At 42.4% G+C, this 230,686-nt stretch carries 214 protein-coding genes, 1 tRNA gene, 7 pseudogenes, 2 riboswitches and 1 other annotated feature (1 of these 225 cut by a window edge); of the genes and pseudogenes, 37 read left to right on the plus strand and 185 right to left on the minus strand.

Features of this window, described 5'->3' with window-relative positions; translation table 11 throughout:
• The 19 genes and pseudogenes from D8785_RS01855 to trpX all read right to left on the minus strand — a co-directional run.
• Positions 1 to 947: pseudogene (locus D8785_RS01855) on the minus strand (exodeoxyribonuclease V subunit gamma); the annotation flags it as partial.
• A 51-nt stretch (positions 948 to 998) separates the two neighbouring features.
• Positions 999 to 3,992, minus strand: a complete 2,994-nt coding sequence (locus D8785_RS01860) for a type I restriction endonuclease subunit R (protein ID WP_023023765.1) — start codon at positions 3,990 to 3,992, stop codon at positions 999 to 1,001.
• A 251-nt stretch (positions 3,993 to 4,243) separates the two neighbouring features.
• Positions 4,244 to 4,471 (minus strand): hypothetical protein, encoded by a 228-nt coding sequence (locus tag D8785_RS01865; RefSeq protein WP_023023766.1) that lies wholly within the window; start codon positions 4,469 to 4,471, stop codon positions 4,244 to 4,246.
• A 57-nt stretch (positions 4,472 to 4,528) separates the two neighbouring features.
• The gene (locus tag D8785_RS01870; protein ID WP_023023767.1) at positions 4,529 to 4,744 is read right to left on the minus strand and encodes a hypothetical protein; all 216 of its coding nucleotides are present in this window, start codon (positions 4,742 to 4,744) and stop codon (positions 4,529 to 4,531) included.
• Between the two features lie 358 nt (positions 4,745 to 5,102).
• Positions 5,103 to 5,468 (minus strand): TIGR02328 family protein, encoded by a 366-nt coding sequence (locus tag D8785_RS01875; RefSeq protein ID WP_023023768.1) that lies wholly within the window; start codon positions 5,466 to 5,468, stop codon positions 5,103 to 5,105.
• Complete coding sequence (locus tag D8785_RS01880) at positions 5,469 to 5,846, minus strand: YbgA family protein (RefSeq protein WP_023023769.1); 378 nt, start codon at positions 5,844 to 5,846, stop codon at positions 5,469 to 5,471.
• A 393-nt stretch (positions 5,847 to 6,239) separates the two neighbouring features.
• A complete protein-coding gene (locus D8785_RS01890) occupies positions 6,240 to 8,108 on the minus strand; it encodes an ABC transporter ATP-binding protein (protein WP_023023771.1) in 1,869 nt (622 codons plus the stop codon).
• Complete coding sequence (locus tag D8785_RS01895) at positions 8,098 to 9,846, minus strand: ABC transporter ATP-binding protein (RefSeq protein ID WP_023023773.1); 1,749 nt, start codon at positions 9,844 to 9,846, stop codon at positions 8,098 to 8,100. The genes D8785_RS01890 and D8785_RS01895 overlap by 11 nt, the downstream gene beginning before the upstream one ends.
• A 284-nt stretch (positions 9,847 to 10,130) precedes the next feature.
• Positions 10,131 to 10,283 carry a hypothetical protein gene (locus D8785_RS01900; protein WP_023023775.1) on the minus strand — a complete coding sequence of 51 codons (153 nt, stop codon included), beginning with the start codon at positions 10,281 to 10,283 and terminating at the stop codon, positions 10,131 to 10,133.
• A 97-nt stretch (positions 10,284 to 10,380) separates the two neighbouring features.
• Positions 10,381 to 11,304 carry an aldo/keto reductase gene (locus D8785_RS01905; RefSeq protein WP_120701782.1) on the minus strand — a complete coding sequence of 308 codons (924 nt, stop codon included), beginning with the start codon at positions 11,302 to 11,304 and terminating at the stop codon, positions 10,381 to 10,383.
• Between the two features lie 253 nt (positions 11,305 to 11,557).
• Positions 11,558 to 12,772 (minus strand): ABC transporter permease, encoded by a 1,215-nt coding sequence (locus D8785_RS01915; protein WP_023023779.1) that lies wholly within the window; start codon positions 12,770 to 12,772, stop codon positions 11,558 to 11,560.
• Entirely contained in the window at positions 12,769 to 13,662 is an 894-nt protein-coding gene (locus D8785_RS01920; protein WP_125374293.1) for an ABC transporter ATP-binding protein, read from the minus strand. Before D8785_RS01920 ends, D8785_RS01915 begins: the two co-directional genes overlap by 4 nt.
• 11 nt (positions 13,663 to 13,673) lie before the next feature.
• On the minus strand, positions 13,674 to 14,471 hold the full coding sequence (locus D8785_RS01925) for a DUF3169 family protein (protein ID WP_125374294.1): 798 nt from the start codon (positions 14,469 to 14,471) through the stop codon (positions 13,674 to 13,676).
• Positions 14,472 to 14,473: 2 nt separating this feature from the next.
• Positions 14,474 to 14,683: a helix-turn-helix transcriptional regulator gene (locus tag D8785_RS01930; RefSeq protein ID WP_003002675.1), complete on the minus strand. Its 210-nt coding sequence runs from the start codon at positions 14,681 to 14,683 to the stop codon at positions 14,474 to 14,476.
• A 13-nt stretch (positions 14,684 to 14,696) separates the two neighbouring features.
• Positions 14,697 to 15,005 carry a hypothetical protein gene (locus D8785_RS01935; protein ID WP_125374295.1) on the minus strand — a complete coding sequence of 103 codons (309 nt, stop codon included), beginning with the start codon at positions 15,003 to 15,005 and terminating at the stop codon, positions 14,697 to 14,699.
• 234 nt (positions 15,006 to 15,239) lie between these two features.
• Positions 15,240 to 17,645: a phenylalanine--tRNA ligase subunit beta gene (gene pheT / locus D8785_RS01940; RefSeq protein ID WP_125374296.1), complete on the minus strand. Its 2,406-nt coding sequence runs from the start codon at positions 17,643 to 17,645 to the stop codon at positions 15,240 to 15,242.
• 157 nt (positions 17,646 to 17,802) lie between these two features.
• Positions 17,803 to 18,318: a GNAT family N-acetyltransferase gene (locus tag D8785_RS01945; RefSeq protein ID WP_125374297.1), complete on the minus strand. Its 516-nt coding sequence runs from the start codon at positions 18,316 to 18,318 to the stop codon at positions 17,803 to 17,805.
• A 2-nt stretch (positions 18,319 to 18,320) separates the two neighbouring features.
• Positions 18,321 to 19,367: a phenylalanine--tRNA ligase subunit alpha gene (pheS, locus tag D8785_RS01950; RefSeq protein WP_023023788.1), complete on the minus strand. Its 1,047-nt coding sequence runs from the start codon at positions 19,365 to 19,367 to the stop codon at positions 18,321 to 18,323.
• Between the two features lie 313 nt (positions 19,368 to 19,680).
• Positions 19,681 to 20,703 (minus strand): tryptophan ABC transporter substrate-binding protein, encoded by a 1,023-nt coding sequence (gene trpX / locus D8785_RS01955; protein ID WP_398575124.1) that lies wholly within the window; start codon positions 20,701 to 20,703, stop codon positions 19,681 to 19,683.
• Positions 20,704 to 20,817: 114 nt separating this feature from the next.
• Positions 20,818 to 21,052, minus strand: a binding site (T-box leader).
• Between the two features lie 180 nt (positions 21,053 to 21,232).
• Here trpX and D8785_RS01960 point away from each other — a divergent pair.
• Complete coding sequence (locus D8785_RS01960; protein ID WP_125374298.1) at positions 21,233 to 22,894, plus strand: Rqc2 family fibronectin-binding protein; 1,662 nt, start codon at positions 21,233 to 21,235, stop codon at positions 22,892 to 22,894.
• A 169-nt stretch (positions 22,895 to 23,063) separates the two neighbouring features.
• On the opposite strand, the gene budA is transcribed toward D8785_RS01960, so the two are convergent.
• The 3 genes from budA to D8785_RS01975 all read right to left on the minus strand — a co-directional run bounded on the left by budA (position 23,064) and on the right by D8785_RS01975 (position 26,329).
• Positions 23,064 to 23,780, minus strand: a complete 717-nt coding sequence (gene budA, locus D8785_RS01965; protein WP_125374299.1) for an acetolactate decarboxylase — start codon at positions 23,778 to 23,780, stop codon at positions 23,064 to 23,066.
• A gap of 151 nt (positions 23,781 to 23,931) precedes the next feature.
• The gene (locus tag D8785_RS01970; RefSeq protein ID WP_125374300.1) at positions 23,932 to 25,170 is read right to left on the minus strand and encodes a tetratricopeptide repeat protein; all 1,239 of its coding nucleotides are present in this window, start codon (positions 25,168 to 25,170) and stop codon (positions 23,932 to 23,934) included.
• Positions 25,160 to 26,329: an AI-2E family transporter gene (locus tag D8785_RS01975; RefSeq protein WP_125374301.1), complete on the minus strand. Its 1,170-nt coding sequence runs from the start codon at positions 26,327 to 26,329 to the stop codon at positions 25,160 to 25,162. Before D8785_RS01975 ends, D8785_RS01970 begins: the two co-directional genes overlap by 11 nt.
• Positions 26,330 to 26,504: 175 nt before the next feature.
• On the opposite strand from D8785_RS01975, the gene D8785_RS01980 reads away from it, so the two are divergent.
• Entirely contained in the window at positions 26,505 to 27,515 is a 1,011-nt protein-coding gene (locus D8785_RS01980) for a lactonase family protein (RefSeq protein WP_181971073.1), read from the plus strand.
• A 76-nt stretch (positions 27,516 to 27,591) separates the two neighbouring features.
• Positions 27,592 to 27,777: pseudogene (locus tag D8785_RS01985) on the plus strand (hypothetical protein).
• Between the two features lie 103 nt (positions 27,778 to 27,880).
• Here the strand turns inward: D8785_RS01985 and eno are convergent.
• Complete coding sequence (eno, locus tag D8785_RS01990; RefSeq protein WP_006597394.1) at positions 27,881 to 29,185, minus strand: surface-displayed alpha-enolase; 1,305 nt, start codon at positions 29,183 to 29,185, stop codon at positions 27,881 to 27,883.
• A gap of 186 nt (positions 29,186 to 29,371) precedes the next feature.
• On the opposite strand from eno, the gene D8785_RS01995 reads away from it, so the two are divergent.
• On the plus strand, positions 29,372 to 29,815 hold the full coding sequence (locus D8785_RS01995; RefSeq protein WP_125374302.1) for a DUF1694 domain-containing protein: 444 nt from the start codon (positions 29,372 to 29,374) through the stop codon (positions 29,813 to 29,815).
• Positions 29,816 to 29,971: 156 nt separating this feature from the next.
• Here D8785_RS01995 and D8785_RS02000 read toward each other — a convergent pair whose 3' ends face one another.
• The 8 genes from D8785_RS02000 to D8785_RS02035 all read right to left on the minus strand — a co-directional run bounded on the left by D8785_RS02000 (position 29,972) and on the right by D8785_RS02035 (position 41,040).
• The gene (locus D8785_RS02000) at positions 29,972 to 31,141 is read right to left on the minus strand and encodes a glycerate kinase (protein ID WP_125374303.1); all 1,170 of its coding nucleotides are present in this window, start codon (positions 31,139 to 31,141) and stop codon (positions 29,972 to 29,974) included.
• A gap of 96 nt (positions 31,142 to 31,237) precedes the next feature.
• Positions 31,238 to 32,962, minus strand: a complete 1,725-nt coding sequence (gene ezrA, locus D8785_RS02005) for a septation ring formation regulator EzrA (protein ID WP_125374304.1) — start codon at positions 32,960 to 32,962, stop codon at positions 31,238 to 31,240.
• A gap of 86 nt (positions 32,963 to 33,048) precedes the next feature.
• On the minus strand, positions 33,049 to 34,998 hold the full coding sequence (gyrB, locus tag D8785_RS02010) for a DNA topoisomerase (ATP-hydrolyzing) subunit B (protein WP_023023814.1): 1,950 nt from the start codon (positions 34,996 to 34,998) through the stop codon (positions 33,049 to 33,051).
• Positions 34,999 to 35,010: 12 nt separating this feature from the next.
• Positions 35,011 to 35,574, minus strand: a complete 564-nt coding sequence (locus D8785_RS02015; RefSeq protein WP_120701770.1) for an HAD-IA family hydrolase — start codon at positions 35,572 to 35,574, stop codon at positions 35,011 to 35,013.
• A gap of 177 nt (positions 35,575 to 35,751) precedes the next feature.
• Positions 35,752 to 36,309 carry a DJ-1 family glyoxalase III gene (locus D8785_RS02020; protein ID WP_125374305.1) on the minus strand — a complete coding sequence of 186 codons (558 nt, stop codon included), beginning with the start codon at positions 36,307 to 36,309 and terminating at the stop codon, positions 35,752 to 35,754.
• Position 36,310: 1 nt separating this feature from the next.
• Complete coding sequence (locus D8785_RS02025; RefSeq protein ID WP_125374306.1) at positions 36,311 to 37,555, minus strand: FtsW/RodA/SpoVE family cell cycle protein; 1,245 nt, start codon at positions 37,553 to 37,555, stop codon at positions 36,311 to 36,313.
• A gap of 16 nt (positions 37,556 to 37,571) precedes the next feature.
• Positions 37,572 to 38,579 carry a YeiH family protein gene (locus D8785_RS02030; RefSeq protein ID WP_125374307.1) on the minus strand — a complete coding sequence of 336 codons (1,008 nt, stop codon included), beginning with the start codon at positions 38,577 to 38,579 and terminating at the stop codon, positions 37,572 to 37,574.
• A 1-nt stretch (position 38,580) separates the two neighbouring features.
• Positions 38,581 to 41,040 carry a bifunctional DnaQ family exonuclease/ATP-dependent helicase gene (locus D8785_RS02035; RefSeq protein ID WP_125374308.1) on the minus strand — a complete coding sequence of 820 codons (2,460 nt, stop codon included), beginning with the start codon at positions 41,038 to 41,040 and terminating at the stop codon, positions 38,581 to 38,583.
• Between the two features lie 158 nt (positions 41,041 to 41,198).
• Here D8785_RS02035 and D8785_RS02040 point away from each other — a divergent pair, with 158 nt between their 5' ends.
• A complete protein-coding gene (locus D8785_RS02040; RefSeq protein WP_125374309.1) occupies positions 41,199 to 41,840 on the plus strand; it encodes an MBL fold metallo-hydrolase in 642 nt (213 codons plus the stop codon).
• A gap of 193 nt (positions 41,841 to 42,033) precedes the next feature.
• Here the strand turns inward: D8785_RS02040 and ftsX are convergent, their stop codons facing one another.
• The 3 genes from ftsX to prfB form a co-directional block, all read right to left on the minus strand.
• Positions 42,034 to 42,960, minus strand: a complete 927-nt coding sequence (ftsX, locus tag D8785_RS02050; protein ID WP_123160463.1) for a permease-like cell division protein FtsX — start codon at positions 42,958 to 42,960, stop codon at positions 42,034 to 42,036.
• Positions 42,953 to 43,645, minus strand: a complete 693-nt coding sequence (ftsE, locus tag D8785_RS02055; RefSeq protein WP_023023829.1) for a cell division ATP-binding protein FtsE — start codon at positions 43,643 to 43,645, stop codon at positions 42,953 to 42,955. Before ftsE ends, ftsX begins: the two co-directional genes overlap by 8 nt.
• Positions 43,646 to 43,687: 42 nt before the next feature.
• Positions 43,688 to 44,783, minus strand: a protein-coding gene (prfB, locus tag D8785_RS02060; protein ID WP_111674402.1) for a peptide chain release factor 2 whose coding sequence is annotated in 2 segments (ribosomal slippage) — positions 43,688 to 44,710 and positions 44,712 to 44,783 — 1,095 coding nt in all. Because the reading frame shifts where the segments join, the coding sequence is not laid out codon by codon here.
• A gap of 197 nt (positions 44,784 to 44,980) precedes the next feature.
• Between prfB and D8785_RS02065 the strand changes: the two genes are divergently transcribed.
• Positions 44,981 to 45,838, plus strand: a complete 858-nt coding sequence (locus D8785_RS02065; RefSeq protein ID WP_125374310.1) for a metallophosphoesterase — start codon at positions 44,981 to 44,983, stop codon at positions 45,836 to 45,838.
• A 57-nt stretch (positions 45,839 to 45,895) separates the two neighbouring features.
• Here D8785_RS02065 and D8785_RS02070 read toward each other — a convergent pair whose 3' ends face one another.
• The 3 genes from D8785_RS02070 to D8785_RS02080 all read right to left on the minus strand — a co-directional run bounded on the left by D8785_RS02070 (position 45,896) and on the right by D8785_RS02080 (position 49,948).
• Positions 45,896 to 46,564: an MIP/aquaporin family protein gene (locus D8785_RS02070; protein WP_023023834.1), complete on the minus strand. Its 669-nt coding sequence runs from the start codon at positions 46,562 to 46,564 to the stop codon at positions 45,896 to 45,898.
• 120 nt (positions 46,565 to 46,684) lie between these two features.
• Complete coding sequence (locus D8785_RS02075) at positions 46,685 to 49,369, minus strand: cation-translocating P-type ATPase (RefSeq protein ID WP_123160466.1); 2,685 nt, start codon at positions 49,367 to 49,369, stop codon at positions 46,685 to 46,687.
• Positions 49,370 to 49,564: 195 nt separating this feature from the next.
• Positions 49,565 to 49,948 (minus strand): YwiB family protein, encoded by a 384-nt coding sequence (locus D8785_RS02080; protein ID WP_125374311.1) that lies wholly within the window; start codon positions 49,946 to 49,948, stop codon positions 49,565 to 49,567.
• A 110-nt stretch (positions 49,949 to 50,058) separates the two neighbouring features.
• On the opposite strand from D8785_RS02080, the gene D8785_RS02085 reads away from it, so the two are divergent.
• From D8785_RS02085 to D8785_RS02100, 4 genes are read left to right on the plus strand one after another with little or no spacing between them, the layout of a single operon-like run.
• Positions 50,059 to 51,369 carry an HD domain-containing protein gene (locus D8785_RS02085; RefSeq protein WP_125374312.1) on the plus strand — a complete coding sequence of 437 codons (1,311 nt, stop codon included), beginning with the start codon at positions 50,059 to 50,061 and terminating at the stop codon, positions 51,367 to 51,369.
• Positions 51,359 to 52,168: a sugar-phosphatase gene (gene yidA, locus D8785_RS02090; protein WP_125374313.1), complete on the plus strand. Its 810-nt coding sequence runs from the start codon at positions 51,359 to 51,361 to the stop codon at positions 52,166 to 52,168. Before D8785_RS02085 ends, yidA begins: the two co-directional genes overlap by 11 nt.
• Complete coding sequence (locus tag D8785_RS02095) at positions 52,168 to 53,382, plus strand: aminoacyltransferase (protein WP_125374314.1); 1,215 nt, start codon at positions 52,168 to 52,170, stop codon at positions 53,380 to 53,382. The genes yidA and D8785_RS02095 overlap by 1 nt, the downstream gene beginning before the upstream one ends.
• 8 nt (positions 53,383 to 53,390) lie before the next feature.
• A complete protein-coding gene (locus tag D8785_RS02100; protein ID WP_125374315.1) occupies positions 53,391 to 54,566 on the plus strand; it encodes a peptidoglycan bridge formation glycyltransferase FemA/FemB family protein in 1,176 nt (391 codons plus the stop codon).
• Between the two features lie 74 nt (positions 54,567 to 54,640).
• On the opposite strand, the gene tpiA is transcribed toward D8785_RS02100, so the two are convergent.
• The 4 genes from tpiA to ftsW form a co-directional block, all read right to left on the minus strand.
• Positions 54,641 to 55,399, minus strand: a complete 759-nt coding sequence (gene tpiA, locus D8785_RS02105) for a triose-phosphate isomerase (protein WP_125374316.1) — start codon at positions 55,397 to 55,399, stop codon at positions 54,641 to 54,643.
• 164 nt (positions 55,400 to 55,563) lie between these two features.
• Complete coding sequence (gene tuf / locus D8785_RS02110) at positions 55,564 to 56,760, minus strand: elongation factor Tu (RefSeq protein ID WP_061564186.1); 1,197 nt, start codon at positions 56,758 to 56,760, stop codon at positions 55,564 to 55,566.
• A gap of 256 nt (positions 56,761 to 57,016) precedes the next feature.
• The gene (ppc, locus tag D8785_RS02115; protein WP_125374317.1) at positions 57,017 to 59,842 is read right to left on the minus strand and encodes a phosphoenolpyruvate carboxylase; all 2,826 of its coding nucleotides are present in this window, start codon (positions 59,840 to 59,842) and stop codon (positions 57,017 to 57,019) included.
• A gap of 28 nt (positions 59,843 to 59,870) precedes the next feature.
• Positions 59,871 to 61,109, minus strand: a complete 1,239-nt coding sequence (gene ftsW / locus D8785_RS02120) for a cell division peptidoglycan polymerase FtsW (RefSeq protein WP_125374318.1) — start codon at positions 61,107 to 61,109, stop codon at positions 59,871 to 59,873.
• A gap of 249 nt (positions 61,110 to 61,358) precedes the next feature.
• On the opposite strand from ftsW, the gene D8785_RS02125 reads away from it, so the two are divergent.
• From D8785_RS02125 to D8785_RS02135, 3 genes are all read left to right on the plus strand, one after another.
• Positions 61,359 to 62,222: a GH25 family lysozyme gene (locus tag D8785_RS02125; protein ID WP_125374319.1), complete on the plus strand. Its 864-nt coding sequence runs from the start codon at positions 61,359 to 61,361 to the stop codon at positions 62,220 to 62,222.
• A gap of 86 nt (positions 62,223 to 62,308) precedes the next feature.
• A complete protein-coding gene (locus D8785_RS02130; RefSeq protein WP_125374320.1) occupies positions 62,309 to 62,782 on the plus strand; it encodes an aminoacyl-tRNA deacylase in 474 nt (157 codons plus the stop codon).
• A 14-nt stretch (positions 62,783 to 62,796) separates the two neighbouring features.
• Entirely contained in the window at positions 62,797 to 63,420 is a 624-nt protein-coding gene (locus D8785_RS02135; protein ID WP_125374321.1) for a histidine phosphatase family protein, read from the plus strand.
• Between the two features lie 190 nt (positions 63,421 to 63,610).
• Here the strand turns inward: D8785_RS02135 and lysS are convergent, their stop codons facing one another.
• From lysS to D8785_RS02160, 4 genes are all read right to left on the minus strand, one after another.
• Positions 63,611 to 65,101, minus strand: a complete 1,491-nt coding sequence (lysS, locus tag D8785_RS02145; RefSeq protein ID WP_125374322.1) for a lysine--tRNA ligase — start codon at positions 65,099 to 65,101, stop codon at positions 63,611 to 63,613.
• A 184-nt stretch (positions 65,102 to 65,285) separates the two neighbouring features.
• Positions 65,286 to 66,638 carry an ABC transporter permease gene (locus tag D8785_RS02150; RefSeq protein WP_125374323.1) on the minus strand — a complete coding sequence of 451 codons (1,353 nt, stop codon included), beginning with the start codon at positions 66,636 to 66,638 and terminating at the stop codon, positions 65,286 to 65,288.
• The gene (locus tag D8785_RS02155) at positions 66,638 to 67,333 is read right to left on the minus strand and encodes an ABC transporter ATP-binding protein (protein WP_125374324.1); all 696 of its coding nucleotides are present in this window, start codon (positions 67,331 to 67,333) and stop codon (positions 66,638 to 66,640) included. The genes D8785_RS02150 and D8785_RS02155 overlap by 1 nt, the downstream gene beginning before the upstream one ends.
• Complete coding sequence (locus tag D8785_RS02160) at positions 67,317 to 68,474, minus strand: efflux RND transporter periplasmic adaptor subunit (RefSeq protein ID WP_125374325.1); 1,158 nt, start codon at positions 68,472 to 68,474, stop codon at positions 67,317 to 67,319. The genes D8785_RS02155 and D8785_RS02160 overlap by 17 nt, the downstream gene beginning before the upstream one ends.
• Positions 68,475 to 68,673: 199 nt before the next feature.
• Between D8785_RS02160 and gorA the strand changes: the two genes are divergently transcribed.
• Positions 68,674 to 70,023, plus strand: a complete 1,350-nt coding sequence (gene gorA, locus D8785_RS02165) for a glutathione-disulfide reductase (protein WP_125374326.1) — start codon at positions 68,674 to 68,676, stop codon at positions 70,021 to 70,023.
• Positions 70,024 to 70,393: 370 nt separating this feature from the next.
• Here gorA and D8785_RS02175 read toward each other — a convergent pair whose 3' ends face one another.
• On the minus strand, positions 70,394 to 71,125 hold the full coding sequence (locus D8785_RS02175; RefSeq protein WP_123160473.1) for a cyclase family protein: 732 nt from the start codon (positions 71,123 to 71,125) through the stop codon (positions 70,394 to 70,396).
• 338 nt (positions 71,126 to 71,463) lie between these two features.
• The gene (locus D8785_RS02180) at positions 71,464 to 71,676 is read right to left on the minus strand and encodes a YdbC family protein (protein ID WP_006597402.1); all 213 of its coding nucleotides are present in this window, start codon (positions 71,674 to 71,676) and stop codon (positions 71,464 to 71,466) included.
• Between the two features lie 89 nt (positions 71,677 to 71,765).
• Between D8785_RS02180 and D8785_RS02185 the strand changes: the two genes are divergently transcribed.
• On the plus strand, positions 71,766 to 72,095 hold the full coding sequence (locus D8785_RS02185) for a hypothetical protein (RefSeq protein ID WP_042361426.1): 330 nt from the start codon (positions 71,766 to 71,768) through the stop codon (positions 72,093 to 72,095).
• A gap of 45 nt (positions 72,096 to 72,140) precedes the next feature.
• On the opposite strand, the gene D8785_RS02190 is transcribed toward D8785_RS02185, so the two are convergent.
• The gene (locus D8785_RS02190; RefSeq protein ID WP_125374327.1) at positions 72,141 to 73,427 is read right to left on the minus strand and encodes a peptidase U32 family protein; all 1,287 of its coding nucleotides are present in this window, start codon (positions 73,425 to 73,427) and stop codon (positions 72,141 to 72,143) included.
• A 162-nt stretch (positions 73,428 to 73,589) separates the two neighbouring features.
• Positions 73,590 to 74,519 (minus strand): peptidase U32 family protein, encoded by a 930-nt coding sequence (locus tag D8785_RS02195; RefSeq protein ID WP_125374328.1) that lies wholly within the window; start codon positions 74,517 to 74,519, stop codon positions 73,590 to 73,592.
• Positions 74,520 to 74,650: 131 nt separating this feature from the next.
• Here D8785_RS02195 and D8785_RS02200 point away from each other — a divergent pair, with 131 nt between their 5' ends.
• Positions 74,651 to 74,947, plus strand: coding sequence for a DUF3270 family protein (locus D8785_RS02200; protein WP_125374329.1), 297 nt, complete (start codon positions 74,651 to 74,653; stop codon positions 74,945 to 74,947).
• 100 nt (positions 74,948 to 75,047) lie between these two features.
• Here D8785_RS02200 and D8785_RS02205 read toward each other — a convergent pair whose 3' ends face one another.
• The 8 genes from D8785_RS02205 to D8785_RS02245 form a co-directional block, all read right to left on the minus strand.
• A complete protein-coding gene (locus D8785_RS02205; RefSeq protein ID WP_125374330.1) occupies positions 75,048 to 75,518 on the minus strand; it encodes a YtxH domain-containing protein in 471 nt (156 codons plus the stop codon).
• A gap of 15 nt (positions 75,519 to 75,533) precedes the next feature.
• Positions 75,534 to 75,917, minus strand: coding sequence for a DUF948 domain-containing protein (locus tag D8785_RS02210; protein ID WP_006595909.1), 384 nt, complete (start codon positions 75,915 to 75,917; stop codon positions 75,534 to 75,536).
• Between the two features lie 11 nt (positions 75,918 to 75,928).
• Positions 75,929 to 76,711, minus strand: a complete 783-nt coding sequence (gene lgt / locus D8785_RS02215) for a prolipoprotein diacylglyceryl transferase (protein WP_125374331.1) — start codon at positions 76,709 to 76,711, stop codon at positions 75,929 to 75,931.
• Complete coding sequence (gene hprK / locus D8785_RS02220) at positions 76,708 to 77,640, minus strand: HPr(Ser) kinase/phosphatase (RefSeq protein WP_117744485.1); 933 nt, start codon at positions 77,638 to 77,640, stop codon at positions 76,708 to 76,710. Before hprK ends, lgt begins: the two co-directional genes overlap by 4 nt.
• 30 nt (positions 77,641 to 77,670) lie before the next feature.
• Positions 77,671 to 78,174, minus strand: a complete 504-nt coding sequence (locus D8785_RS02225; protein WP_125374332.1) for an NUDIX hydrolase — start codon at positions 78,172 to 78,174, stop codon at positions 77,671 to 77,673.
• A gap of 255 nt (positions 78,175 to 78,429) precedes the next feature.
• Positions 78,430 to 78,702, minus strand: coding sequence for a PspC domain-containing protein (locus D8785_RS02235; protein ID WP_125374333.1), 273 nt, complete (start codon positions 78,700 to 78,702; stop codon positions 78,430 to 78,432).
• Between the two features lie 60 nt (positions 78,703 to 78,762).
• Positions 78,763 to 79,215 carry a SprT family protein gene (locus D8785_RS02240; RefSeq protein ID WP_125374334.1) on the minus strand — a complete coding sequence of 151 codons (453 nt, stop codon included), beginning with the start codon at positions 79,213 to 79,215 and terminating at the stop codon, positions 78,763 to 78,765.
• The gene (locus tag D8785_RS02245; RefSeq protein ID WP_125374335.1) at positions 79,202 to 81,328 is read right to left on the minus strand and encodes a Tex family protein; all 2,127 of its coding nucleotides are present in this window, start codon (positions 81,326 to 81,328) and stop codon (positions 79,202 to 79,204) included. The genes D8785_RS02240 and D8785_RS02245 overlap by 14 nt, the downstream gene beginning before the upstream one ends.
• Before the next feature lie 119 nt (positions 81,329 to 81,447).
• On the opposite strand from D8785_RS02245, the gene D8785_RS09725 reads away from it, so the two are divergent.
• The 4 genes from D8785_RS09725 (at position 81,448) to zwf (ending at position 84,938) form a co-directional block, all read left to right on the plus strand.
• Complete coding sequence (locus tag D8785_RS09725; RefSeq protein ID WP_185759612.1) at positions 81,448 to 81,594, plus strand: SPJ_0845 family protein; 147 nt, start codon at positions 81,448 to 81,450, stop codon at positions 81,592 to 81,594.
• Positions 81,591 to 82,496, plus strand: coding sequence for a permease (locus D8785_RS02250; RefSeq protein WP_125374336.1), 906 nt, complete (start codon positions 81,591 to 81,593; stop codon positions 82,494 to 82,496). Before D8785_RS09725 ends, D8785_RS02250 begins: the two co-directional genes overlap by 4 nt.
• A complete protein-coding gene (locus D8785_RS02255) occupies positions 82,493 to 83,308 on the plus strand; it encodes a TIGR03943 family putative permease subunit (protein ID WP_125374337.1) in 816 nt (271 codons plus the stop codon). The genes D8785_RS02250 and D8785_RS02255 overlap by 4 nt, the downstream gene beginning before the upstream one ends.
• A gap of 163 nt (positions 83,309 to 83,471) precedes the next feature.
• Positions 83,472 to 84,938, plus strand: coding sequence for a glucose-6-phosphate dehydrogenase (gene zwf, locus D8785_RS02260; protein WP_125374338.1), 1,467 nt, complete (start codon positions 83,472 to 83,474; stop codon positions 84,936 to 84,938).
• Positions 84,939 to 85,000: 62 nt separating this feature from the next.
• Here the strand turns inward: zwf and ftsY are convergent, their stop codons facing one another.
• From ftsY to yycF, 11 genes are all read right to left on the minus strand, one after another.
• On the minus strand, positions 85,001 to 86,668 hold the full coding sequence (ftsY, locus tag D8785_RS02265; protein WP_125374339.1) for a signal recognition particle-docking protein FtsY: 1,668 nt from the start codon (positions 86,666 to 86,668) through the stop codon (positions 85,001 to 85,003).
• The gene (locus D8785_RS02270) at positions 86,668 to 87,489 is read right to left on the minus strand and encodes a Cof-type HAD-IIB family hydrolase (RefSeq protein WP_125374340.1); all 822 of its coding nucleotides are present in this window, start codon (positions 87,487 to 87,489) and stop codon (positions 86,668 to 86,670) included. Before D8785_RS02270 ends, ftsY begins: the two co-directional genes overlap by 1 nt.
• Positions 87,486 to 88,283, minus strand: a complete 798-nt coding sequence (locus D8785_RS02275; protein ID WP_125374341.1) for a Cof-type HAD-IIB family hydrolase — start codon at positions 88,281 to 88,283, stop codon at positions 87,486 to 87,488. The genes D8785_RS02270 and D8785_RS02275 overlap by 4 nt, the downstream gene beginning before the upstream one ends.
• Complete coding sequence (gene smc, locus D8785_RS02280; RefSeq protein WP_125374342.1) at positions 88,273 to 91,818, minus strand: chromosome segregation protein SMC; 3,546 nt, start codon at positions 91,816 to 91,818, stop codon at positions 88,273 to 88,275. The genes D8785_RS02275 and smc overlap by 11 nt, the downstream gene beginning before the upstream one ends.
• On the minus strand, positions 91,809 to 92,510 hold the full coding sequence (gene rnc, locus D8785_RS02285) for a ribonuclease III (protein WP_125374528.1): 702 nt from the start codon (positions 92,508 to 92,510) through the stop codon (positions 91,809 to 91,811). The genes smc and rnc overlap by 10 nt, the downstream gene beginning before the upstream one ends.
• A gap of 369 nt (positions 92,511 to 92,879) precedes the next feature.
• Positions 92,880 to 93,068 carry a DNA-binding protein gene (locus tag D8785_RS02290; protein ID WP_125374343.1) on the minus strand — a complete coding sequence of 63 codons (189 nt, stop codon included), beginning with the start codon at positions 93,066 to 93,068 and terminating at the stop codon, positions 92,880 to 92,882.
• 151 nt (positions 93,069 to 93,219) lie between these two features.
• Positions 93,220 to 93,351, minus strand: a complete 132-nt coding sequence (locus D8785_RS09830; protein WP_260469857.1) for a hypothetical protein — start codon at positions 93,349 to 93,351, stop codon at positions 93,220 to 93,222.
• A gap of 157 nt (positions 93,352 to 93,508) precedes the next feature.
• The gene (locus D8785_RS02295) at positions 93,509 to 93,898 is read right to left on the minus strand and encodes a YbaN family protein (RefSeq protein ID WP_398575125.1); all 390 of its coding nucleotides are present in this window, start codon (positions 93,896 to 93,898) and stop codon (positions 93,509 to 93,511) included.
• Positions 93,899 to 94,109: 211 nt separating this feature from the next.
• Positions 94,110 to 94,919: an MBL fold metallo-hydrolase gene (locus D8785_RS02305; protein ID WP_125374345.1), complete on the minus strand. Its 810-nt coding sequence runs from the start codon at positions 94,917 to 94,919 to the stop codon at positions 94,110 to 94,112.
• An 8-nt stretch (positions 94,920 to 94,927) separates the two neighbouring features.
• A complete protein-coding gene (vicK, locus tag D8785_RS02310; RefSeq protein ID WP_125374346.1) occupies positions 94,928 to 96,274 on the minus strand; it encodes a cell wall metabolism sensor histidine kinase VicK in 1,347 nt (448 codons plus the stop codon).
• Positions 96,267 to 96,968: a response regulator YycF gene (gene yycF, locus D8785_RS02315; protein WP_125374347.1), complete on the minus strand. Its 702-nt coding sequence runs from the start codon at positions 96,966 to 96,968 to the stop codon at positions 96,267 to 96,269. The genes vicK and yycF overlap by 8 nt, the downstream gene beginning before the upstream one ends.
• Before the next feature lie 574 nt (positions 96,969 to 97,542).
• Between yycF and D8785_RS02320 the strand changes: the two genes are divergently transcribed.
• A complete protein-coding gene (locus D8785_RS02320) occupies positions 97,543 to 98,592 on the plus strand; it encodes a DUF389 domain-containing protein (RefSeq protein ID WP_023023923.1) in 1,050 nt (349 codons plus the stop codon).
• 359 nt (positions 98,593 to 98,951) lie between these two features.
• On the opposite strand, the gene thrS is transcribed toward D8785_RS02320, so the two are convergent.
• From thrS to ccpA, 4 genes are all read right to left on the minus strand, one after another.
• Positions 98,952 to 100,895, minus strand: coding sequence for a threonine--tRNA ligase (gene thrS, locus D8785_RS02325; protein ID WP_125374348.1), 1,944 nt, complete (start codon positions 100,893 to 100,895; stop codon positions 98,952 to 98,954).
• Positions 100,896 to 101,273: 378 nt separating this feature from the next.
• Positions 101,274 to 102,596, minus strand: a complete 1,323-nt coding sequence (locus D8785_RS02330) for a glycosyltransferase family 4 protein (protein ID WP_125374349.1) — start codon at positions 102,594 to 102,596, stop codon at positions 101,274 to 101,276.
• 1 nt (position 102,597) lies between these two features.
• Positions 102,598 to 103,596: an LTA glycolipid anchor biosynthesis glycosyltransferase, IagA/BgsA family gene (locus tag D8785_RS02335; RefSeq protein WP_006597024.1), complete on the minus strand. Its 999-nt coding sequence runs from the start codon at positions 103,594 to 103,596 to the stop codon at positions 102,598 to 102,600.
• Positions 103,597 to 103,690: 94 nt separating this feature from the next.
• A complete protein-coding gene (gene ccpA / locus D8785_RS02340; protein ID WP_006595886.1) occupies positions 103,691 to 104,695 on the minus strand; it encodes a catabolite control protein A in 1,005 nt (334 codons plus the stop codon).
• A 160-nt stretch (positions 104,696 to 104,855) separates the two neighbouring features.
• Between ccpA and D8785_RS02345 the strand changes: the two genes are divergently transcribed.
• Entirely contained in the window at positions 104,856 to 105,938 is a 1,083-nt protein-coding gene (locus D8785_RS02345) for a M24 family metallopeptidase (protein WP_125374350.1), read from the plus strand.
• Between the two features lie 24 nt (positions 105,939 to 105,962).
• Complete coding sequence (locus D8785_RS02350) at positions 105,963 to 106,301, plus strand: hypothetical protein (RefSeq protein ID WP_125374351.1); 339 nt, start codon at positions 105,963 to 105,965, stop codon at positions 106,299 to 106,301.
• A 97-nt stretch (positions 106,302 to 106,398) separates the two neighbouring features.
• Here the strand turns inward: D8785_RS02350 and D8785_RS02355 are convergent, their stop codons facing one another.
• The 4 genes from D8785_RS02355 to D8785_RS02370 form a co-directional block, all read right to left on the minus strand.
• Positions 106,399 to 106,848, minus strand: coding sequence for an Rrf2 family transcriptional regulator (locus tag D8785_RS02355; RefSeq protein ID WP_125374352.1), 450 nt, complete (start codon positions 106,846 to 106,848; stop codon positions 106,399 to 106,401).
• A gap of 143 nt (positions 106,849 to 106,991) precedes the next feature.
• Complete coding sequence (locus D8785_RS02360; protein ID WP_125374353.1) at positions 106,992 to 107,834, minus strand: metallophosphoesterase family protein; 843 nt, start codon at positions 107,832 to 107,834, stop codon at positions 106,992 to 106,994.
• A 221-nt stretch (positions 107,835 to 108,055) separates the two neighbouring features.
• Positions 108,056 to 110,773: an FtsX-like permease family protein gene (locus tag D8785_RS02365; RefSeq protein WP_125374354.1), complete on the minus strand. Its 2,718-nt coding sequence runs from the start codon at positions 110,771 to 110,773 to the stop codon at positions 108,056 to 108,058.
• An 11-nt stretch (positions 110,774 to 110,784) separates the two neighbouring features.
• Positions 110,785 to 111,486, minus strand: a complete 702-nt coding sequence (locus tag D8785_RS02370) for an ABC transporter ATP-binding protein (protein WP_125374355.1) — start codon at positions 111,484 to 111,486, stop codon at positions 110,785 to 110,787.
• Between the two features lie 546 nt (positions 111,487 to 112,032).
• On the opposite strand from D8785_RS02370, the gene D8785_RS02375 reads away from it, so the two are divergent.
• Together D8785_RS02375 and nt5e are read left to right on the plus strand one after the other, a co-directional pair.
• Positions 112,033 to 112,593 (plus strand): TetR/AcrR family transcriptional regulator, encoded by a 561-nt coding sequence (locus D8785_RS02375; protein WP_125374356.1) that lies wholly within the window; start codon positions 112,033 to 112,035, stop codon positions 112,591 to 112,593.
• 165 nt (positions 112,594 to 112,758) lie between these two features.
• Entirely contained in the window at positions 112,759 to 114,927 is a 2,169-nt protein-coding gene (nt5e, locus tag D8785_RS02380; protein ID WP_125374357.1) for a cell surface ecto-5'-nucleotidase Nt5e, read from the plus strand.
• An 81-nt stretch (positions 114,928 to 115,008) separates the two neighbouring features.
• Here the strand turns inward: nt5e and D8785_RS09960 are convergent.
• Both D8785_RS09960 and D8785_RS09835 read right to left on the minus strand, forming a co-directional pair.
• Positions 115,009 to 115,563 (minus strand): annotated as a pseudogene (locus tag D8785_RS09960) (transposase); the annotation flags it as partial.
• Positions 115,552 to 115,658, minus strand: a pseudogene (locus tag D8785_RS09835) (IS30 family transposase); the annotation flags it as partial. The pseudogenes D8785_RS09960 and D8785_RS09835, both read right to left, overlap by 12 nt.
• A gap of 293 nt (positions 115,659 to 115,951) precedes the next feature.
• Here D8785_RS09835 and D8785_RS02390 point away from each other — a divergent pair.
• Positions 115,952 to 116,257: a rhodanese-like domain-containing protein gene (locus D8785_RS02390; protein WP_048689571.1), complete on the plus strand. Its 306-nt coding sequence runs from the start codon at positions 115,952 to 115,954 to the stop codon at positions 116,255 to 116,257.
• Positions 116,258 to 116,351: 94 nt separating this feature from the next.
• Here D8785_RS02390 and D8785_RS02395 read toward each other — a convergent pair whose 3' ends face one another.
• Together D8785_RS02395 and D8785_RS02400 are read right to left on the minus strand one after the other, a co-directional pair.
• Positions 116,352 to 116,609: a metal-sensitive transcriptional regulator gene (locus D8785_RS02395; protein ID WP_048689573.1), complete on the minus strand. Its 258-nt coding sequence runs from the start codon at positions 116,607 to 116,609 to the stop codon at positions 116,352 to 116,354.
• An 86-nt stretch (positions 116,610 to 116,695) separates the two neighbouring features.
• A pseudogene (locus D8785_RS02400) lies at positions 116,696 to 117,301 on the minus strand (VOC family protein); the annotation flags it as partial.
• On the opposite strand from D8785_RS02400, the pseudogene D8785_RS09965 reads away from it, so the two are divergent.
• A pseudogene (locus D8785_RS09965) lies at positions 117,301 to 117,807 on the plus strand (transposase); the annotation flags it as partial. The pseudogenes D8785_RS02400 and D8785_RS09965 sit on opposite strands and share 1 nt — an antisense overlap.
• Positions 117,808 to 117,906: 99 nt before the next feature.
• Here the strand turns inward: D8785_RS09965 and D8785_RS02410 are convergent.
• The 20 genes from D8785_RS02410 to D8785_RS02510 form a co-directional block, all read right to left on the minus strand.
• Complete coding sequence (locus D8785_RS02410) at positions 117,907 to 118,737, minus strand: PrsW family glutamic-type intramembrane protease (RefSeq protein WP_125374358.1); 831 nt, start codon at positions 118,735 to 118,737, stop codon at positions 117,907 to 117,909.
• The gene (locus D8785_RS02415; protein ID WP_125374359.1) at positions 118,730 to 120,391 is read right to left on the minus strand and encodes a C69 family dipeptidase; all 1,662 of its coding nucleotides are present in this window, start codon (positions 120,389 to 120,391) and stop codon (positions 118,730 to 118,732) included. Before D8785_RS02415 ends, D8785_RS02410 begins: the two co-directional genes overlap by 8 nt.
• Before the next feature lie 213 nt (positions 120,392 to 120,604).
• A complete protein-coding gene (locus D8785_RS02420) occupies positions 120,605 to 121,300 on the minus strand; it encodes an LrgB family protein (protein ID WP_125374529.1) in 696 nt (231 codons plus the stop codon).
• The gene (locus D8785_RS02425; RefSeq protein WP_125374360.1) at positions 121,300 to 121,671 is read right to left on the minus strand and encodes a CidA/LrgA family protein; all 372 of its coding nucleotides are present in this window, start codon (positions 121,669 to 121,671) and stop codon (positions 121,300 to 121,302) included. The genes D8785_RS02420 and D8785_RS02425 overlap by 1 nt, the downstream gene beginning before the upstream one ends.
• A 131-nt stretch (positions 121,672 to 121,802) precedes the next feature.
• The gene (gene tehB, locus D8785_RS02430; RefSeq protein WP_125374361.1) at positions 121,803 to 122,666 is read right to left on the minus strand and encodes an SAM-dependent methyltransferase TehB; all 864 of its coding nucleotides are present in this window, start codon (positions 122,664 to 122,666) and stop codon (positions 121,803 to 121,805) included.
• 159 nt (positions 122,667 to 122,825) lie between these two features.
• Positions 122,826 to 124,571: a C69 family dipeptidase gene (locus tag D8785_RS02435; RefSeq protein WP_125374362.1), complete on the minus strand. Its 1,746-nt coding sequence runs from the start codon at positions 124,569 to 124,571 to the stop codon at positions 122,826 to 122,828.
• A 184-nt stretch (positions 124,572 to 124,755) separates the two neighbouring features.
• Positions 124,756 to 125,223 (minus strand): SsrA-binding protein SmpB, encoded by a 468-nt coding sequence (gene smpB / locus D8785_RS02440; protein WP_006595871.1) that lies wholly within the window; start codon positions 125,221 to 125,223, stop codon positions 124,756 to 124,758.
• Positions 125,186 to 127,543 carry a ribonuclease R gene (gene rnr / locus D8785_RS02445; protein WP_125374363.1) on the minus strand — a complete coding sequence of 786 codons (2,358 nt, stop codon included), beginning with the start codon at positions 127,541 to 127,543 and terminating at the stop codon, positions 125,186 to 125,188. The genes smpB and rnr overlap by 38 nt, the downstream gene beginning before the upstream one ends.
• 126 nt (positions 127,544 to 127,669) lie before the next feature.
• Positions 127,670 to 127,903, minus strand: coding sequence for a preprotein translocase subunit SecG (secG, locus tag D8785_RS02450; protein WP_006595869.1), 234 nt, complete (start codon positions 127,901 to 127,903; stop codon positions 127,670 to 127,672).
• A 43-nt stretch (positions 127,904 to 127,946) separates the two neighbouring features.
• Positions 127,947 to 128,096 carry a 50S ribosomal protein L33 gene (gene rpmG, locus D8785_RS02455; protein WP_081453577.1) on the minus strand — a complete coding sequence of 50 codons (150 nt, stop codon included), beginning with the start codon at positions 128,094 to 128,096 and terminating at the stop codon, positions 127,947 to 127,949.
• Positions 128,086 to 129,285, minus strand: coding sequence for a multidrug efflux MFS transporter (locus D8785_RS02460; RefSeq protein WP_312023832.1), 1,200 nt, complete (start codon positions 129,283 to 129,285; stop codon positions 128,086 to 128,088). Before D8785_RS02460 ends, rpmG begins: the two co-directional genes overlap by 11 nt.
• A gap of 16 nt (positions 129,286 to 129,301) precedes the next feature.
• A complete protein-coding gene (gene coaE / locus D8785_RS02465; protein WP_125374365.1) occupies positions 129,302 to 129,898 on the minus strand; it encodes a dephospho-CoA kinase in 597 nt (198 codons plus the stop codon).
• Entirely contained in the window at positions 129,899 to 130,723 is an 825-nt protein-coding gene (mutM, locus tag D8785_RS02470; protein WP_125374366.1) for a DNA-formamidopyrimidine glycosylase, read from the minus strand. It lies immediately after the preceding gene.
• A gap of 45 nt (positions 130,724 to 130,768) precedes the next feature.
• Complete coding sequence (gene era / locus D8785_RS02475; RefSeq protein ID WP_125374367.1) at positions 130,769 to 131,668, minus strand: GTPase Era; 900 nt, start codon at positions 131,666 to 131,668, stop codon at positions 130,769 to 130,771.
• A gap of 29 nt (positions 131,669 to 131,697) precedes the next feature.
• Positions 131,698 to 132,096, minus strand: coding sequence for a diacylglycerol kinase family protein (locus tag D8785_RS02480; RefSeq protein WP_117744521.1), 399 nt, complete (start codon positions 132,094 to 132,096; stop codon positions 131,698 to 131,700).
• Positions 132,077 to 132,574 carry an rRNA maturation RNase YbeY gene (ybeY, locus tag D8785_RS02485; RefSeq protein WP_023027110.1) on the minus strand — a complete coding sequence of 166 codons (498 nt, stop codon included), beginning with the start codon at positions 132,572 to 132,574 and terminating at the stop codon, positions 132,077 to 132,079. Before ybeY ends, D8785_RS02480 begins: the two co-directional genes overlap by 20 nt.
• 91 nt (positions 132,575 to 132,665) lie before the next feature.
• Positions 132,666 to 134,402: an ABC transporter ATP-binding protein gene (locus D8785_RS02490; RefSeq protein WP_125374368.1), complete on the minus strand. Its 1,737-nt coding sequence runs from the start codon at positions 134,400 to 134,402 to the stop codon at positions 132,666 to 132,668.
• Position 134,403: 1 nt separating this feature from the next.
• Complete coding sequence (locus D8785_RS02495) at positions 134,404 to 136,128, minus strand: ABC transporter ATP-binding protein (protein ID WP_125374369.1); 1,725 nt, start codon at positions 136,126 to 136,128, stop codon at positions 134,404 to 134,406.
• Positions 136,129 to 136,532: 404 nt separating this feature from the next.
• Positions 136,533 to 136,605 (minus strand) — tRNA-Thr (locus tag D8785_RS02505).
• Positions 136,606 to 136,655: 50 nt separating this feature from the next.
• The gene (locus tag D8785_RS02510) at positions 136,656 to 137,225 is read right to left on the minus strand and encodes a GNAT family N-acetyltransferase (RefSeq protein ID WP_125374370.1); all 570 of its coding nucleotides are present in this window, start codon (positions 137,223 to 137,225) and stop codon (positions 136,656 to 136,658) included.
• Positions 137,226 to 137,432: 207 nt separating this feature from the next.
• On the opposite strand from D8785_RS02510, the gene ald reads away from it, so the two are divergent.
• On the plus strand, positions 137,433 to 138,545 hold the full coding sequence (gene ald / locus D8785_RS02515) for an alanine dehydrogenase (protein ID WP_125374371.1): 1,113 nt from the start codon (positions 137,433 to 137,435) through the stop codon (positions 138,543 to 138,545).
• Between the two features lie 194 nt (positions 138,546 to 138,739).
• On the opposite strand, the gene D8785_RS02525 is transcribed toward ald, so the two are convergent.
• The 7 genes from D8785_RS02525 to rplK all read right to left on the minus strand — a co-directional run bounded on the left by D8785_RS02525 (position 138,740) and on the right by rplK (position 143,713).
• The gene (locus tag D8785_RS02525) at positions 138,740 to 139,735 is read right to left on the minus strand and encodes a PhoH family protein (protein ID WP_185759613.1); all 996 of its coding nucleotides are present in this window, start codon (positions 139,733 to 139,735) and stop codon (positions 138,740 to 138,742) included.
• Between the two features lie 91 nt (positions 139,736 to 139,826).
• Positions 139,827 to 140,042 (minus strand): YozE family protein, encoded by a 216-nt coding sequence (locus D8785_RS02530; RefSeq protein WP_120701728.1) that lies wholly within the window; start codon positions 140,040 to 140,042, stop codon positions 139,827 to 139,829.
• 10 nt (positions 140,043 to 140,052) lie between these two features.
• Positions 140,053 to 140,907: an RNA-binding virulence regulatory protein CvfB gene (gene cvfB, locus D8785_RS02535; protein WP_125374373.1), complete on the minus strand. Its 855-nt coding sequence runs from the start codon at positions 140,905 to 140,907 to the stop codon at positions 140,053 to 140,055.
• 106 nt (positions 140,908 to 141,013) lie between these two features.
• Entirely contained in the window at positions 141,014 to 141,571 is a 558-nt protein-coding gene (frr, locus tag D8785_RS02540; protein WP_125374374.1) for a ribosome recycling factor, read from the minus strand.
• Between the two features lie 18 nt (positions 141,572 to 141,589).
• Positions 141,590 to 142,321, minus strand: coding sequence for a UMP kinase (pyrH, locus tag D8785_RS02545; protein ID WP_125374375.1), 732 nt, complete (start codon positions 142,319 to 142,321; stop codon positions 141,590 to 141,592).
• 179 nt (positions 142,322 to 142,500) lie between these two features.
• On the minus strand, positions 142,501 to 143,190 hold the full coding sequence (gene rplA, locus D8785_RS02550) for a 50S ribosomal protein L1 (protein WP_125374376.1): 690 nt from the start codon (positions 143,188 to 143,190) through the stop codon (positions 142,501 to 142,503).
• Positions 143,191 to 143,287: 97 nt separating this feature from the next.
• A complete protein-coding gene (gene rplK / locus D8785_RS02555; protein WP_006595850.1) occupies positions 143,288 to 143,713 on the minus strand; it encodes a 50S ribosomal protein L11 in 426 nt (141 codons plus the stop codon).
• A gap of 160 nt (positions 143,714 to 143,873) precedes the next feature.
• Here rplK and D8785_RS02560 point away from each other — a divergent pair, with 160 nt between their 5' ends.
• Entirely contained in the window at positions 143,874 to 144,218 is a 345-nt protein-coding gene (locus tag D8785_RS02560; protein WP_125374377.1) for a DUF3397 family protein, read from the plus strand.
• Positions 144,219 to 144,272: 54 nt separating this feature from the next.
• On the opposite strand, the gene D8785_RS02565 is transcribed toward D8785_RS02560, so the two are convergent.
• The 6 genes from D8785_RS02565 to D8785_RS02590 form a co-directional block, all read right to left on the minus strand.
• Positions 144,273 to 146,618 (minus strand): HAD-IC family P-type ATPase, encoded by a 2,346-nt coding sequence (locus D8785_RS02565; protein ID WP_125374378.1) that lies wholly within the window; start codon positions 146,616 to 146,618, stop codon positions 144,273 to 144,275.
• Between the two features lie 84 nt (positions 146,619 to 146,702).
• On the minus strand, positions 146,703 to 147,089 hold the full coding sequence (gene gloA2 / locus D8785_RS02570) for an SMU1112c/YaeR family gloxylase I-like metalloprotein (protein ID WP_125374379.1): 387 nt from the start codon (positions 147,087 to 147,089) through the stop codon (positions 146,703 to 146,705).
• A gap of 100 nt (positions 147,090 to 147,189) precedes the next feature.
• Positions 147,190 to 149,541, minus strand: a complete 2,352-nt coding sequence (locus tag D8785_RS02575) for a DNA translocase FtsK (RefSeq protein WP_125374380.1) — start codon at positions 149,539 to 149,541, stop codon at positions 147,190 to 147,192.
• Between the two features lie 511 nt (positions 149,542 to 150,052).
• Positions 150,053 to 150,838, minus strand: a complete 786-nt coding sequence (locus D8785_RS02580; RefSeq protein WP_125374381.1) for an ABC transporter permease — start codon at positions 150,836 to 150,838, stop codon at positions 150,053 to 150,055.
• 1 nt (position 150,839) lies between these two features.
• Complete coding sequence (locus D8785_RS02585; RefSeq protein WP_023027121.1) at positions 150,840 to 151,658, minus strand: ABC transporter permease; 819 nt, start codon at positions 151,656 to 151,658, stop codon at positions 150,840 to 150,842.
• 1 nt (position 151,659) lies between these two features.
• Complete coding sequence (locus D8785_RS02590; RefSeq protein WP_120701722.1) at positions 151,660 to 152,652, minus strand: ABC transporter ATP-binding protein; 993 nt, start codon at positions 152,650 to 152,652, stop codon at positions 151,660 to 151,662.
• 547 nt (positions 152,653 to 153,199) lie between these two features.
• On the opposite strand from D8785_RS02590, the gene D8785_RS02595 reads away from it, so the two are divergent.
• The gene (locus D8785_RS02595) at positions 153,200 to 154,024 is read left to right on the plus strand and encodes a peptidylprolyl isomerase (protein WP_125374382.1); all 825 of its coding nucleotides are present in this window, start codon (positions 153,200 to 153,202) and stop codon (positions 154,022 to 154,024) included.
• Between the two features lie 34 nt (positions 154,025 to 154,058).
• Here the strand turns inward: D8785_RS02595 and D8785_RS02600 are convergent, their stop codons facing one another.
• The 8 genes from D8785_RS02600 to tmk form a co-directional block, all read right to left on the minus strand.
• The gene (locus D8785_RS02600; RefSeq protein ID WP_125374383.1) at positions 154,059 to 155,600 is read right to left on the minus strand and encodes an ABC-F family ATP-binding cassette domain-containing protein; all 1,542 of its coding nucleotides are present in this window, start codon (positions 155,598 to 155,600) and stop codon (positions 154,059 to 154,061) included.
• Between the two features lie 85 nt (positions 155,601 to 155,685).
• Complete coding sequence (locus D8785_RS02605) at positions 155,686 to 156,039, minus strand: arsenate reductase family protein (protein ID WP_125374384.1); 354 nt, start codon at positions 156,037 to 156,039, stop codon at positions 155,686 to 155,688.
• A 9-nt stretch (positions 156,040 to 156,048) separates the two neighbouring features.
• Positions 156,049 to 156,537: a methylated-DNA--[protein]-cysteine S-methyltransferase gene (locus D8785_RS02610; RefSeq protein WP_125374385.1), complete on the minus strand. Its 489-nt coding sequence runs from the start codon at positions 156,535 to 156,537 to the stop codon at positions 156,049 to 156,051.
• Positions 156,530 to 157,102, minus strand: coding sequence for a GNAT family N-acetyltransferase (locus D8785_RS02615; protein WP_125374386.1), 573 nt, complete (start codon positions 157,100 to 157,102; stop codon positions 156,530 to 156,532). Before D8785_RS02615 ends, D8785_RS02610 begins: the two co-directional genes overlap by 8 nt.
• Positions 157,092 to 157,976 (minus strand): 16S rRNA (cytidine(1402)-2'-O)-methyltransferase, encoded by an 885-nt coding sequence (gene rsmI, locus D8785_RS02620; RefSeq protein ID WP_125374387.1) that lies wholly within the window; start codon positions 157,974 to 157,976, stop codon positions 157,092 to 157,094. The genes D8785_RS02615 and rsmI overlap by 11 nt, the downstream gene beginning before the upstream one ends.
• A gap of 2 nt (positions 157,977 to 157,978) precedes the next feature.
• Complete coding sequence (gene yabA / locus D8785_RS02625; protein ID WP_023024026.1) at positions 157,979 to 158,299, minus strand: DNA replication initiation control protein YabA; 321 nt, start codon at positions 158,297 to 158,299, stop codon at positions 157,979 to 157,981.
• Between the two features lie 4 nt (positions 158,300 to 158,303).
• The gene (locus D8785_RS02630; RefSeq protein WP_125374388.1) at positions 158,304 to 159,203 is read right to left on the minus strand and encodes a DNA polymerase III subunit delta'; all 900 of its coding nucleotides are present in this window, start codon (positions 159,201 to 159,203) and stop codon (positions 158,304 to 158,306) included.
• Entirely contained in the window at positions 159,200 to 159,838 is a 639-nt protein-coding gene (gene tmk / locus D8785_RS02635; RefSeq protein WP_023024030.1) for a dTMP kinase, read from the minus strand. Before tmk ends, D8785_RS02630 begins: the two co-directional genes overlap by 4 nt.
• 172 nt (positions 159,839 to 160,010) lie before the next feature.
• Here tmk and D8785_RS02640 point away from each other — a divergent pair, with 172 nt between their 5' ends.
• A complete protein-coding gene (locus D8785_RS02640; protein ID WP_125374389.1) occupies positions 160,011 to 160,898 on the plus strand; it encodes a YitT family protein in 888 nt (295 codons plus the stop codon).
• A 39-nt stretch (positions 160,899 to 160,937) separates the two neighbouring features.
• Here the strand turns inward: D8785_RS02640 and D8785_RS02645 are convergent, their stop codons facing one another.
• From D8785_RS02645 to D8785_RS02705, 13 genes are all read right to left on the minus strand, one after another.
• Positions 160,938 to 161,594 carry a CBS and ACT domain-containing protein gene (locus D8785_RS02645; protein WP_125374390.1) on the minus strand — a complete coding sequence of 219 codons (657 nt, stop codon included), beginning with the start codon at positions 161,592 to 161,594 and terminating at the stop codon, positions 160,938 to 160,940.
• Between the two features lie 197 nt (positions 161,595 to 161,791).
• The gene (locus tag D8785_RS02650; RefSeq protein ID WP_003008277.1) at positions 161,792 to 162,502 is read right to left on the minus strand and encodes an ABC transporter ATP-binding protein; all 711 of its coding nucleotides are present in this window, start codon (positions 162,500 to 162,502) and stop codon (positions 161,792 to 161,794) included.
• Positions 162,502 to 163,266 (minus strand): ABC transporter ATP-binding protein, encoded by a 765-nt coding sequence (locus D8785_RS02655; RefSeq protein ID WP_023024036.1) that lies wholly within the window; start codon positions 163,264 to 163,266, stop codon positions 162,502 to 162,504. The genes D8785_RS02650 and D8785_RS02655 overlap by 1 nt, the downstream gene beginning before the upstream one ends.
• The gene (locus tag D8785_RS02660) at positions 163,266 to 164,213 is read right to left on the minus strand and encodes a branched-chain amino acid ABC transporter permease (RefSeq protein ID WP_023024038.1); all 948 of its coding nucleotides are present in this window, start codon (positions 164,211 to 164,213) and stop codon (positions 163,266 to 163,268) included. The genes D8785_RS02655 and D8785_RS02660 overlap by 1 nt, the downstream gene beginning before the upstream one ends.
• A 3-nt stretch (positions 164,214 to 164,216) precedes the next feature.
• Positions 164,217 to 165,086: a branched-chain amino acid ABC transporter permease gene (locus D8785_RS02665; protein ID WP_023024040.1), complete on the minus strand. Its 870-nt coding sequence runs from the start codon at positions 165,084 to 165,086 to the stop codon at positions 164,217 to 164,219.
• 81 nt (positions 165,087 to 165,167) lie between these two features.
• A complete protein-coding gene (locus D8785_RS02670; protein WP_123160526.1) occupies positions 165,168 to 166,325 on the minus strand; it encodes an ABC transporter substrate-binding protein in 1,158 nt (385 codons plus the stop codon).
• 93 nt (positions 166,326 to 166,418) lie between these two features.
• Positions 166,419 to 166,703 carry a DUF2129 domain-containing protein gene (locus tag D8785_RS02675; RefSeq protein ID WP_023024043.1) on the minus strand — a complete coding sequence of 95 codons (285 nt, stop codon included), beginning with the start codon at positions 166,701 to 166,703 and terminating at the stop codon, positions 166,419 to 166,421.
• Positions 166,704 to 166,855: 152 nt separating this feature from the next.
• Positions 166,856 to 167,446: an ATP-dependent Clp protease proteolytic subunit gene (locus D8785_RS02680; RefSeq protein ID WP_125374391.1), complete on the minus strand. Its 591-nt coding sequence runs from the start codon at positions 167,444 to 167,446 to the stop codon at positions 166,856 to 166,858.
• A 162-nt stretch (positions 167,447 to 167,608) separates the two neighbouring features.
• Complete coding sequence (upp, locus tag D8785_RS02685) at positions 167,609 to 168,238, minus strand: uracil phosphoribosyltransferase (RefSeq protein ID WP_023024048.1); 630 nt, start codon at positions 168,236 to 168,238, stop codon at positions 167,609 to 167,611.
• Positions 168,239 to 168,338: 100 nt separating this feature from the next.
• On the minus strand, positions 168,339 to 170,999 hold the full coding sequence (gene mgtA / locus D8785_RS02690; protein WP_260469858.1) for a magnesium-translocating P-type ATPase: 2,661 nt from the start codon (positions 170,997 to 170,999) through the stop codon (positions 168,339 to 168,341).
• Positions 171,000 to 171,220: 221 nt separating this feature from the next.
• A riboswitch (M-box (ykoK) riboswitch) is annotated at positions 171,221 to 171,375 on the minus strand.
• A 28-nt stretch (positions 171,376 to 171,403) separates the two neighbouring features.
• Positions 171,404 to 172,585, minus strand: a complete 1,182-nt coding sequence (locus D8785_RS02695; protein ID WP_125374393.1) for a MalY/PatB family protein — start codon at positions 172,583 to 172,585, stop codon at positions 171,404 to 171,406.
• 9 nt (positions 172,586 to 172,594) lie between these two features.
• Positions 172,595 to 173,689, minus strand: a complete 1,095-nt coding sequence (locus tag D8785_RS02700) for a cystathionine gamma-synthase (protein WP_125374394.1) — start codon at positions 173,687 to 173,689, stop codon at positions 172,595 to 172,597.
• Positions 173,690 to 173,829: 140 nt separating this feature from the next.
• Positions 173,830 to 175,458 (minus strand): putative polysaccharide biosynthesis protein, encoded by a 1,629-nt coding sequence (locus tag D8785_RS02705; protein ID WP_125374395.1) that lies wholly within the window; start codon positions 175,456 to 175,458, stop codon positions 173,830 to 173,832.
• Positions 175,459 to 175,544: 86 nt separating this feature from the next.
• On the opposite strand from D8785_RS02705, the gene D8785_RS02710 reads away from it, so the two are divergent.
• Positions 175,545 to 176,990 (plus strand): UDP-N-acetylmuramoyl-L-alanyl-D-glutamate--L-lysine ligase, encoded by a 1,446-nt coding sequence (locus tag D8785_RS02710; RefSeq protein ID WP_125374396.1) that lies wholly within the window; start codon positions 175,545 to 175,547, stop codon positions 176,988 to 176,990.
• A 38-nt stretch (positions 176,991 to 177,028) separates the two neighbouring features.
• Here D8785_RS02710 and D8785_RS02715 read toward each other — a convergent pair whose 3' ends face one another.
• From D8785_RS02715 to D8785_RS02775, 11 genes are all read right to left on the minus strand, one after another.
• A complete protein-coding gene (locus tag D8785_RS02715; protein ID WP_125374397.1) occupies positions 177,029 to 177,679 on the minus strand; it encodes a DUF1803 domain-containing protein in 651 nt (216 codons plus the stop codon).
• Positions 177,663 to 178,175, minus strand: coding sequence for a YiiX/YebB-like N1pC/P60 family cysteine hydrolase (locus D8785_RS02720; RefSeq protein ID WP_125374398.1), 513 nt, complete (start codon positions 178,173 to 178,175; stop codon positions 177,663 to 177,665). The genes D8785_RS02715 and D8785_RS02720 overlap by 17 nt, the downstream gene beginning before the upstream one ends.
• 63 nt (positions 178,176 to 178,238) lie before the next feature.
• A complete protein-coding gene (locus tag D8785_RS02725; RefSeq protein ID WP_003013157.1) occupies positions 178,239 to 179,174 on the minus strand; it encodes a manganese-dependent inorganic pyrophosphatase in 936 nt (311 codons plus the stop codon).
• 127 nt (positions 179,175 to 179,301) lie between these two features.
• Positions 179,302 to 180,096, minus strand: a complete 795-nt coding sequence (pflA, locus tag D8785_RS02730) for a pyruvate formate-lyase-activating protein (RefSeq protein WP_125374399.1) — start codon at positions 180,094 to 180,096, stop codon at positions 179,302 to 179,304.
• Positions 180,097 to 180,451: 355 nt separating this feature from the next.
• Positions 180,452 to 181,255 (minus strand): ABC transporter ATP-binding protein, encoded by an 804-nt coding sequence (locus D8785_RS02740; RefSeq protein WP_125374400.1) that lies wholly within the window; start codon positions 181,253 to 181,255, stop codon positions 180,452 to 180,454.
• Positions 181,256 to 181,268: 13 nt separating this feature from the next.
• Positions 181,269 to 182,162 carry an ABC transporter permease gene (locus D8785_RS02745; RefSeq protein WP_125374401.1) on the minus strand — a complete coding sequence of 298 codons (894 nt, stop codon included), beginning with the start codon at positions 182,160 to 182,162 and terminating at the stop codon, positions 181,269 to 181,271.
• Between the two features lie 10 nt (positions 182,163 to 182,172).
• Entirely contained in the window at positions 182,173 to 183,147 is a 975-nt protein-coding gene (locus D8785_RS02750; protein WP_125374402.1) for an ABC transporter substrate-binding protein, read from the minus strand.
• Positions 183,148 to 183,573: 426 nt separating this feature from the next.
• Positions 183,574 to 184,797 (minus strand): hypothetical protein, encoded by a 1,224-nt coding sequence (locus tag D8785_RS02755; RefSeq protein ID WP_125374403.1) that lies wholly within the window; start codon positions 184,795 to 184,797, stop codon positions 183,574 to 183,576.
• Between the two features lie 111 nt (positions 184,798 to 184,908).
• Positions 184,909 to 186,258 carry a hemolysin family protein gene (locus D8785_RS02760; RefSeq protein ID WP_125374404.1) on the minus strand — a complete coding sequence of 450 codons (1,350 nt, stop codon included), beginning with the start codon at positions 186,256 to 186,258 and terminating at the stop codon, positions 184,909 to 184,911.
• A gap of 104 nt (positions 186,259 to 186,362) precedes the next feature.
• Complete coding sequence (locus D8785_RS02765) at positions 186,363 to 187,844, minus strand: M protein trans-acting positive regulator PRD domain-containing protein (protein ID WP_125374405.1); 1,482 nt, start codon at positions 187,842 to 187,844, stop codon at positions 186,363 to 186,365.
• Positions 187,845 to 188,151: 307 nt separating this feature from the next.
• Entirely contained in the window at positions 188,152 to 189,279 is a 1,128-nt protein-coding gene (locus D8785_RS02775) for an AI-2E family transporter (protein WP_125374406.1), read from the minus strand.
• A gap of 71 nt (positions 189,280 to 189,350) precedes the next feature.
• On the opposite strand from D8785_RS02775, the gene D8785_RS02780 reads away from it, so the two are divergent.
• Positions 189,351 to 190,139 (plus strand): ABC transporter ATP-binding protein, encoded by a 789-nt coding sequence (locus D8785_RS02780; RefSeq protein WP_185759614.1) that lies wholly within the window; start codon positions 189,351 to 189,353, stop codon positions 190,137 to 190,139.
• A gap of 90 nt (positions 190,140 to 190,229) precedes the next feature.
• Here D8785_RS02780 and D8785_RS02785 read toward each other — a convergent pair whose 3' ends face one another.
• From D8785_RS02785 to D8785_RS02820, 8 genes are all read right to left on the minus strand, one after another.
• Complete coding sequence (locus D8785_RS02785; protein WP_125374408.1) at positions 190,230 to 192,284, minus strand: cation:proton antiporter; 2,055 nt, start codon at positions 192,282 to 192,284, stop codon at positions 190,230 to 190,232.
• A 3-nt stretch (positions 192,285 to 192,287) separates the two neighbouring features.
• Positions 192,288 to 192,551, minus strand: coding sequence for a hypothetical protein (locus tag D8785_RS02790; protein ID WP_125374409.1), 264 nt, complete (start codon positions 192,549 to 192,551; stop codon positions 192,288 to 192,290).
• The gene (gene mnmM / locus D8785_RS02795; protein WP_125374410.1) at positions 192,544 to 193,101 is read right to left on the minus strand and encodes a tRNA 5-(aminomethyl)-2-thiouridylate-methyltransferase MnmM; all 558 of its coding nucleotides are present in this window, start codon (positions 193,099 to 193,101) and stop codon (positions 192,544 to 192,546) included. Before mnmM ends, D8785_RS02790 begins: the two co-directional genes overlap by 8 nt.
• A gap of 1 nt (position 193,102) precedes the next feature.
• Complete coding sequence (mnmL, locus tag D8785_RS02800) at positions 193,103 to 194,044, minus strand: tRNA modification radical SAM protein MnmL/YtqA (RefSeq protein WP_125374531.1); 942 nt, start codon at positions 194,042 to 194,044, stop codon at positions 193,103 to 193,105.
• Positions 194,045 to 194,067: 23 nt separating this feature from the next.
• Entirely contained in the window at positions 194,068 to 194,379 is a 312-nt protein-coding gene (locus D8785_RS02805; RefSeq protein WP_023027145.1) for an MGMT family protein, read from the minus strand.
• 3 nt (positions 194,380 to 194,382) lie between these two features.
• Positions 194,383 to 195,033: a phosphatase PAP2 family protein gene (locus tag D8785_RS02810; RefSeq protein ID WP_125374411.1), complete on the minus strand. Its 651-nt coding sequence runs from the start codon at positions 195,031 to 195,033 to the stop codon at positions 194,383 to 194,385.
• Positions 195,023 to 195,580, minus strand: coding sequence for an ECF transporter S component (locus D8785_RS02815; RefSeq protein WP_125374532.1), 558 nt, complete (start codon positions 195,578 to 195,580; stop codon positions 195,023 to 195,025). The genes D8785_RS02810 and D8785_RS02815 overlap by 11 nt, the downstream gene beginning before the upstream one ends.
• Positions 195,581 to 195,796: 216 nt before the next feature.
• A riboswitch (FMN riboswitch) is annotated at positions 195,797 to 196,014 on the minus strand.
• A gap of 85 nt (positions 196,015 to 196,099) precedes the next feature.
• Positions 196,100 to 196,642, minus strand: a complete 543-nt coding sequence (locus D8785_RS02820; protein WP_125374412.1) for a tRNA (cytidine(34)-2'-O)-methyltransferase — start codon at positions 196,640 to 196,642, stop codon at positions 196,100 to 196,102.
• Between the two features lie 300 nt (positions 196,643 to 196,942).
• Here D8785_RS02820 and trkA point away from each other — a divergent pair, with 300 nt between their 5' ends.
• The gene (gene trkA, locus D8785_RS02825) at positions 196,943 to 198,298 is read left to right on the plus strand and encodes a Trk system potassium transporter TrkA (RefSeq protein ID WP_125374413.1); all 1,356 of its coding nucleotides are present in this window, start codon (positions 196,943 to 196,945) and stop codon (positions 198,296 to 198,298) included.
• A 3-nt stretch (positions 198,299 to 198,301) separates the two neighbouring features.
• Positions 198,302 to 199,762 (plus strand): TrkH family potassium uptake protein, encoded by a 1,461-nt coding sequence (locus D8785_RS02830; RefSeq protein ID WP_125374414.1) that lies wholly within the window; start codon positions 198,302 to 198,304, stop codon positions 199,760 to 199,762.
• A 231-nt stretch (positions 199,763 to 199,993) separates the two neighbouring features.
• On the opposite strand, the gene yidD is transcribed toward D8785_RS02830, so the two are convergent.
• The 14 genes and pseudogenes from yidD to D8785_RS02900 all read right to left on the minus strand — a co-directional run bounded on the left by yidD (position 199,994) and on the right by D8785_RS02900 (position 209,383).
• Positions 199,994 to 200,251: a membrane protein insertion efficiency factor YidD gene (gene yidD / locus D8785_RS02835; protein ID WP_125374415.1), complete on the minus strand. Its 258-nt coding sequence runs from the start codon at positions 200,249 to 200,251 to the stop codon at positions 199,994 to 199,996.
• On the minus strand, positions 200,251 to 200,979 hold the full coding sequence (locus tag D8785_RS02840; RefSeq protein WP_125374416.1) for a pseudouridine synthase: 729 nt from the start codon (positions 200,977 to 200,979) through the stop codon (positions 200,251 to 200,253). Before D8785_RS02840 ends, yidD begins: the two co-directional genes overlap by 1 nt.
• Positions 200,969 to 201,538 (minus strand): SMC-Scp complex subunit ScpB, encoded by a 570-nt coding sequence (gene scpB, locus D8785_RS02845; RefSeq protein ID WP_125374417.1) that lies wholly within the window; start codon positions 201,536 to 201,538, stop codon positions 200,969 to 200,971. The genes D8785_RS02840 and scpB overlap by 11 nt, the downstream gene beginning before the upstream one ends.
• Positions 201,531 to 202,241: a segregation/condensation protein A gene (locus tag D8785_RS02850; protein WP_125374418.1), complete on the minus strand. Its 711-nt coding sequence runs from the start codon at positions 202,239 to 202,241 to the stop codon at positions 201,531 to 201,533. Before D8785_RS02850 ends, scpB begins: the two co-directional genes overlap by 8 nt.
• Complete coding sequence (xerD, locus tag D8785_RS02855) at positions 202,241 to 202,972, minus strand: site-specific tyrosine recombinase XerD (RefSeq protein ID WP_125374419.1); 732 nt, start codon at positions 202,970 to 202,972, stop codon at positions 202,241 to 202,243. Before xerD ends, D8785_RS02850 begins: the two co-directional genes overlap by 1 nt.
• A complete protein-coding gene (gene cbpB, locus D8785_RS02860; protein ID WP_125374420.1) occupies positions 202,969 to 203,430 on the minus strand; it encodes a cyclic-di-AMP-binding protein CbpB in 462 nt (153 codons plus the stop codon). Before cbpB ends, xerD begins: the two co-directional genes overlap by 4 nt.
• Positions 203,427 to 203,948: a metallophosphoesterase gene (locus D8785_RS02865; protein WP_125374421.1), complete on the minus strand. Its 522-nt coding sequence runs from the start codon at positions 203,946 to 203,948 to the stop codon at positions 203,427 to 203,429. The genes cbpB and D8785_RS02865 overlap by 4 nt, the downstream gene beginning before the upstream one ends.
• Complete coding sequence (locus D8785_RS02870) at positions 203,933 to 204,901, minus strand: nucleoside-triphosphate diphosphatase (protein WP_125374422.1); 969 nt, start codon at positions 204,899 to 204,901, stop codon at positions 203,933 to 203,935. The genes D8785_RS02865 and D8785_RS02870 overlap by 16 nt, the downstream gene beginning before the upstream one ends.
• Positions 204,898 to 205,692 carry a glutamate racemase gene (gene racE, locus D8785_RS02875; RefSeq protein WP_125374423.1) on the minus strand — a complete coding sequence of 265 codons (795 nt, stop codon included), beginning with the start codon at positions 205,690 to 205,692 and terminating at the stop codon, positions 204,898 to 204,900. The genes D8785_RS02870 and racE overlap by 4 nt, the downstream gene beginning before the upstream one ends.
• Before the next feature lie 79 nt (positions 205,693 to 205,771).
• Positions 205,772 to 206,014: a YneF family protein gene (locus D8785_RS02880; protein ID WP_006595782.1), complete on the minus strand. Its 243-nt coding sequence runs from the start codon at positions 206,012 to 206,014 to the stop codon at positions 205,772 to 205,774.
• A 56-nt stretch (positions 206,015 to 206,070) separates the two neighbouring features.
• Positions 206,071 to 207,321, minus strand: a complete 1,251-nt coding sequence (locus D8785_RS02885; protein ID WP_125374424.1) for a diaminopimelate decarboxylase — start codon at positions 207,319 to 207,321, stop codon at positions 206,071 to 206,073.
• A 79-nt stretch (positions 207,322 to 207,400) separates the two neighbouring features.
• Positions 207,401 to 208,087 (minus strand): Bax inhibitor-1/YccA family protein, encoded by a 687-nt coding sequence (locus tag D8785_RS02890; RefSeq protein ID WP_125374425.1) that lies wholly within the window; start codon positions 208,085 to 208,087, stop codon positions 207,401 to 207,403.
• Positions 208,088 to 208,116: 29 nt separating this feature from the next.
• A pseudogene (locus tag D8785_RS02895) lies at positions 208,117 to 208,581 on the minus strand (HD domain-containing protein).
• Between the two features lie 61 nt (positions 208,582 to 208,642).
• Complete coding sequence (locus D8785_RS02900) at positions 208,643 to 209,383, minus strand: TrmH family RNA methyltransferase (protein ID WP_125374426.1); 741 nt, start codon at positions 209,381 to 209,383, stop codon at positions 208,643 to 208,645.
• A gap of 73 nt (positions 209,384 to 209,456) precedes the next feature.
• On the opposite strand from D8785_RS02900, the gene D8785_RS02905 reads away from it, so the two are divergent.
• Together D8785_RS02905 and yidC are read left to right on the plus strand one after the other, a co-directional pair.
• On the plus strand, positions 209,457 to 209,735 hold the full coding sequence (locus tag D8785_RS02905) for an acylphosphatase (RefSeq protein WP_125374427.1): 279 nt from the start codon (positions 209,457 to 209,459) through the stop codon (positions 209,733 to 209,735).
• Between the two features lie 79 nt (positions 209,736 to 209,814).
• The gene (gene yidC / locus D8785_RS02910) at positions 209,815 to 210,753 is read left to right on the plus strand and encodes a membrane protein insertase YidC (protein ID WP_125374428.1); all 939 of its coding nucleotides are present in this window, start codon (positions 209,815 to 209,817) and stop codon (positions 210,751 to 210,753) included.
• Between the two features lie 232 nt (positions 210,754 to 210,985).
• On the opposite strand, the gene greA is transcribed toward yidC, so the two are convergent.
• The 18 genes from greA to D8785_RS03005 form a co-directional block, all read right to left on the minus strand.
• A complete protein-coding gene (greA, locus tag D8785_RS02920; protein ID WP_125374429.1) occupies positions 210,986 to 211,468 on the minus strand; it encodes a transcription elongation factor GreA in 483 nt (160 codons plus the stop codon).
• Positions 211,469 to 211,529: 61 nt separating this feature from the next.
• A complete protein-coding gene (gene mltG, locus D8785_RS02925) occupies positions 211,530 to 213,140 on the minus strand; it encodes an endolytic transglycosylase MltG (RefSeq protein ID WP_398575128.1) in 1,611 nt (536 codons plus the stop codon).
• A gap of 62 nt (positions 213,141 to 213,202) precedes the next feature.
• The gene (locus D8785_RS02930) at positions 213,203 to 213,703 is read right to left on the minus strand and encodes a GNAT family N-acetyltransferase (RefSeq protein WP_125374431.1); all 501 of its coding nucleotides are present in this window, start codon (positions 213,701 to 213,703) and stop codon (positions 213,203 to 213,205) included.
• A 12-nt stretch (positions 213,704 to 213,715) separates the two neighbouring features.
• On the minus strand, positions 213,716 to 214,144 hold the full coding sequence (locus D8785_RS02935; RefSeq protein WP_125374432.1) for a GNAT family N-acetyltransferase: 429 nt from the start codon (positions 214,142 to 214,144) through the stop codon (positions 213,716 to 213,718).
• 9 nt (positions 214,145 to 214,153) lie between these two features.
• Positions 214,154 to 215,488: a UDP-N-acetylmuramate--L-alanine ligase gene (murC, locus tag D8785_RS02940; RefSeq protein ID WP_125374433.1), complete on the minus strand. Its 1,335-nt coding sequence runs from the start codon at positions 215,486 to 215,488 to the stop codon at positions 214,154 to 214,156.
• A 14-nt stretch (positions 215,489 to 215,502) separates the two neighbouring features.
• Positions 215,503 to 216,171 carry a cystathionine gamma-synthase gene (locus tag D8785_RS02945; RefSeq protein WP_125374434.1) on the minus strand — a complete coding sequence of 223 codons (669 nt, stop codon included), beginning with the start codon at positions 216,169 to 216,171 and terminating at the stop codon, positions 215,503 to 215,505.
• 57 nt (positions 216,172 to 216,228) lie between these two features.
• The gene (locus D8785_RS02950; RefSeq protein WP_125374435.1) at positions 216,229 to 219,324 is read right to left on the minus strand and encodes a DEAD/DEAH box helicase; all 3,096 of its coding nucleotides are present in this window, start codon (positions 219,322 to 219,324) and stop codon (positions 216,229 to 216,231) included.
• Between the two features lie 145 nt (positions 219,325 to 219,469).
• Positions 219,470 to 219,784, minus strand: a complete 315-nt coding sequence (locus tag D8785_RS02955) for a hypothetical protein (protein ID WP_125374436.1) — start codon at positions 219,782 to 219,784, stop codon at positions 219,470 to 219,472.
• 115 nt (positions 219,785 to 219,899) lie between these two features.
• Positions 219,900 to 221,210: a ribosome biogenesis GTPase Der gene (gene der / locus D8785_RS02960; RefSeq protein ID WP_023024130.1), complete on the minus strand. Its 1,311-nt coding sequence runs from the start codon at positions 221,208 to 221,210 to the stop codon at positions 219,900 to 219,902.
• A 16-nt stretch (positions 221,211 to 221,226) separates the two neighbouring features.
• A complete protein-coding gene (locus tag D8785_RS02965) occupies positions 221,227 to 221,943 on the minus strand; it encodes an NADPH-dependent oxidoreductase (RefSeq protein WP_023024131.1) in 717 nt (238 codons plus the stop codon).
• Positions 221,940 to 222,839 (minus strand): primosomal protein DnaI, encoded by a 900-nt coding sequence (gene dnaI, locus D8785_RS02970; protein WP_117744585.1) that lies wholly within the window; start codon positions 222,837 to 222,839, stop codon positions 221,940 to 221,942. Before dnaI ends, D8785_RS02965 begins: the two co-directional genes overlap by 4 nt.
• Positions 222,840 to 224,012 (minus strand): replication initiation and membrane attachment family protein, encoded by a 1,173-nt coding sequence (locus D8785_RS02975; protein WP_125374437.1) that lies wholly within the window; start codon positions 224,010 to 224,012, stop codon positions 222,840 to 222,842.
• The gene (gene nrdR / locus D8785_RS02980) at positions 224,013 to 224,486 is read right to left on the minus strand and encodes a transcriptional regulator NrdR (protein ID WP_006595763.1); all 474 of its coding nucleotides are present in this window, start codon (positions 224,484 to 224,486) and stop codon (positions 224,013 to 224,015) included.
• 113 nt (positions 224,487 to 224,599) lie between these two features.
• Positions 224,600 to 225,415, minus strand: a complete 816-nt coding sequence (locus D8785_RS02985) for an endonuclease/exonuclease/phosphatase family protein (RefSeq protein ID WP_023024137.1) — start codon at positions 225,413 to 225,415, stop codon at positions 224,600 to 224,602.
• A gap of 63 nt (positions 225,416 to 225,478) precedes the next feature.
• A complete protein-coding gene (locus D8785_RS02990) occupies positions 225,479 to 227,668 on the minus strand; it encodes a PTS transporter subunit IIBC (RefSeq protein WP_125374438.1) in 2,190 nt (729 codons plus the stop codon).
• A 273-nt stretch (positions 227,669 to 227,941) separates the two neighbouring features.
• Complete coding sequence (locus tag D8785_RS02995; protein WP_125374439.1) at positions 227,942 to 228,631, minus strand: response regulator transcription factor; 690 nt, start codon at positions 228,629 to 228,631, stop codon at positions 227,942 to 227,944.
• A 9-nt stretch (positions 228,632 to 228,640) separates the two neighbouring features.
• Positions 228,641 to 230,065 (minus strand): NADP-dependent phosphogluconate dehydrogenase, encoded by a 1,425-nt coding sequence (gndA, locus tag D8785_RS03000; protein ID WP_125374440.1) that lies wholly within the window; start codon positions 230,063 to 230,065, stop codon positions 228,641 to 228,643.
• Positions 230,066 to 230,390: 325 nt separating this feature from the next.
• On the minus strand, positions 230,391 to 230,686 hold the 3' portion of the coding sequence (locus tag D8785_RS03005) for a YceD family protein (protein ID WP_125374441.1). The gene runs 247 nt beyond the window's last position; 296 of the gene's 543 nt are visible here — the last part of the coding sequence; its start codon lies beyond the right edge, outside the window; it ends in the stop codon at positions 230,391 to 230,393.

The following is a 230,686-nucleotide window of genomic DNA, read 5'->3' on the forward strand; positions in this document are numbered from 1 at the left end:
TTAAAAAGTTTTGATAAAAATAATACTGAACTTGAATTTAAAAGTTCAAAATCAGACTTCATAGAACTATTGAAGAGCAGTAATTGTATATGGTTTTCAACTACCATAGATGAAGGCAAGATATTGAATTTTTCATAAATTATAGTCTCAATTATATATCGTACTACTCCATCACCATGGAAATAATCGATTAATGTTTGTAATTCTTCAACTGAAAAACGTGAATTAAAATCCTCATCTTTTAATAAGACATCAAGTGGACGAGTTACAAATCCTAATACAACTCTCTCTTGCCATGTTATCACATTGTATTCATATTTTTTATAATTGTAAGAAAATGTAGTTGTATTAAAAGCTAATGATTTTAATACAGCAAGAAATTGCATTGAGCAAGTTGTATCCTCATGATTCAAATTAGAAGAAATAATTTCTTTTTCTCTATCAAAGTTTTTTATTGAAATACTTTCTAAATAATCGTAAATCAATTCTTTACGCTCAATAACTTCATCTAAATTATATGCTTGCCAAAAATTCTTAATAGAAAAAATCCCAAAATTAATTTCATCATTTAATTGATTTTTTAAACTCATTAATTTAGTGATATATAGTGCTACTGCTAATATTTTCCCAAAATTTGACTGGACTTTAATAGATAATTGTGACCATGTAATTAAATCTAATTTGAATCTAGAAATCGAAATAATATCTTTTAACAGAACAATATCCGTTTTCATTTCTTCATTTTCAATCTTTTGGATTTTAGAGAAATAATCAATTATTTTTGAAAAAGACACATACCTGTTCTCAAAGTCTTCCCATGAATCAATATCATCGTTATCAAAATTATTTTCAAGATAATCTAAAAACCATTGGTAATCTCTGTCATTATTAAGTATTGAATCCATGAGTTTTACTTTTACTTCATGTTCAATATAATTTTTTTTCATGGATAATCCTTCATTTCAAATATTGTATTCATGTTTATAAAATTCGAATGGCTACCTCCCAACCCTCAACGGTTCAATCACTTCTTCGATCAGTTGGGTATAGGCTTCTTTGATTTGTTTTTTGTAGCTGAGTGGGTTGAGGGCATCTGCTACTTCTGCCTTGTAGTCTTTGTAGTGTTGGCTCTTGGTCAGCTGGCTTTCGCCGGCTTGTTTTTTGGCACCCTTGCGGTAGTGTTGGATATAGTAGCGCAGTTCGTCAACTCCGATATACCAGCGTTTAGCGAAGCTTACGATATGGCTATCGATGATGGATTCGATCATCTGGTCCAAGACTCCGGTGATGGATTGTCCTCGGTAGCGTTCGGGCTCTTCTTGGACTTGGGTCCAGAGGTTTTGGATGATCTCCGCTAGGCTTGGATTGGTCCGGTTCAGGCTCTCGATATAGCTATCAACGGTTGCGATATCCTTGTCACTCAGGGTCTGCTCGTCATTCTCCTCCTGCTGGATCATACTCTGGATCAGCATCAGGATATAGGCATAGTTGATCTCATCGACTTGGACAGACTCTAGCTCATAGTGGATATCCAGCTCGTCTTGGCTGTCGACTTCTGGATCCCTGCTCTTGATCTCCGCCAGGATATTTTGATAGAGGCCCAGATAGGCTTCGAGCTGGCTATCGCTAAGGCCCGTTTCCCGATAGATCTTTTCCTTATCATACTCCGAGTAGACGCGGATCGAGGCTTGGTACTTGTCAAAGACCTGATAGGCTTTTGCGACCTTACGGAGCTGGGCTGTTGGAGCCTGCTCGAGGGCGACTCCCTCTTCTTCGAAGTCTGTGACTTGGCCTTTAAACTCTGCCCAGGCTTTTAAGAAGTTGCGCTTCTCTTCTTCCCAGCTGGGTGCTAAGACCTCATTTTCTCCTCCATTGGAGTAGAGCTTGAGGGCATTGTCGACGGCTTCCTTAAAGGCTTGAGGGCGCTGGAAGGTGATAATATGGCCAAAATGCTTCTTGTCATCAAAGATCCGATTGGTCCGGCTAAAGGCCTGGATCAAGTCCTGTGGGCGCATGGGCTTGCGATCGATAAAGAGGGTAGAAAGACAAGGGGCATCAAAGCCTGTCAAGAGACGGTCGACCACGATGACCAGGTCCAACTGCTCATTGCGGTAGAGGTACTTGTCCTGCTTTCTGGCCAGGCGATTATTGACATCGCTATTAAAGCCCCGCAGATCCGCTAGGCTAAAATGCGTACCAAACTCTTGGTTGTAGTCCTCAATGACCTGCTTCATGTGGTCTTGGTAGCCGATAGATTCTTCCTCATTTTCAGACACCGAGTAGGTGATGGTAAACTTTGGAAAATCTGGTAGGTATTGTTTGACCCGCTCGGAAACCTTGACCCGCTCCTTGCCAGCGAGGATGCTCTTGAGCAGATTATAGTAAGCCTGTGCTCGTGGGATAGACTTGACTGTCAAGATAGCTTCATAGCTCTTTCCAACCCCTTTAGGGATATTGAGCTGTTGCTGGCTCTTATTAAGGATGGCATCGAGGACCTCTAGCATGTGCTCCTTGTCCTCATAGGCTTGGTCTGGAATCTCTTCTTCTAGGAGATCGGAGATGATGGTATTGCGGTAGTCGACCTTAAAGCCCAGAACTGCTCCATCATGGATGGCTTCCTTGACCGTGTATTCATGCAGGCGGTCGCCATACTGTTGGTGGGTAGTCTGAGCCAGGTCTCCCACTTGTTTGCGTTTGTTTTCCTTAAAGATCGGAGTCCCTGTAAAACCATACCAGAGAGAGTTCTTGAAGTAGGCCTTGATCTCCTTTTGCGTCTGTGGAGTGACTGCTCGGTGGCACTCATCCACGACAAAGGCCACGCGCAAGTCCTTGATCTTCCCAGCATCCCGCTGGTACTTCCCTTCTTCGAACTTACGCATCATGGTCGTAATTTTCTGTATAGTCGTGACTACCACGCGCTTGTCATTGCCCCCTAGGCGTTTGACCAGCTCATGGGTATTGTCCGTCTCGTCGATGTCGATGACATCATTGGCCGCATAAGAGAGAAAGGACGAGGTCGTCTGCTGGTCTAGGTCTCTGCGGTCGACGACAAAGATGGTCTTTTGGATCGCTGGGATCTGCAAGAGATTGCGCGCCACCTTGTAAGAGGTCAGGGTCTTACCTGAACCGGTCGTATGCCAGATATAGCCTGACTCTTGGCGGCGAGAGGCTTCCTGCACGGCCTCGATGGCATGGATCTGGTAGGGACGCAGGAGTATGAGGGCTTTCTTGATATCGTCGATGACTGAGTACTGCATGACCATCTGATGGGCCCGGGGGATGGAGAGGACCTCATGAGCAAAGCTGTTGAGATCGATCATAGGTTGGTTATCCTTGTCCACCCACTTGGTCAGGAATTGTTTGTTTAGCTTGCTTTCACGGGCTGCAGCGATATAGCGTGTGTCGACTTTATTGGTCACGACAAACATCTGCAAGCTGGAGTAAATGCCCCGGAACTTGCCTTCACGGTCGTACTTTTTGATCTGATGAAAGGCATCTAAAAAGGCCACTCGGGGACTCTTGAGTTCGATATGGATGAGGGGCAGACCATTGATCAGAAGGGTCGTATCTAGCCGTCGATCCTGGTCTAGTGGATAGGCCTTGTCACGTTCGACTTGGTTGACCACTTCATAGCTCGACTTCCCAGCTGCGATATTGTCCCTCCAGATGACCGCCAGACGGATAGTCCCTAGACTGGCATCTTCACGCTGGACCTCTACCTTGGCGATCCCATTTTCACCCGCTAGCCACTTGGCCGCTTCATAGTAGCTGACAAAGTTGAGCTGGTTTTTGATCTGGCGCTTTTCTTGGTCGGTCAAGGGATGGTCTGCCAGCAAGGCGACATTGTTTTGCGCGAGCTTGTCAAAGAAATTGTCCCATAACTGCTCTTCATTCTTGAGATCCTGGCGATAAGTCCATTGACTCTCTCCTGATGTCAACTGCTGGATCAACTGTCTTTCAATATCAAGTTCTGGAGTTGCTACTGCCTTCATCCGTCTATCCTTTTCCTGTTCATAATCTCCTATTATTATAGCATGTTTAAGAAAGAAATTAACGCTTTCAAAGCATTTTGTTGGTTTTTCGCGCAAAAAAACAGGCCTAAGCCTGCTCTGTTTCTTATCCTGTTTCTACAAAATTTTATTGCTTATAAATAAGCAGAGAAAATACAAAGGGTAACTAAATGGGATTAAATCGATGAGTTCAGTAAGCAAGTAAATTGCACCTGTCATAGCTGCTTTTTATTTTAATAATACTGCACTTCAATTCCATCCATAATATTTATTAAAGTATTATCGCCAATTTTTAATGAAATCAGTTCATTTAATGATGATAGCTGATATTCCTTGTCTCCAATAACCACTACAATATCATGAATAGAATTAGGAAAAATCCCACAAGCTTGACCATTATAATCAAAAGAGGCGTCCCAGCCGTTATCATATAAGGCTTGTAAATCATCTAATATTGCCATAAAAAATCCTTTTCCATAGTGTTTTGATAGGTGAAAGCGCCTGGATTGTTCTATGCGCTACGGGATTGCTTTAATCGAGATAATCTCACTCTCAAGGAGAGAAATCTCAGTTGGTTCATCAGGACTAGGATTGTCAATGAGGATAGTGATTTCATCTTGCTCATCATTGTCCATTTCGTCAATAAAATCTTTGACAAAACCTTCTATGACTTTACCATCACTAGTTACAACCTGAACTCTTGAGCGTAGGTAGTTCCAAAGTTGTTCACTCATTCTTAGCCCTCTCTCAGTTGCTAAAACTCTAAAAGAGGCATACAGCCTCAATAGGAAATGGCGGGACGGACATTCCCCGCCTCTCAGATACCCTTTCAGGTGCGTGTGCGTCCGATACTTTTCTGCTTCATTTCCTCAGTAATATTATATCAAATGATTACAAAAAAGCACCTAATGGTTCTATTTTATATAGCTATTTCTTAACTCTAATTTCTTGATAACCTCCATGCTCCATGGCAAAATAAAAAACCTGATGGACTCCCATAGGTTTATAGTGGTTTATAGTGGTTTATAGTGGTTTATAGCAATTTATTGCGAATTAGCTCAAAAAAACGAAGCTGGTCTGGTTCGTCTTTTCTTAGTCTAATTGAATCCCTTTTTCTGCTAGGTTATCTAGGCATTCTTGGAGGTAAGTAGCCTGGTGCTCGGGATAGATGGGGGTGCTCAAAGCTTCCTTTTCCAATTCTGGATAGGCTGGGCAGGTCTTGCCTCGGTAGGTCGACTCCCACCACTCTGGACTGACCTTGTAGCCACGGGCGGTCATCTCCTCCATGATCAGGCGATGATAAGCATAGAGGCGATAAGGCAAGTAATCAAAGACATAGTTGACCGTCGCGTGCTTCTTGCCCCAGCCATTTCCTCGAAGGGCGCAGCATTCTCGGTGTTGGCCCAGGAGCTGGGGGCGTGGGAGTTTGGGAATCAAGTCTTGGTGCCAAAGTCTCATCTATTGGCCTCCTAGTAGCGTCGAATCTTGTAAATAGCGATTAGGGTAGCGCTCAAGGAGATTTTGGATCCCCTTGATAAGGTCCTCTTGGCTAGCTTGGCCATGCTGGTACTTCTCAAGTAACAACATGAAGTCCGCCTTTTCCTCTGCAGTCGCCTGCTTTTTGAAATAGCCCCAGATATGCTGGAAGGCATTGGAGACCTGGCCACGATTTTCCGGTAAAGCCAGCGCTTGCTGGATCAAGCCCTCAACCTGGCTGACCTCTACCTGGTCTTGCTTGAGGTATTCTCGGATCTCCTTGTAGATATTACTGGAACGACTCAGTACCAGATATTTATTTTTCGCCCATAGGACTTGGCAGTGATGTTTTTGATCCACTCTTGTCTCCTTTAGTTCTTCTCTATGAATAGTCCTCCCATTATACCATGGAAATGAGTGAAGTCATAAAAAGAGAGTGGGACAGAAATCGGTAATTCGTTAGAATTCGATTTCGTCGTCCCACATCCGTACAGTTGAGTAGGGCTGTAAAAGCTGATGAAATCAGCGTAGTAGAGCCCACTCAACCACTGCGTCTTGTTCGACAATCCAAAAACAATTGAGAGGCTAGGACTTTTGTCCCAGCCTCACACGGAATTATTGAGACTCTAGGCTCAATAATTAGTCGTGGAACTTCTTCGAAGTTCGCTGACGTCCGATCTCACCTAAGGAAAGTTTCAAAGACAACATTATCCATAAGCAAAAAGCCTGAGCCAACGCTCAGACTTTTTTGTGTTAATCAATTTCGAGACCACCAGTATAGAGGCGGTAATAAGTCCCGCGTTCTGCCATCAAGGAAGCGTGGTCGCCCCGCTCGATGATGCGTCCCTTGTCCATGACCATGATCACGTCCGAGTTGACGATGGTAGAGAGACGGTGGGCGATGACAAAGACGGTCCGTCCGGCCATCAGACGATCCATCCCCTCTTGGACCATCTTCTCTGTCCGTGAGTCGATCGAGGAGGTTGCTTCATCAAGGATCAAGACCGGCGCATTGGCCAAGGCAGCACGCGCAATAGCAATCAGCTGACGTTGACCATTGGATAGACCGGCTCCATCATCGTTCAAGACAGTATCGTAGCCTTGGTCCAAATGTTTGACAAAGGAATCCACATTGGCAATGCGAGCTGCTTCCAGGATTTCCTCTCGGGTCGCATCTGATCGACCATAGGCGATATTTTCTGCGATGGTTCCAGTGAAGAGGTGGGTATCCTGCAAGACAATCCCTAGCGAACGACGGAGCGAAGCCTTCTCGATCAGCTTCACATCGATACCATCATAGGTGATAGATCCAGATTGGATATCGTAGAAACGGTTGATCAAGTTGGTAATGGTGGTCTTCCCTGCTCCTGTCGCGCCGACAAAGGCCACCTTTTGCCCCTTGTCCGCGTAGAGGTTGATATCGTAGAGGATTTGGTTCTTATCATTGTAAGAGAAGTCTACATTGTTAAAGACGACATTTCCGACCAGCTTGACCAGTTCATAGTCTCCATTTTCCCGCGGGTGTTTCCAAGCCCAGAGGTTGGTCTTCTTATCAGTGATGACCATGCGACCATCGACCTCTTCATAGTTGACCAAGGTCACTTTCCCTTCATCCACTTCGACTTCTTCATCCAAGAGATCAAAGATCCGATCTGCCCCAGCTAGAGCCATGAGGACAAAGTTCAACTGTTGCGATACTTGAGTGATAGGCCCGTTGAAGGAACGGTTAAGCTGGAGAAAGGCCATGAGGCCACCAATGGTGAGGCCACTGATCCCATTCAAGGCGAAGATCCCTCCGACCAATGAGGTCAAGACGAAGGAGACATTTCCCAGGTTCCCCAAAATCGGCATCAGGACATTGGCATAGCGGTTGGCTTGGTAGGATGATTCAAAGAGTTTGTCATTGATCCGCTCAAAGGCTTCAATGCTTTCCTCTTCATGGACGAAAGCCTTGACCACCTTTTGACCAGCCATCATCTCTTCGATAAAACCATTTTCAATCCCTAGGTTCTTTTGCTGATCGGCGAAATAACGACCCGACTTACCAGAGATATCCTTGATGACATAGGCCATGACGCCGACCATCGAAAGAACGAGAAGGAAAAGAAGAGGGCTAATCATGATCATGCTGAATGCTACACCGATGATCGTGATGGCAGATTGTAAGAGCTGCGGGATAGATTGCTCGATCGCTTGGCGAAGAGCGTCGATGTCATTGGTATAGATAGACATGATATCCCCGTGCTGGTGGGTATCAAAGTACTTCACAGGGAGCTTCTGCATACGGGCAAAGAGCTGGTTCCGCAGAGAGCGCAATGTATCCTGAGATACTGTCGCCATAATGAGGGAGAACCCATAGTTGGCCAAAACTCCCAAAATACCGACTACTGCCAGCATCATCAAGAAGCTGAGGAGAGGACCAAAGTCCTTGCTACCACTATCTAACATAGGTTGGATGTATTGGTCCACCAAGGCCCGGATAGAGGAGGTAATATAGACCGTAGAGAGGGAGGCTGCCACAATGAGGATAGCCGCTAGTAGGAGAACAAACTTATATTGTTTCCACATATAGTCTAGCAAGCGCACGAGCGAGCCCCAGCCAGCTTTTTTCTTATTCTGCATCTGCTTGTCCTCCTTTCCCTTGGGTTTGCATGTCATAGACTTCACGGTAGATGGCATTGGTCTCAATCAAGTCGTGGTGAGTACCAATCGCATCGATCTTACCATCATTCATGACCACGATCCGGTCTGCATCTTGGATAGAAGAGATCCGTTGGCCAATGATGATCTTAGTTGTATCTTTAAGACTGGTGGCCAATCCTTGACGGATCAGGCTATCGGTCTTGGTATCGACAGCCGAGGTCGAATCATCCAAGATCAAAATCTTTGGATTCATCAAGAGAGCGCGGGCGATACAGAGACGTTGACGCTGACCACCTGAGACATTGGCTCCACCACGTTCGATCATGGTATCATAGCCATCCTTAAAGTTCTGGATAAATTCATCCGCTTGAGCAATCTTACAAGCTTCCATGATTTCTTCATCCGTCGCGTCCTTATTTCCCCAGCGCATATTTTCCTTGATGGTACCAGAGAAGAGGACATTGGTTTGAAGCACCATGGCTACTTGCTTGCGCAAATGATCTAAATCATAGTTTCGCACATCCTGACCAGCGACCTTAACGCTACCAGACTCCACATCATAGAGACGAGGGATGAGCTGGACCAGACTAGACTTACCGGAACCAGTCCCCCCAAGGATTCCGATTACTTCACCCGAGCGAATGCTGAGGTTGATATCGGACAAGACATGGGTCTTGTCGCCATTTTCATCCGTGTAGGCGAAGTCCACATGGTCAAAGGTAATAGAACCATCTGCTACTTCTGTCAGACCGTTCTCCGGAGAGACAATGGTTGACTCTGTCCCAAGGACTTCATTGATCCGCTCTACAGATGCCATAGAGATCGAGAGCATAACGAAGATCATCATAAACATCATGAGGGACATAAGGATGGTCATGACATAGGCAAACATAGACGTCAGCTCACCAGTCGTAAAGCTTCCACCCACGATGAGTTGTGCCCCGATCCAAGAGATCAAGATAAAGGAAGCATACAAGGAGAGCATCATGGCTGGACTACTCAAGATCACGATGCGAATAGCCTTCATGAACATGTTGTAGATCAAGCGAGAAGCCTTCTTAAACTTAACCGTCTCTTCTTCTTCCTTGACATAGGACTTGACCACACGCATGTTGGTGATGTTTTCCTGGATGCTATTGTTCAAGTTATCATAGGCATCAAAGACCTTGGTAAAGAGTGGATAGACGATCTTAGTGATCACACCCAAGACCAGCCCCAAAAAGAGGGTAATTCCTACAAAGATACTAGCCATTTGCGGATTGATCAAGTAGCTGGCAACAATGGCAAAGATTAGATTGAGCGGTGCCCGCACACAGATCCGGATCACCATCTGATAGGAGTTCTGCACATTGGTCACATCCGTCATCATCCGGGTTACCAGACCACCTGAGGAGAAACTATCGATGTTTTCAAAGGAAAAGGTTTGGATCTTCTTGAAGATCGCCTTCCGTAGGTTCTTAGCAAAGCCAGCTGAAGCAAAAGCCCCGTAGCGAGCCGACTGTATTCCACAGAAAAGAGAGAGAAAGGCGAAGACCAACATGAGGAGACCATAGGTCAGAACAGTGGTCATATCCCCCTTCTGAACCCCCTTGTCCAGAAGCGTCGCCATAATGAATGGAATAGAAATCTCAAACATGACCTCAAACACCATATAGAGTGAGGCTAGAATAGAGGGTTTCTTGTATTCCTTGATTTCAGCAATCAATGACTGAAGCATAGTTACCTCCTAAAAATGCTAGTTAGTAAACTTTTCTTTACTGGCCGTCCATTTCCGAACAAAGAAACAGTCCTTCGTTCTGAGAGGATTGCGCCTACAAAAGAAAGCTATAGAAAGAGAAAGCGCCCTGACAGCGTTACTGTAGGGACGACTTTCATTATTCATACTATTTAGTATAGAGGAATATGGGAGAAAAATCAAACATTTAGTCATCCTCTCCACAGAATATTCCGATTTGACCATCTTGAAGCCCAGTTGGCTAGAGTTCTATTTAAACTGTATTCCTATTCACTCGTACTGAGGGACACCCAGCTCAAGGCCGCAGCCCCAATACCAATCACAAACTGCAAGAGGATTCCCACAGAGATAAAGGACCATTTGTTGCGCCAGATTAAGTAAAAGGCCCCTTTCAGGTCCTGCCAGTAGTTCCGTTTCATGATTTCTATTATTCCCTTAGAATAGCGGAATAGCCTCTCTCTTTCAATCATTTATCACAAGCAAAAAAGGCTGGGAAGCCCAACCTTTTTAATAATTCTATGGCAGATCATTACCCGCAGCCAGGTAGATTTGGTACCATTCCTTACGCGTTAGGGTTACTGTTGCTGCTTTCCCCGCTTCAAGGACATGCTGGGGTTTGGTCGTTCCGATGACGGCCTGCATCTTACCCGGATAGCGGAGGACCCAGGCTAGGGCAATAGCGGTCGGAGTGACCTTGTATTTCTTCGCCAAGTCATTGAGGACATGATTGAGGGCCGCAAACTCTTCCTTGCCGACAAAATTCCCCTTGAAATAGCCATGCTGGAGGACAGACCAGGCTTGAATCACTGTATCCGTTAAACGACAATACTCAAAGACACTGCCATCTCGCACGGCTGCTTTTGGCCCTTCCATATTGACATGAAAACCAGCTTCAAAGCTCGGTGTAAAGGCGGCACTCAACTGCAACTGGTTAACCTTGAGAGGCTGTTTGACAGCCGTTTTGAGCAATTCCATCATCATAGGATTTTGATTGGACACTCCAAAATGACGGACCTTGCCCGCTTGCTCCAAGTGATCAAAAGCTGCTGCTACTTCTTCCGGCTCCATGAGAGCATCCGGTCGGTGAAGGAGGAGACTATCTAAGCGCTCGATCTGCAGGCGCTCGAGGATGCCATCGACGGAGTCCAAAATATAGTCCCTAGAAAAATCAAAATAGGTAAAGCCGTCTTTGCGAATGCCACACTTGGACTGGATCCACATCTGATCTCGAAGATCCGGACGGCGTTTGAGAACCTTACCCAACAGGACCTCACACTGGCCATCACCATAGATGTCCGCCAGATCAAAAGTGTTGATCCCAATTGACAAGGCTGCCTCCACCAAGGCCTCAACCTCATCTTCACTCATCTGACTGATCCGCATCATCCCAAGGACAATCGTGGACAGACGCTCATTTTCAGCAAACTCAATATAGTTCATGTCCGCCTCCTTTTCATTCTACTTTCATTATAAAGTAAAGAGGACTAAACAGCAATGATTTCACAAAGCAAAGAGACTGGGACAAAAAGTCCTAGCCTCTCAATTGTCTTTGGATTGTCGAGCAAGACGCAGTGGTTGAGTGGGCTCTACTACGCTGATTTCATCAGCTTTTACAGCCCTACTCAACTGTGCGGAGGTGGGACGTCGAAATCGAATTCTAACGAATTACCGATTTCTGTCCCACTCTCCTCTTTTAGCGATAGCTTAAAGCTTTTTTAACAGTCTTGACTAAACCTAGATCATCTGTTTGTAAGATGAGGCTAGAATAGATTTTTCCAATGATCATGGTGCCGAGGAGCGTGAAGGCCAAGGAAATTCCGAATGAACCCCATGATTCAAGTCCACTTGCATAGCCATTGATCGTACGGAATGGCATGAAGAAGGTTGAAATGAATGGAATGTATGATCCAATCTTCAACAGAAGGACATCTCCTGCACTACCCAAGGCAGTTACTCCAAAGAAGCTAAAGAACACTAACATCATCAGTGGCGAAATCGCTTTTCCTGTATCTTCTGGACGAGCAACTGTTGAACCTAGGAAAGCTGAAAGAACCACGTACATGAAGATTCCAAGAATGATCAAGAATAAGGTATTCAAGGAAATGGATTGTCCAATATGTTGGGTGATAGGAGAGTCTGGAGATAAGATATCTTTCACAAGAGGAATGGAGTCTCTAAAAATCCAAACGCCTCCCAATCCGACTGCATAGATACCAATATGAGTACAAATGACTCCGAAAAGACCAATCATGCGAGCATAGAAATAGTGAGTTGCGCGAATGCTTGAGAAGACCACTTCCATAATCTTGGTCCCTTTTTCACTGGCTACCTCTTGAGCAGTGATACCTGAATAAAACATCAGAATCATGTAGATAAGAAAACCGATTCCTCCAGCTACCACGGTCTGCACCATTTTCAGCCCTTCTTTCTTCTCATCAATTTTTTCAATCAATGAGACCTGTTGCGAAAGGGCTGCTAACTGCTCTTGGCTTAAATCCGCTTTAGAAACATTGAGCATTTGTTGGACCTGACTCAATTTAGCCATAAGGATTGCTTTGAAACCTGGCTTCATGGCATCCTCACTCTGGTAGCGAGCCTCTAGCTGGCCATCCTTTTCTTCAACTGTGAGGATTCCCTTGATTTCTTCCTCTTTCATGGCCTTCTTAGCTGCTGCTTCATCCTTATAGTCAAAGGACAAGCCATCGGTCCCTTTCAAGACTTCCTTGACAGGAGCTTGATCTGTAATCAAGGCGATGTTGCTTTTCGCAGATGTAGAAGATCCGACGAAATAGTTCACTCCAATCGTCAATCCGAAGAAGAGAAAGGGAGTAAGCACCATCAGTAAAAAGCTCCATGATTTCACTTGGCGTAAATAAGTTTCTTTGATAACAATCAGCATCTGTTTCATACTTCTACTCCTGATTCTAGTTTAAAGATTTCATCAATGGTTGGGGCTTGTTGGTCAAAGGTTGCTAGATAGCGACCCTTGGTCAACTGATCAAAGAGGTCCGGACCTGCTGTTTCATCATCCAATACCAACTTCCACAGGCCTTGCTTGGTCATGGTCACCTTGGTCACGTGAGGCAGCACTTCCAACTCCTCTTTACTGAAGTCATTGGATACGAAGAGACGAGTCTTCCCGAAGCTATTGCGAACTTCTTGTACGGGACCTGAAAGAATCACAGATCCATCACGAATCATAACCAACTCATCACAGAGTTCTTCCACATTGGTCATGACGTGGTCAGAGAAGATAATGGTGGCACCGCGTTCTTTTTCTTCAAAAATGACCTGCTTAAGCACTTCTGTATTGACAGGATCCAGTCCGCTAAACGGCTCATCCAAGATGATCAATTTTGGCTCATGGATCATGGTAATGATCAATTGAACCTTTTGCTGATTCCCTTTTGAGAGGCTCTTGATCTTATCGGTTAATTTTCCTTTTACTTGGAGCTTTTCCATCCAGATTGGAAGTTTCTCCTTGACCTCAGCAGTTGACATTCCTTTGAGATTAGCAAGGTAACGGACTTGCTCATAGATGGTTAACTTAGGCATAAGGCTTCGCTCTTCTGGCAGGTAGCCAATTTCCTTATAGGTTTCTTGACTGATTGCTTGGCCATCCAATTGGATATCACCACTGTAATCAAGGAAGCGGAGGATACTATGAAAGATGGTGGTCTTCCCTGCTCCGTTCTTCCCGATCAAACCTAAGATAGATCCTTTTTTCGCAGTCAAGTCAATTCCGAACAAGACTTGCTTCTTTCCAAAACTCTTTTCTAAATGTCTAATTTCTAACATAGATGACTCCTCTACTCTTTATAATAACGTTTGGTAATCTTGTATTGTGAAATAAGGATATAAATATAGATGATGGAGACAACGAACAAAGCTAAGAGAATATCCGTATGGAAGGCAATCCCAATGATTAAGAGACCAATGAGAAGGCTCGGCAAGATATAATTGCTTAACTTGACCACCACTTCAAAGTTTTCCTCGTAGCTAATCTGTTTTTCAGCTTCATCCATCATACTCATTAAAAATTCACGCACTTCCTTGGCATTGGCATTGCGGGGAATCGGTTTTCCATAAATCAGATGGAAGGTCTTGCGAAAGAAGATATCCGATAGGAAAAATAGGGCAAACAAGACAAGAAAGAGATAGAGCATGGTAAAAGTTCCAAAGATAAAAGCCAAGTGCCCTGTGGAAGGTCTATCCATATACACCAATTGACTATAAAAGATGACGACTAAAAAGTATGGCAAGATCATGATACCTTTAAAAATGGTCGCTAACCCATACAGTTTTTCCTTCTGGATGTCATAGTGATAGGCTTCGTCTTCGTCTTCTATCTGGAGCATTTTTTGATGGACTTTTCTCGCGCTTATTAGTAAGGCTATCGTGACCATAAACAAGATAAGAAACAAAAGTATTGAGCCCAAAAGGAGTACTTCTTTACTAAAGAAGGATTGGATTTCAAGGGGCTTTTCGGATCCGAACATGCCTATCAAAAAACCAATGACTCCTCCAATCAAGCCGGAACCTGTGATGATTCCGACATTTCTCCAAAAACGGTAACGAGCGGATCGTTCTTGTTGTTGCTTTTTCATTGTTATTCCTCTCCCTCTACTAGACTAAAGACATTCTCCACCGGTTCCTTGAAAATTTGGGCGATGGTGATGGCAATAATAACCGAGGGGGTGTATTCCCCCCGCTCCAAGAGACTGATGGACTGGCGCGAGACCCCTGCTAGCTTGGCTAGTTCTGATTGGTTGAGTCCATCACGCGCCCTCAGCTCTTTCAGTCGATTTTTTAAGATCATGGCTTTCGCCCCCTTATAGTTGAATACCTTGAATATCTTCGATGCGGACTAATTTGGTTTCCCTTTGTTGTTTATGATTCACACGAGTCAGTTTAACCCAATCTTCATCGATATCTATAATTTCATACTCGAATCCAACACCACTCACTGTAACAGTGGCCGTTTGTCCTTTCAATTCTTCTAAAATTCTAGACATGTCTTGATTTCCTTTCACTTGTTTTTCTAATCGTCTAATGCGTTTGTTCAACCTTTTAATCTTCTTTTCTGAGCTCGCATAAACCATAATCAGAAAAGGGATAAAAAGAATCCATATGGCTCCCATAAGAAACCTCCCCTTCTTTCAACTAAAATCATTGTAACACTTCTTTTTCTTTTTGACAAGTATATTTGTCAAAAAAATAAAAATATTTGTCAAAAATAGAAAGATGGTTGACATGGATATTTTGAGTACTTAAAGGAATTTCTTTATTTTTATAGGGTTTTAAGCTCTATATCAAGTAAATTCTGTAAGAAAAAAACAGTTGAGAAATTCTCAACTGTTTCTTGTTTTTACGATTTACCGCACTTCTGCGTCTACTTTTTCTTCAAGGGAAGCTTGGATTTTTTCCATGTAGCGTGCGACTTCTTCGTCTGTCAAGCTATCTTCTGGATTTTGGAAGGTCAAGCTATAAGCCATGGACTTCATTCCGACACCCAGTTTTTCGCCTGAGAAGACGTCAAAGAGCTTGATGTCTGTCAAGCGTTTCACGCCCGCAGCTCTTATGGCATCGACCACTTCTTGGTGGGTCACTTCAGCTTTGAGGAGAAGAGCGATATCACGGCTCACCGCTGGAAACTTGGTGATTTCCACAAATGGAGCGGCTGGTTGAAGGGCTGCTTCGATAGCTGAAAGGTTGAGCTCTGCTACATACGTCTCTGGAATATCATAAGCCTTAGCCGTAACAGGGTGCACTTGACCGAGGAAACCAAGAACTTGGTCACCGAGTGAGATCAAGGCTGTACGTCCTGGGTGAAGACTCTTGATCTCTTGCGTTGCAGTATAAGTCACCTCAAGACCCAAGCGAGCAAAGAGAGCTTCCAAAATTCCTTTAGCATAGAAGAAATCAACTGGAACAGCTGCCGTTTGGAAGTCTTTTTCAGCGACTAAACCTGTCAAAGCAAAGGCAAAGCTGTTGATTTCGTTTGGCAATTCTTCTTTTGGATTTCCTGTTTGCTCGAAGACTTTTCCAATCTCGTAAAGGGCCAAGTCTTTGTTCTTACGAGCCACGTTGTAAGCAACGGTATCCAAAATACCTGAAACCATATTTTGACGGAGGACTGAACGATCCACGGTCATTGGCCACATAAGCTCTGTTAAGTTGCTTGGCGCTGTAGTGAACTCCACTGCTTTTTCAGGAGTTGTCAGAGCATAGGTGATGATTTCAGTCAATCCTGCTCCTTCTGCAATGGTGCGAACTTTACGACGCAATTTTTGAGTAACAGTCAATTCACCGGCTGTCCCATCGTCTTTTGGTAAACTAGTTGGCAAGCGGTCATAACCATAAATCCGAGTGATTTCTTCAAAGAGGTCCGCTTCGATAGTGATGTCCCAACGGCGACGTGGTACGCTAACAGTAAAGCTTTCTGCATTTCCAGAAAGGCCAAATCCAAGACGACGGAAGACATCTTCTACGTCTGCATAGGAAAGCTCTGTTCCAAGGACACGGTTAACGTCTGCAAGGGTTGAAGAAACCTCTACATCCGAAGTATCCAACTGGCCTGCTGAAACGATACCTTTACGAATAGTCGCACCAGCCAATTCAGCAATCATGCTTGCTGCCGCATCAAGGGCTTCATTAACGGTTGCCACATTGATCCCTTTTTCAAAGCGAGAAGAAGATTCTGAACGAAGATTGAGGCGACCGCTGGTCTTACGGATTGATTTGCCATTGAAGACAGCAGCTTCAAGGACAACACGGCTAGAGTTTTCAGAGATTTCTGTAGCCTGACCACCCATGACACCTGCAAGGGCTACTGGTTTGTCAGCAACCGTAATCACGAGGTCACTTGCTTCCAAGTCACGTTCTTCCCCATCCAAGGTTACTAATTTTTCACCAGCACGCGCTTCACGCACACGGATGTCGTTTCCTTCAAAGGTATCTAAGTCAAAGGCATGCATAGGCTGACCAAAGTAAAGTAGGATATAGTTGGTCACGTCAACGACATTGTTAATCGGACGGATGCCTTCGTTCATGAGGAGGTTTTGCAACCATTGTGGACTTGGTGCGATAGTCACATTATCCAAGATACGAGCTGCATAGTAAGGTGCCTTGTCTGTGTCAATGCTGACTGAAAGAGCATCTGCTGCAGCTTGGTCTGTTTCTGTTAAAGTAAATTCTTTGAAGGTGACTGCCTTGTCATAGATGGCTGCCACTTCGTGCGCCACTCCACGCATTGAAAGGGCGTCTGCACGGTTTGGAGTGATGGAAAGTTCGATGATTTCATCATCCAAGTCTAGGTAAGAGAATACTTCCTCACCTAGTACTGCATCATCCGGCAAGATTTGGATACCATCTGCGAATTCCTTCGGTACAACAGAGTCAGAAATGCCCAATTCACCAAGTGAGCAGATCATCCCTAGTGACTCTAAGCCACGGATTTTCCCTTTTTTGATCTTATAGTTATCCGCAATGCGGGCACCCGGAAGAGCCACCATAACCTTGATGCCTGCACGCACATTTGGTGCTCCACAGACAATTTGACGAGCTTCTTCTTCACCCACATTGACTTGGCAGACATGCAAATGAGTTTCGGGCACATCTTCACAAGACAAGATTTCTCCGACAACAATTTTTGAGAGACCAGCAGCTGGAGATTCCACACCTTCTACCTCGATCCCTGTGGTTGACATTTTTTCAGCCAACTCTTGTGATGGCACATCAATGTCCACCAATTCTTTTAACCATTTATAACTAACTAACATATGTAAGATACCAAGGGTTCTACTGAAATCTAGATGACTTTCCTAGATTTCCTTTGACCCTCGTTTAGATCCTTTCATTTTGTGTTTTCCAGCCCGAGTCTGGCTTAGGTAGGTCTAATAACCTCCCCTTCTCTAGAATAGAAGTTTCTTGTCCATTCTAGGTCAATTTCTTTCTCAACAACCAGTCAATATCAACCGTATCACCGGTAGGATACTCGTGTTCACTAAATCGTTCAAATCCAAAGCGGTAGTAAAAATCTTGCGCCTTAAAATTGCGTTCCCAGACACCTAGCCAGGCCCACTCAAAGCCACGGCTCTTCGCTTGATGCAGCGCAAAGGTAAACATTTCCTTACCGAAACCAGCTCCATGATATTCCTTTTTGACATAGATCCGTTGAATCTCAAAGGACTTATCCATCTCTACTGGCTCCGTCTGCGCTTGCCCCCAGTTGATCTTGAGAAAACCACAGATTTCTTGTTCTTCATTGAGGACAAAATAGGTTTCGGATTCTGGATCTAACAGATCTTTCTCGATTTGCTCCAAAGAGAGCACCGTAGAGAAGTACTCTTCCAAGTCTTCCTCAACAATATAGGGACCAAAGGTCTCCCGATAGGTTTCCACCTCTAGGTCACGTAAGGTCTGCAATTGATCGATTTTTACTCTAACTAACATGATTATTTAAACTGTTCTGAGAAACGAACATCTCCTTGATAGAAGCCACGGATATCATTGATTCCATAACGAAGCATGGCTACACGCTCCTGACCAAGTCCGAAGGCAAATCCTGAATAGACTGTTGAATCAATACCACTCATCTCGAGCACGCGTGGGTGAACCATACCGGCCCCCATGATTTCGATCCAACCCGTCTTCTTACATACATTACATCCCGCTCCACCACATTTGAAGCAAGATACATCGACCTCAACGGATGGCTCTGTAAATGGGAAGTAAGAAGGACGCAGACGGATTTGACGTTCTGCACCAAACATCTTCTGCACGATCAACTGAAGCGTTCCTTGAAGGTCTGCCATAGAAATGTTCTTCCCAACAACCAAGCCTTCGATCTGATGGAACTGGTGACTGTGGGTCGCATCATCTGTATCCCGACGGAAAACACGCCCTGGAGAGATCATCTTCAAAGGCCCCTTGCTAAAGTCATGCGCATCCATGGCACGCGCTTGAACTGGCGAAGTATGGGTCCGAAGCAAGATTTCTTCTGTGATGTAGAAGGTGTCCTGCATATCACGAGCCGGGTGATCCTTTGGCAAGTTCATGCGTTCAAAGTTGTAGTAGTCTTTTTCGACTTCAAAGCCATCTACGACTTGGTAGCCCATCCCGATAAAGATATCTTCGATTTCTTCACTGGTTTGGGTCAAGACATGACGGTGACCACTTGCAACTGGACGTCCAGGAAGGGTCACGTCGATACTTTCACTAGCCAATTTAGCTTGAACTTTCTTTTCTTCCAAGAGCTTGGCTGTTTCTTCAAAGGCAGCAGTCAAGACATCACGGGCTTCATTAACATGTTTCCCGATGACCGGACGCATCTCAGCAGAGACATCTTTCATCCCTTTGAGGATCTCGGTTAGCGACCCTTTCTTCCCAAGGACAGAGACGCGTAACTCTTGCATCTCTTTTTTATTTTCAGCAGAGATCTGCTTCAAGGCTGCCAGCGTTTCTTCCCGAAGCGCTTTTAGTTGTTCTTCAATCGTTGACATATTTCCTCCATCATGGTCTTCACTCAGACATAGAAAAAACCACGCGCCACATCCATATTCGGAGCGTTGACACGCGGTACCATCCGTTTTTTATCTGAAACTCAGACCTTAATTTCTAAATCCTTACGCAAGTGAATTCACTCAGCTTTCATGCAAAGAGCTTTCAGTCACGGCTCTTCTCCCTGTGGCACTTCCCTTGAGGTACTAGTCTTGCAGATTTCTATTCAATTACTATCTAGTTTATCAGATTTTACAAAAAATGACAAGTGAATCCTGTTTTCCTTCCCTTGCCATTCTTGTTATTCGTTTGTTTTTATTCGATGACTTGTCCAGCTTCTTTCAAGACAGATTCTGGAATGGTAATGCCTAATTCTGCTGCCACTTTTTTGTTAATGACAGACTTACCATCTGTGAAGATTTCAACTGGTGTGTCAGCTGGTTTTTGACCTTTCAAGATTTTCGCAGCCATTTTACCAGTTGCCACGCCAAGATCATGTTGGTCTACGACCACAGATCCTAAACCACCCGCTTCTACCATGGCTGTCGCACTTGGGAAGATTGGTTTTTTAGCTGTTTTGTTTGCTTCGACTACCGTTGAGAAGGCTGATGCAATGGTGTTATCGATTGGAACCCAGATAGCATCCACTTTACCAGTCATGACAGAAACCGTTGAAGCAATTTCATTTGTAGAAGGGACTGAATAAGGAACTACTTTGTAGCCTGCTTTTTCAGCCAATTTTGTAAATTCTTCTACTTGAGTTTTAGAATTATCTTCACTGGTTGAGTAAAGAACACCGATTGTTTTCACGTTTGGAGTCAACTCTTTGATTAACTTCAACTGTTGTTCCGTTGGGTTGTGGTCAGATACTCCAGTAATATTGCCACCAGGTTTTTTCAAATCTTTGACCAAGTTAGCTCCGACTGGGTCTGTGATAGCACCCATGACGATTGGTTTGTCCTTAGTCGCACTAGCCAAACCTTGAGCAGATGGGGTTGCAATTCCGATCAAGACGTCGTTGTTGTTTTGGACCAATTGTTTGCTCATGGTTGCAACCTTGTTTTGGTCTCCTTCCGCATTGAGGAATTCGATCTCAATCTTGTCCTTATCGTAGCCTTCTTCAGCCAAGCCATCTTGAATCCCCTTGTAGATTTCGTCTAGCGATGGGTGGCTGACCAACTGCAAGACACCTACTTTTACCTTCTTAGTTCCATTTGTTTTATTCGCATCATTTTTGTTGGTCAACATTGGGTAAGCAACAGCTACCAAAATAACAGCTAGTAAAGCACCAATCATTCCCAATACACGTTTGTTTTTCATATTTTTTACCTCAATCATTTGTTTTTTAGTTTTCTTGAATCTTTGTTAGAGACTGAGTCGCCATCGTTTCTTCATCTTCTTTTCTCCCTTCTTTCTTGAAACAAAAAACACGCCCACACATAGCGAAAGCTATGTGAGGACGTGTCATCGCGGTGCCACCTCACTTATGGGAAAATGGATAAACTCCTCCCACATCTCTGTCTTGTCTAGCAACAAGTTGCACGATAAGGTGTGCCGACCGAATTTTTATTGTTTCAAATTCATCTCATCATTAGTCCAATTTCATAAATGTCCACTACCCACTTCCACCAACCGTGAGCTCTCTAATAAATTTTCATTTACTACTTTTCTAATTGAATCCATTGTAAATGTTTCTGTAAGCCTTGTCAATACTTTTTTATGTTTTTTTTGAAAACGTTCGGCATTTCCTGAAATTCTTTTCCTAGTGAGGTTGTTTTTGCAAAATGTTTGTCCTTCTTCTTCCTAGGTTTTCAGCCACTTTTTTGATATAATTTACTAGAACTAGTCTAGAATGTTGAGGAAACCCATGTCTTTTGATGGATTTTTTTTACACCATATGGTGGATGAATTACAAAGCGAACTCTTAAATGGTCGCATCCAAAAAATTAACCAACCCTTTGAACAAGAGTTGGTTTTACAAATTCGTAGCAACCGCAAGAATCAAAAACTCTTGCTTTCTTCTCACTCTGTTTTTGGACGGATCCAACGGACCCAGACCAACTTCGAGAATCCTGCCTTCCCCAATACCTTTATCATGGTCATGCGCAAGTATCTCCAAGGAGCAGTCATTGAGCAGATCCAGCAAGTGGAGAATGACCGCATCTTAGAAATCGCTGTCTCTAATAAAAATGAAATTGGAGATGATATCTCTGTGACTTTGATTATTGAAATCATGGGCAAGCACAGCAATATCATTCTTCTGGACAAGGCAACTGGAAAAATTATCGAAGCAATCAAACATGTTGGCTTCTCTCAAAATAGCTACCGGACTATCTTGCCAGGCTCGACCTATCTAGCTCCTCCAAAAACGGAGGCGGTCAACCCTTTTACAATCAAGGACGAAGCATTATTCGCCTTTCTCCACCGGGAAGAGTTGACACCTAAAAACCTTCAAACTCATTTCCAGGGTCTTGGTCGAGATACTGCTCAAGAATTGGCCAGTCGATTAGAAACTGGAGAAAAACTAAAAACCTTCCGAGCATTCTTTGAAGCTCCAACAGATCCTCGTCTAACGAAAAAATCCTTTGCTGCTCTCGCTTTTGCTGATAGCCAGGAGGAAACCTTTGAGACCTTATCGGATCTACTCGACCACTATTACTTGGATAAGGCCGAGCGCGACCGTGTCCAACAACAAGCTGGAGAACTCATCCGCAAGGTGGACAATGAACTAGAAAAAAACCGGAAAAAGTTGGCCAAACAGGAAGCCGAACTGGCAGCGACAGAAAATGCCGAAGACTTCCGGCAAAAAGGGGAGCTTCTCACCACCTTCCTCCATCAAGTCCCAAATGATCAAGATCAGGTCACCTTGGACAACTACTATACCAATCAACCTATAACCATTGCTTTGGATAAGGCTTTGACCCCCAGTCAAAATGCGCAACGCTACTTCAAGCGTTACCAGAAGTTAAAAGAAGCTGTTAAACATTTGACCTCTCTCATCCAGGAAACCAAGGAAACCATCTCCTACCTGGAAACAGTCGAAACAGCTCTAGCCCAAGCAAGCCTTTCTGAAGTCGCCGAGATTCGAGAAGAGCTGATCCAAACAGGCTTTATCAAACGACGCAACCGAGAAAAGATCCACAAACGCAAAAAACCAGAGAAGTATTTAGCTTCTGACGGAAAAACCATTATCTTGGTCGGCCGAAACAATCTTCAAAACGAAGAATTGACCTTTAAGATGGCTAAGAAAGATGAACTCTGGTTCCACGCCAAGGATATTCCAGGTAGTCACGTGGTTATTACTGGTAACCTCAATCCTTCAGATGAGGTCAAGACAGATGCAGCTGAGCTAGCGGCCTATTTCTCTAAGGGACGCCTCTCTAATCTGGTCCAAGTCGACATGATTGAAACCAAGAAACTTAACAAACCGACCGGAGGAAAACCTGGCTTTGTAACCTATACTGGTCAGAAAACACTACGGGTCACTCCTGAAGAAGAAAAAATTAAATCCATGCGTATAAATGAATAATAAAAAAGAGGCTGGGACTTTTGTCCCAGCTTTTCTCATATTGATGATAAAAAGTTTCAGTGTATGTTTGAATGAACCTCAAAGTATACCTCATTTTTTAAGCATACTAAGGTTCTTATATGTAAAATAACTTTGTCTACATTTTAAAAGGTTGAGCGACGTCAACCTTTTATTCTGCTTTATTGATATCCTCTTTGACCTGGTCAACATTAAACTTAGCAAAGAGATATTGGCGATCCTGGACAGGGAAACGTTGATCCAATTGATCAATGGCCCCAACTTCAACAATCCCTTCTTTGATAACAAAATCCATGACATGACCTCCGAAGGTATGGTCATCTGAGATAAAGTGAAGGTGATAGCCTGCTACACTGACCCCATGGAAAATCTCTGGTGTCCAAAAACCAACAATAGTTCCTGTAACATTTTCTCGCGTAAATTCAGGCTGATGGGTCGCCACATCTGCAAATTTGGTGTCTGAAGTTGATTTGGGAATCATACGCACATGCATCTTGACAAAATCACCGTGAATCTTGATGGAACGAAACAAATTTTCGCCATCATAATAAGATTCAATGCGAGCCTCTAATTCCTCATCCGTCATTTCAAAGCGCTGACGAAAAATCACTTCGGCCTGATGGGGAACGATGGCCGCATAAGGGACTGTCGCATCCGGGGCCACTTCCACAATCTCTGGCTCCTCTCCTGATCCCTTAGCTTGGTAGGCCTTGCCATCTAAGACAATCAGTTCGCCATCAATGGAGTCCAGGGTCCCAATTCCAAGATCTCCATGCTCTAGTAATTCTTTAATGGTAAAGGATCCTCCATAGAGACCAGCCATCAAAGCCCCCAAGGTATTGTATTGAAACAATTTCACCGGTTCCATTATCTTCTCCCTCATTCATCTTGTCTTCTTTTCAGCCCTTCCAGTATACCACATTCTCAAAGACAATAACAGAAAAGACTGATTAAAAAAAGAGCGGGCCAGAACAAGGATGCACACTTGTTCTGATTCCCGCCCTTCAAGGGTCAAGTAGTTAATCTTCTAACAGGCTCTCATAGAAAGCTTGCATTTGCCCATCATCTGGGACTAGCTGCAAATAGCCTTCTGCCACTTCCCGGGCTTTTGCGACATAACCCAACTCTCTCAAGAGGTAACTATAGCTTTCTAAGTACTCTGGATTTTCTTTCAAATCTGGGAAGAGCTCTTCATAGATCGGAGCCGCTTTTTCAACCTCTTCGAGTGCTACCAAGGCACGAGCGATATTCCAACGGGTGACGACATTTTCCACTTCCACTTCTTGCCATTCAAGGACGTCTTCATAGCGTTCCTGTTCCAAATAAAGAGTTGTTAGGCGAAGGGCGATATCTTCAAGATCCTCAGCAACTTCTTTGGCTTCTAACAAATACTTCTCTGCTTTTTCTGGCTGGTGCAACTCGTAGGCCAATTGGGAGGCTAGAAGGAGGAGATAAGCGTCAAAAGGATTCTTTTGGATCCCTTGCTCTGTTATTGCTAACGCTGTTTCTCGGTCATTTTCAGCTTGTAGAGCCAAGGCATAGCCGTATTCATACCCTTCAAAGTCTGGCGACAGTGTATCGATCTGCTTAAAGTAAATCAGAGCACGTTGATACTCTTCTCGGTCAGAGAGAAGGGTTGCCAATTCATAGGCAATCTGGTCATCAAACTCAATTTCCAAGGCCTTTTCTAGAAACTCAATAGCAGACTCAAACCGACCCAGATTCGCATAAGCATATCCAATCCGCTGGTAGGTGGAAATGCCCGTTTCTTCTAAAATGAGACGGTTGTCTAACTGAGCATACTCTTGAATGGCTTCTTGGTAATTTTCAAGTTCTAAATCAATCTCTGCCAAGCCTAGTTGAATAATAGGGTCATCTGAAAGAGTCGCTGCTTCCATCAGTTTTTCTCGAGCCACATCTGCCAAGCCCTCACTTTGGTAGAGGTCTGCCTTGACTAAGAGACTGGCTAGATACCATTCCGAACTTTCCGGGATTTCTTCCAAATAAGCAAAGGCTTCTTCCATTTGGCCATCTTCCGCTACGATAGTGGCTAGACTCAGATAGACCTCTGGAAAATCATCTCTCAGATGCAAGTAGGTTTGCTTGGCTTCTGGGTAAAAACCAATACTTTCAAAATATTGTCCCAATTCTAACAAGGTAGCTGGATCATCTTCTAGCAAAGCCTTATCCAAATAAGCTGGCAGACGATCTAGCTCTTGTTTCTCAATTGCTTCTAAAATTTTTTGACTATTCTTCACTTTGAATTTCCTCAACTTCGTCCTTTTCGTACAAACCACTGACCTCTTTGTACCATTCAAATAGAGCACTGATGACTACTTTAGCCGAAGCATAAACCGGGATTCCTAAGAAGACTCCCCAGATTCCAAACATAGAGCCAGAAGTAATCAATACAAACAGAATCGTGATTGGGTGGATATTGAGCTGACTCCCCAAGACAAATGGGGAAACGAAACGTCCCTCGATGGTTTGCTCAACAATAAAGACAATGACGACTTTGACAAACATCTCTGGTCCTGCCACCAACCCCAAGACTAAGGCTGGGAGCATGGCCAAGAAGCTACCCAAGTATGGTATCAAGTTCAAAAAACAAGCGGTTACACCGAGTGTCACAGCGTAACGAAGCCCAATGATCTTAAACAAAAGAATAAACATTAAAGCTACGATGATAGCAACAGTAATCTGACCTCTGACATAATTGGCCAATTGTGTATTGACATCAGACAGGACTTTGTCTGCAGATTTACGAATCTTGGTTGGCAAGAAACGGATGATTTGCCCTTTTAAGTTCTTTCCATCTCTCAAAAGATAGAAGACGATAAAAGGCATAATAATCAAAGCGATAATGACCTGAGAGGCGACAGTAATCAGATTGCTGACCCAGTTGACTGCTCGGGCGGAAAAAGAACTCGCCCAACTGGTAATATTCTGCGACAATTGGCTGGTCCATTCATCCAGCTGAGGCTTGATTTCTGGAGACACTTTGTTGTCTAAGACATCATCGATGGTCCTATTGGCCTTTTCCAAGTAATCTGGCAGGTTCTTCATAAAACTAAGAACCTGACGTTGAATGGCTGGAATAGCGACAGCCAAGCCCCATAAAATGAGAAGCGCGATCAAAATAAAGACGATGGAAATTGCAATAATCCGTTTGACCCGGTGCCTTTCCAAAAAGTCGACGATTGGATTTAACAAATAATAGAGGAGCCCTGAAATAATGACTGGCAGCATGACTGCTGCTCCGAACTCTAACAGGGGTGTAAAAATAAAACTAATCTTGCTGAGAACTAAAATATTCAATCCCATCAGTAAGGTTACTAGAAAAACAGTAATGGCTTTATTATCTACAAACCATTTAAAAAACCAGGATAAACTAAAATCTTTTTCTTTATGTTCCACGGGAATCTCCTTCGTTTTCAATCTGTCTTTATTTTAGCATTTTTAGTCCATAATTTCACGATATAGCTGAAATGTGAGCTTTTTTTTAATGCTTAGCTTGTCAATCCTTCACCTAATCGTTTTCCATCCCCTTCTTTTCTGATATAATGGAGCTATCAACAAAGTCGAGGTGCATGTGATGCAAGATATTTATTTCGGAACCTATACCAAACGAGACTCTAAAGGAATTTATAAGGCTTCCTTCGATGAAAGAACTGGTCAACTTAGCGACTTAGAACTAGTTGCTCAAGAGCCAAACCCAACCTATCTCGCTTTTTCAAAAGCTGGTTTCTTATACAGTGTGGGTGCGGAGCAAGGTCTTGGCGGCATTGCAAGCTTTAGTCCTGATCACCAGTTAATCAATCATGTGGTCGAGGAAGGGGCGCCCCTCTGTTATGTCTCTGTTGATGAGGCGCGTGGCTTGGTCTATGGAGCTAACTACCACAAGGGACAAGTCCTCTCATATCGCATCCATGAAGATGGTCATTTAACCTTTGTCGACCAAGCGACTCATCAGGGTTCTGGACCTCACGAAAACCAAGCGAGTCCCCATGTACATTATGCAGATCTCACTCCCGATAAGCTACTCATCACTTGTGATTTGGGTACCGATCAAGTAGTGGTCTATCAAGTCGATGATCTTGGTAAACTAACGAAGACTCAAACCTATCAAACAGCTCCAGGTGCTGGTCCACGTCATATCATTTTCCACTCTCATTACAAGACCGCCTACCTCATTAACGAATTAAACGCTACCATCGATGTCCTTTTCTATGACGGACTTGGCTACTTTGAACATTTCCAAACCATCTCAACCCTACCTAAAGATTATGAAGGTCAAAAATGGGCCGCTGCTATTCGCCTCTCAGAGGATGGGAAATTCCTCTATGCCTCAAATCGTGCCCATAACTCCATTGCAGTTTATGAAATCTTGGCAGATGGTAGCTTAGTGCTTCTAGAAATCGTTCCAACCAATGGACTCAATCCACGTGATTTCATTCTTAGTCCGGACCAAGAATATCTCATTGCAGTTCATCAAGATTCAGACAATGCCACTGTTTTTAAACGCGATAAAGCAAGTGGTCGATTGACTGAATTAAGCCATGATTTCCACGTCCCAGAGGCGGTTTGTGTCCTCTTCAACTAACAATCAAAACGCTTGCTAGTTTGGTTGAAAAATGATTAAATAGTGATAATAATAAATAGGTTATAGGAGAAAACTCATGAACCCAATGGATTTATTTAACCAAGTCAAAGAAATGATCGAAAAGAAAGATTTCGATGCTGCTAAAAAATTTATCGATGACAACAAGGATAACCTTGGTGACTACTTAGAATAAGCAAAAGCTCTTGTTGCTGGAAACGATCTAGTAAGTGGTGCTGTAGACAAAATCAAAGGTTTATTCTAATCACTAAAATTCTCAACCACATGGTTGAGAATTTTTGTTTAGCTCGATAGCAAAAAAAGATCCTTGAGAAAACTCAAGGATCTTTTTAGTCTAGTAAACTAGCTTATTTTTTCAAGTTGTAGAATGATTTCAATCCACGGTATTCAGCTACTTCACCAAGTTGATCTTCGATACGAAGCAATTGGTTGTATTTAGCGATACGGTCAGTACGTGAAAGTGAACCAGTCTTGATTTGTCCTGCGTTTGTTGCAACTGCGATGTCAGCGATTGTTGAATCTTCAGTTTCACCTGAACGGTGTGATACAACGGCAGTGTAACCAGCTTCTTTAGCCATTTCGATAGCTTCGAAAGTTTCAGTAAGAGTACCGATTTGGTTAACTTTGATAAGGATTGAGTTAGCAGCACCTTCTTGGATACCACGTGCAAGGTAGTCAGTGTTTGTTACGAAGAAGTCGTCACCAACCAATTGGACTTTCTTACCAAGACGTTCAGTAAGAGCTTTCCAACCTTCCCAGTCATTTTCATCCATACCATCTTCGATAGTGATGATTGGGTATTTGTTAACCAATTCTTCAAGGTAGTCGATTTGTTCTGCAGATGTACGAACAGCAGCGCCTTCACCTTCGAATTTAGTGTAGTCGTAGACTTTACGTTCTTTATCGTAGAATTCTGATGATGCACAGTCAAATCCGATGAATACGTCTTTACCTGGTACATATCCAGCAGCTTCGATCGCAGCAAGGATAGTTTCAACACCATCTTCAGTTCCTTCGAAACGAGGAGCGAATCCACCTTCGTCACCTACGGCAGTTTCCAAACCACGTGATTTAAGGATTTTCTTAAGAGCGTGGAAGATTTCAGCACCGTAACGAAGAGCTTCTTTAAATGTAGGTGCACCAACTGGCAAGATCATAAACTCTTGGAAAGCAATTGGAGCATCTGAGTGAGAACCACCGTTGATGATGTTCATCATTGGAGTTGGAAGAACTTTAGTGTTGAATCCACCAAGGTAGCTGTAAAGTGGGATTTCAAGGTAGTCAGCAGCAGCACGAGCTACAGCGATAGACACACCAAGGATTGCGTTCGCACCCAATTTACCTTTGTTAGGAGTACCGTCAAGAGCGATCATTGCACGGTCAATAGCTTGTTGATCACGAACATCGTAACCGATGATTGCTTCAGCAATGATGTTGTTTACATTGTCAACAGCTTTTTGAGTTCCAAGACCACCGTAACGAGATTTGTCACCGTCGCGAAGTTCAACCGCTTCGTGTTCACCAGTAGAAGCTCCAGATGGAACCATACCACGTCCGAAAGCACCTGATTCAGTATAAACTTCTACTTCAAGTGTTGGGTTACCGCGTGAGTCTAGGACTTCGCGAGCGTAAACATCAGTAATAATTGACATTTCTTACTCTCCTTTGAGTTTAAATTTTTTACACCTCTATGATACCTTAAAAATACGCGTTTTTCAAGAAAAAACGTTATCTTTGTGCAGATTTTCCTTAACTTTAGCAAGAAATCGCTTTCTTTATCTTGAAATCCAGCTCCATTCGTTTGTCATTTTGTAGTTAAAGTATGATATACTATTCTTATGACTGATCTATCTAAAGAAATTATGGAAAAGGCCCACGGTGGCTTAAAATTAAATCCTGATGAACAACGTCGCTTTCTAGGTACTTTTGAAGAGCGCGTCCTAGGGTATGCTGATTTAAGAACAAGCAACAGTCCTCAGCTTCAAAAGGGCTTTTTGAAGGTGCTTAAAAGCTTCAGTGAGCAAGCTGACCCTCTCTTTGTAAAAATCTCCCCAAATGTTGATTCTAGCGTCCAATTGAGCTATCTAAAACAAGCAAAAGAGTTCGGTTGCCAGGCGACCATTGTTTCGGAAGATCACGACTCCTCTCCTTTTGGGCTCGTGATACATACAGATGCACCAGTGACCACTACTGACAAGGACCTTCGCTCTGCTTTTGCAGATCTCTGGGAGGAAGAAAAGAAACCGAGCAAACCTTCTCTTTGGAAGAAATGGTTTGGTTGATCATGACTGTCACATAGTCATTTTTATCAATCGTAAAATATTACATAGAGGCTGGGACAAAAGTCCTAGCCTCTTAATTGTCTTTGGATTGTCGAGCAAGACGCAGTGGTTGAGTGGGCTCTACTGCGCTGATTTCATCAGCTTTTACAGCCCCACTCAACTGTGCGGAGGTGGGACGACGAAATCGAATTCTAACGAATGACCGATTTCTGTCCCACTCTCTATGCTTAATAGATTTCCGATATTTCTAGCTGTAAAGAGAAGATTTTCCCTTGCGTTCTTCAGAAGTTGGTCTAAACTATCAGGGTGTTTCGTTATGGAAAAAGCTCCGACTATATTTTCAAATGGGAGACTTGGTAAATCATCTGCAAGACTTCCACAAATAGCTATGACAGGGATTCCCTTTGGGGTTCGTCTCGCAACTCCTATCGGAGCTTTTCCTGATAGACTTTGATGGTCCAGTCGCCCCTCACCGACAATGACCAAGTCTGCATTTGCTACCTTTGAGTCAAAGTCGATTAGCTCTAAACAAGTTTCAATTCCTGAAACAATCCTTGCATGCGCGAAGGCACAGAGACCTGCCGCAAGGCCACCACCAGCTCCCATCCCTGCTTGGGTCAACACACTAGGACAGTTCTTTTCATAAAAGCTGTAAATAGCTTGATCCACTTTATCAAACATAGTGGGGCTAAGCCCCTTTTGTTTTCCAAAAATATAGGTTGCTCCATCTAGTCCACATAGAGGGTTCGACACGTCTGCTAAGATATGTATCTGGACATCCTCTGGAATCTTTATCGCTTTCTCTTTACGGATGGAATCACACTTTAAAAGACTTTGTCCACAGGCCTTCAATTGCTTTCCTTCTCTATCATACAATTGATAGCCTAGACCTACTGCAAGACCAAGCCCACCATCATTGGTGGCTGTTCCTCCAACCCCGATATAAATATCCTTTTTTCCTTTATTGATCAAATAACAGATCAGTTCTCCAATTCCTCGGGTCTCTATGTCAAGTGGATGACGTTGATCAACTGGAATTTTTCCTAAGCCGATCAAGTCGGCTACTTCAAAGAGAGCCAGAGTTTCCTTCTCCACATACCGCATTTCTACCGGCTTTCCAAATGGACCTGTAACAAGGGCAAAGGTTTCCTTCAAGTCTAACGAGTATCGGATGGCATCCACTGTCCCTTCCCCTCCATCTCCAATAGGACAAGTAATCGGTTCTACATCGATAATAGACTGTCGCAAGCCTTCCGCAATCATTTCCGCTACTTCTTTCGCGGGTAGGCACTCTTTGAATGAATCTGGAGCAATTAAAATTTTCATGGAGTCACCTCCTTTATCTCTTTCTATGTTGGTATTTTCCATCACACCTTATCTCCATAAAAAAACATCCAGGAATATTCTCCTGGATGTTTTGGATTAGAATCGGATGGATTCTCTTGTTTTTTCATATGAGCTAACAAATCTCTCTGTTACTCCTGGTTCTACTGTTTCCAATGCTTCTGAAATGACTTTGAAGGAAGCAGGATAGTCATACTCTTTTTCAAAAATGTACAAAGCTTCATCAAAAGCTGCTTGGACATGATCATCGAAGGAACGATAACGATTTGAGTATTGAAGCAACTGCTCTGTTAGAGTAGCGTATTGTACCAGTTTATAAGTTTCTTCCTCTAACTCTGTCATATCGTTGGTCAAAATATCCAGGAGACGATTGACGTTTTCAATATTGACACGACGACCTTCTAACTCAGCCAAGAGAGCTTCTGTGTTATCACTTGCAGTGAAGAAGATAGTAAGGAAGGATTGAGGAATTCCAGGTAAGTTACGCTTATCCATGTAGCGCTTAATAGCATGCAAACGGTTGGCGTAGATATTTACCTTTTGACGAGCATTCGTATCGTCTTTCTCAATCTTAGACAAGGTTTCGCTCAGTGCAATTTGATCATCTTCAATTTCCTTCAGACGTTCTTCAATCGCTTCTAACTCTTCTTGAAGAATAGAGTAAGCTTTTTGAGTTTCAGATGTATCCTTCAAGGCATCCTCTACAACAAGCTCTTGAGCTGTTAATTCAGCTTCTAACTCCTTCAAGTGATTTTCCTTGAGTACTTTGCTTTCAAATATTTTGCTGAGACGTTCAACTTCTTCTGCTAAACTCTTATTATTTTCCTTAGCATGGGCAAGGTAACCTGGTAATGCTTTGACCAATTTTTCAACCACTTTGTGTGATTCGATTTCACGAGTGAAAATATCATACAAGGCGTTGATTTCTTCTTGAATCTGCTCATTCTCATAGAGTGCATTATCTAATTCAAGAGCAGCAACATTGGCAAGATTGGCTTTCAATGCCGCATGCAGTTGTTGGAAACGTGCTTCCAAGTCGGTCTCTGTAAAATGATAACCAGATTCCAATAGTTTGCGATAACCAGATTCCAAATCTTCCAATTGGTCAGGAAGAGTTGTTTGTAGATCCTTCACAATTGCAGGAACTTTTTCAACAATGTGAGTCAAGGCTACAATATGGTTTTCTGCTGTGTCAAGAATTTCAGCAGCTTCAACAGGGTCACCTGATGAATTCAAGGTTACAAATTTTGAAAACTCAACTTGAATATTTTCAGATTGCTTCTCAATTTCGGGAAGCGCTGGGCCATACGCATCTGGATCAGAAGCCACTTGTTTTTGCAAGTTTTCAAACATATCCAAGGCATGAACAACTCGACCGCTATTCATTTCTTCTTTTTCTTTTAATTCAGATAAAGCTTGACGGATGGCCTTGATATCTTCATCAATTAATTGAATCTGACTCTCAATATTTCCAATTGCTTGCTTGGCTTTTAAAAAGCGGAAAGAATTGTTGTAGCCTTCTGCTTCAAAGAGGTTGTTCTCAATATCGGCAAAAGAATTGAGGGATAGGTCCACCCATTTTTGATTCCATTCACGAAATGCAACTTGACTTTGACCAATCAAATGCATATTCTTCACAGCCTCTACTTCATCATTTACTGGAAGGTTATACAACTCTTCTTTTCGTTCTTCCAGTGCAGCTAGTAAGGCTTCGTTACGCTTTCTCAATAAGACTGCCACTACATATCCTAAAACCAAAAGGACCCCAATGACAATAATGAGAATAATTAGTCCACGAGACATATAAAAACTCCTTCATTAAATTACTTGAAAGTAATCGTAGTTATTATATCATAAATATTCGAATAATTGGCAAATATCGCAGAATTTTATACATCAAGTGTACTATATTCGGCATTTTCTTCGATAAATTCACGGCGAGGTTCTACTCGATCTCCCATGAGCATATCAAAGATCTTATCTGCTTCTGCTGCATCATCCACTGTTACACGAGCCATGAGGCGGTGTTCTGGGTTCATCGTTGTTTCCCAGAGCTGATGATCATCCATCTCACCCAAACCTTTGTATCGTTGAATCGTTGGTTTGGAGCGACCTTCAGAATAGCGTTCTAGAGCCGCAGCCAATTCTGCTTCTTGGTTGACTCCTGGTTGAATGTATTCTTTGATCTCACTGCCGACTTTTACACCATAAATTGGTGGTTGGGCGATATAAACATAGCCAGCCTCCAAAACGGGTTTCATATAGCGATAGATCAAGGTTAGGAGGAGGGTTCGAATATGGGCTCCATCGACATCGGCATCCGTCATGATGACTAATTTTTGATAACGGGCTTTTGATACATCAAATTCTGCACCAAAACCGGTTCCCATAGCTGTGAAAAGACTACGAATTTCTTCGTTGGCTAAAATCTTGTCCATGCTGGCCTTTTCCACGTTGAGGATTTTCCCACGAATAGGGAGAATTGCCTGAAACTCCCGGTTCCGACCTGATTTAGCAGATCCTCCGGCAGAATCTCCTTCGACGATGAAGAGTTCTGTCTCAGCTGGATTGTTAGATGAACAGTCTGCTAATTTACCAGGGAGGTTTGAGATTTCTAAACCAGATTTCTTGCGGGTGACTTCACGGGCTCGCTTAGCAGCAACACGCGCTTTTGCAGCCAGAATTCCCTTTTCAACAATTTTCTTGGCAATCTGCGGATTTTCCAACAAGAAATCAGAGAAGGCATCGCTGAACAAACGGTTGGTAATCTTCACCACTTCAGAGTTTCCAAGTTTGGTCTTGGTTTGCCCTTCAAACTGTGGATTTGGGTGTTTGACAGAAATGACGGCTGTCAATCCTTCCCGAACATCTTCCCCTGTGAGATTTTCTTCATTGTCCTTTAGAAGTTTATTCTTACGAGCATAGTCGTTGATAACACGGGTTAAGGCTGTACGGAAACCTTGCTCATGAGTTCCCCCTTCATGGGTATGGATGTTATTGGCAAAGCTCATGACGGTTTCGTGATAACCAGTCGTATACTGCATAGCCACTTCAACCGTGATATCATCCATTTCGCCATCAGTATAAATCGGAGTTTCGAAGATGACATCCTTGTTTTCGTTGATGTATTCTACATAACTAGCAATCCCACCTTCATAGTGGTAATCTTTCGTTTGCTCCTGGCCTTCACGCTTGTCTGTAATCGAGATCCGTAAACCACGGTTCAAGAAAGCCAACTCTTGAATCCGTTTGTTCAATTTCTCAAAATCAAATTCAGTTGTTTCTGTGAAAATTTCTGGGTCTGGAGTAAAGTGGACTGTAGTACCAGTTCGATCTGTTTCACCGATCACTTCAAGATCTGCAACGACTTGACCGCGTTTGTATTCTTGGTAATGAATTTGGCCATTCTTATGGACGTGTACATCTAGCTGAGTCGACAAGGCATTTACGACGGATGATCCAACACCATGGAGTCCACCAGAAACCTTGTAACCACCACCGCCAAATTTTCCTCCTGCATGGAGAACGGTAAAGACAGTTTCTACTGCCGGACGGCCTGTTTTTTCTTGAATATCAACCGGAATTCCCCGTCCATCATCGATGACTGTAATCGAATTATCAGCTTCGATAAAGACTTCGATATGGCTAGCAAAGCCAGCAAGGGCCTCATCGATAGAGTTATCGACGATTTCCCAGACCAAATGGTGAAGACCTTCTTTAGAAGTGGATCCGATATACATCCCCGGACGCATCCGAACTGCTTCTAAACCTTCTAAAACCTGGATCTGACTGGCATCATATTCTTGGCCAGTCGTTTCTTGTTTCAATTCTTCTGTCATTCTTTCCCTTTTCTAATTAAAAATATAGGCACTTAATTGATCCATTGAGTCAAACAAATAGGTCGCCATGCCAGCTCTCTGGCCAGCTTCAATATCGATCGGGCGATCTCCAATCACCAAGCCTGACTCAATCGCATACTTGTCTTTTAAATACAACATGGAAGTAGGATCTGGTTTACGTGGAAAACCGTCATCAGCTGTCACTACTTCTGTAAAGTAATGACGAATCCCTGTTTTTTCTAGGATGGTCTCTACATGATGGTCACGGTGAGAAACCAAAAAATGACGGGCTCCGTCTGCTGTCAGACGATCCAATAACTCCTCAGTCCCCTCGAATAAGCAGGGGATTTCAAGAGCTTTCTTCTCTCGCTTTTTATACTCTCCCAAAAAGTCTGGAAAGTCTGAGGCAAATTGCTGAACAGCATAATCCGTTGAAACCTTTAAAGCTGCATAAACAGAATCATGATCAGCCTCCCTTTGGAAATACTGTAAGGTCGCTACAAAAGCTTTTGTAGAGGTCTCATAATTGTCCAATAAAGTCCCACCAAGATCCCATATAAAATCATGATAATCCATAGCTTCAATTATACCATAATTTTCGAAAAATTGCTTGTAAAGTCAATGTTTTCACGGTTTTTTTACAGTCTTCTCCCTCCTATTTTACTTTCATTCAAAAAGCATTTATATTTTAAGAAATCCAGACGATAAAAAATGAAGGCAGGAAATTTCTACCTTCATTTTTCTTCTCACCATCTAAGGTGCCGACGTTCCAAAAACATCTTGATAGAGCATGCCTTCTCTTAATTTTGCTGCATCTCCACCAAAATGGTTGACCAGTGCATAAGAAAAAGCAAGTGCCGTTGCAGGGCCCCGACTGGTCAAGATGTGACCATCCTGAACCACCGCTTCTTTCACATAGTGTCCTGTTCCAATTTCTTTTTCAAAGCCATCATAGCAGGTGTAGTGTTTTTTATCTAGCAGGCCTGCCCGATCCAACACAATCGGAGCTGCACAAATAGCCGCAAGACTTTTTCCTTGTTCATGGGCTTCTTTTAAAGACTGAATCAAGCCTTCATGGTCGCGTAGATTCGCCGCACCAGGCATCCCTCCTGGAAGGACAATGCCATCAAAATGATCCAATGAACCGGACCAGACCTCATCTACCTTCACTGTGATGCCATGAGAACCTGTCACTTCTTGATCAAATCCAACCATCTGACACTCGATTTCTGCTCTTCTCAAGACATCGACAACGGTCAAGGCTTCTATTTCCTCAAACCCACTTGCTAACATAACTGCTACTTTTGCCATATCAAATGATTCCTTTCTCGTGTAGTCGACTGAGTTGTTTTTGCCTCAATAGTCGACTTTCTTTTTTTCGTTCTTCACTTACCCGATTTTGATGGCTCATCGATAACAACAAGCCAATCCCAATGAGGTTACTAACAATAGCTGATCCCCCTTGTGAGATAAAAGGCAAGGGAATTCCAGTTAGAGGCAATATTCCTGTTACAGCCCCAATATTTTCAAATATGTGGAAGACTAACATCATAATAAACCCAGTCGAGATATAAGTATAAAACTGGTTATTGGATTTCAGAGTAATCCGCAACATTTTATAGACTAAAAACATGTATAAGAGGAGAAGAACCAAACCTCCTACAAATCCAAAATCTTCCGCAATGACCGTAAAAATCATATCACTCTCTCGGACAGGGATCAACAGGTTGGACACATTAAAGCCTTGCCCCAAAAGACCTCCGCTCGCAATCGCTAGCTGGCCTTGAGCCTGTTGAAAAGTCATAGTTTGAGCATAGTCAAAAGGATTCAACCAGGCTAAAATACGATTCATCTGATAGGTAGGCATCCCCAGAGTTTGATGGAGAAAGGCTCGCCCACCGTTTGATAGAAAGACGACCAAAAAGAGAGCAATCCCACCTACGAGGGTTAAAAAGACTGGTAAAATGATTTTCCAGGAGACCCCTGAAATGAGGATGACTCCTGAGAAAATCGCCATAAATACCAAGGAAGTTCCAAAATCATGTTGAAAGGCCAAGAGTCCAAGAACTGGTATGGTGTAGGCCGCAATTTGTACAATTAGAAAAAAGTCTTTTTTAAGCGTCCGATCTTCGTCCCTATTGTTTCGTAAAAAATGAACAATCGAACGAGAGACCATCAAGATATAAGAAATTTTCATAAATTCTGATGGTTGAAAGAGGCTAATCCCCTTGTAGGCTACCCAGTTTTTAGAACCAGTCGAAGCAACCAAGTTTGGGTTGTAAAAATAAAGGGGCAAAACCATTAAGACCAAACCAAAGACATACAAATAAGGCGTCACTTTCCATAAAAATTCTGTATTAAAAAGCATGACGACAAAACTAATCATACAGCCCAAAATAATCCAGGCAACCTGTTGCCCTAAAATAGGCCAAACCAGGTCAGGATAATCATTTGAAACTGCAATGTAGACTGCCACCACTCCAAATGCCAATAATAACAAAACAGTGGTGATCAAGGAGAAATCTCCTCTAAGTTTGAAAGACTGACGTCTCTTCATTTCATCTCCCTTTCATTTAGATTCCTAAAAAGTATTGAAGTAGCAGACTAGAAATGGATACAGCTACCCAGGCAACAAGGCCAATAAGAAGAGGAGCTACCCCCTGCTTGCGAAAGGCTTGAATAGACACTTGACTTCCAATGCCAACCAAGGCCATGGCCATCAAAAATTGCGATAACCATTTACAGAACGGAATCCAAGAACTTGGAAACCAGCCAAAGGAGGTTACTAAAGAGGCCAAAAGGAAGTAGAAAATAAACCAAGGAACGATTTTACTTAGTTTCACTTGCTTCCCTTCTCGATCCTGTTTTGTCCGTCCTAGAAGCTTTAGCCCCAGCATCCCAAAACAGATTGGAATAATCATTAAGGCCCGTGTCAGCTTGACAACAGTCGCAATTTCACCAGCTTCTTTACTATAGGAAAATGCCGCTGCTACAACAGATGAAGTATCATTAATGGCCGTTCCTGCCCAAAAACCAAATTGCTGATTTGTCATCGCAAGAAGGTGACCAAAGAAAGGAAAAAGGAAGACCGCTAAGATGTTGAAGAAAAAGATGGTCGACATGGACAGAGCGATGTCGTTTTCATCAGCTTCTAGAACAGGGGAAGCCGCCGCGATTGCAGAGCCTCCACAAATTGCTGTCCCCATTCCAACCAAGGCTGTTAAGATCTTTGGAGCTTTTAAGAGGTAGCCCACTGCAAAAGCAGAGAGAAAGGCAATACTGATGGTCGGTAAACTAACGATCAAAGAAGACAGTCCCAATTTGGTCACCTTTTGAAAGGACAAGGTAAAGCCCATTAAGATAATCGAATATTGCAAGAGTTTTTTCCCTGAATAGGATAGACCTGATCTACTCGTTTGAGGCAAAAGTTGGCTGGCATTCAACAGGATACCACACAAGATAGCAAAGAGACTAGAGCCAAGGATAGGCACTGCTTTTCCTAATACCATAGATAGTCCTGCTGCAAAAGCTGCAATCATAAGGCCTGGAAGATACTGGCTCCAATTAGATATTTTATTCATTTTAACTCCTAAATTGTTCAACAACTTCTTTTACTTCTCCTGTCTTAGCGATGACAAGAGGAGCTATTTTCTCCAAACTGGCTTGAATCTGCGAGCCATATTGACGGTTTAATAAGCGTTGATCTAATAAAATAACCAGAGATTCTTGCTCGCTTGAACGACTCGAGCGTCCAAGAGCCTGCTTTAGGCGTAAAATCGCTAGAGGCAAACTGTAATCATAGAAAGGATTCTTCCCCTCTAGACGCAAGGTTTCATGTAGCTTTTGTACGAAAAAATCACTTGGATTATCAAAAGGAATACGAGGAATGACTTGAATGATTTTTGCTTGCTGGGCAAAATCGACACCCTCCCAAAAGCTACCGGATCCTAAAAGGACGGAAGCTTCCCCTCTATCAAATCGCCGTTTAATATTTGCCGCTTCACCATTTTTATACTGAGCCAGATGACTCACTGTCATCTGATGTGAAGTTGCTAAAAGCAAGTCTTTGGAAGTAAACAAGGCAAAGAGAGGCAAGCCAGTAGCTGCTAGCTCATCCAAATATCGGGCTAAAGAGATTGCTAATTCCTCTTGAGTTAGGTTGGTCAAATCAGGAAATTCTCGATCAATGAAGATGGTTTGACCTTGATGGTAGGACAGTTCTTTCCCAATGAATTGGTAGTTCTCAATTCCTAAAATCGAAGCTAGGTTGACCTTTTTACTAATCGATAAGGTGGCTGATACCAAGAGAAGTCTGGTGGTCGTCGGAATAAAGTCCTGAAGCGAAACTAAGCCCTCTCTTCCCGATTGCAGTCGAATAATCGGATGCTGGTCCTCTTGTGTCCGGTCAATCCAAAAAATTTGAAAACGAGGGTCAAAGACCGTTTTTAATTCCGCTAAAACTGGACTATCTAGTTCAGATAAATCCTGGCGAATCTTTTGAACCTGTTCTGCTCCCAGTTCTATCTTTTTGTTGCCTGATTCAAGATGTTTGAGGATGGCATTCAATTCAAATTGGAGACTTTCAAGGATTCGCCGTTTCAACAAGGATTTTTCTGTTTCTATCTCACGCTGCAGATCTAGCATGAAATCAGATAGTGATAAGGAAGCCCTTGAAAACTGCTCCAATGAAAAATAAAGTTTTTGTGCTTCATCCACCACTAGGGTTCGATTTTCTACCAATGAAGGATCGTCCTCTAAACGAGTCAATAGATAGGCATGATTGGTAAGCACGACTCGGCTCATTTTGGCTTTTTCTTGACCGAGACGCCAAAAATCTTCTGTGTAAAATAAAGATTTTTTTGATAGGTTCCCATCATGACGGATCCGTTGAACAAAATTCCCGTAGCGATGAAGCTGCCCCACTTCGTTTAGATCACCTGTCCTTGTTTGAGCCAACCAGACCAATAATTGCATTTTGAACCGATTCCAGAGGCGATTTTCCTCAGGTTCATGCAAAATTTGATAGAAGGCATCTAGTTTTAAATAATTTTGAGGACTCTTTAAACTATGAAAAGAGGTCTGAAAAACGTCCTCAATCATCTTTGCTTCCTGCTGCATGATTTGGTCTTGTAAGACCTTGGTCGGAACACTAACAACAATCTGGTCCTTTGTATGCGCTAGTAAAGGAAGGAGGTAGCCATAGGTTTTTCCAATCCCAGTAGGACCCTCAACAAAGGTGGCTACATCTCTAGAGGACTGAAGACTTTCTTCGATTGCCTGAGCAAATTCTTTCTGCAAGGGGCGGGGTTCCATCCCCATTAACTGGATATTAATATCAAACTGATCAGAAAAATTCTTAGCATCTCTGCTGATAAGAGGTTTACGAAGAAAAATACCATGATGGGATGTTAAGTCCTCACCATGAAAAACTACCGTATCCTCGAAAGCATCCTCTATCAAGAGTCTCGACTCGTAAATTAGATTATCAGAAAATGGCAGCAAGGTTTCCACCAATTCTCTTGGGAGGGAAGCAATCGTTTCACGAATTTTAAGGAAGAGCTGGGCGGTTGCTTGGGCATCTGAGATGGCTGAATGGGCATGGTCCAAGGGGATCGCTAATTCTTCGCATAAGCTACTTAAATTGTATCTTTCTAAGGTTGGGAAAAAGACTTGAGCCAATTCAACCGTATCGATCCGGGGTGTTATGAGCTCAAATCCTTCCCAAAACAAAGATTCTGCCAAGAGATTGGCATCAAATTTGACATTATGAGCCACAAAAACAGCATCTTCAATCATTTCGTAAACTTGTCTGGCCACTTGTGAAAAATCAGGAGCCTTTTTTAGTTGCTGATTGGTAATTCCAGTCAGTTGGCGAATATGTTCGTCTAGTTGTTCATGCGGGTTGACGTCTGTCTCATAGGTCTCTACAATCTGCCCATCTTGGATGATGACAATCCCGATTTGAATTATTTTTGCATTGCTGCTTGCACTGGTTGCTTCCAGGTCCACGACAGCATATTTTCTTTTAACATTCGTCGTCATAGCACTTAAAATTATATCATTTTCCGACTCGCTTTGCTTGGGTTTTTATGACATTGAAGGAGCCAAATCCAACCAAGCGATGATTCTTCGGTTTCTAGAGGCGTTTTAGTCAGCTATTTTATAATATTTTTGATAGACTAATAGAGAAAGGAGCTCTTATGAAAATCCACCGTATTGTCAACCCCATCGCTTATGAAAACACCTACCTACTTGAAAACGAGCACGATCTTCTCGTTGTTGACCCTGGCAGTGCTTGGGAAGATATCCGAAAGCGCATTGATCATCTCGCAAAACCAATTGCTGCTATTCTCCTAACCCATACCCACTACGACCATATCATGAGTTTAGAGAAAGTGCGGGAAACTTATGGCCATCCACCTGTTTATGTAGATGCTCATGAAGCGACCTGGCTCCAAAGTCCTGTGGACAATCTTTCCGGGCTAGACCGCCATTCTGACTTAATGGATGTGATCTGCCAGCCAGCCGAAGAGCATTTTGATTACCGAACAGCTTACCATTTGAAAAACTTCCATTTTTATGTCCTTCACACACCCGGACATTCCATCGGAGGTGTCTCTATAGTTTTTCCTAACGATCATCTCGTCTTGACAGGTGATGCCCTTTTCCGAGAAACCATCGGACGGACCGATTTGCCGACAGGAAGCGGTCCCCAACTCCTAGAAAGCATCGAGACACAATTGCTCACTCTTCCCTCCTCTTACGCAGTTTACCCAGGTCACGGAAATGATACCACCATCGGTCATGAAAAAATGTTTAATCCCTTCTTTCGAAATCGTTAAAAAAAGAGAGTGGGACAGAAATCGGTCATTCGTTAGAATTCGATTTCGTCGTCCCACCTCCGCACAGTTGAGTAGGGGCTATAAAAGCTGATGAAATTAGCGTAGTAGAGCCCACTCAACCACTGCGTCTTGCTCGACAATCCAAAGACAATTGAGAGGCTAGGACTTTTGTCCCAGCCTCTCTTTTATATTCTTAAATCTTCAAAAAACGTCTCATTGAAATAGATGAGCCAATCGCTCCAATTAAAATACCGAGACCAAACAATCCACCGACCATAATCGGAACAAGAATGTTTGGACTGTATAAGAACAATTTCTGATCTTGTAGGGTATTGTACATGGACTTGTAGACAATATTATAGACATAATAGAGCAAGAGAGCAGGTGGAATTGCACCAATCAAGCCAATCCACGCACCTTCCAAAAGGAAAGGAGCACGAATATAGCCACTCTTAGCACCTACCAGACGCATAATCTTGATTTCTCGACTCCGTGAAATAATGGTAATCCGAATCGTATTGGAAATCAAGAAGACTGCGATAAAGATTAGTAAACCGGCACCAATCAAGCCCCAAATACGGATGAAGTTCCCGAGAGCAAAGAGACGTTGAGTATCAACTCCTCCATCTTTTACTTCAGACACCCCTTCAATTTTCTTAGCGGCTTTGGAAACTTCTTTCACATATTTAGGAGCCGTTGTCTCTACAAAATAGGCATCATAGAGAGGATTGGCATCCCCATCAAAAATTTTCCAGTTGTTACCGGCAGTCTTGATCAAGTTTTCATATTGTTCTTCCTTGCTAGAGAACTCAACCTTATCAACATTCTTCATGGCTGTCAACGCATTATAGACTTTCTTGTAGTCTTCATTATCAACCATCTGCCCTTCTTTTTCTATCTGCGGGCTTTGATCTTGGATATCCTTGCGCATATAGACAACAATTCGTACACTATTTTGAATATCATCTGATAGCTTGATCGTATTCGCAATCACTGAGGCAAAAATCGCTACTAGTCCGAGTGTAATCATCACCGAACTAACCGCAGCAATGGTCATCCAGCCATTCCGTTTTAAACTTTTAAATGATTCAATGAGATGGCGGAAAAATCTTCTAATCATCGTATCCGTACTCTCCTTCCGCTTCATCCCGTACAACACGTCCATTTTCAATGGCGATAACACGGTGACGAAGTGTATTTACAATTTGGCTATTATGAGTCGCCATCAAAACAGTGGTTCCTTGTAAATTAATTCGCTCCAAGAGGTTCATAATTTCCCAAGAATTATCTGGGTCCAAGTTCCCTGTCGGTTCGTCCGCGATCAATACTTTAGGATTGTTCACAATAGCACGCGCAATGGCGATCCGTTGTTGCTCACCACCTGAAAGCTCATTTGGAAATGAACGAACCTTGTGTTTCAAACCAACAAGATCTAGCACTTCCATAACGCGTTTCTTAATGTTGCGACGACGCTCTCCAATTACTTCCATTGCGTAGGCAATATTTTCATATACCGTCTTTTTAGGAAGCAATTTGTAGTCTTGGAAGACTACCCCAACATTTCGACGCAACATCGGAATATCGCGTTTTTTAATTTTATCTAGGTCAAAACCAGCTACTTTCAAGGTTCCTTTATCATGTTTCACCTCACGGTAAAGCAAGCGAATAAAGGTTGATTTCCCTGCACCAGAAGGTCCTACAATATAGGCAAATTCTCCTGGTTCAATATGAACGGTCACTCCTCGAAGAGCTGTCGTTCCATTGTCATACTTTTTGACAACATCTTTCATTTCAATCATTGACATGTATTGAAAATTCCTTTCCACAATTTATATAGAAGGAGGGCTTTAATTGAGACGCCATTTTAAATAGGCATCAATAAAGCCATCAATATCTCCGTCCATTACTTTATCAACTTGGGCTACTTCGTAACTCGTACGATGATCCTTCACCATGGTATATGGTGTAAAGACATAGGAGCGAATCTGACTTCCCCAGGTGATTTCTTTTTTATCACCCTTTAAGGAGTCCACCTCAGCCGCCTTCTTTTCTTGCTCCAATTGATAAAGTTTTGCCTGCAACATTTTCATTGCACGGTCACGGTTTCCGTACTGAGTCCGGTCAACCGTCGAAGCCACTACAATCCCTGTTGGGATGTGGGTCAATCGAACACCTGTTGAAACCTTGTTGACATTTTGTCCACCAGCTCCACCTGAACGGAAGGTATCCATCTTGATATCATCATCTCGGACTTCCACTTCAATCGTATCATCCAATTCTGGCATGACTTCAACTGACGTGAAGGAAGTATGACGACGCTTAGCTGAGTCGAATGGCGAGATCCGTACCAAACGGTGGACACCCATTTCTGATTTCAACAAGCCATAGGCATGCGGTCCTTCGAAGGACAGCGTCACTGATTTAATCCCAGCCTCGTCTCCTGCCTGATAGTCCAAGACTTCCACTTTGAAACCATGAGCATTTCCGAAGCGGGTATACATCCGAAGGAGCATATCTCCCCAGTCCTGAGCCTCAGTACCTCCAGATCCTGGATGGATTTCCAAGATTGCATTATTATTATCATAGGGTTCTGATAAGAGAAGCGTCATTTCATAACTGGTCATCATCTTATCCAACTCTATCAACTTCTCTTCTAGCTCTTCGTGAACGGATTCATCTTCTGAGAGAAACTCAAGAAGGATTTCGGATTCATCAAACAAGTCTGTCATTTGATGGAAATTCTCGTAGGTTTGTTTCAACTCATTTAATTCCTGAGATGTCTTTTGCGCTGCAATATTATCATCCCAAAAATCAGGTTCTGTCATTTTGTTTTCCAAAATGGCAATTTCTTCTTCCAGACCCTCTAAGTCAAAGAGACCCCCTGAAAGAAGCTAATTTTTCACGATTCGCGTCAATTTTCTGACGGATTTCTGAAATATCCATAAGTACCTCTTTCTAAGTATCAGTCTATTATACCACAAACCCCGTCATTTGCACATAGTAAGAGATAGTAGGAATCATTTATCCTACAAAAATCGCATAAAACCAAGCCGTTGTCACTTCCCTTGTTACATAATTGTTAGATTTGTTACATGTTGGTTAACTTTCTTTTTCTTATCAACTTGTGATACACTAGTGATATGACACGTATTGGTTTTATGAGTGACCTGCACCTGGATTCCAATCAGTTTGGCGAGGCCGAACGCATGCAACTCCTTCAGGTCCTACAAGAAGAACAGATTGATCACCTTCATCTAGCTGGCGACATTTCCAATGACTTTAAGCAGATGAGTCTCCCCTTTATTCAGGACCTCCAAACCCAGCTCCCTGTTTCCTTTAATCTGGGCAATCACGATATGTTATACCTCTCAGAGGAGGAAATCCATCAGTATGATTTTCAAGTCCAGACCTTTGGAGATAGCCATTTAGTCAGTCTTGCTGGTTGGTACGATTATAGCTTTGTCCCTGAAAAGAGCAAGGAGGCCCACCTACGTACCAAAAATACTTTCTGGTTTGATCGAAGATTGGAACGTCCCTTAGACGACCCAACAATCACGCAAGAAGTTCTCTCCCAATTGGATCAGGTACTAGCTTCTTTAGATGGTAGAATCATCGTCGCTCTTCACTTTGTTCCCCACAAGGATTTTCTCGTTAGCCACCCCTACTTTCAGAAATTCAATGCCTTCTTAGGTAGTCAAGCTTTTCATGATCTCTTTGTAAAACATGGGGTAAGAGATGTAGTCTTCGGACACTTACATCATCGCCATTCTTCCAGAATCATCGATGGTATCCAATACTCCACGAGACCCTTAGGCTATGTCCGTGAGTGGCAATTGACGGAGGATTTTTTCAAGTCCTTCCCTCAGTACAAGATTTCCCAAATGTATCGTCTTCATAAACGCTACAATGCTGTGAAGGACTTACCTGAATTTCATCAATACAAAAGACAACATTTAGCAAATGAATTTCGTCAAGCTTTAACCATCCTTGACTACTAAAAAAATAAAAAGATTTCGATTCAAAAAGGAGCCGAAATCTTTTTTCGTTAAAATAGCTTATTCTTCTGTTTCAAGGAGATTCTTTGCAACAAGAGCTGCAAAGACACCACCAACGATTGGAGCAAGGATAAAGATCCAAATTTGTTGAAGGGCTGCACCACCTACAAAGAGAGCAGGAGCCAAGCTACGAGCTGGGTTAACAGAAAGACCTGTAATGTTCAAACCTACAAGAATGATCAAGGTCAAGCTCAAACCGATCACAAGTCCAGCAATTTTCCCATTTCCTTTAGAAGCTGATGTCACTGTCATAATGACCAAGATAAAGATAAAGGATGCAATCACTTCGAACAAGAATCCGCCAAGTGGAGTTACTCCTTTAGCCAAGGCATTTTCACCAAGACTAGCTGTTGACATACCAGAATTGGACAACAGGAAGAAAACAGAAGCAGTCGCAAGGAAAGCTCCCACTACTTGCGCTACAATGTAGTTGACCAAGTCTTTAGATGACAAGCGTTTGTTGACAAACATAGCAATAGAAACAGCTGGGTTCAAGTGGGCACCAGAAACAGTCCCAATAGAGTATGCTGCTGCAACAATAGACAAACCAAATGCCAAGGCAATTCCTAAATGACCAAGACCTTCAGTCCCATTTCCAAAAACAACAGCGCCAGTCCCGATAAAGACAAGCATAAATGTGCCGATTACTTCAGCAAAAAACTTTTTCATAATATAGTTTCCTTTCTTCAAACTGTCGTCTAGTTTATCAAAAATCAATTCTGGACTCAAGAAATATGCCCAAACATTTCTGCACACAAAAAAAGCCATCTGAAGATGACTTTTCAATGCTTAAATAGCGTTTTTATCCTTACCGAGTGCACGTTGGACGGCTTTGACAATTTCAACAAGAACCACAATCATAATTGCACCTACAGCAACCACCAACCATTGCGTCAAACTCAAGTTTGAAACGTGGAAGAGTTTATTAAATCCAGGTACCATAATGGTTGCCATTAAGAGAATAAAGGCTACTGGGATAGACCAGTTAAAGGTCTTGTTCTTGAAGAGTCCCACTTTAAAGATCGATTGATAGACCGATTTCACGTTAAAGGCATGGAGCAATTGGATTAAACCGAGAGTTGCAAAGGCCATAGTAAGGGCATCCGCATGGATTTCTGCGTGACTCTGGTGCTCTGGGAAAAGAATTGCCCATCCGTATACGCCAAGTACCAAGATAGTTTGGAAGATTCCTTGATATAGGATGGCTCCAAAGACCCCACCGTCAAAGAAGTTGGACTTACGTCCACGAGGTTTGTGGGTCATGACACCTGGCTCAGCTGGTTCCACACCAAGAGCGATAGCTGGTAGGGTATCTGTTACCAAGTTAATCCATAATAGATGCACTGGTTGAAGAACGTCCCAACCAAAGAGGGTTGCAAAGAAGATAGTGAAGACCTCAGCCATATTAGCAGACAAGAGGTATTGGATGGATTTTTGGATATTGGAGAAGACCTTACGTCCTTCTTCAACTGCTACGATAATGGTTGCGAAGTTATCATCGGCAAGGACCATATCAGAAGCTCCCTTAGAAACCTCTGTACCAGTAATCCCCATACCGATACCAATATCAGCAGTCTTAAGTGATGGCGCATCGTTGACCCCGTCACCAGTCATGGCAACAACCTTGCCTTCTTTTTGCCATGCTTTCACAATCCGAACCTTGTGCTCAGGCGATACACGCGCGTAAACAGAGTATTGCTTGAAGACTTTTTGGAATTCTTCATCAGAGAGCTCATTCAATTCAGCCCCTGTGAAGACATGGTCTTCTGTATCATTTGGATCGATGATACCGAGACGTTTGGCGATAGCTTCCGCTGTATCTTGGTGGTCACCAGTAATCATGATTGGACGGATGCCCGCCTCCTTAGCGACACGAACAGCTTCTGCAGCTTCTGGACGTTCAGGGTCAATCATGCCGACCAAACCAGAGAAGATAAGGTCAGATTCAACAATTTCAGATTCCAAGGTTGGAATTTCATTGCTGGTCTTATAAGCCATCATCAAGACACGAAGGGCTTGTTTGGCCAAGTCTTTGTTGGTAGCAAGGATAGCATTTTTATCTTCTTCTGTGATTGGGCGAACTTCTCCGTTGACTTCGATGCGTGTCACGCGTTTGAGCAATTGGTCAGGCGCACCCTTGACAGCGATAAAGTAAGAGCCATCTGCTTCCTTATGAATGGTAGACATGAGTTTACGGTCTGAGTCAAATGGCAATTCAGCCACACGTGGCTCATCCTTCAAGACTTCACGAACATCAAAGTTGTGGTCCAAACCAAACTGTACAAGAGCTGTCTCCGTTGGATCACCAATCAGCTTGCCAGATGGATCCACCTTGGTGTCATTGGCAAAGTTCATGATACGGAGGGTATTATTGCTAACAGCAATTTCAGATGCCGAGCTTTGCAATTGACCGTTGGTATAAACTTTCTCAACCGTCATTTGGTTCATAGTCAAGGTACCTGTTTTATCAGATGCGATGATTTCTGTTGAACCAAGAGTTTCAACCGCTGGCAATTTGCGGACAATCGAATTACGTTTTGCAAGGGTTGTAGTTCCCAAAGATAGAACGATAGTTACAATGGCAGGAAGCCCTTCTGGAATAGCCGCTACTGCAAGGGCAACTGCCACCATCAAGCCTTCTAATGGATGTTCACCACGAACAAAGACACCAACCAAGAAGGTAATCACTGCAATCACAATGATTAAGTAAGTCAAGGCCTTAGATAATTGTTCCAGGCTTTGCTTCAATGGTGTCTCTGTCTCGTCGGCATTAGCCAACATATCTGCAATCTTACCAACTTCTGTATACATACCAGTGTTAGTCACAACACCAATACCACGACCGTAAGTTACGTTTGAGTTTTGGTAAGCCATGTTAACACGGTCCCCGATACCAGCATCCGCTTCAACAAGTCCTGTCACATCTTTTTCAACTGGGACAGATTCCCCTGTAAGAGCTGCTTCTTCGATTTTAAGGGAAGCCGCTTCAAACAAGCGCATATCTGCAGGCACCACATCTCCAGCTTCAAGCAAGACGATATCTCCAGGTACCAATTCTTTCGAGTCAATCTCAATAACATGACCATCACGACGAACACGGGCCATCGGGCTAGACATATTTTTCAGAGCTTCAATGGCTGCTTCTGCTTGACCTTCTTGGTAAACACCAAAGGCAGCATTCAAGACAACAACGGCCAAGATGATAATAGCATCTGTTAAACCATCCATCCCTTCTGTAATCACAGAAAGTGCCGCTGCCGCAAGCAAGATGATAATCATCAAATCCTTAAATTGATCAAGGAATTTAGCTAGTAGGCTACGTTTCTCGCCCTCTTCCAACTCATTACGACCATAAGTCGCTAAACGTTCTTGAGCTTGAGCAGTTGACAAACCTTCGATAGATGAATCCAATTTCTTTAGGACTTCTTCTGCGGTTTGTGTGTAAAACAAGTCTTTATTTTGTTCTTTTGACAAAACAGTCTCCTCCTTTTTTGGCCTCTTTTTACAAAAAAAGAGACCTGTTTTTTAAAAAAACAAGTCTCGCTGTTTAATATAGTGCCGGAAATAATTCGTAATGACGACACTATCGCGGGAAATCCGCCAGCTACTCCCTTGAGTGGTTTCATTATACCACAACTCGTAAAAAAATCAAGAAAAACTACTGATAAACTAGTCTTCCCAAGTCAATTCTAAGCGATAGGTAGCGAATTGCTGACTTTCATCTGCCGTCAACAACTGATAGGACAAATCAAGCTTATTTTGCTCCAAGGCATATTCCTTGGTATCAATCACAAATTGCTGCATACCTAGGGGAGTCGGAATGAGCGCATGGCCTTTCTCTGAAGCCACAAATTTCATGATGGATTTTGGTGTCGAGAAACGAGTCATGATCAATTCTTGATCATGAAATTTCAAAGCTACTTTTTCTCCTTCTTCGTTGACGTAAAGCAGATAGTGATAGCCACCTTTTTCCTTCCACTCCCCTTCGTAATATTGATCCATTGCTTCGAGTTGATCATCAAATTGAATCTGATTTTTTATTCTAATTTTCAAAAGTTCCCATCCTTTCCCTCTTTTCTTTATTTTACCAAAAACTTCTTTCTTTTTCCTATTGCAACCATCTCTCGATACCAATTTAGGCCGTTTTCTGCTATAATAGAGGCATGAATGAAAAAGTATTTCGGGATCCTGTGCACAACTATATCCACGTGGATCACCCAGTCATTTACAAGCTCATTAATACAAAAGAATTTCAACGACTACGTCGCATCAAACAGTTGGGAACCTCTGGGTTTACCTTTCATGGGGGCGAGCATAGTCGTTTTTCGCACTGTCTAGGAGCCTACGAAATTGCTCGTCGTATCTTATCTATCTTTGATGAGAAATATACCGACCAATGGGACTCGAGTGAATCCCTCCTTACCATGGTTGCCGCCTTGCTCCATGACATTGGACACGGGGCCTATTCACATACCTTTGAAGGACTATTTGATACAGATCATGAAAAAATGACCCAGGAAATCATTACCTGTCCTGAAACGGAAATCTACCAGATTTTAATTCAAGTAGCTCCAGATTTCCCTCAAAAGGTTGCCAGTGTTATCGACCACACCTACCCTAATAAACAAGTGGTGCAGTTAATTTCTAGTCAGATTGATGTCGATCGCATGGATTACCTTCTACGAGACGCCTACTTCACTGGTGCCTCTTACGGAAACTTTGATTTAACTCGTATTTTGCGTGTTATTCGTCCAGTAGAAAACGGGATTGCCTTTCAGGTCAATGGGATGCATGCGGTTGAAGATTATGTGGTTTCTCGTTACCAAATGTATATGCAGGTCTACTTTCACCCAGCCACTAGAGCAATGGAAGTCCTATTGCAAAACCTACTCAAGCGAGCACGTCATCTCTATACTACGCACAAGGAGTTCTTTCACGCGACTTCACCTCGCTTGATTCCGTTCTTTGAACACCAAGTGAACCTTGCCGATTACTTGGCTTTGGACGACGGCGTCATGAATACCTATTTTCAATCTTGGATGGAGAGTCCTGATTCTGTTCTCTCTGATTTGGCCCAGCGTTTTATCAATCGCAAGGTTTTCAAATCCATTCTCTTTCAAGATAAGGATGAAAAACAATTAGCTGCTCTCAAACAACTGATTCAAGAGGTTGGTTTTGATCCGATCTATTATACAGCTATCCATCGAAACTTTGACCTTCCTTACGACGTTTACCGACCAGATTCAGAAAAACCTCGTACTCAAATTGAGATCATCCAAAAGGATGGTAAATTAGCTGAGCTATCCTTACTCTCTCCTATCGTTGCTTCCTTAGCTGGTAGTAGACAAGGGGATAACCGCTTCTATTTCCCGAAAGAAATGTTGCTTGAAAATAGCTTGTTTACACCTCAACTACAATTATTCCAGTCCTATATTATCAACGATACCTTCACAGGAGAGAAACATGAACATTAAACTTGTTGCCCTGGATATCGATGGAACCCTTTTAACGTCTGACGGCCAAGTAACCTCCGAAGTTTTCCAGGCTATCCAAGATGCCAAAGCTCAAGGGGTTCATGTTGTCTTAGCAACTGGTCGTCCTCGTTCTGGTGTCCTTCGATTGTTGGAGGAACTTCATTTGGATCAACCAGGTGACCTCGTCATCACCTTCAATGGGGGACTGATTCAAGACGCCCACACTGGTGAAACTCTCTATGAAGAACACCTCTCCTACAACGATTATTTGGATATTGAAGCGCTAGCTCGTAAGTTAGCTGTTCCTATGCATGCTAGTACCAAGTCTGGCATTTATACAGCTAATCGTAACATTGGTACCTATACCGTCCATGAAGCCAAATTGGTCCACTCGGATCTTTTCTATCGGACTCCTGAAGAAATGGAGCATCATACGGTTCTCAAGTGTATGTATGTCGACGAACCGGAAGTCTTAGAAACGGTCCTCTCCGCTATTCCGGATAATTTTTACAACCGTTTTACGATTGTGCGTTCCGCACCTTTTTACCTTGAGATTTTACCTAAGACAGTAAATAAAGGTCAAGCTCTCTTACAGTTAGCGTCCAAGTTAAACCTAAGTCCAGACCAAGTGATGGCGGTCGGAGATCAAGAAAACGACCAGGCTATGCTAGAGGTTGCTGGTCTCCCTGTAGCAATGGACAACGCTAGTCCTGAACTAAAAAAGATCGCTAAAGTCGTTACACAATCCAACGATGAGTCGGGTGTTGCTTACGCCCTTAGAAAGTGGGTACTCCATTAATGTATAGTTATAAAATCGGTATTACAGCCGAAGAACATGATGAATTCGTTAAAAATAGCTCCCAGACCAATTTGCTTCAAAGCTCAGATTGGGCAAATATCAAAGATAACTGGGGCAATGAACGCCTTGGGATTTACCAAGATCAAAAACTAGTTGCAGTTGCAAGTATTTTAATCCAACCCCTCCCACTTGGTTTTACTATGCTCTATATCCCACGTGGACCTATAATGGATTACCAAAATAGCCAATTAGTGTCCTTTATGCTCCAATCCATCAAAACATATGCTAAAAGTAAGCGAGCTGTTTTCGCCAAATTTGATCCCTCTCTTTTCCTTAGAAAAGGATTAATCGGCCAAGAGGCAAAAGATCAAGAGGCTACTTTAGCGATTATCCAATCTTTAAAAGAATGTGGAGTGGAATGGGTTGGTCGGACGGAAGACATGGGAGAAACCATTCAACCACGTTTCCAGGCCAATATCTACAAGGAATACTTCACAGAGGACCAACTGTCTAAATCCACCAAGCAAGCCATTCGGACCGCCCGAAATAAAGGAGTCGAAGTCATCTTTGGAGGCACAGAACTCTTAGATGAATTTGCAGCTCTGATGAAAAAAACAGAGGCTCGTAAAGGTATCCATCTTCGTGGAAAGGACTATTATGAGAAACTGTTAACAACCTATGCAGGGCAATCTTACATCACTCTATCAAGAATTAACTTGGCTCAACGTCTTGCTTCACTCAAAGAGCAACTGGAAAAAAATCAAGCAGAAGCTAGTCGTTTTAACGAAAAAACAAAACCAGGCAAGATTGACAACAACCGTCAAGAAAAAGAACGTTTGGAAGAAGAAATCCAATTTCTCAATCAAGAGCTAAAAGACGGCCAAGAAATCGTTTCTCTTTCTGGAACCTTGACTCTTGAATTTGGAGGCACTTCAGAGAATGTCTATGCAGGGATGGATGAGAACTTCCGCCGTTATCAACCAGCTATTTTGACTTGGTATGAAACAGCCCAACATGCCTTTGACCGTGGAGCTGATTGGCAAAATATGGGAGGAGTTGAGAACCATTTAGATGGAGGACTCTACCACTTCAAGTCAAAATTTAATCCAATGATCGAAGAATTTGTTGGTGAATTCAACCTCCCAACGAGTATTCTTTATCCCCTTGTGAACAAGGCCTATCAATTACGAAAAAAACTAAGAAATAAACAGTAAGGTGACCTATGACATTCAAGATTATTAGTAGGGAAGATTTTTACCAACACTCTCTTACTACTTCCAATCACTCTTTTTTACAGAGTATTGAAATGGCTGATTTGCTTCAAAAAAGAGGCGCAACCATTCAATATATTGGATGGGAAGAGCAAGGTACATTAGCTATCTCTGCCATTTTATACAGCCTACCCATGACCGGAGGTCTGCATTACGAAATCAATAGCGGACCAATCGTGACGGATGCTCGCCATCTACCAGATTTTTACAAAGCAGTACAGGGTTATGTAAAAGAAAATGGTAGTATCGAATTTATTTTAAAACCCTATGACCACTATCAAGTTTTCGATAGCAATGGAAATCCGACTGAAAAAGAGCAAGAACAGCTTCTCCATTCATTACTGGATCTTGGCTATCAATTTGACGGCTTACAAGTAGGCTATCCAGGAGGAGAACCTGTTTGGCATTATCTGAAGGACCTAACTGATTATGATGCCAAATCTCTCCTAAAATCCTTCAACAAAAACTGTAGCCGTAATATTACGACTGCCCTTAACTATGACATTTCCATCCGAAATATTAGTAGAGATGAGATCCCTCAGTTTAAACAAATTATTGAAGAAACTGGAAAACGTCAAGGATTTGAAGACAAGAGTCTAGACTACTACTACGATCTCTATGATGCCTTTAAGGAAAATGCCGAATTTCTCATTGCTGAAATCAATACAGCTGATGCACTTGCTTACTTAGACCAGAAGATTTCCTTGCTAAATCCTTCATCGAAACAATATGAGCAACAGCTGCAAAAATTAGAGAAACAAAAGACAATTGTCCAAGAGACCTTGGCTGACGAAACTGCTGAAACTGTTCCTTTGGCCTGCGCCCTCATCATCTATAATCCATCAGAAGTGACCTATTTATTTGGTGGTTCGTATACCAAATATCAAAAATTTTCTGCCGCCTTCTTGATTCAATACCATGCAATGAAGCGCGCACTAGAAAAAGGAATCACCTTATACAATTTCCTAGGCATTCAAGGAATCTTTGATGGCTCAGATGGTGTTCTTCGTTTCAAACAAAACTTCAACGGCTATATCGTCCGTAAGATGGGAACCTTCCGATATTACCCAAATCCTCTGAAATTTAAAACCTTGTCCTTGATCAAACGAATCTTAGGACGTTCATAAAAAAGAAAACCAGCCTACAGCTGGTTTTTTTAATATGAAAAAGACGAGAAGTCTCTCGCCTTTTTTATTCTGCATTAGTTTACGAAGTTCAACAAAGCTAAGAAGCTTTCTGGATCAAGTGATGCACCACCAACAAGAGCTCCATCAACATCTGGACAAGCCATGTATTCAGCAACATTTTCAGGTTTCACTGAACCTCCGTATTGAACACGTACTTTGTCAGCCACTTCTTGACCGAAGTCAGCTGCTACAACGTCACGAACCACTTTACACATTTTTTGTGCGTCGTCTTGTGAAGCTGATTTACCAGTACCGATAGCCCAGATTGGCTCATAAGCGATTACAGAAGCAGCAACTTGATCAGCTGTCAATCCAGCTAAAGCAGCAGAAACTTGAGCACCTACGAATTCAGCAGCTTTTCCTGCTTCGTAAGTTTCAAGGCTTTCACCACAACAGATGATTGGAAGCAAACCATTAGCAAAGATTGCTTTTGCTTTCTTGTTGATGTCTTCGTCTGTTTCGTGGAAGTAGTCACGACGTTCTGAGTGACCAATCACAACGTAATCAGTACCGATTTCTTTCAAAACTTGTGGGCTAGTTTCACCAGTGAAGGCACCAGCGTTTTCAAAGTAGCAGTTTTGAGCAGCAACTTTAAGGTTTGAACCTTTAGCCGCAGCAAGAACAGTTGTCAAATCAAGGGCAGGAACAGCAATCCCAGCTTCAACAAGATCAGATGAAGGAAGTTTTGATGCTACTGCTTCAACGAATGCTTTTGCTTCTTCTGGGTTTTTGTTCATTTTCCAGTTACCAGCAATAAATGGTTTACGTGACATTTCACATACCTCGTTTTTCTAATTTTATAATACCTATTTTACCATAATTTTCGTCATAATGAAAGGTTGCACAAGCCCATTTTACTTTTTAGCATAATAAAAACCCCGTCTTCACGGGGTTTTCTGTCTGTCTATATAATTGTTAATCTGGGAACTAGATCGAATTAAGCTTCGATTTCAGTAACCATACCTGAACCAACAGTACGTCCACCTTCACGGATAGAGAATGTAGTACCTTGTTCTACGGCGATTGGGTGGATCAACTCAACGTCGATAGTCACGTTATCACCAGGCATTACCATTTCAGTTCCTGCTGGAAGTTCGATAGATCCAGTTACGTCAGTTGTACGGAAGTAGAACTGTGGACGGTAGTTGTTGAAGAATGGAGTATGACGTCCACCTTCTTCTTTAGAAAGGATGTAAACTTCACCTTTGAATTTAGTGTGTGGGTTGATTGAACCTGGTTTAGCAATAACTTGTCCACGTTCGATTTCATCACGTTGGATACCACGAAGAAGCACACCAACGTTATCCCCTGCAAGACCTTCGTCAAGTTGTTTACGGAACATTTCAACACCAGTAACAACCGCTTTTTGGATTTCTTCTTTAATACCAACGATTTCGATTTCGTCGTTGACTTTAACGATACCACGGTCGATACGTCCTGATGCTACAGTACCACGTCCAGTGATTGAGAATACATCTTCGACTGGAAGAAGCAATGGTTTGTCAGTATCGCGTTCTGGTTCTGGAATGTACTCATCAACAGTGTTCATCAAGTCCATGATGATGTCTTCGTATTTAGAATCACCTTCAAGAGCTTTAAGAGCTGAACCTTGGATAACTGGAAGGTCATCACCTGGGAAATCGTATTCTGAAAGAAGGTCACGGATTTCCATTTCAACCAATTCAAGCAATTCTTCATCGTCAACCAAGTCAACTTTGTTCATGAAGACGATCAAGTGTTTAACACCAACCTGACGTGAAAGAAGGATGTGCTCACGAGTTTGTGGCATTGGTCCGTCAGTTGAAGCTACTACAAGGATAGCTCCGTCCATTTGGGCAGCACCAGTGATCATGTTTTTAACGTAGTCCGCGTGTCCTGGAGCGTCGATGTGAGCATAGTGACGTTTTTCAGTTTCGTACTCAACGTGCGCAGTGTTGATGGTGATACCGCGTTCGCGTTCTTCTGGAGCAGCATCGATAGACGCATAGTCTTTTGGTTGGTTAACTGATGAAGGCAAGCGACGTGCCAAAACAGTTGTGATAGCTGCAGTTAGGGTAGTTTTACCGTGGTCAACGTGTCCGATAGTACCAATGTTAACGTGTGGTTTACTACGATCGTATTTTTCTTTTGCCATTTGAGTAAAAGCCTCCAATAAAATATATTTTATAGATAGACAGTAGGCAATACAGTCTAACTTTCCTTACTATTCTATCTAATTTTAGATGAAATTGCAAGCCTTTTACCTATATTTTCTTAATTATTCCTTTTCTTATCTTTTATTTTTCCATCTAGCAGAAAGAACTTGATTAAGCTTTCAAAAATCTCCCATAAAATCCCCTATCTCACCTGATTCTGAATAGAAAAAAATCGGAACAAGGGTTCCGATTTTTTTAACCAGAATTACGCAATCCTGTCGCGACACCATTGATGGTGATATGAATCAACTTGTCCTGATCTGCAGGCAATTCACCACGTCTTTGGCGTTTAATTAATTCTAATTGAATATAGTTCAGAACATTAAAGTATGGCATACGATAATCTAAACTATCTTTTAGATAAGGGTTCTCAGCTAAGAGTTCATCATGACCTTCAATTTGTAAAATAACATCCTTGGTCAATTGCCATTCGTCCAGGATAATATTGAAGATATCACGAACTTCCTCTTCTTCACATAGCTTGGCATATTCAAATGCAATGTTCATATTGGCTTTTGAGAGCACCATGTCTACGTTTGAAAGAAGGGACTTGAAGAATGGCCATTTTTTGTACATATAACGCAAGGTTTCAATGTTTTCAGGATCTGCATCAATAAATTCTTTAAAACTGGACCCTACACCGTACCAGCCAGGGAACATCACGCGACTCTGTGACCATGAGAAGACCCATGGAATGGCACGCAAACCACCGATTTCTTTGATGGTCTTACGGGCTGCTGGACGGGAACCAATATTGAAACTAGAAATGGCCTTAATCGGACTGGATTCGAAGAAGTAATCATAGAAATGTTCATTGCCAAAAACCAGTTCACGATAAATATCGTAGCTACGATTGACAATCTGATCCATAATTTCATTGTACTGATCGGACATGCTCTTTTCACTCTTCTTCTTAGCAATCATCCGGTTAATCGTTGCAGAGACCAACATTTCTAAGTTGTAATATGCTGCATCCTTATTCCCATATTTGTTGCCAATGACCTCACCTTGCTCAGTCAAACGAATTCGGTCATTAATGGATCTCAATGGTTGTGAGGTGATAGCTTCATAGGTTGGGCCACCACCACGACCAACCGTTCCACCACGGCCATGGAAGAAGGTGATCTTGACACCAAATTCGTCGCCAATCGCTGTTAATTGTTGTTGGGCCTTATAAAGAGTCCAACAAGAAGATAGATAACCACCGTCTTTATTACTATCTGAATAACCAAGCATAATTTCTTGGTAGTTATTCTTAGAAGCAATCCAGCGCTTAGCAATTGGAAGTGACAGATACTTCCTCATCGTATCTTCTGACTGATCCAAGTCTTCGATCGTCTCAAAGAGAGGAACAATTTGCACACGTGCGCTTTCCTTATCAATCAGTCCCACTTCTTTCAACATGATGGCCAACTCAAGCATATCCGATACACTGGTTGCATGAGAAATAATGGTTTGACGAATGACATCTTCTCCTAAGCGGTCTTTTAATTCACGCGCTGTTTGGAAAATAGCTAATTCTTTCTCAAGCAATTCTGATTTTTCTGCATGGGTAGCAGATAAAATCCGAGGATCTTCTAACAACTCTTGTAACAGCAACTCGCACTTTTCGTCTTCTGACAAATCACTGTAGTGATCATTAATCCCTGCTTCTTTTAATAGTTCTGCAACACAGGCTTCATGGACACTCGAATCTTGACGCATATCAATCGAAGCCAAGAAGAATCCAAAGACTTCTACTGCTTCTAATAACTCAGCAAACTCACCTGAGATTAAAGCCTCTGCCTTATTTTCAATCAATGATTCTTGAATCAAGGTCAAATCCTGTTTAAATTCTTCAACTGTTTCGTAATAAGGAGGACGATCTTCTGCCAACTCTTGGATAGCACCACTGATACGGGTACCGATATAATCGGAAACCACTCCTTGTTGATGGGTGTGAGCACCGAGAAGACGTTCAATCGGATGGCGCTCATCTACTGTTGAGCCAACTACTGACCATTCCTTAATATTCAATAAGGTTTGGACCAATTTGGATTGAATATAATGGAAGGCTCGACGGTAGGGTTCCTTCTCTCTAAAGACAGAGGTATCACTCGAACGGGCCGCCATCTCTTCAACCGCTTGACTGGTTTTTGAAAGATTGGTAGAAAGGGAGAAATTCCGATATAGGCTAGATATTTTCTGAATATAGTAGTTTAGAATAACTTCACTTTGAATGGTAGCTGATCGCTTCAAGGTCTCAGCAGTTACAAAAGGATTCCCATCCCGGTCTCCACCAATCCACATTCCCATCGTAATCGGTTTAGGTTGCTGTAACTCGATCCCTTGCTCCTTGGCAAGACGTTTGTATTCCAACATTAAGTTAGGAACAGCCTGAAGGAAGGAACTATTATAGTATTCCATGACATTGGTAATCTCATTTGTTACCTTGAGTTTCTTTTCACGGATCATATCGGTTTGCATCATAATTTCAATATTTCGACGCAAATTATTGTACCATTTGGTCTCGTTCATCAAGCCTGCTTTTACATCCCGGTGTTGGCGCAAAAGGCTGTGAATCTGAGTGGTTAGGTCCAACATGGTTTTCCGTTGCACTTGGGTCGGATGAGCTGTCAATACTGGTACCACGTTGAGGCGTTCCAAAATTTCCTGAGCATTTTCAGTCTCAGCCACCTGGCGGATGGTTGACGATAGTTTCCCTAGATAGTCCTGTCCCACATTATTCTGATGATTGATTTCAAAAGCCAAATCGACATCTTCAGAGATATTAATCAATAAGGGGAGAATGGCAAAGTATCGAGAAATCACGATCATCTCTTCATTTGATAGCTCTCTAACAATTTGATCTAATTTTAAATAGTCTTTTGAGACAGATAGTTTTTTCAATTCAAGAATCTTATCAAAGGTTTCTGGACTCACCAAATTTTTAGCAATGTCTTCTAAAATAGTGGTTAAAATCTCAACTTCTTCTTTGATAATCTCTTTGTTGGTATAGCTCTCTAGTTTTTGTAAAGTCATGATAACTCCTTTCTTTACTCACTCCGGCTTAGTAATAGCTTTGGATCTTCTGAGGCTTCTCGTATGAAGGAGCCTCTTGAATAGCCAGGGCGCGCTTTTCACTCGCATCAATATTCAAGACAAGGGCAATCGCAATGGATAGGACCCACAAACTATTTCCTCCTTGTGATAGGAAGGGGAAGGTCACTCCTGTCGAAGGAATTAACCCAGAAATCCCACCAATATTGATGAAGGTTTGGGTCAGGAGCATCCCTCCTATACCGATGGCCATCATCGAATTAAATGGATCTCTTGCCCGAATACCGACAAGAATAATACGCAAAATTAAGAAGAATAACAAGGCTAAGATCAGACTAGCTCCCACAAAGCCAAGTTCTTCAATAACGATTGAAAAGACAAAGTCTGTATGTGCTTCTGGCAAGTACCCTTGCTTTTCAATCGAATTTCCAAGGCCTAAACCAAACCAGCCCCCATTGCTCATGGCGTAATAGGAATTGGCCAATTGGTGTCCAGAATCTGATAAATCATTGAAGGGGTTATAAAAAGCACTGAAGCGTTTCGCTACATATCCAAAGACGGGAATTTTTGAGAAGCGCTCTACCCCAATTAACTGAATGGAATAAAGGAGAACAGTTGATCCCCCCACTAGCATAGCTAATAGGCTTGAGAACCAGCGGTAGGCTATCCCACTTGCACTAATCATGATTAAAGTTGTTAGTGCGAGAATGGTCGCATTTCCTAAGTCTGGCATGATGACTACAATAGCAATTAAGAAGAGCACCATCCAACGCCAATCTGCCAAATCCCGAGGAATCCACTGATTATGGGTAAGCGCTTGGTAATCATATCGTTGAATTTCTTCTTGCTTTTTAGAGAAAACCAAGGCCAAGTACCAAACTAGGATGATTTTCAAGTACTCAGCTGGCTGAATAGAGAAACCTCCAAAATTTAACCACCCATGCGCCCCATTCACCGTGTCTGTGATAAAACGCGATAACAGGAGAAGGATCGTCTCCGCAATAATAACAATCCCAATGAAAGCCTTTTTCTTAAGGTTATTCAATTTCACCTTATAGATAAAGAGAATGGTAATCAAACTCAGAACAAAAAAGATTCCCTGGCTTCTGATCATTCCGAAAGGACTAACCCCTTTTTGGATGGCTAAGGCACTCGTTGTCGAGTAGACTACAATCAATCCTAATACTGACAAAAGGAGGTACGGTATCAGGATTGAATAGTTTAAAAAATGACGTTTTTCTAATTTCATGTAACACCCATACTTCTAATTTTCAGTCTTCATTATATCACCTTTCAATAGTAAAAAAAAGGAAATACCAAATAAGATTCGGTTTTCACCTATCATAGAGGATTAATCAAACCAGTCTAGCCCTGTTTTTATTCCTCCTACTAGCTTAGTCCAAAAAAGTAATCTGCATTTTTACGACAATCGTTTGTTTTGGCGCTTTCAGACCCTTTGTTTTGCCTTTTTCCATCTTTTGCGGTAAAATGATTCTGTATGAGAAAAAGGATTAAACCAATTGTCCTCTTCGTCTTTTTCCTAAGCATCTTTTCTTTTCTGCTAATTTCTAAAACAGTAGCAGATATTCAAAGGAATCAACTTGCTAGAAGCAAGACTACACAAGAGGCAAAGAAAACCAATCAATCAAAAGTCCCATCTTCCTCTTCTTCTGACTCAGTAGAAGAACTAGATCAAGAATTTTTGAATCGACCAATTATTGACATCTCTGGTTGGCAATTACCAAGCGAGATTAATTATGATCTCTTAGCACAGAATGTTTCTGGAGTCATTGTTCGTGTTCATAGTGGCGCTCAAGCTAAAAAAGAAAATGCTGCGACTTATTTAAATGGAATAGACAAATCATACGAAACTCATATTAAAGAGTTTCAAAAACGAAATATTCCAGTTGCGGTTTATGCTTACGTAGCTGCCAAGGACAAAAAAGAAATGGAAAAGGAAGCAGAAGAGTTCTATCAGGCATCCAAAAAATACAAACCAACCTATTATTGGCTGGATGTAGAAGAAAAAACCATGGGTGATATGAACGCCGGAGTGGAAGCCTTCCGTGCCAAGCTAGCATCATTGGGAGCCAAAAATATCGGAATCTATATCGGGACCTACTTCATGGAAGAACATAGTATCTCCACTGATAAATTTACCGCCCTCTGGATTCCAACTTATGGTTATGATGATGGCTATTACAATGCAGCTCCATCTACTGATGATGAATATGATCTTCACCAGTATACCTCTCAAGGGCAATTGAATGGCTTCACCCACTACTTGGACTTGAACCAGATTGCACCCACACAAGATCAAGAGAAAATCTACCGAAAACTATTTACAGTAGAAAAGAATTAAAAGAGGCAGACGCCTCTTTTTCTCTTAAACTGCAACTCAAAGAGTATGATATAATATTAGAAAATTTAGAGAAAGACAATAGTAAGATGGCGAAAAAACAAAAAGTAAAAAAAACATTGGTGGAACAAATTTTGCAAAAAGCAAAGATCCCCCATATGGGATTACAAATCAATGCCCTTGAAGGAATAATTCCAGAAGGGATTAGGACTGAGCAAATTTATAAGACATTGGCCCTGACTGGTGATAAAACTGGTCCTGTTATCGGAATTGTTCCCATCTCTGCCCACCTGTCAGAGAAAAAATTGGCCAAACTATCTGGCAATAAAAAAGTCAACATGATTCCACAGAAAGACTTAGAAAAAACAACAGGCTATGTCCACGGGGCCAATAATCCTGTTGGCATTCGACAAAAACACAACTACCCTATTTTCATTGACCAATCTGCCTTGGAACTAGATCAGATGATTGTCTCTGCAGGTGAAGTTGGTCACAGTATTCAAATCAAGGCACAAGATTTAGCTGATTTTGTCAAGGCTAGCTTCGAAAACTTGGTCGAGTAAAGGATAAAACCACTATGAAACTATATTTTGTCCGTCATGGACGCACTGAGTGGAACGAGGAGGGCCGTATCCAAGGGGCAAACGGCGACTCCCCGCTTTTAGAATCTTCCATCCAGCAGTTAGAAGCCTTGGGTCGGCATCTATCTCAAACACACTTTGATGCAGCTTATTCAAGCGACTTGCCAAGAGCCGTCCATACTGCTCAAATCCTCCTCAAGCAAAATCAGCATCCCATCTTCCTCCAAGAGACTCCTGCTCTACGGGAATGGCAGCTTGGTAGGCTAGAAGGTGGAAAAATTGTGGAGTTGAAAGCTCTCTATCCGGAGGAAATGAAGGCTTTCCGACACGATCTATCACAATTCCATCACGACCTATTTGAGGCAGAATCCGTTTCTGAAACAACCAAGCGTACCTGTGATTTTGTGAAAAGCCTGAAAGGAAAAGAGCTCGATACCGTTCTTATCGTTGGACATGGGGCTAATTTAACAGCTTCCATTCGGACCCTACTTGGCTATAAACCAGAGGAACTCCGTAAAAATGGTGGCCTTAACAATGCCAGTGTGACCATTTTGACAACAGAGGATTTTGAACACTATCACTTAGAAACTTGGAATGACACTTCTTATATGGAAGACTAAAAAGAGAGTGGGACAGAAATCGGTCATTCGTTAGAATTCGATTTCGTCGTCCCACCTCCGCACAGTTGAGTAGGACTGTAAAAGCTGATGAAATCAGCGTAGTAGAGCCCACTCAACCACTGCGTCTTGCTCGACAATCAAAAGACAATTAAGAGGCTAGGACTTTTGTCCCAGCCTCTTTCTTATTAAATTATTTCATAGTTGGGAAGAGAAGAACATCCCGAATAGTGGTTGTATCTGTCAAGAGCATGCAGAGACGGTCGATACCGATTCCAAGTCCTCCTGTTGGTGGCATACCGTATTCGAGGGCTTCAACATAGTCATAGTCAATACCAGTTGCTTCGTCGTCTCCCAATTCTTTAGCACGTGCTTGCGCTTCGAACCGTTCCAATTGGTCGATTGGGTCGTTCAATTCTGTAAAGGCATTGGCATATTCCTTGGTCATGATGAAGAGTTCGAAACGATCCGTGAAACGAGGATCCTCGTCATTCTTCTTAGCCAATGGAGATACAGCAACAGGGTGTCCATAAACAAAGGTTGGCTGGGTCAAGGTTTCTTCCACATATTCTTCGAAGAAGGCATTGATGATATGACCCACTTCCGTATAGTGTTTTTCTACTGGCACATGTTTTTCTTTAGCAAGGGCTGCTGCTTCTTCAAAGCTCATTTCCTTCCAGAAATCAACACCAGCAATTTCCTTGATGGCATCCACCATGTGGACCCGTTTAAACGGTTCATTGATCTTGATTTCAGTTCCTTGGTAGTTAACTGGACCATCCCCATGAATCGCTTTAGCAGCGTGTTGGATAATGCCTTCTGTCAAGTCCATAATATCTTGGTAGTCAGCATAGGCTTGGTAGACTTCAATGGATGTAAATTCAGGGTTGTGAGTAGCATCCATTCCTTCATTACGGAAGATACGTCCGATTTCATAGACGCGTTCCATTCCACCGACAATCAAGCGTTTCAAGTGAAGCTCAGTCGCGATCCGAAGGACCATGTCAATGTTTTGGGCATTGTGATGAGTGATAAATGGACGCGCAGATGCTCCACCAGCTTCGTTGTGAAGGACAGGAGTTTCTACTTCAAGGAAGCCTTGACCATCCAAGTAACGACGGATTTCTGAAATGATTTTTGAACGAGTCACAAAACGCTCGAAGCTTTCACGGTTAGAAATCAAATCCAAGTAACGTTTGCGATAGATGGTTTCCACATCTGAAAGTCCGTGGAATTTTTCAGGCAAGGGACGAAGGGCTTTAGACAAGTGCGTGATGTGAGTAGCTTTAATTGAAAGCTCGCCCATGTCTGTCCGCATCACTTCCCCTTCTACCCCAAGGAAATCTCCAAGGTCAGCCTTTTTGAAAATTTCATAATTTTCTTCACCGACCGCATCTTTACGAACGTAAATTTGGATTTGACCTTCACGGTCTTGCAGGTGGGCAAAACCAACCTTCCCTTTTCCACGTTTGGTCATGAGACGGCCTGCAATAATGGCTGTTTCATTCAAGTCATGAAGTTGTTCTTTATCTAATTCTGAATATTTTTCTTTTAATTGACCAGAATCTGCAGTACGTTCGAATCGCTTTCCAAATGGGTCGATTCCTTGTTCACGAAGGGCCGCCATCTTTTCGCGACGGACAATCTGCTGGTCATTTAATTCTTCCATATGTTCAGTAGTCATTTGGAACCTCCTAAGTTATTCTCCCCTATTTTATCATATTTGACGGGGAAATACACTATTCTTGAGCAGGAAAAATGAAAAAAGGAATGGAAGGAAAAGGAGTTTTCTACCTTTCCTATCACATTCCTAGGTTTCAGAAGGGAACACGACTATTGTTCCAATCCATCATTCAAGTCATTCTACCTTATTCATAGCGGAGGGCTTCAATTGGGTCTAGTTTTGATGCCTTGCTAGCTGGTAGGATACCAAAGACAATTCCGACACAAGCTGAGAAGATGATACTTCCAATAGCCACCGACATGGAGACGACTGGAGGTCCTTCTAGAGTACCTGCAGCAGCTGTGGCGATGAGGGCATTGACACCATAGGCCAATCCCAGACCGAGAATTCCTCCCATCATGGTCAAGACCATTGATTCGATGAGGAATTGAATCAAGATTTTGCTACGAGTAGCTCCAAGTGCTTTTCTCAGACCGATTTCACGTGTCCGCTCAGTCACAGAAACCAACATGATATTCATGACTCCAATCCCACCAACGAGAAGGGAAATTCCTGCAATCGCACCAATGACTGTTGTCATAATACTGAGCATTTGATTGGTCTGTTCCAAGATACTATCCATGTTAAAAATTTGGAACTCCCCTTGGCGAACTCCTGATAGCTCGGTTAATTTTTTCGCTGCTTCGATTCCAGTTGATTTAATCTGTTTGACATCAGGAATATGCACCACAATAGTGGAAATTTCTTCTATTCCAAATTCTGAAGCTACTTGGGTATTAGCCATCAAGGCACTTCCTCCAGAAGAAGCCCCATATAATGCAGATCCAGCATTTGGATCCTTGAAGATTCCTACCACCCGATAGTTATTGTCTCCGACAGCAACCACTTGGTTAAGGGCACTTTCCGTACCAAATAAGGTCGAAGCTAATCCTTCATCCAACATGATGACCCGAGAAAAACTTTGGTAATCTGAAGCATTCAGCTTTCTTCCTGAAACCAATTCAAATTTTCTCACAGAGAAATAGGTATCATTGACCCCCATGATATTCACCCCTTCAGATTTTTTCTTCTGAAAGGAGATAGTGGCATTGGCCGTATTACCAACATAGTAGCCATCGATTCCAGGAATCTTGGTCAATTCCTTGACCCATTCTTCTTGGACAACAGGCGGGGTTTCAAGGATTGGGTTGTCAACATCTTCGCTACTTTCCTCTCCATAGCCGGCCGGTGGTGACATCCCTTGGTCTTCTTCACTCGCAACGCCACCTTCTCCACCACCCTCTGCTCCTCCTTCGTCTGGAGCAGGTTCTGGTCCTAAGTTAAAACCAGTCATGTAGCCACTCTTTCGGGCGGAATAAGAAATCTGAACATATTGTTGATCCTTGGTAAAGGTCTTGGTCACTCCAGCTTTCATCCCATCTCCGAGAGCCATGATGACGACGACTGAGGCAACCCCGATAATAATCCCTACCATGGTTAAAAAAGATCTCATTTTATGTCCCATAATGGAACTAATGGCAAATTTCCAGTTCTGCATCAGGCCCTCCTTTCATTGCGGCTATCCGAAGAGATCACTCCGTCTCGAATGACAATCTGACGTTTGGCATAGGCAGCAATCTCCGTTTCGTGGGTTACCATGATGATGGTTTTCCCTTCTTGATTGAGTGCTGTCAAAAGCTCCATAATTTGTTCGCCAGTTTTGGAATCAAGAGCTCCTGTTGGTTCATCCGCTAAGATAATAGAAGGATGATTTACCAAAGCCCGAGCAATGGCCACCCGTTGTTTTTGCCCTCCGGACAATTCAGAAGGAAGGTGGTGCATCCGCGTATCGAGCTCAACTTTCTTTAAAAACTGTTCGGCTAATTCCTTTCGTTTGGAAGGATTCACTCCTGCATAAATCAAAGGGAGCTCAACATTTTGAAAGGCATTGAGTTTTGACAGGAGAAAAAATTGTTGAAAGACAAAGCCAATTTGCTCATTGCGAACCTGGGCTAACTTCTTCTCACTGAGGTTCCCAACCTCTTCCCCTTCTAGTCTGTACTCACCACTGGTCGGACGATCGAGAAGTCCAATGATATTCATTAGGGTCGATTTCCCAGAACCGGAAGGTCCCATAATAGCTAGAAATTCCCCTTCTTCCACATTTAAATGGATATCCTTTAATACCTGTAAGGTTTGATCACCATTTTGATAACTTTTATTGATGTTTTTCAGCTCAATCAATTTTGTCATATTTTCCGACCTCTTTCCCATCTTCCAAATCGCCAGAAGGGTTGGTGATGACTTGAGCATCCTTGTTCAAACCAGATAAGACTTCTTGATTTTCTGCATCTGCATTTCCTAAGGTAACATTGACTTTTTTAGCCTTGCCAGCTTCAATGGTCCAAACATAGCTTTGATCACCGTCTGATAAGACACTTGTCACAGGAACCAAAGGATGGATGGTTGAACTTTTTACTTCAATATTGACAGAGAAACCTTGTTTCAAATCACCGATCTCACTGGTAATATCTACCGTAAATGGATATTTAGCTCCCCCTGTTCCTTGTCCAGAACCTGCGGCATTTGCACCAGTCTGACCAGAATCTGTCGGATAATTGGCAACGTAGCTAATCTTTCCAGTCCATTTTTTCCCAGGATAGACCTTAGAGGTTAAGGTCACTTCCTGACCAACTGAAATGTTGGCTAGATTGTACTCAGACAACTCACCTTTTACTTGAAGGTTACCGTTGCTGACGATATGAACAAGGGTTTGGTTGGTTCCGGTTGTTGATTTGGAGACATCTTTATTGACTTCTACAACCGTTCCATCTGTACTACTTTTTACGGTTGTAGCATCCAACAAAGCTTTAGCTTTTTCCATATTGGCTACAGCATCCGCACGGGCATCGCGTAAATCACCCACTTGTGTGTCCAAAGATCGTTGGGCTTGAGAGGCTGATTTGCTATCTGCTTCCTCATCCCCTGTTGTATCAATGGTCACTCCATTGGTCATGAGATCGTTCAATTGACGATCTGCCTTATTAACCGCACGAACAGCGGAATCATAGGCAGATTGCGCTTCTGTACTGCTGTATTGAACAATGGCTTGGCCAGCAGTCACTTGATCCCCAACATTCACTAAGATGGATTGCAAGTCTCCTTTCGTTCCGTCAAAGTAGATGTATTGCTCCTGATTGGCAGTGACTTTCCCCGTCAATAATACTGATGAAGCAATGGAACCTTCTTTGACTGTTTGAACCATAGGAGTCATATTCACCAACTCTTCAGGGCCATTGCTAGATTTTCCAAAAGCAAGCCAGCTCCCAATTCCTACGACTGCTAGTGCAGCACCTGTAGCTGTAACGATTTGCCATTTTTTAAATTTTTTCATTTCTTTCCTCCAGTATTCGAAAGCGTTTCAAATTATAAGTTTAGTATATCATATTTCCTCATTTTTCAATTCAAAATCATCTGTTTTGCAAGTTTTTTTGCTATCTTGTTTTCTCCTCCTATTCAACGATGGCAATTTCTTGATTTTTGTAACCTATGTTGTTACAATGAAGGTGTAAATCAACAAAGGAGTATTAACCATGAAAGAATTTGATATTATCTCCATTGGTGGAGGTAGCGGAGGGATTGCTACTATGAACCGTGCTGGAGAACATGGAGCCCGCGCTGCTGTTATTGAAGAAAAGCAACTAGGTGGAACCTGTGTCAACAAAGGATGTGTCCCTAAAAAAATTATGTGGTATGGCGCCCAAATTGCTGAAGCCATTCGTGATTACGGTCCAGATTATGGGTTTACTTGTGAACAGACCAATTTTGATTTTGCGACATTAAGAAAAAATCGCGAAGCCTATATCGATCGAGCTCGTTCGTCTTATGATGGCAGTTTTAAACGAAATGGTGTGGAGTATATCCAAGGTCGCGCTCGCTTTATCGACGCCCATACAGTTGAAGTCAACGGAGAAATCATCAAGTCTAAACACATTGTTATCGCCACAGGTGCCCATGCTTACATCCCAGATCTACCTGGAGCAAACCTAGGAGAAACCTCTGACGATGTCTTTGCTTGGGAAGAACTACCAAAATCAGTTGCCATTATTGGAGCTGGTTACATTGCGGTAGAACTAGCCGGTGTCCTCCATGCCCTTGGTGTTCAGACAGATCTCTTCGTTCGCGGTGATCGTCCCTTAAGAAAGTTTGATTCTTACATTGTCGATGGCCTAATGGAGGAGATGGATAAACAAGGATTGCCCCTCCATCCTCACAAGGTTCCTGTTCAACTCACAAAGGAAGAAAATGGTCAAATCCGTGTCTATTTCGAAGACCAAACATCTTTTGTTGCTGATCATATTATTTGGGCGACCGGCCGAAAACCAAACGTTCAGGACCTCCATCTAGAAGCTGCAGGTGTCACCTTAAATGAAAAAGGATTCATTGCAGTAGATGAATACCAAAATACCGTTGTCCCTGGCATCTATGCTCTTGGGGACGTCACAGGAGAAAAAGAATTAACTCCTGTCGCTATCAAGGCAGGGCGTACCCTATCCGAACGTCTCTTTAATGGAAAAACCGATGCTAAAATGGACTATTCAACCATTCCTACCGTTGTCTTTTCCCATCCCGCTATTGGTACAGTCGGTCTCACTCAAGAAGAAGCCGAAAAACAATATGGAAAAGAAGCTATCAAGGTCTACACTTCTAGTTTCGCTTCTATGTATTCAGCTGTAACCCAGCATCGCCAGCTGGCTAAATTTAAACTCATCACTGCAGGACCAGAAGAAACCGTCGTCGGCCTTCATGGACTTGGATATGGTGTAGACGAAATGATTCAAGGTTTCGCTGTGGCCATCAAGATGGGAGCGACTAAAGCAGATTTCGATGCAACCGTCGCCATCCATCCAACCGGTTCCGAAGAATTCGTTACCATGCGTTAATATCAGAAAAGGTTTGTTTAACAAGCCTTTTTCTTATATTTTTATTTTAATGTATCATCATTGGAGCTTCCATAGTCTAATCTTTCATTTTAACTGGATTACCTTACATTTTTGTAAGACAAGAGCTTTCGAAAGAATAAAAGCGAACTTCACTAGTCAAGTTCTTAAACTATCAGATAAAAAAAAGAGGCTAGGACTTTTGTCCTAGCCTCTCAATTGTTTTTGGATTGTCGAGCAAGACGCAGTGGTTGAGTGAGCTCTACTACGCTGATTTCATCAGCTTTTACAGCCCTACTCAACTGTGCGGAGGTGGGACGACGAAATCGAATTCTAACGAATTACCGATTTCTGTTCCACTCTCTCTGTCTTCTTATGGTAAGATAGCAATGGCGCGAACAGGTGAACCAGTTGCCTTGTCCCAGTGAGGGAAGGCAATTGAAATCAAGGCACCAACTGCTGGTACTTGATCCAATTGGTTCAAGACTTCTACTTGGTAGATATTTTGTTCCAAAAGGTAGTATTCATTGACCAAGCCATGCTCTGCAGCAGGAATACCCGCATCTGTATCGAAGGTCTCATGACCCACCGCCTTAACATGGCGTTCATGAATCAAGAATTCCAAAGCTTCACGGCTCCATCCTGGACTTTGTTGAACCCCATTTTCATCTAGGTTGCGCATAGCATCTTGATCTGGCCAACGTTTTGACCAATCACTACGGAAGGCGACAAAAGCTCCTTCTGCAATTTGTCCATGTTCTGCTTCAAAGTCCAAGATATCTTGTTTGCTCAAGATAAAGTTTGGATTGGCCGCAACCTCTTTCGATTTGTCGATGACATAGAGTGGTAAAAGAAGATCTTTGAGGTCAATCTCATCCAACCAACGGCCACCTTCTACAAAGTGAATCGGAGCATCGATATGCGTTCCGTATTGACCAACCACCGTAAATTTTTGGACATGGAAGCCATCTTTTAGTGTAAAGAGATCTTCTTGTTGCAAAGCAGGGAGGGCTGGAAAGTGAGGACTTTCTGCATTGATTTGGTGACTCAAGTCCACCCATTTTTTAGCTTGTAATTCTTTGTAAATAGTAAGTAAATCTGACATAAGGGTTCCTTTCCTATAAGTGCGACATGAAATAAACGAATAAGGTTATTATAACAGTCAATGTCAACATCCACAATGATTTGCGTTAATCTTGTTTTCTTGAATAGGATATAGTTTCAAGCTATAATTATAGAAAGCATCAAAAAAGAGACTGGGACAAAAGTCCTAGCCTCTCAAATGTCTTTGGATTGTCGAGCAAGACGCAGTGGTTGAGTGGGCTGTAAAAGCTGATGAAATCAGCTTTTACAGTCCTACTCAACTGTGCGGAGGTGGGACGATGAAATCGAATTCTAACGAATAACCGATTTCTGTCCCACTCCCCTTTCTTACTCTGGCCATTACTGTTTAAATGCATCTAGCAAAACTTGGAATTCTTCATTAGTGAGCGTAATCCCTTTGCCCATCTTCGTATGGTCTGGACTCCAAGTTCGGATATCATATTTAGCAGGTGCTCCATTAAAGCTAACCCGGTTTAACTCCTTGGTCCATCCTTTTTCATTTTCAGATAACACCAAGAGTTGTTCTTCAATTTCAAAACTAAAATCTGCCATGAATACTCCTTTCAATGTCTTTCACCTTAATAATTCGTAAAAAATTTTACAAAATGAATGAAATTTTCTATAATATATTGTATCAACTTATGGAGAATTATGCTATGAAAAGATTTCTTGAGCTTCTCAAGGACCGAGCGAATGAATTTTTTAACGATAAAACCTCCCAACCAGCCCCACTTGAGGATGATAAAATTATTCAGATTATTGAACTGGCCCTTCGAAAAAAACAAGGAGTCCATGTCATCTTCCAAAATAAAAGCTTTACAGGCGATATCGTGAAATATGATCAGGAACGAAAACAACTCATTGTCAAAAATTTTAAAAAGAGTATGTCAACCATTATTCGAATTTCTGATATTCAAAAGATTAGTCTTGTTCCACATACGATTCGAATCGCCCAACAAAAAACACCGTAAACTTCCAAGCTAGGGAGGCATGCGGTGTTTTTTTTGTTGTACTTTCTAGGCACGAACTGTTTGACTCGTTCCATCTTCTTTATAGAGATTGATCAAGCCTTCTTTGAGAGCACGGATCATATCACCTGGTTCAACTGTTGTTGGCATATGAATGGTCAATAGCTCCATCGGATTTGGTGCTCGGTCAATTTTATTACCCTTAGCATCATGCAAATCTTCGATGACTGTTTCAAAATGTCGGAAACCAGGTCCATAAAATTCCACTTGGTCCCCTTCGTTGATGACATTCCGTTGACGAATAGTCGCAATTTGCTTGTCCGCATCATAGGCAACCACTTCTCCAACAAACTTGTATTCTGGAATCTTCCGACGAGCCCCAAACAGTTGCTCGTTTTCTGAAGGAGTACCGTAGTAAAAACCAGTCGCTAGCTCACGTTGAGCCACTTTCCACATCTCATCAATCAAATCTTGCTTGATAGCTTCGAACTTCTCAGGACTTTCCAAATAAGCATCCACAGCTGCCTTGTAACAGTTCGTTACGGTAGAGACATAGTGAATGGACTTCATGCGACCTTCAATCTTCAGACTGTCCACTCCATTTTCAATCATATCAGGGATATGGTCAATCATCGACATATCAACAGCTGACATCGAGAATTCTTCAGGGATTTCCCCTTTGAGACTCTTGCGTTCTTGACCGAACGGCATATCGTAGAGATCATACTTCCAACGACAAGATTGGGAACAGCCACCACGGTTAGCATCCCGCATACTCATATGATTGGAAAGGGTACAGCGACCTGAATAGGAAATACACATCGCTCCGTGAACAAAGGCTTCAATCTCAACGTCCGTCCGCTTACGAATCTCAGCTAGTTCTTCCATCGAAACTTCACGAGCCAAAACGACCCTTGTCAAGCCCAAGTCTTTCCAAAACTCAAGGGTCTCATAGTTGGTAGCACTAGCTTGTGTAGAAAGGTGAATTTCCAAACCTGGCGCTTCAGTCGCTGCGATGGTAATCAAGGCAGGGTCTGAAACAATGACTGCTGCGATTCCGATATCCCGTAAACGACGGAACCATTCACCAGCTCCAACTTCATTTCCTTCGTGCATGACCATATTGGCCGCAACATAGACCTTCGCTCCATACTTAGCCGCAAATTGGACTCCTTCTTCCATTTGCTCAAAGGTGAAGTTTCCTGCACGGCTACGAAGACCATAGGCCTGACCACCAATAAAGACAGCATCCGCACCATAGCGAACAGCCACTTTTAATTTTTCTAAAGTTCCAGCGGGGGATAAAACCTCTGGACGTTTCAATTGTTTTGTCATCATATCTCCTAGTATATTACAAGTATATTAGTTAGATTATCAATCTTGTCTATTTTATAGCAAATCCAGTCGAAAGGCAATGGTTTGGGAATTGTTTTGACAATTCTCATTCTTTACCATCATCAAAAAGGAAGGCCCGCACTCCTGGCAGGCTTTTCTCCTTTATTTAACCATGTCTGGATCGTAGTCATAAAATCCAGTATCGAGGAAACGATTCTTAGGATGCAATTGGTGAATCTGTTCGTCCAATAGAAAGGCTTGGTCCGAAGTGAAGGTCCCTGCTTCCAAGAGCTCTCGTGCTTTCACAAAACACTTGGCAATTTCCACAAAGTTTTGACCAGGTGTATAAATTCCCTCTAACTTCCAATGAGTAAAGCCATGTTCAACTAACTCAGACAATTTGGTCATCAAATCCAAATCATTGTTGGCAAAAATATGAGTTCCATGTTTGTCTTCAAAAATAGAGTAATGGCTATCTGGATCCCCAGGCTCTGCCAGAAAGAGATCGCGTTCTCTTGTTTTTTCGTCGTCAATGTGGGTGAAATTATAATAATTTTGCAAAAGAGGCCGTTTGGAATGGTGAATCACACTAGCTCCATAGACCAATACTTCAGCAGGAATCTCTAGGATTTCTGGCATCTTGAAAAGCTCTGCAGATGGGATTTCTCGAGCTAATACGGCTTCAGAAACACCAGCCTTTTGTCCCCAGAAATTGATTTGACGGCTGCTTGTCACCATGGTAGAAGCATCATAAATGGTTTTAAAGTTGTAGCCATCCCGCTTCAAGACATAAAAGACACCTGCATCCCCTACCGTGATATAATCGACGTTAATCGATGCAAGGAAATCTAAAAATGGTTTGATATGATCCATCATATCCTGATGCATCAAGGCATTGACAGCCACTGTCAATTCTTTTCCTGCTGCATGGACTAGATCAGAAATTCGACTTAATTCGTCATACGAGAAAGTATGAGGAAGTCGTAATCCATACTCTTTTTCACCAACATAAATACGGTCTACCCCTGCTTCTAGAAGGGCTTGAACCTGTTCAATACTTTCAGCTGTAGCTGTAATAATTATCTTATTCATGAAAACTATTATACCAAAAAAGTATTTTTGCTCTTCAAATTTCTTAATTTTGTAAAAATTGTAACAGTTTTGTAACATTTCTATGCTTGAAAACGTGTTAAAATAAGAGAGTACTGTTAGGAGAGAGAAATATGCCCGCAAGAAAACTTAGAGTTGTTGAAGAATACGACTATATCGAAGTCCCTCTTCAACAAGAGAATACAACAACTAATTATGACTTTAACTATGATACTGAACCAGCTTCCCAATTAAGTGAGCTACTGTTTTTCCTTAATATTGCTGTGTTTTGTGTCTTAACTGTTTTATTTAGTTTCATCTTTTTATCAATGAAGATGAATACCTTCTTTGCTTTTGCCTCAGCAATTGCTTGCAGTTTGGGAAGTATCCAAGCTTTCCGAATTTTCCAGCTAAAACGGAAAAAGGACTAAGATGAAATTTTTAGCCTCCTTAGGGAGGCTTTTTGGCATTTCCCAATCTAGTTTGTCATTTCATAAGAGAAATCCCTCACCAAATGGTGAGGGATTCTTTTTATTCTTCTTCTACAGCTGTTTCTTTGATTTCTTCTTCGACTTCTTCAACAGCTGTTTCTTCTTCTAATTCCAGGACAATCTCTTCACTTTCTTTCTCTTGTGTAGGGTAGAAAGGAGTTGCTTGATTACCGGTCTTTTGCTGAATTTTTTCCTTAATCGTTTGGATGGCATCTTGTGAAAATTCTACCACATCCTGTGTCTTATCTTTAACCGTTTCGATGACAGTGTCTTTGTTGATCTCTCCACTTTCAACTTTTTCCTTAGTTTGCTGAATAGCGTCTGATGCTTGCTTAGATAGTTCCATTGCGGATTGTTTCACCGAATCATGAACTTCTTGTGGATTTTCTTGATATTCTTTCACAAAACCTTTGACTTTACCAGTCCATTCTTTCCCTTTTTTTGTAGTCAGGAAATAGGCAACGGATGCGCCTGTGATCGTTCCAATTAATAATGATGATAAACGTCCCATAGGGTACCTCTTTTCTTATTTAAATAATTTCATAGCCATGCGAGCTGCTTTTAATCCGACAGATGTTTTGACGGTTTTTCCACCAACTACGACAGCTTTTTTGCTAATCTGACGCGCTTGATCGTTCAGATCTGATACAGATACAGACAAATCTGCCACCGCAGTGAAGAGTGGATCGATGGTTGCAACTTTTTGATTCAAATCTTCTGTCAAGACATTCACTTTCGCTAACAACTCATTGGTTTGGTGCAAGGTGACATTCACATCTGATGTCAAGGTCTTAATCGTTACCTGAGTCTCATCTACAACTTTTCCAATCTTTGAAAATAAGATTATCAAGTAGATGACCAAAACGACTAAAGCTAATCCTAAAAGCCCATAGGCAATTTCAATAAACATTTCTTTTCTCCTTAATCTATTTCCGTTTTATAAAACGGTGCATTCTTTTTTCGTTGATAGATCATGATTCCGATTCCAAGTAAGATCAGGAATAGGGACAGCCATTGTGATACTCGAATTCCCAAAAACATCAAGCTATCTGTTCGCATTCCTTCAATAATCATTCGACCAAAGCCATACCAGATGAGATAGAAAGCCGTAATTTCACCCTTTCTCAAAAGCTGTGGGCGGCGACGTAAATATAGAATCAGCACAAAACCGAGCAAGTTCCAGCAGGATTCGTATAAAAATGTCGGTTGACGGTAATGTCCATCAATAAACATCTGATTCCGAATGAAGGAAGGCAAATAATCTAAATTCTTAACAATAGCTCCGTAAGCTTCTTGGTTAACAAAATTGCCCCAACGGCCAATACTTTGAGCAATCATGACACTCGGTGCAGCGATATCTAAAAAATCAACCGGATCAATCAAACGACTACGTGAAAATAGGTAGAGGACTAGAGCCCCTGCAAGGAGTCCACCATAGATAGCAATTCCACCGTTCCATACGGCAAAAATCTCTCCTGGATTTTCCCTGTAATATGACCATCGAAAAATAACATAGTAGAGACGGGCACCTATAATCGCTACTGGAAAAGCAATCAGAATAAAATCAATGATATCGTCTGACTCAATCCCTTTACGAGGTGCTTCTTTCATAGACAGGATGACTGCCAAAAGGAGACCTAGAACGATACAAATCGCATACCAACGAATACTAAAGGGGCCAAGTTGAAGGGCTACTGGATTCATGCTTTCACCTCATTCTGATCAATCAACTGGGTCAATCGATCTTCAAAGGTTTTAGTAGCATCATATCCCATTTCTTTGGCACGGTAATTCATAGCTGCTGCTTCAATGACAACGGAAATATTACGACCTGTCTTAACAGGGATGCGAATTCTTGGAATGGTCACTCCACAGAACTCAATTTCTTCCGCATTATTGCCTAGACGATCATAGGTTTGTTCCTTAGTGTAGTTTTCCAAGTAGACAGCGATTTGAACCTGTGAAGAATCTTTCACAGCACTGGCACCATACAAACTCATGACATCAATGATTCCAACTCCACGAATTTCTAGCAGATGACGTAGAATTTCTGCGGGCTCACCCCATAAGGTCATCTCATCTCGAGCAAAGACGTCTACTCGGTCATCTGCGACTAAGCGGTGTCCCCTCTTGACAAGTTCTAAACCAGTCTCACTCTTACCAATCCCACTATCTCCTTGGATGAGAACCCCCATCCCATAGATATCCATCAAGACACCATGGACACTAGTCCGCTCTGCCAAGAGGGAATCCAAGTAACTAGACAATTCCCCAGATAAGCGACTAGTTGGAACGCGACTGCTTAGAATAGCAATTTGCTTCTCCTCTGCAGCACGGAGCATTTCTTCTGGTATCTCCAAATCACGCGCAATAATGAGTACGGGTGTTTCCGGCTGAAACATCTTACGTAAGACCTGGTGACGGTTGTGAGAGGTCATCTTCATTAAGTAGGACCATTCTTTCATCCCAACTAACTGAATCCGTTCTGGTGTATAGTAGTCAAAATAACCTGTCATTTCAAGTCCCGGACGTGAAATATCTGCCGTTGTGATTTCTTTTTCAAATAAGCTTTCATTACCGTAAACAACCTTCAAACGAAGCTTATCTATTAAATCTCGGACTGTTATTGCCATAGGCTTCTCCCTTTTTTTATTCTCTTACTATTATAGCAAATTATTCCCTTGGAGGACTTGCTCAAGCAACTTTTTTTGATCATGAAAATGGGAATAAGTCTCAAAAAATTGTAGCAACTCCTCCCTCTGGACCCAAGAATGACCTTCTGTCTCTCCTTCTTGATAACGGACCTTAGGGCGTATCTCGTCAAGACTGGCGAGGTAGTAATCATAATGACTTTGTTCCTCTTCAACTGTTTCTTGGTGGATGAGATGGATGGTTCGAGGAGTTAGACCCGTCTCCTCTTTTAGCTCACGAAGAGCGGCATCCAGACTTTTCTCGCCACAGAGGACACTCCCTCCAGCACCACATTCATAGACTCCAGGATGAATTTCTTTTTCTTGACTTCGTTTCATAAAAAGAAAAGCTCCTTTACTGTCTTGTACAAGAACATTAACGACTAGGTGAAATAGTCCATTTGGAATAATTTTTCCTCGTACTAGTTCTACTCCTATTTGCTTTCTTTGCCTATCATAGGCATCCCATTTTTCCATCTTCTCTCCGTTTTCTTCTATAAATCAAAATAGAGGCTGGGACAAAAGTCCTAGTCTCTCAATTGTCTTTGGATTGTCAAGCAAGACGCAGTGGTTGAGTGGGCTCTACTACTCTGATTTCATCAGCTTTTACAGCCCTACTCAACTGTGCGGAGGTGGGACAACGAAATCGAATTCTAACGAATTACCGATTTCTGTCCCACTCTCTATTTTGATTGATTCTGTATTTGCAACAATAGGTCTCTCTTTTTTCTCCTAAAAGAAGGGACTGTCATCCTTAATGACCTCAGCATCCTTACGTTTGCGAGGCCCGAGGCCGTACTTTTCTCTTTCAATGTCTTCTTTATAAGGCATGGAAAGAGCACAGAGGACATAGACTGATATTCCTACAATTCCATAATGGAATAAGCTAAAAAGGATATAGAGGAAACGCAATAAGCTAACATCTAAGCCAAAGCGATCGGATAGCCCTGCAAAAACTCCACTGATAATCTTGCCACGTCGTAATTTATAAAATGTTGGATTCAAGGGCCTACCTCCTATTATTTTAGAACAGTATATCCCGAATTCTACTAACTGTCATCCGACTCAAGGCCGATTTTCTTGATAGGAGGTTTTCTGATACTTGAGATGTCCTCGACATCGACCACAGCGGTACTTTTGAAGATCAATTCGTCGTTTTCTCTTATATACTTGCCCACAGATCGTGCAGACATAGATCTTAAAGCTTCCCCTTTCGAGTGATGGCGTATACCGCACACCATCTACCTCTTTTAGCAAGACTTTGAAGTCTTTGTCCTGATGGCGATATCCCTTTTTCATGTAATAGAGATGATAATGACACAACTCATGGCGGACAATCTTTCGAAACATCTCCCAGCCAAATCTTTCTAGTATTTTGGGATTGAAATCTAGATGACCATCCTTTGGAAAAAAACGTCCACCCGTCGAACGCAAACGAGTATTCCAGATAGCTTGATGGAGAAAGGGGCGACCAAAATCTTCCAGCGAAACTTCTTGAACGTATTTAGTTAGATTCATGTGGTGCTATGAGTGAAAGATTCACTTTTTCCCGTTCTACATCAATCTTGTAGACCCATACGGTCACTAGGTCACCAACTGAAACAACTTGGCTTGGATGTTTGATAAAATGCTGGCTCATCTGTGAAATATGGATCAAACCATCTTCATGAATCCCAATATCGACAAAGGCTCCAAAGTCAACAACATTGCGGACGACTCCTTCTAGTTTTTGACCAATCTTCAAGTCTTTCAAGTCAAGGACATCCTGGCGAAGGACGGGAGCATCAAAAGAATCACGTAAATCGCGACCTGGCTTAAGAAGATCCGCTATAATATCTTTTAAGGTCTCAGGCCCAATTTCAAGTTCCTGGGCCATAGAAACCGTATCAATTTGTTTCAATTTAGCTTGGGCCTCTTCATCCATCTCCGTGATCCCAAGTAAGGTAAAGAGCTTCTTCACTGCAGGGTAACTTTCTGGATGAACCCCGGTTCGATCAAGGAAATTCTCACTTTCTGGAATCCGTAAGAAACCAGCTGCTTGTTCGAAGGCCTTGGCCCCTAGACGAGGAACCTTTTTAATCTGTGCACGCGAGGTGATCACCCCTTCTTCTTCTCGATACTTCACGATGTTCTCAGAAATGGTTTTATTGAGACCGGCCACGTGAGACAAAAGAGCTGGACTAGCAGTGTTAATGTTGACACCAACTTGGTTCACCACGGTATCGACAACAAAGTCAAGGCTCTCAGACAATTTCTTTTGGCTGACATCGTGCTGGTACTGACCAACTCCAATTGATTTTGGATCAATCTTGACCAACTCAGCCAGTGGATCCTGCAAACGACGCGCAATGGAGATGGCTGAGCGCTTTTCAACCGTCAATTCTGGAAACTCATGGCGGGCCAATTCACTAGCTGAATAGACAGATGCACCACTCTCATTGACAATGACATAACTCACATTTGGAACTTCTTTAAGAACTTCCGCAACAAAGGCTTCGCTTTCTCGACTAGCCGTCCCATTCCCAATCGAAATAATTTCTACGCAGTATTCCCGAATCAAACGCTTCAGTTCTTCTTTCGCCGCCTCAATTTGTGCTGGTTTAGCTGGTGCAACAGGATAAATCACCTGAGTGGTTAACATCTTTCCTGTCTGATCGACAACAGCCAACTTAGCTCCTGTCCGGAAAGCTGGGTCAAAGCCTAAGACCACGCGCCCTTTGAGGGGAGCAATCAACAAGAGGTGACGAAGATTTTCAGAGAAAAGCTGAATGGCTCCATCTTCTGCCACTTCTGTCAATTCTGTCCGAATCCGACGCTCCATAGCTGGTAGCATCTTCTTTTTCAGAGCCTGGTTGATAACTTCTTCGATATGGCTGTTCTTCGATTTAAATCGAGCTTCAAAATGACGAGTCAAGCGATCCACAGGATGCTCAAAACCAACCTTTAATACTCCTAATTTCTCTCCACGGTTTAAGGCAAGGGTCCGGTATCCCTGCATATTTGCAATCTTCTCAGAAAAATCATAATAGATCTTGAAGACTTGCTTCTCGTCTTTGCTCTCATCCTTCAAGCTAGAGGTTATCAAGGAGTGTTTGCGAATCTCCTGGTAAGTGAGGTTACGCAATTGCGGATCTTCTGCAATCGCTTCGACCAAAATATCGATTGCTCCAGAAATGGCATCTTTTACAGTTGGGAAAGCCTCAGATAAAAATTCCTCTGCTGCTGTTTCCAGATCCTTTTGATCTTGCAAAATCATCCGAGCAAGCGGGAAGAGGCCTGCCTCACGCGCAACTGTAGCCTTGGTCCGGCGTTTTTCTTTGTAGGGAAGATACAATTCTTCCACATCTGCCAGTTTTTCAGCTTGCTCAATCGCTTCTTTTAGGGCTGGGGTGAGTTTCCCAAGCTCTTCAATCTTAGCCAGGACAGTTTCTTTCCGATCAGCCAAGGCTGTCAAAGACTTGTCCATATCGATAATGGCTTTGATCGCTACTTCATCTAGATTCCCCGTAGCATCTTTCCGATACCGAGCAATAAAGGGGATGGTAGATCCCTCTGCTGTTAAGGTCAAAACAGTATCAATTTGTTTGAGACTTACGCCCAATTCTTGGGCTATTTTTTCATATTTTTCCATAGCTTCTATTATACCATAGAAAGCTCGCTATTCCGCCCTTCCTTCCTGTTTTTGCACTTGATTTCCCCTCTTTTCTGAGATTTTGATATAATGAGAAAAAAAGAAAAGGAGACCTATTCATGGCTATTAAATTTTCAAAAACAGACGATTTAGACAAACTCTTTGAGGAATTTGCCGTTTTCCCAGATCCCCCTCAAGCCACTTTCCCAGATGAGAAAAAGGAAGCAGCTAAAGGGCAAAAAGTGCAGAAGGATTCTGACAAATGAATTTCTTTCAGCAGTTGCCAACTAGTGTCCTTCAAGCTGGAGCAATTTTTCTTTCGATTATGATTGAAGCCCTTCCTTTTGTTCTGATTGGAAGTCTGATTTCAGGGGCAATCGATGTCTATATCACCCCTGAAAAAGTGTATCGAGCCCTTCCTAAAAATAAATGGGGAAGAATTCTGTTTGGGACCTTGATTGGTTTTATTTTCCCTTCCTGTGAGTGTGGCATCGTCCCCATTATCAATCGCTTTTTAGAAAAGAAGGTCCCTAGCTATACAGCTGTGCCCTTTCTAGTAACAGCACCGGTGATTAACCCCATTGTGCTCTTTGCCACCTATTCCGCCTTTGGCAATTCTTTTCAAATGGCTCTCTTACGAGCTATCGGCTCTATCCTGGTAGCGACTGTTCTAGGAATTTTCCTAGGATTTTTCCAAACCGCTTCTATTCAACGGGCCAACCGCAAGGAAGTCCATGTTCATGACTTTTCAAAACTATCTGCCGCTCAACGCTTCTTTCAAGTATTTGTGCAGGCCATTGATGAGTTTTTCGACACTGGACGGTATCTGGTCTTCGGCTGTTTGTTTGCCAGTTTGGTTCAGGTCTATGTGCCAACTCGAGTACTGACTTCTATTTCAGCGACACCACTCTTAGCCATTTTCCTCCTCATGCTCCTTTCCTTCCTCCTCTCATTGTGTAGTGAGGCAGATGCCTTTATTGGTTCCTCCCTCCTCTCTAGTTTTGGCTTAGCTCCTGTCCTAGCTTTCCTGGTTATCGGACCCATGCTAGATGTCAAGAACCTCTTGATGATGAAGAATTATCTGACCAATCGCTTTATTGTCCAATTCATTAGCATCGTCAGCATAGTTGTCTTGGTTTATGCTTGGTTTGTGGGGGTGGTCCTATGATTCGATTTCTCATTTTAGCAGGCTATTTCGAAATTACTATGTATTTGCAGCTTTCTGGTAAGCTCAACCAATACATTAATATGCATTATTCCTATTTAGCCTATATCTCTATGATTCTTTCCTTCATCTTGGCTGTCGTCCAGCTCTATATATGGATGAAGAATCTGCCCGTTCATAGCCACCTAACCAGTAAAAAAGCCAAAGTCATGAGTATTCTTCTGCTCCTGATTCCCTTGATTGTCGGGATTGGGTTCCCGACAGTGACCTTGGATTCCCAAACGGTTTCTGCCAAGGGCTATCATTTCCCCATCGCAGCTGGCTCTTCAAAGGATATTCAAAACGACGAAGGAACAACCAACCAATACCTCAAGCCTGACACTAGCAGTTATTTTACCAAGTCTGCTTATGAATCTGAGATGAGAGCTGCAGCCAAGAAGTACCTCAAGCAAGATCATATCCAGATCACGACAGAAAACTATATGGAAGTCATGGAAGTGATCTATGACTATCCAGATGAATTTGCTGGAAAAAACTTTACCCTAACCGGCTTTATTTATAAGGACCCTCAGGATCCGGGTAGCCAGTTCCTTTTCCGTTTTGGGATTATCCACTGTATCGCCGACTCAGGAGTCTATGGTCTCTTAACCAAAGGAGCCTCCCAAACCTATGACGATAATACTTGGGTCCAAGCTACTGGAACTCTAAAGATCCAATACCATAAACAGCTTGGCCAAAGTCTTCCGGTCTTAGACATAAGGGAAGCTCATCAGGTAGAAAAACCCGCCAATCCTTATGTTTATCGGGTATTCTAGGCAGTCTATCACTCTGCAGGTTGTGACCTTTTGGTCCAACCTTTTTTTGTGCTTTCTTCTCCTTTTATTTCCTATGAAAGTCAGAATACTTTTACTTTCAAAGAGAAATTTTCTGAATTTTATGGTAGAATATGGTTTATCAAGTTAGAAAATAGGTATGAACATGTCTTCAAAAGTAATTGTAACCATTTTCGGGGCTAGTGGAGATTTAGCTCACCGCAAACTCTACCCTTCCCTTTTTAGACTCTATAAAGCTGGAAATCTTTCAGAGCATTTTGCAGTGATTGGAACGGCTCGTCGTCCTTGGAGCAAAGAATACTTTGAATCGGTTGTCGTTGACTCCATTTCGGATTTGGCAGATAGTCCTGAACAGGCGCAAGAATTCGCTAGCCACTTTTACTACCAAAGCCACGATGTTAATGATACCGAGCACTACATCAAGCTTCGTGAACTCCAAAATCAGCTCAATGATACCTACCAAGCTGACCACAATAAACTCTTCTTCCTATCCATGGCTCCTCAATTCTTTGGAACCATTGCCAAACATTTGAAATCTGAAGGAATTGTGGATGGAAAAGGCTTTGAGCGTCTAATCGTGGAAAAACCATTTGGAACTGACTTAGAAACAGCCAGTCAGCTCAACAAAGAACTGGAAGAAACCTTTGAGGAAGAGCAAATTTTCCGAATTGATCATTACCTTGGTAAAGAAATGATCCAGTCTATTTTTGCCCTCCGTTTTGCCAATCTAATCTTTGAAAACATTTGGAACCGTGACTATATCGACAATGTCCAAATCACCTTCGCAGAACGTCTGGGTGTGGAAGAGCGTGGTGGCTACTATGATGAATCTGGTGCCCTCCGCGACATGGTCCAAAACCATACCCTTCAATTGCTTTCTCTCTTAGCGATGGACAAACCAGCTTCCTTCACCAAGGAAGACATCCGTAAAGAGAAGGTAAAAGTTTTTGAACAATTGGTCAACCCTTCTGAAGAAGGATTAAAGAAATTGTTTATCCGAGGCCAGTACCGTTCTGGAAAAATCCAAGGGAAAAAAGACATCTCTTACCGTAGTGAACCAAATGTCAACCCTGAATCCATGACCGAGACCTTTGCCTCTGGCGCCTTCTTTGTGGATAGCGATCGCTTCCGTGGTGTTCCTTTCTTCTTCCGTACAGGAAAACGTCTCACAAAAAAGGGGACCCATGTGAATGTGGTCTTTAAACAGATGGACTCTATTTTTGGTCAAGAAATTGCACCCAATGTGCTGACCATCTACATCCAACCAAACGAAGGCTTCTCTCTCTGTGTCAACGGGAAAGAAGTCGGCGAGCAATTCCAGATCGCTCCGATATCCTTCGACTATGAAACTGATGCGACAGCGACCGGTGCTTCTCCAGAGCCTTACGAAAAGTTAATCTATGATGTCTTAAATAATGACTCTACCAACTTTAGCCACTGGAACGAAGTAAAAGCATCTTGGAACTTGATTGACCGGATTGAGAAATTATGGGCAGAAAATCAAGTCCCTCTTCATGAGTACAAATCTGGAACCATGGGACCTCAAGCATCCTTCGACCTCTTGAAGGATTACAATGCTGAATGGGTCTGGCAACCAACGATTGAAGAATAATCTATCCATCCTACTAAAAAATGCAACTTAAAAACTCATCTCTCTAGAGATGAGTTTTTTGTTTATATCAAGCCTTCTAACAAGCCACGCATAAAGTTTTCCGAATTGAATTCACCGATGTCATCGATTTTTTCACCAAAACCAATTAATTTTACAGGAATATCCAACTCTTCTCGGATTGCAAGGACCACTCCTCCTCGAGCTGTTCCATCAATTTTAGTGAGGACGATTCCAGTAATAGGCGTGATCTTGGAGAATTCCTTGGCTTGGACCAGAGCATTCTGTCCTGTGGAAGCATCTAATGCCAAGAAGGTTTCGTGAGGGGCTGTAGGATCCACCCGCTTGATAATGCGACCGATTTTTTCTAATTCAGCCATCAGATTGTCTTTGTTCTGAAGGCGACCAGCCGTATCAATCATTAATACATCGACTTGCTCTGCCACAGCCCGTTCCATTCCATCAAAGACAACACTTGCAGGATCTGACTTTTCAGGACCAATGACAACAGGCACATCCACACGGCGTCCCCATTCAGCTAACTGCGCAACGGCACCTGCCCGGAAGGTATCTGCTGCGACCAACATCACCTTTTTCCCTTCCTTCTTGTACTTATGAGCCAATTTTCCGATAGAGGTAGTTTTCCCAACGCCATTCACTCCCACAAAGAGCATGACAGTCAAGCCATCTTTAAAGTTAATTTGCTCATTGTATTGGCCATCTTTTTCGTAGAGATCCACCAATTTTTCAATGATCACGCGACGCAAGGCATCCGGTTTCTTGGCATTTTCCAAACGGGCTTCATAGCGGAGCTCTTCTGTCAGATTCGAAGCGACCTGGACCCCTACGTCACTCATAATCAAGAGTTCTTCTAACTCTTCAAAGAAATCTTCGTCGACAGAACGGAAGTTGGCAAAGAATGCATTAAGTGCTGCTCCAAAGCCTGTCCGAGTTTTCTTCAAGCTTCGATTGTATTTTTCTTGAACCGTTTCTGTAGGTTCAGCAATCTCTGGCTCACTTGTACTTTCTTCTACTAAAGATTCTTCCTCAATCTCTTCTGAAATCTCGGATTCGCTAGTAGCTTCTTCTACAGGCGATCCCACTTCAAGCTCTTCGGTTCCTTCCTCAGAACTTTCAGGTATTTCCTCTTCAACGATTGGTGCTTCCCTTACCACATCCAATTCTGGCACACCTTCAGACTCTTCTTCAACTAGTTTGTCAGACTCTTGGAAAGGGCTTGAAGTCTCAGATGTTGTTTCAGTTCTTACAAGAACTTCCTCTTCCAGGGCTTCTTGGACAAGATCTGAAGAAGAATCTGGGTGCTCCTCATCAACACTCACTTCTTGTAGAGCTTCTGCATCTAAAGTCTGATCTTCAGTATTAGGAGCAGACTCAGTAACTTCCTCAGGAGAGGTTTCCTGCTCTACTTGAGAAGGTGCCTCTTCTTCGACAGCTGTTTCCTGATTTACAAGCTCTTCTAAAGGCACTTCTTCACTAGATACTTTCGACTCTTGAGATGGTCTAGCTGATTCGGCAGCCATTCGCTCTTTTAATTCAGCATAGTAGGCTTCCATTGCCGAAATCTTAGCCTCATCACTTTGTGAAGGCTTATTTGATACCGGCTCAGCTGGCGAGCTTGCTTCTTCCTCGCTTCCCCCAATCTCTTCTGTAAGATCTTGGGTTTGTGGTTTTGTTTCTTCTTTTCTTCCAAATAGTCGGTCAAATAATCCCATTATTGACCCTCCTTCAATACATATTCTTCAATCGCTCTTCCGACTGCATCTTGATCATTGGTGTAGTCCGAGACTAGAGTGGCAATCTCCTTCACTTCATCCACCGCATTGGCCATAGCGATTCCGAGTCCTGCCCATTTTAACATGCTGGCATCATTGGCTTCATCACCGCAAGCCATGACTTGACTAGCATCGATCCCTAAATACTCCACCAAGGCCTCCAAGCCTCGATCCTTTTGAACTCCTTTGGGGCACCATTCCAAGAGCATGTCCCTCGATTTAAAAATCTCAAAACGCTCCCCTAATTCAGGAGAAATCTTTGGAATAGCGCTATCCAAATAGTCCTGATGAAAGGCTGTCACACACTTGTTATAGGAAATCTGGCTGGACAAATCTTCAATAGAAACAGGAATAAAGTTCAAATAAGGATTATAGAGGGGATAAAGAGACTCTTGATCAGATGCAAGTGTATAAATATCCCCTTCACTAATAGCGTCCAAAGGTAAACCAAGGGCCTCTGTCTCTTCATAAATCCGAAGGACATCATCTCGAGAGAAAACTGTTTTGGCAATGATCTCTCCTGTATTCTTTTGTACCAAGCCTCCATTAAAGGTAATGGTGAATTCATCTGACAAGCCGGCAGTCCCAATTTCTTGGAGCAGAAAATCCATGGCCTTGAGGGGACGCCCCGTGGTCAAAACCACTTTAACCCCTTTTTCTTGTGCTGCACGAATCGCAGCCAGATTCCGAGGGGAGATTTTCTTTTCTGAGTTTAAGAGAGTGCCGTCTAAGTCTAGTGCGATAACCTTAATATGACTCATAGTTCTTCCTCCATATAGCGAAGGATAGATCCTGTCGAATGGTGACCTACTACTGTTTCAGCCAACTCCAAAATCTCTGGACGGGCATTTTCTGGCGCAATCGCATGACCAACCACCTGCATCATATGAAGATCATTGAGGTTATCTCCAAAAGCTAGGACTTGGTCCCGACTAATGCCCAACTGATCCATGAGGGCTTGGATGGCTACTCCCTTGTCTACATAATCCAAGACAATATCAATGCACTCATAACCAGTGGTCATGGCCTTAACCCCTTTAACATTTTGGGTAACCCAGGCCTCACCTTCTGCCAACACTTCTTGGTCAAAATTAGTGGTCATCTTGAAGACAAGATCATCAATTTCTGAAAAATCCGATACCTTTTGAATGTTTTCATTGTAATTTTGTGAAGCAACCAGATAGTCTGGATCAACAGTCTTTAGAACATAGCTCCCGCGTTTTCCTGTAAACAAGCACTTATTTTTATCGAAATAAGGACATTCCTGCAACTTGGCAAACATGGCTTGGTAAAAATCAGGACTCATGGTCGCCTCATAGACATCTTCACCATGAAACTCAACAACACTGCCGTTTTCAGCTATAAAAATAATCTGATCCTGAACCTCTTTAAAGATTATCTTTAAAGAGAGGAGAGCCCGACCACTTGCTGCAGCAAAGTAGATCCCTTTTTCTTGAAATTTCTTTAGCACCTTTAGGAATAATGCTTGATCAAATTCATGATTTTCATCCAGAAAGGTCCCATCCATGTCTGTTGCGACTAATTTAATTTCCATTATCCATTCCTTCTATATCTTTCAGTTTTACAGATACAATCTTAGAGACTCCTGATTCTTGCATGGTCACTCCGTAGATGGAATCTGCTGCAGCCATGGTTCCCTTACGGTGGGTAACCACAATAAACTGACTTTCCTTATCAAAACGATTGAGGTAATCTCCAAACCGTTTAACATTGGCTTCATCTAGAGCCGCTTCTACTTCATCCAAGATGACAAATGGAATGGTCTTGACACGAATGATCGAAAAGAGAAGGGCTAATGCTGACAAAGCTTTTTCTCCACCACTCATCAAATTCAAGGATTGAATTTTCTTGCCAGGTGGTTGGACAGAAATCTCGACCCCAGCTGATAAGAGATCCCCATCCGTCAGGATGAGATCTGCCGATCCTCCGCCAAACATCTGTTTAAAGGTTACCCGGAAAGATTCACGAATTGCTTCAAATGTCGACTTAAAGCGTTCTTTCACCTCATCATTCATGTCATTAATGGTTTCAAGAAGAAGATTCTTCGCTGCCAAGACATCTTCTCGTTGACCGGAAAGGAAATCAAATCGCGTCTTGACCTCATCGTATTGTTCGATGGCATCGATGTTAACAGGTCCCAGGGCCTTAATGGCTTTTTCTAAGTCTTTCAAGGCTTGCTCAGACTGGGCTAGATTTTCGAGCTCATTGGCCTGTTTAGAAGCCTCTTCAAAACTCATCTTGAATTCGTCTGTCAGAGCCAACATGAGTTTATTCAATTTGTCTGCCAAGCGATCACGATTGGATTCTGCTTTGGCCTGTTGGCGAATCCACTCCTCGTTTTGACGACGGGCTTGCTCCATATGACCGGCTACATCTTCTGACTGGCCTTCCAAATCCTCCAATTCAAATTGCTTGCGGATCACAGCTTGTTCTAGAGCGGTTTTTTCTTGAAGGCTTGCTTGCAGTTGTTTTTCAAGGACAGAAACATCGATTTGCTCATGTCGATCCTCTCCCTGCTCGATCGCATATTGGAGGGCCTGAATTTCCCGTTCAGTAGAAGCCAACTCCTGTTGCAAACGTTCTATATCTGTCTGGTCAAAGGTCAATTGACTCTTCAGTTCTGTTCTCTGCAATTGGAGCTTGGCAATGGCTGCCCGTAAGCTTTCTACCTTCTCCACAATGACATCTTTATTGAGCTTGACTTCTTCAATCTCCGCAGTGACCTGCTCTTTTTCTGCCTCAATTTCTTTCAGTCGCGCTTGCAAGTGATCCCGTTTTTGGAGGAGCTCTTGGTCACTCCCTTCATCCAGCTCTGTACGGATAACTTCTAACAGTTCTTCAGCATCCAAGAGTTGCTGGTGAGCTTGCTCAAAAGCTAGTTGAAGACGTTGCTCTTCTAATCGAGCTCCTTCTCCTTGGCTTTTCAAAGATTCTAGTTTTTCTTGTGATCGGGTCACTTGTTCCTGTTGCTCTTGAACCTGGCCTTCTACTTCTCGCAAATTCTTCTGAATAGAGGCCAATTCTTGGTGCAAGCGATCCAATTCAGGCTTGATAAAAATCGAATTATTGGTTCGATTCGCTCCCCCTGCATAGGAACCACCTGTGCGAAGTTCGGTTCCATCCAGCGTCACCATACGAACCTGGTAGGCGACCTTACGAGCAGCCGCCTTGGCATGGTCAATGGTATCAAAAATAGCCGTAACTCCCAAGAGGTTTTGGAAAATCGACTCTAGAGAAGGATCATAATCAACCAAACTGCTAGCCATCCCTAGGAAACCGGGACAGGCTTCAATTAATTCTTGATTCTTTCCAGCTAGGTAGCGTGGTTTGATGGTGGTCAGAGGAAGGAAGGTTGCCCGACCTGAGCGATTCTTCTTCAGATGTTCAATCGCCCGTGTTGCTGCCCCTTCGTCTTCTACGATGATATGCTGACTGCTGGCACCTAGAGCAATCTCCAAGGCAGTCTGATACTCTGGTGAGAAGGAGAGTTTTTCACTGACAGCTCCTACAATCCCTCCCAGACGAGCTGCTTCTTGTAGGACACTCTTGACACCTGCATAAAAATTGCTATGATTTTTTTGAATCGCTTCTAAACTGTTAATGCGAGCCTGTTTCTCCTTACTTTGATCCAGTAGATCAAACATCTTGGCTTGCCCTGTTTGATAGGCCTGGCGAGCTTCCTCAAACTGTTTCGCTTCTGACTGATAGGTCTCAAGCAAGTATTTCAGATGCTCTTGAGCGAGTTGATAAGCCTCTTTAGCAACTTGCTCTTTTTCCTGCAATTCTGTCACCAATTGGATTTGATTTTTGTAATCTTCCTTTTTACTTTGTGACAATTGAGCTGAAGCTTCCAATTGATTTTCAATTGTTGTTAATTCATTTGACCGCTCTGCTTCATCCTGCATCAAGGCCACGTATTTTTCACGTAGATACTCGATCACCTGATCTGGATCTTCTGAGAAGCTGGCCAATTCTTTCTCCAGACTTTCGAGAGCTTCTTGGCTCTTTTGGAGTTCTTCTTGAAGACTCTTTGTATTGGCTTGTTTTTCTTCCAACTGATTCCGAAGAACTTGTAGGCGTTCTTCCAGAGCATTGACCCGCTCTTGATTTTCCTGACGACTCCGAGCGACCTGTTGTGACTCCAAACGTGCCAATTCGATTTGTTTTTCTAAATCGCTTAAGAGGCGAGTCAATTCTAAGAGACTAGCCTGATCATCCGATAATTGATGTTGAAGAGCCTGACGACTCTGTTTCAATCGGAGGCTTTCTGCTTCGTACTCTTCTCTTTTCTGGTAATAAGCCTTTAATTGTTCCTGAATGGAGGCTTCTTCTTGGACTGCTTGATCATAGTCATTTTTATTGACTTCAATCTGAGCGATCAAGACATCCAAATAGAGAACTTGGCGTTGCTGATCCAACTCTAAGAAACGTTTTGCAACGAGCGCTTGCTTTTCAAGAGGTTTGATTTGCCCCTCTAACTCAAAAATAATGTCTTCCAAACGGTCCAAATTATCCTGGGTTTGGACTAACTTAGATTCCGTTTCCTTACGGCGCGTCTTAAATTTAAGAACCCCAGCGGCTTCCTCAAAAATAGCCCGTCTCTCTTCTGGTTTGGAGTTGAAGATTTCCTCGATCTTCCCTTGAGAAATAATAGAGAAAGAGTCTCTCCCAAGTCCAGTATCCATAAAGAGATCATGGATATCTCTCAAACGGACTTTCTTGCCATCAATCTTGTACTCACTGTCACCCGAGCGATAGATATGGCGTTCTACTCGAATTTCCTTAGCAGCATGTTTGATAAAGCCATCCCGGTTATCCAGCACTACCGTTACACAGGCGTAATTCAAGGGTTTACGAGTTTCAGTCCCTGCAAAAATCACGTCCGGCATCTTGCCTCCACGTAGGCTCTTGACACTCGATTCCCCTAAGGCCCAGCGTAGACTTTCTGTAATATTTGATTTTCCAGATCCATTAGGGCCAACAACTGCGGTTACCCCTTGGTCAAAGATGACCCGGGTCTTATCTGCAAAAGACTTAAATCCTTGAATCTCAATTTCCTTTAAATACATGAGGGATCCACCTTATTTTCCACTGCTATTTTTGCTGCTTCTTGTTCTGCAGCCTTTTTAGACCGGCCACGACCTTGACCGATTAGTTTCCCATTGACAGACACTTGAACTTCAAATTCCTTAGCATGTGCCGGACCGGACTCACTCGTCACCTCATAGGTAATCAGTACATCACCGTGGATTTGAAGGATTTCTTGCAAGCGTGTCTTATAGTCAATCACTTGTTCAAATTGACCTGCCTCGACTTTAGGAATCATGACTTGCTGAATGAAATTCCGAACAGTCTCCACTCCCTTGTCCAAGAGCAAGGCCCCTAAAAAAGCTTCAAACAAATCTCCTAAGATGGTATCTCGGTTACGTCCTCCAGATTTTTCTTCTCCCTTGCCAAGTTTGATAAATTGATCGAAGCCACAATCACGGGAAAAACCTGCCAGGCTTTCCTCACGAACAATCATGGAACGCATTTTTGACAAATCCCCCTCTGGCTTGCTTGGGTAGAGGGCAAATAAATATTCGGAAATCACTAACTGGAGAACAGCGTCTCCTAAAAATTCCAAACGTTCATTATGTGAAATTTTTAAGAGGCGATGCTCATTCGCATATGAGGTATGTGTAAAAGCTGTTTCCAACAATTCTGTATCGTCAAAAGTCAGCCGAAATTTCTCAGCAAGAAGGTTATATAAGGCTTGCATCACATTACTACTTTCTTTCTTCATTTATGCATCTGGATCAAAGCTTATGACTCATTTCGTCCAAAAGATACACCCCTCTATTATACCAAAAACAATTTATGCTTACCATTAAATACTGATTGATTGCCATCAGTTGTAAAACAAATATTTTTTAGAAATTATAGTTTCCATTAATTTCTATCAATAAAAAAAGATGTATTCAATTTCGTATTCATTGCCCGCTTAATTGAGAAAATGAGCCTGAAGGCTTTTTTTTATTTTGTCCGTTATAATAGACAATCTCAATAATTGTCGTTATAACAAAAAAACAACACATAAAGAGTTGTTTTTTTTTTGAAATCTTTGATTTTTCAGAAAGTTCACGAACTATTAATATTGATTTATTCCTAATGCTTCAGCAAAATCATATAATCTTTCGGCTGTAAGTAGGGCCACTTTATCCATACTAGTTTTTCCTTTTCTAAGGTCTGCCACCGTGGACCAAGGAACGCCTGCACCTTTAGCAATTGCGCTGGTACTTATTTCACTTTTTAATAATTTTTCTATCTGCTCTCTCATCTAACCACTCACTTTTACTTTTATTTGTCTTTTAAAATTATTAGAAATATAAAAAATACGAATAGGAAAATAAGTAAATATTTCATTTTTCTGTCTGATATGATATAATCATGGCAGGTCTAAGGGGATTTCGCCCCAACCTACCAGAGCCTTACTTGAACCGCTTTTCTTTGCGTGGCTTGCGTTCTTTTGGCTCTTTTTTTATTGCTATGATAACACTTGCGATCCCTGTTAATAAGGCTCCAGTTGCTAGCATTAGTTCAGCAATCTCCGATGTTTTCATATCTTCCTCCTTTCTGATTATATCATATCACGGTTTGCCGTGGTTATCAATGTTTTTTTTTATAACTATTTTTATTTTTTTAATAACAAAAAGAGTGCGTATCGCACTCCTTTCCCTTGTTTTCACGATAGGATTTATGGGCTATTCTTTCTTTATCTCATTCTTCTTTATCCGGAATCACTTTGAACAAATAATAGCTTATAAAAATAGTTAATCCCACTAGGCCTACTTTCACAAACCAGAGTGGAGCCAGGTAAATGGAAATCCCCATCAAAAGGTAAATTTGTAGGATAATTCGTTTTTTCCGCTTCTTAGAGATCGACTTTGTTTCCCGATAATCTGCTACATACGTTTGGTACAACTTGGTCCCATGTAACCAGTTTTCAAATCGTTGAGAACTTTTTGCAAAACAAGCCATGGCTAATAAAAGAAACGGGGTCGTAGGTAAAATCGGTAAAGGAATCCCAATAATCCCTAGTCCTAAGGAAATAAACCCCACTGTCATATACACATATTTCAAACTAACTGCTCCTATTCTTCCATTCATTTCCAACCTAGAATACTGACCGAAAAGAGAGTGGGACAGAAATCGGTCATTCGTTAGAATTCGATTGCGTCGTCCCACCTCCGCACAGTTGAGTAGGGCTGTAAAAGCTGATGAATTCAGCGTAGTAGAGCCCACTCAACCACTCCGTCTTACTCGACAATCCAAAGACAATTGAGAAGCTGGAACTTTTGTCCCAGCCTCTTTTTATCTTTTAGATATCTACTAACGGAGTCGCTGTATCCGGAGATGTATCCAACACTTCAAAATCATGACCTACTGCCAAATCTGCTCGAGCCAATTGATTGACCATGGTCATATGGGCCAATTCCTTGATATTGTTTTCCTTGGATAAGTGGCCCAGATAAATTTTCTTGGTCTTATTGCCTAGGGTCCGAATCATGGCATCTGCACCATCTTCATTAGAGAGGTGACCCAAATCGGATAAGATCCGTTGCTTTAATCGCCAGGCGTAAGAGCCTGCCCGTAGGATTTCCACATCATGGTTGGACTCAATCAAATAACCATCCGCATTTTCAACAATTCCTGCCATCCGATCGCTAACATAACCTGTATCTGTCAGCATGACAAAACTCTTTCCATCCTTCATGAAACGATAGAACTGTGGAGCCGCAGCATCATGGCTGACACCAAAACTTTCTACATCCAAATCTCCAAAGGTTAAGGTCTTGCCCATTTCAAAAAGATGTTTCTGGGAGTCATCAACCTTCCCAAGGTACTTGCTTCCCTCCATGGCCTTCCATGTAGCTTCATTGGCGTATAGGTCCATCCCGTATTTACGAGCTAGTACACCAACACCATGAATGTGATCTGAATGTTCATGTGTAATCAAAATAGCGTCAAGATCTTCGGGTTTTCGATCAATTTCTGCAAGCAAACCTGTAATCTTCTTCCCGGACAAGCCTGCATCTACTAGAATTTTTTTCTTAGGTGTCTCTAGGTAAAATGAATTACCACTCGAACCCGAAGCTAAAATACTATACTTAAACCCTTTTTCATCCATTTGTTTTCTTATTCACCTTCATTATCCCATCCATCATCCAGGATAGCATCTTTATCATATGGTAGAACAATCGTGAAAGTAGAACCTTTTCCATATTCACTCTTGGCCCAAATAAATCCTTTGTGCTGCTTGATAATTTCCTTCGCAATGGCAAGTCCTAAACCAGTCCCACCCTGGGCGCGACTACGTGCCTTATCCACGCGATAAAAGCGGTCAAAAATACGAGGAAGGTCCTTTTTAGGAATCCCTAATCCCTCATCTGAAATCGAAATAATCAACTGGGCATCCGTTGTTTTCATCCCCACACGAATTTCCCCACCATCTGGGGAATATTTAATAGCGTTATTTAAGATATTGTCTAAAACCTGCGTCATCTTATCTGTGTCAATTTCAACCCAGACAGGAGAAATAGGATAATCACGAACAATATCATATTTCTTCTCTCCAGCCTGGTTCTTCATCTTATCGAAGCGGTTCAAAATGAAGGTGATAAAGGCTGTAAAGTTAGTCAATTCAACATCTAATTGACTGGTTTCATTATCGATCCGTGAAAGACTCAATAAATCCGTCACCATCCGCATCATCCGGTTGGTCTCTGTCAAAGATACTTTAACAAATTCCGGTGCAACTGGCTCGGAAATCGCTCCGTCATCCAAGGCCTCCAAGTAGGATTTGACACTGGTCAGTGGGGTTCGGAGTTCATGACTAACGTTGGATACGAATAAACGACGTTCCCGCTCTTCCTTGTCCTGTTCGGTTGTGTCATGCAAAACGGCAACTAGACCAGAAATAAAACCAGATTCTCTCCGAATCAAGGCGAAGCGAACCCGTAAAGAGATGTACTCCCCATTTTCATCCTGCGAATCGATCGTCAATTCTGGAACATTGGTAATCAAGTCTCGCAGTTCATACTCTTCACTAATACCAAGCAAATCCAGAATACTGATGTTCATGACCTCTTCGACCACGACATTAAGTTGTTTGGCAGCCATTTCATTGACTAGGATAATCTGCCCACGACGATTGGTCGCTAAAACCCCATCTGTCATATAGGAAAGAATACTGGTCAAGCGCTTGGTTTCTTGCTCCAAATTTTCATGCGTCAAACGGATAACTTCTGATAAATCATTGATACTGTTGGAAATCTCTGTCAATTCAGGACCTCCTTGTAAATCAATAATATCTGAATATTCTCCAGCAATCAAACTCTTAATTTTATCATTCAACAGGCGTAGCTTCATGTTATCCCGACGATTTTCTAGAATCAGCAAGGCCACCACGATAATAAATCCAAGAGTGAGTAATATAAAAACAAAATTATAAGAGGTCATGACTTCTTTGATGTGATTAATCATTGTTTCTCATATAGTAACCGACACCGCGGCGCGTTAAAATATACTCCGGACGGCCTGGAATATCTTCGATTTTTTCACGCAAACGTCGAATCGTTACGTCCACTGTCCGAACATCTCCAAAATAATCGTAGCCCCAGACTGTTTCCAGCAAATGCTCACGGGTCATGACTTGGCCTACATGGGTTGCCAAGTGATAGAGCAGCTCAAATTCGCGATGGGTCAACTCGAGCTCTTTGCCTTTTTTCTGAGCAAGGAAGGCATCCGGAATGATTTTCAAATCACCAATCACAATATCTGAATCTGATGTAGACTCTGTCTGTGATTCTACCGTTAGTTCTGTCCGACGCAATAAAGCTTTTACGCGAGCTTGAAGCTCACGATTTGAGAATGGCTTAGTCACATAGTCATCCGCACCAATTTCAAGACCGATGACCTTATCAAATTCTGTATCTTTTGCAGATAAGACAATAATCGGCACATTACTGGTCTTTCGAATGGTACGTGCTACTTCCAAACCATCAATTTCAGGAAGCATGAGGTCCAAGATCAAAATATCTGGGCTCTCAGCTTCAAAAATAGCCAGTGCTTCTTTTCCATCGAAGGCAGTCAAGACTTCATAGCCTTCTTTGGCCATATTGAATTTTATAATATCCGAAATCGGCTTTTCATCATCTACAACAAGAATTTTCTTCATACATGTACCTACTTCTATTTTTTCTTTGCTTCTTCAAATCTCTGTCCTTTCATTATAGCAAATTTCTTTGAAAAATGGGAGTTATACTTTGATTTGTAAAGAAAGAGAAAGAAAAAGGTTGTGCAATAGAAAAAATGATAATAACAACATAGAAGTCACTAAAATAGTGCTTGAATAATTATTTTCAATCCACAAAAAAGCTAGGTTTGAAGCCTAGCTTTTCTATCTGTTATTTTTCAACACGGGATTTGTTGGCGATATCACCTAGGATTGTTGCAACACACTCATCATGTTTAATCATTAAAACGGTATCTTCTTTCAGAGGACATACCGTTCTTCCTTCTTTGAATAAGGAATCTAAAATTTCTGACTTTCTCTATCTGTTCAATTGATAGATTTCTTCAGAAAAGGCTGTAAAATTTTTGATATAATGTTAAGGATGGATTGATGGATATTTAAAAGATAATGTTCAAAAGAATTACAAATGAGAACTAAAAATATGTCAAATTGGACATAAGTCTCTCTACCATCATCCAGGCAGAAACAAGATTATATGAAATAAAAGGAGTAACCAATGACCAGAAACTATTCAACACGTGAATTCCGCGAGAAACTATATGATGACCTTCATGTTCGATTAAGAGATACAGTGATTTTGATGTGTGCGATTTTTATTGCCTCTATAGGTCTAAATACGAATTCAACAGCTGTCATTATTGGAGCCATGCTGATTTCCCCTCTTATGACACCGATTGTTGGACTGGGGTTTGGTTTAGCTATTTTTGATACGCGTTTAATCAAGCAATCTCTAGAGGTTTTATTTACTCAAGTATTGGTCAGTTTGCTTGTCTCTACTCTATATTTCTGGATTTCTCCCTTATCTTATGCAAGTAGCGAGTTGATTGCACGAACATCTCCAACCATTTGGGATGTTCTCATTGCTATTGCTGGTGGGATAGCAGGTTTTATTGGTTCAAGGAAAAAAGAAGCAAACAATATCGTGCCAGGAGTAGCCATTGCAACTGCTCTAATGCCACCTATCTGTACTGCAGGTTATGGTTTAGCTAATGGAAATGTACGATTCTTATTTGGAGCTCTCTATCTTTTCTTGATCAACTGTGTCTTTATCATGCTAATCAACATTGTTGGAACAAGAATTTTGATGAGAAAATCTCCCTTAAGTTCATTTAATGAGCTAAACATTAAAATGAAAATTGGGTTGATATCCTTGATTGTATTATTGATCCTTCCAGCCAGCTATTCAGCAGTCACTCTGACGATGGATCAAGCGCGAAAAGAAGGGATCAAACAGTTTGTAGGAAAAGAATTCGCTAATCATACGGTCATTAATCAAGTCTACAAGTCAAGGAATAATGAATTGGTCTTGACGGTTGTTGGAGATCCGATTTCAGAAGAAGAATTAGAAACCATTCGCCAAAAACAAGCCTCTTACGGTATTGAATCTGTTCAATTGAAAGTCAATCAAGTCCATAATTCGACAAAATTAGATAGTGAGGCGACCAAGGAATTTTACGAAAACATTGACAAGTATATCGATCAAAAACTCTCTGAAAAAGATTCACAAAACGATCTCGTAAAAGAAAATGAGGCAGACAAGGATTGAGGATAGTCAACTTATCTAACTCATGGAAGCAAATCTTGGGGGATATCCTATATCCAAAAGTTAATGGATAGAAAGGATTGTTGATGAGGATACTATTTGTGGTGGTTTGACCAATCACTACTAGCTCAGGTTAAACAAAATATAAAAAGGCGGTGGGACAGAAATCGATAGATAAAGTCTCGATTTCTTAGTCCCAGCCCCGCAAGGATGATTAGGAGCTTTTTGAAGTCTAAAAGACGAACAAAAAGTTCAATCAGCTACCGCGTCAAAGTTTGATTACTAATAAAAACTGAGGTCGGGATCTTTTGTCCCAACCTCTTTTTTAGGTAGCTGGAATTTTTATCCCAGGTTTTATCGTTTTATTTCTCAACACGAGATTTGTTGGCGATATCAGCTAGGATAGCTGCTATAAACTCATCTACTGACACAGTGTTTGTTTCTTTTTGTCCATAGCGACGAACATTGACAGTTCCGTCTTCCATTTCCTTGTCACCAACGATCAATTGGTAAGGAATCTTGCTTGTTTGTGAAGCACGGATCTTGAACTGCATTTTTTCATTGCGTTCATCCACGTCTGCACGAACCCCACGATCACGAAGTTTCTTCGCCACTTCCCAAGCGTAATCCACATGTTTTTCGTTCGAAACTGGAATAAGAGTTACTTGGTGTGGTGCCAGCCATGTTGGGAAGGCACCCTTGTAGTTTTCAATCAAGATAGCTGTGAAGCGCTCCATAGTTGAGATAACCCCACGGTGAATCATCACTGGACGGTGTTCTTCACCATCAGCTCCGATGTATTTAAGGTCGAAGCGTTCTGGAAGCAAGAAGTCAAGCTGGATAGTAGAAAGAGTTTCTTCTTTACCAAGGGCAGTCTTCACCTGAATATCCAATTTTGGTCCGTAGAAGGCTGCTTCCCCTTCTGCTTCAAAGTAGTCCACGCCCATTTCATCAAGAGCAGCACGAAGCATGGTTTGGGCATTTTCCCACATCTCATCGTTATCAAAATATTTGTGAGTATCTTGAGGGTCACGAAGAGAGAGGCGGAAGCGGTATTCGTTTAGGTTGAAGTCCCCATATACATCAATAATCAATTGAAGAGCACGCTGGAATTCTTCTTGGATTTGTTCTGGAGTCACAAAGAGGTGACCGTCGTTGAGAGACATTTCACGCACCCGTTGAAGACCAGTCAGAGCACCTGATTTCTCATAGCGGTGCATCATTCCGATTTCAGCGATACGGATTGGCAATTCACGGTATGAGTGAACATGGTGTTTGAAGACTTGAATGTGGTGTGGGCAGTTCATTGGACGAAGGACAAATTCTTCACCGTCTCCCATATCCATAGTTGGGAACATATCTTCTTGGTAATGATCCCAGTGACCAGAAGTCTTGTAAAGTTCTACAGAAGCAAGTGGTGGAGTGTAAACGTGTTGGTAGCCAGAAGCCAACTCCTTGTCGACGATGTAGCGTTCCAATTCACGACGGATAGTAGCACCATTTGGCAACCAGAATGGCAAACCTTGTCCAACTTCTTGAGAAATCATGAAGAGGTCAAGCTCTTTACCAAGTTTACGGTGGTCACGTTCTTTAGCTTCTTCACGCATTTGAAGGTAGTTCTTCAAGTCTTTCTTGTCAAACCAAGCTGTACCGTAGATCCGTTGCATCATAGCATTGTCGCTATTTCCACGCCAGTAAGCACCTGCTACATTGAGAAGGTGGAAGATTTGGATACGGCCTGTTGATGGGACGTGTGGGCCACGGCAAAGGTCTACGTATTCACCTTGACGGTAGATGGTCAACCCACCTTCGTCTTCTGAGTGCTCTTCAATCAATTCCAATTTGTATGGGTCGTTCTTGAAGATTTCACGCGCCTCGTCTTTAGTCACTTCTTCACGGATAGATGGGAAGTTTTCCTTAACGATTTTTTGCATTTCTTCTTCGATACGAGGAAGGTCTTCGTTAGAGATTTGACCAGCTTCATTGTCAGTATCGTAGTAGAAACCATCTTCGATCGCTGGACCGACACCCAAGTGGATATCTGGGAAGAGGCGACGAGCGGCTTGGGCAAACAAGTGAGCCGCTGAGTGACGCAAGATTGGAAGGGCGTCTTCGTGATCAGGTGTCACAATTTCGATGCTCCCGTCTTCGGTGATAACACGAGTGGTATCAATCAATTTGCCGTTGAATTTACCAGCAAGAGCTTTTTTAGCTAGGGAATTGCTGATGGATTGGGCAATGTCAAAAGTAGTCACGCCAGATTCGAATTCACGAACAGCGCCATCTGGGAAAGTAATCTTAATCATAATCTTCTCCTTATAAATTTTTAAATATCTTAGTTATAGTGAAACTCTTTTTGATTTCTTCATCAAAAAAACAAAAAAGCGACATCCTAAAAAGGACGTCGCAACGTGGTTCCACCTTCATTTATGTTCCTCAAAAAAGAGGAACACCTCTGATTGGCTCTAACGTGGCCACCGTTTTATGTTTGCATAAAAAGTTCACCGAGTAGTCCCAAACCTATCCTCTACGCGATTTCCAGCCCCACGCGCTCTCTTTCAGATTTCCTAGATTTGATATGTCTCTGACTAGTATTATAGCACGATTGAAATATTTTGCAAGAGGAAAAAGCCTCTCATCCGTAAGAGGTCCTTCTTTTGATCCTCTTACTGATTTGATTTACTCTAATCCAATAACTTGGTAATATTGCGAATCTTTTTCACCTGTTTAAAGGAACCCTTCATGATTCTCACAGACCCATTCACAGGCATAGCGATGACCTTTTGTGGAATTTTCACAATGGACTTGGTCACCCGTTTGGTACGGCTTTCCTCAGGATGACGTTCATTATAAAAATCTTTCGAAATAATGGCATCCAGATAGAACTCATAGACCCTGCGACCAAAGTTTGTCGAAGAAATTTCATAAAGCTTTTCCTCCCACTTAGCCTCATCCTTTTCTGGTGTGGCTAAGGTCGCTTCTAAAATAGCTGCTGCCAAATCTTCTTCCTGGTCATACAAGATTCCGAACATCCGATCATTGATCACATTATCTAAGTAAGGATTACTTTGAGCAATTAGGGGTGTCCCACTAGCGATACTCTCCAAATAGGTCAAGCCTTGCGTCTCACTAGTCGAAGCTGAAATGAAGAAATCTGCCGCCTTATAGTAAAGAGCTGTTTCATTTGGTGGAATCATCCCTGTGAAGACGACCGCATCTGATACACCAAGCTTGGTCGCTTGTTTTTTTAAATCATCCAGATAAGGCCCATCTCCAGCCACAATCAATTTAATATGCGCATTTTCTTCTAACACTTTAGGCAAGGCCGCAATAACGGCTTGGATATTTTTCTCGTAAGAAACCCGTGACAAGCTCAAGAGCATGATTTCACCCTCTTGAATCCCTAATTTTTCACGAAGGGCTTGCGTTTCCACTTGTGTGATTTCAGGTCGTTCAAACTTCGCCAGCTCAATTCCTGTCGGAATAATCCGTTTTTCAGCCTTGACCTTATAGTTCAGCAAGAGGTCATAGACAATCTCACTCGGGCAGATGACCCCATCCAAGTCATTCATATAACCACGAACAATGTATTTGACCATACTTGGTCGGATAACCATCCCCTTGGCAATATAACGCACATAATCTTCATACTGGGTATGATAGGTATGAATCACTGGAATCCGAAGCTCCTTTGCAATCCAAACCCCGAGTAGTCCTAAAGAAAACTCCGTCTGTGTATGGATCATATCCAGTTTGTATTGTTTGGCAATGGCCAAAGCCTTGGTAAAGCCGCGATAAGCAATCCGCCGATCCTTAAAAGCAAAGAAAGGGATACTTGGAATGCGGATAATTTGCCAGTCCTCATAGCGGTTGACATCCTTATCCGTCGTCGTAAAGATAAAAACAGTATGTCCCAACTTCTCCAATTCTGTTTTAAGGGTTCGAATACTGGTCGCAACCCCCGATACCTGCGGAAAATAAGTATCTGTAAATAATCCAATACGCATATTACATCTCCAATACTTGCTGATAGGCTTTCACTAGTTGATCCGCTACCAAATCAATTGAGCGACTTTGAGCGACTCGATCCCCTGCATCGCGCTTGTCCACTTGACCAGACAAGACTTTTTCAAGAGAGTCCACAAACTCATCCACTGAATGACACAATTCTGCCGACTCTTGGTCCACCCAACCATGATAAACTGGAATATCCCGGAGGACGACATGCTGGTGACCCGCTAAGGCCTCTAGGACAACAATCCCTTCCGTTTCCTCATAAGATGGGAAGAAGAAGGCATCCGCACCTGTCATGGCCCCTTGGAATACAGCTCCCTTAAAATAGCCAGGGAATTCAACATTGCTCGGATGATCTTTCTCGACCAGACGACGAATAGCCCGAGGGATTAACCATTTATTAATCGATCCCAACCAAATAAAGCGGACATCTGGCATCCGACGAGCCACTTCTACAAAGTCTTCAATCCCTTTTCGTCTAAAGTAGAGACCCGCACATAAAACGACCTTCTCTCCTTCTTGGATATTAAAGTGCTTCCGAAAAACCTCTTCTTTTTTGGGATCTTTTTTATATTTAGACAAATCAATCCCATTAGAAACAGCGACAATTGGAGTCTTGACCCCGTAGGACTGAATCAGTTGTTTCGAATACTCTGAAGGGGTAATAATAAAATCGGCTTTTTTATACATATGAGCCAAATATTTGCCAAATAAAGGAGCAAACAAATTGGACCCAATAAATGAATTTTGGAAATCTTCCCGTGTGGAATGTCCATGCATAATGACCTTTTTCCCTCGACGTTTGGCAGCATGCAATAGCAACAAACTCCGAGGACCATAGGTATTAATATGAACGACATCGTAGTCTCCTAAAATATCTGTGGTGTAGGGGATTCCAGCCAAATCCAAGGCATGCATCTGGTGTTGGAGAGCTCGACCAATCCCCGATTTTTGTAAAACGGATTTTCCTTCTAAATACAGTAATACTTTCATACCCTCTATTATACCTAATTTAGCAGACCCCTTCAAGTTTTACCGGAGATTCATGCAGAGACAAGAAAAAGGAAGCCTTGGCTTCCTTTGATTTTTACTTCTTCGTAGTTCCACGATGATTGATGGTATGGGCAAGAAGAACTTCTCTTTCTTCCAATTCTTCCTTATGCATAATTTTTGTCAGCATCCGCATACTGATAGCCCCCAAATCATAAAGTGGTTGGCCAACAGTCGAAAGATTTGGACGAGTGTAGCGTGTAATTTGTGAATCATCACTGGTAATCAACTCAAAATCTTCCGGTACGTTCACACCTTGATCAGCTAGACCATTAAGCAAACCTGCTGCCAATTCATCCCCAGTTACAAAGGCTGCTGTTGCTTTAGATGCAATGATGCGTTCAGCCAAGTTATAGCCTTCTTCATAGCGGTACTTAGACTCAAAGACCAAGCCTTCACTGTAAGACAATTTTTTTGCTTTCAAAGCATCTTTGTAGCCAGCCAAGCGAATCTTACCGTTGATATCATCTACTAATGGTCCACTTACAAAAGCAATCTTTTTATTTCGTTTAGCCAATAGTGTAACCGCGTCTACTGTCGCTTGCTTGTAATCGATATTGACACTTGGCAATTGATGTTCGACATCAACTGTCCCAGCAAGGACCACCGGTGTCCGAGAACGAGAGAATTCTGAACGAATCTTTTCTGTCAAGTGATAACCCATGAAGATAATCCCATCGACCTGTTTTGAGAAAAGAGTATTGACAACAGAAACTTCTTTATCATCGTCTTCATCGCTGTTGGCAAGGACGATGTTGTACTTGTACATTTCAGCAATGTCATCGATCCCCTTTGCCAGAGTAGAGAAATAACTATTGGTAATATTTGGAATCACAACACCTACCGTTGTGGTTTTCTTACTCGCAAGTCCACGAGCTACTGCATTCGGACGATAGTCCAAACGTTCAATGACTTCCAATACTTTTTTACGAGTATTTTCCTTAACGTTCTTATTTCCGTTCACGACACGGCTAACAGTCGCCATTGAGACACCCGCCTCTCGGGCAACGTCGTAAATGGTTACAGTATCGTCTGTATTCATATTACTTCCTTTCTTTATTGAAAATTTCGTTTTCAGTCTTCTATAACAACTATTTTATCACTTATTGTAAACACTTTCAAGCATTTTAACATCTTTTTGCAAACTCTTGATTTTTTAGGGAAAATCTGACAAAATATTATCAATAGAAAGAAGGTAGCTTATGTTTAAATTAGATCAAATTGTAGCATTTCTTGAAACCGAAAAAACGGATGTTGCTGTTGTATCCGATCCTGTCACCATCAATTACCTAACTGGATTTTACAGTGATCCTCACGAGCGTCAGCTCTTCTTGTTCGTTTATCCAGACCATGAACCACTTCTTTTTGTCCCTGCTCTTGAGGTAGAACGGGCGACTGCAGTTGTGGATTTCCAAGTGGTAGGGTACGTGGATTCTGAAAATCCTTGGGAAAAAATCAAAGGGGCTAGCGCTAATCCAGAAGCCAAAAAGGTCGCTTTGGAGTTTGATAATTTGATTTTGACCAAGTACCATGGACTTCGTTCAGTCTTTGAACAAGCAACATTTACCAATCTCAGCCCTCGGATCAACCGCATGCGCTTGATTAAATCTGCTGATGAGATCCAAAAGATGTTAGTCGCTGGTCAATATGCGGATAAGGCTGTCAATATGGGATTTGACGCCATCTCTCTAGATAAAACCGAGACTGATATCGTGGCAGAAATCGACTTTGGCATCAAACGCTTGGGCTATGAAATGAGCTTTGAAACTATGGTCTTGACTGGTAACAATGCAGCTAACCCTCATGGCATCCCAGGAAGCAACAAAATTGAAAAAGATGCTCTTCTTCTCTTCGACTTGGGCTGTATGGTGAATGGCTATGCTTCAGATATGACGCGAACCGTTGCGGTTGGAAAACCAGATGACTTCAAAAAAGAAATCTACCATCTAACCTTAGAAGCTCAACAGGCTGCCCTAGATATGATCAAACCAGGTGTGACCGCGCATGAAGTAGACCGTGCTGCCCGCAGCGTCATTGAAAAAGCAGGTTACGGCGAATACTTCAACCACCGCCTCGGACACGGTATCGGAATGGATGTGCATGAATTCCCTTCTATCATGGAAGGAAATGACATGGTCATCGAAGAAGGCATGTGCTTCTCAGTCGAACCAGGCATCTACATCCCTGGAAAAGTCGGAGTTCGGATTGAAGACTGTGGCTATGTCACAAAAGATGGCTTTGGCCTCTTTACCGAAACCAGCAAAGACTTGCTCTATTTTGATTAAGTTAGAAACTAAGGAGATTGTTGTATGATTGTTTGGCGTGGCAAAGGCTTGCTCGTTCCCCTTGCTCTTATGATTGGAGGAGCTTTGGCGAATATGATTTATTCCTTCCTGCATCTTAATGTAAATAAGAGTACAGATAGTATCATCTTAGGATCTATGTTGGGGATTCTTGCTGCAGCAGTCAATTATTTGCTAACAAAGAAATTTGTTTCCGATCAAGTGCGGTATATGATTGATGAGGAAACCGGGCAACGCATTGCTTTCCGCGATCGTTCTTCCTTCATGTTCATTCCCAACCGTTATTGGACTTGGATTTTTGCAATGGGATTTATTCTAGTCAGCTTCGTAGCCCTAGTGAAGTAAAGCTAGAAGGAGTGTTGCTATTTTACTCAATGAACACAAAAAGCCTTTCAGTCTATACTGAAAGGCTTTTTTACATCAAGTTTCTTACAGACTCAAATCAAGAAACGGTTGCTAGCTTCATTTGTTTCTTGGTTTGCTCCACCACTTCTTTGAGGCTGGTCTGAGCCATTTCCTTTTCCATGGCTAGCTGAATCTCTTCCAGCTTCCCATCTAGAACGCCATGGATGCTATTTCCAATCGGACAAGCTGGATTTGGATGCTCGTGGAAACCAAATAATTGACCAGTCTTCCCAAGGCATTCAACAGCCTGGTAGATATCTAACAAACTAATGGCTTCCAATTCTTTGGCCATCTCGGCCCCACCTGTTCCACGCGCTACATGGATCAAGCCTGCCTTTTTTAATTGAGACAAGGTTTTCCGAATAATGACCGGGTTCACCCCAACACTGCCAGCAATCATATCACTGGTCACCTTGGTACAATCTCCTTTTAAAGCAATCATGACTAATACATGGGTTCCAATGGTAAAACGACTTGAAATTTGCATGGATACTCCTCTCTTCCATCTAGATAGGGATGTCTTAAACTGGATCTAAAACCATCAGTAACTAGATACATTTACTCTTCCGATGTTAAAGTTCTTTCTTTTAGTCTATTATACCCTTATTTGTTGTAATGTCAACTGTTACACTAGTTGAAAAAATCTCTCAACCATGCATCTACTTCTATATTGTGTCCCTCTCGCTGGGCTATTTCATGTAGAAGCTCATGATTATGGGTATGGTGGATCCCATTGACTAAACTTTCATAGTAAACTTGGAAGTAAGGGAGTTTCAAATCCTTAGCGAGTTGGAGTTCTTTCTCAATGTCATAGGACACCCGCCGAAAGTCAACATCTTTCAAACCCGATTCATCAAACTCTAGAATAGCATACATGGCCCGGAGATCCTTTCGAAGATTGGCTTGCAAAAAGAAGGGTTGGCCGATGGAACCCGGATTCAAGATGAGCTCTCCTCCACTCCCATATCGGAAAAATTGTTGGTGGATATGACCATAGACTGCTATATCACAAGGAGGATTGGTTACAAGGCGATCAAAATCTTTCTGGTCTCCTATATGGATCAATTCTCGTCCCCAGTTTTTGTCTGGCAGATGATGAGTGATACCCACTATTAAGCCGGAAACTTCCCGATGCACTTGCATTGGTAGACTTTGCATGGCCTCTATCTCTTCTGGACGAATTTCTTCTAAGATATATTGACAATGGCGCATCAAATAACGGTGACTAGCCCTTGATGGATCCAGCATCCCCTTCATCGCTCGCCACAAGCTATCTTCCCAATTTCCTAGAATCTGTACGGTAATGGGCAACTCTTCAAGAAGGTTCAAGAGATGGCGTCTACCAGTCCCCGGCATAAGGATATCACCTAATAACCAGTATTCTTCTACACCTGCACGCTTGGCATCTTCAAGCACAGATTCTAAAGCAGTTGTATTCCCATGTATATCCGAAAGCAAAGCAATTTTTATCATGTCTCTTCTCCTTTTCTCATTATACCAAAGCTTTAAAAAGAGGCTGAGACAAAAGTCCTAGCCTCTCAATTGTCTTTGGATTGTCGAGCAAGACACAGTGGTTGAGTGGGCTCTACTGCGCTGATTTCATCAGCTTTTATAGCCCTACTCAACTGTGCGGAGGTGGGACGACGAAATCGAATTCTAACGAATGACCGATTTCTGTCCCACTCTCTTATTTTTTATTCAACAGATTTCAAAGCCTCCAGCATGTCTACCTTGCGTAGATGGCGATTTACCAAGATTCCTAAGATAGCTAGGATTAGAATGACACCAACAATAGGATAAAGATAGACACCAAGAGATACCCGTGGATAAAAGAGAATGGCATCTGGGGCTATCATAGCGATCAAAAAGCGATGGAGATAAAAGCCTCCTACCAAACCCAATCCTATCCCAACAAGAGATAAAAGGATGGTTTCTCGATAAATATAAAGGGTGACTTCCTGATGATGAAAACCTAATACCTTAATGGTGGATAACTCACGGATTCGTTCTGCCACATTGATATTGGTCAAATTATACAAAATAACCATCGCTAGCAAAATAGATACCAAAACTAAAATCATCATGGTCTTATTCAATGATTGGGCTACAGAACTGAAGAGAGAAATCAAGGAAGTATTTTGCGTAACAGCAAGCACCGCCCCTTCTTCCATCATGTCCCGACTGACCTTCTGGACCAACTGCTGAGAAGAAGACTGTAATCGGACCAAATAGGCATTCTTCTTAACACTTCTTCCATAGGTTTTCTGATAGGTCGCTTGATTCATATAGACAAAATGGCCAACATAATTTTCGGTAATCGCAGCCACCCTAATCGTATGGCCATCTATCCGCAAGTCATCTCCAACGCCCACCTTGGCCAGCTGCGCTAATTTGCTGGTAATTACCGCCCCATTGGATAGGTCGAGTCTTCCCCCTTCTGAGCGGAGACTGATAAAAGGTTCCAAGCTGTCTTTAGAGGACACCATTAAGGTCATGCTTTGTTTTCCACGTCCGGAAGGATAAGAAGCCTCCACTTGTTTTGTAAAAATGGCTTCTGTCTCTTTTATATCTGCTTGCTTCAAGCGCTTCTTCAAGGATTCTTCCTCTTCGTCTGTCAGGCTGGATTTGGTCGAGAGAATCATATCGTACTTGAGGATTTCCCCAAACTGGCGTTGGGGTACTCCACCGACTGAGGATTGAATCCCCAGACCCGCAAAGAGAAGGGCTACCGAACCAGCAACACCAAATATGGTCATCACCATCCGCTGTTTATAGCGAAAAATATTTCTAGCGGTCACCTTTTGGGTGAAACTCAGACGTTTCCACAAAAACGGTAGCCGTTCGAGCAAAATACTGGATCCGGAAACTGGCGGTTTTGGAAGGAGGAGGTTACTGGCTTCTTCCTTCAATTCTCTTCTAGCAACCAAATAAGCTGGAAAGACACTAGAAAGGAGAGAAAGTCCTAAGGCTAACAAACTATAAGACCAATAAAAATACTGTTGGCTTGGTCCTACGATCATCCCCTGAGTAATAATTTGCGAAATGGTCCCCGATAGAACATAATGACCGAGAAGAGTTCCGATGCCTGTCCCAACTGTTCCAGCAACCAAGCCATACAAGAGAAACTTTGCTAAGATATCTTTCGTTCGATAGCCCAAGGCTTTGAACAAGCCCGCATGGCTCCGTTCTTCATCAACAAAACGAGTCATGGTCGTAAACGTGACCATGGCAGCGACTGCGTAGAGTACCACAGGAAATAGATTGCCTACGGCGGAGATACTGGCACTGGCATTACTATACATGAGGTAACCCTGGCCACCTGGAATGGTTTTTCGATCATAGACATGATAGTTTGGTTGTTCTAGATTTTTCAGATCTTCCTTGGCCTTTTCCAGGTCCTTCTGTTTAGTTGCTAGTTCCGATTCACCTGTCTGAATGTTGACCAATTGCTGATCTAGTTGCTTTTGAGCTTCTGCCAACTCGAGTCGCCTTGTTTCTAGTTCTTCCTTGGGTAAGAGTGTAGACAGTTGATTCAGTTTATTGGATTGCTCCGTCAATTGTGTCTGTACTTGACCTGCCTTTTCGCGCGCTTCTACTAACTGTTTGTTTGCAGCATCAAGTTCTTCTTGCCCTTTTTGGATCTTTTGTTTCCCATCAGCCTGCAGCTTTCGATAGCGCTCCTGACCATTTCCAGCTAGGAGCTTTTCCAGGTCCTTTTGATGGGAGGCCAAACGATCTTGGTAGCTAGTTGAGAATGGATTGAGCCCCCTCAAATCATCAAACCGAATCCGAGCAAGGCTATAAACAGGACTAGTAAAGGCTTCTTTTGAGAGGACACCATAGGCATCCAAGGAACCACTCCCACTCCTAGCTTGTCCCAAGTCTTTTTCGGACCACATCTCAGCAGACTTTACAAACCCAACTATTCGATAGTTTTTTGTCTTTAGAACAGATGGACTTCCAGCTTTTTCATGTATCCTTAGCTGATCCCCAATCTGGTAACGATCTTTCCAAAACGCTGCTAGAGCGACCTCATCTTCCTTCTGCGGAAGCCGTCCTGAAGCCAGCTGAAAGCGTGAGATGGTTTCTGGAATGGAAAAAAGTCGAACAGCTTCGTCCTTTCCGTCAAGCGTCACATCTGTCAGGTAGGAAAACTCCAAGCTGGCCCCCGTCAATCCTTGTAGCTCTTCTTGGTCAGTCTTATCCAAACCAAGATCTCCCATGACAGCTAGGTCCAACATTTCTTGTTGGTCTATAAAGCGCTGGGCAGTCCGATGCATATTTGGAGTCGTTACTTTTAAACCGACCAGGGCTAAGCTACCCAGCATCATCAGCGTTAAAATGGACAAAAAGCGCCCTTTGGAACTGGTAAAGGAATGACATAGATCTTTCCAATATACTTTTCGCTTCATGAACAACCTCCCTAATACTCTAGGCTATCGATATCTAGTGGAGTGTTATGGATGGTCACCGATTTTACTTGGGCATCATGCATCTGAATGACACGATCGGCTATTGGTTCTAAAGAAGCATTATGGGTAACGATAATCACTGTTGCCCCTTTTTTACGAGACATGTCCTGAAGAATCTTTAAAACCTGTTTACCGGTTTGGTAGTCTAAAGCCCCTGTTGGTTCATCACAAAGGAGAATCTTAGGGTTCTTAGCCACTGCGCGCGCAATGGCTACCCGTTGTTGTTCCCCACCAGATAGCTGGGCTGGGAAGTTGTTCAAACGCTCCCCCAATCCAACCTCTCTCAAGACTTGTTCAGGGTCTAAGGCATCAGAAACAATTTCAGAAGCCAGCTCAACATTTTCCTTGGCTGTCAAATTAGGGATGAGATTATAAAACTGGAAGACAAAGCCAACATCATTTCTGCGATAATCCGTTCGTTGGTGCGATGAGAAGCTTGAGACGGCTTTCCCATCCACTAGTACCTCCCCTTCATCATTGGTATCCATACCTCCCAAAATATTGAGGACTGTTGATTTTCCCGCGCCTGATGCCCCCAAAATGATGACCAATTCGCCTTTCTCAATTTCAAAAGTAACATCTTTATTGGCAAAGATGTGCGTCTCACCTGTTTGATAGCACTTGTAACTATGTTTCACCTCAATATAAGCCATATCTCTTCACCCACTTAAACACAAGTTCTTATCTTTATTATAGTCCTTTTTCACCGGAAGACCAAGGATAATCAATCTATGAAAAAGACTAAAATTCCTGGAATGAACAAGCTCTTGACAATCATAAACTTATGGAGAAATCTGGACTAAAAACTAATACTTTTCTATGCAAAAATAGACAATGAATACGCTTGATCTTATCTAGTTCAAGAGAGAGAATTCTCCAAGCATCATCTGACCTCCTTTTCTTAGTTTGTGATATAATAACAAATATATTCGAATTATTTAATTGGTTTAGATAACTGATATTTCAAGTTTTTTCTTGTTTTTTTATATAATAGCCCCTTTGAAAGTAGATCTGGGAAAAAATGTTATAATCTTTCCAAAATGGCTTTCACAGTATAAGAACAAGACCCGATTTTAAGCCATTTAGGCTTATAGAATGATACTATAATTTTATTCTGTTGATGAATAAAATTGATTTCTGTATAATATGATGATTAGTGAACAATTTTTCATACCAAACTACATGATAAAGGAGGAACTATGACCCGAAACAAGAGAAAAACGAATTCTAAAAATGCTATCCGAAGTGCCCTATCACGCCTGCTTCTTGAACAATCACTTGAAAGTCTTACCATTAGCCAATTAACAAAGGAAGCTGGCATTAATCGAGGTACCTTCTACCTCCATTATGTAGACAAACAAGATATGTTCAACCAGCTAAAATCTGAACTGTTAGGCGAGTTGGGAAAACTATTCGCTACAAGCACCGTCAATCGAGCAAATTTTCTTGCCTCCCTTCAATATATTCAAGATAATTATGACTTTATTTACGCCTTGATGCAGATGGATTACCAAGAGTTTCATTTTCTAATGAAAAATTTCACCCTGCAACTGCTTGACGATACTCCCCACGCCAAAGACCATTTGGTTAATAAATTCCAAGTTCCTTATAAGTATGCTGTTGAGATCTTTGCAGCTACGATTGAAGCAGTGATCACGAAATGGTTGTCAACTGGTGCAAAAGAAGAGCCAATCGAAATCGCAACTGTCATATTAAGTGTTACTGACTTTACCACTTGGAACCAACCTATAACTGAATAAGAAAATAAGAAAACGAAAGTTTTCTTTTTTTATGGATAAGGCAAACTAGCTGAAATATCAACTCTCACACAAGATTATTTGCCCAAGTGTCAGCAAACGTTTTCCTTTTCTTTCCTTTTTAGCTATAATATTTAGTACGGAATAAAATAGAAAAGAGGACCGTTTATGAAAAAGAAGAAACTTCTTTTACCGATCTTATTGATTGCTCCTGCCTTCCTAGCTTCTCAGGTAGCTGCAGATGAGCAAACAGCTCCTGAAACTAGCCTTGAAGTAGCTCCTGCTTCAACAAATACTACAGATGCTGCTAGTCCTTCTTCAACAGAAGCCAGTCCAGCTACTTCAGAAGGTGCTACAGAGAGTTCAGCTGAGCTACCTGAAGCTAATATCATACATACCAACGACGTTCATGGTCGGATCGTCGAAGAAAAGGGTGTGATTGGTGATGCTAAATTAGCTGCAGTCATCGATGAAGAACGGGCGAAAAATCCATCTACTTTAGTCGTAGATGCTGGAGATGCCTTCCAAGGACTACCGATTTCAAATAGTTCCAAAGGTGAAGAACGAGCTAAAATTTTGAACGAAATTGGCTACGATGCCATGGCAGTCGGAAACCATGAGTTCGATTTTGGTTTGGATGAGGCTAAGAAATACAAAGAAATCTTGAACTTCCCACTTCTTAGTTCCAACACCTACATCAACGGTGCTCGCTTATTTGAAGCTTCCACCATTGTCGATAAAGATAAGAATGTTGTTGGGGATGAGTTTGTCGTCATCGGAGTGACAACGCCTGAAACAGCTACTAAAACCCACCCTAAGAATGTCCAAGGTGTTACTTTCACAGATCCTATTTCAGAAGTAAACAAGGTCATTGATGAGATTGAAGCACGCGCTACTGCTGAGGGCAAGACTTACAAAAACTACGTTGTCCTTGCTCACTTAGGTGTGGATACAACCACTCCAATCGAATGGCGAGGCTCTACTTTAGCTGAGGAACTTTCTAAAAATGCAAAACTGAAAGGTAAACGCGTCACCGTTATTGACGGGCATTCCCATACTGTTCAATCAACCACTTACGGAGACAACGTAACCTATAACCAAACCGGTAGCTACCTGAACAATATCGGTAAAATCACCTACCAGGCCAACCAATTGCTTGGAAATCCTCAACAAATTTCAGCAGCTTCAACTAAAAATGTAGTGCCAAATGCCAAAGTAGCTGCTATGGTCCAAAAGATCAAAGAACAATACGATGCTGAGAATGCTAAAGTCGTTCGTGACAATAGTCCTGTAGAACTAAATGGTCAACGCGAAAATGTCCGTGTCCGCGAGACCAACCTTGGAAATGTCGTAGCGGATGCCCTCTACGAATACGGACAAACCGGATTTAGTCATAAGACTGACCTCGCTGTAACCAACGGTGGCGGCTTGCGCGAAACCATTGCCAAAGACAAGCCAATCACCAAAGGAAGCGTCATTGCTGTTCTTCCATTTGGGAATACCATTTCTCAAATTAAAGTAACTGGTCAGAATATTGCTGATATGTTTGCTAAATCTCTTGGATCCATTTTACAAGAAAAAGATGGCAAAACCGTTCTTGACGAAAACGGTCAACCCCTTCTTGAACCAAGCGGTGGCTTCCTCCAAGTCTCTGGAGCAAAGGTTTATTACGATACAACCCTACCAGCTGAAAAACGCGTCCTCTATATCGAAATTAAAAACCCAGAAACTGGTCAATATGAACCGCTCAACCTTGCTAAAGATTATTACTTGACTACTAATGACTTCTTAGCAGCAGGTGGGGATGGCTACACCATGTTAGGTGGAGCTCGTGAGGAAGGTCCTTCCATGGACGTTGCCTTTGCAGATTACCTTGCTAAGGCAGATCTCACAGCCTATGCAACCATCAATCCAAATTCTCGTACCATTTCTATTTCTGCTAGCAAAGATACAGATGGAGATGGTGTGGCAGATATTGAGGAAATCAAACAAGGAACAGATCCTGCTAATCCAAAGTCCTACCCAGGAAGCAATAACCAACCAGTTATCCCATCTACCGGTAAAATGGATCAAACATATATTCCAGCTCTAGTTGGTACGAATTCTCCTAATCAACTAGCTAGCCAAACAAAGAATACTTTTACATCTGCTAAGGACGATACACAGATCAAAGCCAACAACCATCACCTGTCCTTCACCTCAGCAAAAACATTTAAACCAGCAGCTGCAAGCCTACCAGAAACAGGAACAGCCGGCTCTCCTGCTATCTATATGCTCGCTCTGTTGACATCCATCCTAGCCTTCTTTGGTCTTAAGAAAAAAGAAGAAAACGAATAGTCACTGTAAAAAATAGTCTGGGACAACATTGTTCTCAGCCACAAAAAAGCTAGAGATTTCCAATTATGGACCTCTAGCTTTTTAATTTTGAGTAGTTTTCTTATTGTATTTGAGGTGATTATTGGCCATGAGTACTAATCCCATGTCATTTTTTACCTGACGCTTGGATTTCTTTTACTTTTAAGAGCTGATACCTCTCATTCACATAGAGCCCCTTTTATGGAGCCAATTCAGCTTGTTCTGCCTTATAAACCATATTTTCCTGTCTAAAACCTGTTGTGCTATGCCTATGTTTGAGGTGATCAAACTGCTATACCCAACTCTCTGGATGGGTGTAGGTATCAGTTATTTCATCGTAAGTCCAATTATCCAAATTCCTATCAGATTCTTTGTATTTTTCTTCTGTTCCTTGTCAAAAAGACTATATTTAATAAAATGCTCAATACCCATCCTATCCAAGGTAAGAAGAATCTCCACGCTACCGTATCCCGCATCGGCGACAGCTCTTTTTAACTCATGTGGATAGGTTTCTAAAAATGGCAACAGCGTTCTGGTATCTGTTGGATTTTGATAGATGTCATCGTGAAGGACGAACTGATTTTCAGTAGCGATTTGTAGGTTGTAAGCAGGTTTGAGTCCTACGCTTAAATAAGCTTCAATTTCCCTCGTTCAGCTTCAGATAAGTGCTTGTAGGATTGATTTGTGGTAGGATAATTAGCAGACATGTTCATCTTCCTTTATACTGTTTTTCGCAACTCTAGTATATCAGATGAACATGTCTTTTGTGTTGCACTTCATTTTACAACAGGGCATGTGGTCTGTTTTCAGAAAAGGTAATTTTCTAGACAAGTAGTTGTTGAATAAATAAGACAGGTTCTATTCATTAACCCATCAACCAACTCTTTAGTTTGTAAGTTGGCATCTTGTATACTGAAAAAGAAACAATACTAATCAATTCAACTTACTTGACAAAAGCGTTGCTTAGTGGTTTAATATACCCCATAAGGGTATATCGGAGGTGCCTATGTTTCACTTATTTACAAAAATTGATAGTATTTCTACCAGCGAATTAGAAGCTAAACTCAAGGAACCAATTCAGCTACTGGATGTGCGGACGCCTACGGAATTCCGTAGAGGCCATATCAAAAACGCCAAGAATGTTCCTCTAACCGAAATCGGAGCTTACACACCTGCGACAAATGAAACACTTTATGTCATTTGTCATTCCGGTGTTCGAAGCAAGATGGCTGCTAAAAAGCTCAAGAAAAAAGGCTATGATGTTATCAACGTCCGAGGTGGTATGAGCGCTTGGCCTGGTGATGTTGAATAAATAAAAATCAAAAAGAGCAATTGGTCTAATTTCAAGAAAACCAACTGCTCTTTTAATCATTTGTTCACTATTTAAGAGAAACGTATGTTTTTTATTACTTGCGTTTAATCAAGTATTTAACCGCCTTTTCCAATCTTTCCTTCTGTGCTTGAGGATCCTCTAAAGGGTCGTTAATACAAGTTGTTAAATTCTCCGTTATCATCAGTTCAATAATACGATCAACACTGGACCGCACTGCTGTTAATTGAGTAATGATATCAATACAATCACGCTCTTCCTCCATCATTTTTTGAATACCTCGCAATTGACCTTCTGAGCGTTTGAGGCGTGTAATGTACTTTGATCTTGTCATATCTTTATCCTAAAACGATTTTTCTACATTATATCTCTAATACAGTCCTTTGTCAAAAGGAGCACTTATCTTAAAGACAAAGACTTCTAGTTCTCCACTCTGACTCTCGTTATAATTCCATCTTTATCTGTAATCGAGAATTCAGAAAGAGAAATCCAGTGGGTTCTAGCCTTGTTTCTCTGAGCTTGCGTAAGCAAATTGACCAAAAACTCTTTATTCTCAACTTCAACCAAATAGTAGGCAAGACCTACCATTCCATTCTCACGAGGAGCTAAGTTTTTACCACCCCATTCATTTACTGCTAGATGATGGTGATAATTCCCTGATGCTATCCAACTGACATGTGGAATCGTGAATTTATCCTCAAGACCTAGAGACTCTTGATAAAATGCACATGCCTCTCGGCTATTTTTAACAGATAGGTAAACATGGCCCATGCGAGTGCCTTCTGCGATCACAAAAGGATCAAGTTCTTTGCCTAATTCATAGATATCTTGCGCAGACAGCTCTTCTGTGATCCCAGTAATTCGACCATCCTCACGAATATCCCACTCGTTCACAGGCTTGTCTCTGTTGAGTTCAATGCCATTGCTCTCTAAATCTTCTAGATAGACAGCTTCACTATAGCCATGATCAGCTCCGCCAACTAGTGGAACCTTTAGGTCTAACAAGCGTTTAAAAATATTTGCCAGATCTTATCAACTTGGATAGGATGGGTATTGAGCATTTGATTAAATAAAGTCTTTTTGACAAGGAACAGAAGAAAAAATACAAAGAATCTGATAGGAATTTGGATAATTGGACTTACGATGAAACAACAGATACCTACACCCATCCAGAGAGTTGGGTATAGCAGTTTGATCACCTCAAACACAACCATACCACAACAGATTTTAGACAGGAAATTAGGGTTTATAAGGCAGAACAAGCTGACTTGGCTTCACAAAAGGGGCTCTATGTGAATGAGAGGTATAAGCTCCTAAAAGTAAAAGAAAGCCAAGCGCTTTTATCTGTCGAAGGAAGTCACATCTTTGCCCAACGCAAGGTTGATGTGGAACCTGTCTTTGGGCAGACAAAGGCTTGTTTGGGTTACAAGAGATGTAATCTAAGAGGCAAATGACAGGTTAAAATTGACATGGGATTGGTTCTCATGGCCAATAACCTCCTCAAATACAATAAGAGAATGACTCAAAATTAAAAAGCTAGAGTTCCACAATTGGAAATCTCTAGCTTTTTTGTGACTGAGAACAATGTTGTCCCAGACTATTTTTTATTTCCTGACTACCAAATCCATCTCTTACTGTTTCTTTAAAAGGGTTAGATTTGGTTTTTTATAAGCAAAGAGAACCACCTCAATAAAGGTTCCAACTTGGAAGGCAAAGAGCAAACCTACCAAAATATTGATCCGATGATCTGTTTCATAGAATGGGGAGTTCCATAAGAAGTGATTCGCTACCGTGGAAACCACACACCAGAGACCAAAGAGCTTTTCTTTTTGTTTGGTGCTCTGAGATAAGATGAGAAAGACTCCAACAGATACAACAGCCGTATAGACTGCATGAGATGCTAAGCCACCAGAAATGCGGTTCACTGCCTCCGTCACTGCTGAGAGGTCTCCCGATCGTGTTTGTCGCGCCACATAACCAAGATCTTCAATGATTTGGAAACCAAGACCAGATCCAAAGCCGGCAATTAAAATCGATTTGAGATCTTTACGACCCAAAATCAAGAGAATCCAGAAGGCCACTAGAGCTTTAAAAAATTCTTCAGCAAATGGGGCTGTCAAAGCATCTGTCCATTTATTAAAGGTACTAACATCCTGAATGAGATGACTATTGAAATGGTCAATTAAGCTGTTCCCTGAAAAACTAAGCCAGCCAGCAACAAAAGCACCACCAAACATGGTAGCCCACAATACAAGCAGGGGAACCTCAAATCTTTTTGCAAGTCCTTTAATAAAGAGATAAAGAGGAACGACAATCACTGTTAAAACGAGCAGGTTTAAAACCAAATCTCTCCCTGCTACTTGGCTAAACTCTTGTTGAGAGAGAAAACCTAGCTCAAACTCCATACCAATCCCTGCTAAGACCAGAAATAGGAAGAGCAATATTCGTTGAAACTTATTCATCCTTCTTACCTCCCTTTGCTTTCTTTGATTTAATGAAGAAAACTCCTACTCCGATCACTGTCACAAGGGCTAGGCCAATCGTGATAATGAAGTCATAGTCAAATGGTACCAAATTGATCTCTTCTTCTTGGTTTGCATCTTCTTCATCCGTTAAATCGTCAATGGCACCTTGTCCATATTGAGCAATCACCTTTTCTTCTGCTTCTTGACGAATTTCTTGTAGACGATCAAAGGTCTTTTGCGCACGAGCCATGCTCGTTTCTGTCGCTTTCAGACTCGCCTGCTCTGGCTGTGAAGCGAGGGCAATTTGTTCTTGGTCACTGATTTCTTGCTCAGCCATCCATTGAGATTCTAAGCGTTCCATTTCGGTACGGATTGCTCCATCTCCAAATAAATCAGGATATTTAGCAACTAAATCATTGATCCGAGACATAGTCCAATACCAAGATTGGGGATTATAGGCTGTTCCTAATTCTTGATAAGCTTGATAAGTATTGGTGATGTTTCCATAGTATGGAAGATATGGGGCATTTCGTGGGCTTCCCATCGCTAACCACATGGTTCCCCCACCAGCACTATCAGGAACATTGTCCTTTAGTTGGAAAATATGGGCTTCCATAACATTCGGGTTCGAAATCGGGTATTTATAGACTTCATCAAACTTCCCTTTTTCTGGGATCCCTTTTCCATCCAGTTCCATTTGATCTTGTGGTTTGAAGTCTGTTCCTTCTAAGCGATTGCGTTGGAGATTCATCGCATCTCGTAGCGTCAATTTCCGATCCGTTGTATGCATCAAGTCAAAATAGTCGTCATCATAGTTCACATCTGCATCTGGATCCAGTGATTTAATACCAGACCAAACACGAGAACGGTCCGCCTCATGCAAAGGGGGATTGTAGGATTGAGATACATGGAATTGGCCATCGATTTCTTTATAGGATCCTGCATCACGGGCAACTTTTTCAACATCCTTGGAGGCAATCGTCCGTTCTGTATTTGTAAAATCTACATGTCCTAAGAAGAAGGTATTGGGGAAGACAGCATAGCGATCTTCTGGGAAGAGAATAGCTACATACTGGTGACCAGAAAGAATCTCCATGTACCAGATTCCTTCCTTGTCCGCAATCGTCACAATATTACCTTCTGCCGCCCCTTTTTCTTCCACAATTTTTGCAATTAGCTCGACTCCTTCACGAGCCGTTTTTACACTCGGAAGAACAACACTAGTGAGAGCAGACTCAGCCAAGCCGTCTTTTACATAAGGATCGACCTTTTGAATCTTGTCATTTGCAGAAGCTGAGACAGTCGCTGAAATGGACACTCCATGCTCATTAAAACCAGCTTCATCAAATACACCCTGTTCTGGTGTCACATCTGGGACAGCTGTATATTTATAACTTACTTCTGGGAGCTCATACTTAAAGCCATTGGTGGCATCTTCAAAGACATCCCCTTTCTTGTTATAAGTTCGTTCTCGCACCACAAAGTTCTTATTGTGGTTCGGTTCTAAGTCCTCTGTACGTCCGTACAAAGCATTCCCATCTGCTGTTAATTTTTTTCCGATGATAAAACCTGTACAGGCCTCTACCGGTTGGGCAAAGAGGAAGAGAGCAGTGATCAAGCCCAAGGCTGATCGAGCATAACGTTTCTTCATATTGAACTCCTTTAACTGGATATTAACCGTATAACCTCTTTTAGTATACCTTTTGACCCAAGGTTTAGCAAGCGCTTACAACAACTGTAACCAATTAGTAATCTATCTGAAAATTATTTGATCTTCAAATTATCAGTTGCCTTCTCTATCTAACTGCACAATTAAAAAAACTCGGAACTTCTTCCGAGCTTTTTCTGAACACTATCATCCTTTTTAGGAAAGAATTAGGCTCGCCACAAGGGGACTTACAAAGACGTAGAAAACGCCAGTTATTCCAATTGCCAAGCCTCCCATAGCTCCTGCTACTTGACCATACTGAAAGGCTGTGCCAGTACCCACCGCATGACCTGTCCCTCCAAGAGCCAAACCAATGGCAACAGGATCCTCTACTTTTAGGAATTTAAGAATAGTCGGCCCCAAGACACTGGTTAGAATCCCTGTTGCCACAACGACGACCAAAGTAATTGTGGTAATCCCTTGCATTTTCTCAGCAATCCCTACTGCCATAGCTGTTGTTACAGACTTAGGAAAGAGGGAAATAGCTAGAAAGTACTTCATTCCAAATAGCTTAGCCAAGACAGCTGTGAAAACTGTGTTGACCACTACTGCTAGAAAGCTACTAAGAAGAATACTCTTGGCATGGTGCTTCATCAAATGAAAACTCTTATACAAGGGAATCCCTAGAACAACCGTTGAGGGGACAATCAAATTGCTGAGGTAGGTTCCTCCAACATTGTAGGCCTTATAGGAAATCCCTGTCAGCTTTAAGAAGGCGATAACCAACACCGTCGCCACTAAGAGAGGGGTCGTGATGGGATGAGGGAAGCGACGAAAAATCATCATCCCAATTAGATAGGCAAAGACCGACAAAGAAATCCCAAAGAGAGGATTAGACCATAAAGTTTCCATCATCTCTTTCCTCCTTCATAATCCCCCTCATACCTGGTCTTGATAAATCCAACAACAAGCGCAATGAGACTAACATTGATGATGATAGCTCCCAGAATCATCAACACGATGGGAAATAAATAAGGCTGGATGACATCAAACTTATCCATAATCCCAACCGCTGGAGGTAAAAATAAAATGGTCATATTAGCTAACAGAAAAGATCCGACTAGATTTACATGGCGGATACGAAGCCATTTCAACTGCAAACAAAGAAATAGGATCAATAAACCAATAATACTTCCTGGAATCGGCAAATGAAAGAGTGTCGATATCCCTTCCCCGATTAAAGAAATGGTAAAAATAATCATCAGTTGAACATAGAGTTTCACGCGCTTCACCTCAAAATTCTTAAAAGATACATTAACAGTCTACTCCTTTTCTGTAAAAAATCAAGTAATTTCAGAAAGTTTTCAGATACATAAAAACAAGGAAGACTTCTAGGGTCTCCTTGTCTAACTAATTATTTCTTTTTCTTTGCCAACATCGTCGCAAAACGCAAGGCAATCCGATTGCCATCTTCATCACGTCGATGAAGATGACCTGGATTCTCATTGTATTTAATAAGTTCCCAATCTTTGTAGTAGTCTGCAAGTTCGCCTTCTTTAAAAGTAAAGGAGAAAGGAACCTGGCAAGGATAGTCCTCTGTATCCATGGCACAAACAATTAAGTTATAGCCACCAGGATTGGTCTGGTCTTGCATATTTTGGATAATAGCTGGAATGCGGTCTGCTTGTAAGAACATGAGGACGACTGTTGAGACAATCAAGTCATAGGTTTGAGTCAGGGCTGCTGAGTTAATATCATAGAGTCCCACCGTCATTTCCAAATCTTCTTGTTCCACAATACTTTGTAGGATTTCCAGAGCCAATTCATTTTGATCGACCGCCGTCACTTCAAAGCCTTGTTGGGCTAAAAATAGGGCATTACGTCCTTGCCCACATCCCAAGTCCAGGGCCTTCCCTGGAGAAAGGAACTGCATAGCTTCTAGAACCTCTGAATGAACCGGGTTGCTATTATATTTTTTGGGGAAATAATCTTTAGGTTCACAGTAAAATTCCAAGAACCATTCCACATCATCTGTAAGGGCCTCCACACGGTGCCAAGCTTGCGGTTGTGCCATCGGGTTATCCGCACCTGCCTCAAAAACATGGCTAGCTACTTCTTCCCCATCTTCCGTCAGCTCAACAAACTTGAGTTTTCCTTTTAGGACTGTAATCTTTCCCCAAGTACCTACTTTGGTATTGTGTTTTCTTTGGACTGCTTCAGGCATGGTATCCTTGGTCCACAAAGGCATCCGTTTATAGGCAATTAATTTTTCAGGCATCCGTTTCTTCTCCTTCTTTCTATCTATCCCTATCATACAAAAATTGCATGCAAATAACAATAAAAAGAGTGGAATTACAAGCTCCTTTTCTGAAGACTTCTATTCCACTCTCTTAGAATCCAGTTGAGGCAGGATGCTGATTTAACAGTCTCTGTCTACTTATTCTTCATTTTCATTCTTTTTTGATTTTTTAAAGTAGAAACCTGCCAAGCCAAATCCTGCAAGAGCCAAAACTCCTAAGACGGCAGATAAACTGCTGTTTGAATCACTTGCCTTGCTAGATGATTGACTAGAAGCTGTTTCTTCCTTCTTATCAGTTTCTTTCGATGCATCTTTTTCAGCTTGAGCTGCTGCTACCAGATTGGCCTTGTTATAGCCGTCATATACAAAGTCTGCTTCCAAACCTTTTTCTGTACGAATCTTATCTTCCATCTCGCTTTCAACTTGCTTGATTTGTTTGAAGATCGTTTCCGCACGTTTAAGTGAGTCACTTGTTACTTCATCTGCAGTAGCTTTCGCTTGGTCATCAGTGAGTCCACTATATTTTTGATCCAAAGCTGCTTGTTCTTTGATCCAGCCTTTTTCCAATTCTTTCCACTTCTCTTGGATGCTGTTGCCAAAGAGGTCTGGGTATTTCATGACCATTTGGTCAATATGCCAAACAGCCCAATACCAAGAAGTTGGATCGTATTTGGCAGAGCGAACTTTGAATGGTGCATAGGTATCGTTGACAATACCATAGAATGGCACATAAGGCGTGTTCCGGCTTTGAGCGAGACCTAACCAAACGACACCACCAAATGGAGTCGGCAAGTCCTTCTTAATTTGGTAGACGTGGGCGTTAATGACGTTTTCATTTCCCAAAGCATATTTGTATTTATTGGTATCGACTTCTTTACCTGGTTCCACCAAGTCATCTGGTGTGTATTGTTTAAGGTGTTCGAACCGGTTCCGTTGTTCAGCGAAAACATCTTCTAGACTATACTTTTTAGAAGGATCCGTTGGTTTGCGCAAGAGGTCAAAGTGCTTATCATCATATTTGATGTCCGCCTTCGGATCCATCAAGGTAATCCCTGCATAGGTCCGTGAGCGGTTGCGTTCGGTATATTCATCTGGACCATAAGAGTCTGCAATATGGAAGTTACCATCTTTATCAGTCTTGTAGTGGTCTGCCTTTTTAGCAACTGCTTCCACATCTTTCGAAGCAATGACGTTGTCCTTGTCCTTGAAATCCACATGTCCTAGATAGTAGGTATTGGCAAAGATGGCATAGCGGTCTTGAGGGAATTTAATGGCTACATATTGGTGACCAGAGAGGATTTCCATGTACCAGAGTTCATTCTTATCTGCTACGACAATGATGTTTCCTTCGGCAGATCCTTTTTCATCAAGTACCTTAGCAACCAACTCAATTCCTTCACGAGCTGTTTTGGCACGTGGAAGAACCAAGTCTACCATAGCAGCTTCAGCCAAGCCATTTTTCACAAGTGGATCTGCTTCCAAAATCTTATCGTGTGGGGTTGCAGATACGGTAGAAGTCATGGAAACGCCCGCTTCGTTAAAGCCATGTGCTCCGAAGTTCCCGTTGGAACCATCTCCATGGGCTGCATCATAAGTTGCGGTATATTTCATTTCATGACTCAAGTGAGGATAAGCAAAGCCGTTGGATTCGTCCTCCAACATATCCCCATCCTTATAGTCTTTGGCAGGTACCACTTCATAGGTTTTATTGTGGCGACCACCATCGGGCGCATAAGGATAGTCTTCAGTCCGCCCAAAGAGCATGGAACCATCAGTCGTGAGTTCTTTCCCAACAATGAAGGCTGAGCAGGCCTGCGCAACTTGAACTGGAATCAAGGCAAAGACCATCAAAGCAATCATCAGTTTGACCAGTAGTTTTCTCATAGTCGATCTCCTTTATGACTACAAAAGAGGCTAGAAAATCAATTTCAAGCCGACGAAAAACAACTATACCAACGCTACCTTCAGTATACCCCTATCCAGATAAAAATGCAAGCGGTTTCAAGAAGAGAAATTTAAAAATAGGAACAGTTTTCAGCCCTTGCTTCAGCTGTTCCTATTTCTTACTTTAACGCGTATTGTATTGTTTCATGACACGAGCAATGTCACGATTTTGTTCCCGCCGTTTGATGGATTCACGTTTGTCATAATCGTGCTTCCCTTTGGCTAAGCCTAACAAGAGCTTAGCATAACCATCCTTAAGGTAAACCTTAAGGGGAACTAGAGTCATCCCAGTCCCTTTAGTTTCCTGCTCCAGTTTTTGAATCTGTTTCTTATGCAGCAAGAGTTTGCGACGGCGTTCTGGGTCTTGATTCCAGATATTGCCTTCCTCATAGGGAGCAATATGAACATTGCTGAGCCAGACTTCCCCATTTTTGACTTGGGCAAATCCATCCTTGAGGTTGATACGAGCTGCTCGAACACTCTTGATTTCTGTACCAGTGAGGACCATTCCTGCTTCAATGGTATCAACAATTGTATAATCGTGGCTTGCTTTCTTATTTTGTGCGACGACCTTTCCCTCGCCCTTTGCCATGCTTAGCTCCTTTCTTAGCTACTTCCTTGTAAAAAGGTTTCTTACTCTTTTTCTTCTTGTCTTTTGGTGAATGCTTGCGCTTGTTCTCTCTAAAGCCTCCTTGCTTTCGTTCTTCTTTCTTAGAAGAAGGGTGCTTAGAGTGTCCATTTCGATCTTTACGGCCCGATGCTTTAGTGACTTTTTCAATCAAATCCAGCTCACTTGGGATATACGAAAAATCAATCTCACCAGTCATCTTATCCGCTCTTTCGACCCTGATTCGGATCTCCTGACCGACACGGAAAGTGACGCCTGATTTTTCCCCGCGCAAGGTCAAATCGCGCTCGTTAAAATGATAAAAACCAGGTAAGGTGGTGATGTGGATCAAACCTTCTACAGTATTTGGCAATTCAACAAAGAGACCAAACTTGACGACACTGGACACCAGAGCATCGTACTCTTCGCCAACATAGTCCTCCATGTACTCTGCCTTCTTCATGGCTTCTACTTCCCGTTCCGCATCAATGGCGCGGCGTTCCCGACTAGAGGATTGGCTAGCAATATCTGGAATGACCTGTTCAAAATGGCTAGCCACTTCAGAATCTTTTCCATACTCTCGCACCATGCGGTGGACTAATAAGTCTGGATACCGGCGAATCGGACTGGTGAAGTGAGTATAGAACTCAGCTGCTAGCCCATAGTGTCCGTGGTTGTGCTCGGAATAACGCGCTTGCTGCATGGAACGAAGCAACATCATAGACAAGACATCAGCATAGGGTTCCCCTTCTACCTTCTTCATGATGTCCTGCAAGGTTTCCTGACTCATGGAATTAGCTGTCCCATAAATTGGAAGGCCAAAACTAGAAGCATAATCGATAAACTTTTGCACCTTCTCTGCTTTGGGTTCTTCGTGAATCCGGTAAATAAAGGGAAGTTTTCGTTTGGCAAAATGCTCAGCTACTGTCTCATTGGCGATCAGCATGAAGGATTCAATCATCCGTTCTGCAACCCCACGTTGGCGCAAGACGATGTCTACTGGTTTTCCTTGAGGATTGACCAGGATTTTTGCTTCATTGGTATCAAAGTTCAGGGCTCCTCGTTTTTCCCGCATTCCTTCTAAGATCTGATGAAGACCAACCATGGCTTCGATACTTGGGACAATGGCTTGGTATTCCTCACGCTTCTCCTGGTCTCCAGCAATGATCTCATTGACATCGCTATAGGTCATACGGAAAGTCGTTTTAATGACAGTTTGGGTGATCTGGTAACGAAGTACCCGACCACGCTGGTCAATCTCCATAATGGCTGATTGGGTCAAGCGATCCACTTGAGGATTTAGGGAACAAATCCCATTGGAAAGTCGCTCAGGTAACATGGGCACGACCCGGTCTGTCACATAGACAGAGGTTGCCCGGTTGAGGGCTTCCTTGTCCAAGGCCGAACCTTCGGTCACATAATAAGAGACATCAGCTATGTGAACGCCAAGCTCAAAATTCCCACCTTCCAAACGCTTGATGTGAACCGCATCATCCAAGTCCTTGGCATCGGCACCATCAATGGTAAAGATGATTTCATCTCGAAGATCCAAACGTCCCTCCATATCCTTCTCACTAGGCTGGTCTGGGATGCTTTCTGCTTCTTTGAGGACTGCTTCTGGAAATTCTGAGACGATATCCATAGACTCTAAAACTTCCAAGACATCGATCCCAGGATCTGTCACATGCCCAACCACATCTTGTACTGAGGCAACAAAGTAATTGTGCTTCCGACTTGGATACTGTTCAATAGCTACCTTGAGAACTTCCGTTCCCTCTAATTGTAGGGCAGGTTTTTTCACGTAGATGCGTTGGCTAATCTTTTGATTCTTTGAAAGGATGTAGCCTGCATATTTGGGTTTTTCCTCATCCAAAACAATCTGGCCGACAACTGTTTGGAGACTATGCTCCAAGACATCAATGATTTTCCCCTCTGCCGCTGTCCCCTTTTGCCGATCGGCTACCTTGGTGATCACAACCTCAACTGTATCTCCATCAATGGCGTGGTTGACATCATTTCGTCCAATAAAGAGATCCTCTTCTTCCCCCTCTAAGCTGACAAAACCAAAGCCACTTTTATGAGCATGAAAAATCCCTTTCACAGTAATGGTCCCTTTTGGTTTAGCATCAAGGAGACTTAAAAAGCCATTTTCTTCAAAGGTTAGTTGACGACGTCGCTCCATTAGCGAAATGGTCTTAATCAGTTCACGAAAACCTTTGGCATCTGTACTCCCAATGGCTTGTGCCAATTGATCAACCTGAGCTTTTCCCTTCTGTTTTAAATAATCAATAATTTTACTTTTCATATCTTGCGCTGGATAGCCAGCCTCCTTTATTTACTTTCTTTTAGAGAGATTTCTTTACAAGTGACAATCTCCCCATCAAACGACTCATAGATGAAAAAATAGGCAAAGACAATGTCTAAGCCTATCTTATTTACTGGATAATACCATTAAAATCATCGCAATGAGTAACCAAAGGAAAATCATTACTCCTGTAAGTCGTTGCATCACTGCTTCGAATCCACGAGCTTTTGAACGTTCGAACAAATCATTTGAACTTGCATCGAATACGTTGCTAGATTGATTTTTAGTTGGTTGCATGAAGATAGCAATAATAATTAATACAGATAGTACCAATAAAATAGTAATCAACGGTTTAGTCATAATTAAAAAACTCCTTAAAATCTTACCTATTTTACCATAAAAATCATTTCGTTTCAAGATGTAATGTCACTTTTCTCTCTTTGGGACAATACTTCAAAACTTCAATTTTTTCCGGGTGGGTCTTCATATTTTTGCTTGTCAAATAATTCTGACTGCCACAACTCGTGCAGGTTAGTTGTACTTTAATGCGCACTGATTTCTCTCACTTTCAAATACTTTCTAAAGATGAATAAAAGGAAGGCTAAATCTGTAAAAGCTAGAATAGCAGTCCCATAGAATACCCAATGGTAATTGACATGCATGGCGATACTAGAGCCCATCACGGGACCAAGAACTCCCCCTACATAAAAGAAGAGTTGATTGTAACTAAAAATCCGAGAGATCCCTTCTTTGGGAGTCATACGGTTTAAGAGGGCGGTCACACCTGGCATCAAGGCCCCTGTTCCAATACCAAATAAGAATCGAAGAAGACCTAATTGAAAAGGGGTCTGAGCAAGGGCACAGAAGATATAGAGGATCCCACTATAGAGAAGGGCCAAGAGCAAAAGGCGGTGATTGCCAATTCTATCTCCTAGCTTACCCATCCAACCGGAAGTGAGGATACTGGAAATCCCCATCGCTGATACAATCAAGCCGGAAACAAAGATAATATTGTTACTCTGGCCTAACTCCCGCACATACAAAGGAAGAATGGGAGAAATAGACTGGCCAATCATCTGGATGGTCATACTGGTCAAAAAGAGACCTAGTAAAATGTCCTTATGCTGGATAGAAGCCAGTAAAGTCCAGCTTGAAATGTGCTCCTCCTTCGAAATTTGTTGGTAGTCTTCCTCAATGCCCCACCAGGTCAAAACAGAGACGAGAAAGAGGAAAAAACCAACGAGGAGAAAGACATTACGCATTCCAAATTGCTCTGCAATCAATCCCCCCAACAGGGGTCCCATCAAGGTACCTGCAATGGTTCCTGTCGATAAGGTCCCTAAAGCATACCCAGATTGATTCTTTGGCACCTGACTAGCAATGAGTGCCGTGCTGTTAGGAACAAAGCCTGAAAAGACACCATTTAATAAGCGTAGGAGCAATAACCAAAAGACGGAGGGGACAAAAGCGATTCCTCCCATGGTCAAGGTCATGGCAATCGAGGCTCTCAGCATCATGGGTTTACGACCATAGCGATCTGCCAAGCTCCCCCAGATTGGGGCCATCAGGGCAGATGTCAAGGAGGAGGAGGCAACAGCAATCCCTGCATAAAAAGGAACGGCCGGACTTCTCACTCCCAACTCCTCCACAAATAGGGCCATAAATGGGACCACCAATGAAAGACTGGCCCCTACAAAAAAACAACCAATCCATGCAATGAAAAGATTTCTACGCCATTTTATTTCCTGTGAAATAAGATCATCTTCTTTCTATTTGTTCTATAGCCCTATCGATTTGCTGATAGAGGTGATCACGCTTGCTATTGTTATCGATCACGAGATCGACAAAAGCTTTTTTCTCCTCCAGAGACATCTGGGCCGCCAAACGATCACGGGCCTGAACCTCTGTCAAAGCATTTCTTTCCATCAATCGTTGCAACTGGGTATCTTCCGTCACATAGACCAGCCAGACTTGGTCAAACCAGTCCTGATAGTCTTGCTCAAGCAACAAGGGGATATCCATGAAAAAAATCTCTTCTGATACTGCCAGTCGTTCCCGTTCTCGCTCCAGAGCTTTGCGTATAATGCTCCCTTGTATTCGATTTGACCAGGCGATCTCTTTTTGGCTTGAAAAGATGCGTTCAGCCAGTGCTGGACGATTCAAGTCTCCAGTATCTAGGAGGATTTCTGTCCCAAAATGCTCTACCAAGGCTTGATAGAGTTCTCCACCTGGTGCCTGTAGGTCATGGACCACTCGATCAGCATCGATGACTGAATAGCCTTTTTCACTCAGATAGGAGGTGACAGTAGACTTTCCTGAAGCAATCCCTCCTGTTAATCCAATGATTCTCGCCATCTAGTTCTCCTTTTGGCAGTGGGGACAAAAATGGGTTCCGCGTCCCCCCAGCTGGATTTTTTCAATCGGTGTTCCACAGCGGAGACAAGGCTTACCTGTCTTTCCATAGACTTGATGTTCTTCCTGCATAGTGCCATCTTCTCCAAAAGCATTGCTGTAGGAACGAATGGTGGAGCCACCTTTCTCCACAGCCTGAGCTAGTACGGCAATTGTTTCTTTGCGAATGGCTCTGGCTTCTGTAGCAGTCAAGCTTTGCCCCAAACGGGCTGGATGAACCTTGGCTCGATAGAGCACCTCGTCCACATAGATATTGCCCAGACCAGCCACTAATTTTTGATCCAAAAGGTCTGATTTAATGGGCTTCTTTGATTTTTTAAGAGCTGCTTGGAAGGCTGGTCCTTTAAATTCCGCTTCCGTCGGCTCAGGACCAATTTTTTTATTCAAAAAATAGCTGTCTACAAGCTCAGGGACTAAGACTTCCATGGTCCCAAACTTACGGACATCTTCATAGACCAAGGTACTACCATCTGTAAAGTGAAAGAAGACATGGGCGTGCTTGCGGAGAGGGACCTCGTCTGGATAAAAGAAATACTTGCCTTCCATCCGCAAATGGGAGATCAAAACCAAATCCGTCAGATAAAACAAGAGGTATTTCCCACGACGCCCCATGGATCGAATCTCTTGACCTGGAAGATCTTGACGAAAAGCATCCAAATCTGTCTGAATCATCTTAGGATACTTTACTTCCACGGATTGGATGGTTTTCCCTAGAATTAATTTCTCAAGACCACGTCGGACGGTCTCAACTTCTGGTAACTCGGGCATAGAACTCCTTTCAAAAACAAGAAGCAGGCTTCTGCCCACCTCTTCTTAATATTCTTTTTCGTTGTATCCGAAATCGGCAAGGTCTAATTTCTTATCTCGCCAATTTTTCTTAACCTTGACCCAGGTTTCTAGGAAGACTTTGTCCCCCAGCATCAGTTCAATATCCTTACGCGCAAGGGTTCCAATCTTCTTGAGCATGGCACCGCCTTTTCCGATGATAATCCCTTTTTGGCTATCACGTTCCACCATGATGGTCGCACGGATATGGACTTTATCGGTTTCCTCATCCCGCTTCATAGAATCTACGACTACTGCAACAGAATGGGGAATTTCTTCCCGCGTCAAGTGCAAGACCTTTTCACGAATCATTTCAGAGACCAAGAAACGCTCTGGGTGGTCGGTAATCTGATCAGCAGGAAAATATTGGAAACCTTCTTCTAAGTTTTCGCTCAAAATATCAATCAAATGCGAAACATTATTTCCTTGCAGGGCTGAAATCGGCACAATTTCCTTGAAGTCCATTTGACTACGGAAATCATCGATTTGCGCCAAGAGTTGGTCTGGGTGTACCTTGTCGATCTTATTCACCACAAGGATAACGGACACCTTGGCAGCCTTGAGACGTTCGATAATCATATCGTCACCCTTCCCACGTGGTTCATCTGCCGGCACCATAAAGAGAACCGTATCGACTTCCCGAAGGGTACTATAGGCCGACTCTACCATGAAGTCTCCAAGGGCTGTCTTGGGTTTGTGAATCCCTGGCGTATCGATAAAGACAATCTGTTCCTTATCGGTCGTGTAGATTCCCATAATCTTGTTGCGCGTTGTCTGCGCCTTATCACTCATGATAGCAATTTTTTGCCCCATGACGTGGTTCAAAAAAGTTGACTTCCCCACATTGGGACGTCCTAAAATAGCTACAAAGCCTGATTTAAATGTCATAGTTTCCTTTCATGAGGGAAATATCCCCCTTATCCAAATACTAGAGCCCATAATTTGGGAACAAATATCATGAGACCCGTCACCAAGGCAAAGCCCGAAATAACGAGAACTGCTCCTGCCGCCATATCCTTGGCGTTTTTGGCCAGCATGGAGAAGTGGTAATCACTCGCCAAATCCACTACATTTTCAAGAGCAGAATTCATGATTTCAAAGGCAATGACCAAAGAAACACTTAAGAGTAGAAAGAGCCACTCTGTTGCTGAAATGCCAAAAAGAAAGCCTGCAACAATCGCTAAGATAGCTGAAAGAGCATGCTTGCGCATATTTCGTTCTTCTTTAAAGGCTGTAAAAATCCCTGTTAAAGCAAATTCAAGACTGGCAATCAGTTCTCGATTTTTCCATTTTCGTTTATTGTCTTGTGAGTCCATAGGCTGTCAAAATCTCTTCCTGTAAGCCAAACATTTCCTTCTCTTCTTCCGGAGTGTAGTGATCATAACCGTTGATATGAAGGAAGCCATGCACTGCTAAGAAGCCCATCTCGCGCTCAAAGCTATGGCCATACTCAGCTGCTTGCTCACGCGCCTTATCTACAGAAATAAAGAGCTCTCCAATATAGGTATCAAACTCGGCCATCATTTCTGCCAATTCTGGGTGGTCTTCTAAATCTTCTTCTGAAAAAGCAATGTCCATCTCTGGTTTGTATTCCAGACTAATCACATCCGTTGGGCGATCCGTATCACGGTATTCCAAGTTCAATTCATGGCTGCGTTCGTTGGTTACAAAGGTTACTGCCATTTCCTTGTCTTCTTTGCCCAATTTTTTTGCAGCAAATTCTAAAATTTCCTGGGTTTGTTTGATTATTTCTTGAGAGACTTGACCGGTCTCATCAACCATTTCAATATACATCTTGGATCACCTCACTATCATTTCAATTATAGCATAAAAATAGCGTATATACTAGAATACACGCTACTTTTACTATTTGAAGAATACCCTTTTATTCAACCGTCTGTTGGATGGCATGCATCTGGGCATAAATGCCACCATAGGCAATTAAGTCTGCATGTTGCCCACGTTCGACAATACGTCCTTCTGATAGGACCAAGATCTGATCCGCATCTTGAATGGTCGATAAGCGGTGGGCAATGATAAAGGTGGTCCGACCTTTCTGTAGGACTGCCATGGCCTGTTGAATAATCTCCTCTGTCTCCGTATCAATGTGGGAGGTCGCTTCATCCAGAATCAAAATTTTCGGATTCATATAGAGGGTTCGAGCAAAGGAAATCAATTGACGCTCCCCACTTGAGAAGGCGGAGCCCTTTTCAACCACTGGATGGTCGATTCCCTTTTCCAGCCTTTCTATCATAGGTAGGGCACCGACTTGTTTTAGAACATCCAAGACGCGATCACGATCGATATCTATTTGACTCATGGCCACATTGCTAGCAATAGTCCCAGAGAAAAGATAGGGATCCTGTAAGACAATTCCCATGTGGGACCGCAGACTCTCTCTAGAGAAATGGCGAATGTCCTGGCCGTCGATCCGAATCTCTCCCTCCTGCGGATCATAAAAACGATAAAGCAAGTTCATGATAGAGGATTTGCCCGAACCTGTATGACCCACAAGGGCGATGGTTTCCCCGGGACTAGCCTGAAAAGCAATATCCCTTAGGACTGGCTTGCCCTCTTCATAGGCAAAAGTGACTTGATCAAACTCCACAGCCGCCTTGTCAATTTTGATCTCTGCTCTTGTATCTGCCTCTATCTTTTCATCTAGGAAAGTCAAGACCCGCTGTCCTGTTTCCAGAGAGCGTCTAATATCCGGAAGACGACGAATCAAGTTGGCCATGAGATCAAAAAGCTGAATGACATAATTGAGATTGATAAACAAGAAACCAGCAGTCATCCCCAAATTTCCCCCAAGATAGGATAGACCTGCAATGGTTAATATTCCTGCAATGACGATGTATTTCAAGAATTCTGTCAGGGTCCAAGAGGCAATGGAGTCTGCTAAAACTAGACGATCATTGGCCACGGTCATCTTCTCTGTCGTTTGGTCAAACTCATCAATCACGCGCTCTTCTTGTCCATAGAGTTGGATCATACTAGCTCCATGAAGCAGTTCATTTACCTGGGTATTAATCTCACTTCTGGAATCAAAAAAGTCTTTCATAGGCTTGTCTGTCATATGCTTATACAAGGACTGAATCCCGTAAAAGATAGGAAAAATCAAGCATAAGAGGAGACCCATTATGGGATTGATATAAAAGAGAACCCCCATGATAAAGGAGAAACGCATCAAATGAATCACCAAATACATACAGGAATTATAAAATTGGGTCCGTAAGGTCTCTGTATCATTCACAATGCGGGTTGCAATTTTCCCTGCTGGCTTATCATCAAAGTAGGAAATCGGTAGTTGCTGCATCACGAGGAAGGCTTGGTCTCGTAGCTGCGCAGTTACCTTATTGCCTCCATGAATCAAAACCCTATTTCCTATATAACTGACGATCTGGCCCACTGCCAAAACAATCAGATAGAGCCCCCCCATAGGATAGAGTGCTCCTAACTCTCCTCCCTGACTCAAGGCTGTCAAGGGACCATCAATCATCTTTTGCAGAATAAACGGAGACAGATCTGACAAAATCGTTGCCAGCAAAAGACAGATGAAACCAAGCCCAAAAATACCAGGAAAAAGCGATAGTTTTTGTAATAGTCGTTTTAAAATACCCATCTTATTCTCCTTCCTGTCTTTGTTGCCGTTGGTATTGTTCATAATACCAACCTTCTTGAGCCAGTAAATCACTAGCTGTTCCTTCTTCCACAATCCGTCCTTGATCTAAAACAAGGATCCAATCCGCCTGATGGACAGCTGAGAGTCTGTGAGAGACAATCAAGGTTGTCTTTCCTTGTCGCTCTTTTTGAATCGTTTCGATAATGGCCTGTTCCGTCTTGGCATCTACTGCGGATAAGGAATCATCCAAGAGGAGCAACTGGGCATCACGTAAAAAGGCACGTGCCAGAGAAATCCGCTGCTTCTGTCCTCCCGATACGGATACTCCCTTTTCTCCAATCAGAGTGTCCAGACCATCCGACATCCGTTCTAAATCATCTGCGAAGGCTGCCTGAGCGATCGCATCCATGATGTCCTCTTGACTAGCTCCCTTCTTACCAAGGGAAATATTTTCTAGAATAGACTTAGAAAATAGAATGTGTTCCTGAGAGACGTAACCAATTTTTTCTTCAATAGAACGTCTCACGTAACGAGCAACAGCTTGCCCATTGATGGTAAAGGTCCCTTGTCCAAGTGGGTATTGCCGTAGGAATTGACGGACCAAGCTTGTCTTTCCGGCTCCTGTCCGGCCCACAATCCCGATGGTTTGCCCTTTTTTAAACCGCAAAGAAATCTGCGAAAGGCTCTCCTTCTCCGCCATGGGATAGGTAAAAGAATAGTCGTCAAAAACCACCTCATCAAGTTCCTCTAGCCAGTCTTCACCATCCCTTTCCAAGTCATCATCCTCTTCGACCAATTCTGACAATTTTTTATGGGAGGTCTTGGCGGTTTGATAGACCAGGATAAAATCGGCTAGCATCCACATCGGCTCAATCAAGGCTACTAGATACAATTCCAGGCCTAGTAGTTGACCCAAGCTAATCTGTCCAGTTTTCAAGAAGTGACCCCCACAGACCAAAAGAAGGACAGTAGAAACCCCAATAAAGAAGAGGGCAAAGGGACCAAAGGCATTTTGAATAGAGGCAATCTTATCCCCGGTCTTAGCCAAACTTTCTGTCCGTTCTTGAAATTGTCGAACTTGACGCTCCTTTCGGCTATAGGCCCGCATGACCCGAATTCCTTCGATAGATTCTAAAACTTCATCATTCAAGTGGGCCACCGCATCACGGTTTTCATCCACATAGATTTCTTCCTTTTTCCCTAAGAGATAGGTTGATAAAACCAGAAAACTCATTGGAATGAAAGAAATCAGACTCAACTGCCAGGATATCAAAAACATAGCTGGAATGATAAAGAGAAACAAACCTCCCCCATAAAGGACAATTAGCATCCCATAGCCAACCATCCCCATCATTCCGTCTACATCAGTGGTAAAACGAGTCAAGATATCCCCTGAACGAAACTTTTCATAGAAGGGGCGCCTCATGGCTACGAGCTTGCGAAAAGCTTGACCCTGTATTTTGGCCTTGTAATGGACCGAAGCTTGAAACAGCTTCAAATGCCAGTAGTAGGCGGAAATGTAATTTAAAAAAGTGGCTCCTAACAAGAGACCAATATCTCTTGCAAAACTTGACTGGGTCAAGGTCTGCTTACTCAGCTGGTCGACCAGTCGTTGAATGACTTGAGTCGGTATTAAAATCGTATAATCATAAATCACTAGGACCACAGCGATACTGAGATACAGCCACTTATGTTCCCAGATGTACTTCCATAAGGCTCCTATCATCTTCTCCCCTTTCAATTTGGCACAGAAAAAACCCAAGCAAGGAGCTGAGAGCGTGCTCAGTCCACACTTGGGCCTTCTGATGCCTATCACCAATTCAGTTAAGGCAGGCAAAAATGCATACAAAAAACCCAAGACAGACTCCTCCACCTTGGGTTTCATTCATTTTTTAAATCGAACTCAACTGAGATTGGAGAAGTTGTGTATTTAATTGTGTCATCAAAACATTTCCTTTGTTCATGATGGTTTTCTCCTTTCTCTTTGTTGCTATAACTTTACCACTTATTTCCATGCTTGTCAACGTTTTTTTGAAAATTGTTGAAAAAGAGTCTACCAATAGACTCCCTGTTAGAAGATAGGACACAAAAAAGAAGCCTAAATCCTCTCTAAGCTTCTCTCTTCTACTATGCTAGTTGCCGGGATTGAACCGGCGACCTCATCCTTACCATGGATGCGCTCTACCGACTGAGCTAAACCAGCAGTACCTATCTACTATATCATGGAGATAGGCCTTTTGTCAATATCCTGACTCATTTTTCTGCCAAATATTCTTCCTTCGTGAGGACATAATGGACTCTCGTCACCATTCGCCCTTTTTCATGCGGGTCTAGCATCGCATAAGCTTCTTCGTGGGAAAATTGCATCCCTGCTTTGGCCATCACCCGTCCAGAAGCTGGGTTTTCCTTATCATGAACGGCAATGAGCTTGTTCATCCCTAACTGTTCAAAAGCTAGAGCAATCACTGTCTTGGTAGCTTCTGTCGCAAGACCTTGGTTCCAATAGTCTTTATTCAGAACATAGCCGATACTCCCCTTCTTCAGAGAAAGATCCAAATCCAGTAAATCAATCGTCCCGATAAATTTTCCATTTTCTTTGAGCTCGATCCCCCATCTTCCAAGTGGGCTAGCTAGGTAAAAGAGGGCGATGTTATTCCGCGTCTCTTCAAGACTGTGATTGGTTGTAAAAGTATAGCGCGTAACGGCTTCATCAGAAGCGTATTCAAACATAGCCGGTGCATCCTCAAGAGTAACCGGACGCAAACGTAAACGCTCTGTTTCCATTTCACGATAAGCCGCTAACTTCACATATAAATTTTCCATTTAACACTCCTTCATTAGGGATTAGTTTAGCAGAAAACATAAAGGAAGGCAATCTAAAATTTTTTCTTGATTTTTAACTAGCTTTTATATAAAATAAAACCATTCGGTTAGAAAATTGGGATGAGGAGTGAAAAGGTCATTGAGTTAGGAGAGCAATCTCACACCAATGGCCTTTTTACACCTATATCTAAGCAAGGAGAAATAATCATGTTAATCGGTATTCCAAAAGAAATTAAGAACAATGAAAATCGTGTCGGTTTGACACCAGCTGGCGTACACAGCTTGGTAGGCAAAGGTCACCAGGTTTTGGTAGAAACCAATGCTGGACTCGGTTCTGGCTTTGCTGATGAAGATTACGTTAAACAAGGGGCCACTATCGTTGCGACTGCTGCAGAGGCTTGGGCAGCTGAATTGGTCGTTAAAGTAAAGGAACCACTCGCTGAAGAATACGGCTTCCTTCGTGAAGACCTCTTGCTCTTCACTTACTTGCACATGGCTGCTGCTCCTGAATTAGCAGATGCTATGGTCGCTGCTAAGACAACGGGGGTAGCCTACGAAACCGTGCGAGATCTTGAAGGACAATTACCACTCTTGGTCCCAATGAGTGAGGTTGCTGGACGGATGGCCGTGCAAATCGGGGCTCATTTCCTGACCAAACAAGAAGGAGGATCAGGCGTCCTCCTAGGTGGAGTACCTGGTGTTCCTAAAGGAAAAGTCACCATCATTGGTGGTGGGGTTGTTGGAACCCATGCTGCTCGTATCGCTCTTGGACTCGGTGCCCAAGTCACCATCTTGGATATCAGTGCCAAACGTTTGTCTGTACTGGAAGATGTCTTCGGTCACCAAATCCAAACCCTCATGTCCAACCCATTTAACATTGAAGCCAGCGTCCGTGATGCCGATGTTGTCATCGGGGCTGTCTTGATTCCTGGTGCAAAAGCTCCTAAATTAGTGACGGACGATATGGTCAAACAAATGCGTCCAGGTTCTGTCATCGTCGATGTTGCAGTTGACCAAGGTGGAGTTATTGAGACAGCAGACCGTGTGACAACGCATACGGAGCCTGTTTACGAAAAACATGGCGTGCTCCACTATGCCGTTGCCAATATTCCAGGTGCTGTCGCTCGCACTTCTACCATCGCCCTTACCAACGTAACCCTTCCTTATGTGGAAGCTTTAGCTGAAAAAGGTTTCCATAAGGCTATCGCCCTTGATGAAGGCTTACGCCAAGGGGTTACTACTTATCAAGGCCACATCACTAGCCAACCGGTTGCAGAAGGCCTAGAGCGCGACTTCACACCAATTGATGAATTGGTTTAATTTCTAACATTCAAAAGAGGCTGGGACAAAAGTCCTAGCCTCTCAATTGTCTTTGGATTGTCGAGCAAGACGCAGTGGTTGAGTAGGCTCTACTACGCTGATTTCATGAGCTTTTACAGCCCTACTCAACTGTGCGGAGGTGGGACGACGAAAGCGAATTCTAACGAATTGCCGATTTCTGTCCCACTCTCTTTTTATTCTGCTTCTTCTACATCCAGTTTTTCTTTTAATACTGGATTTGGGATGGGCTCATAAGCTCGGATAATCTCTGCTACTACCGGATGGCGGACGACATCCTTGGCAGAGAAATGCACGAAGTCAATTTGAGAAATGTTCTTCAACTTCTCCTGAGCATCAATCAAGCCGGATTTGACATTTCGAGGAAGGTCGATCTGGCTGGTATCCCCATTAACAATCATCTTGGAGTTAAAACCAAGACGGGTCAAGAACATCTTCATCTGCATGATAGTGGTATTTTGCGCTTCATCGAGAATGACAAAGGCATCGTCCAAGGTACGACCCCGCATATAGGCCAAAGGGGCAATCTCGATAATTTCCCGTTCCATCATCCGAGTGGTCTGGTCTTTTCCTAAAATCTGGTAAAGAGCATCGTAGACTGGACGAAGATAAGGATCTACTTTTTCCTTGAGATCCCCCGGAAGGAAACCAAGGCTTTCTCCTGCTTCTACAGCTGGACGGGTCAAAATAATGCGCTTGACTTGACCACGCTTGAGGGCGGTCACGGCCAAGGTCACCGCTAGGAAGGTTTTCCCGGTCCCCGCTGGTCCGATTCCAAATGTGACATCATGGTGCTTGACACTATCGACATAGATCTTTTGCCCCAGCGTTTTAACCCGAATGGGCTTGCCATAACTATCCTTAATAATCTCTTCTTCATATAGAGCGATGAACTTATCCAGCTCATTATTGCGGACCATTTGAATAGCCGTCACCACATCCGGCGTTCCGATAGTCATACCACGGTTAACAAGAACCAAGAGGGCTTGGATAACCTGACGAACTTGCTCGCGGCTTTCTTCTTCCCCAATGATTTGGACGATTTCTGTCCGAGCATGAATAGTCACTCCAAATTCTTGCTCCATCAAACGCAAATGACGTTCATTGGATCCAAATAGGTGGAAGAGATCGTCTGGATGACTTAATTGAATATCAATTGAATGTTCTTTCAAATAAAGAACCTCTCTATTTCTGTAAGTTTTCTCTATTATAACAAAGAGACCGAGAATTGACCATCCCCGGCCCATTTTGATTTTCTTGTGCTTAATGACCTAGGTATTCTTCCCAAATCGCGTCAAAATCTCCTAGATTAAAAGAGAAACTGGCATGCTCTTCCAGAAAGCGACTCACCTCATCAAAATCATCTGTATGTTTTGGAAAGGCAGACTCATGAAAAGCTAGATCTGCTAAAATGGCCTTGGGAGCATTGCTTTTGGGATTGCGCTCTGTCATCAACCAAGTATAAAATGATTTCCTCATAGGACTCCTCTTAGATTAATTCGGTTCCAAACTGGTCTTGCTTGATTTTTTTCGCCTTCATCAAGCCTCCCAAAGCTTTTTTGAACTGTCCTTTGGAAATCCCAAAGGTTGCCTTAATCTCTTCTGGAGAGGACTTGTCATTCAAGGTCATAAAGCCTCCATTGCCTTCCAAGTAGGCCAAAATCATCTGCGCATCGTTTTCCAGCATTTCAAACGAGCGTGGCTTCAGTGATAAGTTCAAGGTCCGATCCACTTCTCGGAAACCGATGACCCGAGCATCTAGGACTTGACCCAAACGGGGTTCTGCATACCGCTCACTTGGATGGATAAAGCCCAGCATATTGTTCTCAGGTAAGTAAACAAAGGTTCCTGAAAGCTTTAAGCGATAGACGATGGCTGGCCAGTTTTGGTTTTGCATATTGTTGTAGGCTGGACGAGCAATCCGTTGGAAGTCTTCTTGGTAAGCCAAGACACCCCAGATCCGGTCTTTTTTATCGACTTCCAGGCGAACAAAGAGTTTATCGCCTTTTTTCGGCCACAGATCCTTGATTTCTGGCAAAATATCCAGAGAGACGACAATCTCCTTGTCTGGTAGGCCCGTATCGACAAACACACCCAGGTCCTTGCGAACTTCAGTTACTGTCCCCCAGCCAAATTGATCCTGACGAGCTGTGACTTCTAGAGTGGTCAAACGCAAACGTTGCTTCATATCCGTGTAGGCAAAGCCCTTGACAGATTCTCCAAGAGCATGATCTCCTTCAGCCTTGTCCAAGGCATAGGTCTGCCCATCCTTTTGGACAAAGTAAAAGCGGTCATTCTCATCCGTAACAAGGCCCACGATATCATGTGCGAGATTGGTATTCATTTCTTCCTTCTTTCTGGCTAATGCTAATCAATAGCCTCTTAATGGAAATAAAACTCAGCCAGCGGTGCCAACTGAGTTCATTTCCTTTGTAAACTGCTGGAAATGATTAGACTTCAAGCAATTCTTTTTCCTTGTGTGCTGTCATTTCATCGATATGTTTCACAGCATCATCCGTTACTTGTTGGATTTCTTTTTCGAGACCCTTCAATTCATCTTCAGTGATTTCTTTAGCCTTTTCTTGCTTTTTCGCCTCATCCATTGCATCACGACGAATATTACGGATGGCTACTTTAGCATTCTCACCAACTTTTTTCACTTCTTTGGCCAAGTCACGACGTGTTTCTTCTGTCAAAGCTGGGATGACCAAACGGATAACAGAACCATCGTTAGCTGGAGTAATACCAAGATCAGATGCATTCAAAGCATGCTCAATGTCTTTCAATGAAGACTTGTCAAAAGGTGTAATCAACATCACACGAGCTTCTGGAATGGTGATGGATGCGATTTGATTCAATGGAGTATCAACTCCGTAATATTGAACATAGATACGATCCAAGAGACTTGCATTTGCACGACCTGCACGGATACTTCCAAATTCACGTCCCAAACTTTGGTGAGACTGAGTCATTCTTTCTTTTGCTTTTTCTACAATTGGATTTGCCATTTTATTCTTCTAACTCCCTTATTTTTCTACATTATTTGAAACGGTGGTACCGATATTTTCTCCAAAGACAACACGTTTAATATTGCCAGGCTCATTCATGTTGAAAACGACTAAGTCAATATCGTTGTCCATTGAAATGGTTGATGCTGTCGAATCCATAATACGAAGACCTTTATTAATCACATCACGGTGAGTCAACTCTTCAAACTTCACAGCTGTCTTATCTTTCTTAGGATCTGCATTGTAAACACCGTCTACCCCATTCTTGGCCATCAAGATCGCTTCTGCTTCAATCTCAGCAGCACGAAGAGCAGCCGTTGTATCCGTTGAGAAGTATGGAGAACCAATACCTGCACCAAAGATAACAATCCGCTCTTTTTCCAAGTGACGAAGGGCACGGCCACGGATATAAGGCTCAGCGACTTGTTGCATAGCAATCGCTGTTTGGACCCGAGTATCTACTCCAACTTGTTGAAGAGAATCCGCCATTACCAAGGCATTCATAACTGTTCCAAGCATTCCAGTATAATCTGCTTGTACACGATCCATTCCTGCCTCTGCAGCAGGTTCACCACGCCAAAGGTTACCCCCACCAATGACGAGAGCAATCTCAACCCCAAGATCGTGAACTTCTTTGATTTCTAGTGCCATCTTTTGAACCGTCTTGATATCAATTCCGACACCACGCTCACCAGCTAACGCTTCACCTGATAACTTAATTAAGATTCGTTTATACTTAGGTTCTACCATTTTGTCACTCCTTCTTTAATCTGTATTATTTTACCACAAAAAGCGTTTTTTATATAGTAATATCTATCAAAAAATTTTAAACCTTCCAACTTCTATCCCCCGCTAAATGTCGAATATATTTTTTGAATTCATTCAAAGAATAATCAAAAAAGCTACCCGAAGGTAGCTTTCATTTCTAATTAAAGTGAGTTAACATCCACTTTGATACCAGGACCTTGAGTTGTAGTCAAAGTCAAGCTAGTTACATAAGTACCTTTAGCTGTAGCTGGTTTTGCTTTTTGGATGACATCGTTGAAAGCTTTGAAGTTTTCAACCAATTTATCAGCATCAAATGACACTTTACCGATGATCGCTTGAACGATACCTGCACGGTCTGCACGGTAAGTGATTTTACCACCTTTAGACTCTTCAACTGCTTTAGCAACATCCATTGTTACAGTACCAGTTTTAGGGTTTGGCATCAAGTTACGTGGTCCAAGGACACGTCCAAGACGTCCAACAAGAGCCATCATGTCAGGTGTAGCGATAACAACGTCGAAGTCCAACCAACCATCGTTGATTTTCGCAACAAGGTCATCTTCACCTACGAAGTCTGCACCAGCAGCTTTTGCTTCTTCAGCTTTTGCACCACGTGCAAATACAAGAACGCGAGCAGTTTTACCAGTACCGTTTGGCAATACCATTGCACCACGGATTTGTTGGTCAGCTTTTTTCACGTCGATGTTCAAGTTGTATGCAACTTCTACAGTTGCGTCAAATTTTGCAAAGTTAGTTTCTTTTGCAAGAGCTACAGCTTCTTCTACGCTGTATGCTTTTGTGCTGTCGATTTTTTCAAGTGCAGCACTAAGTTGTTTGCTTTTTTTAGCCATTTTATCTTTCTCCTTGTAATGTGGTCATATCGATTTTCATCTCCCACGTCACTCGTCTCATGATCAAGTGTATTGCGGGCAAATAGGATTGTTACAATTAGTCAGTAACAGTGAATCCCATAGAACGAGCAGTACCTTCGATCATACGCATTGCAGACTCAATGTTTGCAGCGTTCAAATCTGGCATCTTAGTTTCAGCAATTTCTTGTACTTGTGCACGAGTAACTGTTGCAACTTTCGTTTTGTTAGGTGTACCTGATCCTTTTTCAACACCTGCAGCTTTTTTCAAAAGAACAGCAGCTGGTGGTGTTTTTGTAACGAAATCAAATGATTTATCTTCATAAACAGTGATCACAACTGGGATAATCATACCAGCTTGGTCAGCTGTACGAGCATTAAACTCTTTAGTGAATCCCATGATGTTGATACCTGCTTGACCAAGTGCTGGTCCAACCGGTGGAGCTGGAGTAGCTTTACCAGCAGGGATTTGCAATTTTACAAGTTTTTCGACTTTTTTAGCCATTTCTTAAATCCTCCTTTGTGGTTTTGGCGGTAATTACAGATTTTTACCTCCCACAAGTATGCTCTGCGCATACCTTTCTATTATACACTATTTTCTTCCGAATGCAAGAAAAAATTTCATTTTCATCACACTTTTTTTTCTTTTGTGATAAAATGGAGGTATGTTAATAAAAGTTGCTTCCCTTGTATTTGTTTTTTTGACCCTCATTCTCAGTGGGATTATTATTCGAGTCTTTAAACTGCGCCGTTATGGCTGGAATTTTGCCGACCTGGCTTTTCCTCTGTTCGCGCTAGAGTACTATTTAATTTCAGATGCAGCTTACTACCATAATTTGTTGCCTCAATTATTATTGGCCTTGTCTCTTCTAGCTATTGGCTTAACCATTTATTTTTTGAAAAAGAGACGCAGTTTTTACTATCCAAAGTTTTTTAAGTACTTTTGGCGAGCAGGCTTCCTCATTACCTTTTTCCTTTACCTCATTATGACAATCAGTCTCTTCATCTGAAATATAACAATAATAAAACGGTATGAACTAAAATCGTAATTCATACCGTTTTTTTTATTTTATTCTAGACTTATGCCGATGGGTCACCAAGTTATAGACAAGACGATTCATCAACCATAAGACTCCTTCCATGACCAACCCTAAAACAAGGGTCAAAATCCAACCCGTAAAATGAAGACGACTAAGATTGAAAATGGAAGAAAAAACAAAGACCGATAAAGAAAAACCTGCTACATTAAGAAGAATGATTCCCAATTTTACATGATTAAAGGGAAGACTGAGTTGGTATACTTTTGTAAATCCAATCAAAGCCAGCAAGTAGATGGAGATGGTCGAAATCTCTCCCTGACTTAATCCAAGGAAAGGACCCAGAACCACAAGGAAAAGGACTGAAAGGAGATTGGTCAAGGCAGCTGGAAGAGCTTGCTCTATCACAGTCTCAACAAAGTCTCCTTCTATCCGGGCACGATTCTTCTCCAAGGCTAGTAAGAAACCGGGGATTCCAATGGTAAATCCACTGATCAAGGACATTTGAGAAGCTTGAATGGGATAAGTGAAACTAAAGAGAATAGCCAGAATAGCCAACAAAATTGAAAAGATATTCTTGACCAAAAAGAGACTAGCCGAACGCTGAATATTGTTAACCACTCGGCGACCTTCATCCACAATCGACGGCATGTGGGAGAAGTCTGAATCTAAAAGTACAACCTGAGCTACCTTTTTGGTCGCATCATGTCCCGTATTCATAGCAATACTACAATCTGCCTTTTTCATAGCGAGGATATCATTGACCCCATCCCCTGTCATCCCAACCTTATGGCCATCCTCTTGCAAGCTCTCTACGAGGATTTGTTTTTGTTCTGGACTAACTCGCCCAAAGACTGTGTAGATTCGTGCTGCCTCTACTACCTCCTCACGGATCCTGAGCTGACTCGCATCTACGACTTGATCCGCATCTGGAATGCCTGCTTTCTGAGCTACGGCAGCAACTGTCACAGGATGATCCCCTGAAATAACCTTGATGGTCACCCCTTGTTTTTGGAAATAAGCAAAGGTTTCAGGAGCAGTCGTTCGTACAGGATTCTCCAAGACCAGGGCTAGAAGAGGGAGGACTGGAGCTTCTAATACTTCCGTCAACTGTTCCCCTTGATATTGCCCCAAAATGAGAACACGCGCCCCTCGTTCAATCTCTCGCTGCCACACGTCTTGGTAAGCATCGAGATCATCCCTCAGCAAAACATCCGGTGCCCCTAATAGGTAGATTCCTTCTTGGAACTGAAGGCCCCCAAATTTCTTCTTAGATGAAAAAGGTAGGCGGTCTTGAACGGGCCATACTTGGACAGGTTGGACAGAGTGATACTGCCGAATGGCCGAGATGGTATCATTCTGATCTTCACTTGCTTGGAGATAGTGACTTAATATTTCTTTGCCTTCTTTTTCCTCTAGCACCAAGGGGAGGAGCTCACTCACTTGCATCCTGTGTTCGGTAATGGTTCCCGTCTTATCTAGACAGAGGACGTCAATACGGGATAGGGTTTCAATTCCCTTCATACTGTTGAGTAGGACCTTTTGAAGGGCTAAACGGGTGGCCCCAAGCACCAAGGCCAGAGTCATTAAGAGGTAGAGACCTTCTGGAATCATCCCAATGATGGCACCAACCATAGAGGTGATACTAACTTTGAGGGTTTCTTGATTTCCTAGATAGCTCTGCAAGAACAAAAGCAAGCCAATCGGGATGAGAATCATTCCGATCATTCGGACAAGACCGTCCACTGCATGAACCATTTCGGATTCTTCGTGTCCCTCGACTTTTTTTGCAGAGAGACTCAGCTGATTGATATAAGACGCATCTCCTACTTGTTCCAAGACCGCAACTGCCTGGCCTGAAATGACAAAACTTCCTGACATGAGTTTCTGATTCTCAGTTTTAGGGATTTCATCTGCTTCTCCCGTCAATTGGGACTCATCGACCATGATCGAGCCATCTAGAATCTTGGCATCCGCATAGATCTGATCCCCCGCTTGAAACAAGACGACATCCCCCTCTACCACCTGGTCGACAGGAAGGTCCAGTCGTTCTCCCTCACGAATCACTCGAGCTTTCTCCACTTGAAGAAGGCGCATCTTATTCAAAATCCGACGGGACCGCAATTCTTGAACAATCCCGATCAAGGAGTTGACGACGACAATAGGAACAAATAACATATTGTTCCAAGACCGCACTAATATCAATAGGATCGCTAAAATACCAAAGACTAGGTTGAAATAAGTAAAGACATTTGAATAAATAATCTCTCTCGTCGACTTTTCTGCCGTGATGGTTACTCGATTTTGTTTGCCTTGTCTAATTCGGCTTTGGACTTGCTCATTCGTTAGTCCGCTATATCGCTTCTCTTCCATATTTTCTTCTTTCTTTTTTCTATATCTAGTTTAGCAAAAAGAATGTCTTCTTGCTTCAGACTAGAGAACGAAGATTTTGTAGACCTATTCGTGAAGTTCTAGAGGCAAGCCATCTGGATCAAAGAAGAAGGCCATTTTGCGTCCATCAAAATCATCCACCCGTAGCTCTGTATGAGGGATTCCTAATTGGTCAAACTCTGCTAGACAGTCTTGAACGTCTTCTACTCGAAAAGCCAGATGACGGAGACCGGTATGCTCTGGATGTGGGAGAAAGGGTCTCTTTGGGGCATCTGGTTTGATAAATATTTCCAAGGTCAGATTTCCCTTTCGAATATTAAAGAGAATATCCTGCTTTTCAGGCCGATGGTGTTCGTCTAAAGGTTCAAAACCTAATTTGTCTACATAAAATTCTCTGGTTTTGTCATAATCGTGTCCAATAATGGCAATATGGTGAATAGTATCGAGCTGCATCTGCTCTCCTTTTCTTTTTTTCGTAAACAAAACCTGCCCCTTGTACAGGCAGGCTTTTGCTATTGTCAACTATCTCATTCCTTCTTCATTTAAAGAAAGATTAATTGGTCTGCAAGACCTTTCTTGGCTTGGTTCCTTCAGCTGGTCCGATAACACCTGCCGCTTCCAAGTCTTCCATGAGGCGAGTTGCACGGTTAAAGCCGACCGATAAACGACGTTGGATCATCGACGCACTGGCTTTTTGAGTTTCAATCACGAGAGCCTTCGCCTCTTCAAAGAGTGGATCACCCTCGTCAGAGCCACCCATGCCTCCGTCAAAGTCCGACTCGGATACTTCGCCTGGATCAAAGGCATCATCATAATCCGCTTCTGCTTGTTCCTTGACAAAGTTCACAATCCGCTCGACATCATCATCTGAGATAAAGGATCCTTGTAGACGAATCGGATGATTTTCATCGATCGGTTTAAAGAGCATGTCTCCACGACCGAGCAATTTCTCCGCCCCATTTTCATCCAAGATGGTCCGTGAATCGGTCCCAGATGATACCGCAAAAGCGACACGGGAAGGCACATTGGCCTTGATCAAGCCTGAAATAACGTCCACCGATGGTCGTTGGGTCGCAAGGATCATGTGGATCCCTGCTGCACGCGCCTTTTGTCCAAGACGAATAATCGCATCTTCCACTTCTTTACTTGCAACCATCATCAAGTCTGCCAACTCATCGACAATGACCACAATCAAGGGAAGGGGTACTTGCTTCATCTCAGACTGGGTATTGTACTCCGCAACCTTGGCATTAAAGCCAGCAATATTTCGAGCACCCACTTTCGAGAAGAGCTCATAGCGATTTTCCATCTCATCAACAACCTTCTGCAGGGCTCGGCTGGCCTTGCGTGGGTTGGTCACAACTGGAATCAAGAGGTGAGGAATATCATTGTAGACAGAAAGTTCCACCATCTTTGGATCGACCATCATAAATTTGACTTCGTCCGGACGGGCCTTCATCAAAATACTCGAAATGATCCCATTGACCGCAACCGACTTACCAGATCCGGTAGAACCCGCTACCAAGAGATGGGGCATCCGGGCCAAATCAAAGGTCCGAGCTGAACCATCTACAGCCTTCCCAAGTGGAATCTCAAGGAGTTTAGCTGGGTCTGTTTTGGATTGCTCCCACAATTCACGGAAGGAAACTGTCGCAATCTCTGAGTTGGGGACTTCAATCCCGACCAGAGACTTCCCTGGAATCGGTGCTTCGATCCGTACATCCTTGGCTGCTAGGGCCAAGGCCAAATCATCTGCGAGGTTGGAGATGCGGTTGACCCGCACACCGACAGCCGGTTTAACTTCATACTTGGTAACAGATGGACCAATTTCCGCCCGCTCCACTGTCGCCTTGATGTTAAAGCTTGCAAAGGTTTCTTCCAGAATGCGGATATTCTGACGAACGATATTTTTCTCTTTGGATTGATTTTTAGGCTTGTCAGGTGCGAAGAGATCAATGGTTGGAAGTTTGTACTGAAGGAGTTCCTTAGGCGTGAAATCCACAGTGACTTCTTCATCCATATCCTCCTCAGTAAGTTCTTCCATCTCCTCTGGATCGTCTTCTGGCAAGTCTTCCGAATAGCCTTCTTCTTCATTTGGTAGATAGATCTGAGGGTAGGCCTCCTTTGCAGGCACTTCTGCTTCGAACTCAGGTTCAATAACTTCACCTGTCTCAAGATCTACAGGATAGCCTTCTGTGCTCAGGGGACTAGCTTCTGCAAGTTGCTCGATGCGGGCGGCCTCCTCTGCTTCTGCTTGAAGGGCCTTCTTTTCTTCACGCTCGGCAAAGCGCTCCTGGCGACGAACTTCCCGTTTTTCCATAAAGGAGTGGAAAGCTGCGACAGCTTGCTCATACACGTCATAAACCGAATAAGAACTCATCAAGAGAAGCCCTAATAGGATCAAGAGTCCTCCGATAAAGTAAGTCCCAATATTAGAGAGCAAGAAGGCAATCGGCGTGTACAAGATTGCACCAAGCAAACCTCCTCCCGCAAAAGAAGAGACACGAAGATGCACGAGGTCTCCTAAGATACGTGATAAGGTTGGTCCCACTGAAGAACCTTCCAGTTTCAAAAGGGAGACAAAGTAAGCTTGATACATGAGTAGTAAGCCTGCAAATAGACTTAAAAAGCCCGACAAGGTTCCCTCATGCTTCTCAATCCATTTGAAAAAGAAGAGGTAGAAAATAACAGCCGTCATTGCGACATAAGCCAGACTACCTACCAAGAGCCGGATAAGGTTGTAGGTCACTAAGCCTAAGGCTCCTAATCGTAAAAAGGCGAAAATGAAGACGAGAGTTAAGACAATCGTCAGGATCATTCGGCGAATTGCTTTTTTTCTTTCTATTTCTGCTTTAGACAGTCGTCTTGTCGACCGTGTTTTTTTTGATTGATTATTGTTTGCCATAACCTTTATTATACCACATTTCCAAGCTAGTTCTCTAGTAAAATCCTTTTCTCTCCTGTGCGAAATAAACAACAAAAACAGTACCACTCAGGCACTGTTGATGATAGATTTTTCTTTGGATGACGGTCAATGATAGCTTGATAGTCTTTCAATGCTTACTTTCCTTTCTCCGCCAACTGATAGCCCCGAACCGTGAACTCTTGTGCTAGTTCTTCTTCAGTAAAGTGATCAGCTAAAGCTTGGTTCAAATCAGCTGCTTTCATCTTTGACAAGCCCGCGACCCCCTTCTTTTTGAGAATGGCTTTTTCATGATACTCCCTCGTTTTCTATTTTGTTAGGAAGCTTTATCTCCATTTGACAATGACTACTATATCCGAAATAAAAATCCTAAACAATCTGTTTTGCTTATGCGGTAGACTTGGCAGACTATGTGGTCAAAATGTTATTAACAAGAAATTTTCATCACCATTAAAAAAGCCTGTCCTGAGACAAGGCTTTGGTGTTCTATTATTTACGATCCAGCACTTTCATAGGCATCCAAGCCCCTGTCCCAGAGTTTGAGGGAAATGCTAAAGAAGGTAAGGGAAATCAACATCAAACCACCGATATTAAAGAACCCATTCTTGCCTTGCAAGAAATAGCTAGCAGGATAGTAAGCCGCAAAGGCAAATGGCACGATAAAACTGATCAACCAACGAAGGAGCGAATTGTAAATGGAAATAGGATACTTGGCAAAATCATTGAACATATAGAAAATGTAAATCATGGCGCCTGACTGCTTGCTCCAAAAAGCAATACTGGCTGTCGCAATTTTCAAGGAAGTATAAATCAAGGTCTCAAAAGGAATACAGACTAGAAAAAGTAGGAATTTTGGAAGAGTCCAAGTAATGCTTGATACTGTTGTTCCCAATAGAATGCAACCGACCAAGAGTTCGCCCAAGGCATCAATCTGAAAGGTCTCAACCAGAATATGGAAGAGAGGATTGATGGGGCGAGTCAGGTACTTGTCAAACTCTCCTTTTCGCACTAAACGTTGTCCCAGAGCCCAGAGATTGTCAAAAAAGAGATGGTCCAATCCCTTGGGAATCAAGGAAAAACCATAAATAAAGGCAATTTCTTGAAAGGTCCATCCTTCTAGCGATGGAATGTGTTGAAAGAGTACATTGAGAAACAAGAGGTTCAAGCCTTGAGTCAGGAAAACACCTAAAACACCAACCACAAAATCGACCTTGTACTCCATGATTTGCTTGATGTATTGTCTGATAAAAATCAGATGCATGCGTTGATATTTTTTCATATTAACCTCCCTGAATGGTGATAAATGACTGGACTCGTTTCCAAATCAACTGAGACAAGCCCACCATCACTAAGAGCCAGAAAAACTGCAAAACGAGTGCTTGAAAAATCTGACTAGCATCGTACTTTCCAACAATAATCATAACCGGAGTGTAAATCAAGGATGAAAAAGGCAAAAAGGACAGAATATCTGAAACGATTTTAGGAAAGAAGGTCAAGGGAATCAAACTCCCAGACATAAAGTCAATCAGAGAATTCTTAAGCAGATTAGAGCCCCATAAATTTTTAAACACAAAGGCTGAAAATCCAAAGCAGATATTAAAGAAAAAGTTGATCAGGTAGGCTAGGATTAAGCTAAAGAGATAAAGGATGGTTAATCCTAGCACTTCTACAACCCCTTGCCTAGATAAAATTTTCATCAATACGATGACACTTAAAAATGGCAGTCCAACAGAGATAAAAATCAACCACTTGGATCCGAGTTCCGTAAAGAGGTAAGAAGCTGCAAAATGCACTGGTCTCAACAAACGCATGATAATGGAACCATCCTTGACCTCCTCACCAATCATAAAGGAAGAATCCGACCTAGTCAGAAGATTAGTCAAAAAACTCATGATGATGTAGAGGGTGATATCTGCCATACTGAAACCCTGAATCAAAGACTCTTGCGAGGAATCAAAGACAGCCTTCCAGAGATAAAATTCCACAAAAGCACCCATGACATTGCCAATCCGATAAAGAAGAAAGTTGACTCGATAGGTAATCAACTCCTGAATCCCTGCATTGATAAAGGGTTTATAACGTCGCCACAATTTGACCATCTTAGAGCTCCTTTCGGTAGAAGCGACGGATAATATCCTCAATATCCGTATCCACCATCTTCAAATCGCGAATCTCAAAATCAGACAAGGTTTGCTTGATAATATCAGCTGACTGATAGCGGGAACTATCGTATTGAATGTTGAGGCTATTTCCTTGTCTATCGATGGTCATATCAGGCAAGCCTTCATAGTGAGAGACTAAATGACTTTGACCTGGCATCAGATCGAAGGAAAGAGTCTTCATCTTGCCGAAGGTTTCCTTGAGCTGACTCACCGTTCCATCAAAAATCTCTTGCCCCTTATCAATCATAAAAATCCGATCACAGAGTTGCTCAATATCACTCAGGTCGTGAGTGGTCAAGAGAATGGTTGTTTCTTCCTCTTGATTGATCTGGGTGATAGCCCGACGAATGTTATCCTTGACCGACACATCCAAACCAATAGTTGGCTCATCTAAAAAGAGAACCTTGGGATTGTGGAGCAAGGAAGCCGCAATATCCGCCCGCATCCGTTGACCCAATGAAAGAGTCCGCACAGGATCCTTAATAAATTCCTTCAAATCCAAGACTTCATTCAAAAAATCCATGCGCTTGTGAAAGAGCGAGTCTGGGACATCGTAAATCTCCTTCAAAACCGTGTAAGTCTCTTGCAGGGCCAAATCCCACCATAGCTGAGTTCGTTGTCCGAAGACTACTCCAATATCCTTGACATAATCCTGGCGATTATCCTGTGGAATCTTGCCATTAATCCGACAAAAACCAGATGTCGGTTTTAAAATCCCTGTCAGCATTTTAATGGTGGTCGACTTCCCAGCACCATTTGCCCCGATAAAACCTAGAATCTGCCCCTTGGGCACCTCTAAGGTCAAATCCTTGACCGCTTCAAAGGTCTGCTTTTCAGGATGAATAAAGGAACGCAACGCTCCCTTCAGCCCTGGTTCCTTGACTGTCTTCACAAAATTTTTCTGAAGATGTTCCACTTCTATCATTGCCATATTGATCTCCCTTTAGTAAAAAATCGTAAAATCATGTCCCTGAGCATTCAAACACGATTTCTTATCTCCTAAAATCTTGCCTTCTTTATCACAGCAGAAGGCCTCAGTATGACTCTATTATAAAGCAATTAAAAAAGGAAACCAAGAATTTTTCTCGCAAAAGAGAAAATAGTTTTGATACTTGAAAAAAACAAAAAAGACAGACTCAGATTGAAGACAAAGCCCTTAGAACATAGCTTTTAAATTCAGATTTTTGAATAGATAAAAAGACAAACGCCAAAAATGACGTTTGTCTACGTTCTGAACCCCCTCATAGTTAAATGATACGATAAATAATTAAGGGGAATATTTCTTTTCCAAAATTTTTAAATAGTGTGTTTTCTTAAATTGACAGGATAATGTTAACAGAACAAAGAAATACCTTTCCATCATACCTTATTTTCCATAGGCCCGCAAGTTGAATATAGGCCCCTCCTATGACTAGATTTGAATCAAATGAAAAATTAAGGTACAATAGAGGATAGACTAATGTGTTGAAAGGATTAATATGAAAAAATTAATTGCCCTACTTGTATTTTCCGGTTTAGCTTTGGCAGGATGTGGCTCTCATCAATCAGATACAAAGACATCCTCTAGCTCGACTTCAGAAACTAAGCAAACGACTACTTCTAGTCAAGATGCTAGCGAACAAAAGAAATTAGAACAACTGCGCAAAGATTTTAACGATGCCATGACCAATGAAAATGCAATCTTTCCTCAGCTCTCAAATGAAGTTGCTGAAGATGAAGCCGTCGTAAAAATCACTACTAGCCAAGGTGACATTACCGTTAAGCTGTTTCCGAAATACGCACCTTTAGCCGTTGAGAATTTCTTAACCCACGCTAAGGAAGGTTATTATGACGGCCTCCTCTTCCACCGTGTCATTAACAACTTTATGATTCAAACAGGTGATCCGAAAGGGGATGGTACGGGTGGGGAATCCATCTGGAAGGGCAAAGATAAATCTAAAGATTCAGGTACTGGTTTTGAGAATGAGTATTCTCCATACCTTTACAACCTTCGTGGAGCCCTAGCTATGGCCAATTCAGGTCCAAACACAAATGGTAGCCAATTCTACATCAACCAAAATAAGGCAGATATCTCCAGCAAGCTTCCAACAGACCGATTCCCAGCTAAAATCATCGAAGCCTATAAAAACGGAGGAAACCCTACTCTTGATGGTGGCAACTACACCGTCTTTGGACAAGTCATCGACGGCATGGATGTAGTTGACAAAATTGCCGAAGTTGAAACAGACGACAAAGACAAACCAAAAGAAGATGTCAAAATTGAAAAAATGGAAGTCGTTAAAGACTACAACTTTAAAAAATAAACAAAAAGAGAACTGCGAGGTTCTCTTTTTTTGTTTAAGTCAATTCATTAAAGTCCCAGATCTGGTCCATCCAGCCTTCATAGAAATCTGGCTCGTGACAAACCATCAGGATAGATCCCTTGTACTCTTTAAGAGCCCGTTTCAACTCTTCTTTGGCATCCACATCCAAGTGGTTGGTCGGCTCGTCTAGTACCAAGACATTGTTTTCACGGTTCATCAAGAGACAGAAACGTACCTTGGCTTGCTCCCCACCGGATAGTACCTGAATTTGGCTCTCGATATGCTTGGTAGTCAAACCACAGCGGGCAAGAGCTGCACGGACCTCTGCTTGATTGAGAGCCGGAAAGGCATTCCAGATTGCCTCTAGCGGTGTCTGACGATTGCCCCCTTCGACCTCTTGCTCGAAGTAGCCCAGCTCAAGATAATCCCCGCGCTCAACTTCACCAGCAATTGGTGTAATAATCCCTAGCAAGCTCTTCAAGAGAGTGGTTTTCCCGATTCCGTTGGCTCCGATAATGGCTACCTTTTGATTGCGCTCGAAGGTCAAGTTCAAAGGCTTGGTCAAAGGACGGTCATAGCCAATCTGGAGATCCTTAGCCTGGAAGATAAAACGTCCTGGGGTACGGGCATTTTTAAATTCAAAGGAAGGCTTTGGTTTCTCACTTTGCAATTCAATCAGTTCCATCTTGTCCAGCTTCTTCTGACGAGACATGGCCATATTCCGCGTTGCCACTCGCGCCTTATTTCGGGCTACGAAATCTTTGAGGTCAGCAATCTCTTTTTGCTGGCGCTCATAAGCCGCTTCCAATTGTGATTTCTTCATTTCATAGACTTCGAGGAATTGGTAATAGTCTCCAGAATAGCGGGTCAATTGTTGGTTTTCCACATGGTAGACGATGTTAATCACATCATTCAAGAAAGGAATATCGTGGGAAATAAGGACAAAGGCATTTTCATAATTCTGCAAGTAGCGTTTAAGCCAATCGATGTGCTCTGCATCCAAGTAGTTGGTTGGCTCGTCCAAGAGAAGGATATCTGGTTTTTCAAGAAGGAGTTTCGCCAAGAGAACCTTGGTCCGTTGGCCACCTGAAAGGGCCGTCACATCCGTTTCCATACCATAGTCCATGACCCCAAGAGCCCGTGCCACCTCATCAATCTTAGCATCCAAGGTATAGAAATCCCGACTCTCTAATCGATCCTGGAGCTCTCCGACCTCTTCCATGAGGGCATCCATATCCGCTCCATCTTCAGCCATTTCCATATAGAGGTCATTGATGCGAGCCTCTGCTTTAAAGAGTTCATCGAAGGCTGTCCGTAAAACGTCTCGCACAGTTTGCCCTTCTTTTAGGACAGCGTGCTGGTCCAGATAACCAGCTGTCACATACTTAGACCACTCAACCTTTCCTTCGTCAGGCAACATCTTCCCTGTCACGATACTCATGAAGGTCGATTTTCCTTCACCATTGGCTCCGACAAGACCGATATGTTCTCCTTTTAACAAACGGAAGGACACATCCTCAAAAATAGCCCGGTCTCCAAAGCCGTGGCTTAAATTTTTTACCTCTAAAATACTCATGATTGACTCTCTTTCATTGATTTCACTCGTATGATTATATCATCTTCAAAGCAAATTGAAAAGGGAGTCCAACTCCCTTTTATCCTTACAAACCTAAGTCCGAGTACGGTTTCCGGTAACCCACTTGAACAACTTTCCCATCCTTCACTAATAGTGGGCGTTTGATCAGCATGCCATCGCTAGCTAAAAGGTTTGCCGCTTCTTCTAGGGAAAGCTGGTCCACCTTGTCTTTCAAGCCCAATTCCCGATACTTCATCCCACTCGTATTAAAGAATGATTTGATTGGTAGAGAAGATTCCGTCATCCAGGTTTGCAATTGCTCACTGGTCGGGGTATCTACCACGATATCTTGGCTATCAAACTCACAACCTAAACTCGTTAGCTCCGATTTCGCCTTGCGGCAAGTCGAACATTTTGGGTATTCAATAAATGATAACATTTTTTCTCCTTATTCTTTCCAAGATATGGCCTCATGATTCAACAGCCAACGTTTGCGGTCTAATCCAGCCGCATAGCCGGTCAATTTATTCTCTATCCCCAGCACTCGGTGACATGGGATAAGGAGGATAAAGGGATTCCGTCCTACTGCTTGACCGATTGCTTGGGCCGATCTGCAAGACAGGGCTTGAGCAATCTCTCCGTAAGTCCGACTTTCCCCATAGGGAATCTGAGCTAGGTAGGTCCAAACTCTTTGTTGAAACTCTGTCCCTTGAGGAGACAGGGCAATGGGGATGGGAAGATCTTCCCCTAAAAAGTACTGATCCAACCATTCAAAGACAGCTTCATGAAGAGGACGACACTTTTCTTCAATGTGATCAATCCCTTGCTCACAATTAGCTTGGTCACAAAACCAGATCCCAACTAAGCTTTCCTCATCCACCACAATAGATAGAGGTCCCAAGGGACTCTGATAGAGTCGCCGATAGAACCTAGTCATTTTGAGATTGCTCCGCACGGTAGTCCCATCGATCATCTTCGCTAATCACTTGGAAAAGGCTAGTTTCTGCCTTCCGTTTAATCTTCTGATAAGCGAGACGAACACCATCAATTGGTACCTTCCCACAGTAATGGAAGCCTAACTTCTCTAAAAGATGCTGCATGACCTTGTTGTCAGGATGGGTATCACAGCGAAAGTCTGGACCTTTCTCTCCTTCGATCAAACCTTGAAGGAAAGTTTGGGCTACGCCTCGACCTGCGGCTTCTTTGGCAACAGCGACCCGGTGGAAACTGATATAGAGATAGTTATCATGTTCCCATTTTCCATCATAAATGTCATTATAGGCAGCTTCATTTCCCTTGTAGAGAGCAGCATAGGCTACGACTTCTTGATTCTCTACAGCTACATAACCACGACTCTCTAGGATATCCTCAAAAATGATTTCTTGATTGGGATAACCATCCTGCCATTGGTCCACGCCAGCTGCGGCTAAGCTCTCCTTGCCATCTTGAATGATTTCCATAATCCGATTGATTTCATTGGGATAGGCCATTCTAATTTCCATCAGACTCTCCTTTTTCTTCCTCTTGGTGGTAACGGGCATAGAGATCACTCTTTTGCAGCCCAAATTGTTTGGCAACCTGTTTGATTGCCTGGTTCTTTTTCATGCCAGACTGGACCAGAAGATCAATCTCTTGGATCAGATCCACTGCTTCTAGATCTTGCTCCTGCTCACTGGCTCCCTCTACAATCAAGAGACACTCTCCCTTAAGGGGATTTTCCTCTAGGTAAGCTACTAACTCCGCAATGGTGCCTCGCGTGTACTCTTCATAGATTTTGGTCAGTTCTCGGACTAGCACAACTGGACGGTCCCCATAGACAGCCAACATATTTTGAAGCGTCGCACGTACCCGGTGCGGTGACTCATAAAAGATTTGGGTCTCAGGATAGTCTCGTTTCTCTTGGAAAAAAGCCTTTTGCTGCCCTTCCTTTCGCGGGAGAAATCCATAAAAGATATGAGGTTGGGGAGCCAATCCACTCGCAATTAGACCCGTAATACCGGCGCTCGGACCAGGAACCGCCACAACGGGAATTTCTCGCTCAATGGCTGCCTTGACTAAGTCATGACCTGGATCCGAAATACTCGGCAATCCAGCATCCGATACCTGAGCCACATTCTTTCCAGATTCCAAATGAGCTAGTAAATCAGGAATTTTCTCCATAGCATTATGCTCATGAAAGCTGACTTGTGGCGTCCTAATCTCAAAATGCTTGAGCAAGAGTCCTGTATTGCGTGTATCTTCCGCAGCGATCAGATCTACCTCTTTTAAGGTTTGGATCATACGATAGCTCATGTCGTCCCGATTGCCAATCGGAGTCGGGACTAAAAAGAGGGTTCCTGTCTCTCTTTGGCCTTTAAAACTTCGTTGAATCTGCATACTTACTCCCTAAATAACAATTCATCACAGAAAATACACTCTTCATCGTTTTCACGGCGTTGACCATAGGAATCTGTACAAACATGAAATCCGTCATTGTAAATTCTTTGCAAATTTTCACGACCGTTTCGATGGAATTTAGGAGAGCTGGTTTTCTCCACTTCTCCTAACCGTTCTCTCAATTTATCATTTTCAAGACGGAGAGCAGTGTTTTCCTCGACAATGAGTTTGAGATTTTTCTTAATGGCTTCAACCTCTGCTAATGTAACCAGCAATTCCTGGGAGAAGCCATCCAAAGCATCAAATAATTCTTTTTTATTCATCTCTTTACCTTCTATTTTTCAACTGCAGGACCATAAACTCAAGAGCATTTTGAAAACTCACATTACGTTCCCACATCTGTTTGGCTAAGACTAATTTTTCTAGATAGTCTCTTCCTAGGGACAGACTGATGGAGCGTGCAAAGAACACTTCCATCAAGCGAAAGGCTTGGGCCTGCTTTTCTTTATCATCCGTCTCTTGGACCAAGCGAGAGACCAGCAAGTAGACATGCGGATCTGCTTTTAGACAAGCTGTGACGAAACGCTCACACTCCCTCGCCAGATCGAAAAAGGATGTATTCTGGGCGAGACTTTGGGCCTCATGAAAACCTTGGCTAAAGTTAGCTAACAGATCTGCTTGTTGAAGCAACAAACCTTCCTGAAGGAGATACTCTTTTAGGAAATCTTGGTTTTTCGGGAAATGAACCTGCTGCGCCCGACTTTTAATAGTCGGGAGAAGCAACTGCTCATCTGCTGTCAGCAGAAAGATATGTACTTCACTCTGAGGTTCTTCAATCACTTTTAGGAGTGAATTGGCCGCATTGACGTGCATCCGGTCTGCATCGCAAATGATAAAGACTTGCTTATATCCTTCATAGCCTGACTGGGAAAAATTCTGGATCAAGTCTCGGATCCGATCTGTCTTAATGATGTGATTGACCGGTCGTACAACTGTTACATCTGAGAATTCATCCTCTTCAATCAAGCGACAAGCCCGACAAGTCCCACAGGGCCAGACACCCTTCTTATCCGTACAAAAAAGACTTTGGGACAAGAGCTGGGCCATCTCAAAACTGCCAAAATCACCTGTAAAGAGATAGGCGTGGCTCAATCGTCCCTGTTCTAAAACAGCTTGGAAGCGGTCTACTAACTGAGGTTGAAGTTTTTGCACTTGTTCTAACTTCATTCACTGATCTCCAAGACTTCTTTAAGTAGAACCCAAGTATCCTCGACCACCTTGTCAAAACTTTGACTGGCATCAATTTTCACCACACGTTGCGGTTCTTTTTCGAGGATGGCCAGATAGCCTTGACGGACTTTTTGATGAAGACTGAGGCCTTCTAAATCCAAGCGATTGACTTCACGACTAGCACTCTTAGCAATTCGAGCCAATCCTTCTTCTACATCAATGTCAAAATAGAAGGTCCGGTTTGGCTTGAGACCATCGGTTGCAAACTGGTTTAACCATTCAATATCCGCTACTGCTAATCCACGGCCAAAACCTTGATAAGCTACCGAACTGTCGATAAACCGGTCCATAATGACTAGCTTCCCTGCTTCCAAAGCTGGAAGGACGCGTTCTGCCAAGTGTTGGCGACGACTGGCGATATAAAGAAGCAATTCTGTCTTAGGATCCATTTCCGTATGGGATGGATCAAGAATGACTTCGCGTATTTTTTCTGCTATGCCTACGCCACCTGGTTCCCGCGTGGTAATATAGGCAATTCCTGCCTTTTCTAAGCGTGGTAACAAGGCTTCTAAAACGGAGGATTTCCCTGCTCCTTCTGGGCCTTCAATTGAAATTAATGTTCCCTGTTTCATTCTCTTATCTTAACTTTCTATACTCTTTTCTCTAACATGCATCACTTCTTTTTATTTTACCAAAAATAGGGGTAAAAATCCTGTCCGAATCCGTGAAAATTGATGAAAATTATTTCCTATTTTTCATTTTTTTTGGTAAAATGAATGATGAAAAACGATTAGGAGAACGAGCATGTTTAAGGCAAAAAATATTCTGGCCATTATTTTTGGGGCTGGCATTTTTTCTTTTGGAATCTTCTTTCTAGTAATTCCATTTCACTTTTATGAGGGAGGGGCTACAGGGATTACCCTAATCACCTACTACCTCTTTAAAATTCCCGTTTCGGTCATGAACTTGGCTATCAATATCCCCCTCTTTTTCCTAGCCTGGAAATTACTGGGACTTCGATCCCTCTACCTGAGCTTGATAGGGACCTTCTCTGTTTCTTCTTGGATGGCTATCTTCGAGATGATTCCCGGGAGTCATCATCTCCAGAACGCGATTTACACTGCTTTAGATGGCGATATTCTCCTAGCCTGTATCGGATCAGGGGTTATCCTTGGAACTGGACTAGGGATCATCTTCAACGCAGGCGGTACAACAGGTGGAACCGATATCGTCGCTCGTATCTTTAACAAGTATACGACACTTTCTATGGGACGCCTGATGTTGATTGTGGATGCCATCGTCTTGACAACTGTTTTGATTGTCTTTAAGGACTTCCGAATTGCGGCCTATACCCTCCTCTTTATCCTGATTGACACCGTGGTCATTGATATCGTCGGTGAAGGAGGTTTTGCAGGAAAAGGGTTCCTCGTGGTTACTTCCAAACCGGATGAAATTGCTAAACAAATCACGACTGATTTGGGTCGAGGAGTCACATTTATGAACGGGATGGGCTATTATAGCCAACAAGAAATGAAGATCATCTACTGCGTCGTCTCTCGGAACGAAATGAAGCAAATGAAAGATTTGATTAATAAAATTGATCCATTCGCCTTCATTACCATTACAGAAGCCCACGAAATACTGGGAGAAGGATTTACCTTGGATACCAATAAGCAACCCATTGCTCGCTAAGACAAATAAAGAGCCTGAGAGATTCTCAGGCTCTTTATTTTAGAAGGCTTTTGCAGATGTGCGACTAATTTCGTCCACACGGATACCATTTTCTTCAAACTTCTTCTTGATGGCTTCTGTATCGGTAATCCCATCAATTTGAACTTCAATGACGACATGATCATCTTTGGTTGGGATATTGACAGTATTGGCAATGTTGTATCCTTCCTCTACAATCAAGTGAATGATTTGCTCTAGGACACCAACCTTGTCTTCTGTCACAAAGCGAATCCGAACTCCTTCTTCTCCATAACCGGATACTTCAAGAAAGGCACGGAAAATATCACGGTCTGTAATCACACCAGAAACTTGATCATTGTCCACGACTGGAAGAATTCCCACCTTGTTTTTATACATGAGATAGGTCGCATCTTCTAGGCTAGCAAATTTTGATACCGTAATCACGTCACGAAGCATGACGTCCTTAACTTTGGTTTTGTTGAGTAGGTAATTCATTTCAAAAATGGAAAGACTCGTCGCTTTTGATGGACTAGCTTCTGCAATGGTACCTTCTGTCACCAAGCCGACCAATTTGTCATTTTCAATAACTGGCAAACGGTGCAAACCTTGTTCCCGCATCAAATCTGCCGCATGGGCAATGGTAGTCTCAGGACTAATGTACACTACTTTACGGGTCATAAAATCTTTTACAGCCATAATCATTCTCCTATGCTTTTATTAGTTTTATTATACTTGATTTTTAGTAGTATTTCAAACGCTTTCAGCAGTTTTCTCTTGTTTTCAAAATTCAGAATTGCCTAATAATCCTTGCATTCTCCCCATTGAAAACTAGATTTTTCCAATCTTAGCGTAACCATTTTAAAAAAAGAGCCCAAGGGCTCTTTTTTATCTACTTATCCACCAAGGTAAGCCTTGCGGACTTCTTCTGAGGCTAAGAGTTCTTTTCCTGTCCCGGACAGAACGACTTTCCCTGTTTCCAAAACATAACCGCGGTCTGCGATGGCAAGGGCCTTGTTGGCATTTTGCTCAATCAAGAGAACAGTTGTTCCTTGTTTTTGAATATCTTGGATGATATCAAAAATTTCCTGGATAAAGATTGGGGCCAATCCCATGGAAGGTTCATCCAGAAGCAAGAGTTTTGGCGTCGACATGAGGGCACGACCCATTGCAAGCATTTGTTGTTCCCCACCAGATAGGGTAGCTGCATCTTGGTTCTTCCGTTCTTCCAAACGTGGGAAACGTGAGAAGACTTTCTTCAAGTTCGCTTGATTTTCTTCTCGATCTTTTTTCAAGAAAGCTCCCATTTCCAAGTTTTCCATAACGGTCAAGCCTGGAAAGACGTGTCGGCCTTCTGGAACTTGAGAAAGCCCAGCAGCTACAATTTTTTGAGCCGGAACCTTTTGAATCTCCTGACCCAAAAACTCGATTTTCCCAGCACTTGGACGCACCAAACCTGAAATGGTACGAAGAATAGATGTTTTCCCAGCACCATTGGCACCGATCAAGGATACAACTTCTCCTTCATTTACCTCGAAACTGACATCACGGACAGCCTGGATCATGCCATAGTGTACAGAAAGATTTTCAACTTTTAACATAGACATTAGGCTTCACCTCCTAGATATGCTTCGATTACACGTTTGTTGGACTTGATTTCATCTGGCGTACCATGGGCAATCAAGCGACCATATTCCAATACATAAATCCGCTCTGTTACTTCCATGACCAAACTCATATCGTGCTCGATCAGCATGATCGTAATATTAAACTCTTTTTGAATGCGACGGATTAGTTGGGTTAATTCTGCAGTTTCTTGAGGGTTCATTCCTGCAGCAGGCTCATCCAAGAAGAGGATCTTAGGCTCTGTAGCAAGGGCACGAACGATCTCTAAGTGACGTTGTTGACCGTAAGCTAAGTTTTTGGCCAAGGTAGCTGCTTCTTTTTCCAAACCAAATATTGCTAACAATTCGAGGGCTTTTGCTTTCAATGCTTCTTCATTTTTGTAATAGCTTGGCAAACGGAAAAGACTAGCAAAAACATGTGGTTTGTGGTGATTGGCAAAGGCAATCAAGACATTGTCCAAAACACTCAAATCTTTAAAGAGACGGATATTTTGGAAAGTCCGTCCAAGACCACCAGCAGCGATTTTATAAGGGGCTTTCCCGTTTAAAAGGTGCCCATCTAAAGTAATGGTCCCTTCACTTGGCTCATACACTCCTGTTAGGAGGTTGAAGAGGGTTGTTTTACCGGCACCGTTGGGTCCGATCAAACCAACCAATTCCCCTTCATTGAGTTCCATGGTCACATCCCCAACGGCTGTCAAACCACCAAAGTTTTTTGTTAAATTTTTTACTTCAAGAAGTGCCATTAGTTAGCCTCCTTTTTTGAGAGTAGTTTTTTCAAGCTAAATTCCCATGTTCCAAGAAGACCACCTGGGCGGAAGATCATTACGAGAATCAAAGCTAATGAGTAAATGATCATACGGATACTTGAGAAGTCTTGAAGCACCATGTTCAAAATCCCCAAGACGATGGCTGCCACAACTGTTCCTGACATCGATCCCAAACCACCAAAAACGACAATGATCAAGACATTAATGGTATTGGTGAAAGAGTAATCTTTCGGAACAACAGAACCGATAAAGCCGGCTTGAAGAGATCCAGCAATCGCCGCTGTGATCGCACCAAATACAAAGGCAATGACTTTAACTTTGGTCGTATTGATCCCAACAGATTCTGCGGCGATTTCATCTTCACGAACAGAAAGGGTAGAACGCCCAATTGGACTGCGTAAGAAGTTGATGGTAAAAATAGTCGTAATGACAACAAAGATGTATACCAATTGCCAGGTTGTAAAAGCTGGTAAACCAAGGATCCCCGCGGCACCATTTGTTAGAGTACCACCATTAACAATCAAGATCCGGATGATTTCTGAAACCCCAAGTGTTGCAATCGCCAGATAATCTCCTTTCAACCGAAGGGTTGGTACCCCAACGATCAAGGCAACGATACCAGCAATCAAGGCTCCTAAAACCATAGCGCCAAAGAAAGCTCCGTAGGTTGGTGATTTAGAACCGAGAATAGCTGCAGAATAGGCACCAATCGCCATAAATCCAGCGTGTCCGAGCGAGAATTGACCTGAAAAACCAACGATGAGGTTCAAACCAACCGCAAGAATGATATTAATCCCGATTTGTTCCAAAATTTGGATATAGAAGAGGTTGAGGACACCTGCTGCAACCAAGACTTGGATCAAGGCAAAACCTGCTACCAAAAGACCAAGCCAGACTAAATTCACTTTTAAATTTTGTTTCATGGCTTACACCTTCTCTTTCACATTTTTACCGAGGATACCTGCAGGACGGATGAGCAAGATCACAATCAAGATGGCATACACAATGGCATCACGGAAATCTGAGAGACCGATCGCTGTAGCGAAGGTTTCCAACAAACCGATGACAAATCCACCTAGAGCAGCACCTGGAATGATTCCGATTCCTCCAAGAACGGCTGCGACAAAGGCTTTAATCCCTGGTGTCATCCCCATCAAAGGTTCGATCGAGTTGTAATACAAACCGATCAAGACACCACCAGCACCCGCTAAGGCTGATCCTAAAGCAAAGGTAAAGCTGATGGTCCGGTTGACGTTAATCCCCATCAATTGAGCAGCATCGCTATCGACAGAAACGGCACGCATAGCTTTCCCCATCTTTGTCTTTTGGATAATAAATTGAAGAGCGACCATCAAGAAAATAGACACTCCTAAAATCATCAATTGAATGTTGGAGATTGAAATAGGACCAAAGTTGTAACGAACAATTTCAATGACTTGCGGGAAGGAACGGGTATTGGCCCCTACAAAGAAGACCATCCCATATTCGAGCAAGAAGGAAACCCCGATGGCTGTGATCAAGGCTGCAATCCGAGTTGAATGACGAAGCGGACGATAAGCCAGGTATTCAATCACAACCCCTAAAATAGCTGTCCCAACCATCGCCAGAAGCAAGGCTACAAAGAAGTTAACTTTCAATGAGTTCAATAAGAAATATCCCATAAAGGCACCTACCATGTAGATATCCCCATGGGCAAAGTTGATCAATTTGATAATTCCATACACCATGGTATAACCAAGGGCTAAGAGTGCATAGACACTTCCCAAGATTAGACCGTTCACTAATTGCTGGAGCATTTGAACCATCCTTTCTAACAATAAAGAGCGAGGCCAGGAATTTTCATTCTCCCAGCCTCTTGTACAAACAACAAATGATAATTAAGGTTTAACCGACTCAACTGACTCAACTTTACCATCTTTTAAGCCAATCATAAGTGCAGATTTAACCGGATTATGGTCTTTGTCAATAGACATTGTACCAGTAACACCTTCCAAGTCTTTCAACTTCGCAAGGTTGTCTTTCAATTCAACAGAGTTCTTAGCACCTTTAGATGCTTCTGCAATCATGTAAACTGAATCATATGCCAAAGCTGCAAACATTGAAGGTTCTTCGTTGTATTTCGCTTTATAAGCTTCTACGAATTTCTTAGCTTTATCAGTCATTTCACCTTCAGTAGAGAATCCAGCTACATAGTAGATATCTGTAGCTGCAGCAGGTGTTGCTTGTTCAACGAATTTCGCATCACTAAATCCATCACCACCGATAATTGGTTGTTTGATTCCCATACCACGTGCTTGGTTTACGATTTTACCAGTTTCAGTGTAGTACCCTGGAAGGACAATCGCATCGAAGTCTTTATCTTTGATTTTTGTAAGAGCAGCTTGGAAGTCTGTATCCTTAGATTGGAAAGTTTCTGTCGCTACGATTTCACCTTTATAAGATTTCTTAAAGGCTTCAGCAATCCCTTTCGCATAGTCAGATGAGTTATCATAGTAAAGAACAACTTTCTTCGCTTTCAAGTTCTCAGTTGTGTATTTAGCAATAATTTGTCCTTGGAAACTATCGATGAAGGTTGCACGGAAAAGGTAATCTTGACCTTTTGTCAAATTGTCTTGTGTTGCTGATGGTGTTACCAATGGAACACCTGCTTTACCAGCATTGGCAACCGCTGCGGCAGTGGCACCTGAAGTTGCAGGTCCTACAAGAGCGTTCACTTTTGATTGAGTGACAAGGTTTGTAGTGATAGTAGCTGCTTCAGCTGTTTCAGATTTGTTATCTTTGTCTGTGACAACAATCTTCTTACCATCAGCTCCACCATTAGCATTGATTTCATCAACGGCCAATTGAGCACCTTTTTGTTCAGCACTACCATATGCTGCTACTTCACCAGTTTTTTCAAAGTTAAAACCGATTTTTAGTTCTTTGCCGATTTCGTTACCAGTTGTGTTTGAACCTGAAGTTGAAACTTCACCACAGGCAGCAAGAAGAGCGACACTTGCAATTGTTAAAAATGAAAGAGCAAATTTATTCTTCATTTGTAATAATCTCCTTAAATAATTCTTTAAATAAATAGATATTAAGAATATACCGAATTATCTGAAAATTGTCAATATAAAAAACGCAATCCTTTAAATGATTGCGTTTTCTCCTTGTGTTTCATCCTTTTGACGATGCAAACTTCCCACAAAATCACGATCCAATTCTTGAATATGGCAAATTTGTACCTTCTTTACAAAGCGTTCTTTTTTTAATTGCTGCACGATTTCAAGGACTTGAGGACTATCAACATAGACCTGTACATAGCGCATTTTTTTGGAATGATAGATCACATCCCCAATTCCCTGTAATTTCTTTGCATCTCGATTATAATACAATTTTACAATTAAGCCTGTTCTAGCTTGCTTCTCAAACATATACAATCCCTTTCTGCTTCTGTTACAAGTATAGCAAATTTCAGGTAAAAATTCTATCTTTTTCTAGAAAGACTAAAAAAGAGGCTGGGACAAAAGTCCTAGCCTCTCAATTATCTTTGGATTGTCGAGCAAGACGCAGTGGTTAAGTTTCCTTATCCAAGATTGTTGTTGGCCATGATTTCATCGATGAAACCATAAGCTAAGGTTTCTTCTGCAGTCATCCAATTATCCCGTTCTGCATCAGCATGGATTTTCTTGATGGTTTGACCTGAATTATCTGCCAAGATTTTTTCCAATCTGTGACGTGTTTTCAACAAGTGTTCTGCAGCAATCGCCATATCTGTTTGTTGGGTACCGCCACCAGTACCACCCATTGGTTGGTGGATCATGTACTCAGCATTTGGCAACATGAAACGTTTGCCTTTGGCACCACTTGATGCAATCACAGTTCCCATTGAAGCAGCCATCCCCATAACAATAGTTTGGACGTCTGATTTGATAAAGTTCATGGTATCGACGATAGCCAACCCTGCAGAGACAGAGCCTCCTGGCGTATTGATATACATATAGATATCTTTGGTATTATCTTGGGCATCCAAGAAGAGCAATTGGGCAATAATCGAATTGGCCATTTGGTCTTCTACCGGTCCTGTTACCATGATAATACGGTCTTTTAATAAGCGGGAATAGATGTCGTACGAGCGTTCGCCACGACTGGTTTGTTCAATAACTACTGGAATCATTCATTCATCTCCTTTTATCCATTATAACCGGCACCACCTCATGAGTTTCATCCGGTTGATTCGAGAGGCTAGCTCTCCTTCCATTCTTTATAAAAGCTATTATATCCCATTGGTCAACAAAGGTCAATTTTTTACTTTCCCAAAAAAGGATCGGATAGGCGCTTATTTGGTACCAAACAAGCGGTCCCCAGCATCTCCAAGGCCTGGAACAATGTAGCCATGATCATTCAAGTGGTCGTCGAGGGCTGCTGTAAAGATATCAACATCTGGATGAGCTTCTTGAAGAGCTTTCACCCCTTCAGGTGCTGCCACCAAGCAGACAAACTTGATGTGGCTAGCTCCACGTTTTTTCAAAGAATCAATCGCAAGAATAGCTGATCCACCGGTTGCAAGCATCGGATCTACTACAAAGATGCGACGTTGATCAATATCTTCTGGCAATTTCACCAAGTATTCAACTGGCTTCAAGGTTTCTTCATCTCGGTACATCCCGATATGCCCAACTTTGGCAGCCGGTACCAAACTCAAGAGCCCATCTACCATCCCGATTCCTGCACGAAGGATTGGGACAATTGCTAATTTTTTACCAGCAATTTGTTTTTGAACCGTTTTTGTGATAGGTGTTTCGATTTCTACATCTTCAAGAGGAAGTTCGCGCAACACCTCGTAGCCCATCAACATAGCAATTTCATCAACTAATTCACGAAAAGCCTTTGTAGAGGTATCAGTCCGACGCAAAATAGACAATTTATGCTGAATAAGTGGATGTTTAATAACTTCAAGTTTTCCCATTGTGGTTCCTTCTTTCTCTATATTCATCTTATTATATCAAAAAGGAAGAAAAAGGCCTACAAATATGCAAACCTTTTCTTTTCTTATTTTAATAGCTATCTTATAGCCACTCCTTGTACTTACCAATATAATAGTGTTTGACCATGGTGACGCTTGCCATATAAAGGAAGAGAATCCCCGCTAGTAATAGGAAATAGAGAGCATTCAGTGGCGCTACTTTTAACAAGGAAGCCAATGGGCCATATGGTAAGAAGGTAACCAAGAGCCCGCCCAATAGGGTCGTTGCCATGACAGCAAAAGCTGGTCGACTTTGAACAAAGGGCAATTTTGGAGAACGAAGCATGTAGATTACCATGGTTTGGGACCACATGGACTCGATAAACCAGCCTGTTTGAAAGAGCATAATGAAGAGTCCTGCACTATCTGCACCATGGACATAGCCATATCCTGTAATCATTGGTACGATAACAAAGTAGAGAATGATAAAGGTCAGGATGTCAAAGACAGAGGAAATAGGACCGAACCAGGCCATAAAGCGGGTAATGGATTTTGCTTCCCAGATTCTTGGTTTCTTCAAAAAGTCCTTATCCACCCGGTCGAAAGGCAAGGCGATACAGGAAAGGTCGTAAACCAAGTTCAAAACGATGAGATGGATAGGGGCCATCGGAAGGAAAGGAAGGAAAATACTGGCAAAGAGAAGAGAGAAGATATTCCCAAAGTTGGAAGAAACGGTCATCTTGATGTACTTGGTCATGTTGGCATAGACTTTGCGTCCTTCTACCAAGCCTTTTTCAAGGACCATCAAGTCCTTATCCAGAAGGATAACATCTGCTGTTTCTTTAGCAATATCAACGGCTGTATCAACCGAAATCCCCACATCTGCCACCTTCATGGATGGAGCATCGTTGATACCATCTCCCATATAGCCGACCTTGTGGCCATTTGCTTTGAGTTGAAGGATAATGCGTGCTTTTTGATCCGGAGACAATTTTGCAAAGACGGTAGTGGTTTCAACTGCCTGGGCTAACTCTGGGTCAGAAAGACTGTCAATATCGCTACCCAGCAAAATGCGGTCCACATCCAGACCCACCTTTTCACAGACAGCTTGGGTCACTTTTTCATTGTCACCCGTAAGAATTTTCGTGGCAACTCCGTATTCAGCAAGGATATTGATGGCTGGTGCTGCAGATGGTTTTGGTGGGTCCAAGAAAGCAAGATAGCCCGTCAAGATCATATCCGCTTCATCCGCTACTTCAAAGGCATAGCCTTCCTCAAGGTTTGATTTGTAGCTGACACCTAGCACGCGCAGACCTTGCTCATTAAGCTGAGCTACTTCTGCCAAGACTTCTTCTCGCACTTGGTCTGTTAGAGGAATAATCTCATCCTTGTATTCTACATAACGAGACACTGCTAACATTTCTTCCAAAGCTCCCTTGGTGACCATGCTCACAAGGCCTTGCTCATCCTTGACGATGACACTCATCCGCCGGCGTTCAAAGTCAAAAGGCAGTTCATCAATCTTTTGGAAGCTTTGATCTAAACCTCTGACGATTTCGTGTTTCTTAGCTTCTCGTTCTGTCCGACTGATAATGGCCCGGTCCATCAAATTTTTAAGACCCGTTTGGAAGTAAGAGTTGAGATAGGCCCGACGAAGGACGGACAAATCGAGCTCCCCATGAATATCAAGTGGGTATTCGAGTACAATCTCATCTTGAGTCAAGGTTCCCGTCTTATCCGTACAAAGAATATCGATAGCACCTAGGTCTTGGATGGCGTTGAGCTTTTTGATGACGACTTTTTCTTTGGCCATGATAATGGAGCCCTTGGCCAAGCTAGCAGTGATAATCATCGGAAGCATTTCCGGAGTCAAGCCTACCCCCACACTGAGGGCAAAGACGCCCGCTTCTAGCCAGTCCCCATCTGTCAAGCCATTGATAAAGAAGACAACGGGCACCATCACCATCATCAGTCGAATCAACAACCAAGAGATGGTGTTCATTTCTCGTTCAAAAGAAGTTGGTTCATCGTAGGTATTGATGGTTTGTTCAATCGCTCCCATCATGGTTTCATCCCCAACGACCAAGACCAAGGCTGTTGCTCGACCTGAGATAACGTTGGTCCCCATGAAAGCTAGACTCTCACTCTCTAGGAGACTGTCTAGATTTTGGCTAGTCGCCTTTTTTAAACAAACTTTTTCGACAGCATCACTCTCTCCTGTCAAACCAGATTGTTGGACGAAAAAGTCCCGTGAATCTAGTAAGACCACATCCGCTGGAATCATGTCACCTGCACTCAGTTTGATCAAGTCGCCCACAACGATTTCATCAATAGGGATTTCTTCTTCCTTGCCTTCTCGAATCACCGTCGCTGTATTGACAATCATTCGAGAGAGGTTGCTAGCAGCCTTGTCACTTCGCAACTCTTGGACAAAGCGAATCCCTCCAGAGAGGAGAACGAGAACGACGATAATGAGAGAAGTCGTTGGGTCTTCCTCTCCTGGTTTGGCTAACCAAACATTGGTCACCAGAGAAACAAGGGCAATGAGAAGCAGGATGACTGTGAAGGGATTGATAATGGATTCAACAATCCGTTTCCAGATAGAGATTTCTTGTCCCTTGGTGAGAACATTTTCTCCATAGATATCCCGGTTCTCCTCTACTTGGTCTTCTGTCAAGCCAGACCAGCTAGATTGATAGTTGGCTAAAGTTGTTGTTTCTGCATCTTGCAATGCAGCAATGAATCTTTCTTTTGTTGTTTGCATTGGAATCTCCTTTTCCATCAGGAGCCAAACGCTTATAGAGTCCCGATGACACAAATCAGCGATTGGCTGGCTATGTGCGGCTCGGGATGATCGTCGATTTGTATCATAGTGTTCTCCTTTTCTACTTGATATTGAGAGGGTTCTTATGCATAAGAAAAGAGCCCTCCCTCATTCAGGTAGGACTCATGAAACTCGTCGTTTATTTTTTAATAAAATTTCTCAAAAAATAGACCGTCCAAGCTTTAGCTCCGCAAGGCGATGAAATGAGCTTAGTCTTGACCTTTGCGATCAGGACTGTTGACCAACGAGTAGTGTCTCCACTGCTTTGCGGTAGTCATCCGTATCCTTGCGGTAGCCTCACCTACCGTTATTCTCCTTGAGTATACTCCTCCCCTATAGAAAAGTCAACCCTCACATGAACCTTTTTTAGGAAAGGCAGTGACAATCCGATCAACAATCTCTTGAACCAGGGATTTCGGAGCCGCCACATTTAGTCGAGCATGCTGTTTCCCTTCGACCCCGAAGTCTGTTCCCTTATTGAGGATGACCTTAGCCTGATCATGAAGCCGAGCATGCAATTCTTCCTCAGACAAACCGTAGGCAGAAAAATCAAGCCAAAGCAGATAGGTCCCTTGCGGTTTCATCACACCAATATCTGTCTGCTCGCGCAAAACTGCTACAGTGTAGTCGATATTTTCTTCCAAGACTTCCTTTAAGTCCTCTAACCAAGCCTTTCCATTCTGATAGGCCACTTCTGTGGCGATAAAGCCAAGGGCAGAGATTTCATGTTGATTGTTTCGTAATTGCCGAGCTTGGAAGGATTTCCGAAGTGCATCATTTTCGATGATGGCATAGGAATTTTTTGTCCCTGCGATGTTGAAGGTTTTGGTCGCACTCGATAAGACAAGGGTGAAATCCTTAAAGCTTGGATCTACCGTATTAAAACAGATGTGCCGATTTCCAAATAGAGCCAAGTCTTGGTGAATTTCATCTGAAACAAGCAGGACCCCATGTTTTTGACAGAGACGACCAATCTTTTCTAGGGCTTCTCGCTCCCAAACGCGACCACCTGGATTATGAGGATTGCAGAGGATATAGAGCTTAACTTGGTGCTCTACAAAGTCTTTTTCCAATTGCTCAAAATCAATTTGGAAGAGTCCATCCACTTCCACAAGGGAATTGGTCACTAATTTGCGTTGATTGAGACGGACGCTACGGGCAAAAGGTGGATAAACTGGCGTATTGATGAGAACAGAATCCCCTTCCTTAGTGAAAGCTTGAATAGCCGTTGAAATAGAGGGAACCACTCCTTCCATAAAGACAATCGCTTCCTTCTCAAACACATATCCATGTTCTGTCTTTTCCCACTCCTGAACAGCTCGGTAAAGTTCCTCACTAGGATAGGTATAGCCGTAGACTAATTGATCTGCGTAATCTCGAATTGCTTGTCGAACAGCAGGTAAGGATTCAAAATCCATGTCGGCAATCCAAGCAGGAAGAAGTTCAGGATCTTGTTCTGACTCCCTCCACTTGCTAGTGTGGTGCCCCAAACGATTGGGGACGGTCAAAAATTGTTCTTTTCCCATGATGGACTCCTATCTAGCCAATGCTTGTTCTAAATCCTCTATCAAATCCCTCGCATCTTCAATTCCGATGGAAAGGCGAAGCAAGTCGTCCGTTAAACCATAAGAATGCCGAACCTCTGCAGGAATATCTGCATGAGTCTGGGTCGTTGGGTAGGTAATCAAACTTTCCACCCCACCTAAACTCTCTGCAAAGGTAAAGACATGCAAGTGGTTGAGAATGGTTGGGATTTTTTCTTCCTTCCTTACTTTAAAGGAAACCATGCCTCCCTTGCCAGTATACAAGACTTCCTTAACAGCTTGATGCCCCTTCAAGAACTCTACTACCTTCTGAGCATTTTCAGTGGAGCGCTCCATACGAAGAGCCAAGGTTTTTAACCCACGAATCAATTGGTAGCTATCAAAAGGAGAGAGAACAGCTCCTGTTGTGTTGAGATTATAAAAGAGTTGCTCATAGAGGGCTTCATCATCTGTGACAACAACACCAGCCAACACGTCATTATGCCCCGCTAAATACTTGGTCGCTGAGTGGAGGACGATATCTGCTCCTTCTTCAATTGGACGTTGGTAGATAGGGCTATAGAAGGTATTGTCTACAATCACTTTTGCCCCTTTTTCATGAGCTAAGGCAGCTAGTTTCTGGATATCAAACTCCAGCATGAGCGGGTTAGTCGGCGTTTCAATATAGAGGATATCCACTTCCTCTTTCAATCCCTCTACCAATTCTTCTTCTGAATTGGCATAGGTAAAGAAAAAGCGTCCTTCTTGTTCCATCTGGTTGAACCAGCGGAAAGAGCCCCCATAAAGATCCCGTACTGCCAAGACATTACTGCCAACAGGAAAAATACTAAAGGCTAGGACAATGGCAGACATACCTGAGCTCGTCACCAAGGCATGCTCTGCACTCTCAATAGCTGCCAAGGTCTTTTCAGCGTTTACCCGCGTCGGATTCTTGGTACGGATATAGTCAAAACCAGTAGATTGACCAAACTCTGGATGCTGGTAAGTGGTTGAAAAATGAAGCGGAGTAATCAAAGCCCCCGTTGCTGGATCCGACTTGATTCCCGCTTGAGCTAGGATGGTGTTAATATTCTTTTTGTGACTCATACAAACCTCCAATGGACGTAAATTCAATTGTCTCTATTGTATCACTTCTTTAGATGATTCGGTTTTTCCTTTTTCAAGAGCTAGATATAGCTTCAAACTATAATGAAAAAAAGAGGTGGGATAGACCCAACCTCTACTGGTTATGAAATATGAAATTTATTTCGAAGACTGGCTGCCTTGCTGCCAATGAAGCGATCTAAGAAACGAAGACGAAGACCGAGGCCACCGTATACGACGATTCCCACACCACCAATCAGTGCTACATAGACCATGCTCGTCACTCGACCATTTGGTTTTAAGACAAATCCAAGAATCAAGGCTGAAAGTAAAACCACTAATAGCATGATGAAGGTTAAAATAGCTGTTAATAAGCTCCGTTTAAAGACAGTCTTTCGATTAAATTTAGTTACGACATGGATTTCTTTATACATGAAGACGATTGGAATCATGAGACCAATCGTAGTAGAAAGAAGAGGGCCATAGGCTTTAAAGAAATAGATGAAAGGCACTTGTAGAATCAGTTTCACCAATACTCCATAGCCAAAGTAAAGAATCGCCTTCCGATTTTGGAAAAGAGCCTGGATCATAGGAGAGAGTACCGTATACAAGCCTAAAATAATAGTCTGTAGCATCGCTAGGATAAAGAGTCCCAAAGCGAGGGAATCTGGTTTCCCGTAAAAGACAGTATAAAGTGGCTCTGCAATGGCTACTGCTCCAATCGTCGCTGGAAGCAAGAAGGCTACTAGCATGGTCAAATTATCTTGAACCAGCTTACCCGCAGCCCGGAAATCTCCTTTAACATAGTTCTCTGTAAGAAGAGGAATCCCCACTCCTCCAATAGAGGTCGCTACCGCAATCAAAATCATGGTGATTTTATTTGGATTTGCTGAAAAGTAGCTGAACTGAACCAAAAGCTCTGAACGACTGAAGTTGGTAAACCAAGACATAACATTGCTATAGGTCATCTGGTCGATAATTTGGAAGAGCTGGATGGCTGATCCTGTTACAATGAACGGAATCGCTTCACGAATGGTATCCCACAAGAGAGCCTTAGTATCGATCTCATTATCAGACTCTGGTCGATGGATAATGTGCTGTAGAAGTCCTGTTTTCCAGAGGTAATAGACGAGGACAAGGAGACTCGCTCCCATCCCAATAAAGGCTGCAAAAGTGGACTGGGTCACGGCTTCAACGTAATCACCTGAGCCGACCTTCATAATGAAGTAGGCTGTCAAAAGCATCCAGATAACCCGAATCACTTGCTCTGCAATTTGACTAATGGCATAAGGTTTCAGATTGTTATGACCTTGGAAGAAGCCACGAATCACACTCATGGAAGGGAAAATGAGGACCGCCCAAGACAGGCTTTGCATGACAGGGATTAAGTCCTTCCCACCTCCAGACAAGTTTGCAAATACTGGAGAAAGCAAATACATGATAATGGCAAAAACCAAGCCCAATAAAGACATGAACTTAAGGAAACCACGAATCATGGCAAAACTGTGTTCTTCTTGACCCTTGGTATTGTACTTGGCCACTTGCTTAGCAACCGCTACAGGTACTCCTGCTGTTGAAATCAGCAAAAACCAAGCGTAGATATTGTAGCCCATGGTAAAGAGACCGTTTGCCTCTGCACCATGTTTGCCCATCCAGATATACCAAGGGATGATATAGGCCGCTCCTAAGAGACGACTAATGAAATTACTGGCTGTTAACCAGACAGTTCCGCGGAGCATCTGGGCCTGTTGATTACTTGTTTCGTTACTCATATGTTTCCTCTACTTTATAGTCTTCTTTCATTATAAACTTTTCCTTTACACTTGTAAAATAAGGTCTTTCAGTTTAAAATAGGATTATGATGAAGATAGAAACTGTACTAAACATTTTAAAAGAGGATCACAACTTTCGTGAGATCCTACAAGACGGAGAGTACCACTATTCTGCAAGTGGTGTTTCTTTTAATCAAATTAGCTACGATAGTCGAAAGGTCAACTCCGAGACCCTCTTTTTTGTGAAGGGGGCAAATTTCAAGAAGGAATTTTTGGAGCAAGCGATCGAGCAAGGTTTACAGTGGTATGTCGCTGAGCAGGACTTTGAGGTCAGCATCCCGGCCATTATCGTTACGGACATTAAACAGGCTATGAGCTTGCTTGCCATGGAATTCTATGGCCACCCTGAGCGCCAACTAAAACTCTTGGCTTTTACAGGGACCAAGGGCAAAACCACTTCTGCTTACTATGCCTACAAGATTCTTGAGCAAAGCCATCGTCCTGCCATGCTATCTACCATGAATACAACCTTGGATGGCAAGACCTTCTTTAAATCAACCTTGACCACCCCAGAAAGCATCGATCTGTTTGAAATGATGGCCCAGGCAGTTGCCAATGATCGGACCCACCTGATTATGGAAGTTTCTAGCCAAGCTTATTTGGTGAAACGAGTCTACGGTCTTACTTTTGATGTTGGTGTCTTCCTCAACATCAGCCCTGACCATATTGGACCGATTGAGCATCCAACCTTCGAAGACTACTTCTACCATAAACGTCTCTTGATGGAAAATAGTCGTGCTGTTGTCGTCAATAGTGATATGGACCATTTTAAGATTCTTGCGGAGCAGGTAGCTGAGCAAGACCACGACTTCTACGGTAGTCAATCGACCAACCAAGTCCACAACTCAAAAGCCTTTAGCTTTTCTGTCACTGGTAAGTTAGCAGGGGATTATGATACCCAGCTCATTGGCCACTTCAACCAAGAAAATGCTGTGGCTGCAGGTCTCGCCTGCCTCCGTCTAGGAGCAAGTCTCGAGGACATCAAAAAGGGGATCGCTAAAACGCGTGTTCCTGGTCGGATGGAAGTTTTGACTCAAAAGAATGGAGCAAAAGTTTTTATTGACTATGCCCATAATGGAGATAGCTTGAAAAAACTGCTCTCTGTTGTTGAAACCCATCAGACAGGAACGATTTCACTGGTCCTTGGATCAACTGGGAATAAAGGAGAGAGCCGCCGTAAGGACTTTGGCTTGCTCTTAGAAGACCATCCTGAGATCCAAGTCTTCCTCACAGCGGACGACCCCAACTATGAAGATCCTTTGGCTATCGCTGAAGAAATCAGCAGCTTTATCACGCGCCCTGTCGAGAAAATTGCAGATCGCGAGCAAGCCATTCAACTGGCTATGGCAACTACTAGCAAGCCTGAAGATGCGGTCATTATTGCTGGAAAAGGAGCTGACTGCTACCAAATCGTTAATGGCGTAAAAGAAGAGTATCCCGGTGATGCGGCTGTTGCTGAACGTTATCTATAGTATGTTTAAAGAAGGCTAGGAAAATTCCTAGCCTTCTTCTATTTTTTTCTAAAGATGAATCTTTCTTTATCAAATTCTACAACCAACTCATATTTCCCATCTTCATTTTGAACGATGTAACCTAATAAGACTAAACTATCGACAAAGATGTCTCTGCGCTTTTGCTGGACTTCATCTTTTTTGAGGAACTTGAGCAAAAAGCTGGTCATATACTTGAGTGCATATTCGGGATTGACATCTCCCAAGATGGCATAGAGTTTCTCTTGACCCTCCGTCAAAGGGTATTGGTGTTTCACCTTGTAAAAGTAATTGGACAGGGTCTGTGCCTTTCGCTCGAAGTCAGTCTCTTCTATGAGAATCGCTGCATTGGTCGTGTTGCGAAGTTCTGTTTGGAAGACCTTGGCTTTCAGTTCCTGATAAAGCTCACTATCTTCTCGGACAAAGACTTCTTGATCCAAGTCGACTGCTTCAGCAGATTTCAAGAAAGGCATGCTGAGGGTGTAGCGTCTATTTTCTCGAAGGATGAAGCCCGCTTTGATATATTCCTCCATCAACTTGTCCACTGGCTGATCTGGAAATTGGGCCTTGATTTGTCGTAGGATCACATCATCCTGCTGATCCAGATAGTTAATCAAGTCCTTAAAAAAAGGCTGACGTGTCAAACGTGTGGGATTAATGATTGTAATCATCCATATATCTTTCTTTAAACTGTAGATGGGGAGACTGGGCTAACTGACTGGGATTGGTCCCAGGCTGATTCAGAGGTACAGCTAGTCCTAGTTCTCTATAGTAGTCTCTCCAGAAATCACTGATTTCCTGATTATCTTCACCAAACTTCATGGGAATGGTCTCAAAGATGGGAAGCAGTTCAGCGATGAACTGGGAACAATAGAAACCATCTCCATTTGGATAAAAGGAAGCATTATAGGGAGCCCCTAAAAGGGTTTCTGCTCGCTTTTTAACTTCTTTGTCATCAATCTCTGCATAGCGGTAAAGATCATATCCTTTCTCAGCTTCAAAGAAATCTTCAGAGGACTGAGCCAGAACGCCACCTTCCACCGTGGCATGATAGACCTTACCGTCCAAAAAGATAGCCATATGGCTATAGTTCCCAGTAGATGCCTGGATGGCCTGCCCCATTTCCGTATGATCCCTCACAAAAATCAAATCGCCAGATTCTAACATAGTCTCCTCCTAGCAAAAAAGGAGCCGAAACTCCTTTTTAACAATGGGTTTTCCCATCTATGATTAACCATTAAAGCTTTCAGTTAATTGAGGTACCACTTGTTTCTTACGTGAAACAGCACCTGGAAGGAAAGCGTGGTTATTTTCCAGTTTGAAGTTGAAGGCTGCTTCCACCTTGTCCATATTAGCACCAAGAGCCAAAATTTCTGAGTTTGAGTTGACGATGTCTGTAATCATTAAGACAAAGTCAGAGTAACCGTTAGCTGCATTTGCAGCTTGGATAGCTGCTTCGATTTCAGCTTGGCGTTCCAATACTTCAGCGATATCAACTGTATTGACTTGAGCCACACGGACATTGTTTCCGTTGAGTTCAAACGTCTTAGCATCGATGTCGATCAATTCTTCTGCAGATTTGCTTGCCAAGTTGGTACCAGCTTTGAGCATGGCAAGACCGTATTCTTCCAAGTTCACACCAGCTAATTCAGCCAATTCAGGCGCAATGACTTTATCAGATGGGTGAGTGGTTGGAGATTTCAAAAGAAGGGTATCTGAAATCAAACCTGAAAGCATCAAACCTGCGATTTCTTTTGGAACTGCTACACCGTGTTCTTTGAACATGCGGTAAACAATAGAAGATGCGGATCCAACTGGTTCCAAACGCATGTAAAGTGGGCTTGCTGTTTCAAAGTTAGCCACACGGTGGTGGTCCACAACACCATAAACTTCTACTTCAGCGATATCTGAAACAGATTGTTGGAATTCATTGTGGTCCGTCAAGATGACTTGCTCTGCACCTTCTGCCTTAGCAGATGTAATCACGCGCGGTGCTTCCACACCAAAATAATCCAAGACAAAGGCTGTTTCTTCATTTGGAGTTCCAAGAGCCACTGCTTCTGTATCCAAACCGTAGGCTTCTTTTGCAAGGTAAGCAAAAGCTACAGATGAACCAATAGCATCTGAGTCTGGATTTTGGTGACCAAAAACAAGAATTTTTGACATGTTTCTACCTCTTCATTTTCATTTATAGATTCACTCTATTTTAGCACGTTTTTCCGTTTAAAGAAAGGGAATAGTTGTTCATTTCATCAGAAAAGACAGCTGGAAGGAGCAACTGTCTCGTTTTATGTTATCCTTTAACTCGTTTCAAGTAATCTTGATAACTTTCAGTTTCCATCAAGTCCTTAGCATTCTGAACCCGTTCTTTTGTTGGAGGTTTTACTCCTTCTAGGGAATAAGGAATGCCCAATTCTCGCCACTTGAACTCACCCATGGTATGGTAGGGCAGAATTTCAAATTTATCAACATTTTTAAGGGTTTTAACAAATTTTCCGAGTTCGATCAAATCATCATCTCGGTCTGTCAAACCTGGCACCAAGACGTGACGAATCCAAACCGGCTTGCCAATATCAGACAAATACTTGGCACAGGCCAAAATATTCTTATTGGTTTGACTGGTTACAAATCTGTGCTGTTCATCATTGATTTCCTTAATATCAAGGAGCACCAAGTCTGTCACTGCCATCAGTTTGTCAAATTTTTCCAAGTAACGAGGGGTATTTCGGAAAGGAAGAGCACAAGTATCAAGCGTACAGTGAATGCCCAACTCTTGAGCTTTGGTGAAGAAGGCAATCAAGAAGTCTATCTGCAAGAGGGCTTCTCCGCCACTGACAGTGATCCCACCTTTTTGCCCCCAAAAACCACGATAGCGGAGGGCTTCTTCCAAAACATCATCTACTGTTCGTTCACGAGACTTGTTGGTTTCCATAGCCCAAGTATCCGGGTTATGGCAATACTGACACCGCATTTGACAGCCTTGAAGAAAGACAATAAAACGGATCCCTGGTCCATCTACAGCACCGAAGCTTTCCGTAGAGTGTACCATTCCTGTTACTTTTCCATAGTCAACTGTTTCATTTTCCATGTCTTGTCCTTCTCTCTTGAAAACGTTTTATGACTTTATTATAACATGATTCCTTGTGAATAAAAGGATTTTGACTAGTTTTTAGAAAATAAACTGTTTTTCAATTACATACCATTGTATTAGTACAGGACATTTAAATCGGCCTTTCTCTCCCCTATTCTCTATGGTAAAAAAGAGGCTAGGACAAAAGTCCTAGCCTCTCAATTGTATTTGGATTGTCGAGCAAGACGCAGTGGTTGAGTGGGCTCTACTAGGCTGATTTCATCAGCTTTTACAGCCCTACTCAACTGTGCGGAGGTGGGAAGACGAAATCGAATTCTAACGAATGACCGATTTCTGTCCCACTCTCTTTATTTTATCCCAATACCAATTCGTCACTCACCAAGAGTTCCCCACTGTTCTGATGGAAAAGGCGCATCAAGTCTTCCACTGTCAAGTTTTTCTTTTCTTCTCCTTTAACATCGACCACAATCTTGCCTTGGTAGAGCATGATCAATCGATTGCCATATGCGATGGCATGGTTCATATCGTGCGTAATCATCAAAGTTGTCAAATCATGGCTTTCGACAATCTTTTGCGTCATTTCCATGACCATTTCACTGGTCTTTGGATCGAGCGCTGCGGTGTGTTCATCTAGTAGCAAGAGTTTCGGTTTGACCAAGGCTGCCATGACCAAAGTAAGGGCCTGCCGTTGTCCCCCTGATAAGTATTGCGTATCCACTTTGAGTCGATTCTCCAACCCAATATTGAGTTCCTTCAAAGCAGCTTTAAATTCTTCGCGATCTTTTTCTTTGACCCCCCAACTGAGGCCCCGTCTTGCTCCACGTTTTTTAGCTATGGCCATGTTTTCTTCAATGGTCAAGCGGGAAGCTGTCCCCATCTTAGGATCCTGGAAAACACGGGCGATCTCCTTGGCGCGCTTGCGAACACTGGTCTGCTTAATAGATTTTCCTTCTAAAAGAATATCTCCTTGGTCTACTTGCAAACCACCTGCCAGGATGTTCATCAAGGTAGATTTCCCGGCTCCATTTCCTCCGATGACGGAGATGAAATCCCCTTCTTCTACTGTTAGATCCAAGCCTTTGAGAACATGGTTTTCATTGACCGTGCCTGCTTCGAATGTCTTATGGATGTCTTCAATTTTTAACAATGTTGCCATTTATCTTCTCCTTCTAGTTGCTGATTAGTTTTAATCCACGAATCTTGAGACGTTTCTGGGCTTCTGGTGCAAACAAGACCAAAGCCAAGAGAATGGCGTTAAACAAACGGACTAAGTTTTGGTCTAGGTTTGGAATTTCGTAGATATTGAGGATAATGAGGCGGTAGACAATTGCCCCCACTCCAATCGAAAGCAAGCGTCCTCCAATGGTCAAATCATGGATTAGGACTTCTGCTAAAATAACAGCACTGAGACCTACGACGATGGTCCCTGTACCAGAAGTCACGTCTGAGAAGCCATCTGTCTGAGCGAAGAGAGCCCCACACAATGCAACCAGTCCATTAGAAATCATATAACCGAAAATTTTCATGGTGTCCACATTCACCCCATTGGCCTCACTCATTGGGATATTGTCACCAGTTGAACGAAGAACCAAACCAATCTGGCTTTTCATTAAAAGGGTCAAAATCAGACAGACCAATAACAAACAAGAAAGACTAACAACAAAGACAGCAGCCTCATTGGACAAACCCAACCCCATCACAGACTTGAAGATGGTACTTGAATCTCCAATGGATAAATTAGGGACACCCCCCATGATCTTAATATTGATCGAATAGAGACCAGTCAGTGTCACAATACCTGTTAAGAGAGCGGGGATCTTCATCTTAGTATGAAGGAGGCCAGAAACTAGACCTGCTAACATCCCTGCTAGAATAGAAAAGAGGGTTGCTAGCCATGGGTTTTGACCTGCTTGAATTTGGGATGCAACGACTGCAGCCCCAAGCGGGAAAGCACCTTCTGCTGTCATATCCGCTATATCTAAAATGCGGAATGTTAAGAATATACCAATGGCCATAATCGACCACAATAAACCTTCAGATAAACTTGATAATACTAAATCCATCATCCATCTCCTATTTCTTTTCGTTTATACCAGAGAGATCAATTCCTAATTTCTTAGCCATCTCTTTATTGACATACAATTCTAAATTCTTAGGGGCTTCCACAGCCAGATCGGCTGCCTTTTCCCCTTTCAGGATACGAATCGCCATCCGGGCAGATTGACGACCCAACTCGGTGTAGTCTGTCCCATAGGTATAGAGGCCTCCTACTTTAGCCATTTCAATTGAACCTCCAATGACTGGAACCTTGTGTTTTAAAGAAACTTGTTTGATCGTTTCCATCGTAGAGGAAATAATGTTGTCTGTTGGAATAAAGACTAGGTCGACCTCTGACATCAAACTGTCCGCTGCTGCTTTCACATTATTACTGTCTAAGATGGTTTTCTCTACGACACGGTAGCCTTTGGCCTCAAGGACTTTTTTAGCCTCATCTTTTTGAACGACGGAGTTGGGCTCACTTTGCGTATAGAGGATCCCGATTGTCTTAGCTGTTGGTAAAACCTTTTGAATCAGATCGACTTGTGTAGTAATCGCATCTGAAGATTGGTCACTCGTTCCTGTCACATTGCCACCAGGACGATCCAAGTTTTTGACCAACTTAGCAGCCAGAGGGTCCGTTACCGCAGAAAAGACTACAGGGGTTCTTTTGTTCGTATTGGCGATACTTTGTGCTGATGGAGTCGCAATGGCAAACACAAGGTCACTTTCCTGTGATAATTGATTTGAAATATTTTTCAAATTTCTCTGTTCTCCTTGAGCATTTTGATAATCAATTTCAATCTCTTCTCCATCTACATAGCCTTGTTTTGCTAACTCTTCCACAAAGCCTTTTCGAGTTGCATCAAGAGACTTATGGGTAATATACTGAGAAACCCCAATCTTAATCTTTTGATGCTTAGAGCTCTTCAAGTGATGGAGGGTCAAGAGGGAGGTCATCAGTAGACCAACCACAAGAACCGGGGCAATTAACTTCTTTACAACTTTCATGAAACATGTCTCCTTCTCTAAAACATTCAAACAGAATACAAAAAACCGTTTAGATGATTCTAAACGGTTGGTATCATTCCTCACAAACTTAAAAGTATGCCAGCATTTCTGTCCATTTAGATATCATCTATATGGACCACAATCAAAAATCTTAGCCACATAGATACAAACAAATTGCTCGTTTCGTTTGCATCCATGAGTTCATGTCTACAAACACTATCTAAAGTAGCTAAAGTAAAAGTTTTGATTCAACAATGTGGAGTTTGTGTTTTTCATAAGATTCTGCTTTCGTTTTTTATGTTGACTATCTTACCGAAATTTTTTCAGACTGTCAAGACTAAATTCAGAATTTTTTTAATTATCTTATTTTTTCTTCGTTACCAAACAAAAAGAGTGCCCGATGAGGGCACTAAATGAGCGAATATCTTATTTTTTAAAGGAGTATTCTATTCCATAATCATTTCCATCCACGGAAACTTTCAGCGTTCCATTTTCAATTTTATACTTGAGGTCGTATTGAAGGAAATGACTCGCATCTTCATCCTGAATGAATCGGTGATCTTTTTCATCCACCTCACCTTCAAAGGCTACCATTTTAAGAGTGCCTTTTTTCACATCGATTTCAAGTCCCATATCCTCTAAATAGGAATTCTCACTGTTTTCTTGAATATAGTCTAAGGCATCCTCAACAGAGTAAAAATCATTGTCCCCATCATCATAGAGTTCCTTTGCAGCTCCTTTGAAATCAATCTTACCAATCACACTGATGGTTACTTTTTTCCCTTTTACCTCTACGATCATATCCACATCTTTTACAAATTCACTAGAAATATCTGATGTCGTAGAGAAGGTGCCTGAAAAAGCAGACTTCATTGTCTTTTTCATTTCAGGAGTAGCTGACCATTTCCCTTGAATACTATTTGGATTTTTAGCAAATAAGAAAAAGGCAAGCACAAACAAAACTGCAACGGTAGCTAGACTACATAAACCAATAATAAGCCCTTTTTTAGACTTCTTCACTGGCATTGGACCTTGGCCCATATACGGGGAATTAGTCTGATAATTTAGTTGCCCATTGTTTGGATAGCCTCCCTGCATCTGAGAATTGTTATAGGGCGAGAAGGTTCCTCCTGCTTGAGCGGACTCCTGAACAGGAACTTGTGGCTGGATTCCACCTTGACCAAAAGCTTGTCCTTGTTGTTGAAACGGACTTGTTCCATCTTGGAATTGATTTGGAGCTGGACTTGCACCTCCAAATGGGGCTTGGGTCGGAGCTGGACCTCCAAACTGTGTTTGTTCTGGGGCCTGGGTCGCACCTCCAAATGGCGTTTGTTCTGGAGTTGGCGTCGCACCTCCAAACTGCGTTTGTTCCGGAGTTGGTGTTGCATCTCCAAATTTAGCTTGTTCTGGAGCCGGTGTTGCGCCTCCAAATTTGGCTTGTTCTGGAAACGGTAAGGACCCCCCAAATTGTCCTTGATTAGAAACAGGTGCTGCCCCTTCAAATGGAGATTGAATTGGATTTAACGGCGTATCTGGAGCCACTTGTGTTTCTGGGCTTCCAAACATACCAAATGCTTGTTGTATTTCCTCTTGAGTGGCCGATCGACCATGGACTCTCTCAAACTCTGCTAACCATTCTTCTTGTTTCATTGCTATCTCCTTCTAACCTTTAGTAATTTTATTATAAAGGAATTTAATAGGAGATGCAAACCTGACTAAAATAAGCATAAAAAATCAGGGAAAACCCCTGATTTCATACTCTTATTCTTGAACTTTTGTCGCTTGCTCATCTTCATCGACTAGGTCACTAACCTCAACCTTGACCTTAGTGACACGACCATTTTTTACCTTATCATTTGTAAGGATCAAATGTTTCTTCATGCTATCTACTTCGAAACTCAAGCGCTCTTTGTGCCCTGGAATTCGTCCGACACCAGTCAGGTAGTAGCCTGCAATGGTATCCACATCATCACTTTCCAGCTTCACATCAAAATACTCATTGAAGTCATTTAAGGTCACAATCCCCTGAACAATATAGAGGTTGGGTTCAATTTCAAACACATCATTTTCAGCCTTATCGGTTTCATCATCAATTTCACCGACAATTTCCTCGAGAAGGTCTTCCAAAGTTACTAGACCAGCCATTCCTCCATACTCATCGAGCAAAATAGCCATCTGTTTTTGTGTATTTCGGAGCTCCTTTAAGAGGTCATCCACAAAGATCGTTTCCGGTACAAAGAGAGGTTCCTGAAGGATCTTTCGAAGAACGATGTTATCAAAGCCATTTACAAAGCCCTCATTGAGCAGGCGTTTGGTATGGATGAGACCAATAACATTGTCCTTGTCATCATCATAGACAGGAATGCGAGAAAAATTCTGTTTTAAGATACTTTCGATGATTTCTCTGGTATCATCTTGGATATCCACCATAAAGGCATCCGTACGAGGAACCATTAGCTCACGCGCCATCAGCTCATCTAGTGAAAAGACCCCTTGCAACATTTCAATCTCGTCAGCATCCAGACTCGTTTCACTCTTAGCCAACATATAGGCAATCTCATCTCGTGACATCTCTTCGTCTGCATCATCGAATTGCATAGGGGTCAGACGACTAACCAGATTCGTTGATGCCGATAAAAGCCAGACAAAGGGGCTAACGATTTTCCCTAGTAAAATAACAATTGGAGCCGTCCGAATAGCCAAGCTATCTTTCAGATTCATGGCAATACGCTTGGGATATAACTCACCAAATACAATCGAAATATAGGTCAGAAAAGCCAATGAGAGGAAACTAGCGATCGCACGCGCTGTCTCCGTATTTCCAATCCAGGAAGCTATTACTTTCCCGAGATCATCGGCTAGACTTGCCCCAGACAAGATGGTAATCAAGGTGATACCAACCTGAATCGTAGATAAAAAGTGGTTTGGATTTTCCAATACCTTTAAGAGACGAATATATTTCTTATCGCCTTCCTCCGCTTTTTGCTCTACCCGAGAACGATTCAGCGATACCATCGACATCTCCGTTGCAGAGAAAAAAGCATTTAATAAGGTCAATACAAATAGTAAAACAAATTGCAGTATTAAATCCTGACTGCCAGGGTCTTCCATGGATCTTCTCCTCAATGTATAGTAATAATGCCCATTATATCATATTTTTTAAAATGGTGCATAGTCGCAAAAATTTCCCTCCTAAAAGAGGAGGGAAGGCTTCATTATACTCCAGATCGTGTGAAATCATAAAAGAGTACATTCAGTTTTTCTACAAGTTCCAAAAGGGTTAAACTACTTGTACAAATAAATCTTTTCCCTTTTATATCTGGAATCATAAAGTTGGCAACAATGACATCATATTCGGTGTGCTCTAGTTCATGAAGATTAAAGTCGTGCTTGATGACCTGTGAAAACTCAAAGTTATCCGTACAATAAAATTTTAAGAAATCAATCATGGACTTGGCATGGTGGTCATCGTATCGGCTAATGATTAAGACCTTAACAGCCGTCCGTCTCCTTAGGAGTTGAGGCAATAGATTTTCCCAATGTGAAAATACGGTATAAACCTGATGCTTGAGATTTTCAGGATTTTCATGAAAGCCCATCTCTTTGAGATAGTGATACAAGCCCGTTTCAACATCCTGATAAAATTTTGGGAATAGGGTTCGATAATCCTCATTGGTATAACTCTTGGTATCATAGAGGAGAAATTCACCAAAGATTTCACGTCGCTCCAAATGGGAGGTGTTGTGAATATGCATGATCATCTCTTCATAATTCTCAAGTTCTAAACCATAAGATTCACTCAGGTGATCAAGAAATTGAGAGGCTAAAATATAGGATTTTTTTGTAACAGCATCTTCCTCTGTAGCATCAATCAGACCCTGTGGAGTAAAATAGAAGCGTTTCTGCAGGAAGATAATAAAGAGCTGTTCAATGGTTTCTTCGTTAAATTCTACACCCAGTTGCAAACCAAAATAACGAAGCATCTCATTGATTTTTGGAAGCTCTTGATAGAGATAGGCGTATTGTTCAAAATTATTGGCCCCTTCAATTCGATAACCTTGCTTAATCCGGTAAAGATACACCGTCAGCATAATTTTATAAGAATGGAAGACCGAATAAGTCAGTGGGATTTCCGTCAATTTATAGAAGAAGGTGATGAAATCAATGATGACTTGTTCTCTGATATCTGGAAATGGCCACTCTAAATAATAATACCGCTCTGCAAAATATTGGGAATAGAAAAAGCGAATATCGACTTCGTCTCCCACGACATTTAGAGGATTCAAGGTGATTCGAATATTGTACTTTTCCTGAATAATTTGGTTGATGTTTCGAATCAAGCGATAAAACGATTGTTGACTGAGATCATATCGTCTACAAATTAAGTCACTGGAAACGTCCTTATGAAAGAACAAGTATTCCAAGAGGGAGAAAGCTGTAGATTCTTTAAAAAAGTGATGGTAGACCACCTCGATCCCAACCGAATCATCATAGCTGATCTTAATGCCATTTGTCGAAGACTCAATCAAGAACTCATTAAAGACCGTTCGTAAATTTGAAAGATCCTCTTTTAATGAGCGTTCTGTACAATCTAACATTTCAGCGAGTTCCTTCAAATGAAACCAGCGCTTCTCTCGAATTAATGTTTCTAGCAAACGCATTTGGCGTCGTTGCTTTTTGGCAAGCAATTCTATCATCTTATAGAAACTCCTTGATTTTGTATCATTACTAATTCATTATAACATATTTTCTTAAAGGAAAGGTAAAGGTTTACGATTCAAGTACTTTGCCTATCCTTTCTAAGTCTATATTCAAAAGAGAGTGGGACAGAAATCGGTCATTCGTTAGAATTCGATTTCGTCGTCCCACCTCCGCACAGTTGAGTAGGGTTGTAAAAGCTGATGAAATCAGCGTAGTAGAGCCCACTCAACCACTACGTCTTGCTCGACAATCCAAAGACAATTAAGAGGCTAGGACTTTTATCCCAGCCTCTTGTTTATTCTGTTAGGATTTATTAATAATCCCAAATTCTTCCTGCTTGCGCTGCTCTTGTGTCTTTTTATGATTTTCATACAAGGCTGCGAGAAATTTTACAATCTCTTTACCAATCGAATAAACCGGAATCGCCACAATCATTCCAATTACACCATAGATGTTACTGGATAAGAGCAAGAGGACCATGATCGTAATGGGATGCACCTTCATTACGCCTCCGACAATCCGTGGATAAAGGATGTTTCCATCGATTTGTTGAACAATCAACATGAAGATGACTGCTTTAACCATCATATTGAAATCGGTAAAAGCATAAGTGACCACCATGGGAATCAAGCCGATTGTCGGTCCAATATAAGGAATGAGGTTGGCCAAGGCTGAGAAAATGGCAAAGACCAAGGCATACTTCAAACCGATAAAACTGTAGCCAATAAAGGCTAAAGTCCCGATGATTAAAGCATCGATAGAAATCCCACTAATATAGCGAGAAACTGTTTGGTTGAGACTCACTAAGAGAGAGGTAATATTCCGCCGGTCATTTTTCAGGATCGTCCGCTCTAACATCGGTAGCAACTTCTTCCCATCAATCAAGAAGTAAACCAGGAATATCGGTGTCATCACCAGAATGAAGAGTGTATTCACAATCGTTGATACCACACTACCTAAACTATTGGTCACACTATTTAAGATATTTTGTAGAATATCCACATAAGACAGGTTTAACTGCTGAATGGTTGATTGAATATTGATACTCTGAAAGGCTGGATTCTTAGATAACTTCGTTACAAAACTTTGCACTTCCCAATACAAACCTTGGGTTGAATTAATCAAGCTTGTCAACTGATTGATCAAAATAGGCAAGATATAAACAATCCCATAAATAATCAATCCAAAAAGGGTTACCAAGGTTAATAGAATGCCCCAAATTCGATTCAGATGAAATTTCTTTTCCAAAAATTCTACGATGGGATTGGTGATATAATACAAGAAACCAGCAATCAAAAACGGAAGAATAATGGTATTCAGAACAGATACAAATGGAGAGATGAGGCTTCCCATACTTCCCCAAATATAGAATATAATCGTTAATAATAAGACTTCACAGGTCCAGAAAAATAATTTACTTTTATGAAACATCCCTTTCCTCCTATCTGCTATTTTATCATATTTATGATAAAATAGAGAATATTTTTATAAAGGTTAAAAAGATGAAAGAAAGCTTAATTGAACTGAAAGATGTCACTCTAAGAAAAGAAGGAAAAAACCTCCTTTCCCATTTAAATTGGACTGTTAAAAAAGGGGAAACCTGGGCCATCCTTGGACTGAATGGTGCTGGTAAATCGACCCTCCTTCGTCTCTTAATGGCAGAATACTGGAAAACAGAAGGAGAGATTTCTGTGCTCGGGACGCAATTTGGACAAGGGGGTATCCCTGAGCTCCGCAAGCGAATTGGAGTGGTTAGCTCCTTTATTTCTGAGCGCATCCCTGAATCTCTATCCCCAGAAGAAATTGTCCTCACTGGGAAATACAAGAGTAGCATCCTCTATACAACTTATGGAGAGAAGGAACTCGAAGAAGCTCGGTCCATGTTGCGTCGCATCGGTGCTACTTCTTTGATTGGGCGAAAATACAGGACCCTCTCTCAAGGGGAAAAACAGACGATTCTTATCGCCCGTAGTCTCATGGAAGAACCCGATCTTCTCATCTTTGACGAGGCATCAAGTGGGCTCGACTTGTTTGCTCGGGAAGCCATCTTTCAGCTGATCCACCAGATCAAACAGATGGAAAAGGCACCGACCATTCTCTTTGTCACCCACCATGCAGAGGAAATCACCAAGTCCTTTAGTCATGTCCTTCTCCTCAAGGAGGGACAAAGTTTTGCCCAAGGGCCTAAGGAGGAAATTCTCACCCAAGAAACTCTATCAGCTTTTTATGGGGGAAAGGTCCAGCTGATTCCTATCGGGGAAGATCGCTATTACATTCAGCCTGACCAGTAATCATCAGCCTACTAATACAAATAAGAAAGAGATTGGGACAAACGTCACCAATCTCTTTTCTTCTTCTATCTTAGATAGAACTGTCATTTTTTATCGATTTCGAGCGTAATTGATCATATCATATGGTAGAGTATTGGCACTTTCTTTCAAGGAATAGTTTTCCAATTCGTTGACATTTTGCCGCATGCGACGTGCATACTTGGCCGAAATCAAATGCTGCTCCTCATATTCGAAAATGAGTTTTCTCTCCAGGTAATAGCCTCTTAGCATCTCATCAATATTATTGGGCTTGATCCGATTGATAACCCGCTCTACAAAGGCTCCACTGGTAATCAAAGACGTTTCACGCAGGCGTGATTCTTGAAGGAAAGAAACCAGGCTACTGCGATAAACCCCTTTTAGATTTTCCAAACTCTCGATAATAATTTCCGTATTCGCCAAATACAAGGCGGCAATCTGATCATAATCGATCGCTTCGAGCTTATAATTTTCTCCATTTTTCCATGCCCGAATACCTGATCCAAAGGTCAACACTTCGTGGAAAAGGAGTCGGATTAGGCGGAAGAGCACCAAGAAATAATAGGTCAGGCGTGATGAAAGATTGCGGTTGACCTTCTGCTCCATGGCTCTGAGATAACGTTGATAGACATGGTAGCTTCTATCTCGAATCTTTCCTTCTTCATAGGCTTGTTCCAAGCCATCGTTCTCGATACTGAGAATAAGGAGTTTCAGTTGCTCCCAGTCTCTTTGAGTGGCCTTATCCTCCTGATTGAGAATCATATTTTCTATCCGCACATGATAATTATCAATAGCCGCATAGAGAGGCCCCTTCTGCTTGGTCACTGTCAACTCCTTCTCCAATAGCATGACGACATCGTTTAAGATAGCAATGTGCATCAAATGATCATTGGATTCCTCTTTGTCTTCGGAGAGCTTCGGTAGGATGAGGAGTCCGATTAAAAAACTACACAAGGTTACCCCGGCTACTAAAAACAAGAGAACTGGGTATTCTGCTTCTAGCTGCGTCGGTATCAAGAGAATGGTCGCGATGGACACCGTTCCTTTAACTCCCGAAAAGGTCAACAAGAGGGCATCTTTCAGATACTTATCAATGGATTTTTTCAATCGGAAACCACGGTACCAGTAAAATCCATACACCATCAAAAAGCGAATCAGGAATAGGAATCCCGTCAATAAGAGAACGGTCACAATCAAGAGCAGATTGTTGTAAAAGGGGGTCCTAAGAATTGGCTCAGAAATCATCTCAAGCTCCATCCCCAAAAGGACAAAGACGGATCCATTGAGGACAAAATTGACTGTATTCCAAACCGTATGGGTCACCGTATCGACTTTAGCTTCTAGTAGGGTAATTTTCTTAAACCGACTAGCCTTTAGGATGCCCGCCACGACAACCGCAATAATCCCTGACACATGGATCTCTTCTGCAATAAAGAAGGTTATCAAGGGAAGACTCAATTCTAAAATGAGCTCACTGGCAATATCTGTCGCCCGAACACTCAACAATAATTTTTGAAGTCCACGATTGACGGCCGCTGTTACAATCCCTACTGCAAAACCTCCCAAAATAGAGATTACCAAGTCCCAACTAGCCTGTCCCAAGGAGAAGACTCCAGTGGTCCAAGCAGCCAGAGCTACTCGAAAAGCCACCAAACCTGAAGCATCGTTGAGCAAGCCTTCTCCTTTTAAAATGTTGGAGACCCGTTTAGGGAAGGTAAAGCGTTCCGAAAGGGAGGCAAAGGCCACCAAATCTGTCGGACCGAGTGCTGCCCCAACTGCCATACAGGCAGCTAGTGGAATTCCTAGCCACAAGAGATGAGCCAACCATCCCAAGCTAAGGGTCGAAATAAAAATAACTGGGAAGATTAAAAAGGCGATTATGCGCCAGTGCTTGAGAATAGAAGTAATATCCGCTTCTTCTGCCTCTCGAAAGAGGAGGGGACCAATAACCAAAGCCAAAAAGAGCTCGGTATCTAAGTGATACTCCGCATTGGGTAAGAGAAAGCCAATCCCAATCCCAAGGACGATCTGGATTAAGGGAAGGGGCAAGGTCGGAATCAACTTATTGGTCGCATTGGAGACAATCAGGATTAGGGAAAAGACAATGGCATATACAAGAATTTCCATCCCTTATCCTCCTGATCGTTGGTTACAACAGTCCTCAAAGAGTTGTTTTTGTTCTTGGATCTTTTGATCAATCTTTGTCAGATCCTTGTGCTCAATTTTCTTCTGGCAACGTTCCATTTCAAGAGAGACCAGCTTCTTCTTGATTTTGATCATCTTTTTGCTCATCCGTGCTTCATCCAAAAAACCGACAGCACGTTCATGAGACGTTGACTCCACAAAATCGTGGCGAAGGGCTTCAATTTTATTTTTTAAAAATTCTTTATCCATGGCGGTAACTTTCTAATTTTTCGATCATCACCAAAAATGGTGGATGATTAATTTGATTGAGAGTCCGATAACTAGTAACAGTATATTCTTGTTGGGGAAGTTGAGAGACAAAATCCAAGACAGCATCTTTTTCTAAGTCTCCACCTTCATGACCATAATAGATCATGATGGCTATCCGGCCCCCTTTGACCAGGAGGTGACATAGCTTATCGATGGCTTGTATCGTTGTCCTGGGCTTGGTAATGATCGACTTGTCTGCTGAAGGAAGATAGCCTAAATTGAAGATAGCGGCCTTGACCTGATCTACATAGCGATCCACCTCTTCATGCCCCTTCAAAAGAAGGTGGGCATTGAAAAGACCTGCTTCTTCCAAACGATTCTGCGTATGGACCAAGGCCTGCTCTTGAATATCAAATGCATAAACTTCTCTGGCTAGTTTCGCCAAGAAAAGGGTATCATGCCCATTGCCCATAGTCGCATCAACGACGGTATCTTGATCCGTAATGACTTCCCTAAGAAAATCATGGGCCATTTCTAATGGTCGCAACATCCTACTCCTCCAATTTTCCTAGTTTACAGCCTTGAACACTTCCTCGACGACGCATTTCTGTTTCAATAGCATTCAGAACTTCCCACTTATTGAGACTCCACATTGGGCCTATCAGCATCTCTCGTGGAGCATCTCCTGTAATCCGGTGGATGACAATCTCCTTGGGAATAATCTCTAGCTGGTCACAGATGACCGATACGTATCCCTCCTGACTCATCAATTGCAATCGCCCTTCATGGTAGTCCCGTTGCATCCGAGTATTGGTCATCAGATGGAGCAGGTGTAATTTAATGCCCTGGATATCGTTGTCTGTTACACAACGGCGGACATTCTCTACCATCATCTCATGCGTCTCCCCTGGAAGACCGTTGATCAAATGCGAAACAATCTCAGCCTTGGGAACCTGATGACGAATCCGCTTGACCGTTTCTACATAGAGCTCGTAACTATGAGCACGGTTAATCAATTCAGATGTCGCTTCATAGGTCGTCTGCAAGCCTAGCTCAATGGTCACATGCATTCGCTTTGTCAATTCTGCTAGGTAGGCTAACGTTTCATCTGGCAAGCAGTCTGGCCGTGTCCCGATGTTAATCCCTACAACACCCGGTTCATTGATGGCTTGCTCATAGCGTTCACGAATGACATCGACGGATTCATGGGTATTGGTGAAATTTTGAAAATACACTAAATACTTTTTCACATCTGGCCATTTGCGGTGCATAAAATCAATCTCTTTGTAAAACTGATCCCGAATGGGAGCATCTGGTGCCACAATGGCATCTCCAGAACCAGAAACCGTACAAAAGGTACAGCCCCCACGAGCAACAGTTCCATCACGATTGGGACAGTCAAAGCCCGCATCAATCGGGACTTTGAAGGTCTTTTCTCCAAATAGGGTTCGATAATAATCATTTAAAGTCGTATAGGATTTCATACCCCTCATTATAGCAAAAAAGCAGAGTGAACTCAAAGTTGAGTTTCCTCTGCTTTCCACTTGTATTTCTTAAGATCGACACAACCGTTGGATTTGCATTCCACCCCTTCTGCCCAGAGAAGCGTGCCTTGCTCTTCCCAATCAGGAGCCAGGCGACCAGTAGATGTTACGACCCGATGACAGGGATAGGCCACAGCCTTTTTAGAAGTGGCCAAAACCTTGCCGACCTGCCGGGCATGGCGAGGATAGCCAATGAGTTGGGCGATTTGTCCATAGGTCGCTACACATCCTATTGGAATATGAGCCAGGACCTTTAAAACCTTTTCTTCAAATAGATCTTTCATACTTTACTTCTGCTTACTCTTAAAGCGCCATTCAAAACGCAAACGATCGTAATAAGGGAAGACCATTTGCAAAAGACCGAATCCTAAAAGCATACTTCCTGTCACGTCAGTCGGGTAATGAACCCCAACATAGACACGCGAAAGGACAATGGTCGCCATACAAAGGAAGAGGACAAGCTGAGCTAGGACTTTCCCGACTTGAGAGGTCATCCGTTGCCCTACCACAATGATCAAACTACCAAATACGAGGGTGGCTGCCAAGGAGTGGCCACTTGGAAAAGAATAGCCCCCTTCTTGGACCAAGTGTTGAAGAGCTGGCCGTGGACGCAGATAAATATGCTTCAGAATCACAACCAGTAATCCAGTTGTAACTAAACTTCCTGTGAGGAGTAGGGCCTCTGTATACCATTTCTTCCAGACAAAGAAGAGGACGATGACGCCAACCCAAAATGTGACAACTGGTGTGTTCATCAGCACTGTTACACGGGTAAAGAAGGCCGTCAGATAGGCTGGTAAATCCCCGCGAATAGCCGATTGGATCGGTTGATCAATTCCGACTAAATTTTCCGGATAAAATTTGACTACATAGCCCAGAATCATAAATAACAAAAGGGCAAAAGAGCCCTTTAAGAAATGAGATTGTTTATTTTTCATAGATTTTAAGTATGGGCTGTACGACGGTGTAAACCATCCAGAAGGTAACAGCCCAAATCAGTCCTTCTATTAGATTAAAGGGAACAACCATACTGAGAAGATACTTTTCAACTCCGACCATCTTCGCTATGTCAAAACCGACAAATTTAGCATAGAGAGGGATGGCATAATAATAATTAACTAGGAGCATGGAAAGGGTTAAAGCAATGGTCCCAACTAGACTAGCTATCACAAATCGCCCTGTGTTTTTCTTCTTATTCCAAATGACTGCAAATGCTAAGACAAAGACTAAAACACCAATGATATTAATAGGTAAGCCAACCAAGGTCTCAGCTCCTCGACCATTCAGAACTAACTTGAGAACAGATCGAATCAAAATCACCACAAATGAGCTCTTCAAATCTAACAAAACTAAGGCGAGTAAGATTGGAATCGTACTAAAGTCAACCTTTAAAAAATCAATCCCTATTGATAGTTGATAAAACATCAATAGAAAAGAAAGTGCCGATAAAACAGCCACTAGGGTCAGTTTACGAGTATTTGTCATCATAGGTTCCTCCAATTTTTACTAAAATTAGAAGAAGTTGGAAAGATTCCCTTACCCATATTCTATTCGAATCGTTTTAAAGAAAACTTAAAAAGTTTCTTGGTACTTGACTACAGATATCAGGATGCTACAAGAAAACAGCTCGAAGACTGGTTTCTTATAAAATCAAGAACATTTCCATCAAGTCAATCGTCAATAAGAACAGGTTTGTTCCTCTCTCGTCTTCTCCCATCCAGACTATACTGTCGGTTGTGGAATCGCACCACATCAGCTTGCGCTCGCGGACTTCTTTTACGAAGATATTTTGGATTAATCTAGGCGTTGCAGTCGAAGATAATACTATCGTATATCGAGACAAGACAACGACGAGTAAGCCAAAATAGCTAGTAAAAGTCACCGCCGGTCGGGAATCACACCCTGCCCTGAAGACTCCTTTATCATATCAAAAAACACCTGCTATTGCAAGTGTTTTGTAATATCAAAAGTTACAACGAAGTCCCTGTTGTAAAGAGCCTCTTCCTACTTCAACTTGTCTCCCTCATACTGATGGACTAGCTCTAATCCAGCAAATTCCTGTTGTCTGAGGGCTTCGTAAACAATCATGCACACGGTATTGGAGACATTCAAGCTTCTGACATGCTCATCATTCATCGGAATCCGAATCGCCTTTTCAGCATGGAGTCGCATAAAATTCTCTGGTAATCCTTTGTCCTCACGACCAAAAATGAAATAATGCTCTGCATCATCATTGTAGGCTACTTCCGAATAGGTTCGATCAGCAAATTTTGATACTAGGTGAACCTTTCCTCCAGCCGCAGCCTCCATAAATTCTTCCAAGCTATCGTAGAAGCGGACGTCTAACTTATCCCAATAATCCAATCCAGCTCGTTTCATCTTCCGATCATCAATAGGGAAGGCCATGGGACGGATGATGTGAAGAGGGGCATTGGTAGCTGCACAAGTGCGAGCGATATTGCCTGTGTTTTGGGGGATTTGAGGTTGATAGAGGACTACATGGTTTTTTGATTTGGTTTCTGTATAAGCTAATTCTTCGATATTCATCACGATCTCTTTTCCGACAAAAAAATAGCCACACTGCCCGGAGTCAAGCTCAGCAAACAGCGTGGTTACGACTTCATTAACTTAACTCACAACAGGTTTGAGGTAAATCAATGAGGTTACTGTATCAGTATACCACTTTCATCCCTCCTGTCAACTATTTCGGCCCAAAAATTTCACTTTTTTACATTCTCTTTCATGTATTGAAGAGACTCTGGCTCTTTATGCCCTATTTGCACCATTAAGAGGTGATTTTTTTTTGAAAATAGAGTAAGATAGAATCATACTTTGGAGGAAATATTCATGAAAATTATTGTAGTTGGAGGCGGTAAGGTCGGAACAGCCCTCTGTCGTTCCCTCGTCGCGGAAAATCACGATGTCATCTTGATTGAACAAGATGAAGCCGTTGTTAATCATATTACCAAACGCTACGATATCATTGGTATTGTTGGAAATGGTGCCAACTTTAAAATTCTAGAACAAGCAGATGTGGCTGACTGCGATATTTTTGTCGCCCTGACAGAGCAAGACGAAGTCAATATGGTATCTGCCGTTTTGGCTAAGAAAATGGGAGCCAAAGAGACCGTTGTCCGCGTCCGGAATCCAGAATACTCAAATTCTTATTTCAAAGAAAAAAATATTCTTGGCTTCTCTCTAGTCGTCAATCCTGAGCTTCTAGCAGCTCGCTACATTGCTAACAGTATTGACTTTCCAAACGCCTTGTCTGTTGAGCATTTTGCTAGTGGACGGGTCGCTTTTATGGAATTTATAATCAAAGAGGAAAGCCCTCTCTGTCAGATGACCCTTTCTCAATTCAGGAAGAAATATGGAAACATTATTATCTGTGCTATCGAACGACAAGGACAGTTAACTATTCCAGATGGGGACTTCACTTTACAAGCCTTTGATAAGATTTTTATGACGGGAAATCGAGTGGAAATCGTGAATTTCCACAATAGTATTCGTCCTCAGGTTGTTAAAAGTCTCCTCCTCATTGGTGCTGGCAAGATATCCTACTATCTTCTGAATATTCTTAGTAATAATAAACGAAAAATCGACTTAAAAGTCATTGAAATCGACCAAAAACGAGCAGAATGGTTTAGTCAAGAATTCCCCGACCTCTATGTCATCCAAGGTGACGGGACATCAAAAGATATCCTCATGGAGGAACGCGCAGGTAACTTTGATGCTGTGGCAACCTTAACGGGCGTCGATGAAGAAAACATTATCTCTTCCATGTTCCTAAATAGTATTGGTGTACAAAAGAATATTACCAAGGTCAATCGAACCAGCTTACTTGAAATCATTGATCGTCAAGATTTTTCAAGTATTGTGACACCCAAAGGAATCGCAGTTGATACGATCATGCATTTCATCCGCGGACGCTACAATGCCCGTTATTCGAATCTTGAAGCCTTGCACCACGTTGCCAATGGTCAAATTGAAACCCTTCAATTCCAGATTCGAGAAGAAAATAAGATGACTGGCAAGCCTTTGGCTCAATTGAAATTGAAAAAAGGTGTTCTGATAGCGGCCATTATCCGAAATGGGAAAGCCATTTTCCCAACTGGGGATGATCACCTCTTGATTGGGGACCGAATTATCGTTACCACCTTAATCAGCAATATCACGAAAATCTATGATTTGATAGAGGGGTAAGCCATGAATAAAAGTATGATTCGCTACCTTTTAGCAAAACTCCTTTTGATTGAAGCCATGTTGCTTTGTGTTCCGATTGTCGTTGCACTCCTCAATCTAAAGAATGATTTTGTTGTGAAAGATAGTCCGGCTGTCTTTATCTCTCTATTTGCAACCATTGCCATCCTCCTCATCCTTGGAGGAATTGGTACCTTATTCAAGCCCAAAGATTTTCACATCTACGCCAAAGAAGGCGTTCTCATTGTAGCTTTGTGTTGGATCCTCTGGTCCTTCTTCGGTGCTCTCCCCTTTGTCTTCTCAGGACAAATTCCAAACATCATTGATGCATTTTTCGAGGTTAGCTCTGGCTTCACAACCACAGGGGCTACCATTTTAAATGACGTCTCTGTCCTTAGCCCTTCTCTTCTCTTCTGGCGTAGTTTTACCCACTTAATCGGAGGGATGGGGGTGCTGGTTTTTGCCCTAGCGATTATGGACAATAATAAGAACAGCCACCTCGAAGTGATGAAGGCAGAAGTTCCTGGCCCGGTATTTGGTAAAATTGTATCCAAACTCAAGAATACAGCTCAAATCCTTTACTATCTCTATCTGGCCCTCTTCTTCCTCTTCGTCATTATCTACTTCTGTGCTGGCATGCCCCTGTATGATAGTTTTATCATTGCCATGGGGACAGCCGGAACTGGTGGTTTCACCGTCTTTAACGATGGAATTGCCCACTACCATTCGACTCTCATCACTTATTTGGTCAGTTTCGGAGTCTTGGTCTTTGGGGTTAACTTTAACCTTTACTACTACATCATGCTTCGCAAGTTCAAAGCCTTTTTCGGCGATGAAGAACTTCGTACCTATTTAATGATTGTCGGTGTCTCTTCCCTACTGATTGCCTGCAACATTTTTCACCTCTATCACAATTTTGCAGATAGTTTCGAAATGTCCTTTTTCCAAGTGTCCAACGTCATTACCACGACTGGATTTGGTTTTGGCAACACTGTTGATTGGCCGCTCTTTTCTCAGTTCCTCCTCCTCATGCTCATGGTGGTTGGTGGATCGGCTGGCTCAACTGCAGGGGGGCTGAAAGTCATTCGTTTCTTAATTCTAGCTCGAATCGGGAAGAATCAAATTCGTTCGACCCTCTCACCCAATCGGGTGATGACCCTGCATGTGAATGGCACAGCCTTGGATAAGGATACCCAGCACAAAATCTTAAAATACTTCGTAGTCTATACCTTGATTATGATCTCTCTCATTGCGATTGTCAGCTTTGATAGCAATAATTTTATGACGGTCGTCAGCGCTGTCTTTAGTTGCTTTAACAATATCGGACCGATGATTGGAACAACGGATACCTTTGCTATCTTTAGCCCAATCTCTAAGCTCTTACTATCGATCGCCATGATTGCAGGACGGTTGGAAATCTACCCTATGTTACTGCTCTTTATGCCACGCACTTGGTCAGACCGCTAAAAAAACAAAAGAGGCTGGGACAAAAGTCCTAGCCTCTTTATTGTCTTTGGATTGTCGAGCAAGACGCAGTGGTTGTGTGGGCTCTACTACGCTGATTTCATCAGCTTTTACAGCCCTACTCAACTGTGCGGAGGTGGGACGACGAAATCAAATTCTAACCAATGACCGATTTCTGCCCCACTCTCTTTTTCTTTGCTCTGAGTGAGACTTTTGATTAAAGTATGTTCGATCTTAATTTTTGCCTTTCTCTTCCTCTTCTAGGTGGCTTTTCAGACTGAAATGATCTGGAACTGGATCCACTCCCGTCTTGCTCCAGGGATGGCAACGGAGAATCCGAGCAAGCCCCATCAGAATCCCTATTAATCCATGCCGTTCAATAGCCTGAATCATATAGTTGGAACAGGTAGGAGAATAGCGACAGGAAGGCGGAAAAAGGGGCGAAAGAAAGCGTTGATAGAGACGAACAAGTCCGATTGCACATTTCTTCATTATTTTTTCGTTTTTGTCACTGCCAGAGTGTGCAATTGGCTGATTTCTTTTTTATTGAGTCGGCGGTATTCACCAGGGCGAAGTCCAGAAACGTCTAGATTTCCAAATTGGGTCCGGGACAATTTATCCACTAAGAGGCCAACAGCTTCAAACATCTTCTTAACCTGGTGATTGCGTCCTTCATGGATGGTCAATTGGACAACCGAGCGATTCTTTTCTGGGTCAACCTTTAGAATCTCATAGGTTGCTGGCTTGGTCTTTTTGCCATCAATGGTCACACCACGTGTCAAGGGACGCAAGTTTTCTTTATTCGCCAATCCCTTCACACGCGCAACATAAACCTTATCGATCTCATTACGCGGATGGATCATTTCATCCGTGAAATCACCATCATTGGTCAAAATCAAGACCCCAGAAGTATCCCAGTCCAAGCGACCGACAGGATAAATCCGTTCCTTGACTTGCGGTAATAAATCAATAACAGTTGGTCTCCCTTTATCATCTGATACACTGGAAATGACGCCTCTTGGTTTATTTAAGAGATAGTAAACCTTCTCTTCGTTGTAAATCGGTTGACCTTCTACTTCTACCTTGTCTCCAGACTTGATCGTCGTCGCCAATTCACGGACCTCTTGACCATTTACAGTGACAAGGCCTTGCTTAATCAATTCCTCTGCTTTGCGGCGGCTTGCGACACCAGCATGAGCAATATATTTGTTAATTCTCATCAATTTCCTCAGTTCTTTCTGTAAATAATTGGCTTTCTTGACCGATTAACTCAGTCTCTTCAACAATTGGTAGCTCGTCTAAGTGGTTAATCCCCATGTAATCCAAAAAGTAATCTGTCGTCACATAGAGATTGGGTCTCCCAATGACTTCTTTCTTCCCATCTTCTCGAATCAACTCAAAAGAAAGTAATTTTGAAATGGCCCCACTAGAGTTCACTCCACGAATATCATCGACTTCAATCCGAGTAATCGGCTGTTTATAAGCAATGATAGACAAAGTTTCTAAGGCAGCACGAGAGAGACTTTGATTCATTGGTGACTTTGAATACTCGCGTAACAGCTCTGCATATTGGGACTTGGTCACTAATTTATAAGTTGATGCTGTCTCCAACAAGGCCATACTAGAATCCTGATCCTGCTCATACTTTTGGGCCATTTTTTCTAAACTTTGAATCACCCCTGTGGGAGGAAGGGATAGGAGGTCTGCAATCTGCCTCACCGTTAAACCATCTTCTCCTGCAACAAACAAGAGAGCCTCCATCTCTGCAATTTTACTCATTCTTTAATCCTACTAAAATAATATCTCCAAATGGTTCGTCTTGAAGAGCCTCAACTTCTTGTACTTTAATCAACTCCAAAGTTGCCAAAAAGACAGTAATCAGTTCGTTCACATCTTTGGCTTCTTCAAAAATATCTTGGAGCAAGATTCTCTTGCCAGGCTGACACAAGCGACGAACCTCATTCATCAGGTCTTCAATTTTATACTCATCTCGAACAATGGTCGTATGATTTTGTCGAAATTCTTCCTTCTTTTTCGTCAACAATTTTGAAAAGGCTAAGAAAAGATCAATCGTGGTCTTATCATGGACCAATTCTGCATCATCATAGACTAATTCCGTTTTGGGTTTTGAAAAGTACTGGGCTCTCTCCTCGTGTTGAAGGGCCATCTTTTCACCCAATAATTTAAACTTCCGGTACTCTTCGATTTGAGACAGGAGGTCCTGTTCTAAATCTTCTTCATCAGCTACTTGCTCCGCAATTTTTGGAAGGAGACGCCGACTCTTAATCAAGGTCAACTGACTGGCCATCAGCATGTATTCACCAGCGACCTCTAGGCGCATTGCTTGAAGGGTCGTCAGATAGGCCAAGTACTGCTCGATCACCTCAATCAGAGGAACCTCATAAATATCCATCTGGTATTTTGAAACGAGGTGTAAGAGAAGATCCAAGGGACCTTCAAAATCCTTTATTTTAATATCCATTACTTATACTTTTCTAAGGTTACTAGGGTTTTTAAACCTAGCTCTCGGGCGATGCTAAACAGATCCATCCCCTGTTCTCTTTGTTTTAAAATATATTGTTCCCGTAAGGATTGCGCCGAAAGATTTTCAAACCCTTTTTCCAATAGGAAAGACTCTAATTGACGGAAGCCCCACTGACGCGAATAGGCCTTACCCTTGTTATCAAATAAATAAGTCCCAGTCATCAAATCTGTCAACTCTCCTAGAAGAGCATCCGGAATGCGCAAGACCCGTTTCTGTCCTTCTTTCCCTACTCGTAAAACCTGAAAATCGAGTTCAATATCAACGATTTTCAACTGAAGAATTTCACTAGGCAACAAGCCCATCTCGACAATCAAGAGGGCAATCAAGCGTCCTTGGGATAGGTCTGACCCTTCCCACAAAAGGGATAAATCCAATAGCTCTTGATCGTGGCTCTTGGACACAGAGACTTTTGGAAGGACCAAGCGATGATAATCCTCAATAACCTGATGTTGATAAAGATAAAATAGAAATTGATTGACGGCAGAAAGCTTCCGTTTTTGAACAGCTGGTTTAAAATCCTTAATCGAAGCTTGATAAATTCGAAGATTGGTATCTGAGACATGGTTATGAACTGTATCCACGAACTGATCCAAATCATAAGAATAGGCCGCCTGCGAATTTTCACTTAAGTCTTTTTCTTTGATAAAACTAGCTATGTATTCTTTCATATTTTCCTCATCTCATATTCATTTGAGAAATTGTGCATGAGGGAGTTGATGGCTTTTAAAATGGATTTTCGAGTAATGATTCCTTCAAAGACTCCATCTTCTGAAACAACCGGTAGAAAGGATTCCTCTACCAACTTATGCAAGACTTCTGTCACAGTATAATCTTTCCCTAAGCGCTCTCCATCCTTTTTTGTCATATGAACGATGTCCATGGATGAAAAGACGTCATCAGAATAATCATGTTTCATTTGGTAAGAAAGAATGTCTGTTAAAGAAATCGTCCCTACGTACTTCATCTGATCGGTCACAACAGGAACACGAGTGTAGCTAATTTGACTGAGCACCAAGATAGCATGATCCACATTGTGCGTATCAATCAAGACAGCTAAATTGCGCGCTGGAGTCAAAAAAGTTTTTTCTTCTCGAAGTATAAATTCCTCAAATTCCTTAGCGATCATCGATCAAACTCCTTTGTAAGAGGTTCATACACCTCATGTTTCCGATTTAAAAATTCAACTCGATAGGAATCTGCATCAATTTCCACTTTAGCATAGAGGCACTCTTGAATGGGCCCCCGCGGTAAACTGACTGACCCAGGGTTCAGAAAAAGGGTACGCCCTTCCTTCCAAGCATCCGGAATATGCAGATGGCCATAGAGGCAGATATCTGCATCTTCTTCCTGGGCCCACAAATCTAACTTTTGAAAACTAAAATTAATTTGGAAAAGATGGCCATGGGTTTGAATGATCCGAGTAGGACCCAATTGCGTCACCAAACGTTCCGGGTACTCCCCATAAAAGTCCATGTTCCCTTTGACAACATGAATGCCTTCCCATACAGGATCGGTACTTTCTAACTCAGAATCCCCGTTGTGAAAAATGGCATCGACCTTTCCGTTATAGTGGTTTTTGATCTCTTCTACGATCTGACAATCACCATGAGAATCGCTCATGACGATGATTACTTGTTCTGCCATGCTGGGAATACCTCCACTAATTTCTTTACGGCTAAAGCTCGATGCGATTGTTGATTCTTTTCCTCTAGAGTTAGTTGGGCAGATGTCTTACCTGTTTCTCCAACTAGAAAGAGGGGATCATAGCCAAACCCATTTTCACCTTTTGGCTCAAAATTGATGTATCCTGGCCAATCCGCCTCCACAACAAGGCTTTCCTTACCAGGACTGGCAACCACTAAGGTTGTATGAAATTTTGCTGACCGATCCTTCAATTCAAAGACCATCGCCAGCTCATGTAAGAGCTTAGCATTGTTCTCTAGGTCGGTCGCTCCTACACCTGCAAAGCGAGCAGACCAGACACCTGGTAAGCCCCCAAGGATATCGACCATGAGTCCTGAATCATCCGCCAACACCATTTTCCCTGTTAACTGTGAAATCGTCTCAGCTTTTAGGCGAGCATTTTCTTCGAAAGTCATTCCTGTTTCATCTACTTCTGGAAGATCAGGATAATCATTGAGATTCTCCACTTCAAAGCCCATTTGCTCAAAAATATGACGAAACTCTTTGGTTTTTCCTTCATTCCGAGTAGCGATTAGCAAGCGATCCTTAAGGCCTTCCTGCCCCAAAAAATCTGCAAGTGGAAGACCATTCTTTGGCAGATAAACAGAGAGCAAGCGTTCTCCTTCTACAATGAGAAGTGCTCCTTGCCGTTGCACGATTTCAATTTTCCGGCCTAGTGTTTCCTCCACGATTTGAAAGAGGAAGGTCAAAAACTGCAAACTAGAGGCATAACGGACAACTGTAAGATTCAGGGGGAAGCCCAAGTCTGTGTCTCCAACTAGTGATTCTACTAAGTCAACAAGCTCAGAAGCTTCTGAAGAGACTTCACTATATTCGTTATAGTCACTCCGATCTCCCCATTCAGCTAAAAACCAATTTAAGGCATCTTTGTATTCATATATCTTTTGGTTCATAATTCTACATGCTCCACATGAACGACTTGATGCAACCAAGTCTTGGCAATCGCTGCAAAACTGGCTGCATTAGCCGTTGTATAAAATTGATGGTAGCAATCCTCCAATTGGCGACTGCGATTAATCTCAAAGTAGTTGAGTAAGACCGAGATATCCCGGACACACTCTGCCCCGCTATCAATTAATTGAACCTCTGGCCCCATGACATTTTGGATAATAGGACGAAGAAGAGGGTAATGGGTGCAGCCCAAAACCAGCGTATCTACCCTCCCGGCAAGGGGTTTCAAGGTTTCATAGACGACTTTTTTTGTAACACTGGACTGCAACTCATTGGATTCAACCAGAGGGACAAATTTCGGACAGGCTAAACTCTCAACTGCCATTTCTGGTGACAGGCTTTGAATCTTCTTACGGTAAATATCTGAGGCGACCGTCATCGGTGTCCCAATAACGCCAATTCGTTTGCTTCTCGTCGCCTTGATCGCTGCGGAAGCTCCTGGTAAAATCACTCCTAAAACGGGGATATCCAAGGCTTCTTTTACCTCTTCCCATACAACAGCTGTCGCTGTATTACAGGCCAAAACAATCATCTTCACATTTTTCGTTAGGAGAAAACGAACCATCTCCCAAGTATAGTCACGAATTTGATCTGCTGGTCTCGGGCCGTATGGTGCTCTGGCAGAATCACCAATATAGACGACCTCTTCATGGGGTAGTTGCCGCATCAATTCGCGTACAACGGTTAACCCTCCGACACCCGAATCCAAAAAACCAATTGGTCGATTGTCCATCTGCCTTCCTTTCAAAACAAGGGACCAAGAAAAATCTTAAAGTCCCCCTACTTATTTTATTGTGTAATCAGTCTTGCTTTTATTTCTTCTTCGTGTTCAAAGATGCTTTTTGTTGGTTCAAAATTTGACGGTATACTTGTTGTACCTTCGCTTCACTTGGACGTTGTCCGCTAGCTCCCAATAAAGTACGAACCGCTTCAACATTCAAGCGTGGGTTTGATGCAAATTCTTTTTCAAACTGCTTACGAAGTAGGTACATACCTGCCAACATCCCACCAAAGAAAGCAAGGATAATCAATAAAATTGTCAAAAATGTAGACATAAGTGTTTTTCTCCTAAATTCAATATTTACACATTTTCTATTATACCAAAAAGGCCCTATTTTTCAAAGTCAAAGCCATACAATGTTGCAAAGTAATCCTCTGGTTTTTCGGCCCGTCGGATGAGACGAGTTTGGCCCGATTCTTCTAATAAAATCTCGGCAGATCGAAGCTTGGCGTTGTACTGATAGCCCATGGAATAACCATGCGCTCCTGTATCATGGATGACCAAGAGATCCCCAATCTCCGAGACAGGAAATTCCCGATTCTTGGCAAACTTATCATTGTTTTCACACAAACTACCAACAATGTCTACTAATTCTGTCTCTCCATCTGGACGATCGAGATTGGTGATATGGTGGTAGGCCCCGTACATAGCAGGGCGGAGCAGGTTGACGGCCGAAGCATCCACTCCTAGATAGGTCCGATAAGTCTGTTTCTTATGGGTGACATGGGTGACTAACAAGCCATGTGGTGCCAACATGAAGCGGCCTAATTCCGTATAGATGTTCACTTGATCTAAACCGGCAGGGATTAAAATAGCCTCGTAAGCACGACGGACACCCTCTCCAATCACAGCGATGTCATTCGGCTGGTCTTCTGGTTTGTAGTTCACTCCAACCCCTCCAGAAAGGTTGACAAAATCCAAAGTCACCCCTGTCTTTTCAACAACTTCTACAGTCAACTGGAATAATTGCTTAGCCAATTCTGGATAGTAATCATTAGAGACGGTATTCGAAGCCAAGAGGGCATGGATTCCAAAGCGCTTAACCCCCAAGTCTTTTAACTCACGGAAGGCTTGGATCAATTGCTCCTTGGTCATGCCGAACTTAGCCTCCTCAGGGTGATCCATGATATCCGTTCCCAGTTCAAACACCCCTCCTGGATTATAGCGGCAAGAGATAACCTCCGGTAGAGTTGCAACAGACTGTAAGAAAGCTACGTCTTCGTAGGCATCCAAGTTGATAGTTGCTCCTAGTTGACGGGCAAAGACCATCTCTTCAGCCGGCGTATTATTCGAAGAAAACATAATCTCTTGGTCCGTAAATCCTAATTTTTGTGCCATCAACAATTCCACATAGCTAGCACAATCCACGCCACATCCTTCTTCTTTGAGAATTTTTAGGATGGCTGGATTAGGAGTTGCTTTGATAGCAAAGTATTCCTTGAATCCTGGGTTCCAAGAAAAAGCTTGATGAAGGGCACGAGCTGTTTGCCGGATCCCAGCTTCATCATATAGGTGAAAGGGAGTTGGATAAGTTTCAGTAATTTGTTTTAATTTCTCTCTGCTAATAAATGGACGTTTCATTTGAAGATTCTCTTTTCCAATTTTCTTTAGTATATCATAAGTTTTCCAACAAAAAAAGCCGGTTCCCCGGCTCTTTCTATTAATCATTGCGTCCAAAAATACGTAAGATATTGATAAACAAGTTGATGAAGTCAAGGTAGAGTTCCAAAGCCAAGGCAACAACCCATCCATTTGTTGGCTGACCATTGGATTGTTCATAGACATAACGAATCTTTTGGTTATCCCAAGCAGTCAAACCTGCAAAGATAATCACACAAAGAATGCTAAGGACATAATCCATACCAGAGCTTCGTAAGAAAATATTCGCAATCGAAGCAATGATAATACCAATCAAGGCTCCCATAAATGCTCGGCCCATTGTAGATAAATCTTTTTTAGTTACACGACCAATCGCTGACATGATGAAGAACATCAAGGCACTGACTACAAAAGCTTTATAGACTGTCGCTTGAGCATAGCGAGCAATGATAAAACTCAAGGTAAAGCCATTCAAAGCGGAATAGGTTAAAAAGAGAGGCAAGGCCATGGGATTGTTTTTCACCGATTGTCTAGAAGCGACAAGGACTAAAATCAATTCAACGGCAATGGCAATATAGTAGACCCATGGAGCCTGAATTAGAATATACATGAAGGTTTCTTGGAAAAGGGTCATCATCAAAGCTGATACAACAGCTGAGATTCCAACTCCAACTCCGACGAGAGAATAAATTTTGCTATAAAAGCTATTAAGGCCACTTTGTTCGTGGATAACGGTTTGTTGATTCATGATCAATCATTCCTTTCAAACTTAAATTATTATGATTTTAACATTTTTCGATGGAAAAGTCTCCTCTTTGACCACTTTTTTCTCATTGGTTCTGAGGCTTCTTTGATAGCCCAGTACTTATCGACCATGGTCACAAGGAAAGATTCTTTGTAACGTGGTGGAGCAAGCGTCAATCCCCACATATGTTTGAGGATGATATCCTCTTCTTTTTTATTGAGGCTTGTTATCTTTTTTGCATTTCGTACAGCTATTCGTGGATGCACCCAAGCATGGCTCTTATTGAATTTGACTTGACGCCAATCATAGTAAAAAAGATCGTGCAGAAGAGCTCACCTCGCTGTACTTTTGGTATCCCAGCCCATCTTCTTAGAAATACAGTAACTGGTGTAGCTAACATGAATAGAATGCTCCAAACGATTGGAGTGAATATGATGCGGAATTTCCTTTAATTTTTGAAGTTTTGGGTGTTGAATCAAATGTCCCACTTCAGCCATATATTCTTTATCTTTCCGATACACGAGTCTCACCTCCTTAAATCTGACTAGCTCACTCTTCTTAAATCATAGAAAACATCAAAATCCCTGCTGCAACTGCGACATTCAGACTTTCTGCTTGACCCGGCATCGAGATATGAATCAGCTGATCTGCTTTCTCAGCCATCTCTGAACTGATACCTTGGCCCTCATTGCCCATAACTAATACAAAAGCAGGGACTTTTTCCACTTTCTTATAGTCAACGGAGTCCTTGGATAAGGTGGTCGCATAGATGGGGAGCTGGCTCTCTTTAATACCTTTCAAGAGTTGCTCTTTGTTTAAACGGATAACAGGAAGATGAAAATGACTTCCCTGCATGGAGCGCAAGGTTTTCATATTATACAAATCCGCAGATTGATCGGTTAAAAGCACCCCATCAAAGCCTGCTGCATCAGCAGTCCGAATCATGGTTCCAACATTGCCTGGATCTTGTACATCCTCTAGCAACAAATACCGTCCTTGGGTCAGCTGAAGATGATGAATCGGATTTATCTTGACTTCAGCCACAATTCCTTGAGGACTTTTTGAATCAGAAATTTCTGCTAAAACTTCAGGAGATACGATGGTCACCTTCGCATCTATCTTGATCTTATCTACGAATTCTTCCAGAACAAAGACTTGTTCAATCGGAACCTGATGATTGACAGCTTCTTCATAGAGATGCCACCCTTCGATGAGGTAGGAGTCGGTTCGGTATTTTTTTTGATGAAGTTTTTTAACTTTTTTAATCCCATTATTGGACTTAGAGGTTATAATATTCATAAGACTATTATACCACATTCACAGGAGGAGCTTCTCCGTCCTGAGTAGGAATTCAAGCACAAGGAGGACAAGCATGCAAAAAGTTAAAATGACGGCCCAAGGACGGGTTCAAGGTGTTGGCTTCCGCTGGGGAGTTTATAGCTTAGCACTAGAAATCGGAGGTATTACAGGTCGGGTCTGGAATAATGATGACGGCACAGTTACTATCCTTGCCGCCTGCGAAGACAATACCCTCATGGCCAAATTTATCCAAGAAATACGAAAAGGTCCGACTCCTTTTTCCAAGGTTTCTTATCTAGACGTCCATCTGGCGAACTTCGAACCCTACAAAGATTTTAAAATTTCAAATTAAGTCTTAAGAACTATTGTTAATTTGATAAAAAAACAGTAGAATAGAAAGGTATTATTTAAAATTAAAGGATAAAAAACTCGTGAAAAAATATAAACGTTATCTACTTGCAGCCCTCAGCTTGTCTGCCCTCCTCCTCTTAACGGGATGTGTCAGCATTGACAAGACGACCAAACAACCGACCGGTTTCGTCTGGAATCTCATTGGAAAACCAATGGGAGAAGCCATCAATTTCTTTGCGACAGATCTTGGGCTTGGCTTTGGTTTAGGGATTATCTTAGTAACCGTAATCGTTCGAATCATCATCTTCCCTCTAGGTATTTATCAATCTTGGAAGGCAACCTACCAATCAGAAAAGATGAACTACCTCAAACCGATCTTTGCACCGATTCAAGAACGTATTAAAAATGCAGAGACTCAAGAAGAAAAACTACTTGCCAATTCTGAATTGATGAATGCCCAAAAAGAAAACGGCGTCAGCCCATTCGGTGGTATTGGATGTCTGCCTTTGTTGATTCAAATGCCATTCTTCTCAGCCCTTTATTTTGCAGCTCAATACACTCCGGGTATCAGCAAGGACTCATTCCTTGGCATTGGTCTCGGTTCAAAAAGCCTGGCTTTGACCCTCGTTGTTGCTGTTCTTTACTACATTCAAAGTATGCTTTCTCTCCATGGTATCGAAGATGAAAACCAAAGAGAAACCATGAAGAAAACAGCTCTTATGAGTCCTATTATGATTGCTGTCTTCTCTTTGATGGCACCAGCTGGTGTAACCCTCTACTGGGTAGTCGGTGGTTTTGTACAGATTATTCAACAATTTGTCATCAACTACCTCATCCGTCCAAGATTGCGGAAACAAGTTGCAGAGGAATATAAAAACAATCCTCCAAAAGCTCCAGCTTCCAATGGACGTCGCGTAAAAAAAGATATCACACCTACCAATCCAGCCAAGGCTCAACGTTCCCTTCCAACTAACGGAAACAAAAAACGAAACGCTGGAAAACAACGCAACCGTAACTAATACATACAAATAGGCCGAGATAATATCTCGGCCTTTTCCATTACTATAAAAAACGAGGCTGGGACAAAAGTCCTAGCCTCTCAATTGTCTTTGGATTGTCGAGCAAGACGCAGTGGTTGAGTGGGCTCTACTAGGCTGATTTCATCAGCTTTTACACCCCTACTCAACTGTGCGGAGGTGGGACGACGAAATCGAATTCTAACGAATGACCGATTTCTGTCCCACTCTCTTTTTATTCTGTTTTTTCAACGTTCACGATTTTTACTTGGTAGCTTCCTGCTGGAGTTTCAATCGTCACAGTATCCCCCGTTTTCTTACCAATTAAGGCATGACCAATTGGACTTTCATTTGAGATCTTACCAGCAAAAGCATCCGCTCCAGCTGAACCAACAATGATGTAGACATCTTCTTCGTCTTCACCAATTTCTTGCACGGTAACTGTTTTTCCGATCGCTACTTCATCAACAGCGACTGCATCACTATCTACAATTTCAGCATAGCGAATCTTTGTTTCTAGGCTGGAGATTTGCCCTTCAACAAAAGCCTGTTCGTCTTTAGCTGCTTCGTATTCACTGTTTTCCGAAAGGTCCCCGTATGAACGAGCAATTTTAATCCGCTCTACAACTTCTGGACGACGAACTAATTTCAATTCTTCTAATTCAAGTTCTAACTTTTGCTTTTCAGCAAGGGTCATTGGATAGGTTTTTTCTGCCATATTTATTTCTCTTTTCTATTATTTTTTTCGAACTAAAAAGGTGTGGCATGCCACATCCTCCTTAGTTTGAGCTGCTTTCTGTTAATTTGCTATTCACGTGTTCTTCCACGTTTTTAGTGTGTTCCTCAAAAGTTTTCGCAAAATAGACTTCCCCTGTCTCTACATTTGCGACAAAGTAGAGGTAGTCTGTCTTGCTTGGGTTGACGGCTGCTTCAATAGCAGATAGCCCTGGACTATCTACTGGACCAGGCATCAAACCAGTATTCTTGTAGATATTATAAGGTGAATCAATATTGGTGTCAATCGTTGCATCTTCTTTCAGAGTCGTCTTCTTGCCTAATTGACCTTGTGCGTACAAGATGGCAATATTACTTTGAAGAGGCATATCTTGGTTCAAACGGTTATAAAAGACACTGGCAATATCCTTGCGGTCTTTATCTGTAGCGCCTTCTTTTTCAATTAAAGAAGCCAGTGTCAATGCCTCATTGACATCAATATTTTTAGCTTCCATAGTGTCATAGTAGGCTGAAAGATTTTGGTTCATTGCAGCTAACATCTGGTCCACAAGATCTTCCATTTTGCTATCTTTTCCATAGCCGTAAGTAGCTGGGAAGAGATAGCCCTCTAAGCGATAGCGTACGCCACTTTCTTTAGACGGTAAGGTTGCTAGTAACTTAGGATATTTGGCTACCATCTTTTCAATAAAAGCATCATCTTGGATTACTTTTAAGAATTCTTCTTGCGTATATGGAGTCTTAGCTCCAGATTTGGAACTAGCATCCACAGAAACCACTTGCGCGATTTGATCAATCGTGTAGCCCTCAGGAATCGTAATTTTTCCTAAGACCGGTGGTTCCGGAGTTTTGGTTCCTTGCTCTTGCAATTTTTGAATAATGGTATCTAGATCCATACTCTTTTGTAAATTGAAATAACCGGATTGGAAGTTTCCATAATTCTTAAACTTGGTGTAATAGTTGAAGAACTGACCATTCTTAATCAAGCCTTTTTTCTCCAAGATAGTCCCAATTTCACGATTGCTAGATCCAGCAGGAATTTCAACGGTTACAAACTCTGTAGACTTGGTATCTATTGCATTTAAGTTAGATTTGACATAGGTCACTGCGAAAATTCCAGTTGCAACCATTAAGACAAAAAGAATTCCTAGAACCGTTAAGACGATCCGTTTAGCAATAGTATTCTGTTTTTTCTTTTTCTGAACACGTTGGTCACGATCCTTGCGCGAAACACTAGATACCGGTTTTTCTTTTCTCGAAGCAACAACTGGCTGACTTGAGATTTCTGATCGTCGAGTTGGCTCTTGCACTGGAAGAGGTGTTTCTTCTTGAGTCTCTTCTTCTATACCTTGAAGATCGGGAATTTCCGTAACTTCTGGCACTTCTGAAACTTCTGCTTCCTCTGAAATTGCTACTTTGTCCTGAACCCCAGTCTCTTCTGACACAAGTTCAGGAAGCGGTCCTTCCGTCTCGCCTTCTTTGTTTTCTGGACTAGAGATTTCTTGAACAGGTAAGTCATATTCTTTTTCAACCTGTACAATCTGCTTATTCGCTTCTTCAAGATCACGGAGAATCCGCTCTTTAAAGCTTAATAATTTTTCATTCTCTTGTTGGTTATCAGTCAAATACTTGACCCCCCTTGTCATAATCCTTAATATTATATCTTAAAAGGGATAGAAAAGCAATAGGAACGAGGCTTGAGCCCCTCAAATCCTATTGATCACTTACTTGATGGGACCTCCCATACTAAATCGTACCAGACTTCCCCAGCATAAGTAGAGGCCGAGCGACCTTCATTTACAAAGCCGTTCCTTTCATAATACTCAATCAAGTAATCATGACAGGTCAAGCTAACCCCTTCGCGTCCTTCCTCTAAAGCAAGATTCTTCATGGTCTCAAGCAGGGCTTTCCCAACCCCTAAGCCTTGCGCGGACTGAGCTATCGAAAGACTCGTAATGGTAATAAAACCTCCTGGTAGATGCGACTCATCCCTTACATCCACTGTAAAAGAGCGGTCATCCACATATCTCTTTTGAGTAACTGGTCCTTCTAGATAGCCTAGGAGCTGGCCACCCTTTTCAGCCACTAAAAAGCTATTATGAAACGATTCGATATGTTTGGCAAGCACTGTCTCATCTATTGCTTCTTCTGGACTAAAATTTTCCAGTTCTATGGCAACGATGGCTTCTAAATCCTTCATAGTTGCACGACGAATGTTCATTTTTCTTCCTTTCTATAGGGATAGGTGCCACATTAGGTGATAGCCCTCCACTCCTTCTTCCTTATCCCCTATCTCTAGTTGGAAATCATTCATTTCAAAATACGGAATCAGTTCTTCCTGGCAGAGCACATGAATTCCTAACAAGGATTCTTGAGCTACAAGAGACTTGAGTGAGGCCAGTAACAAGGTACCAAAACCTTGTTTTCTAAAGTCTGGAAGAATTTCCAACCACAATAATTTTAAAGAGGGATTTTCGAGCTGATCCTCTGTTTGAATCAGGCAACTCCCAATCACTTGCTCTTCAAATTCCAAGACCAGGGTCCTGAATCCGTTCAGTTCTTGTCGTTTAGCACTTTGAAAAGAAAAATTTTGGGACGTGATCTGTTCGATCTCATCCCAATCAATTTCTTTAGCAAACCGAATCCTAAGGTTTGGTTGCATGGTATCTCCTTATTGAACGTTATTGGTCAAGTTCCCAAGTAAACGTTCAAATGAATATTCATAGGTCTGGATATCTCCTGCTCCCATGAAGACATAGACAGCATTGTCATGATCCAAGAGTGGAGAAACGTTTTCAGCTGTAATCACACCTGATTTCTTGATGATTTTCGCTTCTAGATCTTCCACTTTTACATCCCCATGATCCACTTCACGGGCTGATCCATAAATCTGTGCCAAGTAAACTGCATCGGCCTGGTTCAAGGCATCCGCAAATTCATCCAAGAGAGCAATCGTCCGAGTAAAGGTATGAGGTTGGAAGACCGCCACGATTTCCTTACTTGGATACTTTTGACGTGCCGCATCCAAAGTAGCAATGATTTCAGTTGGATGGTGGGCAAAGTCATCAATGATGACGGTATCGTTGACAATCTTTTCTGTAAAGCGACGTTTGACCCCGCCAAATGTTTTTAAGTGTTCCCGAACTAAATCAAGATCGAATCCAGCGATATAAAGCAAACCAACGACCGCTGTAGCATTCATGATATTGTGACGTCCGAAGGATGGGATTTGGAATTGTCCCAAATCTTCTCCACGGAAGTGAACAGTAAAGGTTGATCCAGTAGTAGAACGCAAGAGATCACTGGCTACAAAATCATTGCCCTCTTCTTCAAAGCCATAGTAATAGATTGGGGCATTAGCTGTAATCCGACGAAGCTCAGGATCTTCCCCATAGATGAACAAGGCTTTGGAGATTTGTTTGGCATAATCATTGAAGGCATTAAAGACATCTTCTAGGCCAGTAAAGTAGTCAGGATGGTCAAAGTCAATATTGGTGATAATCGAATACTCTGGGTGGTAAGGCATAAAGTGACGTTCGTACTCGTCTGATTCAAAGACAAAGTACTTAGCACCTTTGGAACCACGGCCAGTTCCATCACCAATCAAATAGCTGGTATCTGTGATATTAGACAAGACATGGGACAAAATCCCTGTAGTAGAAGTTTTCCCGTGAGCTCCTGCTACTCCCATGCTGACAAAATCACGCATAAATTCACCCAAGAATTCATGGTAGCGTTGATAGGTATAGCCTTGCGCATCTGCATAAGCAATCTCTACGTTATTCTCAGGTTTAAAGGCATTCCCAGCAATGAGGATTTGATCACCCGTAAGATTTTCCTCGCTGAATGGTAAAATGGTAATCCCTGCTTGCTCCAGACCTCTTTGTGTAAAGTAATATTTCTCTACATCAGATCCTTGTACAGTGTGTCCCATCTGATGAAGCATCAGTGCCAAGGCACTCATTCCAGCTCCTTTTATTCCGATAAAATGAAATACTTTTGACATAGTTTCTCCTCCTGCTAGTCCAGATTGGTCACATTGAGTTCTTGTTTAATGGTTTTTGTTGAAATGTTCTGTTGATTCTTGTTATAGATTTGGCTCTTTTTCAAAAAATCATAATTATTCTTTTTTGGTTTCTCTTCTTGATGAGATTCTTGAACTGGAAGTTCCTCAGCCCCCTCTAAAAGAATCAATTGCTCTTGTTTCAATCGCTCGCCATATTTGATTAATTCACCTGGATTTTCTTTTTGAAAAGGAGCTGTTGGCTTCACTTTTGGTATGAAAGAAGGGGTGAATTTTTTCCGATTGGGTTTAGAGGCAATATCTGCTGTTAAATAAGGAGCCGTTCGCTTCTTTTTCAAATCAGCTCGCGCTGCTTCACGCGCCTCTTCTGCATAGCGATTCGCCGGGCTCTTTTTATCAACAGGCTCTTTGAAATCCGGAGCCATTGGCTGCCTTCTTGATTTGGGCACTTCAAATGGTTTTTGAAGGGATTTTTTTAGGTTTTTTTGATAGGGTTGCTCTGCTACTTTTCCGGTCGCAATCGGCTCCCATTCTAAATAATTTTTGTCTGTATACTCCCCAAGAATATTACTAATGAAGTCCCCATCATCATATAAATTCATATGGGGCATTTGAGTTAGCATCAGTTCATCATCTGCTACTTGAGGGAAAAGCTTATCCGTCATCCTTTATCTTCCTTTCGACACTTCATTAATTATAAACTATTCATTTTATTTTTCAAGTTATTCCACCGAAATACCCAAAATTTCCCGAATTTCTTCAATAGAAAGACTGGAGCGCGTTTCGGTACCATCTAATATGGTAGAAACTAAATGACGTTTGCTGGTCTGGAGTTCTTGTATTTTTTCTTCAATGGTCCCTCGAGTAATCATCCGATAGACCTCAACATTCTTATCTTGTCCCATTCGATGGGCGCGGCCAATGGCTTGATCTTCTACTGCAGGGTTCCACCATAGGTCAACTAGAATAACCGTGTCCGCACCTGTCAAATTCAAACCAACTCCACCTGCTTTCAAGGAAATGAGAAAGGCATCCCCTTGACCAGAGTTAAAGGCATTGGTCATGTCTTGGCGTTCATTAGCTGGCGTAGATCCTGTAATTTTAAAAGAAGTCATCTTCAGAGCATCCAACTCTTTTTCAATGATATCTAACATCCCTCTAAATTGTGAGAAAATCAAAACCCGTTGGTTGCCATCTTTGATCTGTTCTAGCAGTTCTCGAAGGCTATCTAGCTTCCCACTTTCTCCAGCATAGTCCTCTAAAAAGAGGGATGGCGTATCACAAATCTGACGAAGACGCATCAAGCCTGATAAGATTTCCATCTTACTGCGATTAAGTTCCTCTTCAGAAGAGCTTAGAATACGATCTTGCATTTGCTTCAACTGAGCTAAATAGATTGTTTTTTGGTCGTCAGCCAATTCATTCTTATAGGTCATCTCTATCAAATCCGGAAGTTCCTGCAAGACTTCACTTTTTTTCCGTCTCATGATAAAAGGCTTAACGTATTGAGAGATGGTCTCTGGACTCAATTGTTTAAATTCTTTTTTACCGGGAAATAAACCTGGAAGAACAATTTGGAAAATCGACCAGAGTTCCTCCACATGGTTTTCAATTGGTGTTCCCGACAAAGCAAAGGTATGAGGAACATCGAATTTCCGTAAGTATTGAGCAATCTTGGTTTGGGAATTTTTCATGACCTGCGCTTCATCCAAGATTAAGTATTGGTACTGATTTTTTTCGTATTGCTCTACGTCCTGACGGAAGGAAGCGTAACTGGTAATAGCTACCTGAGGATTGCTTGCAATAATCTCGTCGCGATTTGCTTTAAGTCCATATATGACCTCCACTTTCATTTGTGGGGCAAACTTTTCGAACTCCTCTTTCCAATTATAGATTAAACTAGATGGAGCTAAAATCAAAATCTTAGAATCTGCTGTCGCAACACTCGAGAGAAAGGCAATGGTCTGGAGTGTCTTTCCAAGTCCCATATCATCTGCCAAGATCCCCCCAAAGCCGTAGTGATTGAGCATGGATAGCCAGCGGACTCCTACTTCCTGATAATCTCGTAGTTTAGCTGTAACTTGTAGCTTACCTAATGGAAATTGCTCTGGATGAATCAAATCATGAGCCAAATGACGAAATTCTTCAGAAAATTGGACATTGTCAGCTGTCTCAAATAACTGGGAGAGCTGGAAAGCTGCAATACGATTGGTTTGCAACTGACCTGTTTTTGTCTTCTTTGCGCGAAGATTCAATAAGGTCTGACTGATCCGCTTGGTTTCTTCATCAAAGATAAGGACCTTTCCTGTTTGACTAATGTAATAGTCATTCTTCTCGATTAAGGCACTCATGACTTGGTCAACTTCAGAAGGATCAATGGAGTCAAATTCAAAACCAATTTCAAGCAGTCGTCCACTGGTTTGAATGTCAATCTTGGGCTTCTCCACCTGATACAAATCCAACAATTTCTCCGAAACTTCTACCTCTCCTAGTTGTTCAAATAATGGAAGAGTTTGCTGAAAGAAAGGATAGATTTGTTTAGGAAGAAGAGGAGACCGTTTGGTTTGAAAGTGTTTGGTAAAACCAGCTGCCAAAATGGTTTCAAAAACCATACGTTCCTTATCAAAGTTACTGGAATAAGGTAGATCCTTGAGATCTTGTTCAGAACGAACGATACGGTCCTCGTAGACAAAAGCCACTTCTAACAACACTTCTCCCTGTTCAGATAAATCGAAAGTAAAGTGAGGTTGAAAATCATGAATATAGAAGTTACTTGGTGCTTTCACCTCACCAATTTTCCTGAATTGCTCTAAGCTATAGGTCAATTTGGTCTGATCCGACAAATCAAACTGAACATGTCTCTTCTGATCACTGGATAGGGGTAAACTCTGAACCGCCTCAATCAAAATATTTTGAAGTGGCGAGATTTGGTAAAAATGGCCATTTGCCAAAAGAAAGCGACCTTCCACCATTTTATAGGAAGACACTTGGACCTGTAGTTCGATAAACTCCTTCATTTCCACGACTTGGAAAGAAAACAAGCCCGAATCTTCCTGGAGTTCTTGAAAGAAAACTTCCTGATAGGCATCCATCCCGACTTCAAGGATAAAAGACGGTAGATCCATTAATAATTGTACAGCTTCTTCAAAGAAGCTCATTGGAAAGTAAAGGTGACGGCCTCCATTTGGAAAGAAGAGAACATCATGTACCGGATCCCCCGATAATAAGCCTTCTAAAAATCGTATCAAGGCACGACTTTCAGGGTCAAAGGCTGCGTAGGAAATCGGCTCATAATAACTTTTCCCAATCGGAAAATGGGACTGTTTTCTGATAGCTTGCAAAAATGCCACAACATCCCGCACTACATACGTTCTCTCATCCGGTCTGCGATAGATACGAAGGGTCCACAAAAACTGACCAGAATAGTCGTCTACATGACCGGTCGCTGAGAGCCCAAAACGGACCTCTTTGCTTTCAATCTTTGGCAGGACCTGATCTAAAAACAAACTTCCAAAAGATACTTTTTCCTTTGTTTCTTGACTTTCTGTTGCATCTTGCTCCAAACCAAGCAAGAGTTCCTTCCCTTCTTCATCATTTTTTAAAAAGGCTTCTCCTGCGGCTAAGTGCACACAGAATTTTTTCTTCTGGAAAAACTCACAACTACAAAAGATTGCTTGATCATCAAGACTATACCGGAGGGAATCATTGTCAATTCTGAAATAGAGGTACTGATTCTTCATTTCCTGTAGGGATACTTTCCCGTTTTCATAGAGAAGGATTCCTTCTGAACGGATTTTCCCAGGAATTAATTTTGCCATATTTACCACCTTATATTTATCTCTTTATTATAACATATCCCCTCTAAAATAGAAAAAGAAGACAAAGAATTGTAAAGAATACAGTCATAAACAGCCTGAGAATTTTTGAAATAGGACTAGCAAAAAAAGAGGGTTCCCCCTCTTTTTATGTGTCTATAACTTTCATTTTTAGTTGTGTTAATGTCCTTATTCCCCGATAAATGTCAAAGAGGAAGAAAGAATACAAGAGCAAGCCTAAGATAGAGAGGATTAGGAAGCCAATACTGAACGCTATCTTCTGTATACTGACTAAGCCAAGACCTATCATCCCAAGCCCAAGGATTGAAATAATAAGAAGAAGTCGTAAATAGAGCCAGAAAAATATATAGCTCTTCCAAAAAGAAGAATGATTTAGATGAGGGCGATCTTTCCAACTATGATAATAGAAAAATGGTAAAAACATCACCCCAATGATGATCATCTTCATTCTCCTCACCTCCACTTCTATTGTATCACTTCGCCAGTAAAAAAAGAAGCACCCCATAAAGGATGGCTTCTTCTCCTAGAATTAGTCATTCTTTCGGAGTAAACATCTATTACTTCCGTTTCCGAGCGATCAAATGAATCGGGGTCCCTTCAAAGACAAAGGCTTTCCGAATTTGATTTTCCAAGAAACGTAGGTAAGAAAAGTGCATGAGCTCTTCTTCATTGACAAAGACCACAAAAGTTGGTGGCTTGGTAGCAACCTGAGTCGCATAGAAGATTTTCAGACGTTTTCCTTTATCTGTCGGTGTCGGATTAATAGCAATAGCATCCATAATGACATCGTTTAAGACAGCGGAAGGAATGCGTGTATTTTGGCTCTCACTAATCTGCTTGATCATGTCTGGCAACTTGTGCAAGCGTTGTTTTGTCAAAGCAGAGACAAAGATAATGGGTGCATAAGAAAGATATTGGAATTGATCGCGAATATCATCTTCCCATTGCTTCATGGTGTGGTTATCCTTTTCAAGGGTATCCCACTTATTGACCACAATAATCATCCCTTTTCCAGCTTCATGGGCAAATCCAGCAATCCGCTTATCGTACTCTCGAATCCCTTCTTCCGCATTTAAGACCATCAAGACCACATCCGAACGATCGATAGCCCGCATGGCCCGCATCACAGAATATTTCTCTGTATTTTCATAGACCTTACCAGATTTCCTCATTCCGGCAGTATCAATCATAGTATATTCTTGGCCTTCAGCATCCGTGAAATGGGTGTCAATAGCATCTCGCGTAGTCCCAGCCACAGGACTAGCAATGACGCGGTCTTCTCCAAGGATGGCATTGATTAAGCTTGATTTTCCAACATTTGGACGACCAATCAAACTAAACTTAATGACGTCTTGGTTTTCTGCTTCACGATCCGTTGGAAGATTTTCAACGATGGCATCCAAGATATCCCCTGTACCAATCCCGTGTACAGATGACACTGGCAAGGGTTCTCCCAGGCCAAGAGCGTAGAAATCATAGATGTCATTTCGCATCTCTGGATTATCCACTTTATTGACCGCTAAAATGACTGGTTTGTGAGTCTTGTAGAGCATCCGAGCGACATATTCATCCGCATCGGTAATCCCTTCTTTTCCAGATACTACAAAGACAATGACGTCGGCTTCATCCATGGCAATCTCAGCTTGGTGCTTGATTTGCTCCATGAAAGGTGCGTCCACGTCATCAATCCCGCCAGTATCGATAATACTAAATTGGTGGTTGAGCCACTCCGCCGTTGCATAAATACGGTCCCGAGTAACTCCTTCGACATCCTCGACAATGGAGATCCGCTCACCGGCAATCCGGTTAAAGAGCGTGGATTTCCCGACATTAGGACGTCCTACAATGGCAACAGTAGGTAAAGCCATGGTATCCTCTTTTCTCTTATTTTTCTAGTTGGTGTTTCTTTAATAACTCTGCCGTAGCAGCTGGTTCCTCCTGTCCAAATTGGGCAGCCAAGCGTTGACTCCAAGTATCTGTTGCCCGTGCTCCAGCATAGGCAGTCTGTACTTGGTCAAAGGCTTCAATCACCTCAGGAGTCTGCACTTGATAGCTTTCCTCAAATACAACAGCTTCCAAAGGAAGGCGTGGTTTAACAGGATGATTCTGATTTGGCACCCCTAAAGCCATCCCAAAGACAGGATAGGTATAGTCTGGTAAATTAAATAATTTAGCCACTTCAGAAGCTTGATAACGCACCAAGCCGATAATGACCCCTCCATAGCCTAAACTCTCTGCAGCCAACAAAGTATTTTGACCTGCCAAGGCAGCATCTACAGAAGTAATCAACAAATTATCCGGTCCTTCTGGATGGAATTGATCCGTATGCATCCGAACCCCTTTTTCAGCTCGGTTGAGATCTCCTACAAACAATAGGAAGACAGAGGATTGACGGATGGCCTCCTGAGGGACAAATTGATACAGTGCCTCTTTCTTTTCTTGGCTTCTCACTAAGATGATGGAATAGGACTGAAAATTTTTCCAAGAGGAAGCCATTTGCCCAGCTGTTAGGATCGCTCGAAGATCTTCCTCCTTGATATCCTCCTCTTTAAAGCGACGGACAGAGGAATGAGATTTCATCAAATCAATAACGGTATTCATCGACGATTTTCTCCTTCTAGGCGCACTTCTTTAGCCAGGAACTTTATTCGCTCCATGACACGTTTAGCTTGCCAAGTCTCATCTCCATTCCGAGACGTAGCAAAATGACGTTCCAAGTCTTCAAAATTGAAATTGGAGGTAAAGAAGGTTGGCAGAATCTCCTGCATCCGGTGTTGCAAAATCACTTGCAAGACTTCATCCCGCACCCAAGGCGACATTTGCTCTGCCCCAATGTCATCAAGAATCAAGATTTCAGCCTTCTTGACTTGATCCAGCATCTCTTTAACTTGGCCTGTATTAATGGCATTTTTGACATCGATGACAAAGCTTGGAAAATGCAGAATCGTTGAAGAAGCCTGCCGTTTTTCAGATAAGTCGTGGGCAAGGGCTGCCATCATATAACTTTTCCCAACTCCAAAATCTCCATATAGAAAAATCCCTTTACGAGCTTGAGGATAAGATGCGACAAAATTCGCTAATTCTTCAAAGGCCCCAAAGCGCCCACGATCATCCAAGTCGACTTTGGCTAAGGAAGCTTCCTTCAAGGTGCTTGGTAAGTTGATCAGCTGCAAGCGTCTATTGATAGCGGCTTGTTTTTGTGCCTCGATTAATTCAGGTGTCTCCTCATAGGAAACATCCGCATAACCTTCATTCATTACTAAAACAGGCTTATACCCTCTTGCAATATAATCTTCATCCCCAAGGACAAAGCGATTGCGCTCACTGATGTATTGGTTAAATTTGGAAATGCTACGACGGATTTCTACATCCGATAAACCTTCCTTTTGAATAAAGGTTGCAATCTCAGGTTCGGCGAGAATTTGAGCTACCAATTCTTCATAATTGAACTGCTGTGATCGATTCATCTGGGACATGGTTTTCCCTACGCTCTCCATTTACTCCCCTCCTTGATTTAATTTCTCGAGCAAGGCTCGTTTTTGTTGTTCCAGATTAGCCTGTTCTTCTTGGCTAGTCTGATTGGTATAGTTAGGCTGACTCCACTTCGGAACATTGGTCTTTCCTGTCGTTGATCCACTCTTAGCTACTTTCTCTTTTGCTTTTTGTAAATGGGAGTCTTGGCGCTGGCGGATCTTCAGAACGGCCTCCTCAGCCATCTTTATCCCCTCATAAGCAAAGTCATTTCCAACTTTTAAGGCATACTTTTCATTGAGATTGGCGGAAGCAACCTTGTTAAAGGTAAACAACAAGATTACGTTTATGACTTCATCTAACAGGCCTAAACGGGCCAGGTCAGAAATTACTTGGCGTTCTGATTGGGTCACAACAGCCTTACGCGCTTTTTTAATTCCTGCTAAAAATTGACGACTGGTCTTATTTTTAGCTTCCCGGATAATAGCTCTTTCCTGCGGAGTGAACTCATCCTTACCTTTTTCTTGTGGCTCTTGGGTCAGTTTTTGTCTCATCCGTTTGGTCGAAATGACCAAATTAACCGCTGTCTCCTTGGCCAATAGATAGGTCTCGTACCAAGTCCAATTCTTCTCTTCGGTGATGGCATAAAGAACCAAGAGGTCCTCTTGTTCGTTCTCAAAACGAAGGCCATCCCGTACCATTAATTGTTTAAAGTGCTCTAGACTGAAGGAAGATACTTTCCTCTGAGGGGTCGAAACACCATCAATCCCAAAAACAGAGGCAAAGTTTACCTTCCGTTTCTCTCCCTCTGGTTTTTCAGGAAGAAAGTCACGAACTGCTGCTTCTCCTATTTTTTTCTCCAGCAACTTCTGATAAGCAATATTCGCAAAAAATTGATCTGCTTCTAGCGGAGCCAAAAATCGGAACTGAAGTCCTTCATCTGTCTCAAAAACCTCTAATAAATTCATGGCTATCAAGCGGTCTAGACTTTCGAGAAAATGTGCGAAACCTAGATCCAAATGATTTAAAAGAACAGCAATCAGCCGTTTTTCTTTCCCCTGATCATAGAGACTCAGCAGAAAAGTATATAATTGACTTGCTTGAACACCTAATATTGGTCCATACAGATGCGTGAAAGAGGCTCCTGTAGGCGCTAAATAATTATTCTTCAAGAAAGAAAATGAAGTATTGGGCTTCATCTATTTTTCCTTTTTCTTCTTTGTTCCTTTGGTAATCTGCTTTAAGAGACTTTCCAATTCACCAACATCCTTGAAACTACGATAGACACTCGCAAACCGAACATAGGTAATTTCGTCCAATTCTGCTAACTCGTCCATGACAAGCGATCCGATGTAGTCACTCTGGATCTCATTTTCACTCTGGCTACGAATCTTTTGTTCGATTCGCCCCACAATTTCCTCAATTTCGTCACTCGACACGGGACGTTTCTGAGCAGATCGAATAATCCCATTAAATATTTTATCTCTAGAAAACTGTTCCCGGGTGCCATCTTTTTTCACCACAACAAGAGTCCGCTCTTCTACTCGTTCATAAGTGGTAAAGCGATGATGACATTCATCACATTCTCTTCTTCTACGAATCGTTTTCCCATCTTCTGCCTGGCGACTATCTACAACACTAGACTTATTTCCGCCACATTTTGGACACCGCATGGACACCCTCCTTATCGTTTCTTAATACTTTATTCTATCATATTTAGGGCTAAAGTGAAAGCAAGGGAAATAAAGAAAATCCCTAGCCTCCTGGAGGGATAGGGATTTGAGTATTATGGTAAATACAAGTCAGCTGACAAACCATAATGGTCGCTGACGAGAGGCTGACTAGAACCATCAAACACAACTTCTAGCCGTTCGATAACCCATTCTTTTGAGGTGAAAATATAATCAATCCGCAAGGGTACTTGATTATCATCCCATCCATCAATTCCAGGACCTACAGTGTAAGTCCCCTTGGTCTGGCGAGCTTCAATAAAGCTATCTTGAAGAGCTAGCGGGCTCGCTAAAATGGCTTCATAACCTTCTTGCCCAGCTGGATTATTAAAGTCCCCAGCTAAAATCAAAGGCTTTTGCAATTGGCTAAAGCGTTCTTCTAAACGCGCCCACTCTTGCTGGAAGCCTTTGTCCCACCAAGAGAGGTGAACACTGGCAACAGCAATGTCTTTCCCATCAACTTGGGTTTCTGCAATGGCAATCCGTCGTGTATGATAATCTGTTGGATCATTCACATCTGAAACCAAGAGTTCGCTTGCCTGGATTGGGGTACGCGATAGAATCGCCACGCCTTCATGATAACGGTCATAGCCGATATGGTTATAAGCCCAGGTCCAGTGGTAGCTCAATCCTTCTTCTTCTAATTTTTCAACTAAACAACGAACATAGTGATCCTGATGGATCGGCTCCGCAGAAGGAGTTGGATGGTACAAGTCATTAACAGGAACAACTGGACTTTCGATGGTCTGATTTATTTCTTGGAAACAAATCACATCGTATTGCTTTGCAAGAATGTCTTTTAATAAGTCCTCAAATTTTTGTTGGGGATTTTCTTCCATCCAACTATGAGTGTTTAAAGTTAAAAATTTCATGATCCTACTCTCCTAATAGAGAATTCCCTGTATCCAATAGATACAAGGAATAACTCTCATAGATTATAATTCAACCTTAGCAACCACAGCATCTGCTGGAAGTTGACCAGTTTGTGTAAGAGTGACAGATTGAATAGCTGCACCATTTGTGAAGACTACAACTGTTGTAGTTGCACGTCCAGCTTCACGAATAGCATCCAAATCTGCTTCTACCAATAGGTCTCCCGCTGCCACTGTTTGGCCTTCTTCTACCTTCACTGTGAAAGGTTTACCTTCCAGACTTACAGTATCAAGACCGATGTGAACGAGGACTTCAAGACCAGATTCTGTTACCAAACCAAGCGCATGTTTGGTAGGGAAGACGCTTGTCACCTTACCAGCTACTGGTGAAACAATCTGACCATTTGCTGGTTCAACTGCAAATCCGTCACCCATCATTTTCTGTGAGAAGACTGGATCTTGAACTTTTTCTAATTCAATGACTTGTCCTTCAGCAACCGAGCGAACTTCTTCTGTCACCCCTTTAAAGGCAACTTCTGCTTGTTGAGCCGCTGTCTGTTGACTTGGAAGGGTTTCAGGAATCACTTCACCTGAGTCTAACAAATCTTGGATATCTGATTTCAAGACGTCCGCTTTTGGACCGTAAATCGCTTGGACACCTTGTCCTTTCATGACAAGTCCCATTGCTCCTTCAGCCTTCCATTGTTCTTCTGTTCCGACTTTTGTTTCGTCTTTAACAGTCACACGAAGACGAGTCATACATGCATCTACATCGACGATATTGGCACGACCACCAAGAAGGTTGATCACGTTAACTGCTTGAGAAGCAGCGGCCACTTTACCTGAACCTGAAGTTTCAGATGCATCTACATCTCCTTCAGCTTGTTCGTAGTTTCCATTACGTCCAGGAGTTGCGTAGTTAAATTTCTGGATCATGAAGTTTGCAATGAAGTACATGATCACAGCAAAGAGAATCGTTACCCAAATGAAGTTAAAGATGTCCATACCAAGGCCAGCTTTAATGGTCATTGGTGTACGAGTCAAGAACTCAATTGATCCAAATGAATGGACACGGAGATTGACGATATCTGCCATCGCGAAGGCTGCACCTTGTACCACTGCATAAACGAGGTAAAGAGGCATTGCTACGAACATAAACATGTACTCGATTGGTTCTGTAACCCCTGTGAGGAAGGTTGCAAGAGCAGTCGCAATCATCATCCCTTTGTATTTGTGTTTCTTATCAGGGTCTACATTACGGTAAATGGCAAGGGCAACCCCCATCAAGATACCGAATGAACCGATCATTTGTCCCACTTTGAAACGAGCAGGTGTGACAGTATCCAACAAGTGTTGGTAAGTAGCAGGGTCAGAAACTTTTGTATTTCCTAAGTCTGTAATCCAAGCCAACCAAAGTGGATCTTGACCAAATACTTGAGTGCCTTTTGCTGCACCAGTTAACACTTCATAAGTACCACCCAATTGTGTGTAGTTGATTGGGATAGTCAACATGTGGTGAAGACCGAATGGAAGCAAGAGACGTTCCAAAGTACCAAAGGCAAATGGGGCTAAGATTGGAGCAGTCTCTTTTGAGTTAGCAATCCAAATACCAAAGTTGTTAATTCCTGTTTGGACTACTGGCCATAAGAATGACAAGATAAGAGCCACAATTACAGAACGAAGGATAACGACAAATGGAACAAACCGTTTCCCGTTAAAGAATGATAGAGCATCTGGTAACTTGCGGTAGTTGTAGTATTTGTTAAAGGCTGTCGCCCCTACAAAACCGGCAATAATCCCAACGAAAACTCCCATATTCAAGGCAGGTGACTCTAAAACACTAGTAAAGTAATCAGCAACCTTGATAGATCCACCAAGAAGTGTCTTCACCTTCGCTTCTGGATCTTTCAGCATATCTCCTGTTACACCGAATATTACACCAGTGATGCGGTTAATCAGGATAAAGGATAGACCTGCCGCAAAGGCACCACCAGCACGTTCTTTTGCCCAGCTACCACCGATAGCCAAAGCAAAGAGAATGTGAAGATTAACGATAACTCCCCAACCGATCTGTTCAAGAACACCACCGGTAGTTACCAAGAAACCAAGTTCTGGATTAATCATTGCAATGGTTTTACCAAGACTGATCATCAGACCTGCCGCCGGCATAACTGCAATGACCACCATCAACGCTTTACCGAATTTTTGCCAAAATTCAAAGCTAAATAGACTTTTGAATGATTGTTTATTCATCATTCGACCTCCTTATAAAATTGAAATGCCCGTCATATAAGAAAACGTTTGCATATTTCACTTACTATTATACCACTTTTTTTTCTTTTGTAAAGCCCTTACATCCACTTTTTTAATTCACAAATATGATGCTCAAAGTCCTTGAAAATACTGTAATTCAAGCAAACGTTTGCTTCTTTCACAAGATTTTTTTTAAAAATTTTTTTAAAATTTTTTCTTCCTTTTGACAAACAAAAAAAATCCCTTTGAGATTTCTCATCAAAGGGATTGTTGTTATTCTTGCATTTGGTAGCCGACACCTCGGACAGTTTTGATATAGCTCTTTTGTCCTGGAAGATCTATTTTTCCACGAAGATAGCGAATATAGACATCAACGATATTGGTTTCTGCTGTACTCTCATATTTCCACACCCGCTCTAAAAGTTGCTCCCGACTAAGGACATGTTTGCTTCCCATCAAAGTCGCTAATAAATCATATTCACGACGTGTCAGGTCAATCACTTCTTCTCCCCGATACACCATATGATTCTCGACATCAATTCGCAAATTCCGATAGGAGGTGGGAACTTTCATCTGATTACAATGTTGGTCAATAAAATCACGGCCTCTAAAAATAGCGATGATTTTCTCAACCAAATCACTGATCACGAATGGTTTGATGACATAAGATACTGCAAATCGTTGGATACTCTCTATATGCTCTGAAATTTTCTCACGACTATCCAAGACAATCAAGACTGCTGCAGGACGAATCTTGCTCAGGCGCTGGGCAAACTCTTCCCCACTCATATCTTCTAGTTCGTAATTGAGAAGAATTAAATCATATTCTGTAGCCTGCAGGAGTTTCAAGGCCATTTCCCCTTGTTCTACCAAATCAACTACATAGCCAGCTTTCTGAAGTTCTAAATCAATAAAGCGCGCTAAATTCTTTTCATTTTCTACTAGTAATATCCGCTTTGTCATAACTTACAATTATTTTTCGTCGTACCAAGAATAGTGGAAAGTACCTTCTTTGTCTTTACGTTGGTATGTGTGGGCACCAAAGTAGTCACGTTGCGCTTGAATCAAGTTCGCTGGAAGATCCGCTGAACGGTAGCTATCAAAGTAAGTGATAGCTGCTGAGAAGGTTGGGACTGGCACACCAGCTTGAACAGCAAGAGCTACGATATCACGAACAGATTGTTGGTACTTAGCAGTGACATCCAAGAAGTACTCATCCAAAAGAAGGTTAGCCAAATCTGCATCACGGTTGTAGGCATCAGTGATCTTTTGCAAGAAACGAGAACGGATGATACAGCCATCGCGCCAGATAGAAGCGATGTCTGCAAATGGCAAGTTCCAGTTGTTTTCTTTAGAAGCCACACGCAATTGTGCAAAACCTTGTGCGTAAGAAATGATTTTTGAGAAGTAAAGGGCTTGACGGATCTTTTCAATCAACTCAGCCTTATCTCCTTCAAATTTGAAGGTAGCTGGTTTTGGAAGCACCTTGCTAGCGTGTACACGTTCTTCTTTGTAAGTAGAGATGTAACGTGCAAATACTGACTCCGTAATAAGTGACAAAGGCACACCAAGGTCAAGCGCTGATTGGCTAGTCCATTTACCAGTTCCCTTGTTTCCTGCAGCATCCAAAATATAGTCTACGATTGGTCCATCTTGACCTTCATCATCTTTGCGTCCAAGGATGTCCGCAGTGATTTCGATCAAGTAGCTGTCCAATTCACCCTTGTTCCACTCAGTAAAGATTTCAGCCATATCTTGAGCTGAAAGTCCAAGCAAGTGTTGCATCAAATCATAGCTTTCTGCGATCAATTGCATGTCCCCATACTCGATACCGTTGTGGACCATTTTCACGTAGTGACCAGCTCCATCAGGACCGATGTAAGTCACACACGGTTTGCCATCTTCTGGTGCTTTTGCAGAGATTTCTTCAAGGACATCTGCAACCAATTCATAAGCTTCTTTTTGTCCACCAGGCATGATAGAAGGACCTTCAAGGGCACCTTTTTCACCACCAGAGACACCCGTACCAATGAAGTTGATCCCTGAGTTAGCCAATTCTTCATTACGTCGGATAGTATCTTTGTAGAAAGTGTTTCCTCCGTCGATCAAGATATCGCCTTTATCCAAATGTGGAAGAAGGGCTTGGATGGTTGCATCTGTACCAGGTCCTGCTTGAACCATAAGCATGATACGACGTGGTTTTTCGATAGAGTTTACGAAGCTTTCGATATCATAGCTTGGCACGAAGTTCTTTTCAGGATGGCAAGCAACAACATCTTCTGTTTTTTCTTTACTACGGTTATAGATAGCAACTGTGTATCCACGGGATTCAATATTAAGGGCAAGGTTACGACCCATTACGGCCATACCAACAACACCAAAGTTTGCTTTTGTCATGTGACACTCCTCTTTATAGTTTGCCTATATTCTATCATTTTTTGACATCAAATGAAAGCAGAAAATCACTCTCTTGCCCATTCATGTAGAAAGACACCTCCTATCTAGTTTGAAGCAAAGAACAAAAAGTGCCTGAGTTTGAGTTCTCAGACACTTTCCGATCGATTCTACTCTTCTGCTTTAGAAGTTCAGTCATTGGCTTCAAGAATTTTCGCTACTTGTTGAGCTGCACCGTTTCTAGCTTCGACTTACTGCTAGCAAAGAACATCCATTCCTGCTCCTGAACCCTGCCTTGGCCTTCCTTCACCAAGCCTCTTATCAAACATTACTCTTCTCCGTCAAATAAACCTTGGAGACCGGCAAAGGGACTGTTTTCTTCTTTCTTAATCGCTTGAGCTTCTTGATACTCTTCCTCTGTCATGATTTTCCAATCATTGCCCTCGATAAAGCCTTGTCCATCCTCTTCTTCCGGAGTGAGTACCTTGAGAGGAATATTAAGCAGGATATTATCTGCCACGCTCTCACTCAGGTCAATCTTGCCCCCTTCAATCGGAAGGATTAAATCTTCCTCAAGAGCTTCGATATCGGCCTCTGACTGCACATCCTCCGCAAATACTTCTG

The organism is Streptococcus australis, from assembly GCF_003943615.1.
Classification (GTDB): Bacteria; Bacillota; Bacilli; order Lactobacillales; family Streptococcaceae; genus Streptococcus; species Streptococcus australis_C.

Bases quoted from the DNA above. Each gene is read 5' to 3' on its own strand.
- D8785_RS02645 (WP_125374390.1), bottom strand. From the start codon at position 161,594: ATGGCTGTAAAAGATTTTATGACCCGTAAAGTAGTGTACATTAGTCCT.
- coaE (WP_125374365.1), bottom strand. From the start codon at position 129,898: ATGGCGAGAATCATTGGATTAACAGGAGGGATTGCTTCAGGAAAGTCT.
- gyrB (WP_023023814.1), bottom strand. From the start codon at position 34,998: ATGACAGAAGAATTGAAACAAGAAACGACTGGCCAAGAATATGATGCC.
- mutM (WP_125374366.1), bottom strand. From the start codon at position 130,723: ATGCCCGAGTTACCAGAAGTTGAGACCGTCCGACGTGGTCTTGAGAAA.
- D8785_RS02350 (WP_125374351.1), top strand. From the start codon at position 105,963: ATGATTGTTTGGCGTGGCAAAGGCTTGCTCGTTCCCCTTGCTCTTATG.
- D8785_RS02020 (WP_125374305.1), bottom strand. From the start codon at position 36,309: ATGGCAAAAGTAGCAGTTATGTTAGCAAGTGGGTTTGAGGAAATAGAA.
- D8785_RS02025 (WP_125374306.1), bottom strand. From the start codon at position 37,555: ATGAAGAGACGTCAGTCTTTCAAACTTAGAGGAGATTTCTCCTTGATC.
- frr (WP_125374374.1), bottom strand. From the start codon at position 141,571: ATGGCAAATCCAATTGTAGAAAAAGCAAAAGAAAGAATGACTCAGTCT.
- nt5e (WP_125374357.1), top strand. From the start codon at position 112,759: ATGAAAAAGAAGAAACTTCTTTTACCGATCTTATTGATTGCTCCTGCC.
- D8785_RS02035 (WP_125374308.1), bottom strand. From the start codon at position 41,040: ATGACGACGAATGTTAAAAGAAAATATGCTGTCGTGGACCTGGAAGCA.
- D8785_RS01945 (WP_125374297.1), bottom strand. From the start codon at position 18,318: ATGTTAGTTAGAGTAAAAATCGATCAATTGCAGACCTTACGTGACCTA.
- D8785_RS02765 (WP_125374405.1), bottom strand. From the start codon at position 187,844: ATGATAGAATTGCTTGCCAAAAAGCAACGACGCCAAATGCGTTTGCTA.
- D8785_RS01900 (WP_023023775.1), bottom strand. From the start codon at position 10,283: ATGAAACGGAACTACTGGCAGGACCTGAAAGGGGCCTTTTACTTAATC.
- D8785_RS02945 (WP_125374434.1), bottom strand. From the start codon at position 216,171: ATGACGGATAAGCTTTTCCCTCAAGTAGCAGATGATGAACTGATGCTA.
- ftsX (WP_123160463.1), bottom strand. From the start codon at position 42,960: ATGATTAGAAGATTTTTCCGCCATCTCATTGAATCATTTAAAAGTTTA.
- D8785_RS02820 (WP_125374412.1), bottom strand. From the start codon at position 196,642: ATGAATATCGAAGAATTAGCTTATACAGAAACCAAATCAAAAAACCAT.
- D8785_RS02190 (WP_125374327.1), bottom strand. From the start codon at position 73,427: ATGACAAAACAATTGAAACGTCCAGAGGTTTTATCCCCCGCTGGAACT.
- murC (WP_125374433.1), bottom strand. From the start codon at position 215,488: ATGTCAAAAGTATTTCATTTTATCGGAATAAAAGGAGCTGGAATGAGT.
- D8785_RS02640 (WP_125374389.1), top strand. From the start codon at position 160,011: ATGTTTAAGGCAAAAAATATTCTGGCCATTATTTTTGGGGCTGGCATT.
- cvfB (WP_125374373.1), bottom strand. From the start codon at position 140,907: ATGAATACCAATCTCGCACATGATATCGTGGGCCTTGTTACGGATGAG.
- era (WP_125374367.1), bottom strand. From the start codon at position 131,668: ATGACATTTAAATCAGGCTTTGTAGCTATTTTAGGACGTCCCAATGTG.
- D8785_RS02335 (WP_006597024.1), bottom strand. From the start codon at position 103,596: ATGAAAGTATTACTGTATTTAGAAGGAAAATCCGTTTTACAAAAATCG.
- D8785_RS01870 (WP_023023767.1), bottom strand. From the start codon at position 4,744: ATGAGTGAACAACTTTGGAACTACCTACGCTCAAGAGTTCAGGTTGTA.
- D8785_RS02850 (WP_125374418.1), bottom strand. From the start codon at position 202,241: ATGGATATTAAAATAAAGGATTTTGAAGGTCCCTTGGATCTTCTCTTA.
- D8785_RS02410 (WP_125374358.1), bottom strand. From the start codon at position 118,737: ATGAATAAGTTTCAACGAATATTGCTCTTCCTATTTCTGGTCTTAGCA.
- D8785_RS02210 (WP_006595909.1), bottom strand. From the start codon at position 75,917: ATGTTTATTGAAATTGCCTATGGGCTTTTAGGATTAGCTTTAGTCGTT.
- D8785_RS02775 (WP_125374406.1), bottom strand. From the start codon at position 189,279: ATGTTTCATAAAAGTAAATTATTTTTCTGGACCTGTGAAGTCTTATTA.
- D8785_RS02580 (WP_125374381.1), bottom strand. From the start codon at position 150,838: ATGAAAAAATATCAACGCATGCATCTGATTTTTATCAGACAATACATC.
- lgt (WP_125374331.1), bottom strand. From the start codon at position 76,711: ATGAATCCAGTAGCCCTTCAACTTGGCCCCTTTAGTATTCGTTGGTAT.
- D8785_RS02100 (WP_125374315.1), top strand. From the start codon at position 53,391: ATGACATTCAAGATTATTAGTAGGGAAGATTTTTACCAACACTCTCTT.
- D8785_RS02420 (WP_125374529.1), bottom strand. From the start codon at position 121,300: ATGGAAACTTTATGGTCTAATCCTCTCTTTGGGATTTCTTTGTCGGTC.
- gorA (WP_125374326.1), top strand. From the start codon at position 68,674: ATGAAAGAATTTGATATTATCTCCATTGGTGGAGGTAGCGGAGGGATT.
- D8785_RS01995 (WP_125374302.1), top strand. From the start codon at position 29,372: ATGACTGATCTATCTAAAGAAATTATGGAAAAGGCCCACGGTGGCTTA.
- D8785_RS02195 (WP_125374328.1), bottom strand. From the start codon at position 74,519: ATGAATAAGATAATTATTACAGCTACAGCTGAAAGTATTGAACAGGTT.
- D8785_RS02725 (WP_003013157.1), bottom strand. From the start codon at position 179,174: ATGTCAAAAATTCTTGTTTTTGGTCACCAAAATCCAGACTCAGATGCT.
- xerD (WP_125374419.1), bottom strand. From the start codon at position 202,972: ATGAAAGAATACATAGCTAGTTTTATCAAAGAAAAAGACTTAAGTGAA.
- pflA (WP_125374399.1), bottom strand. From the start codon at position 180,096: ATGGAAAATGAAACAGTTGACTATGGAAAAGTAACAGGAATGGTACAC.
- D8785_RS02585 (WP_023027121.1), bottom strand. From the start codon at position 151,658: ATGGTCAAATTGTGGCGACGTTATAAACCCTTTATCAATGCAGGGATT.
- D8785_RS02900 (WP_125374426.1), bottom strand. From the start codon at position 209,383: ATGAATATTATAACCTCTAAGTCCAATAATGGGATTAAAAAAGTTAAA.
- D8785_RS02610 (WP_125374385.1), bottom strand. From the start codon at position 156,537: ATGACTAGGTTCTATCGGCGACTCTATCAGAGTCCCTTGGGACCTCTA.
- D8785_RS02830 (WP_125374414.1), top strand. From the start codon at position 198,302: ATGAATAAAAGTATGATTCGCTACCTTTTAGCAAAACTCCTTTTGATT.
- trkA (WP_125374413.1), top strand. From the start codon at position 196,943: ATGAAAATTATTGTAGTTGGAGGCGGTAAGGTCGGAACAGCCCTCTGT.
- D8785_RS02030 (WP_125374307.1), bottom strand. From the start codon at position 38,579: ATGAATAAAATATCTAATTGGAGCCAGTATCTTCCAGGCCTTATGATT.
- D8785_RS02885 (WP_125374424.1), bottom strand. From the start codon at position 207,321: ATGAAACGTCCATTTATTAGCAGAGAGAAATTAAAACAAATTACTGAA.
- D8785_RS02015 (WP_120701770.1), bottom strand. From the start codon at position 35,574: ATGGATTATCATGATTTTATATGGGATCTTGGTGGGACTTTATTGGAC.
- D8785_RS02345 (WP_125374350.1), top strand. From the start codon at position 104,856: ATGTTTAAATTAGATCAAATTGTAGCATTTCTTGAAACCGAAAAAACG.
- D8785_RS02890 (WP_125374425.1), bottom strand. From the start codon at position 208,087: ATGAATCAACAAACCGTTATCCACGAACAAAGTGGCCTTAATAGCTTT.
- D8785_RS01915 (WP_023023779.1), bottom strand. From the start codon at position 12,772: ATGAAACAGATGCTGATTGTTATCAAAGAAACTTATTTACGCCAAGTG.
- D8785_RS01865 (WP_023023766.1), bottom strand. From the start codon at position 4,471: ATGGCAATATTAGATGATTTACAAGCCTTATATGATAACGGCTGGGAC.
- ftsW (WP_125374318.1), bottom strand. From the start codon at position 61,109: ATGAAATTAGAAAAACGTCATTTTTTAAACTATTCAATCCTGATACCG.
- pyrH (WP_125374375.1), bottom strand. From the start codon at position 142,321: ATGGTAGAACCTAAGTATAAACGAATCTTAATTAAGTTATCAGGTGAA.
- D8785_RS02125 (WP_125374319.1), top strand. From the start codon at position 61,359: ATGAGAAAAAGGATTAAACCAATTGTCCTCTTCGTCTTTTTCCTAAGC.
- D8785_RS02295 (WP_398575125.1), bottom strand. From the start codon at position 93,898: ATGAATGGAAGAATAGGAGCAGTTAGTTTGAAATATGTGTATATGACA.
- D8785_RS02270 (WP_125374340.1), bottom strand. From the start codon at position 87,489: ATGAGTCATATTAAGGTTATCGCACTAGACTTAGACGGCACTCTCTTA.
- D8785_RS02355 (WP_125374352.1), bottom strand. From the start codon at position 106,848: ATGCAAATTTCAAGTCGTTTTACCATTGGAACCCATGTATTAGTCATG.
- D8785_RS02200 (WP_125374329.1), top strand. From the start codon at position 74,651: ATGCCCGCAAGAAAACTTAGAGTTGTTGAAGAATACGACTATATCGAA.
- yidD (WP_125374415.1), bottom strand. From the start codon at position 200,251: ATGAAGAAATGTGCAATCGGACTTGTTCGTCTCTATCAACGCTTTCTT.
- D8785_RS02415 (WP_125374359.1), bottom strand. From the start codon at position 120,391: ATGAAGAAACGTTATGCTCGATCAGCCTTGGGCTTGATCACTGCTCTC.
- D8785_RS02590 (WP_120701722.1), bottom strand. From the start codon at position 152,652: ATGGCAATGATAGAAGTGGAACATCTTCAGAAAAATTTTGTGAAGACA.
- pheT (WP_125374296.1), bottom strand. From the start codon at position 17,645: ATGTTAGTTAGTTATAAATGGTTAAAAGAATTGGTGGACATTGATGTG.
- mnmL (WP_125374531.1), bottom strand. From the start codon at position 194,044: ATGAGGGGTATGAAATCCTATACGACTTTAAATGATTATTATCGAACC.
- D8785_RS01875 (WP_023023768.1), bottom strand. From the start codon at position 5,468: ATGAGACTTTGGCACCAAGACTTGATTCCCAAACTCCCACGCCCCCAG.
- D8785_RS02715 (WP_125374397.1), bottom strand. From the start codon at position 177,679: ATGATTACAATCATTAATCCCACACGTTTGACACGTCAGCCTTTTTTT.
- nrdR (WP_006595763.1), bottom strand. From the start codon at position 224,486: ATGCGGTGTCCAAAATGTGGCGGAAATAAGTCTAGTGTTGTAGATAGT.
- mnmM (WP_125374410.1), bottom strand. From the start codon at position 193,101: ATGTTGCGACCATTAGAAATGGCCCATGATTTTCTTAGGGAAGTCATT.
- der (WP_023024130.1), bottom strand. From the start codon at position 221,210: ATGGCTTTACCTACTGTTGCCATTGTAGGACGTCCTAATGTCGGGAAA.
- D8785_RS02130 (WP_125374320.1), top strand. From the start codon at position 62,309: ATGGCGAAAAAACAAAAAGTAAAAAAAACATTGGTGGAACAAATTTTG.
- D8785_RS02390 (WP_048689571.1), top strand. From the start codon at position 115,952: ATGTTTCACTTATTTACAAAAATTGATAGTATTTCTACCAGCGAATTA.
- D8785_RS02375 (WP_125374356.1), top strand. From the start codon at position 112,033: ATGACCCGAAACAAGAGAAAAACGAATTCTAAAAATGCTATCCGAAGT.
- D8785_RS02995 (WP_125374439.1), bottom strand. From the start codon at position 228,631: ATGACAAAGCGGATATTACTAGTAGAAAATGAAAAGAATTTAGCGCGC.
- tmk (WP_023024030.1), bottom strand. From the start codon at position 159,838: ATGAAACAGGGAACATTAATTTCAATTGAAGGCCCAGAAGGAGCAGGG.
- cbpB (WP_125374420.1), bottom strand. From the start codon at position 203,430: ATGATCGCTAAGGAATTTGAGGAATTTATACTTCGAGAAGAAAAAACT.
- D8785_RS02810 (WP_125374411.1), bottom strand. From the start codon at position 195,033: ATGAAAAATAAACAATCTCATTTCTTAAAGGGCTCTTTTGCCCTTTTG.
- yidA (WP_125374313.1), top strand. From the start codon at position 51,359: ATGAACATTAAACTTGTTGCCCTGGATATCGATGGAACCCTTTTAACG.
- D8785_RS02245 (WP_125374335.1), bottom strand. From the start codon at position 81,328: ATGGAAAAATATGAAAAAATAGCCCAAGAATTGGGCGTAAGTCTCAAA.
- hprK (WP_117744485.1), bottom strand. From the start codon at position 77,640: ATGGCAATAACAGTCCGAGATTTAATAGATAAGCTTCGTTTGAAGGTT.
- D8785_RS02955 (WP_125374436.1), bottom strand. From the start codon at position 219,784: ATGATCATCATTGGGGTGATGTTTTTACCATTTTTCTATTATCATAGT.
- D8785_RS02650 (WP_003008277.1), bottom strand. From the start codon at position 162,502: ATGTCTATGTTAAAAGTTGAAAATCTTTCTGTACACTATGGCATGATC.
- rnr (WP_125374363.1), bottom strand. From the start codon at position 127,543: ATGAAAAGTAAAATTATTGATTATTTAAAACAGAAGGGAAAAGCTCAG.
- racE (WP_125374423.1), bottom strand. From the start codon at position 205,692: ATGGACAATCGACCAATTGGTTTTTTGGATTCGGGTGTCGGAGGGTTA.
- rsmI (WP_125374387.1), bottom strand. From the start codon at position 157,976: ATGCAGATTCAACGAAGTTTTAAAGGCCAAAGAGAGACAGGAACCCTC.
- pheS (WP_023023788.1), bottom strand. From the start codon at position 19,367: ATGTCAACGATTGAAGAACAACTAAAAGCGCTTCGGGAAGAAACGCTG.
- D8785_RS02695 (WP_125374393.1), bottom strand. From the start codon at position 172,585: ATGGGAAAAGAACAATTTTTGACCGTCCCCAATCGTTTGGGGCACCAC.
- D8785_RS02175 (WP_123160473.1), bottom strand. From the start codon at position 71,125: ATGTCAGATTTACTTACTATTTACAAAGAATTACAAGCTAAAAAATGG.
- ybeY (WP_023027110.1), bottom strand. From the start codon at position 132,574: ATGTATATTGAAATGGTTGATGAGACCGGTCAAGTCTCTCAAGAAATA.
- D8785_RS09725 (WP_185759612.1), top strand. From the start codon at position 81,448: ATGGCTATTAAATTTTCAAAAACAGACGATTTAGACAAACTCTTTGAG.
- D8785_RS02785 (WP_125374408.1), bottom strand. From the start codon at position 192,284: ATGGAAATTCTTGTATATGCCATTGTCTTTTCCCTAATCCTGATTGTC.
- D8785_RS02240 (WP_125374334.1), bottom strand. From the start codon at position 79,215: ATGAATCTAACTAAATACGTTCAAGAAGTTTCGCTGGAAGATTTTGGT.
- budA (WP_125374299.1), bottom strand. From the start codon at position 23,780: ATGGAACCGGTGAAATTGTTTCAATACAATACCTTGGGGGCTTTGATG.
- D8785_RS02225 (WP_125374332.1), bottom strand. From the start codon at position 78,174: ATGGAAAAATGGGATGCCTATGATAGGCAAAGAAAGCAAATAGGAGTA.
- D8785_RS02705 (WP_125374395.1), bottom strand. From the start codon at position 175,458: ATGAGTAACGAAACAAGTAATCAACAGGCCCAGATGCTCCGCGGAACT.
- D8785_RS02370 (WP_125374355.1), bottom strand. From the start codon at position 111,486: ATGGCTTATATTGAGGTGAAACATAGTTACAAGTGCTATCAAACAGGT.
- D8785_RS02150 (WP_125374323.1), bottom strand. From the start codon at position 66,638: ATGCAGAACTGGAAATTTGCCATTAGTTCCATTATGGGACATAAAATG.
- D8785_RS02720 (WP_125374398.1), bottom strand. From the start codon at position 178,175: ATGTTAGAATCTGGCGATTTGATTTTTGTGAGGGATCATACGGAAATG.
- D8785_RS02680 (WP_125374391.1), bottom strand. From the start codon at position 167,446: ATGATTCCAGTAGTTATTGAACAAACCAGTCGTGGCGAACGCTCGTAC.
- D8785_RS02710 (WP_125374396.1), top strand. From the start codon at position 175,545: ATGATGAAGATAGAAACTGTACTAAACATTTTAAAAGAGGATCACAAC.
- D8785_RS02155 (WP_125374324.1), bottom strand. From the start codon at position 67,333: ATGACAAAATTGATTGAGCTGAAAAACATCAATAAAAGTTATCAAAAT.
- D8785_RS02840 (WP_125374416.1), bottom strand. From the start codon at position 200,979: ATGAGAATTAACAAATATATTGCTCATGCTGGTGTCGCAAGCCGCCGC.
- D8785_RS02530 (WP_120701728.1), bottom strand. From the start codon at position 140,042: ATGAGGAAATCATTTTATACTTGGTTGATGACAGAGCGCAATCCCAAA.
- D8785_RS02865 (WP_125374421.1), bottom strand. From the start codon at position 203,948: ATGGCAGAACAAGTAATCATCGTCATGAGCGATTCTCATGGTGATTGT.
- thrS (WP_125374348.1), bottom strand. From the start codon at position 100,895: ATGATTAAGATTACTTTCCCAGATGGCGCTGTTCGTGAATTCGAATCT.
- D8785_RS02815 (WP_125374532.1), bottom strand. From the start codon at position 195,580: ATGACAAATACTCGTAAACTGACCCTAGTGGCTGTTTTATCGGCACTT.
- D8785_RS02205 (WP_125374330.1), bottom strand. From the start codon at position 75,518: ATGGGACGTTTATCATCATTATTAATTGGAACGATCACAGGCGCATCC.
- D8785_RS02965 (WP_023024131.1), bottom strand. From the start codon at position 221,943: ATGAATACCGTTATTGATTTGATGAAATCTCATTCCTCTGTCCGTCGC.
- tpiA (WP_125374316.1), bottom strand. From the start codon at position 55,399: ATGTCACGTAAACCATTTATTGCTGGTAACTGGAAAATGAACAAAAAC.
- D8785_RS01895 (WP_023023773.1), bottom strand. From the start codon at position 9,846: ATGCTTCAGTCATTGATTGCTGAAATCAAGGAATACAAGAAACCCTCT.
- D8785_RS02330 (WP_125374349.1), bottom strand. From the start codon at position 102,596: ATGCGTATTGGATTATTTACAGATACTTATTTTCCGCAGGTATCGGGG.
- D8785_RS02095 (WP_125374314.1), top strand. From the start codon at position 52,168: ATGTATAGTTATAAAATCGGTATTACAGCCGAAGAACATGATGAATTC.
- D8785_RS02565 (WP_125374378.1), bottom strand. From the start codon at position 146,618: ATGGAAGAGAAGCGATATAGCGGACTAACGAATGAGCAAGTCCAAAGC.
- trpX (WP_398575124.1), bottom strand. From the start codon at position 20,703: ATGATTGAGGTAAAAAATATGAAAAACAAACGTGTATTGGGAATGATT.
- D8785_RS02615 (WP_125374386.1), bottom strand. From the start codon at position 157,102: ATGGAAATTAGAATGGCCTATCCCAATGAAATCAATCGGATTATGGAA.
- tuf (WP_061564186.1), bottom strand. From the start codon at position 56,760: ATGGCAAAAGAAAAATACGATCGTAGTAAACCACACGTTAACATTGGT.
- D8785_RS02360 (WP_125374353.1), bottom strand. From the start codon at position 107,834: ATGATAAAAATTGCTTTGCTTTCGGATATACATGGGAATACAACTGCT.
- D8785_RS02575 (WP_125374380.1), bottom strand. From the start codon at position 149,541: ATGGCAAACAATAATCAATCAAAAAAAACACGGTCGACAAGACGACTG.
- D8785_RS02495 (WP_125374369.1), bottom strand. From the start codon at position 136,128: ATGATAGGAGCCTTATGGAAGTACATCTGGGAACATAAGTGGCTGTAT.
- D8785_RS02755 (WP_125374403.1), bottom strand. From the start codon at position 184,797: ATGAAACAAGAAGAATGGTTAGCAGAGTTTGAGAGAGTCCATGGTCGA.
- D8785_RS02665 (WP_023024040.1), bottom strand. From the start codon at position 165,086: ATGCTCCAGCAATTAGTGAACGGTCTAATCTTGGGAAGTGTCTATGCA.
- D8785_RS02185 (WP_042361426.1), top strand. From the start codon at position 71,766: ATGGAGAATTATGCTATGAAAAGATTTCTTGAGCTTCTCAAGGACCGA.
- eno (WP_006597394.1), bottom strand. From the start codon at position 29,185: ATGTCAATTATTACTGATGTTTACGCTCGCGAAGTCCTAGACTCACGC.
- D8785_RS01920 (WP_125374293.1), bottom strand. From the start codon at position 13,662: ATGTTAGAAATTAGACATTTAGAAAAGAGTTTTGGAAAGAAGCAAGTC.
- D8785_RS02930 (WP_125374431.1), bottom strand. From the start codon at position 213,703: ATGAACATTCGTCGTGCAACTATGAAGGATTTAGAAGCCATCGTTGCC.
- D8785_RS02180 (WP_006597402.1), bottom strand. From the start codon at position 71,676: ATGGCAGATTTTAGTTTTGAAATTGAAGAACAACTCTTGGTGTTATCT.
- D8785_RS02950 (WP_125374435.1), bottom strand. From the start codon at position 219,324: ATGGCAAAATTAATTCCTGGGAAAATCCGTTCAGAAGGAATCCTTCTC.
- ezrA (WP_125374304.1), bottom strand. From the start codon at position 32,962: ATGTCTCGTGGACTAATTATTCTCATTATTGTCATTGGGGTCCTTTTG.
- upp (WP_023024048.1), bottom strand. From the start codon at position 168,238: ATGGGAAAACTTGAAGTTATTAAACATCCACTTATTCAGCATAAATTG.
- yabA (WP_023024026.1), bottom strand. From the start codon at position 158,299: ATGAATAAAAAAGAATTATTTGATGCTTTGGATGGCTTCTCCCAGGAA.
- D8785_RS02365 (WP_125374354.1), bottom strand. From the start codon at position 110,773: ATGAAGCGAAAAGTATATTGGAAAGATCTATGTCATTCCTTTACCAGT.
- D8785_RS02595 (WP_125374382.1), top strand. From the start codon at position 153,200: ATGAAAAAATTAATTGCCCTACTTGTATTTTCCGGTTTAGCTTTGGCA.
- D8785_RS02065 (WP_125374310.1), top strand. From the start codon at position 44,981: ATGACACGTATTGGTTTTATGAGTGACCTGCACCTGGATTCCAATCAG.
- D8785_RS02275 (WP_125374341.1), bottom strand. From the start codon at position 88,283: ATGGAAATTAAATTAGTCGCAACAGACATGGATGGGACCTTTCTGGAT.
- D8785_RS01935 (WP_125374295.1), bottom strand. From the start codon at position 15,005: ATGGGAGCCATATGGATTCTTTTTATCCCTTTTCTGATTATGGTTTAT.
- D8785_RS02480 (WP_117744521.1), bottom strand. From the start codon at position 132,096: ATGGACTCACAAGACAATAAACGAAAATGGAAAAATCGAGAACTGATT.
- tehB (WP_125374361.1), bottom strand. From the start codon at position 122,666: ATGCCTGAAAAATTAATTGCCTATAAACGGATGCCTTTGTGGACCAAG.
- D8785_RS01925 (WP_125374294.1), bottom strand. From the start codon at position 14,471: ATGAAAAAGCAACAACAAGAACGATCCGCTCGTTACCGTTTTTGGAGA.
- D8785_RS01930 (WP_003002675.1), bottom strand. From the start codon at position 14,683: ATGATCTTAAAAAATCGACTGAAAGAGCTGAGGGCGCGTGATGGACTC.
- D8785_RS01860 (WP_023023765.1), bottom strand. From the start codon at position 3,992: ATGAAGGCAGTAGCAACTCCAGAACTTGATATTGAAAGACAGTTGATC.
- gloA2 (WP_125374379.1), bottom strand. From the start codon at position 147,089: ATGCAGCTCGATACTATTCACCATATTGCCATTATTGGACACGATTAT.
- D8785_RS02600 (WP_125374383.1), bottom strand. From the start codon at position 155,600: ATGAGTATTTTAGAGGTAAAAAATTTAAGCCACGGCTTTGGAGACCGG.
- D8785_RS02750 (WP_125374402.1), bottom strand. From the start codon at position 183,147: ATGAAAGTTGTAAAGAAGTTAATTGCCCCGGTTCTTGTGGTTGGTCTA.
- D8785_RS02395 (WP_048689573.1), bottom strand. From the start codon at position 116,609: ATGACAAGATCAAAGTACATTACACGCCTCAAACGCTCAGAAGGTCAA.
- D8785_RS02760 (WP_125374404.1), bottom strand. From the start codon at position 186,258: ATGGAAGACCCTGGCAGTCAGGATTTAATACTGCAATTTGTTTTACTA.
- D8785_RS02490 (WP_125374368.1), bottom strand. From the start codon at position 134,402: ATGGGTATTTTAAAACGACTATTACAAAAACTATCGCTTTTTCCTGGT.
- D8785_RS02070 (WP_023023834.1), bottom strand. From the start codon at position 46,564: ATGAAAAAGTTTTTTGCTGAAGTAATCGGCACATTTATGCTTGTCTTT.
- D8785_RS02560 (WP_125374377.1), top strand. From the start codon at position 143,874: ATGTTAATAAAAGTTGCTTCCCTTGTATTTGTTTTTTTGACCCTCATT.
- D8785_RS09830 (WP_260469857.1), bottom strand. From the start codon at position 93,351: ATGAAAACATCGGAGATTGCTGAACTAATGCTAGCAACTGGAGCCTTA.
- D8785_RS02870 (WP_125374422.1), bottom strand. From the start codon at position 204,901: ATGAACCAAAAGATATATGAATACAAAGATGCCTTAAATTGGTTTTTA.
- D8785_RS01905 (WP_120701782.1), bottom strand. From the start codon at position 11,304: ATGAACTATATTGAGTTTGCTGAAAATGAGCGTCTGTCCACGATTGTC.
- dnaI (WP_117744585.1), bottom strand. From the start codon at position 222,839: ATGGAGAGCGTAGGGAAAACCATGTCCCAGATGAATCGATCACAGCAG.
- zwf (WP_125374338.1), top strand. From the start codon at position 83,472: ATGTCTTCAAAAGTAATTGTAACCATTTTCGGGGCTAGTGGAGATTTA.
- D8785_RS02975 (WP_125374437.1), bottom strand. From the start codon at position 224,012: ATGAAGCCCAATACTTCATTTTCTTTCTTGAAGAATAATTATTTAGCG.
- D8785_RS01960 (WP_125374298.1), top strand. From the start codon at position 21,233: ATGTCTTTTGATGGATTTTTTTTACACCATATGGTGGATGAATTACAA.
- ccpA (WP_006595886.1), bottom strand. From the start codon at position 104,695: ATGAATACAGACGATACTGTAACCATTTACGACGTTGCCCGAGAGGCG.
- D8785_RS02255 (WP_125374337.1), top strand. From the start codon at position 82,493: ATGATTCGATTTCTCATTTTAGCAGGCTATTTCGAAATTACTATGTAT.
- D8785_RS02435 (WP_125374362.1), bottom strand. From the start codon at position 124,571: ATGAGAAAACTACTGGTCAAACTGATGATTGCTTTGATGGTCTTTGCC.
- D8785_RS02250 (WP_125374336.1), top strand. From the start codon at position 81,591: ATGAATTTCTTTCAGCAGTTGCCAACTAGTGTCCTTCAAGCTGGAGCA.
- lysS (WP_125374322.1), bottom strand. From the start codon at position 65,101: ATGACTACTGAACATATGGAAGAATTAAATGACCAGCAGATTGTCCGT.
- D8785_RS02320 (WP_023023923.1), top strand. From the start codon at position 97,543: ATGACCAGAAACTATTCAACACGTGAATTCCGCGAGAAACTATATGAT.
- D8785_RS02880 (WP_006595782.1), bottom strand. From the start codon at position 206,014: ATGTCTACATTTTTGACAATTTTATTGATTATCCTTGCTTTCTTTGGT.
- scpB (WP_125374417.1), bottom strand. From the start codon at position 201,538: ATGAGTAAAATTGCAGAGATGGAGGCTCTCTTGTTTGTTGCAGGAGAA.
- D8785_RS02780 (WP_185759614.1), top strand. From the start codon at position 189,351: ATGAAAGAAAGCTTAATTGAACTGAAAGATGTCACTCTAAGAAAAGAA.
- D8785_RS02905 (WP_125374427.1), top strand. From the start codon at position 209,457: ATGCAAAAAGTTAAAATGACGGCCCAAGGACGGGTTCAAGGTGTTGGC.
- D8785_RS02630 (WP_125374388.1), bottom strand. From the start codon at position 159,203: ATGAAGTTAGAACAAGTGCAAAAACTTCAACCTCAGTTAGTAGACCGC.
- D8785_RS02000 (WP_125374303.1), bottom strand. From the start codon at position 31,141: ATGAAAATTTTAATTGCTCCAGATTCATTCAAAGAGTGCCTACCCGCG.
- D8785_RS02655 (WP_023024036.1), bottom strand. From the start codon at position 163,266: ATGGCACTTCTTGAAGTAAAAAATTTAACAAAAAACTTTGGTGGTTTG.
- D8785_RS02085 (WP_125374312.1), top strand. From the start codon at position 50,059: ATGAATGAAAAAGTATTTCGGGATCCTGTGCACAACTATATCCACGTG.
- D8785_RS02660 (WP_023024038.1), bottom strand. From the start codon at position 164,213: ATGAAACAAAATTTAAAAGTGAATTTAGTCTGGCTTGGTCTTTTGGTA.
- rplA (WP_125374376.1), bottom strand. From the start codon at position 143,190: ATGGCTAAAAAAAGCAAACAACTTAGTGCTGCACTTGAAAAAATCGAC.
- D8785_RS01890 (WP_023023771.1), bottom strand. From the start codon at position 8,108: ATGCAGAATAAGAAAAAAGCTGGCTGGGGCTCGCTCGTGCGCTTGCTA.
- D8785_RS02990 (WP_125374438.1), bottom strand. From the start codon at position 227,668: ATGAATAAACAATCATTCAAAAGTCTATTTAGCTTTGAATTTTGGCAA.
- ald (WP_125374371.1), top strand. From the start codon at position 137,433: ATGTTAATCGGTATTCCAAAAGAAATTAAGAACAATGAAAATCGTGTC.
- D8785_RS02160 (WP_125374325.1), bottom strand. From the start codon at position 68,474: ATGAAAAAATTTAAAAAATGGCAAATCGTTACAGCTACAGGTGCTGCA.
- smpB (WP_006595871.1), bottom strand. From the start codon at position 125,223: ATGGCAAAGGGCGAGGGAAAGGTCGTCGCACAAAATAAGAAAGCAAGC.
- ppc (WP_125374317.1), bottom strand. From the start codon at position 59,842: ATGACTTTACAAAAACTAGAGAGCTATACCAACAAAGAGATTATCAAA.
- rplK (WP_006595850.1), bottom strand. From the start codon at position 143,713: ATGGCTAAAAAAGTCGAAAAACTTGTAAAATTGCAAATCCCTGCTGGT.
- D8785_RS02700 (WP_125374394.1), bottom strand. From the start codon at position 173,689: ATGAGTCACAAAAAGAATATTAACACCATCCTAGCTCAAGCGGGAATC.
- yycF (WP_125374347.1), bottom strand. From the start codon at position 96,968: ATGAAGAAAATTCTTGTTGTAGATGATGAAAAGCCGATTTCGGATATT.
- greA (WP_125374429.1), bottom strand. From the start codon at position 211,468: ATGGCAGAAAAAACCTATCCAATGACCCTTGCTGAAAAGCAAAAGTTA.
- rnc (WP_125374528.1), bottom strand. From the start codon at position 92,510: ATGCAAGCCTTATATAACCTTCTTGCTGAGAAATTTCGGCTGACTTTT.
- D8785_RS02670 (WP_123160526.1), bottom strand. From the start codon at position 166,325: ATGAAGAATAAATTTGCTCTTTCATTTTTAACAATTGCAAGTGTCGCT.
- D8785_RS02135 (WP_125374321.1), top strand. From the start codon at position 62,797: ATGAAACTATATTTTGTCCGTCATGGACGCACTGAGTGGAACGAGGAG.
- D8785_RS02675 (WP_023024043.1), bottom strand. From the start codon at position 166,703: ATGTTTGAGAAGCAAGCTAGAACAGGCTTAATTGTAAAATTGTATTAT.
- D8785_RS02790 (WP_125374409.1), bottom strand. From the start codon at position 192,551: ATGGATAAAGAATTTTTAAAAAATAAAATTGAAGCCCTTCGCCACGAT.
- D8785_RS02605 (WP_125374384.1), bottom strand. From the start codon at position 156,039: ATGTTATCATTTATTGAATACCCAAAATGTTCGACTTGCCGCAAGGCG.
- D8785_RS02805 (WP_023027145.1), bottom strand. From the start codon at position 194,379: ATGAAAGATCTATTTGAAGAAAAGGTTTTAAAGGTCCTGGCTCATATT.
- mgtA (WP_260469858.1), bottom strand. From the start codon at position 170,999: ATGCAAACAACAAAAGAAAGATTCATTGCTGCATTGCAAGATGCAGAA.
- D8785_RS02985 (WP_023024137.1), bottom strand. From the start codon at position 225,415: ATGAAATTTTTAACTTTAAACACTCATAGTTGGATGGAAGAAAATCCC.
- D8785_RS02510 (WP_125374370.1), bottom strand. From the start codon at position 137,225: ATGGAAAATTTATATGTGAAGTTAGCGGCTTATCGTGAAATGGAAACA.
- D8785_RS02040 (WP_125374309.1), top strand. From the start codon at position 41,199: ATGAAAATCCACCGTATTGTCAACCCCATCGCTTATGAAAACACCTAC.
- smc (WP_125374342.1), bottom strand. From the start codon at position 91,818: ATGTATTTAAAGGAAATTGAGATTCAAGGATTTAAGTCTTTTGCAGAT.
- gndA (WP_125374440.1), bottom strand. From the start codon at position 230,065: ATGACAAAAGCAAACTTTGGTGTTGTTGGTATGGCCGTAATGGGTCGT.
- ftsY (WP_125374339.1), bottom strand. From the start codon at position 86,668: ATGGGATTATTTGACCGACTATTTGGAAGAAAAGAAGAAACAAAACCA.
- vicK (WP_125374346.1), bottom strand. From the start codon at position 96,274: ATGATTAATCACATCAAAGAAGTCATGACCTCTTATAATTTTGTTTTT.
- D8785_RS02745 (WP_125374401.1), bottom strand. From the start codon at position 182,162: ATGGATTTAGTATTATCAAGTTTATCTGAAGGTTTATTGTGGTCGATT.
- D8785_RS02740 (WP_125374400.1), bottom strand. From the start codon at position 181,255: ATGGCAACATTGTTAAAAATTGAAGACATCCATAAGACATTCGAAGCA.
- D8785_RS02935 (WP_125374432.1), bottom strand. From the start codon at position 214,144: ATGCAACCAAACCTTAGGATTCGGTTTGCTAAAGAAATTGATTGGGAT.
- ftsE (WP_023023829.1), bottom strand. From the start codon at position 43,645: ATGTCAATGATTGAAATGAAAGATGTTGTCAAAAAGTATGACAATGGA.
- secG (WP_006595869.1), bottom strand. From the start codon at position 127,903: ATGACTAAACCGTTGATTACTATTTTATTGGTACTATCTGTATTAATT.
- D8785_RS02290 (WP_125374343.1), bottom strand. From the start codon at position 93,068: ATGAGAGAGCAGATAGAAAAATTATTAAAAAGTGAAATAAGTACCAGC.
- D8785_RS02305 (WP_125374345.1), bottom strand. From the start codon at position 94,919: ATGGATGAAAAAGGGTTTAAGTATAGTATTTTAGCTTCGGGTTCGAGT.